At 65.0% G+C, this 168,766-nt stretch carries 171 protein-coding genes and 6 tRNA genes; 109 read left to right on the forward strand and 68 right to left on the reverse strand.

The annotated features are described in order from the left end of the window. Positions 1-375 precede the first annotated feature (375 nt). From HMPREF2990_RS00010 to HMPREF2990_RS00025, 4 genes are all read left to right on the forward strand, one after another. The gene (locus HMPREF2990_RS00010; RefSeq protein WP_070762089.1) at positions 376-855 is read left to right on the forward strand and encodes a methylated-DNA--[protein]-cysteine S-methyltransferase; all 480 of its coding nucleotides are present in this window, start codon (positions 376-378) and stop codon (positions 853-855) included. After that, positions 848-1,621, forward strand: a complete 774-nt coding sequence (locus tag HMPREF2990_RS00015) for a fructosamine kinase family protein (protein ID WP_070762090.1) — start codon at positions 848-850, stop codon at positions 1,619-1,621. The genes HMPREF2990_RS00010 and HMPREF2990_RS00015 overlap by 8 nt, the downstream gene beginning before the upstream one ends. A gap of 63 nt (positions 1,622-1,684) precedes the next feature. Beyond that, positions 1,685-2,014, forward strand: a complete 330-nt coding sequence (locus tag HMPREF2990_RS00020) for a type II toxin-antitoxin system Phd/YefM family antitoxin (RefSeq protein ID WP_070762091.1) — start codon at positions 1,685-1,687, stop codon at positions 2,012-2,014. Then, on the forward strand, positions 2,014-2,412 hold the full coding sequence (locus HMPREF2990_RS00025; protein ID WP_070762092.1) for a type II toxin-antitoxin system VapC family toxin: 399 nt from the start codon (positions 2,014-2,016) through the stop codon (positions 2,410-2,412). Before HMPREF2990_RS00020 ends, HMPREF2990_RS00025 begins: the two co-directional genes overlap by 1 nt. Here the strand turns inward: HMPREF2990_RS00025 and nadE are convergent. Next, positions 2,409-3,266, reverse strand: coding sequence for an ammonia-dependent NAD(+) synthetase (nadE, locus tag HMPREF2990_RS00030; protein ID WP_070762093.1), 858 nt, complete (start codon positions 3,264-3,266; stop codon positions 2,409-2,411). The two genes, HMPREF2990_RS00025 and nadE, sit on opposite strands and share 4 nt — an antisense overlap. Positions 3,267-3,292: 26 nt before the next feature. On the opposite strand from nadE, the gene HMPREF2990_RS00035 reads away from it, so the two are divergent. From HMPREF2990_RS00035 to nrdE, 5 genes are all read left to right on the forward strand, one after another. Further along, on the forward strand, positions 3,293-4,696 hold the full coding sequence (locus HMPREF2990_RS00035; RefSeq protein ID WP_070762094.1) for a sugar porter family MFS transporter: 1,404 nt from the start codon (positions 3,293-3,295) through the stop codon (positions 4,694-4,696). 118 nt (positions 4,697-4,814) lie between these two features. Then, positions 4,815-4,937, forward strand: a complete 123-nt coding sequence (gene ykgO / locus HMPREF2990_RS00040; protein WP_005511141.1) for a type B 50S ribosomal protein L36 — start codon at positions 4,815-4,817, stop codon at positions 4,935-4,937. A gap of 374 nt (positions 4,938-5,311) precedes the next feature. Further along, positions 5,312-5,545 (forward strand): glutaredoxin-like protein NrdH, encoded by a 234-nt coding sequence (gene nrdH, locus HMPREF2990_RS00045; RefSeq protein WP_038592204.1) that lies wholly within the window; start codon positions 5,312-5,314, stop codon positions 5,543-5,545. Positions 5,546-5,643: 98 nt separating this feature from the next. Beyond that, complete coding sequence (nrdI, locus tag HMPREF2990_RS00050; protein WP_083316887.1) at positions 5,644-6,171, forward strand: class Ib ribonucleoside-diphosphate reductase assembly flavoprotein NrdI; 528 nt, start codon at positions 5,644-5,646, stop codon at positions 6,169-6,171. A 78-nt stretch (positions 6,172-6,249) separates the two neighbouring features. After that, positions 6,250-8,403 (forward strand): class 1b ribonucleoside-diphosphate reductase subunit alpha, encoded by a 2,154-nt coding sequence (gene nrdE / locus HMPREF2990_RS00055; RefSeq protein WP_141757731.1) that lies wholly within the window; start codon positions 6,250-6,252, stop codon positions 8,401-8,403. A gap of 86 nt (positions 8,404-8,489) precedes the next feature. Here the strand turns inward: nrdE and HMPREF2990_RS00060 are convergent, their stop codons facing one another. Then, positions 8,490-9,203 carry a FadR/GntR family transcriptional regulator gene (locus HMPREF2990_RS00060; RefSeq protein WP_070762096.1) on the reverse strand — a complete coding sequence of 238 codons (714 nt, stop codon included), beginning with the start codon at positions 9,201-9,203 and terminating at the stop codon, positions 8,490-8,492. A 139-nt stretch (positions 9,204-9,342) separates the two neighbouring features. On the opposite strand from HMPREF2990_RS00060, the gene nrdF reads away from it, so the two are divergent. The 4 genes from nrdF to HMPREF2990_RS00080 all read left to right on the forward strand — a co-directional run bounded on the left by nrdF (position 9,343) and on the right by HMPREF2990_RS00080 (position 14,536). Then, positions 9,343-10,332, forward strand: coding sequence for a class 1b ribonucleoside-diphosphate reductase subunit beta (gene nrdF, locus HMPREF2990_RS00065; protein ID WP_038592195.1), 990 nt, complete (start codon positions 9,343-9,345; stop codon positions 10,330-10,332). Between the two features lie 385 nt (positions 10,333-10,717). Then, positions 10,718-12,469: an aa3-type cytochrome oxidase subunit I gene (gene ctaD, locus HMPREF2990_RS00070; RefSeq protein ID WP_070762097.1), complete on the forward strand. Its 1,752-nt coding sequence runs from the start codon at positions 10,718-10,720 to the stop codon at positions 12,467-12,469. Positions 12,470-12,557: 88 nt separating this feature from the next. Then, positions 12,558-13,817: a phosphoserine phosphatase SerB gene (gene serB, locus HMPREF2990_RS00075; protein WP_083316888.1), complete on the forward strand. Its 1,260-nt coding sequence runs from the start codon at positions 12,558-12,560 to the stop codon at positions 13,815-13,817. Next, the gene (locus HMPREF2990_RS00080; protein WP_070762099.1) at positions 13,814-14,536 is read left to right on the forward strand and encodes an aminoacyl-tRNA hydrolase; all 723 of its coding nucleotides are present in this window, start codon (positions 13,814-13,816) and stop codon (positions 14,534-14,536) included. Before serB ends, HMPREF2990_RS00080 begins: the two co-directional genes overlap by 4 nt. On the opposite strand, the gene HMPREF2990_RS00085 is transcribed toward HMPREF2990_RS00080, so the two are convergent. From HMPREF2990_RS00085 to HMPREF2990_RS00095, 3 genes are read right to left on the reverse strand one after another with little or no spacing between them, the layout of a single operon-like run. Beyond that, positions 14,533-16,536, reverse strand: a complete 2,004-nt coding sequence (locus HMPREF2990_RS00085) for an ATP-dependent DNA helicase (protein WP_070762100.1) — start codon at positions 16,534-16,536, stop codon at positions 14,533-14,535. The two genes, HMPREF2990_RS00080 and HMPREF2990_RS00085, sit on opposite strands and share 4 nt — an antisense overlap. 34 nt (positions 16,537-16,570) lie before the next feature. Next, entirely contained in the window at positions 16,571-17,908 is a 1,338-nt protein-coding gene (locus tag HMPREF2990_RS00090; protein ID WP_070762101.1) for a nicotinate phosphoribosyltransferase, read from the reverse strand. A 21-nt stretch (positions 17,909-17,929) separates the two neighbouring features. Beyond that, a complete protein-coding gene (locus tag HMPREF2990_RS00095) occupies positions 17,930-18,466 on the reverse strand; it encodes a CAP domain-containing protein (protein WP_070762102.1) in 537 nt (178 codons plus the stop codon). A gap of 116 nt (positions 18,467-18,582) precedes the next feature. Between HMPREF2990_RS00095 and clpS the strand changes: the two genes are divergently transcribed. Genes clpS through HMPREF2990_RS00140 form a run of 9 tightly spaced genes read left to right on the forward strand, consistent with a single transcriptional unit; the run spans position 18,583 to position 24,679 of the window. After that, a complete protein-coding gene (clpS, locus tag HMPREF2990_RS00100) occupies positions 18,583-18,915 on the forward strand; it encodes an ATP-dependent Clp protease adapter ClpS (RefSeq protein WP_083316890.1) in 333 nt (110 codons plus the stop codon). A gap of 15 nt (positions 18,916-18,930) precedes the next feature. Beyond that, entirely contained in the window at positions 18,931-19,470 is a 540-nt protein-coding gene (locus HMPREF2990_RS00105; RefSeq protein ID WP_070762103.1) for a DUF2017 domain-containing protein, read from the forward strand. A 4-nt stretch (positions 19,471-19,474) separates the two neighbouring features. Then, positions 19,475-20,449 (forward strand): P1 family peptidase, encoded by a 975-nt coding sequence (locus HMPREF2990_RS00110; RefSeq protein ID WP_070762104.1) that lies wholly within the window; start codon positions 19,475-19,477, stop codon positions 20,447-20,449. A 41-nt stretch (positions 20,450-20,490) separates the two neighbouring features. Beyond that, positions 20,491-21,270: a rhomboid family intramembrane serine protease gene (locus tag HMPREF2990_RS00115; protein ID WP_083316891.1), complete on the forward strand. Its 780-nt coding sequence runs from the start codon at positions 20,491-20,493 to the stop codon at positions 21,268-21,270. A gap of 8 nt (positions 21,271-21,278) precedes the next feature. After that, positions 21,279-22,097, forward strand: coding sequence for a glutamate racemase (murI, locus tag HMPREF2990_RS00120; RefSeq protein ID WP_070762105.1), 819 nt, complete (start codon positions 21,279-21,281; stop codon positions 22,095-22,097). A 54-nt stretch (positions 22,098-22,151) separates the two neighbouring features. Beyond that, complete coding sequence (locus tag HMPREF2990_RS00125) at positions 22,152-22,916, forward strand: MBL fold metallo-hydrolase (RefSeq protein WP_070762106.1); 765 nt, start codon at positions 22,152-22,154, stop codon at positions 22,914-22,916. 21 nt (positions 22,917-22,937) lie between these two features. Then, positions 22,938-23,666: a ribonuclease PH gene (gene rph, locus HMPREF2990_RS00130; protein WP_070762107.1), complete on the forward strand. Its 729-nt coding sequence runs from the start codon at positions 22,938-22,940 to the stop codon at positions 23,664-23,666. After that, positions 23,660-24,289: a non-canonical purine NTP pyrophosphatase gene (locus HMPREF2990_RS00135; RefSeq protein ID WP_070762108.1), complete on the forward strand. Its 630-nt coding sequence runs from the start codon at positions 23,660-23,662 to the stop codon at positions 24,287-24,289. The genes rph and HMPREF2990_RS00135 overlap by 7 nt, the downstream gene beginning before the upstream one ends. A 9-nt stretch (positions 24,290-24,298) precedes the next feature. Beyond that, positions 24,299-24,679: a hypothetical protein gene (locus tag HMPREF2990_RS00140; RefSeq protein ID WP_070762109.1), complete on the forward strand. Its 381-nt coding sequence runs from the start codon at positions 24,299-24,301 to the stop codon at positions 24,677-24,679. A gap of 3 nt (positions 24,680-24,682) precedes the next feature. On the opposite strand, the gene HMPREF2990_RS00145 is transcribed toward HMPREF2990_RS00140, so the two are convergent. Both HMPREF2990_RS00145 and HMPREF2990_RS00150 read right to left on the reverse strand, forming a co-directional pair. Further along, positions 24,683-25,060 carry a DUF3817 domain-containing protein gene (locus HMPREF2990_RS00145; RefSeq protein ID WP_070762110.1) on the reverse strand — a complete coding sequence of 126 codons (378 nt, stop codon included), beginning with the start codon at positions 25,058-25,060 and terminating at the stop codon, positions 24,683-24,685. Further along, positions 25,057-25,518 carry a hypothetical protein gene (locus HMPREF2990_RS00150; protein ID WP_070762111.1) on the reverse strand — a complete coding sequence of 154 codons (462 nt, stop codon included), beginning with the start codon at positions 25,516-25,518 and terminating at the stop codon, positions 25,057-25,059. The genes HMPREF2990_RS00145 and HMPREF2990_RS00150 overlap by 4 nt, the downstream gene beginning before the upstream one ends. A gap of 96 nt (positions 25,519-25,614) precedes the next feature. On the opposite strand from HMPREF2990_RS00150, the gene HMPREF2990_RS00155 reads away from it, so the two are divergent. Continuing rightward, positions 25,615-25,699 (forward strand) — tRNA-Leu (locus HMPREF2990_RS00155). Between the two features lie 16 nt (positions 25,700-25,715). Here HMPREF2990_RS00155 and HMPREF2990_RS00160 read toward each other — a convergent pair. Both HMPREF2990_RS00160 and bcp read right to left on the reverse strand, forming a co-directional pair. After that, on the reverse strand, positions 25,716-26,330 hold the full coding sequence (locus HMPREF2990_RS00160) for an Ltp family lipoprotein (RefSeq protein WP_070762112.1): 615 nt from the start codon (positions 26,328-26,330) through the stop codon (positions 25,716-25,718). Positions 26,331-26,428: 98 nt separating this feature from the next. Beyond that, a complete protein-coding gene (bcp, locus tag HMPREF2990_RS00165; RefSeq protein WP_070762113.1) occupies positions 26,429-26,914 on the reverse strand; it encodes a thioredoxin-dependent thiol peroxidase in 486 nt (161 codons plus the stop codon). A 65-nt stretch (positions 26,915-26,979) separates the two neighbouring features. Here bcp and HMPREF2990_RS00170 point away from each other — a divergent pair, with 65 nt between their 5' ends. Beyond that, a complete protein-coding gene (locus HMPREF2990_RS00170) occupies positions 26,980-27,255 on the forward strand; it encodes a DUF3618 domain-containing protein (protein ID WP_070762114.1) in 276 nt (91 codons plus the stop codon). 75 nt (positions 27,256-27,330) lie between these two features. Here the strand turns inward: HMPREF2990_RS00170 and HMPREF2990_RS00175 are convergent, their stop codons facing one another. Both HMPREF2990_RS00175 and HMPREF2990_RS00180 read right to left on the reverse strand, forming a co-directional pair. Beyond that, complete coding sequence (locus HMPREF2990_RS00175; RefSeq protein WP_070762115.1) at positions 27,331-27,897, reverse strand: isochorismatase family protein; 567 nt, start codon at positions 27,895-27,897, stop codon at positions 27,331-27,333. Between the two features lie 401 nt (positions 27,898-28,298). Then, positions 28,299-28,371 (reverse strand) — tRNA-Lys (locus HMPREF2990_RS00180). A gap of 220 nt (positions 28,372-28,591) precedes the next feature. Between HMPREF2990_RS00180 and HMPREF2990_RS00185 the strand changes: the two genes are divergently transcribed. The 3 genes from HMPREF2990_RS00185 to HMPREF2990_RS00195 all read left to right on the forward strand — a co-directional run bounded on the left by HMPREF2990_RS00185 (position 28,592) and on the right by HMPREF2990_RS00195 (position 31,754). After that, entirely contained in the window at positions 28,592-29,791 is a 1,200-nt protein-coding gene (locus HMPREF2990_RS00185; RefSeq protein WP_070762116.1) for a L,D-transpeptidase, read from the forward strand. Between the two features lie 166 nt (positions 29,792-29,957). Next, positions 29,958-31,409, forward strand: a complete 1,452-nt coding sequence (locus tag HMPREF2990_RS00190; RefSeq protein WP_083316892.1) for an ammonium transporter — start codon at positions 29,958-29,960, stop codon at positions 31,407-31,409. Positions 31,410-31,415: 6 nt separating this feature from the next. After that, positions 31,416-31,754 (forward strand): P-II family nitrogen regulator, encoded by a 339-nt coding sequence (locus HMPREF2990_RS00195; protein ID WP_070762244.1) that lies wholly within the window; start codon positions 31,416-31,418, stop codon positions 31,752-31,754. Here the strand turns inward: HMPREF2990_RS00195 and HMPREF2990_RS00200 are convergent. From HMPREF2990_RS00200 to HMPREF2990_RS00225, 6 genes are all read right to left on the reverse strand, one after another. Then, the gene (locus HMPREF2990_RS00200) at positions 31,751-32,611 is read right to left on the reverse strand and encodes a siderophore-interacting protein (RefSeq protein WP_070762117.1); all 861 of its coding nucleotides are present in this window, start codon (positions 32,609-32,611) and stop codon (positions 31,751-31,753) included. The two genes, HMPREF2990_RS00195 and HMPREF2990_RS00200, sit on opposite strands and share 4 nt — an antisense overlap. Positions 32,612-32,775: 164 nt before the next feature. Next, positions 32,776-32,848, reverse strand: a tRNA-His gene (locus tag HMPREF2990_RS00205). 50 nt (positions 32,849-32,898) lie between these two features. Further along, a complete protein-coding gene (gene orn, locus HMPREF2990_RS00210; RefSeq protein WP_083316906.1) occupies positions 32,899-33,534 on the reverse strand; it encodes an oligoribonuclease in 636 nt (211 codons plus the stop codon). After that, positions 33,531-34,337: a mycolate reductase gene (gene cmrA, locus HMPREF2990_RS00215; RefSeq protein WP_070762118.1), complete on the reverse strand. Its 807-nt coding sequence runs from the start codon at positions 34,335-34,337 to the stop codon at positions 33,531-33,533. The genes orn and cmrA overlap by 4 nt, the downstream gene beginning before the upstream one ends. Positions 34,338-34,356: 19 nt before the next feature. Continuing rightward, positions 34,357-34,683: a transcriptional regulator gene (locus HMPREF2990_RS00220; RefSeq protein ID WP_038592134.1), complete on the reverse strand. Its 327-nt coding sequence runs from the start codon at positions 34,681-34,683 to the stop codon at positions 34,357-34,359. After that, positions 34,676-35,104: a hypothetical protein gene (locus tag HMPREF2990_RS00225; RefSeq protein WP_141757721.1), complete on the reverse strand. Its 429-nt coding sequence runs from the start codon at positions 35,102-35,104 to the stop codon at positions 34,676-34,678. Before HMPREF2990_RS00225 ends, HMPREF2990_RS00220 begins: the two co-directional genes overlap by 8 nt. A gap of 51 nt (positions 35,105-35,155) precedes the next feature. Here HMPREF2990_RS00225 and HMPREF2990_RS00230 point away from each other — a divergent pair, with 51 nt between their 5' ends. Next, positions 35,156-35,704 carry an LURP-one-related/scramblase family protein gene (locus tag HMPREF2990_RS00230; RefSeq protein WP_070762120.1) on the forward strand — a complete coding sequence of 183 codons (549 nt, stop codon included), beginning with the start codon at positions 35,156-35,158 and terminating at the stop codon, positions 35,702-35,704. A 20-nt stretch (positions 35,705-35,724) separates the two neighbouring features. Here HMPREF2990_RS00230 and HMPREF2990_RS00235 read toward each other — a convergent pair. Next, positions 35,725-35,798: transfer RNA gene (locus HMPREF2990_RS00235), tRNA-Arg, on the reverse strand. Between the two features lie 93 nt (positions 35,799-35,891). Between HMPREF2990_RS00235 and HMPREF2990_RS00240 the strand changes: the two genes are divergently transcribed. From HMPREF2990_RS00240 to HMPREF2990_RS00260, 5 genes are all read left to right on the forward strand, one after another. After that, a complete protein-coding gene (locus tag HMPREF2990_RS00240; RefSeq protein WP_070762121.1) occupies positions 35,892-37,886 on the forward strand; it encodes a bifunctional copper resistance protein CopD/cytochrome c oxidase assembly protein in 1,995 nt (664 codons plus the stop codon). A gap of 146 nt (positions 37,887-38,032) precedes the next feature. Further along, the gene (locus HMPREF2990_RS00245; protein ID WP_070762122.1) at positions 38,033-38,659 is read left to right on the forward strand and encodes a single-stranded DNA-binding protein; all 627 of its coding nucleotides are present in this window, start codon (positions 38,033-38,035) and stop codon (positions 38,657-38,659) included. A 96-nt stretch (positions 38,660-38,755) separates the two neighbouring features. Further along, a complete protein-coding gene (gene ettA, locus HMPREF2990_RS00250) occupies positions 38,756-40,426 on the forward strand; it encodes an energy-dependent translational throttle protein EttA (protein ID WP_070762123.1) in 1,671 nt (556 codons plus the stop codon). 166 nt (positions 40,427-40,592) lie between these two features. Further along, the gene (locus HMPREF2990_RS00255; protein WP_070762124.1) at positions 40,593-41,066 is read left to right on the forward strand and encodes an acyl-CoA thioesterase; all 474 of its coding nucleotides are present in this window, start codon (positions 40,593-40,595) and stop codon (positions 41,064-41,066) included. Positions 41,067-41,077: 11 nt separating this feature from the next. Beyond that, entirely contained in the window at positions 41,078-41,719 is a 642-nt protein-coding gene (locus tag HMPREF2990_RS00260; RefSeq protein ID WP_070762125.1) for a DUF8185 domain-containing protein, read from the forward strand. Here HMPREF2990_RS00260 and HMPREF2990_RS00265 read toward each other — a convergent pair. Then, complete coding sequence (locus tag HMPREF2990_RS00265) at positions 41,716-42,129, reverse strand: globin (RefSeq protein ID WP_070762126.1); 414 nt, start codon at positions 42,127-42,129, stop codon at positions 41,716-41,718. The two genes, HMPREF2990_RS00260 and HMPREF2990_RS00265, sit on opposite strands and share 4 nt — an antisense overlap. After that, positions 42,119-43,147, reverse strand: coding sequence for a mechanosensitive ion channel family protein (locus HMPREF2990_RS00270; protein WP_070762127.1), 1,029 nt, complete (start codon positions 43,145-43,147; stop codon positions 42,119-42,121). The genes HMPREF2990_RS00265 and HMPREF2990_RS00270 overlap by 11 nt, the downstream gene beginning before the upstream one ends. A 177-nt stretch (positions 43,148-43,324) precedes the next feature. Here HMPREF2990_RS00270 and HMPREF2990_RS00275 point away from each other — a divergent pair, with 177 nt between their 5' ends. Beyond that, positions 43,325-44,461 (forward strand): cystathionine gamma-synthase, encoded by a 1,137-nt coding sequence (locus tag HMPREF2990_RS00275; protein ID WP_070762128.1) that lies wholly within the window; start codon positions 43,325-43,327, stop codon positions 44,459-44,461. A gap of 308 nt (positions 44,462-44,769) precedes the next feature. Then, the gene (locus tag HMPREF2990_RS00280) at positions 44,770-45,492 is read left to right on the forward strand and encodes a GntR family transcriptional regulator (protein WP_070762129.1); all 723 of its coding nucleotides are present in this window, start codon (positions 44,770-44,772) and stop codon (positions 45,490-45,492) included. On the opposite strand, the gene pepN is transcribed toward HMPREF2990_RS00280, so the two are convergent. Further along, complete coding sequence (gene pepN / locus HMPREF2990_RS00285) at positions 45,489-47,888, reverse strand: aminopeptidase N (RefSeq protein ID WP_070762130.1); 2,400 nt, start codon at positions 47,886-47,888, stop codon at positions 45,489-45,491. The two genes, HMPREF2990_RS00280 and pepN, sit on opposite strands and share 4 nt — an antisense overlap. A 74-nt stretch (positions 47,889-47,962) precedes the next feature. On the opposite strand from pepN, the gene HMPREF2990_RS00290 reads away from it, so the two are divergent. The 4 genes from HMPREF2990_RS00290 (at position 47,963) to HMPREF2990_RS12225 (ending at position 50,742) form a co-directional block, all read left to right on the forward strand. After that, positions 47,963-48,583 carry a DsbA family protein gene (locus HMPREF2990_RS00290; protein ID WP_070762131.1) on the forward strand — a complete coding sequence of 207 codons (621 nt, stop codon included), beginning with the start codon at positions 47,963-47,965 and terminating at the stop codon, positions 48,581-48,583. Positions 48,584-48,593: 10 nt separating this feature from the next. Then, positions 48,594-49,067 (forward strand): ribose-5-phosphate isomerase, encoded by a 474-nt coding sequence (locus tag HMPREF2990_RS00295; RefSeq protein WP_070762132.1) that lies wholly within the window; start codon positions 48,594-48,596, stop codon positions 49,065-49,067. 167 nt (positions 49,068-49,234) lie between these two features. Further along, positions 49,235-49,654: a hypothetical protein gene (locus HMPREF2990_RS00300; protein WP_070762133.1), complete on the forward strand. Its 420-nt coding sequence runs from the start codon at positions 49,235-49,237 to the stop codon at positions 49,652-49,654. Beyond that, on the forward strand, positions 49,654-50,742 hold the full coding sequence (locus HMPREF2990_RS12225; protein WP_083316894.1) for a DDE-type integrase/transposase/recombinase: 1,089 nt from the start codon (positions 49,654-49,656) through the stop codon (positions 50,740-50,742). The genes HMPREF2990_RS00300 and HMPREF2990_RS12225 overlap by 1 nt, the downstream gene beginning before the upstream one ends. Before the next feature lie 140 nt (positions 50,743-50,882). On the opposite strand, the gene bioD is transcribed toward HMPREF2990_RS12225, so the two are convergent. Both bioD and HMPREF2990_RS00315 read right to left on the reverse strand, forming a co-directional pair. Beyond that, positions 50,883-51,551, reverse strand: a complete 669-nt coding sequence (gene bioD, locus HMPREF2990_RS00310; RefSeq protein ID WP_070762135.1) for a dethiobiotin synthase — start codon at positions 51,549-51,551, stop codon at positions 50,883-50,885. Beyond that, complete coding sequence (locus tag HMPREF2990_RS00315; protein ID WP_070762136.1) at positions 51,548-52,837, reverse strand: adenosylmethionine--8-amino-7-oxononanoate transaminase; 1,290 nt, start codon at positions 52,835-52,837, stop codon at positions 51,548-51,550. Before HMPREF2990_RS00315 ends, bioD begins: the two co-directional genes overlap by 4 nt. A gap of 77 nt (positions 52,838-52,914) precedes the next feature. On the opposite strand from HMPREF2990_RS00315, the gene HMPREF2990_RS00320 reads away from it, so the two are divergent. Then, on the forward strand, positions 52,915-53,625 hold the full coding sequence (locus tag HMPREF2990_RS00320) for a 6-carboxyhexanoate--CoA ligase (RefSeq protein ID WP_070762137.1): 711 nt from the start codon (positions 52,915-52,917) through the stop codon (positions 53,623-53,625). Continuing rightward, positions 53,622-54,821 (forward strand): aminotransferase class I/II-fold pyridoxal phosphate-dependent enzyme, encoded by a 1,200-nt coding sequence (locus tag HMPREF2990_RS00325; RefSeq protein ID WP_070762138.1) that lies wholly within the window; start codon positions 53,622-53,624, stop codon positions 54,819-54,821. The genes HMPREF2990_RS00320 and HMPREF2990_RS00325 overlap by 4 nt, the downstream gene beginning before the upstream one ends. On the opposite strand, the gene HMPREF2990_RS12570 is transcribed toward HMPREF2990_RS00325, so the two are convergent. The 5 genes from HMPREF2990_RS12570 to HMPREF2990_RS00350 form a co-directional block, all read right to left on the reverse strand. Next, entirely contained in the window at positions 54,818-55,657 is an 840-nt protein-coding gene (locus HMPREF2990_RS12570; RefSeq protein ID WP_070762139.1) for an aldo/keto reductase, read from the reverse strand. The genes HMPREF2990_RS00325 and HMPREF2990_RS12570 overlap by 4 nt on opposite strands. 18 nt (positions 55,658-55,675) lie before the next feature. Beyond that, a complete protein-coding gene (locus HMPREF2990_RS12575) occupies positions 55,676-57,097 on the reverse strand; it encodes a cytochrome b/b6 domain-containing protein (RefSeq protein WP_246817372.1) in 1,422 nt (473 codons plus the stop codon). Between the two features lie 7 nt (positions 57,098-57,104). Next, positions 57,105-58,043 carry an electron transfer flavoprotein subunit alpha/FixB family protein gene (locus HMPREF2990_RS00340; RefSeq protein ID WP_070762140.1) on the reverse strand — a complete coding sequence of 313 codons (939 nt, stop codon included), beginning with the start codon at positions 58,041-58,043 and terminating at the stop codon, positions 57,105-57,107. 12 nt (positions 58,044-58,055) lie between these two features. Continuing rightward, positions 58,056-58,835, reverse strand: coding sequence for an electron transfer flavoprotein subunit beta/FixA family protein (locus HMPREF2990_RS00345; protein ID WP_070762141.1), 780 nt, complete (start codon positions 58,833-58,835; stop codon positions 58,056-58,058). Positions 58,836-58,914: 79 nt separating this feature from the next. Further along, positions 58,915-59,697, reverse strand: a complete 783-nt coding sequence (locus HMPREF2990_RS00350; protein WP_070762142.1) for a hypothetical protein — start codon at positions 59,695-59,697, stop codon at positions 58,915-58,917. A gap of 148 nt (positions 59,698-59,845) precedes the next feature. Between HMPREF2990_RS00350 and HMPREF2990_RS00355 the strand changes: the two genes are divergently transcribed. Then, positions 59,846-59,920 (forward strand) — tRNA-Gly (locus HMPREF2990_RS00355). Positions 59,921-59,948: 28 nt separating this feature from the next. Here the strand turns inward: HMPREF2990_RS00355 and HMPREF2990_RS00360 are convergent. Further along, on the reverse strand, positions 59,949-60,803 hold the full coding sequence (locus HMPREF2990_RS00360) for a hypothetical protein (protein ID WP_070762143.1): 855 nt from the start codon (positions 60,801-60,803) through the stop codon (positions 59,949-59,951). 328 nt (positions 60,804-61,131) lie between these two features. On the opposite strand from HMPREF2990_RS00360, the gene HMPREF2990_RS00365 reads away from it, so the two are divergent. From HMPREF2990_RS00365 to HMPREF2990_RS00380, 4 genes are all read left to right on the forward strand, one after another. Next, positions 61,132-61,205: transfer RNA gene (locus HMPREF2990_RS00365), tRNA-Pro, on the forward strand. Between the two features lie 78 nt (positions 61,206-61,283). Next, on the forward strand, positions 61,284-62,654 hold the full coding sequence (gene tig, locus HMPREF2990_RS00370) for a trigger factor (RefSeq protein ID WP_070762144.1): 1,371 nt from the start codon (positions 61,284-61,286) through the stop codon (positions 62,652-62,654). 172 nt (positions 62,655-62,826) lie between these two features. After that, positions 62,827-63,417 carry an ATP-dependent Clp protease proteolytic subunit gene (locus HMPREF2990_RS00375; RefSeq protein ID WP_038592060.1) on the forward strand — a complete coding sequence of 197 codons (591 nt, stop codon included), beginning with the start codon at positions 62,827-62,829 and terminating at the stop codon, positions 63,415-63,417. 34 nt (positions 63,418-63,451) lie between these two features. Continuing rightward, positions 63,452-64,072, forward strand: a complete 621-nt coding sequence (locus tag HMPREF2990_RS00380) for an ATP-dependent Clp protease proteolytic subunit (protein ID WP_038592057.1) — start codon at positions 63,452-63,454, stop codon at positions 64,070-64,072. Positions 64,073-64,137: 65 nt separating this feature from the next. On the opposite strand, the gene HMPREF2990_RS12580 is transcribed toward HMPREF2990_RS00380, so the two are convergent. Both HMPREF2990_RS12580 and HMPREF2990_RS00395 read right to left on the reverse strand, forming a co-directional pair. Further along, a complete protein-coding gene (locus HMPREF2990_RS12580) occupies positions 64,138-64,743 on the reverse strand; it encodes a hypothetical protein (protein ID WP_141757723.1) in 606 nt (201 codons plus the stop codon). 61 nt (positions 64,744-64,804) lie between these two features. Beyond that, positions 64,805-65,569 (reverse strand): alpha/beta fold hydrolase, encoded by a 765-nt coding sequence (locus HMPREF2990_RS00395; RefSeq protein WP_070762147.1) that lies wholly within the window; start codon positions 65,567-65,569, stop codon positions 64,805-64,807. Positions 65,570-65,790: 221 nt separating this feature from the next. On the opposite strand from HMPREF2990_RS00395, the gene clpX reads away from it, so the two are divergent. Further along, positions 65,791-67,068: an ATP-dependent Clp protease ATP-binding subunit ClpX gene (gene clpX, locus HMPREF2990_RS00400; RefSeq protein WP_070762148.1), complete on the forward strand. Its 1,278-nt coding sequence runs from the start codon at positions 65,791-65,793 to the stop codon at positions 67,066-67,068. A gap of 7 nt (positions 67,069-67,075) precedes the next feature. Here the strand turns inward: clpX and HMPREF2990_RS00405 are convergent, their stop codons facing one another. After that, entirely contained in the window at positions 67,076-67,846 is a 771-nt protein-coding gene (locus HMPREF2990_RS00405) for a TetR/AcrR family transcriptional regulator (RefSeq protein WP_070762149.1), read from the reverse strand. A gap of 257 nt (positions 67,847-68,103) precedes the next feature. Here HMPREF2990_RS00405 and HMPREF2990_RS00410 point away from each other — a divergent pair, with 257 nt between their 5' ends. The 5 genes from HMPREF2990_RS00410 to HMPREF2990_RS00430 all read left to right on the forward strand — a co-directional run bounded on the left by HMPREF2990_RS00410 (position 68,104) and on the right by HMPREF2990_RS00430 (position 74,840). After that, complete coding sequence (locus HMPREF2990_RS00410) at positions 68,104-69,078, forward strand: malate dehydrogenase (RefSeq protein WP_070762150.1); 975 nt, start codon at positions 68,104-68,106, stop codon at positions 69,076-69,078. A 22-nt stretch (positions 69,079-69,100) separates the two neighbouring features. After that, a complete protein-coding gene (locus HMPREF2990_RS00415) occupies positions 69,101-71,842 on the forward strand; it encodes a valine--tRNA ligase (RefSeq protein ID WP_070762151.1) in 2,742 nt (913 codons plus the stop codon). A 9-nt stretch (positions 71,843-71,851) separates the two neighbouring features. Continuing rightward, the gene (locus HMPREF2990_RS00420) at positions 71,852-73,471 is read left to right on the forward strand and encodes a bifunctional folylpolyglutamate synthase/dihydrofolate synthase (protein ID WP_070762152.1); all 1,620 of its coding nucleotides are present in this window, start codon (positions 71,852-71,854) and stop codon (positions 73,469-73,471) included. Continuing rightward, positions 73,464-74,360 carry an ATP-grasp domain-containing protein gene (locus tag HMPREF2990_RS00425; RefSeq protein WP_070762153.1) on the forward strand — a complete coding sequence of 299 codons (897 nt, stop codon included), beginning with the start codon at positions 73,464-73,466 and terminating at the stop codon, positions 74,358-74,360. The genes HMPREF2990_RS00420 and HMPREF2990_RS00425 overlap by 8 nt, the downstream gene beginning before the upstream one ends. Before the next feature lie 99 nt (positions 74,361-74,459). After that, positions 74,460-74,840, forward strand: a complete 381-nt coding sequence (locus HMPREF2990_RS00430) for a DUF4233 domain-containing protein (RefSeq protein ID WP_246817373.1) — start codon at positions 74,460-74,462, stop codon at positions 74,838-74,840. Here HMPREF2990_RS00430 and HMPREF2990_RS00435 read toward each other — a convergent pair. Further along, positions 74,800-76,260, reverse strand: a complete 1,461-nt coding sequence (locus HMPREF2990_RS00435) for a class I adenylate-forming enzyme family protein (RefSeq protein ID WP_168167091.1) — start codon at positions 76,258-76,260, stop codon at positions 74,800-74,802. The genes HMPREF2990_RS00430 and HMPREF2990_RS00435 overlap by 41 nt on opposite strands. A gap of 28 nt (positions 76,261-76,288) precedes the next feature. Between HMPREF2990_RS00435 and HMPREF2990_RS12800 the strand changes: the two genes are divergently transcribed. The 6 genes from HMPREF2990_RS12800 (at position 76,289) to rpmA (ending at position 82,350) form a co-directional block, all read left to right on the forward strand. Then, a complete protein-coding gene (locus HMPREF2990_RS12800; RefSeq protein ID WP_070762156.1) occupies positions 76,289-76,594 on the forward strand; it encodes a hypothetical protein in 306 nt (101 codons plus the stop codon). Positions 76,595-76,608: 14 nt separating this feature from the next. Next, complete coding sequence (gene ndk, locus HMPREF2990_RS00445) at positions 76,609-77,019, forward strand: nucleoside-diphosphate kinase (RefSeq protein WP_038592025.1); 411 nt, start codon at positions 76,609-76,611, stop codon at positions 77,017-77,019. A 165-nt stretch (positions 77,020-77,184) separates the two neighbouring features. Beyond that, positions 77,185-77,784 carry a TetR/AcrR family transcriptional regulator gene (locus tag HMPREF2990_RS00450; RefSeq protein ID WP_070762157.1) on the forward strand — a complete coding sequence of 200 codons (600 nt, stop codon included), beginning with the start codon at positions 77,185-77,187 and terminating at the stop codon, positions 77,782-77,784. A gap of 171 nt (positions 77,785-77,955) precedes the next feature. Next, complete coding sequence (locus tag HMPREF2990_RS00455; RefSeq protein WP_070762158.1) at positions 77,956-81,423, forward strand: translation initiation factor IF-2 N-terminal domain-containing protein; 3,468 nt, start codon at positions 77,956-77,958, stop codon at positions 81,421-81,423. Between the two features lie 269 nt (positions 81,424-81,692). Then, entirely contained in the window at positions 81,693-81,998 is a 306-nt protein-coding gene (gene rplU, locus HMPREF2990_RS00460; RefSeq protein WP_038592021.1) for a 50S ribosomal protein L21, read from the forward strand. A 25-nt stretch (positions 81,999-82,023) separates the two neighbouring features. Further along, the gene (gene rpmA, locus HMPREF2990_RS00465; protein ID WP_038592018.1) at positions 82,024-82,350 is read left to right on the forward strand and encodes a 50S ribosomal protein L27; all 327 of its coding nucleotides are present in this window, start codon (positions 82,024-82,026) and stop codon (positions 82,348-82,350) included. Between the two features lie 24 nt (positions 82,351-82,374). On the opposite strand, the gene HMPREF2990_RS00470 is transcribed toward rpmA, so the two are convergent. Further along, positions 82,375-83,151, reverse strand: a complete 777-nt coding sequence (locus HMPREF2990_RS00470; RefSeq protein WP_141757724.1) for a hypothetical protein — start codon at positions 83,149-83,151, stop codon at positions 82,375-82,377. Positions 83,152-83,339: 188 nt separating this feature from the next. Here HMPREF2990_RS00470 and HMPREF2990_RS00475 point away from each other — a divergent pair, with 188 nt between their 5' ends. From HMPREF2990_RS00475 to HMPREF2990_RS00545, 15 genes are all read left to right on the forward strand, one after another. Beyond that, complete coding sequence (locus HMPREF2990_RS00475) at positions 83,340-86,636, forward strand: AAA family ATPase (protein ID WP_070762160.1); 3,297 nt, start codon at positions 83,340-83,342, stop codon at positions 86,634-86,636. Between the two features lie 138 nt (positions 86,637-86,774). Beyond that, positions 86,775-88,307, forward strand: coding sequence for a GTPase ObgE (obgE, locus tag HMPREF2990_RS00480; protein WP_070762247.1), 1,533 nt, complete (start codon positions 86,775-86,777; stop codon positions 88,305-88,307). Between the two features lie 11 nt (positions 88,308-88,318). Continuing rightward, positions 88,319-89,464 (forward strand): glutamate 5-kinase, encoded by a 1,146-nt coding sequence (gene proB, locus HMPREF2990_RS00485; protein WP_070762161.1) that lies wholly within the window; start codon positions 88,319-88,321, stop codon positions 89,462-89,464. Positions 89,465-89,480: 16 nt separating this feature from the next. Continuing rightward, positions 89,481-90,410: a D-isomer specific 2-hydroxyacid dehydrogenase family protein gene (locus HMPREF2990_RS00490; RefSeq protein WP_070762162.1), complete on the forward strand. Its 930-nt coding sequence runs from the start codon at positions 89,481-89,483 to the stop codon at positions 90,408-90,410. A 1-nt stretch (position 90,411) separates the two neighbouring features. Continuing rightward, on the forward strand, positions 90,412-91,689 hold the full coding sequence (locus HMPREF2990_RS00495; protein WP_070762163.1) for a glutamate-5-semialdehyde dehydrogenase: 1,278 nt from the start codon (positions 90,412-90,414) through the stop codon (positions 91,687-91,689). A 43-nt stretch (positions 91,690-91,732) separates the two neighbouring features. Further along, positions 91,733-92,671, forward strand: a complete 939-nt coding sequence (locus HMPREF2990_RS00500; RefSeq protein WP_246817374.1) for a hypothetical protein — start codon at positions 91,733-91,735, stop codon at positions 92,669-92,671. Positions 92,672-92,721: 50 nt separating this feature from the next. After that, on the forward strand, positions 92,722-93,339 hold the full coding sequence (nadD, locus tag HMPREF2990_RS00505; protein WP_070762165.1) for a nicotinate-nucleotide adenylyltransferase: 618 nt from the start codon (positions 92,722-92,724) through the stop codon (positions 93,337-93,339). Between the two features lie 75 nt (positions 93,340-93,414). Next, positions 93,415-93,870: a ribosome silencing factor gene (gene rsfS, locus HMPREF2990_RS00510; protein WP_070762166.1), complete on the forward strand. Its 456-nt coding sequence runs from the start codon at positions 93,415-93,417 to the stop codon at positions 93,868-93,870. A gap of 67 nt (positions 93,871-93,937) precedes the next feature. Next, a complete protein-coding gene (locus HMPREF2990_RS00515; protein ID WP_070762167.1) occupies positions 93,938-94,591 on the forward strand; it encodes a histidine phosphatase family protein in 654 nt (217 codons plus the stop codon). Continuing rightward, a complete protein-coding gene (locus tag HMPREF2990_RS00520) occupies positions 94,588-95,385 on the forward strand; it encodes a DegV family protein (RefSeq protein ID WP_070762168.1) in 798 nt (265 codons plus the stop codon). The genes HMPREF2990_RS00515 and HMPREF2990_RS00520 overlap by 4 nt, the downstream gene beginning before the upstream one ends. 122 nt (positions 95,386-95,507) lie before the next feature. Further along, the gene (locus tag HMPREF2990_RS00525) at positions 95,508-96,167 is read left to right on the forward strand and encodes a ComEA family DNA-binding protein (protein WP_070762169.1); all 660 of its coding nucleotides are present in this window, start codon (positions 95,508-95,510) and stop codon (positions 96,165-96,167) included. Positions 96,168-96,187: 20 nt separating this feature from the next. After that, complete coding sequence (locus tag HMPREF2990_RS00530) at positions 96,188-97,810, forward strand: ComEC/Rec2 family competence protein (RefSeq protein WP_371574569.1); 1,623 nt, start codon at positions 96,188-96,190, stop codon at positions 97,808-97,810. A 10-nt stretch (positions 97,811-97,820) separates the two neighbouring features. Beyond that, on the forward strand, positions 97,821-98,747 hold the full coding sequence (gene holA / locus HMPREF2990_RS00535) for a DNA polymerase III subunit delta (RefSeq protein ID WP_070762171.1): 927 nt from the start codon (positions 97,821-97,823) through the stop codon (positions 98,745-98,747). 13 nt (positions 98,748-98,760) lie between these two features. Beyond that, positions 98,761-99,159 (forward strand): ankyrin repeat domain-containing protein, encoded by a 399-nt coding sequence (locus HMPREF2990_RS00540; RefSeq protein WP_070762172.1) that lies wholly within the window; start codon positions 98,761-98,763, stop codon positions 99,157-99,159. Further along, positions 99,156-99,803, forward strand: coding sequence for a LysE family translocator (locus HMPREF2990_RS00545; protein WP_070762173.1), 648 nt, complete (start codon positions 99,156-99,158; stop codon positions 99,801-99,803). The genes HMPREF2990_RS00540 and HMPREF2990_RS00545 overlap by 4 nt, the downstream gene beginning before the upstream one ends. A 19-nt stretch (positions 99,804-99,822) precedes the next feature. On the opposite strand, the gene HMPREF2990_RS00550 is transcribed toward HMPREF2990_RS00545, so the two are convergent. From HMPREF2990_RS00550 to HMPREF2990_RS13135, 3 genes are all read right to left on the reverse strand, one after another. Further along, on the reverse strand, positions 99,823-100,887 hold the full coding sequence (locus HMPREF2990_RS00550; protein WP_141757725.1) for a CE1 family esterase: 1,065 nt from the start codon (positions 100,885-100,887) through the stop codon (positions 99,823-99,825). Positions 100,888-101,022: 135 nt separating this feature from the next. Further along, positions 101,023-101,286, reverse strand: a complete 264-nt coding sequence (gene rpsT / locus HMPREF2990_RS00555; RefSeq protein ID WP_038591974.1) for a 30S ribosomal protein S20 — start codon at positions 101,284-101,286, stop codon at positions 101,023-101,025. Positions 101,287-101,484: 198 nt separating this feature from the next. Further along, entirely contained in the window at positions 101,485-102,090 is a 606-nt protein-coding gene (locus HMPREF2990_RS13135; protein ID WP_246817375.1) for a type II toxin-antitoxin system PemK/MazF family toxin, read from the reverse strand. 100 nt (positions 102,091-102,190) lie between these two features. On the opposite strand from HMPREF2990_RS13135, the gene lepA reads away from it, so the two are divergent. Further along, the gene (gene lepA / locus HMPREF2990_RS00565) at positions 102,191-104,047 is read left to right on the forward strand and encodes a translation elongation factor 4 (protein ID WP_070762175.1); all 1,857 of its coding nucleotides are present in this window, start codon (positions 102,191-102,193) and stop codon (positions 104,045-104,047) included. Here the strand turns inward: lepA and HMPREF2990_RS00570 are convergent. Together HMPREF2990_RS00570 and HMPREF2990_RS12235 are read right to left on the reverse strand one after the other, a co-directional pair. Continuing rightward, positions 104,031-104,726: a CPBP family intramembrane glutamic endopeptidase gene (locus HMPREF2990_RS00570; RefSeq protein WP_070762176.1), complete on the reverse strand. Its 696-nt coding sequence runs from the start codon at positions 104,724-104,726 to the stop codon at positions 104,031-104,033. The two genes, lepA and HMPREF2990_RS00570, sit on opposite strands and share 17 nt — an antisense overlap. Next, the gene (locus HMPREF2990_RS12235; RefSeq protein ID WP_083316897.1) at positions 104,723-106,255 is read right to left on the reverse strand and encodes an aldose epimerase family protein; all 1,533 of its coding nucleotides are present in this window, start codon (positions 106,253-106,255) and stop codon (positions 104,723-104,725) included. The genes HMPREF2990_RS00570 and HMPREF2990_RS12235 overlap by 4 nt, the downstream gene beginning before the upstream one ends. 25 nt (positions 106,256-106,280) lie before the next feature. On the opposite strand from HMPREF2990_RS12235, the gene HMPREF2990_RS00580 reads away from it, so the two are divergent. Together HMPREF2990_RS00580 and HMPREF2990_RS12805 are read left to right on the forward strand one after the other, a co-directional pair. Beyond that, positions 106,281-107,492, forward strand: coding sequence for an alpha/beta fold hydrolase (locus HMPREF2990_RS00580; protein ID WP_070762177.1), 1,212 nt, complete (start codon positions 106,281-106,283; stop codon positions 107,490-107,492). Positions 107,493-107,515: 23 nt separating this feature from the next. Continuing rightward, positions 107,516-107,653: a hypothetical protein gene (locus tag HMPREF2990_RS12805; RefSeq protein ID WP_168167092.1), complete on the forward strand. Its 138-nt coding sequence runs from the start codon at positions 107,516-107,518 to the stop codon at positions 107,651-107,653. Here HMPREF2990_RS12805 and HMPREF2990_RS00585 read toward each other — a convergent pair. From HMPREF2990_RS00585 to HMPREF2990_RS00640, 12 genes are all read right to left on the reverse strand, one after another. Next, the gene (locus HMPREF2990_RS00585) at positions 107,631-108,554 is read right to left on the reverse strand and encodes a ribokinase (RefSeq protein ID WP_070762178.1); all 924 of its coding nucleotides are present in this window, start codon (positions 108,552-108,554) and stop codon (positions 107,631-107,633) included. The two genes, HMPREF2990_RS12805 and HMPREF2990_RS00585, sit on opposite strands and share 23 nt — an antisense overlap. 2 nt (positions 108,555-108,556) lie before the next feature. After that, positions 108,557-109,930, reverse strand: coding sequence for an ATP-binding cassette domain-containing protein (locus tag HMPREF2990_RS00590; protein ID WP_070762179.1), 1,374 nt, complete (start codon positions 109,928-109,930; stop codon positions 108,557-108,559). Further along, complete coding sequence (locus HMPREF2990_RS00595; protein WP_070762180.1) at positions 109,927-110,712, reverse strand: ABC transporter permease; 786 nt, start codon at positions 110,710-110,712, stop codon at positions 109,927-109,929. Before HMPREF2990_RS00595 ends, HMPREF2990_RS00590 begins: the two co-directional genes overlap by 4 nt. Continuing rightward, the gene (locus HMPREF2990_RS00600) at positions 110,709-111,644 is read right to left on the reverse strand and encodes an ABC transporter permease (RefSeq protein ID WP_070762181.1); all 936 of its coding nucleotides are present in this window, start codon (positions 111,642-111,644) and stop codon (positions 110,709-110,711) included. Before HMPREF2990_RS00600 ends, HMPREF2990_RS00595 begins: the two co-directional genes overlap by 4 nt. Before the next feature lie 2 nt (positions 111,645-111,646). Then, entirely contained in the window at positions 111,647-113,107 is a 1,461-nt protein-coding gene (locus HMPREF2990_RS00605) for an ABC transporter substrate-binding protein (protein WP_246817376.1), read from the reverse strand. A 32-nt stretch (positions 113,108-113,139) separates the two neighbouring features. Next, positions 113,140-113,895, reverse strand: coding sequence for a GntR family transcriptional regulator (locus HMPREF2990_RS00610; RefSeq protein ID WP_070762183.1), 756 nt, complete (start codon positions 113,893-113,895; stop codon positions 113,140-113,142). 10 nt (positions 113,896-113,905) lie between these two features. Continuing rightward, complete coding sequence (locus HMPREF2990_RS00615) at positions 113,906-114,892, reverse strand: LLM class flavin-dependent oxidoreductase (protein ID WP_070762184.1); 987 nt, start codon at positions 114,890-114,892, stop codon at positions 113,906-113,908. A 9-nt stretch (positions 114,893-114,901) separates the two neighbouring features. Continuing rightward, entirely contained in the window at positions 114,902-116,287 is a 1,386-nt protein-coding gene (brnQ, locus tag HMPREF2990_RS00620) for a branched-chain amino acid transport system II carrier protein (RefSeq protein ID WP_070762185.1), read from the reverse strand. A 190-nt stretch (positions 116,288-116,477) separates the two neighbouring features. Continuing rightward, positions 116,478-117,566: a trehalose synthase gene (locus tag HMPREF2990_RS00625; RefSeq protein WP_070762186.1), complete on the reverse strand. Its 1,089-nt coding sequence runs from the start codon at positions 117,564-117,566 to the stop codon at positions 116,478-116,480. Between the two features lie 7 nt (positions 117,567-117,573). Then, entirely contained in the window at positions 117,574-119,292 is a 1,719-nt protein-coding gene (gene treS, locus HMPREF2990_RS00630) for a maltose alpha-D-glucosyltransferase (protein ID WP_070762187.1), read from the reverse strand. 6 nt (positions 119,293-119,298) lie between these two features. Further along, positions 119,299-120,420, reverse strand: a complete 1,122-nt coding sequence (locus HMPREF2990_RS00635; RefSeq protein ID WP_070762188.1) for a MalY/PatB family protein — start codon at positions 120,418-120,420, stop codon at positions 119,299-119,301. Between the two features lie 46 nt (positions 120,421-120,466). Then, positions 120,467-122,344 carry an ABC transporter ATP-binding protein gene (locus HMPREF2990_RS00640; RefSeq protein ID WP_070762189.1) on the reverse strand — a complete coding sequence of 626 codons (1,878 nt, stop codon included), beginning with the start codon at positions 122,342-122,344 and terminating at the stop codon, positions 120,467-120,469. Between the two features lie 80 nt (positions 122,345-122,424). On the opposite strand from HMPREF2990_RS00640, the gene HMPREF2990_RS00645 reads away from it, so the two are divergent. Beyond that, positions 122,425-122,970: a hypothetical protein gene (locus tag HMPREF2990_RS00645; RefSeq protein WP_070762190.1), complete on the forward strand. Its 546-nt coding sequence runs from the start codon at positions 122,425-122,427 to the stop codon at positions 122,968-122,970. Beyond that, entirely contained in the window at positions 122,970-123,503 is a 534-nt protein-coding gene (gene idi, locus HMPREF2990_RS00650; RefSeq protein WP_070762191.1) for an isopentenyl-diphosphate Delta-isomerase, read from the forward strand. Before HMPREF2990_RS00645 ends, idi begins: the two co-directional genes overlap by 1 nt. Here idi and HMPREF2990_RS00655 read toward each other — a convergent pair. Further along, positions 123,500-124,771 (reverse strand): alpha/beta fold hydrolase, encoded by a 1,272-nt coding sequence (locus HMPREF2990_RS00655; RefSeq protein ID WP_070762192.1) that lies wholly within the window; start codon positions 124,769-124,771, stop codon positions 123,500-123,502. The two genes, idi and HMPREF2990_RS00655, sit on opposite strands and share 4 nt — an antisense overlap. 31 nt (positions 124,772-124,802) lie before the next feature. Between HMPREF2990_RS00655 and HMPREF2990_RS00660 the strand changes: the two genes are divergently transcribed. Genes HMPREF2990_RS00660 through HMPREF2990_RS12585 form a run of 3 tightly spaced genes read left to right on the forward strand, consistent with a single transcriptional unit; the run spans position 124,803 to position 127,111 of the window. Then, on the forward strand, positions 124,803-126,788 hold the full coding sequence (locus HMPREF2990_RS00660; protein WP_070762193.1) for a M3 family metallopeptidase: 1,986 nt from the start codon (positions 124,803-124,805) through the stop codon (positions 126,786-126,788). A gap of 3 nt (positions 126,789-126,791) precedes the next feature. Beyond that, entirely contained in the window at positions 126,792-126,962 is a 171-nt protein-coding gene (locus HMPREF2990_RS12810; RefSeq protein WP_168167090.1) for a hypothetical protein, read from the forward strand. 5 nt (positions 126,963-126,967) lie between these two features. Further along, the gene (locus HMPREF2990_RS12585; protein ID WP_038591907.1) at positions 126,968-127,111 is read left to right on the forward strand and encodes a hypothetical protein; all 144 of its coding nucleotides are present in this window, start codon (positions 126,968-126,970) and stop codon (positions 127,109-127,111) included. On the opposite strand, the gene malQ is transcribed toward HMPREF2990_RS12585, so the two are convergent. Further along, a complete protein-coding gene (gene malQ / locus HMPREF2990_RS00665) occupies positions 127,108-129,258 on the reverse strand; it encodes a 4-alpha-glucanotransferase (protein ID WP_070762194.1) in 2,151 nt (716 codons plus the stop codon). The two genes, HMPREF2990_RS12585 and malQ, sit on opposite strands and share 4 nt — an antisense overlap. Positions 129,259-129,329: 71 nt before the next feature. On the opposite strand from malQ, the gene HMPREF2990_RS00670 reads away from it, so the two are divergent. From HMPREF2990_RS00670 to pdxY (HMPREF2990_RS00720), 11 genes are all read left to right on the forward strand, one after another. After that, the gene (locus HMPREF2990_RS00670; RefSeq protein WP_070762195.1) at positions 129,330-131,168 is read left to right on the forward strand and encodes an AMP-dependent synthetase/ligase; all 1,839 of its coding nucleotides are present in this window, start codon (positions 129,330-129,332) and stop codon (positions 131,166-131,168) included. Positions 131,169-131,251: 83 nt separating this feature from the next. After that, the gene (locus tag HMPREF2990_RS00675; RefSeq protein ID WP_070762196.1) at positions 131,252-131,920 is read left to right on the forward strand and encodes a hypothetical protein; all 669 of its coding nucleotides are present in this window, start codon (positions 131,252-131,254) and stop codon (positions 131,918-131,920) included. A 9-nt stretch (positions 131,921-131,929) separates the two neighbouring features. After that, positions 131,930-133,072 carry a radical SAM family heme chaperone HemW gene (gene hemW / locus HMPREF2990_RS00680; RefSeq protein ID WP_070762197.1) on the forward strand — a complete coding sequence of 381 codons (1,143 nt, stop codon included), beginning with the start codon at positions 131,930-131,932 and terminating at the stop codon, positions 133,070-133,072. A gap of 31 nt (positions 133,073-133,103) precedes the next feature. Next, positions 133,104-134,123, forward strand: coding sequence for a heat-inducible transcriptional repressor HrcA (gene hrcA, locus HMPREF2990_RS00685; RefSeq protein WP_070762198.1), 1,020 nt, complete (start codon positions 133,104-133,106; stop codon positions 134,121-134,123). A gap of 49 nt (positions 134,124-134,172) precedes the next feature. After that, on the forward strand, positions 134,173-135,315 hold the full coding sequence (dnaJ, locus tag HMPREF2990_RS00690; RefSeq protein ID WP_070762199.1) for a molecular chaperone DnaJ: 1,143 nt from the start codon (positions 134,173-134,175) through the stop codon (positions 135,313-135,315). Beyond that, positions 135,315-136,019, forward strand: a complete 705-nt coding sequence (locus tag HMPREF2990_RS00695) for a 16S rRNA (uracil(1498)-N(3))-methyltransferase (protein ID WP_070762200.1) — start codon at positions 135,315-135,317, stop codon at positions 136,017-136,019. Before dnaJ ends, HMPREF2990_RS00695 begins: the two co-directional genes overlap by 1 nt. 13 nt (positions 136,020-136,032) lie before the next feature. Continuing rightward, positions 136,033-137,097: a PhoH family protein gene (locus HMPREF2990_RS00700; protein WP_070762201.1), complete on the forward strand. Its 1,065-nt coding sequence runs from the start codon at positions 136,033-136,035 to the stop codon at positions 137,095-137,097. After that, the gene (gene ybeY / locus HMPREF2990_RS00705; protein ID WP_070762202.1) at positions 137,094-137,678 is read left to right on the forward strand and encodes an rRNA maturation RNase YbeY; all 585 of its coding nucleotides are present in this window, start codon (positions 137,094-137,096) and stop codon (positions 137,676-137,678) included. Before HMPREF2990_RS00700 ends, ybeY begins: the two co-directional genes overlap by 4 nt. Positions 137,679-137,685: 7 nt before the next feature. Continuing rightward, the gene (locus HMPREF2990_RS00710; RefSeq protein WP_070762203.1) at positions 137,686-139,008 is read left to right on the forward strand and encodes a hemolysin family protein; all 1,323 of its coding nucleotides are present in this window, start codon (positions 137,686-137,688) and stop codon (positions 139,006-139,008) included. A gap of 54 nt (positions 139,009-139,062) precedes the next feature. Then, positions 139,063-139,914, forward strand: coding sequence for a pyridoxal kinase PdxY (gene pdxY / locus HMPREF2990_RS00715; RefSeq protein ID WP_070762204.1), 852 nt, complete (start codon positions 139,063-139,065; stop codon positions 139,912-139,914). Then, complete coding sequence (gene pdxY / locus HMPREF2990_RS00720) at positions 139,914-140,732, forward strand: pyridoxal kinase (RefSeq protein WP_070762205.1); 819 nt, start codon at positions 139,914-139,916, stop codon at positions 140,730-140,732. The genes pdxY (HMPREF2990_RS00715) and pdxY (HMPREF2990_RS00720) overlap by 1 nt, the downstream gene beginning before the upstream one ends. On the opposite strand, the gene fmdA is transcribed toward pdxY (HMPREF2990_RS00720), so the two are convergent. Next, on the reverse strand, positions 140,729-141,982 hold the full coding sequence (gene fmdA, locus HMPREF2990_RS00725; RefSeq protein ID WP_070762206.1) for a formamidase: 1,254 nt from the start codon (positions 141,980-141,982) through the stop codon (positions 140,729-140,731). The two genes, pdxY (HMPREF2990_RS00720) and fmdA, sit on opposite strands and share 4 nt — an antisense overlap. An 8-nt stretch (positions 141,983-141,990) precedes the next feature. Beyond that, positions 141,991-142,278 (reverse strand): FmdB family zinc ribbon protein, encoded by a 288-nt coding sequence (locus HMPREF2990_RS00730; protein WP_070762207.1) that lies wholly within the window; start codon positions 142,276-142,278, stop codon positions 141,991-141,993. Between the two features lie 140 nt (positions 142,279-142,418). On the opposite strand from HMPREF2990_RS00730, the gene HMPREF2990_RS00735 reads away from it, so the two are divergent. The 5 genes from HMPREF2990_RS00735 to HMPREF2990_RS00755 all read left to right on the forward strand — a co-directional run bounded on the left by HMPREF2990_RS00735 (position 142,419) and on the right by HMPREF2990_RS00755 (position 147,898). After that, positions 142,419-144,149: an ABC-ATPase domain-containing protein gene (locus HMPREF2990_RS00735; protein ID WP_083316898.1), complete on the forward strand. Its 1,731-nt coding sequence runs from the start codon at positions 142,419-142,421 to the stop codon at positions 144,147-144,149. Positions 144,150-144,236: 87 nt separating this feature from the next. Further along, entirely contained in the window at positions 144,237-145,376 is a 1,140-nt protein-coding gene (locus HMPREF2990_RS00740) for an HNH endonuclease (RefSeq protein WP_070762209.1), read from the forward strand. Positions 145,377-145,418: 42 nt separating this feature from the next. Then, positions 145,419-146,393, forward strand: coding sequence for a GTPase Era (gene era, locus HMPREF2990_RS00745; RefSeq protein WP_083316899.1), 975 nt, complete (start codon positions 145,419-145,421; stop codon positions 146,391-146,393). Positions 146,394-146,439: 46 nt separating this feature from the next. After that, positions 146,440-147,144 (forward strand): DNA repair protein RecO, encoded by a 705-nt coding sequence (gene recO / locus HMPREF2990_RS00750; protein ID WP_246817377.1) that lies wholly within the window; start codon positions 146,440-146,442, stop codon positions 147,142-147,144. Between the two features lie 7 nt (positions 147,145-147,151). After that, complete coding sequence (locus HMPREF2990_RS00755) at positions 147,152-147,898, forward strand: isoprenyl transferase (RefSeq protein WP_070762211.1); 747 nt, start codon at positions 147,152-147,154, stop codon at positions 147,896-147,898. A gap of 2 nt (positions 147,899-147,900) precedes the next feature. On the opposite strand, the gene HMPREF2990_RS00760 is transcribed toward HMPREF2990_RS00755, so the two are convergent. Both HMPREF2990_RS00760 and HMPREF2990_RS00765 read right to left on the reverse strand, forming a co-directional pair. After that, the gene (locus HMPREF2990_RS00760; protein ID WP_246817378.1) at positions 147,901-148,287 is read right to left on the reverse strand and encodes a Fur family transcriptional regulator; all 387 of its coding nucleotides are present in this window, start codon (positions 148,285-148,287) and stop codon (positions 147,901-147,903) included. After that, entirely contained in the window at positions 148,259-148,861 is a 603-nt protein-coding gene (locus HMPREF2990_RS00765) for an ArsR/SmtB family transcription factor (RefSeq protein ID WP_070762213.1), read from the reverse strand. Before HMPREF2990_RS00765 ends, HMPREF2990_RS00760 begins: the two co-directional genes overlap by 29 nt. Before the next feature lie 250 nt (positions 148,862-149,111). On the opposite strand from HMPREF2990_RS00765, the gene HMPREF2990_RS00770 reads away from it, so the two are divergent. Genes HMPREF2990_RS00770 through HMPREF2990_RS00780 form a run of 3 tightly spaced genes read left to right on the forward strand, consistent with a single transcriptional unit; the run spans position 149,112 to position 151,413 of the window. Next, positions 149,112-150,494 (forward strand): glycine--tRNA ligase, encoded by a 1,383-nt coding sequence (locus HMPREF2990_RS00770; protein ID WP_070762214.1) that lies wholly within the window; start codon positions 149,112-149,114, stop codon positions 150,492-150,494. Next, positions 150,494-151,000, forward strand: a complete 507-nt coding sequence (locus tag HMPREF2990_RS00775; RefSeq protein ID WP_070762215.1) for a hypothetical protein — start codon at positions 150,494-150,496, stop codon at positions 150,998-151,000. The genes HMPREF2990_RS00770 and HMPREF2990_RS00775 overlap by 1 nt, the downstream gene beginning before the upstream one ends. Further along, complete coding sequence (locus HMPREF2990_RS00780; protein WP_070762216.1) at positions 150,997-151,413, forward strand: hypothetical protein; 417 nt, start codon at positions 150,997-150,999, stop codon at positions 151,411-151,413. Before HMPREF2990_RS00775 ends, HMPREF2990_RS00780 begins: the two co-directional genes overlap by 4 nt. Here the strand turns inward: HMPREF2990_RS00780 and HMPREF2990_RS12815 are convergent. Then, positions 151,410-151,574, reverse strand: a complete 165-nt coding sequence (locus HMPREF2990_RS12815; protein ID WP_168167093.1) for a hypothetical protein — start codon at positions 151,572-151,574, stop codon at positions 151,410-151,412. The genes HMPREF2990_RS00780 and HMPREF2990_RS12815 overlap by 4 nt on opposite strands. An 84-nt stretch (positions 151,575-151,658) precedes the next feature. After that, on the reverse strand, positions 151,659-153,632 hold the full coding sequence (locus HMPREF2990_RS00785; protein WP_070762217.1) for a TPM domain-containing protein: 1,974 nt from the start codon (positions 153,630-153,632) through the stop codon (positions 151,659-151,661). Here HMPREF2990_RS00785 and HMPREF2990_RS00790 point away from each other — a divergent pair. Beyond that, on the forward strand, positions 153,631-154,935 hold the full coding sequence (locus HMPREF2990_RS00790) for a deoxyguanosinetriphosphate triphosphohydrolase (RefSeq protein WP_070762218.1): 1,305 nt from the start codon (positions 153,631-153,633) through the stop codon (positions 154,933-154,935). The two genes, HMPREF2990_RS00785 and HMPREF2990_RS00790, sit on opposite strands and share 2 nt — an antisense overlap. Positions 154,936-154,940: 5 nt before the next feature. Here the strand turns inward: HMPREF2990_RS00790 and HMPREF2990_RS00795 are convergent, their stop codons facing one another. Genes HMPREF2990_RS00795 through HMPREF2990_RS00805 form a run of 3 tightly spaced genes read right to left on the reverse strand, consistent with a single transcriptional unit; the run spans position 154,941 to position 157,793 of the window. Then, positions 154,941-155,867: an ArsA family ATPase gene (locus tag HMPREF2990_RS00795; protein ID WP_210399942.1), complete on the reverse strand. Its 927-nt coding sequence runs from the start codon at positions 155,865-155,867 to the stop codon at positions 154,941-154,943. Next, a complete protein-coding gene (locus tag HMPREF2990_RS00800; protein ID WP_070762219.1) occupies positions 155,858-156,121 on the reverse strand; it encodes a cory-CC-star protein in 264 nt (87 codons plus the stop codon). The genes HMPREF2990_RS00795 and HMPREF2990_RS00800 overlap by 10 nt, the downstream gene beginning before the upstream one ends. After that, complete coding sequence (locus HMPREF2990_RS00805; protein ID WP_070762220.1) at positions 156,105-157,793, reverse strand: carbon starvation CstA family protein; 1,689 nt, start codon at positions 157,791-157,793, stop codon at positions 156,105-156,107. Before HMPREF2990_RS00805 ends, HMPREF2990_RS00800 begins: the two co-directional genes overlap by 17 nt. A gap of 173 nt (positions 157,794-157,966) precedes the next feature. Between HMPREF2990_RS00805 and HMPREF2990_RS00810 the strand changes: the two genes are divergently transcribed. Together HMPREF2990_RS00810 and HMPREF2990_RS13140 are read left to right on the forward strand one after the other, a co-directional pair. After that, on the forward strand, positions 157,967-158,830 hold the full coding sequence (locus HMPREF2990_RS00810; protein ID WP_070762221.1) for a hypothetical protein: 864 nt from the start codon (positions 157,967-157,969) through the stop codon (positions 158,828-158,830). 82 nt (positions 158,831-158,912) lie between these two features. Then, positions 158,913-159,809: an excalibur calcium-binding domain-containing protein gene (locus HMPREF2990_RS13140; RefSeq protein ID WP_070762222.1), complete on the forward strand. Its 897-nt coding sequence runs from the start codon at positions 158,913-158,915 to the stop codon at positions 159,807-159,809. Here the strand turns inward: HMPREF2990_RS13140 and HMPREF2990_RS12825 are convergent. The 3 genes from HMPREF2990_RS12825 to HMPREF2990_RS00825 are packed head-to-tail and all read right to left on the reverse strand — an operon-like array spanning position 159,806 to position 160,598. Further along, a complete protein-coding gene (locus HMPREF2990_RS12825; protein WP_168167094.1) occupies positions 159,806-159,958 on the reverse strand; it encodes a hypothetical protein in 153 nt (50 codons plus the stop codon). The genes HMPREF2990_RS13140 and HMPREF2990_RS12825 overlap by 4 nt on opposite strands. A 15-nt stretch (positions 159,959-159,973) precedes the next feature. Next, positions 159,974-160,237: a hypothetical protein gene (locus tag HMPREF2990_RS00820; protein ID WP_070762223.1), complete on the reverse strand. Its 264-nt coding sequence runs from the start codon at positions 160,235-160,237 to the stop codon at positions 159,974-159,976. Next, positions 160,230-160,598, reverse strand: coding sequence for a guanyl-specific ribonuclease (locus HMPREF2990_RS00825; protein WP_083316900.1), 369 nt, complete (start codon positions 160,596-160,598; stop codon positions 160,230-160,232). The genes HMPREF2990_RS00820 and HMPREF2990_RS00825 overlap by 8 nt, the downstream gene beginning before the upstream one ends. A gap of 23 nt (positions 160,599-160,621) precedes the next feature. Here HMPREF2990_RS00825 and dnaG point away from each other — a divergent pair, with 23 nt between their 5' ends. Continuing rightward, a complete protein-coding gene (gene dnaG / locus HMPREF2990_RS00830) occupies positions 160,622-162,514 on the forward strand; it encodes a DNA primase (protein ID WP_070762224.1) in 1,893 nt (630 codons plus the stop codon). Between the two features lie 85 nt (positions 162,515-162,599). Further along, complete coding sequence (locus HMPREF2990_RS00835; protein WP_070762225.1) at positions 162,600-163,067, forward strand: hypothetical protein; 468 nt, start codon at positions 162,600-162,602, stop codon at positions 163,065-163,067. 4 nt (positions 163,068-163,071) lie between these two features. Here HMPREF2990_RS00835 and HMPREF2990_RS00840 read toward each other — a convergent pair whose 3' ends face one another. Then, a complete protein-coding gene (locus HMPREF2990_RS00840; protein ID WP_070762226.1) occupies positions 163,072-163,707 on the reverse strand; it encodes an 8-oxoguanine DNA glycosylase OGG fold protein in 636 nt (211 codons plus the stop codon). Between the two features lie 61 nt (positions 163,708-163,768). On the opposite strand from HMPREF2990_RS00840, the gene HMPREF2990_RS00845 reads away from it, so the two are divergent. Next, a complete protein-coding gene (locus HMPREF2990_RS00845; protein WP_070762227.1) occupies positions 163,769-164,374 on the forward strand; it encodes a MazG nucleotide pyrophosphohydrolase domain-containing protein in 606 nt (201 codons plus the stop codon). Positions 164,375-164,380: 6 nt separating this feature from the next. Here the strand turns inward: HMPREF2990_RS00845 and HMPREF2990_RS00850 are convergent, their stop codons facing one another. After that, positions 164,381-164,797: a hypothetical protein gene (locus HMPREF2990_RS00850; protein ID WP_070762228.1), complete on the reverse strand. Its 417-nt coding sequence runs from the start codon at positions 164,795-164,797 to the stop codon at positions 164,381-164,383. A gap of 179 nt (positions 164,798-164,976) precedes the next feature. Between HMPREF2990_RS00850 and HMPREF2990_RS00855 the strand changes: the two genes are divergently transcribed. The 3 genes from HMPREF2990_RS00855 (at position 164,977) to HMPREF2990_RS00865 (ending at position 167,919) form a co-directional block, all read left to right on the forward strand. Further along, positions 164,977-165,780 carry a lytic murein transglycosylase gene (locus HMPREF2990_RS00855; protein ID WP_070762229.1) on the forward strand — a complete coding sequence of 268 codons (804 nt, stop codon included), beginning with the start codon at positions 164,977-164,979 and terminating at the stop codon, positions 165,778-165,780. A gap of 111 nt (positions 165,781-165,891) precedes the next feature. Continuing rightward, on the forward strand, positions 165,892-167,166 hold the full coding sequence (gene eno, locus HMPREF2990_RS00860) for a phosphopyruvate hydratase (RefSeq protein WP_070762230.1): 1,275 nt from the start codon (positions 165,892-165,894) through the stop codon (positions 167,164-167,166). A gap of 117 nt (positions 167,167-167,283) precedes the next feature. Further along, positions 167,284-167,919: an FtsB family cell division protein gene (locus HMPREF2990_RS00865; RefSeq protein ID WP_070762231.1), complete on the forward strand. Its 636-nt coding sequence runs from the start codon at positions 167,284-167,286 to the stop codon at positions 167,917-167,919. Here the strand turns inward: HMPREF2990_RS00865 and HMPREF2990_RS00870 are convergent. After that, the coding region (locus HMPREF2990_RS00870) for a hypothetical protein (protein ID WP_070762232.1) at positions 167,916-168,766 on the reverse strand (851 nt) is incomplete at its 5' end. The two genes, HMPREF2990_RS00865 and HMPREF2990_RS00870, sit on opposite strands and share 4 nt — an antisense overlap.

Genomic DNA, 168,766 nt, shown 5'->3' on the forward strand with positions numbered 1-168,766 from the left:
GTGTGAAGATGGATAGGAGAGACTGAAGTGCCTAGTCTCGGAACAAGACTTCTGTGAGAGCGTATGCGGTTGGGTGTGGATGTGTCAGGTTGTCGAAGTTGGGGAGAGGTTTATTTTTGATTGTTTTTCTTTCCCGTGGTGACGGTGAGAATGCGTGTGTGTCGGATTCGCAGCCCGCGTCCCCGTCGCACACGGCTGTCGCAATCGCGGGGCTGGTGCCGGGGATCGGGTCGGAGGATGAGTCCCCGCACCCGACGAGGGCCAAAGCGGCGGTGGTAACGGCAAGGGCGAAGCTTGTAGTTCTCTTGGACATAGCATGGAGTTTACTCAATGCCTCCCCAGCAAGCTTGTCATTTGCCCATTACGGTGGGGCGCATGGACGGTTTGCAGTTCCACGACATCGATTCCCCGATCGGTCGCCTTGGCCTGGTGATATCGAGCAGGGGAGTGGCCAAGGTCCTGCTTGAGGCCGACGACATTGAGACGGAGCGTGCCCGCGTCGCCGAATATGCTGAGATCCCCCTCGCTGCGCACCAGCTCGAGGAGTATTTCGCGGGCAGGCGGCAGCAGTTTACGGTGCCGCTTGACTTCCGCTTCGCCACCGATTTCCACCGCCAGGTTCTTGAGGAGCTCGCCCGCGTGCATTTCGGCGACACCACGACGTACAAGGCGCTCGCGGAGCGCGTCGGCAACCCCAAGGCAGTGCGCGCTGTGGGCAGCGCGTGCGCACGCAACCCGCTGCCCCTGCTCGTGCCCTGCCACCGCGTGCTGCGTGCCGACGGTTCGCTCGGCGGTTATCGTGGCGGTAAGCAGGCAAAACGTTTTCTATTGAATCTGGAGGGCAACAATGTCTGATGGTTTTCTCAAACGGGGCAGCGCGCCGGGCTCAGCCGCCGCCGAGGCCGCGGGTCTTCGCTGGCTGCGCGAGGGGTCGTCGGCGGTGGTCGAGGTGCTTTCGCTTGACGACGCCGCAAATACCCTCACCATCGAGACCGTCAACCCTGCACGCCCCACCGCTGAGTCCGCGGCTCAGGCCGGACGCGAGCTGGCGGCAGTCCACGCGGCAGGCGCTCCCGCCTTCGGTGCCCCGCCGACCGGGTGGGACGGCCCCAACTTCATTGGCCGCCTCGAGCAGGAGTGCACACCAACGGAACGTTGGGCGGACTTCTACGTGCACCAACGGGTTCTGCCATTCGCCCACTCCGCGCACGAAGTGGGCAATCTCGACGCGCGGGGGTTGGAGGAGGTCGCCCGTGCTTGCGATGCGCTGCTTGAAGAAGACGAGGATGCCCCGCTTGCGCGCATCCACGGCGACCTATGGGTCGGCAACCTCCTGTTTAGCCCGGAAGGTCCCCGTTTTATCGACCCAGCTGCGCACGGCGGGCACCCGCTCACCGATATCGCGATGCTGGAGCTGTTTGGCGCGCCCTACTTTGACGCGATCGTGGACGGCTACGTGCGCGCCGGTGGGGTGCTCGGCAGTGCTGAGATCGCAGACGCCTGGCGGGCCCGCATCCCGATCCACCAGCTCCACCCGTTGGCGGTGCATGCCACCACGCACGGGCCCAGCTACGCATCCGCGCTGGTCCGCGCCGCGCACGACACTCTTGACGCAATGTAATACCTGTATTACTCTCATGTATTACATGTAATACATCAATGTAGGTGCAGGAGGTTGTTGGTGATGAGCGAGGTAGAAAAGCGTCTTGAGCAACTTCTGCAAGAAAAGCGGAAGGCGGGAGCGACCGTGTCGATGCGAGAGCTGAATCAGAAAACCAGGGACGTGATTGCGCGGGTGCGCAATGGCGGCGAGACCTTGACGGTGACTGATAGGGGCGAACCTGTGGCGGAGATCCGGCCGGTGGGCGAGCGCAGCCCCATCGACCTGATGGAAGAGGCCGGCTTGGTCGTGCGCCGTGGCAGGCCTTTCAAGATCACGTGGGAGCTTGCGCCCAACAACGGGCTGACGCTTGAGCAATTTCTCGCTGAGGAGCGGGAGGAGGCGGAGCTGTGATGCGCCAACTGTATGTGGACACCTCGGCGATCATTCCCACGATGAGCAGCGAAGTCTATACGAAATGGGCCAAGGACGTACTTGACGGGCATGGGTTGGTGAGCTCTGTGCTGACCGAAGTTGAGCTGACTAGGTACACGTACCGTGCGGGGATGGATCCGAAGAGTGCAGATGAGGTGGCGGAGGGCCTTCTGACGCTCGCGATTGATTCGAGAGTGTTGCAGGCTGCAAAACTCATTATCGGCAAAGTTAAGACGCTCGACGCCATCCACCTCGGCACGTGGGTGCAGGCGCGCGCGTTCGGGCTCGACTGCGATTTCGTCACAGCGGACCGGCGCCTCGCCGCGGCGGCACAGGGCATCGGCGCACGCGTCATCCACCCCTTCGAGGACCTTTAGTCGGCGGTGTTGCGCCACCAGGTTTCTCGCGGGCCCGGTGGCAGGTGGCGCTTGTGCTGGCCGACGTGCCACAGGTGCGCCAGGCGCGCCGCTGCCTCTGCGGGGACGGGCTTGCCTTCCAGGTAGTCGTCGATAAGCGGATAGCTCACGCCGAGCGCCTCCTCGTCAGGCAGCGCCGGGCGATCCTCCTCCAGGTCCGCGGTGGGCACCTTCTCCCACAGCCGTGGGTTCGCTCCCAGGTGCTTAAGCAGGGCGGCACCCTGGCGCTTGTTCAGACCGGCAAGGGGGAGGAGGTCGGCCGCGCCGTCGCCGAACTTGGTAAAGAACCCGGTGACGTTTTCTGCCGCGTGGTCGGTGCCGATGACTAGGCTGCCGCGCTCGCCGGCGATGGCGTACTGGGCGACCATCCGCACGCGCGCCTTCACGTTGCCCTTATTGAAGTCGCCGAGGCCAGGCGCCCCGAGCGCGTCCGCCACTTGCGCCCCCAGCGCGTCCGTGGCGGGTTTGATGTCCACGGTGACCGTTTCGTCCGGTTGGATGAATTTGAGGGCGAGCTGCGCGTCGTCCTCATCCGCCTGCACCCCATACGGCAGGCGTACGGCGGTAAACGTCGCCTCCGCGCCGTCGGCTCGGCGCTGTTCAACCGCGAGCTGGGCGAGTCTGCCTGCGAGCGTGGAGTCCTGCCCGCCGGAAATGCCCAGCACGAAGCCTTTCGCTCCCGTGGCGGCGAGGTAATCGACGAGGAAGTCCACGCGGGTGCGCACCTCCGCATCTGTATCGATCAAGGGGCGGGTACCCAGGGCTTTTATGATCTCTGACTGCAGGTTTTCGGGCTGGTAAGACATGACATTCATCGTAGCGGCCGCCAAGATGAGTTTTCATGGTTCAAAACACACGTTCCCGTGCCGGTGACACGCAGCGTTACGTGCGCACTGTCGCCGCGATCGCCGCCCTTGGCGGCCTCCTTTTTGGTTATGACACCGGCGTGATGAGCGGCGCGCTGCTCTACATCACGCCCGAGTTCGGCATGACGCCCAGCCAGGAGGGCCTGGTCACCTCCATGCTGCTCGTGGGCGCGGCCATTGGTGCAATCGTCGGCGGCGCGGTCGCCGACGCACTCGGCAGGCGCCGCACGCTCATCGTCGGCGGCGTGCTGTTCATCCTCGGTTCAATTTGGTGCGCGATGGCCGACGGGGTCGGCGCGCTCGCCGCGGCGCGTACCTTCCTCGGCGTGGGCGTGGGTGGCGTGTCCATCGTCACCCCGATGTACATCGCGGAGATGTCGCCCGCGAAGGTCCGCGGCAAGCTGGTCTCGCTGAATACGCTGATGATCGTGGTGGGCCAACTGCTCGCGTACCTGGTTAACTCTCTGCTTGCGCGCACGGGTAGCTGGGAGTGGATGCTCGGCCTGGCCGCCGTGCCGGGCGCGGCGCTGGCTATCGGCATGTTCCTGCTGCCGGAGACGCCGCTGTGGCAGGCTCGCCGCGGCGCACGCGCGAAGGCGGAGGCCACCGCGGCGCGCATCGGTATGAGCGCGGCGGAGCTCGAGGAGCTGCTGGCTAACGACGCCCGCACGCGCCAGGCCGCCTCCCGCGGCGAATGGCGTACGCTGCGCAAGACCAAGTGGCTGCGCTCCACCGTGATCGTCGCGGCGCTGTTGGGCATTACCCAGCAGGTCACGGGCGTTAATGCAATCGTCTACTTCGCGCCGACGATGATGAACACGGTGGGGCTGTCGACCGAAAACGCTATTTACACTTCGATCGTGATCGGCCTTGTTTCCGTTGTGGCCTGCTGGGTCGGGCTGCAGGTGGTGGACAAGATTGGGCGGCGCCGCCTCCTGCTCATCGGCCTGACAGGCAACGTGATCTTCCTGGTGGCGCTCGCTGTGATGTACCGCGCGGCTGAGAATAACGCGGGCCTGGCGCTAGTGGCGCTGGCGTGCATGGCCGGGTTTATCGCCTCCCAGCAGGCGGCGGTCTCGCCGACGACGTGGTTGCTCATCTCCGAGCTTGTGCCGCCGCAGGTTCGCGGCGTGGGCATGGGTCTGGCGGGCCTGGCGCTGTGGGTGATGAACTGGATCGTCGCCCAGTTCTTCCTCCCGCTTGTCGACGTCACCTCCGCCACCTTCACCTTCCTGCTGTTCGCCGTCTTCGGCGTGGTGGCCGCGCTCTTCGTGCGCCGCCAGGTGCCTGAGACAATGGGGCGCAGTCTGGACGAGGTGGCCGATGAGATGCGCGAGCGCTTTGATCCCGGGTTTGGTAACCAGGCAAAGAGCGTGTAACCTTAACCGACGTGTCGCGACCCGGCATGCCCAACACTCACACAACGTGCTGCGAGTGTGGGGTGGTGAGTCCGCAGGTCGTCAGAGCAATGCAACTTCGAGAAGAAAGGAGCGCCCGATGAAGGTCCGCAAGTCGCTTCGGTCGCTGAAGAACAAGCCGGGCGCCCAGGTTGTGCGTCGCCGCGGCAAGGTCTACGTGATCAACAAGAAGGAGCCGCGCTTCAAGGCTCGCCAGGGCTAGTTCCCTTACTCGGCGCACGGCGTCGCACCTTCAAGGGTGCGATACCGTGCGCCGTTCTGCTGCCCCGCCACCGCCCCGTGATACCCCGGGCGGTGGCGGGGCAGCAGCTGTTTCACGGCGTCTAGTGAAATTAAATACCACCGTTGTGAGCCGGTTTTCGCCCCGGAACTTACATGGAAGTGGTTATAGCGAACTACATGTAGGTAAGCCGGGGGCGTCATCCTGGGAATACCATGCCTGTAACTACTACATGTAGTAGCGGTTGCCATATATTCCCCCAAGGTATAGTGTTTGTTGGTGTCGCGCCGAGAACGTCGGCGCCCAAGATTTTTGGTTCAGTTTCCCGCAAACGCTACAGAAAGAGCCCACAGGTTATGTCTTCTATCACCGTGTACACCAAGCCCGCTTGCATGCAGTGCAAGGCGACCACCAAGGCCCTCGACAAGGCTGGCCTGGAGTACTCCCTCGTGGACATTTCCGTGGACGAAGAGGCACGTGACTACGTGATGGCCCTTGGCTACCTGCAGGCCCCGATCGTGGAGGTCGACGGGGAACACTGGTCCGGCTTCCGCCCGGACCGCATCCGCGGCATCCAGTCCGCAGCTTAAAAAGCAGCACGCTTCACCCAGAGCCGTCAATTCCTGTGGTTGGCGGCTTCACGTTTATCTGCACCCGCTCTTGACAAGAATGAAATAAGTAGGCACTCATGCTCGTCGTGTACTTTTCCTCCACTACCGAAAATACGAAGCGCTTCGTAGACAAGGTGGGGTTGCCCAGCGCGCGGATCCCGCTGCGGCGCGGCGACGCCCCGCTCGAGGTGGACGAGCCCTATGTGCTGGTGTGCCCGACGTACGGGGGCGGGGCGTCGATAAGCAATGGCTACTCTCGCCCCGTGCCACCGCAGGTCATCCGCTTTTTGAACAACCCGCGCAACTGCGGGCTGATCCGTGGGGTGATTGCCGCGGGCAACTCGAACTTCGGGCCCGACTACTGCATCGCCGGCGACATCATCTCCGAAAAGTGCGGCGTGCCTTACCTCTACCGGGTCGAGCTGATGGGCACCGCCGAGGATGTTGCGCGTGTGCGCACCTCGCTTCTCGACGGCGCGCACACCCTCGGCCTGACCCCCTTGAGTGAAGAAGCACGCGAGGCGCTTGCCCCGCTGCCGGCAGACAATAGCGACCGGCTGACTGCACTGCGCGCCAAATACCAGGGCAAATACCGCACCGCCTGACGCGGCAAACCACAAACTTGTAACCTAGACAACCGACATACTTGGAACATGAAAGGCCCCGCTGTGTCTACCTCTGAAATGCACGGAAAAGTCGTCCCCGAGCCGGTCAACGCCGCTGACCAGCTGGATTACCACGCTCTCAACGCGCTGCTGAACCTGTACGACGAGAACGGCAAGATCCAGTTCGACAAGGACCGCGAGGCCGCCAACCAGTTCTTCCTCCAGCACGTCAACCAGAACACCGTGTACTTCCACGACCTGGAAGAGAAGATGAAGTACCTGGTGGACAACAAGTACTACGAGCCCGAGGTGATCGAGGCTTACGACTGGGAGTTTGTCAAGGACACCTTCAAGCGCGCCTACGCCTTTAAGTTCCGCTTTAAGTCCTTCCTCGGCGCGTACAAGTACTACACCTCGTACACGCTGAAGACCTTCGACGGGCGCCGCTACCTCGAGCGCTTCGAAGACCGCGTGGCCATGACGGCGCTGTTCCTCGCCGACGGCAACGAGGAGCTCGCCTCCGCGCTGGTGGACGAGATTATGACCGGGCGCTTCCAGCCCGCTACCCCGACCTTCCTGAATGCGGGCAAGGCGCAGCGCGGAGAGCTCGTGTCCTGCTTCCTGCTGCGCATCGAGGACAACATGGAGTCCATCGGGCGCGCGATTAACTCCTCGCTGCAGCTGTCCAAGCGCGGCGGCGGCGTGGCGCTCCTGCTCTCCAACATTCGCGAGTCCGGCGCGCCGATCAAGCACATCGAGAACCAGTCCTCCGGTGTGATCCCCGTGATGAAGCTTCTGGAGGACTCCTTCTCGTATGCCAACCAGCTCGGTGCCCGACAGGGTGCTGGCGCGGTGTACCTGAACGCGCACCACCCGGACATCATGAAGTTCCTGGATACCAAGCGCGAGAACGCGGACGAGAAGATCCGCATCAAGACGCTCTCGCTCGGAGTGGTCATTCCGGACATCACCTTCGAGCTGGCCAAGCGCAACGACGACATGTACCTGTTCAGCCCGTACGACGTCGAGCGCGTCTACGGCAAGCCTTTCGCCGACATCTCGGTGACGGAGAAGTACGAGGAGATGGTCGAGGATCCGCGTATCCGCAAGTCCAAGATCAACGCGCGCCAGTTCTTCCAGACTGTCGCGGAGATCCAGTTCGAGTCCGGCTACCCGTACATCATGTTCGAGGACACCGCGAACCGCGCGAACCCGGTCAAGACCGGCCGGATCAACATGTCCAACCTCTGCTCCGAGATCCTCCAGGTCAACTCGCCGTCCGAGCTGAACGAGGACCTCACCTATGCCGAGGTCGGCCACGACATTTCCTGCAACCTGGGCTCGCTCAACATCGCCATGACGATGGACTCGGACAACTTCGCCCGCACCGTGGAGACCGCCATCCGAGGCCTGACCGCGGTGGCGGACAAGACTGCCATCCACTCCGTGCCGTCTGTGCGCGAGGGCAACGACGCCTCGCACGCGATCGGCCTGGGCCAGATGAACCTGCACGGCTACCTCGGCCGCGAGCACATCCGCTACGGCTCCGAGGAGGCCCTCGACTTCACCAACGCCTACTTCGCCGCCGTGATGTACCAGGCCATCCGCGCCTCGCACACAATCGCGGTGGAGAAGGGGGAGCGGTTCGCTGACTTTGACAAGTCCGAGTACGCCAGCGGCGAGTTCTTCGACCGCTACGATCCGGCGGATTTCCAGCCGAAGACCGACAAGGTCAAGGCGCTTTTCGACGCCTCCAACATCGCCGCCCCAACCGCCGAAGAGTGGGAGCAGCTGAAGCAGGACGTCGCCCGCGACGGCATCTACAACCGCTACCTGCAGGCAGTGCCGCCGACCGGCTCGATCTCGTACATCAACAACTCCACCTCGTCGATCCACCCGATCGCCTCCAAGATTGAGATCCGCAAGGAGGGCAAGATCGGCCGCGTCTACTACCCGGCGCCGCACATGGACAACGAGAACCTCGAGTACTTCGAGGACGCCTACGAGATCGGCTACAAAGCGATCGTGGACACCTACGCTGTGGCCACCCGCTACGTGGATCAGGGGCTGTCGCTGACCATGTTCTTCAAGGACACTGTGACCACCCGTGACCTGAACCGTGCTCAGATCTACGCGTGGACCAAGGGCATTAAGTCGCTGTACTACATCCGCCTGCGCCAGATGGCGCTGGAGGGCACCGAGGTCGAGGGCTGCGTGTCCTGCATGCTCTAGACCTAGCCTTCAGGCCCTAGCAGCAGAGAAGCCCCGCCGCACCGGAAACGGTGCGCGGGGCTTTTGCGGCGGTTTACGCGAGGCGGTTAGATCGCCAGGAACTCCTTGATACCGGTGAGCAGGTTGCGGGAGGCGCGTTCGGAGTCGGGGGCGTTGCCGTCGATAATCGCCTGGGCCAAGTCGATGTGGATCCGCATCGCGGGCACCGACGGCTCGTCCGGCATGATGCCGTAGCGGGTGCGGCCTTCCAGCACGTGCATGATCGGGTCGGCGAGCGTGGAGAACATTTCGTTGCCGGAGGCGTGCAGGATCAGCGTGTGGAATTCCTTATCCGCGTCGAGGAATTCGTCCGAGTTGCCGACGCCGGCCTCGGAGAGCTCGACCAAAAGGTGGGCGAGCTCCAGCAGGCGCTGCGACTGCGCCGGGGTGGCGTGGGTTGCGGCGAGTGAGGCCGCGATCGGCTCGACGGCGGTGCGCAGCTCGTTGAGCGAGGTGATCTGCGCAGGCCGCTGCTCGGCGCACGACAGGCGCCAGTTGATCACGGACCGGTCAAACACGGCCCAGTGCTCTGCGGGCAACACCTTAATACCGACGCGGCGGGAGGAGGAGACGAGGCCGAGCTGCTCGAGCGCGCGCATGACCTCGCGCGCCACGGTCCGCGAGATGCCAAAGCGGTTGGACAGGTCCTGGAGCGTGAACGTGTGGCCGGGCTCAAGCGCGCCGGAGACGATTTGCTCGCCCAGGGTGTCGAGGATGGATGTGAGTAGTGGCTCTGCTGAAGGTTCGTGGGGTGCCGCCATGGCGATTCGACCTCATATGGTGGGTAAAAGGGAATTAGAATTACCATTATCTTAATCCAGGACGGGCGTAATCCAAACCTCGGCCCACGGCCGTTGGGTGCCTGGCTTACCTCACGCCGGATTGGCTAGGATGTGAGCCATGAGTGAGGAATATCAGGAGTATCTGGATAGCCACCCCAACCCGATTAAGGCCATCAACTGGAACGAGATCCCGGACGAGAAGGATCAGGAGGTGTGGGATCGGCTGACCGGCAACTTCTGGCTGCCGGAGAAGATCCCCGTGTCCAACGACATCCCGAGCTGGAACACCCTCAATGACGCAGAGCAGCTCGCAACGATGCGAGTGTTTGCCAACTTGACGCTGCTGGACACGATCCAGGGCACGGTCGGCGCGGTGTCGCTGATTCCGGATGCGCGCACGATGCACGAGGAGGCCGTGTACACCAACATCGCCTTCATGGAGTCGGTGCACGCGAAGTCGTACAGCAATATTTACATGACGCTGGCGTCCACGCCGCAGATTAACGACGCCTTCCGTTGGACCGAGGAGAACGTCCAGGTGCAGCGCAAGGCGAAGATCATTAAGTCCTTCTACCGCGGCGACGACCCGCTGAAGAAGAAGATCGCTTCGGTGATGCTGGAGTCCTTCCTCTTCTACTCGGGCTTCTACCTGCCGCTGAATTGGTCGGTGCACTCCAAGCTGACCAACACCGCCGACATTATCCGCCTGATCATTCGCGACGAGGCGGTGCACGGCTACTACATCGGCTACAAGTACCAGGTGGGCATTCGAGACGAGTCGCCGCAGCGCCAGGAGGAGCTCAAGGAGTACGCCTTCGACCTGCTCTACGACCTCTACGAGAACGAGCAGCAGTACACCGAGGACATTTACGATCCGCTGGGCTGGACCGAGGACGTGAAGCGCTTCCTGCGCTACAACGCCAACAAGGCGCTGAACAACCTCGGCTACGAGGGTCTCTTCCCGGCCGATGAGACGAAGGTGTCGCCGGCCATCCTCGCTTCCCTCTCCCCGAATGCGGATGAGAACCACGACTTCTTCTCGGGCTCGGGCTCGTCCTATGTCATTGGTAAGGCGGAAGATACCGCCGATGAGGATTGGGACTTCTAAAGCATGCTTATCGACGCCGCGCAGTCCCCGACACGCGATCATCCTAAAGTTTGATCCCCAACGGGGTACCTGCGGGCGTCGTTTGTAGTGGTTGACCACGTTTGGGGTCAATCCCGCGCACCTCTTCCTAAGCCGGGGCCGATATGCCGCTTCTGCAGCGGCGATGGCAGGCCGCATGAGGGTGCGCGGGATTCTTCGTGGACGACCTGGCCTTTGTGTGTTGCTCGCCACTGTCAATCGCGCGCGCAGCGGGGCACAAGGGCCTATTGTTAAACCTGTAGCTGGCCTGGGAGGGCTGGCAATTTCATAAGGCGATCACCTATGATGAACCGGTATCGCAAAGGTCTCGCTCCATACCGGGGCGAGCCGTAGTCAGGAGGATCGAATGACCGCTGTGGCGCCAAGGCTGGACAATCACGTCCCGCCGACACGTCCGGAGCCGACGGGTAACGCTCGTCGTGGCTCCAAGTTTTACATGCAGCTAACCACGACCGACCATAAAGAACTGGGCATCATGTACATCATCATGTCCTTCCTGTGGTTCTTCCTGGGCGGACTTATGGCGCTGCTTATCCGTGCGGAGCTTTTCAGCCCCGGCATGCAGTTCCTGTCCAACGAGCAGTTCAACCAGCTGTTCACCATGCACGGCACGGTGATGCTGCTGGCCTTTGGTACCCCGATCGTGTGGGGCTTTGCCAACTACGTGCTGCCGCTGCAGATCGGCGCACCGGACGTGGCCTTCCCGCGTCTGAACGCCTTTGGTTTCTGGCTCACCAGCGTTGGTGTTGTCGCCATGCTCGCTGGCTTCCTTACTCCGGGCGGTGCGGCCGACTTCGGCTGGACCATGTACATGCCGCTGGCTGACGCGGTCCACACCCCGTCCGTGTCCGCAAACCTGTGGATCATCGGTGTGGGCGCAACCGGTATCGGTACCGTCGCCTCGGCGATTAACATGCTCACCACCGTGCTCACCATGCGCGCACCGGGCATGACCATGTTCCGCCTCCCGGTGTTCACCTGGACCATCTTCGTGACCTCGATCATCGCACTGATGATTTTCCCGCTGCTGCTCGCTGCTGCGCTCGGCGTCCTGTACGACCGTCTGCTCGGCGCGCACATCTACGACACCGCGAACGGCGGCACCATCCTGTGGCAGCACCTGTTCTGGTTCTTCGGTCACCCTGAGGTGTACGTCCTGGCTCTGCCGTTCTTCGGCATCATCTCGGAGATCATCCCGGTCTTCTCCCGCAAGCCGATCTTCGGCTACATTGGCCTGGTCTTCGCAACGCTGGCTATTGCTGGTCTGTCCATGGCTGTGTGGGCGCACCACATGTTCGCCACCGGCGCGGTGCTGCTTCCGTTCTTCTCCTTCATGACCTTCCTGATCGCCGTGCCGACCGGTGTGAAGTTCTTCAACTGGGTCGGTACCATGTGGAACGGTCACATCACTTTCGAGTCGCCGATGCTGTGGGCGATGGGCTTCCTGTTCACCTTCCTCTTCGGTGGCCTGACCGGTATTATGCTGGCCTCCCCGCCGCTGGACTTCCACCTGCACGACTCCTACTTCGTGGTCGCGCACTTCCACTACACCCTGTTCGGTACCGTGGTGTTCTCCGCAATCGCTGGCGTCCACTTCTGGTTCCCCAAGATGACGGGTCGCATGCTGGATGAGCGTCTGGCTAAGTGGTCCTTCTGGCTGGTCTTCATCGGCTTCAACATGACCTTCCTGGTTCAGCACTGGCTGGGCAACATGGGCATGCCGCGTCGTTACGCTGACTACCTGGACACCGACGGTTTCACCTTCCTGAACCAGGTTTCCACCGTCGGCTCCCTGATCCTGGGTATCGGTATGCTGCCGTTCATCTGGAACGTCTTCAAGTCCTGGCGTTACGGCGAGGTCGTCACCGTGGACGACCCGTGGGGCTACGGCAACTCGCTCGAGTGGGCCACCTCCTGCCCGCCGCCGCGCCACAACTTCACCTCCCTGCCGCGTATCCGCTCCGAGCGCCCGGCGTTCGAGCTGCACTACCCGCACATGGTGGAGACCCTGCGCCGCGAGGCCCACACCGGTCACAGCACCGAGGGTCCCGCAACGTGGAAGGGCGAGACTACCGGTTCCACAGCCGCGACCAAGTAGTCGCCGTGTAACGCGATAGGCGCTAACCCCCTGACAGCGAACCCCTCACCGGCTGGTGAGGGGTTTTGCTGTGCTATGGTCAGCTGTTGTGACTGATCAGCCAGCGTTTGAAGTAGAACTGCAGCCCGGTTTGAAGGCCGCAGTCATCTCCACCTCCGGCCCGGACCGCCCCGGTGTGTCCGCCGAATTCTTTACCGTGCTCGCGCGCCATGGCGTGCAGGTCCTCGACGTGACCCAGACCGACTTCCGGGGGCGCATGATGCTCGCCGCGCTCGTCGGCATGGACCCGCTCGAACTCACCGACATTGAGCGGGAGCTGCGCGCGGGCCTGTGGGAGTACGGTCAGCGCGTCAACATCGAAACCGACGCCGCCGCGCGCGCCGTGTCCCGTCCACGCTCTACCCACGTCCTTGTCGCGCTGGGTAACCCGGTCAACGCCGAGGCGATCTCGAAGGTGGGTACCGAGATGGCGAAGGTGGGCGCGAACATTGACGCCATTCGCGGGATCACCCAGTACCCGGTCACGGGCCTTGAGTTCCGTATCACGATGCCGGACTACACCCCGGGCGATGGCCAGGAACTGCGAAAGCGCCTGGCAGAGCTCTCGGCGGAGCTGGGGATCGACCTGGCGATGGAGCACGCGGGCCTGCACCGCCGCGCCAAGCGCTTGGTGTGCTTCGACTGCGACTCCACGCTGATTACCGGCGAGGTCATCGAGATGCTGGCCGCGCACGCTGGCCGCGAGGCGGAGGTCGCCGAGGTGACCGAGCGCGCGATGCGCGGCGAGCTGGACTTCGAGGAGTCGCTGCGCGAGCGTGTCAAGGCCCTTGCCGGGTTAGACGCCTCGGTGATCCAGCAAGTCGCCGCGGATATCCAGCTCACCCCGGGCGCGCGCACGACTATCCGCACGCTGAACTCCCTGGGGTACCGAACGGCGGTGGTTTCGGGCGGGTTCATCCAGGTACTCGAAGACCTTGCAGAGGACCTGGAACTCGACTACGTGCGCGCGAACACGCTGGAAATCGAAGACGGCAAGCTGACCGGCCGCGTCATCGGCAAAGTGGTTGACCGTAAGGCAAAGGCGGATTTCCTCGCCGAGTTCGCCGCGGACTCCGGACTGGACATGTCGCAAACTGTGGCCGTGGGCGATGGCGCTAACGACATCGACATGCTTTCGCGCGCTGGCCTGGGCATTGCCTTCAACGCTAAGCCGGCGCTCAAGGAGATCGCGGACGCCTCGGTGAACTTTCCGTTTTTGGACGAGGTGCTTTACATCCTGGGCATCCCGCGCGAGGAGATCGACTCTTCCGACGAGGCCGCTGGCATCGACGACCGACGTCCGCTGTGACGAGTTCGGCACATGGGTTGCTCGCGGCGTCGATAGGCAAGGGCTCGGGCGACCCTGACGACCCCGCAGCGGTGCAGGCCATGCAGATGGTCATCAACCTGCCGAAGCAGGACCCTCCTTCGCGTAACGCCATGCTGGTGTGCGCGGCGCAGGCCGTGGCCCTGGTGTGCCTCGACGAGCGGGCAGGCCGCGAGGGCTTTTGGCGCGAGCGGCTCGACGCCTGGTACTCGCGCCGCATCCGGAAGGTCGCGCGGCGCGCCCGAAATAAGGCATGGGAGGACGTGCAGGCGCTGCCAGGGATCACCGTGGGGTGCGTACGCGCGTTCGTACCGTGCGCTGTGTCCGAGGTGCCGCACGAGGTGGCGAAGCTGCAGATCCGCGGCACCGACCTGCCAGCGGATACGCACCCGCCGCTTTTCGACGACACCGCGCCCACCATCGTCGTTGACGCCTCCCTCGAGATGACAGCCGGAAAGGCCGCCGCCCAGGTGGGGCACGCCTCGATGCTGTATGCGGCAGCACGGACGGAGGAGGAAGTGCGCGAGTGGGTGGCGGCGGGCTGCCCGCTGAACGTGCGCGAAATGGACGCGGACGTGTTCGCGGCCTGTGCGGCCGATCCGCGCGCCGTGCCGGTGCGGGATGCGGGCTTTACCGAAGTTGCGCCCGGTTCCACGACGGTGCTCACGCTGCCGCCGGGCGTAATTTCCGAGCGGAACTAGCCCCGTTTGACCAGGCGTTCGAGCGCGCCGGTGACTACATCCAGGCGGTCGGTCTGCCAAAACGGGGGCAGGGAGCGCCGCAGGAACGCGCCGTAGCGCTTGGTCACCAGGCGGTTGTCCAGCACAGCGACGACGCCGCGGTCGTCCACGGAACGCAGCAGGCGGCCGACGCCCTGGGCCATGAGTAGTGCGGCGTGGGTGGCGGAGACCTCCATGAACCCGGAGCGGCCCGCGGCGTCGGCTGCGTTCGCGCGTGCCTGGAGCAGCGGGTCGTCGGGGCGAGGGAAAGGGATACGGTCGATGAGCACGAGCGAGAGCGCGCTGCCGGGCACGTCGACGCCCTGCCACAGCGAAAGGGTGCCGAAGAGGCAGGAGTTTTCCGCGTTGCTGAACTCCGTGACCAGCGCGCCGGTGGAGTCCTCGCCCTGGAGGAGGATGTCAAAGGGCAGGCGCGCCCGCATGGCCTCGGCGGCCTGCTCGGCAGCGCGGCGGGAGGAAAACAGCCCGAGGGTGCGCCCGCCCGCGGCGGTAATCAGCGTGGCGATCTCGTCCAAGGTTTCCGTGCTCAAGCCGTCGCGGCCGGGTGCGGGCAGGTGGCGGGCGGTATATAAGATGCCGGACTTCGCCGGATCGAAGGGGGTGCCGGCGTCCAGGCTGTCCCAGGAGCCGCTGGGAAGGCCCCAGGCGGCGGCCATCGCGTCGAAGTTGCCGCCGACGGTCAGCGTGGCAGAGGTGAGCACGACCGTCTGCTCGCCGAAGAGGTTGTCACGCAAAAGGGCGGCCACGGACAGGGGAGCCACGGCAACGGAATCCCCGAAGCGTTCGCTGCGGGTGAGCCACACCACGTCGGTGTGCTTGGCCGGGTCGTCCTCGTCGAAGACGCCGAGGATGCGCACGATGGCGTCGTGGAGGTCGCCGAGGTGGTTCTTCAAGTTGGTGCGCTCGGCGAACTCCTCCGGGTTGTTCTCGGACTCTCCTTCGGGGCTATCCGCGATGCTCAGGCGCGTTTTCCACAGCGCGTCGCGCAGCGCGGCGAAGGCACCACGGGCCGGCTCCGAGATGCGTTCCCAGCGGCCGGGCTGCTCAAGATCCAACACCGCTGCGAGGTCGTCCTTGACGTTCTCGAGCTCTTCGCCATCGCCGCCGATCTTGGTGGCGCGGCGCGCGGCAAGGGTGAGCGCGCGAGCGGAGATCTCGTTGGTGGCCACCGAGGTGATGCGCTGGTCCAGCTCGTGGGCCTCGTCGATAATCACGGCGTCGTGCTCAGGCAGCACGTTGGTGTCCGACAGGGCGTCGATAGCCAGCAGCGCGTGGTTGGTCACCACGATGTCCACGTCGCGGGTCTTCTCGCGCGCGAGCTCGGCGAAGCACTCCTCGCCGTGCGGACAGCGCGCCGCCCCCAGACATTCGTTGGAGGTCACCGAGACCTGCCGCCACGCCAGGTCCGGGACGCCCGGGGTGAGGTCGTCGCGGTCGCCGGTTTCTGTCTCCTGGGCCCACTCGGCGACGCGCTTGACGTGGCGGCCGGTCCAGGAGAGCTCGGCATCGTCGATAAGCGAGTCTTCGCCCTCATCCTGGGCGAGCTTGTTCAAGCACAGGTAGTTGTTGCGGCCCTTTTGAATTGCAAACGTGGGGCGCTGCGGAAGGTGCGGCTCCAGCGCATCCGCGAGCCGCGGCAGGTCGCGCTGCACCAGCTGGCGCTGGAGCGCGAGCGTGGCCGTGGAGACGACCACCGTCGTGTCGTTGGCCTGGGCGTAGCGCACCGCGGGCACGAGGTAGGCGAGCGACTTACCCGTGCCGGTGCCGGCCTGGACTGCGAGGTGGCGCTGTGAATCCAGTGCCTTCGCCACTGCCTCCGCCATGCGGTGCTGGCCCTCGCGGCGCGCGCCACCAAGGGCTTCAACCGCGGCGTCCAAAAGCTCAGTCGTTGCTCGACTTAAGGAGACGTCGCCGCGGGCGCTGGTGGGGGCGCTGGAGGGGACAAGGTCGGGTTCGCTCACATCGTGCAAGTGTAGCGGCAAGCGGGGGAGGGGATTACTCGCCGGGGTCGGGGAAGCCGACGAAGCGGGTCGGGATCGCCGCATCGCCGCGCGAGAGCGCCAGGCCCTCCCAGGGGAGCGTCTCGCGCGCGGTGGAGTGCAGTGCGCGGGCCTTTTCCAGGCCACCGTGCTGTGCTTCGTAGTCGGTGACGAGTTCGCCGTCGCGCATCATCGGCACGACCAGCTCCTGGTAGTCCAGGTTGGGCTTGCGGGTGATCTCGCCGTCCAGCGGGCAGATGATCTCGGCAACGGCGACGCCGGAGGCGCGGTAGCCGCGCAGCGCCGTCTTCGCCCCGCCGTAGGTGCGCTTGCCCGAGGAGCGCTTCGCCACGGGGTGGCCGTCGACCTCGACGAGCTTGTACACCAGCCCGGCGGTGGGCGCGCCGGAGCCGGTGACCACCGAGGTGCCGACGCCGAAGCCGTCGACCGGGTCGCCGCGCAGCCCGGCGATGGTGAACTCGTCCAGATCGGAGGAGACGATGATGCGGGTGTTAAAGGCCCCGGCCTGGTCCAGCTGTTGGCGCACGCGACGCGAGACGATGCCCAGGTCACCGGAGTCGATGCGGACCGCGCCCAGGTCGGTGCCGGCGACCTCGAGTGCGTGCTCCACGCCCTTGGTGATGTCGAAGGTGTCCACCAGCAGGGTCGTATCCACACCCAGGCGGTCGATCTGTGCCTGAAAGGCTGCCTTTTCGTCCGGCACGCCGTCTTCGCCCACGTGCAGCAGGGTCCAGGAGTGCGCGGCGGTGCCTGAGGGCGGGATGCCGTGGCGTAGTGCGGCCTCCATGTTGGAGGTGGCATCGAAGCCCGCGATGTAGGTGGCGCGGGCGGCGCTGACGGCGGCCTGCTCGTGGGTGCGGCGCGACCCCATCTCGATGATCGGGCGCCCGTCCGCGGCAGAGACCATGCGTGAGGCGGCCGAGGCCACGGCGGAGTCGGCATTCAGGATGGACAGGATCACGGTCTCCAAGATGACGCACTCGGCAAAGGTGCCGCGCACCGTCATGATGGGGGAGTAGGGGAAGTAAATATCGCCCTCCCGGTAGCCGTCGATCTGCCCGGAGAAGCGGTAGTCGGCCAGGTAGCGCTTCGCTTCATCGGACAGGAAATCGGCCGCGGCGAGCTGGTCCTCGGTAAAGCGGAACTTGGCGATCGCGTCGAGCACGCGCGCGGTGCCGGCGACCACGCCATAGCGGCGCTCGCTGGGCAGCCGGCGGGTAAAGACCTCAAAAGCGCACTCGCGGTGCGCGGTACCGTCCTGCAACGCGGCGTCGAGCATTGTCAGCTCGTACATGTCGGTGAGGAATGCGGTGGAATACGCGGAGTCAGTCATAGTGATACAGACTACGCCCTGCTAGTGCGAGAAGGCCACGACCACCCACACCTCGCCATGGCCGTAGGCCACGCCGACGCCCATGTAGCGGTGCTCCGGGTTCAAAAGCACGTCCATGTGCTTCTGCGAGTGGATGATCAGCTCCAAAAAGGCGTGCCCGCTCGCGTTCTCCAACGGCATGCTCGCAGAAACCTGGCCGATGTCTCGGCCATCGTCTGGCTCCAAGTTCAGCTGCGTCTTTGTCACCGCGTTGCCCTCTGCGTGCTGCTGGGCGAGGCGCTGCAGTTCGGGGTCGAGGCTGACGGGCGGCAACGCGTCGTCGCTACGCAGCTGGCGCACCGCGGTGAAGAAGTCCTGACGGATCTCTTCGAGCTTCTGGCCGGTTTCAAAATCGGGCGCGACGTAACCTGCCCGGCGATCATCTACCGTCGGGTTGGAGGAGCCGCCCGCGGGCTGGTGTTGCGCGGCGCTGACGGTCACCGCGACGGCGGAGATGAGGCCAAGCACTCCGAGGATGGTGCGCAGCAACTGCTCGTTGCTCATCGGGAGTTTCTGCATGGGGCGCGCGCCTTTCCGTCGTAAGGGAGGGGACTTGCAAGGACTTGCAAGGATGCATTGCAGCCTAGCAAGTGGCCGCGCAACGTGCCTGGCTGCCAACCGGTAGGCTGGGGCGCATGAATTGCGAATCCACGAGCCAGGTCCCGCAGCTGAGCTCGCCGATGGCAACGCCGGACCTGGAAGAAGACCTGAAGTTTGAGGTTGCCACCGGCGAGAACCTGCCATGGATGTGCATTGTGTGGGACGACCCGGTCAACCTGATGAGCTATGTCACCTACGTGTTCCAGACTGTCCTGGGCTACGACCGCAAGCGCGCGAACGAGCTGATGATGCAGGTGCACACCGAGGGCAAGGCCGTGGTCTCCTCGGGCGAGAAGGACAAGGTCGAGGGCGATGTGAAGAAGCTGCACACCGCCGGCTTGTGGGCGACCATGCAGCAGGCAGGGTAGAAGGGGACAAAAAGCATGCAGCCGTGGAGGCGAAAGAAGGCCCTGATGCGTTCGGGTGCCAAGTTCACCACCAAGTTTGATCCGCTGGAGCGGGAGGTGATTGGGGACCTCACCGCGACGGTGTCCGAGGCGCTGATCGCGCGCGCCCAGTCCGCGCCGAAGGACGAGTTCGCCGAGATGATGGGTCTGTCCACCGGGCATACGGAGGCCCCGCAGGATCCGAAGTTGGCGCGCCTGTTGCCTGATTTTGAGCGGGAGGGCGATGAGGAGTTCGACGGCGACAACGGGCTGTTGCGCAGCCTGCACGAAAACGACATCATCCGCGCGAAGCTGATGAACATCCGCGTGGTCAACGACGCGCTTGGCCCCGATGGTGGCGTGGAGGTCACCATCGACGAGGAGGAGGCACACCAGTTCGTCGCCGCGCTCAACGACATGCGTCTCTACATTTCCGCCGATGATCGCGGTGGCGAGGGCCAGGCCCAGGACCGTGAGCGCCTCATGGAGTGGCTCGCCTTCTGCCAGGACTCGTTGCTCGATGTCTTAAGCGAGTGAGCCATTGCTTGTCGACGATGCGGTGCACCTCCCCTGCGCCCACCTCTCCCTCAGCGATACCGGCGTCACGGCGTTTGTCTCCGCCGACCCGCGGGGGATGCTCGCGGCCGTGGACGTGCGCGGCGGCGGGCCGGGAACCCGCGAAACCGACCTGCTAGACCTGCACAACACGGTCGAGCGCGTGCATGCCATCCTGTTGTGCGGCGGCTCTGCCTTCGGGCTGGCGGCAGCCGACGGGGCGATGCGCGAGCTGGAGTCCCGCGGGGTGGGCTTCCCGGTTTTCGGCGAGGATTCGCCGGGCCCGCGGGTGCCGATCGTGCCCGCGGCTGTCATTTTTGATCTGGCAGTGGGCGATCCCGCGCACCGTCCGAGTGCCGAGGATGGCGCGGCAGCCGTTGCGGCTGCGTGCGACGGGACTGTCACGAGCCCGGCGCAGCTGGAATCCGGCAGCGTTGGTGCTGGCTGCGGCGCAACCGCGGGCGTGTTGCGTGGCGGGTTCGGGACCGCCTCGCGCGCCGCGTCCGCAGGCACGGTCACCGCGGCGGTGGTAGCGAACCCGCTGGGTGCGGTCGTGGACGCACGCACCGGCCTGCTTTTCGGTGATCCGGGCGCGCCCGCGGTGGATACGCAGCGCTTCGTCCAGCTCAAGCGTCCCGCCCCGCAGCTGAACACCACCATCGGCGTGCTGGCCACCGACGCGGCGCTGCCCCCGGTTCAACTCAAGCGGCTCGCCATTGCCGGTCACGACGGTTTGGCCCGCGCGATCCGCCCGGCCCACTCGCCGCTGGACGGGGACACGCTCTTCGCGGTGTCTGCTCCGCGAGACCACGACCGAGAGGTCATGCCGTGTAGCCCGGAGGCGCTCGCGGAGTTGGGTGCCGCGGCGGCGGACGCCGTGGAGGCGGCGATCGTGGACGCAGTGCGCTCGGCCGGAAGCGGTTTCGGTCTGACCGCGTGGCGCGATCTCGCACGTGACTGATCGCGACCGCGGTTCGCGTGCGCCGCTACACTGGGTCAACGATGACTCACAACCCTTACGGATCTAGTCCTTACCACCCCGATGGCTGGGGTTACGGGCAAACCGGCCAGCCCGGCTACGGCAAGCCGTTCAACCGCCCTTTCTCCCACCCGGAGAACCAGCCACCGGCCTTCTCTTACCACCAGCAGCCGCTGGACAAGAGCGCCAAGCGGAAGCGGCAGCGGCGCACAGGGTGGCGTTTCGCGTTGACGTACCTGGCAGTGATCTGGGTTGTATACGCCTTGAACGCCCTGGTGTTCGACGGCGCACTGTGGGTTTTCGGCATCCAGCCTCTCGACCTTTCGACAATCTGGCACATCTTTACCTCCCCACTCCTGCACGCGAACCTGGAGCACATCGTGGGTAACTCGATTCCGGGCGCGATCTTCGCCTTCCTCATCGGGTACTCGGGCAAGCGCGTCTTCTGGGAGGTCACTACCTTCGCCATGCTGGTCAGCGGCTTGGGTACGTGGTTGATCGGCGGAATCGGCACGAACCACATTGGTGCCTCCGGCGTGATCTACGGGTGGCTGACGTACCTGCTGCTGCGCGGCATCTTTAACCGTTCCTTGCCGCAGATCATCCTGGGACTTATCCTGGCGTTTTTCTACTCCAGTCTGATTTGGGGCGTACTGCCTGGTACTCCTGGGGTGAGCTGGCAGGCTCACCTGTGCGGCGCGATCGGCGGTCTGCTCGCGGGCATGTTCATTACCTCCGACGACCCGCCTGAGCTGGTGGCTAAACGAGAGGCGAAGCACGCGCGAAAGCAAGCAGGGAGGTAGAAAGACGAATGCGTCCGGATAATTCGGCCCCGATTGGGATTTTTGACTCCGGCGTGGGCGGGCTGACGGTGGCGCGCGCGGTGATGGATCAGCTGCCGCACGAGTCGATCAGCTACATCGGTGACACTGCCAATGCCCCCTACGGCCCGCAGTCGATTGCCGACGTCCGCCGCCACGCCCAGCGCATCGGCGACGAGCTGGTCGAGCAGGGCTGCAAGATGCTCGTGATTGCCTGCAACACCGCAACCGCAGCCTTCTTGCACGACGCGCGCGAGCGCTACGACATCCCGGTGCTCGAAGTCATTCAGCCGGCGGTGCGCCGCGCGATCTCGGCGACTCGCAACAACAAGGTCGGCGTGATCGGCACCCAGGGCACGATCACCTCGGGCGCGTACCAGGACCTCTTTTCGCTCAAGTCAGACCTGGAGGTCAGCGCCGCGGCGTGCCCCGCGTTCGTGGAGTTCGTCGAGCGCGGCATCACCTCCGGGCGCCAAATCCTCGGGGTGGCGCAGGGATACTTGGAGCCGCTCCAGGCGGCTGGGGTGGACACCCTGGTGCTCGGGTGTACCCACTACCCGCTGTTGTCAGGCGTGATCCAGCTCGCGATCGGCGAGCACGTCACGCTGGTGTCCTCCGCGGAGGAGACCTCGAAGGACGTGCTGCGGGTGCTCACGGAGCGCGACATGCTCGCGCCCGCGCCGCAGGAAGGTGGCCGTGCACCGGAGCGCGTGTTCGCCTCTACTGGTGACCCGGCGGTCTTCGATCGGCTTGCGGAACGTTTCCTCGGACCGCAGGTGCACGCGGTTGGAGCGAAGGCACCCAGATGAGACAAAATACCCGGAAGTTTAGAATTCCCCCTCAATTCGTGGCACAGTGATTCCATGAAGTTGACCATCCTCGGCTGTTCCGGGAGCCTCGCCGCCCCCGGAAATCCTGGTTCCTCCTACGTTGTCAGCGTTGCCGGCAACAGCGACATCGTCCTGGACTTCGGCCCAGGCGCACTGGCCGCGATGCAGGAGCACTTCGACCCGGCCGATGCGCACGTGTGCTTCAGCCACCTGCACGCCGACCACTGCTCCGATATTGCTTCGCTTTTGGTGTGGCGCCGCTACCACCCCACCAAGCCAGCGAGCACACGCCACCGCATGCTGGGGCCGAGCTACACCCCGGAGCACGTGGGCAGAATGAGCGCCGACGGCCCCGGCCAGGTCGACGACATCGCCGACACCTTTGACTTCTCCCCGCTGCGCGCCGGGCACACCGAGACGCTTGGCGACGTTGTGCTTACCCCCTTCGACGTCGTCCACCCCGCGGCCGAGTCGCATGCGCTGCGCCTGGAGCATGACGGCAAGGTGCTGACGTATTCGGGCGACAGCGCGTATACCCCCTCGCTCGTGGATGCGGCCCGCGGCGCGGACCTTTTCCTGTGCGAGGCCGCCTGGGGTGCCTCCGCGGAGGGCAACCCGGAGGGGATGCACATGTCGGGCCGAGAGGCGGGCCGTATCGCCCGCGAGGCGGGCGTGCGCACACTAGTGATCGTGCACATCCAGCCCTGGTCGAGCGTGCAGGACACGCTGGCCGCGGCCCGCACCGAGTTTTCTGGGGAGATTGTCATCGGCGCAGCCGGTGATGTCTTCGAGCTCTAGCGTGCGGGTACGCTGGTGCCCATGACTGATTTCACACGTGCAGATGGCCGCGGTTTGACGCAGATGCGCCCGGTGCGCATCACCCGCGGTTTTACCTCCAACCCTGCTGGCAGCGTGCTCGTCGAGTTTGGCAACACGCGCGTCATGTGCACGGCCTCCGTGGAGGAGGGCGTGCCCCGCTTCAAGAAGGATTCGGGTGAGGGGTGGCTTACCGCCGAGTACGCGATGCTGCCCTCGGCCACGCACGACCGCATGCCGCGCGAGTCGATGCGCGGCAAGGTCAAGGGCCGCACGCATGAGATTTCGCGCCTGGTTGGCCGCTCCCTGCGTGCCGCGGTCGATCTTTCCGAGCTGGGGGAGAACACGATCCAGCTGGATTGCGATGTGCTGCAGGCCGACGGTGGGACCCGCACGGCGTCGATTACCGGCGCATACGTGGCGCTCGCGGACGCGATTGAGGTGCTCAAGGAGCGCGGCGTCGTGCCGGGCGAGCCGCTGCTCAAGCCGGTCGCGGCGGTCTCCGTCGGCATCGTCGACGGCCGGGTGAGCCTGGACCTGCCGTACGAGGAGGACTCGTGCGCCGAGGTCGACCTGAACGTGGTGATGCAAGAAGGCGGCAACTTCGTGGAGATCCAGGGCACCGGCGAGCAGGGCCTCTTTGGCCGCAAGGAACTCAACGAGATGCTCGACGTGGCTGAGCTGGGGCTCAACTCGCTTATCGACGCCCAGAAGGCGGCCCTGGGATGGTAAGAGTCCTCGTCGCCTCGAACAACCCCGGCAAGCTCCGCGAGCTCGAGCAAGTGCTGCGCGAGCTTTCCATCGAGGGCATCGAGCTCGTCTCCTTGCGCGACGTCGAGTCCTACCCGGAACCGCAGGAGGACGGGCTGACCTTTGAGGACAACGCGCTGATCAAGGCGCGCGCCGGGGCCGCTCACACCGGCCTGCCGTGCGTGGCGGATGACTCCGGGCTCGCCGTCGTTGCCTTAAATGGCATGCCGGGCGTGCTGTCGGCGCGCTGGTCGGGGGGTCATGATGCCCCGGACGTGGACGAGGCGAACAACCGCCTGCTGCTTGCGCAGATGCAGGACATCGCACTGCGGGACTGCGCCTTCGTCTCCTGCTGCGCGCTCGTGACCCCGGCGGGTGATGAGTTTACCGCGGAGGGCCGCTGGACCGGGCAGCTTCTGCACGCCCCGCAAGGTCAGAACGGGTTCGGCTACGACCCGCTGTTTGCCCCGGACGATGCCCCGCAGCGAGCTAACGGTGCCACGCTTTCCTCGGCCGAGCTTTCCCCGGAGGAAAAGAACGCGCGCTCGCACCGCGGCCAGGCGCTGCGTGCGCTGGCCCCGGACATCAAACGACTGCTGGGTTAGGGTGGGGGCATGAAAAAGACAATTGCCCTTTGCACAAGTGTCCTGTTCGCAAGCGCCACCCTCGTCGGGTGCGGTTCCTCCTCCGAGTGGGACGGTGCCTGGTCCGGGGACGTGACCCCGACCGAGGCGGGCCAGCCCCACGGGGCGGCCACGCTTACCATCGACGGGGGCGACTGCTCCTGGGAGCTGACGGAGCCGACCGGGGAAACCAACGACGCGCGCTGCGAGCAGGACGACGAGGAATTTAAGCTCGCCGACCCGCTCAGCGGCCGGGATCTGGAGTACAAGGGCCAGATCAACGGCGATACGCTGACCATGACGCCGGATAATGACCGGGCGGAAAAGATTGGCGTGATGGTGCTGACCCGCACCACCGACGAGGAAAACTAATCGCTACAGCTGGAACGTCGCGGTGACTTCCTTGCGGCGCTTTGCCTCCACTACAAAGGAGAGGAACGGCACCACGCCGGAGATCGCCGTGACCACCCAGGTGCTCGCGGGCCAGCGAGCTTTGAGGCCCAGGTTCAAAGAAGTGACAAGGAAGAGCATGTAGGCGATCCCGTGGACCCTGGCCACCCAGGCCAGGTAGGCCACGTCCATGTGGAAGCCGTACTCCAGGATCATCCGCAGCACCAGCAGCAAAAGGAGCACGCCGGTCACCCAGGCGGCGATGGAAAACAGGCTCAGCGCCTGCTTGACGCGACGCTGGCGCTCCGGGTGAATGCGGTTCGGTGCCTGCGGCTCGGTTGGCTGGGGTTGGGGCTGGGTCATTGACCGTCCTTCTCCTCTGGGGTGTGTTCGCTGGCGGTACCCCGCCTGCGCGGAGTCAGCAGATCGTTGTATTCCTCGACGTCCATCTGCGGGCGGGTGGGAAGAAAGTCCTCGTCGATCTGCGTTGGCGCGCTGGGATCGTTGCCGTAGCGTGCCAGGTCCGCCTCGTAGAGGTGCTCCATTTGCTCGCCGGCATTGAGGGCGTCAATCTTCTCGTTCTCCATCCGGATACCGGCCCGGTACGCGTAGACGAAGAATGCGCCGAAGAAGGGCCACTGTAAGGCGTAGCCCAAGTTCTGGAACGTGCCGGTGCCCGACTGGTAGCGGGTCCACTGCCACCACGCGAGCAGGCACGTGGTGATCACCGCGGCGATGAGCAGAAGAATGTGCCAAGCACGAACCTTCACACGGGAGCGCTTCTCCGGTGCGGGTGTTTGGGGGTCGCGGGGCTCGTTCACACCTGAACAGTCTACCAACGCCGCCCCCGTGGCCAAACTAAAGTTGGAGTCGGTTTCAAATTGTGGCCCATTGGCATGTAGGATGTCTCCCATTGCGCGCCCGTGGCGGAATTGGCAGACGCGCTGGATTTAGGTTCCAGTGTCTTCGGACGTGAGAGTTCAAGTCTCTCCGGGCGCACCACTTCCTCAGCTTCGCGCTAGAGGTTTTCGAGCGCGTGCTCGGCCTGGGCGCGGGTAAAGTGCTCCGGGCCCTTGGTCAGCGCTTCGAGTAGTGCTTCTTCCGGCGTGCCATCCGCGTGCATCTGCCGCGCCACCTGGAGCGCGAGCGCGTTCCAATCTGCCTCAACCGTATCGACGGCGTAGGAGGCAGCGTCGGTGGAGAAGCCCTCCTCATCCCGCAGCTGGTTGTACAGGTTGGACTTAGATAGCGGCTGGGCGGCCAGGTACTCCTCGGCTGCCTGCAGTGCGTCGCGCGACTCGGCGGGGACCGTCTCTTCGGCTTCCGGCGCGCTGTCTTCCGTGCCTGGCAGGCCAACTACCCCGTCTTCGGCCGCGTGGTGCTCGGATGCCTCCTCGGTTTCGGTGACCTGCGTGGTCTGTGCCGCTTGCGGGGCCTCCGGCGCATCGTCGTTGCTGCTGAGCAGCAGCCACCCGAGGAACCCGAAGCCAAAAGCTGCCAGCAAGCCGACGGTGACCCACTGCGCTGCCGTGGAGCGGGGACGCTCGTTTGCAACCTGCGGCTGCGGTTCGTAGGGGTGCGCCGTGTTATTGGGCGTGCTGGGGTTCGGGGTTGGATCGTTCGGGGAAGTCATGTGGCCTCACTTGCTTCTTCGTCTCGGCGGGGAACACCGCCCATGGTTCACTGATATGACCATTATGGGGCGGCGTGCCGTCGATAAGCAAAAGGGCCTTAGATATCCCAGTCGCGCAGGATGCGGCCGACGTGGCCGGAAGCGCGCACATTGTACTGGCACTGGGTGATCGTGCCGACGCCGTCGGCATCCACGTCCACCAGGAAGGTCGAGCGAATGACGCCCTGGGTGACCTTGCCGTACATCTTCTTCTCACCGAACGCGCCGTAGGCGGTGAGCGTCTCCTTCGACTCGTCGCCGAGGAGCTCGACGCCAAGGTCGTGCTTGGCGCGGAAGTCAGCCAGCTTCTCAGTCGGATCGGGGCTAATGCCGATCACGGTGACCTTGGCGTTGGAGAACTCGTCGAGCTTCTCGGTGAAATCGCACGCCTCGGTGGTGCAGCCGGGGGTGTTCGCGCGCGGGTAGAAATAGACGATGACGCGCTGTCCGGCGAAGTCTGCGAGCGAGACCTGCTCGCCCTTATCGTTGGGCAGGGTAAAAGCGGGGGCAGTGTCGCCCTTTTCTAGTCTGATCTGATCGGTCATACCTCCCCGTTTTACACTACTGTTGTTGAAAGAACCGCTGAACAACGAAAACGTAGGAGTACAACGTGGCACGAGACATTCACGATATTGAGCGCGACATCTCCCGCACCCGCAGCCAGCTGGCAGCTACCCTCGACGAGCTGGCTGACCGCACCAGCCCGGCAACCTTGGCAGATGGTGCCAAGGCGGGCGTCGCTGAGTGGCTGCAGGATGAGACGGTGCAGAAGGTGCTCGCCGGTGTCGGCGTTGCCGTCGCCGCGCTCGTGGGCATCAAGGTGCTCAACGGCCGCAAGCGCAAGAAGGAGCTCAAGGAGCTGCAGAAGCTGCTCTCGCGCGACTAAGCACCCACGGCAAAAGGCCGTCCACCCAGTTCTGATGAACAGGTGGACGGCCTTGTCTTTTGCTTTGGCGGGCGCTTAGACCAGTTCCGCGCCGGCGTCGAGCATCTCCTGCAGCGCTTGGGCTCCGGTGGCGTCGTCGACGGGGGCGACCATCGAGCGCAGCACGCGCACCGTCCAGCCCTGTTTCAGCGCGTCGAGGACGGTAGCGCGGACGCAGTGGTCCGTTGCGATGCCGCACACGTCGAGCGCCGCAATCTCGTGGGTGCGCAGCCAATCAGCCAGCGGGGTGCCATTCAGGTCGGCTCCCTCGAAGGCGGAGTAGGAAGCAGAGTGCTGGCCTTTGCGGAAGAAGACGTCGATCGCGGAGGTGTCGATCGGGCCGCGGATCTCCGCACCAAAGGTGTCAGCAACGCAGTGCGGCGGCCATGTGTCGCGGAAATCCGGAGTCTCGGAGAAGTGCTCGCCCGGGTCGATGTGCCAGTCCTGGCTAGCCAGAACGTAGGCGTACTCGCGGGTGCGGTTGTCCTCGGAGTCGAGGAACTGGGCGATTTTCGACGCAACCTCATCCCCGCGGGCAGTCGCCAGCGGACCACCGGGGCAGAAGTCATTTTGCACGTCGACGAGCAGGAGTGCGGTTTTCATGTTTATAACCTTAATAAAAACTCAATAAAGCTGCAAATAGTTGGGCTGTCGTTCTTAGGAATTGTTGAACAATTCGGATTTTTGAACGATTGTGCAGGTCATGGTTGTGTTGGTGGTGCTGTGTGTTCTCAGGAACCTGAGGGGGTGAGGCGGTGAGAAAGCCCGGTGTAGGCGGCATAAAACCCAGCGGCGGGGGAGTGAAGGTGGTTTGGCCGAGGGTTGGGTGGAAGGTGCCTGCGTGTGTGGTTCTAAAAGGAGCTAGCTCCATTTGGATTCGCGATGCCGGTCCGAGCGCGCGCACTACTTCGCATCACTGCGCTGAATTGGTGGGGCATAGCGGCAAAACATGAAGAAACCCCTTCACCTTGGAAGTGCTTCCGCTGGTGAAGGGGTATTACTTGTGCGCCATCAGGGAATCGAACCCCGAACCCACTGATTAAGAGTCAGTTGCTCTGCCAATTGAGCTAATGGCGCGTATTTTGTTTTTCTCTGTTGCTCTCGGCAACGTTGAAAACAATAACACCATCTCGTGGCAACTGTGAAATCGCCTGGTCATCCCCGGTTTTCTTAGTGTCCAAATTGTGATCTTTCTTGGCCTTGTTGAAGTAGCATTTTCTTCCCCGGTGCCGATAGGGTGTGTAGGACGGAAATGCGCAGGGAGGCGCGCAAGGATTGTGGAGGCAAGGATTTGCTCATGCGTAAAACTGCAGTGATGCGGCGAATCGCCAGTGCGTTGACGGTGGGCGCGTTGGCGGCGGGGTTGGCGTCCTGCACGATCGGGGACACGGATGGTGGCGAGGCGCTGGAAAGTGCTGCGCACACCGAGGAGCAAGAGACTGAAAAGCTGCCGGAGCCTCCGGAGTTTTCATTCACTGACGGTGACGAGGACGTTGCGCCCGGCGACCCTGTGACTGTCAGTTCGGAGGCGGGTCTGAAGTCGGTGGTGATGACCAACGAAGAGGGGAAGACCATCAAGGCCGCTATGAATGATGAGAAAACCGAGTGGCACACGACTGAACCGCTTGGTTATGGGCGTATCTACACGGTGGTAGCGACCGATACGGCGGGGCAGGAGAAGACCAAGACGTTTACTACCGTGGTGCCGGCTGCGCAGACCAATGTGTACATGGGTCCGCTTGACGGTGCGACGGTTGGCGTCGGTCAGGCGATTACCTTCCAGTTTGATGTGCCGATTCAGGATACGAAGGCCGTCGAGGAGCTCATTGATGTCGAGACTTCGAACGATACGGAGGGCGGCTTCTTCTGGCTCGATGCCACGGAGTTGCGCTGGCGCCCGAAAGAGATGTGGGAGCCGGGCACTGAAGTGACCGTGTCTGCGAACGTCTACGGCAAGGATATGGGCGGCGGCATCTACGGTGTAGAGGACGTGCAACACAGCTTCACTGTCGGTGACAAGGTTGAAGCCGTGGTGGACAACAACGACAAGATGCTGCGCTTCTACCGCAACGATGCGTTGGAGAAAGAGTTCCCGATCTCGCTGGGCACGGACGGCTCCTTCGACACGCCAAACGGCACCTACGTGGTGGGGGACATGCACGAGTCGCTCGTGATGGACTCGCGCACCTTCGGCCTTGGTTTGGGGCAGGGTGGCTACGTCACGCCAGTCTCGTATGCGACGCAGCTGTCCTACTCTGGCATTTACTTGCATGGGGCGCCGTGGGCTGTCTGGGCGCTGGGCAATACGAATCAGTCGCACGGGTGCATTAATGCCACCATCGCGGATGCGCAGTGGTTCCAGCAAAACGTGAAGCGTGGCGATGTAGTCACGGTGACAAACGCCGGTGGCGGCACGCTTAACGGTGCCGATGGTCTCGGGTACTGGAATATGGATTGGGAGACTCGCTCGGGTGGGAGTGCTGATCCGAACGCGTAAGGGGGCGTCGAGAAGCAAAAGCCTCCAGGCACTGATGGTGCTTGGGGTCTTTTTTATTCACAAATTTGGCTCGGGTGGCCGGGCGTTTTTTCTCCCTTCTTTAAATCTATAGGCCGATAGATAGAATCTCACCTGTAACTATCGAGCTATAGAAAAGGGTAGGTAAATGACACACGATCAACTACTAGCTGCCTCGGGGAACGCCGGGTGGATGCTCATGAGCGCCTCGCTCGTACTGCTGATGACGCCGGGGCTCGCGCTGTTCTACGGCGGCATGTCGGGTCGTCGAAGTGCGCTGAATATGATGATGATGTCTTTTGGCGCGATGGCGGTTGTCCCCGTCATCTACGTCCTGTGGGGTTGGTCGGCCTCCTACGGGGGAGACGATCTCGGCGGCATCGTTGGTAACCCGCTGCAGACCTTCGGGCTGCGCGGCGAGATCATGGACTCTAATGGCGACTTCATCGCAGGGGAGAGTGGCTACCCGCGGATTGTGGATATCGGGTTCCAGGTCACCTTCGCCATCATCGCAGTGGCGATCATCTCCGGTGCACTGGCCGGGCGCGTGAAGTTCGGGGCTTGGCTGGCCTTTGTCGCCGGCTGGGTCACCCTCGCGTGCTTTCCCATCGCGCACATGGTGTGGGACGGCGGGCTGCTTTCTGAATCTGAAAACTCGATTGCCGCGTGGCTCTTCGGTACCACCGGCGAGGAGGCGTCCGTCGCACCCGTGGACTTCGCGGGCGGCACCGTTGTGCACATCTCCGCTGGCGCTGCTGCGCTTGTGCTCGCGCTCTACGTCGGTGCGCGCAAAGGCTTCCCGACGAAAGTGGACAAGCCGCACAACCTGCCGATGGTGATGCTCGGTGCCGCACTGCTGTGGTTCGGCTGGTACGGGTTCAACGGCGGTTCCGCGTTTGCGGCTGATGGCCTGGCAGGCCTGGCGTGGATGAACACCACCGTGGCTACCGCTGCCGCAATGCTGGGCTGGATGGCTGTCGAAGCCGTGCGCGACAAGGCAGCAACCTCGCTCGGCGCTGCATCCGGCGCGGTCGCTGGTTTGGTCACGATCACGCCGGCGGCCGGGGCGCTTACGCCGGTGACCTCCATCCCGCTTGGCGCGCTCGGCGGTGTCATCGCTTGCTTGGCCATCGGGCTGAAGTACCGCTTCGGTTTTGACGACTCGCTCGATGTCGTTGGCGTGCACCTGTGCGCCGGGTTGTGGGGTACCGTCGGTCTGGCACTGTTCGCAGATGGCCGCGGGATTCTCAACGTTCACGCCGGTGAGGGACTGAAGCTGCTGGTAGTGCAAGTGTGTATCGCGCTGGTGGCGCTGCTCGTCTCGGGCCTTGTGACGCTGCTGCTCGCAGTACTGATCGGTGCCACGATCGGCTGGCGAGTCAGCGAGGCCGAAGAACACGACGGCATCGACCTCGCCCAGCACCGCGAGTCCGCCTACGACATCAGCGAGGCCGGCGGTAAGACACAGCCGCTTATGCGCCCGCTGCCGGAGGCACTCTTGGCCGCCCCAGGTATCCAGCAATCAGGTCCTCAGCAGCCAGGTCCCGCACAACCAGTTTCCCCGCAAGCGCAGCCGCAGGCAGCGGCAACAAAGGAGTAAATCATGATGAAGCTCATTACCGCAGTGGTGCAGGTCTACGCTCTACCTGCGATTCGTGAAAACCTCGAGCGCGAGGGCGTGCGCGGGATGACCGTGACGGAAGCTCAGGGCTACGGCCAGCAGCGCGGGCGCACCGAAATCTACCGCGGCACGGAATTCTCGGCGGAGTTTGTGCCTAAGGTCAAGATCGAGGTCGTGGCGGGCGAGTGGCAGGTAGACCAGATCGTGGACGCGATCTTGCAGGCCGCATCGACGGGGAACGCCGGCGACGGGAAGATCTGGGTCAGTCCCATCGAAGAAGTCATCCGAGTGCGAACCGGCGAGCGAGGCGAGGAGGCGCTCTAGGCCTTGGCCCGTGCTTCTTCGGCCTCAATCTCAGCGTTGAACTCGCGCTTGGAGGATTGCCACTGGTCTTCAGTCATACCGAGGCGCCAGTAGCCGGAGATGGAAACGTCTTCTCGGGGAATCTCAGACTCAACGAAGAGGAAGCGGCGCATCTCCTTGATCATTTCTGCGACACCGTGGATGAACCAGCTGGTTTTCTTTCCCTCCGGGGTGCCTGCCTCGCGCACTGCACGAGACAACTCGGTGCCGTGGGTTGCGCCGTTGCGGACCACCCAGTTGACCTCCACGCCCTCGCGGGTAGGGAGGTCGAACGTACGATCATCGGCCTCGATCTCGATATAAGCGGTCGCCGTCGCGCCTGTTGGGAGGCGCTTCAGTCCGGCGTAGATGGCTGGTGCCGCGGACTCGTCCCCGGCCAGCACAAAGTGCTCGTAGACTGCCGTAGGCCTCCACGCGCCGCCCGGGCCGAGGAAACCGAGCTTTTCTCCGACCTCGGCGGCGCGTGCCCAAGGGGCGGCCAGGCCGGCATCGCCGTGGGTGACGAAGTCGACGTCGAAGTCCCCGGTTTCCGGGTCCAGGTTGATCAGGGTGTAGGTGCGGGTGATGGGGTGTTTCTCGCGCGGCTGTTGCTCGCGAATCTGCGCGACATCAAACGGCCAGGCGTAATCGGCACCTTCTGGTGCGAACAATAACTTGATGTAGTGGTCGGTGAACTCGAGTTCCTTGCCAACCAATGCTGGGGAGTGCATGCTCAATCGGACCAGATCGGGAGAAATCTGGCGGCGCCCGGTCACGGTTGCCTCATGTGCTTTACGGGGCTTGCGCTTCGGCGCTGCTGCTTGAGGTTGGGCAGCCATGGTTATCACTGTCCTTCAACACTTCTCGTATGCCGCGTACTGGCGGGGGCTCACGGATCTTCGGTTAGGCAAGCCTAACACAATAATGCTGAAGGGGGTTTAAGTTTTCAGAAAAAGCAATGTACCCCGTAACCTGTTTGTGCAGGTTACGGGGTACTATTCGGGGTGGCTGACGGGACTCGAACCCGCGACACCCAGGATCACAACCTGGTGCTCTACCAGCTGAACTACAGCCACCATCGCTGCGTTTTCAGCAGCGGGATCTACCTTAGTACGCGAACGATGTTTTACAAAAACTGCTGGTAGGCGTCGGTAGCGTCGCGCTTCGCCTGCTCCGCCGCCGCAGTTTCCGGTCCCGGGGTGTCCACGAACACGGCGCGTCGGTAGTAATCCAGCTCCCGGATCGACTCCACGATGTCCGCCAGCGCGCGGTGTGCCATGCCCTTATCGGGTTGGTTGAAGTAGGCGCGGGGGAACCAGCGGCGCGTGAGCTCCTTGACGGTGGAAACGTCGATCATGCGGTAGTGCAGTGCCGCGTCCAGGCGGGGCATGTGCTCGCGGATGAAAGCGCGGTCGGTGGCAATGGAGTTGCCCGCCAAAGGAGCCGGGTGTGCCGGATCGCAGTGTTTTTCCAGCAGCTCAAGCACCGCGTCCTCGGCCTCCCGCACGGAAACCGTCGAGGCCTTGATCTCATCAAGTAGCCCGTTGTCGGTGTGCATCTTGGTGACAAAGTCGTCCATCTCGGCAAGCTCCGCAGCGCTTGCGCCGACGACAATGTCCAGGCCCTCATCGAGGATGTTCAGCTCCGCGTCAGTGACGAGTGCTGCGACCTCCACAATTACGTGGCGTTTTGGGTCCAGGCCCGTCATCTCCAGATCGATCCAGACGATGCGGTTGTCTTTGGCCTGAATTTCCACGGTTATTCTTCTCCCATCTTTGCGTAAAAGCTGCCCACCAGCGGGGCAATGACACCGCGCGGGCCGTAGGTAGACACCACGTCCATCGCCTTGGACAGCGGGCCAGGTACGACGCGGCGCTTGTTGGTGCGCATCGCGCGCAGCGTGTCGCGCGAGCAGGACTCGTAGGTTGTCCACAAAAAGTCCGGCACGACCTTATCCACGATGGATTGTTCCTCCTCGGGCACGTACGCCTCGCGCACCGGACCCGGGGCGAGCAGCGTGCAGTGTACGCCGGTGTCCTTGAGCTCGTAGTGCAGCGCCTCGGTAAAGGCGTTGACCCCGGCCTTGGTGAAGACGTAGGTCGCGTTGTTGGGGATGGGGATGTTGCCCGCGGCGGAGCCAACGTTGCACAGCGCACCCTCGCCACGCGGCACCATCTGGTCCAGCACGGCTTTTGTGATGCGGAAGACCCCGGTGGCGTTGAGGTTGAACTGGTTCGTCTCGTACTCCCAGTCCTGTCTCATGAAGGGACCGAAGCTGGCGATGCCCGCGGAATTGATGCACAGCGTGACCTTGCGCGTCGCAATGTGTGCGATGAGCGCATCAACGTCGCGCTGCTTGGCTAGGTCTGCCGCGAACACTTCCACGTTGATGCCGTGCGCGTCGCTCAGCTTGCGAGCGAGCTTCATCAGCACGTTCTCGCGCCGGGCGACGAGGATGAGGTTGTAGCCGGCGTTGGCCAGGTCGCGCGCCATCGCCTCACCAATGCCCTGCGACGCGCCGGTCACCAGGGCATAAGAATCAATTTCGGGGGCTGGAAAAGTCATGGTTTACAGGGTACCTGGGCTATTGCTTCTCGACGCCCGCCTCACCCCTCGCAAGCGCCTCCAGCGCATCCATATGAGCCAGGAACGCGGCGCGCCCCTCCCTGGTAAGCGTGACCCACACCGTGTCCTTTTGCCTCGTGGACCCGTACTCGCGGAAGCGGGTGATATAGCCCGCTTCTTCCAGGGCGGTGAGTTGTTTGGACAGCGTGGCGTCGGAAAGCTGCGTGGCGTCGCGAAGCGTGCCGAAGCGCATCTCGTAGCGCACCTCGCCCTCGTAGGCGCCGGCGGCGTTGAGCGCTGCGCAGATTTTGAGCCGGTTGATGGGGTGAATGATGGGGTTAGTCATGGTACTTGCTCCAGGTCAGGCCGTACGCGGCGATAAAGCCGACCGTGAAGAGAACGCCGAGGGTGATGACGGCGGTGGTGCCGGCGGTCTGGGCGAGCATCATCAATGGGTAGGCGAGCAGCGGGGCGATGGCGGCCTTCCAATTGAGCTTCGGGTCCTCGCGCACCTCCTGCTTCATGGCAGTGCGTACTCCGCGTTTCGCGGAGAACTCAATCCATACGATGCCGGCGATGCCGACGAGAAGGACGAGTAGCCCCCACGCGTGTCCGAGCAGCGTGAGCGTCATGCCTGCGCCGAAGCAGACGCTGGCGGCAGTGATGTGCAGCCACGGCACGCGCTGCGCGCTAGCTGTCGCGCGGGCCTCGGTTGCGCGTACAGCGGCGAGTGCCTCCCGGGCCTCGGCAGTATCCATGTTTTCCATAGTGGAAAGTATAGACCGCGAGGGACGGTGTTGTCGCGGTAGCATTGAGCCATGCTTGATCGCGACGAACTCATCTTCAGCCAAACCAAGGCGCTAGGTACGGACGAGTTTGAGATCACTGACGCTGCAGGCACGCTTGTCGGCACCGCGCGGCAAACCCTCAAACTCAGTGACCTCTTCTCTAGCTCTCGCGGTACCGAGGTGCGCGATGTTGAAGGCAACCTCGTACTCGGGGTGACTGACCCGGTGAACCTGATCCACGATTCCTACGAGGTCCGGCTTGCCAATCCTGACATGCTGCTGGCCACCCTGCGCACCCGTTTCGCCTGGCTGCGCACCAAACTCAACTTGGAGATCGCGGGCTTTCCCGAGGTGGAAGTCGATGGCAAGATCATGGCCTTCGACTTCACGCTGACCAGCATGGGCCGCGAAATCGCCCGCATCACCGCCGAGTACTCAGGGATGGGCCGGATGATGATGGGCAAGACCACGTACCGCATCTCTTTTGCGCCCGGGCTCGACGAGCGTCAGCACGCCGCGATCCTGGGGTCTGCCGTGGCGATCGACATGTTGCGGCGAAAGCGGCGAAACAGTTCCTAGGTGGCTTTAAACGAAATAAGCGCCCCCAGCAGGATTCGAACCCGCGACCAGCCGGGTAGAAACCGGATGCTCTAATCCACTGAGCTATGGGGGCATGCCGCGTCAGCTGTGTATTTGCTTTGCGGCCCGCTCATTGTAGCGCATGGCCAGTTAGGCACCCCAATCAATCGAAAGTAGGGTAGGGGGCATGTCTGAAGTGGGAGTTCGCAAGCGAGCCGTCCGGTCGTCCTGGCCCGTGTATGTCGTGGCATTTCTTCTCGCCGCATTGATCGCCGGGGTGGTGGCGCAGTCCTTCTCGGGCGCGTCCCTTGCCGCGCTGGGTATCCCGGATCCAGGCGCGCTCACGACCGCCGGGCTGCCTGCGTTGCGCGGGGTGGTCTGGCTGCTTGCGGCGTTGTCCACTGGCTCGTTCATGCTGTCGGCGTGGTTGATCCCGCCGAGAATGCCCGAGGGTGAAAACGCGGATCTCAACGGGGCGCGTTTGACCGTCGATGGCGTGATCGCGTCGCGTACCGGCGGCTGGGCGCAGGTGTCGATGGCGCTGATTTCGCTGGTGATGATCCCGCTTGTGCTTTCCGACGTCTCCGGCCAACCACTCGCAGACGTCTTCTTCCAACTCAGCGCGTGGTCGGTCGCGCTGGAGCAGGTGGCCGAGGCGAAGGTCTGGCTGATTACCGCAGCGTTTTCGGCGGTGGTCGGCGGGGGAGCACTATTCGCCCGCAGCTGGTTCTCGCAGGTTGCTCTATTTTTTGGTGCGATCTGCACCATCATGCCGCTGGCCCTGACCGGGCACTCTGCTTCTGGCGGGAACCACGACTTCGGTACGAACTCCCTGATTTGGCACCTGGTATTCATGCTGCTGTGGATTGGCGGGCTGATGGCGTTGGTCGCGCACGGGCGCAGGCTTGGCCCCAACCTGGAGATGGCCGCACGCCGCTACTCCATGATCGCTTTTGCCGCGCTCGTGGTCATGCTCGTGTCCGGCGTGGTCAATGCGCTGATCCGCGTGCGCCTGTCGGACATGCTGGACTACGCCTATGGCTGGGTGATCCTGATCAAATTCGGCGGCATCCTCGTGCTCGGTCTGATGGGGTTGGCACACCGCCAGATCACGCTGCCGCAGCTGGAAAAGCGTCCGGGTGCGTTTACCCGGTTTGCCGCGGTCGAGGTCGCCGTGATGGCAGCGATCGCGGGTATTTCCGTCACGCTGGGGCGTACGCCGCCCCCGCCGCCGCTGGACCCGAACCTCACGCCGATGCAGATCAAGCTGGGCTACAACCTGTACGAGCCGCTGACCTGGACGAATTGGCTGACCTTTTGGCGTCCGGAGTTGCTCTACAGCGTGATCGCCATCTGTCTTGCCGCGTATTACCTGCACCTGCTGCGCCGCGTCGACGGGTGGAACAACGTCCGGACGGCATGGTGGCTGGCAGGCTGCGCCATGCTTGCGGTGACCATGAGCTCGGGGCTGGGGATGTACATGCCAGCCGCTTACTCGACGCACATGACCGTCCACATGATCCTGTCAATGGGTGTGCCCGTCTTTTTGGTGCTTGGAGCGCCTTTAACGCTGGTGCGCGAGGCCTACCCGGCCGGCGAGTTCAATCCGCGTCTGTGGGCGGAGAGCTTCCAGCGCTCGAGGTTCCTGCAGATTGTGACCTCCCCGCCGGTGTCGGTGGTGCAGTTTCTGGTGCTGTTCTACGTCATGTACGTCTTCCCCTCGCTGTACGCGCTGATGATTTCAGAGCATGCGGGCCACGTCCTGATGAATGTGGTGTTCCTGGTCTCGGGGTACTTCTATTTCTGGGAGCTGATTGGTATTGACGAGATCCCTGGGCGCGCCTCGGCTAAGGTGCGGCTGGCCTGGCTGTGGGTGTCCATGCCGGTCCACCTGTTCATGGGCGTCTACCTCATGCAGCTGAACTTCGTGTTGGCGGAGGACTTCTACCGTTCGCTGCTGTTGCCGTGGGAGCCGGACCTGCTGCAAGACCAGAAGGTCGGCGGCGGTATCGGCTGGGCGTCTGGTTCCTTCCCGCTCGTGATCGTTTTTGCGGAGTTGTTTCGAGCCTGGCTGTCGGAGGATAAGCGCGAAGCAGTCGAATCTGACAAGCGTGAAGAAGAAACAGATGACGAACAATGGCGCAGGTATAACGAAATGCTGGCGCAGTACAACGGCAGGTAGCTGCGAAAATACGAATATTTCGCGCTGCCCCTTCCCTTTTCTTTAGATTCGTGTAATCTGTGTTCCGGGCGGTAGTTTTGTTTAGTTCGTTGCCGTCCCGCAATAACTACACGACAGAATCTGCATGAAGAAAAGGACTTTGAACCATGAGCCACCTACACACCCACCTGCACGGCAACCTTATTGATGATCCGGTGTTCCGCACCTTTGAGAACTCGGATGCTTCGTTGACCAAATTCCGGCTTGCCGCCTCGCGCCGCAGGCTCGTCACCCACAAGGGCGATACCGACGGCGCGCAGGGAGCGAACGCCAACCAGGTCTGGGAGGACACCGACCAGCTGTATATCGACGTCGAGTGCTGGGGCCAGCTCGCCGTCAACGTCGCCGCCTCGCTGAAGAAGGGTTTCCCGGTTTCCGTCTGCGGCAAGCTTGTTACCGAGACGTGGGAGGTGGATTCTCTCCACCCGGAGAAGGAAAAGGAGATGCGCTCCAAGATCGTGCTGAAGGCACACCAGGTCTCCTTTGAGCTCTCGCACTACCAGGTCAGCAGCGTGCGCTCCGTGCCGAGCGGCAACACGCTGCAGGGGCAGAAGCCGGTGGAACCGAAGTCGAAGTGGGACCTCGTTGGCGGGGGAGGAGATGAGCACCGGGTCAGCGCGGAAGACGCCCTCGAGCAGGTGAGCAAGGCGAAGGAGCGAGAGAAGGTGGGCGCAGCCGCCGGCGGTGAAAAGGTGGCGGCTGGGAAGGGGGAGACCGACACGCCGCCCTTTTAGTACCCACGGCGGGCCATGTGCAGTCGCCGAAATGATGTAGTCTGTGGAAAGCATTTGCGCATATCTCACAGTCAATTTCACAAGAGGGGACTTCACGTGGCTGAGTTCATCTACACGATGAAAAACGTTCGCAGGGCCATCGGTGACAAGGTCATTTTGGACAATGTCACCATGGCCTTCTACCCCGGCGCCAAGATCGGTGTCGTGGGGCCCAACGGCGCGGGTAAGTCGTCGTTGCTCAAGATCATGGCTGGCATTGACCAGCCGAACAACGGCGAGGCTTTCCTCCAGCCCGGCGCTTCGGTGGGCATCCTGCTGCAGGAGCCGCCGCTGAATGAGGAGAAGACGGTGCGTGAGAACGTCGAGGAGGGCCTCGGCGATATCTTTGAGAAGAAGGCTCGCTTCGAGCAGATCGCCGAGGAGATGGCCACCAACTACTCCGACGAGCTGATGGAGGAGATGGGCAAGCTCCAGGAGGAGCTCGACGCTGCCGACGCCTGGGAGGTCGACTCCAAGATCGAGCAGGCGATGGAGGCGCTGCGCTGCCCGCCGTCGGATTCGCCGGTGACCAACCTCTCCGGTGGTGAGCGTCGCCGCGTTGCGCTGGCGAAGCTGCTGCTGTCCGAGCCGGACCTGCTGCTGCTCGACGAGCCGACGAACCACCTCGACGCCGAGAGTGTCCTCTGGCTGGAGAAGCACCTGCAGAACTACCCGGGTGCCGTGCTGGCCATTACCCACGACCGCTACTTCCTGGACAACGTTGCCGAGTGGATCTGTGAGGTCGACCGCGGTCAGCTCTACCCTTACGAGGGCAACTACTCCACCTACCTGGAGAAGAAGGCGGAGCGCCTCGAGGTTGCCGGCAAGAAGGACCAGAAGCTGCAGAAGCGTCTGAAGAAGGAGCTGGACTGGGTCCGCTCCTCGCCGAAGGCGCGGCAGGCGAAGAACAAGGCGCGTCTCGAACGCTATGAGGAGATGGCCGCAGAGGCGGAGAAGTACAAGAAGCTGGACTTCGAGGAGATCCAGATCCCGACCCCGCCGCGCCTGGGCAACAAGGTCGTCGAGGTCGAGCACCTGGACAAGGGCTTCGACGACCGCGTGCTGATCAAGGACCTCTCGTTTACCCTGCCGCGCAACGGCATCGTGGGCGTGATTGGCCCGAACGGTGTGGGTAAGTCCACCCTGTTCAAGACGATCGTGGGCCTGGAGGAGCCGGACGCCGGTTCCGTCGTGGTCGGTGACACGGTGAAGCTGTCCTACGTCGACCAGGGCCGCGAGAACATCGACCCGGAGAAGACGGTCTGGGAGGTCGTCTCGGACGGGCTGGATTACATTCACGTTGGTCAGAACGAGATGCCCTCGCGCGCCTACCTGTCCGCCTTTGGCTTCAAGGGCGCTGATCAGCAGAAGCCGTCGAAAGTGCTCTCTGGTGGTGAGCGGAACCGCCTCAACCTGGCGCTGACGCTGAAGCAGGGCGGCAACCTGATCCTGCTCGATGAGCCGACCAACGACCTGGACGTCGAAACGCTCGGCTCGCTGGAAAACGCGCTGCAGTCCTTCCCGGGTTGCGCCGTGGTCATCTCGCACGACCGCTGGTTCCTGGACCGCACCTGTACCCACATCCTCGCCTGGGAGGGCAACGTTGAGGAAGGCAAGTGGTACTGGTTCGAGGGCAACTTCGGCGACTACGAGAAGAACAAGGTCGAGCGCCTCGGCGAGGAGGCCGCGAAGCCCTCGCGCGTCACTCACCGCAAGCTCACCCGCTAAGCCGCGCCCGCTTGTCGACGCCCCGCTGCCGGCCCACCGCACTTGGATCAAGTGCCGGGCCCGTGGCGGGGCGTTGGTTCTGCGGTAGCATGTCGGCAGTATGGCACCCGGAAGGCTTGGGTGCAGGTGCACACTACTGCGAATCACTGAGCAAGGAGCGGAGACCATGGCTGAACAAGAAGAGCGCAAGGCGCAATCCCAGGCGGAAGGCGCTGGGCAGGCCCCGCACGTCCATACCGTCCCGCTGCGTTGGGGCGACTTCGACCGCTACGGGCACGTGACTAACTCGGCCTACATCGAGATCGCGCAGGAAGCGCGCCTGGCGTTTGCGCAGAAGTTCTTCGAGGCGCAGGGCCACGAATTCGTCGTCTTCGTTCGCCGCGTGGACGCGGACTACATCCGCCCGGTGCTGCCGAATACCACCGAGCTGCGGGTAGAAACCGAAGTCGTCCGCCTGGGCAACACCTCGTTTACCACCCGCCAGGAGATCAAGGACGCGCAGGGCAAGATCTGCTGTGTCGTGGAAACCGTGCAGGTCACCGTGGATACGACGACGACTGCGCCGCGTCAGATCACGCAGAAGGAGATCGGCATCCTTACCCGTGTGGCCTCCAGCATCGAGGAAGCGGACGGGGAGTAGCAGGAACGTAGATGGAGTCGCTTCGAGTGACTGACGGCGCGCCGGGCCTGACCGCCCTTGTCGGGCGGGCTACCGGGTTGGATGCCACGGCGTCCGCGCGCTTCCAGACGCGGACACCCCAGGAGGGCGAGGACCCGTCCGTTGACGTGTTCGTCACGACCCCCTTCGACTGCCTCGCCGCCCGCCGCGTTGCAGGCGAGGCCTCGCGCGACGGGGCAGTGGTGGCGGCAAGCGACCTGCTCGCGGCGCTGCAGGCGGGCCGTGAAGAGATCGGTACTGCGCGCGACGCCAACTGGCCGGGCGCGCTGCCGCCGAAGGGTGGCTTCATCGCCCGCGATGAGGTGCCGGTATCCGTCGCGCGCCAGCTCGCCGACAAGGGCCGCGAGCTGGCGCGCCAATTCTCCGGGGCGCTTGGCCCACCGAAGTCGCTTTTGGATTCAACCGTGCTCACCGTGGACGCGGAGTCGGCGCAACCGGTTGAGGTGCCCATGCGCATGATTTTTACTTGCACCGCGCTCGGATTGATCCCGGGCTTTGCCGCGCCTATCGACGTCCCCCGGCACCTCCGGATCGCCACCGCCGGCCGGTGGGTGCGCATGGACGCGCCTTTTGGCAGCGTCTACCACGCAACGGGCCTGGGCCTGTTCGTCTAGTACGAGCGCGGCCCCTGGTTGATCATCATGTAGGCGACGCGCTGCATGTGGTTCCACAGCGCGAAGCGGTAGGCCTCCGGCAGCTCATCGGCGCTGAACTGGTCGAGTGAGCGCTCCATGAGGCTGAGCCAGCGATCCGCTTCCGGCTCGCCGATGGCGAAGGGGAAGTGGCGGCGGCGCAGCATCGGGTTGCCGCGTTCCTCCTGATACGTGCGTGGTCCGCCCCAGTACTGGACAAGGAACCAACGCAGCCGGTCTTGGGCACCCTCCCAGTCGTCGTCCGGGTACATCGGTCCGATGAGGTCATCGTTTTTGACTTGGGAGTAGAAGCCTTCGACGAGGCGGTCGAAGAAGTCCTGCCCCAGGGCCTCGAAAAGCGATTGCTCCTGGCTGGGGGGATTATTTTCCATGGGAAGGGCCCCTTTCGGTGATCTTTTCGCGCGGGTCATTGCGCATCAGCATCGGTTCGGAGCCGGGCAGGCGGACGTCGGCTTCCTGCATGGCTTCGAGGATTTGCTCGTACATGAAGCGGCTCACTCCCCACTGGGCACCCGGCATCGTGTCCACAGTCACACGGTAGGTGAGGTGGTCGGTGCTGAAGTTGGACACGCCGAGGAGCTCGGGCTCGCTGATGATGTCGCGGCGGACGTGCTCGTCCTTCGCGGCGGCGCGGGCGGCGTTGATGATCACGTTGGCGGCCTTGGAAGGATCGGCGAACAGCGAGACGGGCACCTCCATGCGGGCAACGGAGTAGCGGTCTGAGTTGTTGCCCACCTGCTCAATGTCGCCGTTGCGGATGTACCAGAGGGTGCCGTCGATATCGCGCAGCGTGGTGATCCGCATGGTCATATCCTCGACGGTGCCCTCGACGTCGTTGACGGCGATCACATCGCCGACGCCGTACTGGTTCTCCAGCAGGATGAACATGCCGGACAAGAAGTCCTTGACCAGCGACTGCGCGCCAAAACCGAGGGCAACGCCGACGATACCGGCGGAGGCGACCAAGGGCGCGACGTTGATGCCCACCTGATCCAGGATGGCCATGATAGCCCACACCCAGATCACGATGGCGGCAAGCGAGCGGCCCACGTTCGACAGCGTCTTAAAGCGCGCGATGCGACGCTGCTCCTGGGAGCGCGCCTGCGGGGAGTCGTCTGGTGCCGCGCCGCGACGGAAGCGGCCGTTGCTATTGGGCTTGGCGATGGCCTGCTTTGTTGCGCGGCGGATCAGCCGGTGGGTGCCCCACTGCGCGAGGCAGGCCACCAGGATGATGACCAGGATCCAGAACGGACGGGTGACAAAATTCTGTTGGGTATCTGGGTCATTCCACCACGCGCTGAGGCCGGAGACCGCCTCGGTCACGCGTTCTTCGGTGCCCTCTGGCGCGGCGGACAGGATCTGTACGGGAGAAGTTGTTGAAAAATGCATCAAGAGCGAGTGTAGACATCCGAGCTGTGCGCAAGGTGTGACCGCAGTGGGGCCGGAGGGTGCGTGCATATAAATACCGCGGGAACCGGACTAACTGAACCGCTTGGTCTACACTGCGGGGAAAGCTCCTTCTACTGAGGGCGATACCCCCACTACGAAGCAACGAAAGGCAACGCGATGACCTCTGGTTTTTCCACAGATTCCATCCATGCCGGCTATGAACCGGACAGTCTGTACGGCCCGATCAACACCCCGATTTACGCCTCGACCACCTTCGCCCAGGACGGGCTGGCCAAGCTGCGCGGCGGCTACGAGTACACGCGCGTGGGCAACCCGACCGTGACCGCGCTGGAGAAGACGGTCGCGGCACTCGAGGGCGCGGACTACGGCGTGGCGTTCGCCTCGGGCATGGCTGCGATCGACTCGCTGCTGCGTATCCTGCTCAAGCCGGGGGATCACATCGTCATTGGCAACGACGCCTACGGCGGCACCTACCGCCTGATCCAGCAGGTCTTTAGCCTGTGGGGTGTGGAGAACACGGTGGTCGACATCACCAATACCGAGGAGATCGCCGCGGCGATTCGACCGAACACCAAGGTGGTGTGGGTGGAAACGCCAACGAACCCGCTGCTGGACATCGCCGACATCACTGCGATCTCCAAGGTCAAGGGCGAGGCGACGCTGGTGGTGGACAACACGTTTGCCTCCCCCTACCTGCAGAAGCCCTTCGAACTGGGCGCGGATGTCGTGCTGCACTCGACCACCAAGTACATTGGCGGCCACTCCGACGTGGTCGGCGGCATTGTCTGTGGCCGCGACGCGAAGCTGGAGGAAGACCTGCGCTTCTTCTTCGGCTGGGTCGGCGCGATTCCCTCGCCGTTTGACACCTACCTCACTGGCCGCGGTCTCAAGACACTCGCCGTGCGCATGGATCGCCACTGCGACAATGCGGAGGCGGTCGCCGAGTTCCTGCAGGGCCAGGACTGCGTGGCCAAGGTCCACTACCCGGGCCTGGAAACCCACCCCAGCCACGAGGTGGCGAAGCGTCAGATGACGCGCTTCGGCGGCATGGTGTCCGTCGAATTCCAGACCGAGGAGCAGGCGCAGAAGTTCTGCCTGTCGACCAAGCTGTTCTGCCTGGCGGAGTCGCTCGGCGGGGTGGAGAGCCTGCTCGAGCACCCGGCGACGATGACGCATCTGGCGGTCAACGGTTCGGAGCTGGAGGTCCCGCGCGAGCTGGTGCGGATCTCGGTGGGTATCGAGGATGTCGAGGACCTCATCGCGGATCTCGAGCAGGCGATCGCCGCGTTGTAGGCGGCGTTGGGTGAGGTGCTGATTTATTCACTTGGGCGCATAGCTTGCAGTGTGCACCTCACCCCTAAACGGGGGAAGTTGCGCGGGGGTGCTGTGTCTGTGTGCGCGCTGTACCATTCCGGGTTCAGTACCGCGAGCGCACAGAGTTACAGCGTAGACCTTTCCAGAAGATGGCGCGCCTTTCCCAACTCGAGCTGTGAGAATGGCCAATTTTCGCTGCATGTTTATTAGCCTGAGGGGAAGGATTGTTCCTGGCAGCTACGGTGCAGGAACGCATGACGTCGCGCCGCGCGAGCGGAAAGGTAGCTATGTCCAGGAAACCGGCATACCTGCGTATTGCAGAATCATTGCGCAACCGGATCGAAGCCCGTGAGCTCGAACCCGGCGACAAGCTGCCGCCCGAGCGCGTCCTTGTTGACCAGTTTGGGGTGGCGCGAATGACAGTGCGCCACGCGCTCGACATCCTCCAGCTGGAAGGCATCATCGAGCGCAAGCGCGGCCGCAGCGGCGGCACCTTCGTGCGCGCGCTGCCCCCGGTCGTCGACCTCAACGGCCCGGTCGGGCTCGCCGCCCAGCTGGAAGCCCATGGGGTGCGCATCCGCACCGAGCTGCTTTTCGACGCCAACGTCGACGCCCCGCAAGCCGTCAAGGCCGCCTTCGGCGTTGACGCGGAGAGCGAGATCGATGAGCCTGCGTTTGCAGTGCTCAAGCAGGACCGGCTCCACTACGCCGACGACGTGCCAGCGTTCTCCGAGGTCCTCTACGTCCGCCCCGGGCACGAAGCGCACTACGCGACCAGCGGGCTGGCGTTTACCCCGGCGACCCGTCCCGCGGCGACGACGCTGCGCGAGGATCTAGTCGCCCCCGGCGTCGCCACGGAAAAAGAGCGTGAGCGCTTGGGGCTCGCCGCGAACACACCGCTGCAGCGGGTGACCCGCAAGCTCTATGAGCGCGACGTGGTCGTGGCGTACTCCAGCATCGTGATCCGACCGGATGTCGCGCAGCTGCGCGCGATCACCCGTTTCGACTAGTCGGCTGCCGCGTCGCAGGCTCGGTTGCGTACCGCGCGGGCGACCCGGTCCTGCCCCTCCGCGAGGATGCGCTTGAGGCCTGCGGGCACGGAGGCGTCGTGAAGCAGGGCGTCGGCCTTGCGCACCGCTTCCTCGGTCACGGCCCAGGTGGGGTACATGCCTTCGAGGGTGCGCTGCGCCATCTCGTTGGTCAGGCGATCCCACAGTGCGGGCGCGATGCGGAAGTACTCGTCGGTGAACGAGTCCAGGTTGACGTCGGTGCCCTGTGCGTTGAAGGTGAGCCCGTCCATGATGTAGCGGGCCTCGAGGTTGGTCAGATCCTCGTTCACCAGCGTGTCCCAGGCCCACTGCTTTTCTACCGTCGCGCGGCAGCGCAGGCGGGAGATCACACCCTCCGAGGAGGTGTCCTTTTCCTCATCTGCGGCCGAAAGCGGCACCTCGCCCGCGGCAATCAGGCTGGTCAGCGCCAGCCAGCGCACCTCTTGGTTCTCCGAAGTTGCAAGCAGCTGCTTCAGGTAGGCGACCGTCGTATCGTTCGGGGTCAGCCGCGCCAGTGCCCGGTCGAAGATCGCTGCGGGCTCGGCACCGCAGAAGGCGTCGTTGAGCAGCGCGAAGCCCTCGTCCTGCCAGGACGGGTCGACGTACTGCTTGACGGCCAGCGTGGCCTGGGCAAGCAGGCGCTCCTGGACGCTCGGCTGGTCCTCTGCGGCACCGTGCTTGGCCACAAGGCGGACGAACTCGCGGGCCGGGAGGACCCCGTCGCGCACCGACTCCCACAGCGAGGACCACACGAGCGTGCGCGCCAGCGGGTCGGCGATTTCGCCCAGGTGCTCGAGCGCGAAGCGCTTGTGTTCGGGGGTGAGCCCCATCTTGCAGTAGGTGAGGTCCTCGTCGTTGACCAGGGCCAGGTCGTGTGCGACGCCGGCGAGCTCGGGCACCTCGGTGCGTGCGCCGTCGACGTCGAGGGTGACGTGGTGGGTGCGTTGCACGTGGCCGTCGACAAGCGAATAGAGGCCCACGGTGACGCGGTGGGTGCGCATGACCTCGGACTCTTGGACCACGGCGAAGCTGTCTGCGGTGATATCTGGGCGCAGGATAGATACGCCGGTGGTGCGCAGCCACTGCTCGGACCAGCTCGACAGGTCGCGGCCGGAGGACTCCTCGAGCGCGGAGAGCAGGTCGGCGAAGGTGGCGTTTGCGTGCGCGTGGTTGCGGAAGTGCTGCTGCACGCCCGCGAAGAACTCGTCGCGGCCGACGTAGGCCTGCAGCTGCTTGAGCACGGAGGCGCCCTTGGCGTAGGTGATGCCGTCGAAGTTCTGCTCCGCGGTCTCAATATCCGGCGCGTCTGCGGCGATCGGGTGGGTAGTGGGCAGCTGATCCTGCTGGTAAGCCCAGGCCTTTTCCACCGCGGCGAAGGTGGTCCAGGCGTTCGGGTACTCGCCGATCTCCGTCTGCGCGATCGCGGCGGACCAGGTGGCAAAGGACTCGTTGAGCCACAGGTCGTCCCACCACTCCATGGTGACCAGGTCGCCGAACCACATGTGCGCCATCTCGTGCAGGATGGTGTCGTTGCGGCGCTCGAGGCGGTAGGGGGTCGGCTCGGAGGTAAAGACGTACTCGTCGCGGAAGGTCACCGCGCCCGCGTTTTCCATCGCGCCCATGTTGTACTCGGGGCAGAAGATCTGGTCGTACTTGCCAAAGGGGTAGGCCACGCCGAAGTTCTCGTGGTAGTAGGCAAAACCGTCCTTGGTTTGGCGGAACAGGCGCTCGGCGTCCAGGTGCTCCATGAGCGAGGCGCGGGCGTAGAGGCCCAGCGGGATCTCACCGTGGGCGTCGGAGTAGGTGTCGGTGACGTGCTCGTACTCGCCGGCGATCACGGCGATGAGGTAGGTGGACAGCGGGTAGTCCACCTTCGCCGACCAGGTGTTGCCCTCGCGGGTGGCGGCCTCGTTGAGCACCACGGTGTAGTGCTCCGGGGCGGTGACGTGGATGTCGTAGGTGGCCTTGATATCCGGCTGGTCGAAGCAGGCAAAGACCTTCATGGCCATCGCAGGCTCGAACTGGGTGTACAGGTAGTCCTTGTTATCGACCGGGTCGGTGAACTTGTGCAGGCCCTCGCCGGTGCGGTTGTAGGTGATCGTGGCGTCGACGACCACGGTGTGCGCGCCCTCGCTCAGGTTGAGCTTCGCACCCTCGATCGGTGCGCCGTCGAGCGTGGCGGAAAAGGAGTCGGCGACCAGGTCGAAGAAGGTCTCGCCCGCGGTGGAATCGAAGGTGATGGTGGTCCGCGACCGGAACTGCTCGGCCCCGGTGACGTCGAGGTTGATGTCGTAGTGGACGTTGGAAATCAGGCCGACGCGGTGGCGCGCGTCGGCGCGAGTGAGATTAGTTTTCATGGCCCCAACATACTCGCCGCGCAAGAATCGCTACTGTGGGGGCAACTGCTTTAAGAGGAGTGAAGGAGAACACCATGGCTCAGTCCGTCACATTTTGGTTCGACGTGTCCTGCCCGTTTTGCTGGCTGACCTCCCGCTGGATCAAGGAGGTAGAAAAGGTCCGCGATATTGAGGTCGAGTGGGTACCCATGTCGTTGAGCGTGCTGAACCAGGGGCGCGACCTGCCGGAGGCCTACGCGCGCAAGATGGAGGCCAACTGGGGGCCGGCCCGCGTGTTTACCAAGGTCAAAGAGGAAGCCCCGGAGAAGATCGACGCCCTCTACACCATGATGGGCACCATGATCCACACCGAAGGCGAGGGCGGCAAGGAGGGCTACGGTGCCTACGACGAGATCATCGGTGCCGCGCTCGATGCGTGCGACCTGCCGCCGCAGTTCGCGGATGTGGCCAACTCCGAAGTTGTGGACGAGCAGCTGCGCGCCTACCACCAGCAGGCCATGGACAACGTCGGCGACGAGGTCGGCACGCCCGTGGTCAAGCTCGGGGACACCGCCTTCTTTGGCCCCGTGATCACCCGGGTCCCCACTGGCGAAGAAGCAGGCAAGCTTTTCGACGCCTCCGTGTCCCTCGCCTCCTACCCCTACTTCTTCGAACTCAAGCGCTCCCGCACCGAAGATCCCCAGGTACGCGGGTAGGCTAAGGCGCATGCGTATTTATCTAGGAGCAGACCACGCCGGTTTCGAGCGGAAGAACCAGATCAAGGCCCACCTGGAAAAGGCGGGCCACGAGGTGATCGACTGCGGTGCCCACGAGTACGACGCCGCAGATGACTACCCGGCGTTTTGCATCGCCGCCGCCGAAGCCGTGGTGGCCAACCCCGGCTCGCTCGGCATCGTGCTGGGTGGATCCGGCAACGGCGAGCAGATCGCCGCGAACAAGGTCAAGGGCGCGCGCTGCGCCCTCGCGTGGTCGGTAGAGACCGCGAAGCTGGCGCGCGAGCACAACAACGCCCAGCTCATCGGCATAGGTGGCCGTATGCACACCGAGGAAGAGGCGCTCGCAATCGTCGACGCCTTTGTCGCACAGCCGTGGAGCGAGGAGGAGCGCCACCAGCGCCGCATTGACATCCTGTCCAAGTACGAGGAGACCGGCGTGGCCCCGGAGGTTCCTGGCAACTAGAGGAAGCTTTTCGCGATTTCGTGATTGAGCCCGGGGTTGTCCCCGGGCTTTTTCGCGTCAGAGAGTTACGAGTATGGTCGGAAAACCGCGCTGAACCCCTCCTGCCGTTGAACTTGTGAACTCCCCAGGTCACCCGGTGTAACACCGGGTAGGAAGGACACACAGCAATGACGGTAGTCATACCTCCCACCAGCCGCGCATCGGAGGAGTTCACTACAGAACAAAAGCGCGAAATCATCATGACCTACGCGCAGATACCCTACGGAGGCAAAAAGAAATACCTCGCCAAAATCGGCATCACCTACAAGGTGTTGAATCGATGGAACAAACAGTTCATCGCAGGTGATATCGACACAGGACTTACCCCAAAGAAGAATGTGCGTATGGATACCTCTGACATACACGAAATCCGCCGCCTGAAGGATCTGACGAAGTCCCTTGAACAACGAGTAGCCGAACTTGAAGGTGCACTCGAAGAAAAAGACAAACAACTCAGCATTAAAGACGAACAAAATGCTGCCCATGCTAGAGCGGTGGATTCCTTGGGAAAAGCCATCGCCATCATGCAAAAATATACCGACAAGTAATGCGTGGTGGCAGACGTTTAACCGGGGATGAAAAACACGACTACGAGGCGTTTATCGCCGCAGAAAACAGCATCGTTGATGCGTTAGTTGCTGCCAAGTACACGCTGAAAGCCGCGTTGGAAATTGTCGGGTTATCCAAATCAAGCTGGCATTACCGGCATCACCCACGTCGGCGTAAACGCGACGATGGTAGTGCTTGTCATGTCAGCCCGAAGCAGTTAACTGCTGCGCAGCGCAAGACGGTTGCCTCACTGCTTGTTGCTGGCAAACGCAAGCATCATAGTGTTGCCAGGATCTTTTTCGATCACCTTGATGGCGATGGTGAGATGGTGGCAAGTCTTCGGACCTTCTACCGGGTACATGCTGAACTGCGTGCGCAAAACCCGCTTGCGTATGTGCCGACCCCGCGACATAGTAAGCGTGGTGTGCCTGTGGTGGCAGCAAGTGGGCCTGGTCAGGTGTTGTGTTGGGATATTACTTGGTTGCCAGCATCGTTTATGTCGAAGGGGTTTCACCTGTATACGGTGTTGGATTTGTTTTCGCGAAAGATTGTTGGCTGGACCATCCAGCCACGTCAGGTTAAATCGGTTGCCACGGACTTAATCAAGGCTGTTATCAAAGATCAGCGGTTGCATGGTCATGATGTGCGGGTTGTTCATACTGATAATGGTGGTGTGATGACGTCGCACTCAATGCGCACGATGCTGGATGAAAACGGTGTGAAACTCTCACTGATCAGGCCGAATGTTTCAAACGATAACCCATATGAAGAGTCATCACATCGCACCTTGAAGCATCATCGCTTCGCGTTGGAGTCCTACCGTGATATCGCTCAAGCAGAGCAGGTGGTTGGCAGGATTATTGAGGCGTACAACAAGCGGGATCGTCACAGTGGGTTGAACTATTACACGCCTGATGAGGTGTATACGGGCAAGTGGAAACAGATCCTTGCACGGCGTCAGGCAAAGGAGCAACGCTACTATCAGGCGCACCCGACTCGGCGTCCGGCGGTATCAGCCTATAAGGCCCCACCGCAGTTGGTGGGGATTAATATAGGGCGTGATCTTGCCGTTTACCAGCAGGTATAGTAAGTTTTATTCAAACGAGTTGGCGGGGGTTCACAACTCAACGGCGGGCGGCGGAATTGGAAAGTTTTCCGACTATAGTCGGAAAACTTTTATAAGACGGGGAGTTTTCCGAGTATGATCGGAAAACTTTTTCTGCCACCTCAGCACGGCGGGGCAGGGATGCCCAGTGTGCGCGCCATCTCCGTGAACTCAGCCGGGCCTAAGGAGCCGGCCCCGGCGGGAATGCTCGCCCACAGATCAACGCCGGTGACGAGGGGCAGTTCTTCCAGGTTGAGCCGCGTGGCCAGGTCCGGCTCTGCTGGCAGTGACCCGCCGATCAGCCCGGCGACGCGCACGTCACGGCGCTGCGCCTCGCGGACCGTGAGCTCCGCAGCGTTGAGGCTACCGAGCCCCAGCGAGGTAACGACGACAAGCGGCGCGCGCAGCTCCGCGGCGATCTCGGCGATTGTGTATTCGTCGGCAAGGCGCACGAGCAGCCCGCCCGCACCCTCGACGAGAGTCACGCCGTTGTGTGAGGCGTCGAGATTAAGGATCCACTCGCAGACTGCTTGAAGCGACGGCACCTGCATGCCGGCGCGCCGGGCGGATAAGTTCGGCGCGAGCGGCTCGGGGAAGCGGGTCAGCTCGTGAGTGCGCACCCCGGTCAGTCGCGCGACGGTGTTGGCGTCGCCTGCGCCTTCAGGCTCGCCGGTCTGCAGCGGCTTGGCCACGCGGACACTCAAACCCGCGTCCTGCCAGGCAGCGGCAAGGGCTGCCGTGGCGATGGTCTTGCCCACATCCGTGTTCGTGCCGGTGACTACAACGATCATTGGTACTGCTCCTTGCTTGCTGCCTGCGCCGCGGCGACGACGGCGCGGCCGATTTGGCGAGTCTGGTCTTCGGTGCAGATAAACGGCGGCATGGTGTAGATGTTGCGCCCGAACGGCCTGATCCACACGCCTTGGTCTACCGCTGCCTGCGTGGTGGCGGCCATGTCCACGTCGGAGGCCATTTCCACCACGCCGATAGCGCCGAGGATGCGGACGTCGGCAACGCCCTGGATCTCGCGGGCGGGCGCGAGCTCCTCGGTAAGCCAGCCCTCGATGTTGCGGGTTTGCTCGCGCCAGTCGCCCTCTTTGATCATGGCGGTGGCCTCGGCGGCGACGGCGCAGGCCAGCGGATTGCCCATGAAGGTGGGCCCGTGCATGATCGCGGCCGGCTCCATGCCTGCGGCGACTTCGTCGGTGGTGAGCACGGCGGCGAGCGTCATGAACCCGCCGGTGATCGCCTTGCCCACGCACAGGATGTCGGGGACCACACCGTTGTCCAGGGTGGTAAACAGCTGGCCGGTGCGGCCGAAGCCGGTGGCGATTTCGTCGGCAAGCAAGAGGACGCCGTGTGTGGTGCACAGTTCGCGCACGCCGCGGACGAGTTCGGCGTCGTGGAAGCGCATGCCGCCAGCGCCCTGGACGACCGGCTCGATGATCACCGCGGCGACGTCGTCGGTGATCAGTTTTTCGAACTCGGCGAGGTAGGCCGCGCGCTCCTTATCGCTCGCGCCGCGCACCGGCGGTGCAGGGGCGAAGTGCTGCGCGGCGAGCACGCCTTGCCACATCGAGTGCATCCCGCCGTCGGGGTCGCACACGCTCATCGCAGCGAAGGTGTCGCCGTGGTAGCCGGAGCGCCAGGTCAGCAGCCGGTTGCGCTCGGGGTGCCCGGTGCCGCGGGCGTACTGCAGCGCCATCTTGATGGCCACCTCGACTGAGACGGAACCGGAGTCAGCCAAGAAGACGCGGCTGTAGTTCGGCCCCGCCTTGCCGCTGGTCAGTTCTAACAGGTTTTGGGTCAGCCGCGCGGCGGGTTCGTGGGTGAGTCCGCCGAACATGACGTGGGACATCGCATCGATCTGGTCGTGGGCGGCACGCAACAGGCGGGGGTGTCCGTGGCCGTGGGCGGCGGCCCACCAGGACGACATGGCGTCGATAAGCAGGCGGCCATCGGCGAGTTCGAGATACACGCCGTGGGTGGCGGCGACGGGCAGGTTGCCGGAGCCGGGCGCGGCGTAGGGGTGCCAGATGTGCGCGGTGTCGATGGCCGCGAGTGTCTCGGGCGTCATGGGGGCCTTTCGTTGCTATTAGTGGCGGTAGGGAACCTTATTGAACACCGTACAACTGGGAGTGTAGGTTGAGTCACATGACCTACTTTTCGGTGCGCATGCGCGCCAACACCCAGGGTCGGCACATCTCTGGCGCCGAGCGCATCGTGGATGCTGCACACGTCGCTGAAACCTGCGCGCAGCTCGCACAACGCGCGCTCGACCACCCGAAGGGCGAGGCAGCGCAGACGCACCTGACCGTGGAGGCGCTCGACGAGGATGCGATCACGCACGCCGAAGCGCTGCGTGTGGACGTCGCTGAGTGCGCGGACCCGGACGCCGCGCGCGCTGTGATCCACGGGCTGCTTGCGCCGCTGACCCCGCACGCGGACGCACTCGTCCGTGAGACGTTTGCCGCCCGCGACATGCGCGGCGCGATGCTCGTGTGTGCAGGCACCGGCGCGCGTCTGGAGCCGGACTGCGAGCGCGGCGTGCGGGTCAGTCACATGGACGCGCTCGAGTACACACAGGCCACCGGCAAGGACGCCGCGCGTGAAGCGCTCGTGTTGGCCAGCAAAGTTGCCGCGCACCCGGACGTGATCGCCGAGCTGTGTATCTCGGACGACCCCGAATACACCACCGGGTATGTCGCCCACGCAGGCACGTACACGCGCATCCCGCACATCAAACCTGCCGGCTCGCGAGCTGGGGCGCGCGCCTTCCTTGTCCGTGAGCGTGCCGACATCCCGGCGTTGATCGACTACCTGGAGCGTCAGCCGGTGCTCGTCCGGACTGAGGTGCAGGCATGAGCGATGCGTCTTCGCTAGCACGCGTCGCCGCCGCGAACCTGGATGCGTGGCGCGAGCGCGGCCTGTGGCGCAGCCCCGCCGTCTTCGCTAGCGGGCAGGAGCCCACCGCCCGCCTGCGTGCAAGCGCAGCGGCAGACGCACGCGAGGCGGTCCTGTTCAGCTCCTCGAACTACCTGGGGCTGGCCGAGGACCCGCGCGTGGTGGCCGCCGCGGTCGCCGCCACCGAGGAATTCGGCGCAGGCTCCGGTGGGTCGCGCCTGACCACCGGCACCAGTGACCTGCACCTTCGCGCCGAGTCCGCCGTCGCCCGCTTCACCGGGTACGCGGACGCCGTGCTCTTTGCCACCGGTTACCAGGCCAACGTGTCCACCCTCCAGGCGCTCGCCGCCACATGCCGCGGGCCGGGGCTGACGATCGTCTCGGATGTGAAGAACCACGCCAGCATCATCGACGGCTGCCGCCTGGCCAAGGCCAGCGGGGCCGAGGTGCGCGTCGTGGAGCACCGCGATATCGCGGCGGTCGATCGCGCGCTCGCCGAACGAGCAACCGAGTACGCGCTCATGGTCACCGACGGGCTGTTTTCCATGGACGGGGTGTGCGCGCCGCTGCCCGAGCTCATGGAAGTCTGTCAGCGCCACGGCGCGTGGAGCATGCTTGACGACGCCCACGCCATCGGCACCATCGGCCCCACCGGCCGCGGCCTGCCGGAGCTGTACGGCATGCGCCCCGATATCCAGCTGATCACTGCGAGCAAGGCGCTCGGGGCGGAGGGCGCTGCGGTTGCCACCAGTGCGCCGGTGGCCGAGCTGCTTCGCCAGCAGGCGCGTTCGTTTGTCTTTTCCACCTCGCCTGCGCCTGCGACGTGCGCGGCGATCACGGCGGCAGTGGAGATCCTGGAGTATGACCCGGGTCCGGTGCAGCGGTTGCACGCGAGCATCGCCAGGTGGCATGCGCGCCGCGGCACTGAGGCATGCGACCCCGCCGGTGCCGGGCCGATCGTGCCCGTGCATGTTGGGGACGAGATGGCCGCGATGGAGGCGGCTGCGCAGCTTTACGAGCGCGGCTTCATCGTGCCAGCAATCCGCTGGCCCACGGTGCCGCGGGGCGAAGCGATCCTGCGCGTCACACTCATGGCCACGCACGCGCCCGCGCAGATCGACGCGCTGTGCGAAGAGCTCGAGCGCTTGGGACTCTAGATGTCTGCGTAGTCGGCGGGGTGGGGGCCGATGCGGCCGAACTCCTCCTCATCGAGCGAAATCAGTGCCGCCATCTCATCCTGCGTCAGCTCGAAGTCGAAGACGTCCAGGTTCTCTTCCATCCGTGCGGGTGAGGTTGTCTTGGGGAAGACGATGACCTTGTTTTGAATGTGCCAACGCAGCACGACCTGCGCGGGCGTTTTGCCGTGCGCCTCGGCGGCGTCGGTGATCTCCGGGTAGTCCTCAAGGTCCAGCTCGCCTCCGCCGAGCGGCGCCCAGCCCTCAATCGCCACGCCGTGCACCCGCATTGCGTCGAGCTCCTTCCAGCGCTGGAACAGCGGGTGCAGCTCCACCTGATTGACCGCGGGCGTGACGTCGGTGGCCATTTCCAAATCGTCGATGTGGGCGGGCAGGAAGTTCGACACCCCGATCGAGGTGGCCAGGCCCTCATCGCGCAGCTGGATCATGGACTTCCACGCGTCCACGTACGCGCCCTGCGAGGGCACCGGCCAGTGGATCAGGTACATGTCCACGTGGTCCAAGCCAAGACGTTCGAGCGACTCGCCAAGCGCTGCGTCGGCGTCGCGGTGCCGGTCGTTCCACAGCTTCGTCGTCACATACAGCTCGTCGCGTGGGATGTTGGAAGCGGCGATCGCACGGCCCACGCCCTCTTCGTTGCCGTAGATGTACGCGGTGTCGAGGTGCCGGTAGCCCGCCTCGAGCGCCGCCAGCGTGAGTTCCTCGGCGCGCGCAGGGTCCACGCGGTGGAGGCCGTAGCCGAGCTGGGGGATCGACGTGGCGTCGTTAAGCTGCAGGCGCGGGATTGCTGAGGTCATGAGGTTCCTTAAGTGGGGTTAGCGCTGCGTGACGTTGCCCGTCTTTGCAGCGAGCGGCGCGACGAGCATGGGGCGGGCGAGTGCCCAGCCGCCGGCGATGATCGCCGCCGCGACGACAAAGAGGACGGTGCCGGTCCAGCCAGTCGGGTCGTCGGTCGCGGCGAACATGGCGTTGAGGTTGCCACGCAGACCCGTGGTGGCCACGAGCACGATGTGGATGAGCAAGAACACCACGAAGAAGATCATGGTGGGGAAGTGCAAGGCTCGTGCGGTGCGCATGGACGGGAAAGTCCAGCGCTTCGGCCACACCGGGCTCATCCGTGCACCGGAGATGATCGCCAGCGGGGAGGCGACAAACACGACGAGGAAGTACGACAGTTCCTGCAGCGCGTTGTAGTAGACCCACGGGTTTTCGTTCGGCCAGTCCAGGCTCAGGTACTGGATGCCCGCCGAGAGTGCGTGCGGGAAGACCTCCCAGCTCGTGGGCACGATGCGCATCCACTGGCCGGTGGCAAAGAGCAGCACGTAGAAGATCACGCCGAGCACGACCCATGCCAGGTCAAGCACCAGGTGGAGCCACAGGTTCACGGAGATCTTCTCCCGCGGCCTCGTGCGCGGTGCCCAGTACGCCGCGGGCTTCGCTTCTCGACGCTGCGTCAACCCCGTCTTGATCAGCATGGCCATCAGGAACATGTTGAAGAAGTGGGACCACGCCAGCCACGAAGGCAGCCCCACCGGCGCGGAGTCCGGCAGCGGCTGACGACCGTCGTAGCGGTTAATGAAGTCCGCGCCCGTCTCCGTGCCGACAAACCAGCGCGCGGCCAGCACGCCGATCGCGGCCAGTACGACCCGCGCCGCGCCCCACAGCCACGGGGCCTTGCTTGGCTTGGCTTTCGGCGCGGCCTTGCCCGCCGCCTGCCGCTTCTGCGGCGTGGGCTTCTGCTGTGCCGGTTTCTGCGGTGCCGGCTTTGGCTGCGTCGGTTCCGGTGCTGGTGCGGTTGGCTCCGGCGCGGCTTCTGCGGCCGCGGACTCCTCCGGCGCGTGCTTCGGCGCGGGGATCTGTGCGGTCTCGGCCTCCGGCCAGGCGGCACCGCCCGGGGTGCGCGGTAGGCCGCGGCGCAGCGGCACGGTCACCAGCTCGGTGACTGGCTCCGGTGTCGAGTCCGCGGCCGCGGACTCCTCGGGCGCATGTTTCGGTGCGGGGACCTGTGCGGTTTCGGCCTCCGGCCAGGCGGCGCCGCCCGGGGTGCGCGGTAGGCCGCGGCGCAGCGGCACGGTGATCAGTGCTGCTGCCTGGGTGTCGGCCATCTCGGCTTCAGTATCGGTCTCGGCGTCGGCGGCCGCTGCGCGGGGTGCTTGCGCTACCTCGGCAGTGGTGACCGGGGGCCACGGTGCCCCGCCGGGCACGCGCGGCAGGCCCTGACGTACGGGTACCTGCATAAAGCGCCTACTTCCTGGACTCGAGCTCGTTAATAATGTCGGGCACCACATCGAAGAGGTCGCCGATGATGCCGAAGTCTGCGACCTCAAAAATGGGGGCGTCCTCGTCGTTGTTAATCGCCACGATCGTGTCGGCGGTCTGCATGCCGACCAGGTGCTGGCCCGCACCGGAAATACCGATGCCGATGTAGAGCTTCGGCGAGACCAACACACCCGTCTGGCCGATCTGCGCCTCATAAGGCACCTGATCCTCGTCCACCGCGGAACGGGTCGCGCCCACCGCGGCACCGAGGGCGTCGGCAAGACCGCCGACGAGTTCTTCGAACATGTCGGCATCGCCAAGTGCGACGCCACCGGCGACGACCTTGTCGGCCGTGGTCAGCTCCGGGCGGGTGGAGGTACGTTCGACCTTTGCGCTCTCGAGTACTTCCGCGAGGCGGCGCTCGTGCGCTTCCCCGGAGACCTCCACGACCTCACCGGCTGCCGCCTCCGCGCGCTCCTCGACGCTGCCCAAACGCAGCGTGATCACCGGCGCGGAGTGCGTCGCCGCAGCCACGGCAGTAAAGGCACCGCCGTAGTTGGAGTGGTCGGTCACAATGCCCTGCTCGTCGCGGCGGACCCCGACGGCATCCGTGAGCACGGCGCGTCCCAAGCGCACGGCCACGCGCGCAGCCAGGTCGCGGCCACGCACGTCGTGGGAGGTGATGATCGCGGTGGGGTTGAAGGTCTCGGTGGCGGCCAACGCGGCGTCGATAAGCGAAAGCTCGGAGATTGCGACCTTGGCCGCGCCGAGCGCACCGAGCGCCTCGGCGTGTGCGGCGCTGGTGGCGAGCACTACGGGCGTGCCGAGCGTGCTGGCGGCGCCGATGAGCTCCGCGGCCGCCGGGTCGGGCGAGCCATCGAGCGACTCGGCAAGCAGGACGAGAACCGGATCTGTGCTGGTCATTGTGGCTCCTAACTAGATAAGGTTCTTGGACTCGAGGAAATCGACAAGCTGCTTGGCGGAGGTCGCGGACTCGTCAATGATTTCGCCCTGCTCGCGCGGCGGACGGCGATCGATGCTCACCATGATCGCGCGCGCCGGCGTGTAATCCTCCGCGTCAATGCCCAGGTCATCCAGGTTGAGCGTGGTCAGTTCCTTCTTCTTCGCCGCCATCAGCCCCTTGAAGTTGGGGAAGCGCGCGTCCGCGAACTCATCCGACACCGCCACGACCGCGGGCAGCTCCGCGCGCAGCTTCGACGTGACGTGATCGCCCATCTGGGTCGCCGTGACCTGCTCGGCCTCGACCTCAAGCTCCGTGAGGTTCGTCAGCGCGGGCCAGTTGAGCAGCTCGCCCAGCATCGGCGCGATCACGCCAGTACCGCCATCGGAGGACATCGTGCCCGCAATAACCAGGTCGTAGTTGCCGCGGCGGATAACCTCCGCCAGCACGGTCGCCGTCATCGTGGCGTCCGCGCCAATGAGGCGGTCGTCCGTGACTATCGTCGCGTCGTTCGCGCCCATCGCGATCCCGCGACGGACCGACTCGGCCGCGTGCTCGGGCCCGACCGACAGCACCTCAACGTGCACGTCGTCCTTGCCCAGTTTCTCCGCGATACGCAGTGCCGCCTCGACCGCGCGCTCGCCGACCTCATCGGCGGCGACCTCACCTGTGCGGTCCGTCAGACCAGTCTCCAGGTTCATGTCGCGGTCGCTGTAGGTGTCCGGGACTTCTTTCAGCAACACTGCAATGCGCACTGCGGCTCCTTATATATAGGGCAATCGAACGCCAAGCAGTCTATCGCGCGCGCTTTCGCCTTCGCTTATCGACGCCCCGTCACAGGTCAAAGCCGCCAAAATCCCCAAAGTCAAACCCGCCGCCATCGAAGAGGCCACCCCCGGCATCGCCGCCAGCCACGTCGCCCATATCACCAGCGCCAAGGTCGCCGCCAGCGTCGCCGATGTCCCCGCCGGAGAAGTCCCCGGCCTCAAACGCGTCCGCCGAAGGCGTGCCCGCCATACCCGCGAACATGGCTGAATAAAACATCATCGAGCTCGCCGCCCACACGCCCGTCATCATCGCTGGGCCCCACCACGCGGACGAGTACCAACCAGCCGGCACCGGCCGACCCGCCACCGCGCCGCCGGGGTAGTAGTGCGGCGTGGCGGCCGAGGGGTTCGGCGAAGCCGTCACCGTCGTGCCGTCCTCCTGGCGAACCGTGCGCTCCTCGGTCACCCGACCTGCGCGGCGCTGGCCCTCCAGCTCCGGCAAGGCAGGGCCCGCGGGCATGCCCATCAGCTCGCGCGCGGCGTTGACGTAATACAGGCCCTCCAGCGCCGACTCGCGCGCCAGCTGCGCCTGCTTCACGGTCTGCGCAGTGCCTAGCGCCGAGTTCGCTGCGTTGAAGCGCTCGGAGGCATCCGCCAACGCCTGCGTCGACGCCGCGTCACTACCCGTTAAGCTCAGCACCTGCGAACCCAAGCGGTCTGTCCACCGCTTCGCGTCCGCCATAGCGTCGTCAAGCTGCTGCTGGTCAAGCTGCTTGCGGTTACTCCCACTACTGCTCAGTAAATACGCGCCAACACCGACTGCGGCGAGAATGAGAACTAGCGTTAACACGAAACTCACGTCCTTGGATTAGCTAACCGTTTCTTACCTAGAACAACGGATCGTCCCCGGCAAAAGTTCCGGGCTTGTTTCAAGCTGGGTGGGTTTGGAATGCGTGGGACGCTTAAGCTACACTTTTCCGGTAGCGTTTTGCGCGATTGGGAATGTCGTATAGTGGCTAATACCTCAGCCTTCCAAGCTGAAGACGCGGGTTCGATTCCCGTCATTCCCTCCACGACCGGTGCCGTTAGGTGCCGGTTTTTTTACTTTGCGTCGATTCTGCCCGGCAGCTGTTTTTGCCCAGGGTGTGCTTGAATGAGCCGCTGCAGACGCGCGATGAAGTCCGGTTCCCGTGCAGCCTGCCAGCCCACTCTGTAGAACACCGCGCCACGATTCTGGAGCTCCTTTTCGCGGTGACGCTCCCTGTTCAACGCTTCCACCGGGTCGCCAAAACCGCCGTGAGTCTTCTCCGCACCATCCGCTTCCAACACGATGTGGCCGTTGATGAGCGCATCGGCCCAGGCAGTCGTGGTCAGGCCCTGCTGGTTCTCGATGCGAAACCCAACCTGGAACTCCAAGCTTTCAACCCCGGTAAGCGCGCCGGATTGCATTGCGTTGAGGAGTCGATCCCGCACAATCGTTTCCAGCGGACTCTGCGAAGTATCCGCCGAATGCCGAATCAGTTCCCGAAACCCACGAAGCCCCCTGGCCCGAGGCAGCGTCTCGCACCGATCCAGCAGTGCAGCAACAGTCAGGTCTGGCCACTTCCAGCGCGCGGACTCGATCTGCACGAGTGCTTCCATACGCCCGTAGTAACGGTAGGAATCGAAAAGCGTTCTGATCACCGACACCCGACGTACCCCGTCTTCGGTGATAAAGTCACTCTCTGCGAGCTTGGCGTTGTGAACTATGAATTGAGACGAGTCCGACTTCACTCTCGCGTGAGACCTGCTCGTATAAAGGAGGTCGACGCGGGTGACCCAGTGCAGGGTGCTCAATCCCAAGACTCTGGCAGCTGCCGGACCAGTGATGACTGCTTTGCCTCGCCTACTTAAGACAGTGTTGATGAGCGCAAGTTCTTCTTCGCGCTTTTCCTGCGCGGTTGTTCCCCCGACCATGGTGACAGTATGTCGTATTTCTGGCGGTTACGGGCGCTGAAAGTTCCTTGGTCAGCCTTGATGACTGTTTTTGAAAATTCGCAGAACAGTCATCAGCGAGAATGGAGCACCAAAACCCCAGGTGAGCTTCCGTCAAAAAGGCAAAAATAGCGTTGACGACTGTTTTCTAAAATTCATAAAACAGTCATCAGTGAAAACGCCATGCTCCGCCGGCGCCGTTTCGTGGGGCTGAATTCTGTATTATCCGTGCTGCACGCTACAATTGCTTGGCGTGAGTTTGTGGAGTGCCCCAACACTCTGCTTAATCGCAGCTCACGTCGTGAAATTGCGGGGCGTGGCGCAGCTTGGTAGCGCACCTGCTTTGGGAGCAGGGGGTCGCAGGTTCAAATCCTGTCGCCCCGACAAAGGCAAGCCCGCTCCTCGTGAGCGGGCTTGCTGCACATAGACATATTTTGCAATCAACTAGTACAGGAGTTATCCGTGAAGACTTCCGTCGAGAAGCTCAGCGAGACCCGCGTGAAGCTCAATGTGAGCGTCCCCTTCGACGAGCTCGGGAAGGAGATTGACCAGGCGTACAAGTCCATCGCCCAGCAGGTCAACATCCCGGGCTTCCGTCGCGGCAAGGCTCCGCGCCAGCTTATCGACGCACGCTTCGGCCGCGGCCCGATCCTGGAGCAGGTCGTCAACGACATGGTGCCGCAGCGCTACGAGCAGGCCATCAACGAGAACGAGCTGACCCCGCTCGCGCAGCCTGAGCTCGAGATCACCAAGATCGAGGACAACGACGTCGTCGAGTTCGTGGCTGAGGTCGACGTGCGCCCGGAGATTGAGGTCCCGGACTTCTCCAAGATTGCTGTCACCGTCCCGGCCATCGAGATCGACGACGAGGCCGTCGACGCGGAGCTGGACAACCTGCGCTCCCGCTTCGGTGAGCTCAAGGACACCAAGCGCAAGATGAAGACCGATGACTTCGCCATCATCGACATCGAGGCATTCGTCGACGGTGAGAAGGTCGAGGAGGCCTCTACCGAGGGCCTGACCTACCAGATCGGCGGCGACGACCTGATCAAGGGCCTGGACACCGCGCTGCGCGGCATGAAGACCGGCGAGGACAACGAGTTCACCTCCACCATCCAGCAGGGCGAGCACAAGGACAAGGAGGCCACCTTCAAGGTCCACGTCCAGCAGTCCAAGGAGCGCAAGCTGCCGGACCTCGACGACGACTTCGTGCAGGAAGCGTCCGCATACGACACGGTCGAGGAGCTGCGCGAGGCAACCAAGTCCGAGCTCGAGGAGAACACCAAGGCAGAGCAGGCTGCGAACATTCGCGACGAGGTCCTCAAGGCCGCGCTCGCCGAGGCGAAGTTTGAGCTGCCGGAGTCCGTCGTGGAAGAGCAGGTGCACAACCAGCTGCACCAGCTGCTCGGCCAGATGGCGCACGACGAGGCTGCGCTGGCCCAGCTGCTCGAGGCGCAGGGCACGACCCGCGAGGAGTTCGACAAGAAGTCCCGCGAGCAGGCCGAGGAGTCTGTGCGCACCCAGCTCTTCCTCGACGCGGTTGCGGAGCAGGAGCAGCCGGAGGTCTCCCAGCAGGAGCTGACCGATCACATCCTGTTCACCGCACAGTCCTACGGCATGGACCCGAACCAGTTCGTGGCCCAGCTGCAGCAGTCGGGCCAGATTGGCAACCTGTTCGCAGACGTGCGCCGCGGCAAGGCACTCGCCGGCGCGATCTGCCTGACCACCGTGACCGACGACAAGGGCAACTCCGTTGACCCGAACGACTACTTCGGCGAGATCGAAGAGGACGAAGAGGTCGAGGCCGTCGAGACCGAGGCTGAAGAGAAGTAGGCCGGTGCGGTAGGCGTCGATAAGCACATGCATGAGGCCACTGCCCTTAAGGGCGGTGGCTTTTTGCATGCTTGGAAGCGTGTACGCCGGTAGCGAACAGGGGCCACAAATGCTCTTGCCCCGAGTAGGGTAGGGGCATTACAACACGAAATTAGACTTCAAGGAGCGTCATATGACATCGCCAACCAACGGCATGAACCTCGGGGACTCCGTCTACGAGCGCCTGCTGCGCGAGCGCATCATCTTCCTCGGCCAGCAGGTCGACGATGAGATTGCGAACAAGCTCTGCGCGCAGATCCTGCTTCTGTCCGCGGAGGATCCGAACCGCGACATCTCCCTCTACATCAACTCGCCCGGCGGCTCGGTGACCGCGGGCATGGCGATCTACGACACGATGAAGTACTCTCCGTGCGATGTGGCCACCTACGGCATGGGCCTGGCCGCTTCCATGGGCCAGTTCCTGCTCTCTGGTGGCACGAAGGGCAAGCGCTACGCGTTGCCGCACGCCCGCATCATGATGCACCAGCCGTCTGCAGGCGTTGGCGGCACTGCGGCTGATATCGCGATCCAGGCCGAGCAGTTTGCGCAGACCAAGCGCGAGATGGCCGAGCTGATCGCCGAACACACCGGCCAGACCTTTGAGCAGATCACCAAGGACTCGGACCGCGACCGTTGGTTCACCGCCCAGCAGGCAAAGGAATACGGCATCGTTGACCACGTCATCGAGCACGTCGCGCAGACCGACGGCCCAGTAGGCAACTAACCCGGAACACCTACATACGCAAAGGACTTAATACATGACTTTCCAGATGCCGAACTCTCGCTACGTCCTGCCGCAGTTCTTGGAGGAGACCTCCTTCGGCACTAAGCAGATCGACCCTTACGGCAAGCTCTTCGAGGAGCGCATCGTCTTCCTCGGCACCCAGGTCGATGACACCTCCGCCAACGACATCATGGCGCAGCTGCTGGTGCTGGAGTCGCAGGACCCGGACCGCGACATCACCATGTACATCAACTCGCCCGGCGGCTCTTTCACTGCGCTCATGGCGATCTACGACACGATGCAGTACGTCCGCCCGGACGTGCAGACGGTCTGCCTCGGCCAGGCCGCGTCCGCAGCGGCCGTCATCCTTGCCGCCGGCGCCCCGGGCAAGCGCGCCGCGCTGCCGAACTCGCGCGTGCTCATCCACCAGCCCGCCACCCAGGGTACCCAGGGCCAGGTCTCTGACCTGGAGATCCAGGCAAACGAGATCGAGCGCATGCGCCGCCTGATGGAGGACACCCTGTCCCACCACACCGGCCGCACCTCTGAGCAGGTCCGCGAGGACACCGACCGCGACAAGATCCTCACCGCGGCAGAAGCCGTCGAGTACGGGATCATCGACCAGGTCTTTGATTACCGCAAGCTCAACGCCTAAGTAGCGAGCTACGAAAAGCGCCGCCCGCAGTTTACGGGGCGGCGCTTTTGCGTGTTGTGCGGTGCCTAGTTACAGAACGGCACCGAGTTCTTCACCGCGGCAGGTGCCTGCGCGAAGTCCTCGCGCGCCCAGCACGCGCCGTTCTCGTTCGTGCCGTGCGGGTCAACGCTGACCCAGCCGCCGTCCTTCGACGCCCAGAAGTACTCCTGCCCGGTATCCGGCATAACGGTGCGCGCCCACGCACCGTCACAGAACGTGCTGTACTCCTGGTTGCCGCTGCCTGCGCCCTGCTCGGGCCAGGCGCAGCCGTTGGAGCCATCGTCCACCGCGATCGTCTCCGTGATGACCTGCTCGCGCACCTCCTCGCGCGGGGACCTGCGGGTGCTGGTCTTCCGCGTCGAGGTCGATTTGCTTGTCGACGTTGCCGTGGACGTCTTCTTCGACGAAGACGATGTCGCCGACGACGAGGTGGTCTCCTCATCGTCCTCGTCGTCGCTCGCGGTAGTCGTCGGCGAGCTTTCCGTCGTGGGGGTAGCCGTAGTGCTGGTTGCCGGGAAATCGATCACCGGCTCGGCCAACCGCGCCTCTTCCTCGGCGGATGCAGCGCAGCCCGCGAGCGCCACCGTGGCGATGACGGCGACGAGAAGGGACTGGGTGCGGTTGCGTTTCACTTCGCTGTTCCTTTCGGTCTCCCTCACGAGTGGATAACGCTACTAGCGTAGCCGATCGGGCTTAGAGGAACTGTGTCAAGGCCCGGTTGAATTCCTCCGGGCGCTCGATGGCCACTTGGTGCGAGCCGGGATCGATCACGACCTGCTCCACCGGCCCCGCCACGCCCTCGGCAATGCGCGCGAGTTCGGCGGGCGTGGTCGACGGGTCCTGCGCGCCGGCGATGGTGAGCACCGGGCAGGTGATCGCGCTCAGCTCTTCGGCGAAGTCCCAGCCGGCGAGCGCGTCGCCGTTTTGCGCGTAGCCCTCGCCGTCGATACCGGCGACCATGTCGCGGACACGGCGCACCTCGTCGGGGTGTTGCGCGCGGAAGCCCTCGGTGAACCAGTTTTCCATCATCCCGTCCGCGAGTGCCTCCATGCCCTTACCGCGGGCGATTGCGGTGCGCTCGCGCCACTTCTCCTCGCCGCCGAGGTAGGTCGCGGTGCAGGCGAACACGGCTTTTTCTACCCGCCCGCTCTTCGCGGCGAGGTACTGGGCGAGCGCCCCGCCGAGGGACAGGCCGACGATACGGAAGCGGTTGACGCCGACCTGGTCCAGGGCCTGAAGGATATCGGCGGCAAGCGTATCCATCGTGGTCGTCCCCGGGGCGACGCGCGCCGCATCAGAGCGCCCGTGGCCGCGGTGATCCACCGTGACCACGCGGAAGTGCTCCGCGAGGATGGGGATCTGCTTTGCCCAGGCCTCGTGCGTGGTGCCGATAGAACTGAGTAGCACGACGGCGGGGGCGCTGCTGTTGCCGTGTTCGGTGACGTGCAGGTTGGTCATTGCGGCTCCTTCGATGCTTGGGGTGATCGTGTAGACCCCATTGTGCGTGAAAATAGAGCGTGGTGGGGGAGCGGGTGCTTCCATGTGCGCCCGTCCGTCGCCGGTTTGACGCAGCAACTACACTTGGGGTTCATCTTTTCAACCCCGTCCGTGGCCCGGGGTGCGTGCCGCCAGGCAGCCACGGACTGTGCATCGTAGGAACTCAGGAGAAGACAGCTCACATGGCAGGAACACACGACAGCTCGGATCTGCTCAAGTGCTCATTTTGTGGCAAGAGCCAGAAGCAGGTACGCAAGCTCATTGCGGGCGGCGGAGTGTACATCTGCGACGAGTGTATCGAGCTGTGCAACGAGATCATCGAGGAGGAGCTCGCCGGCTCGCAGCAGAACCAGGCGGGCGAGTCCGAGCGGCTGCCGCGCCCGTCCGAGATCACCGCGTTCTTGGACCAGTACGTCATTGGCCAGGATCAGGCCAAGCGCACGCTGGCGGTCGCGGTGTACAACCACTACAAGCGCATCAAGGCGGACACGCTGGCCTCGCCTGCGCGCCGCCGCGAGGACGACGTGGAGATCTCCAAGTCCAACATCTTGCTGCTCGGCCCGACTGGCTCCGGCAAGACCTATTTGGCGCAGACGCTGGCGCGCATGCTGAACGTGCCTTTCGCCATCGCTGACGCAACCAGCCTGACGGAGGCCGGCTACGTGGGCGAGGACGTGGAGAACATTCTGCTGAAGCTGCTGCAAGCTGCCGATTTTGACGTCAACCGGGCACAGACCGGCATCATCTACGTCGACGAGGTGGATAAAATCTCCCGCAAGTCGGAGAACCCCTCGATCACCCGCGATGTCTCCGGCGAGGGCGTGCAGCAGGCGCTGCTGAAGATCCTGGAAGGCACCGTTGCCTCCGTGCCCCCGCAGGGCGGTCGCAAGCACCCGAACCAGGAGTTCATCCAGCTGGACACGACGAACATCCTGTTCATCGTCGCCGGCGCGTTCGCGGGCCTGGACAAGGTCATCGCGGAGCGCGTGGGCAAGAAGGGCATCGGCTTCGGTGCCGAGATTGACTCCAAGGACGAGCGCGACGAGGCGAACCTGCTGGCCAGCGTGCAGCCCGGTGACCTGGTCAAATTCGGCCTGATCCCCGAGTTCATCGGCCGTCTGCCCGTGATCGCCACCGTGGAGGACCTCGACCGCGACGCGATGGTGCGCGTGCTCACCGAGCCGAAGAACTCCCTGGTCAAGCAGTACGAGCGCCTGTTCGCCATGGACGGCGCGGAGCTCGTGCTTAGCGACGACGCGCTGGGACTCATCGCCGACAAGGCCGCAGAGCGCAAAACCGGTGCCCGCGGCCTGCGCGGCATCATGGAGGAGCTGCTCGTGCCGGTCATGTACGAGCTGCCCGACCGGGAGGGCGTTTCCCAGGTCGTCATCGACGGCGCGGTGGTGCGCGGCGAGGCCGAGCCGGAGTACTTGAGCGCCGACGAGAAGCGCTCGGCGTAGTCGCTGGCTAGTAGATCCCGCCCTCTGGCTCGCTGAGATAGTCGTGGTTGTCCGAGGAGTCCTCAGCGGGCGTCGGCGGGGTGGCCTCCAGGTAGCTGTCGTAGCCGGAGGGCGAAATGCTCGTGGTCAGAAACGCGATCACGGTGTCGATGACCATGCGGCGCATCCCCGTGATGTTGCGCTCCGAGCGGAAGTTCACACCCCGCAGGCCCTGGGCCACATCGCCCACCCCGGCGGGGAAGAAGCAGATCGAGATCAACAGCAACAGCACGTCGTCGGCGGAGATGCCGGGACGGAACGCGCCCGAATCCTGGCCGATGAGCAGCAGGCGCTCCAGGTGCAGGGCGACGTCTTCGGGGCGCTGGGAAAAGAGCGAGTCTGCGTCCTCGAGGGCCGGGTCGAGCTGCTCGCGCAGCAGGATCACGACCGCGTCCGGGTGGTCCTTGATGGCCATATACAGGGCGTCGATAAAGCGGCGCATGCCCTCGACGGGCACCGCGTAGGAGCGGTTGAGGACGGACTCCGGCGGGCGCAGCTGCTCCAGCGCGCGCAGCACGGCGCGAGCATACAGGCCTTTCTTGTCGCCGAAGTTGTAGTGGATTTTCCGCTTGGACATGCCGGACGCCTTCGCGATGTCCTCCAGCTTCGTGGCGTGGAAGCCCGCGTCCGCGAACATGCGCAGCGCGGTGGCCACGACCTCATCAACTGTGGCGTCAGCGGGGGCGTCGAGCGGCGGGGTCGAAGCGTCTGCGGTGTGCTTTTCAGGCAGCGGCGTCACAGTGTCTCCTTGTCTCTCCAACCGGTTGGCGCAAACGCCGGTCGCCGCGTTGCGGCCATACGCCTCCATCGTGCCCTACTGGCACCCCCAATGTCCCAGCCTGAAGAAAAAGCCCACATTTTCCTGCGGAAAAGCGCCCAAACGGGGGGAGTGAACCCACCGGCTCGCGGTCGTTGGTTCCTATACTTGGGGCGTGCCATTGAAGCGCTGGCGGTGAAACGTCGGCGCGCCGAGAAGAACACTTGCAAGGAGCCATCATGTCCAGTCCTGTCAACGTTGTGGTCACCGGCGCTGCCGGCAACATCGCATACTCCCTGCTGTGGCGCATCGCCGCAGGTGACGTCTTTGGTAAGGAGCAGCCGGTCAACCTGACGCTGCTGGAAATCCCGGCCGCCGCCCGCGCTGCCGAGGGCACCGCGATGGAGCTCAACGACTCCGCGATGCCGCTGGTCAACGACATCACCGTGACCGACGATCAGCGCAAGGCTTTCGAAGGCGCGAACGCGGCCTTCCTGGTCGGCGCGAAGCCGCGCGGCAAGGGTGAGTCGCGTGCTGACATGCTCGCGGCCAACGGCAAGATTTTCATCGAGCAGGGGCGCGCGCTGAACGACGGCGCGGCTGACGACGTCCGCGTGCTCGTGGTGGGCAACCCCGCCAACACCAATGCTTACATCGCTGCCAAGGCGGCACCGGACCTGCCGGCGGATCGCTTCAACGCGCTGATGCGCCTGGACCACAACCGCGCGGCGTCGATGCTGTCGCAGAAGCTTGAGGTTCCGTCCACGGCCTTTGAGCGCCTGGTGGTGTGGGGCAACCACTCCGACACGCAGTTCCCGGACATCACCTACGCCACCGTGAACGGCGAGCCCTTGGCTGACAAGGTGGACCAGGATTGGTACACGGGCGAGTTCATCCCGCGCGTGGCCAAGCGAGGCGGCGAGATCATCGAGGTGCGCGGCAAGTCCTCCGCGGCGTCCGCGGCGTCCGCTGCCGTGGATCACATGCGGGACTGGGTGCAGGGCACCGAGGGGCGTTGGACGACGGTGGCGCGGCCGTCGACAGGCGAATACGGCATCGACGCCGGCCTGGTCTTCGGTGTGCCGGTGACTGGTAACGGCGGCGAGTGGGAGCTCGTTGAAGGCCTCGAGATCAGCGACGCCCAGCGTCAGCGCATCGACGCGAACGTCACCGCGCTGCGCGAGGAAGCCGCAGTGGCCGACGGCCTCTTTTAAGCGGGGACTATGATGGGCAAGCGTGACTGATGCGAGGAATGATCAAGTAGGCAACAACCGCGCGGACGCTCTGCCCAAGAGCTGGGAGCCCGGCGACCACGAGTCCACCATCTATCAGCGATGGGTGGACAAGGGGTACTTTGAGGCGGATCCCAGCTCGGACAAGCCCGCCTACTCCATCATGCTGCCGCCGCCGAACGTGACCGGCCAGCTGCACATGGGCCACGCCCTCGACCACACGCTGATGGATTCCCTGGTGCGCCGCAAGCGCATGCAGGGATACGAGGTGCTGTGGTTGCCGGGCATGGATCACGCCGGCATCGCTACCCAGACCAAAGTCGAGACGAAACTGAAGGCCGAGGAGGGCAAGGACCGCTACGACTACGGCCGCGAGGAGTTCATCGACCGCGTCTGGGAGTGGAAAGAGCAGTACGGCGGCACGATTACCACGCAGATGCGAGCCATCGGTGACTCCGTCGACTGGTCGCGCGAGCGTTTTACTCTCGACGAAGGCCTGTCGAAGGCCGTGCAGACCATCTTCAAGCAGCTGTACGACGCGGGTATGGTTTACCGCGACTACCGCCTGGTCAACTGGTCGCCGGTACTCGAGACCGCGGTGTCCGACATTGAGGTCGTGTACAAGGACGTCGAGGGCGAGTTCGTCTCGATCCGCTACGGCTCGCTTGACGACGCCGAGCCGCACCTCGTCGTCGCCACCACCCGCGTCGAGACGATGCTGGGCGACGTCGCCATCGCGGTTCACCCGGACGATGAGCGCTACGCGCACCTGATCGGCCAGGAGTTCGCGCACCCGCTGCGCGACGACCTGAAGCTGAAGGTCATCGCCGACGACTACGTCGACATGGAACTCGGCACCGGCGCGGTGAAGATCACGCCTGCGCACGACCCGAACGACTACGAGATGGGCCTGCGCCACGACCTGGACATGCCCATCATCATGGACGAGCAGGGCCGCATCGCTAACACCGGCACCCGCTTCGACGGCATGCCGCGGGAAGAGGCGCGCGTCGCCGTGCGTGAGGCGCTGGCCGAGCAGGGCCGCATTGTCAAGGAAGTGCGCCCGTACGTGCACTCGGTGGGCCACTCGGAGCGCTCCGGCGAGCCGATCGAGCCGCGCCTGAGTCTGCAGTGGTTTGTCAAGGTGGACAAACTCGCCCAGATGTCGGGTGACGCGGTGCGCAACGGCGATACGAAGATCCACCCCGAGTCGATGGAGAAGCGTTACTTCGACTGGGTGGACAACATGCACGACTGGACCATCTCGCGGCAGCTGTGGTGGGGCCACCGCATCCCAATCTGGTACGGGTCGGAGGACGAAAACGGCGAGCGCGACGTGGTCTGCGTCGGACCCGACGAGCAGCCGCCAGCTGGCTACGAGCAGGACCCGGACGTGCTGGACACCTGGTTCTCCTCCGCCCTGTGGCCGTTTTCCACCATGGGTTGGCCGGAGAAGACCCCGGAGCTGGCGAAGTTCTACCCGACTTCGGTGCTGGTGACGGCCTACGACATCCTGTTCTTCTGGGTGGCGCGCATGATGATGTTCGGCACCTTTGCGGGCGAGACCACGCCCGAGGTGCTCGGCGAGGGTACTGACGGCCACCCGCAGGTCCCGTTCACGGACCTGTACCTGCACGGCCTGGTGCGCGACGAAAAGGGCCGCAAGATGTCGAAGTCTTTGGGCAACGGTATCGACCCCATGGACTGGGTCGAGCGCTTCGGCGCGGACGCGCTGCGCTTCGCTTTGGCCCGCGGCGCGAACCCGGGCGTGGACCTGCCGATCGGCGACGACCACGCCGTCGCCGCCCGCAACTTCGCCACCAAGCTGTACAACGCGACGAAGTTCGCGCTGATGAACGGCGCGGCCGTGGGCGAGCTGCCGGAGCGCGGCACGCTCACCGACGCCGACCGCTGGATTCTCGACCGCGCCGAAGAGCTTCGCGCCCGCGTCGACGCCTACCTGGACGACTACCAGTTCGCCAAGGCCAACGAGGTCATCTACCACTTCGCGTGGGACGAACTGTGCGACTGGTACCTCGAGATCGCGAAGACGCAGATCCCGCGCGCTGCGGCTGACGCGTCAGCGGAAGAAAAGGAGCGCGGCCGCACCACACAGATCGTGCTGGGGCGCGTCCTCGACGTCCTGCTGCGCCTGCTGCACCCGACCATGCCGTTCATCACAGAGGTGCTGTGGACGGCGCTCACCGGCGAGGAGACGGTCACGCTCGCCGAGTGGCCGACCGCCGACGACACCAACGGTGGGGCAGAGACCGACCTGGAGGCGCGCCGCCGCATCGAGGATTCCATCAAGCTGATCACCGAGCTGCGCCGCTTCCGCGCGGACCAGGGGGTCAAGCCTTCGCAGAAGGTGCCGGCGAAGCTGGACTTCGCCTCCGCCGACCTCGGCGCGCAGGAAGACATGGTGCGCCAGATTGCGCGGGTTGAGGTGCCGGGCGAGGACTTCGCGGCGTCGGCAAGCATTGAGATGCGACTGAGCAAGGCGAACCTCGACGTTGCGCTGGATACCTCCGGCACCGTCGACGTCGCCGCCGAGCGTAAGCGCCTGGAAAAGGAACTCGCCGCAGCCCAAAAGGAGCTGGATACCACTGGTACCAAGCTGGCGAACGAGCAGTTCCTGGCGAACGCGCCGGAGCAGGTGGTGGAGAAGATCAAGGTGCGCCAGAAGGTCGCGCAGGAAGAGTTCGAGCGCGTCACCGCACGCCTCGAGGCGCTGCCGCAGAAGTAGACTGCGGGTATGACTGAGCACGACGAGGACACTCCCCGCGAACGCGGACCGTACGGCGAGCTGCCCCCGGAGCGCGACACCGAGTTCGGCCGCCTCTCCATGACCGACAGCGGCATCACGCTCAACCTCGGCGGGACCGAGCAGGAGCACATCGAGCCGGAGCCGGAGGACGGCGAGCTTAAGCACCTCGCGGACCTTGTCGGCGTGCGCGTTGGCGAGCTGGCGGGCGATGACGCAAGCGTCAGCGAGGAGCCCTTCGACCACGCCGCGCTCGAGCGGCTCAACGCGGAGCTCGATGCGCGCGCCGGGGCGACCGACCCGAACCCGAGCCTGGACCGGATCGCCATGCTGCTGGACCTGCTCGGCTCACCCGAGCGCACACTGAAAGTGATCCAGGTCGCGGGCACGAACGGGAAAACGTCCACCGCGCGCATGACCTCGTCGCTGCTGCGCGCGCTCGGCCACCGCGTTGGCCTGTTCACCAGCCCCGAGCTGACGCGTGTGACCGAGACGATCGAGATCGACGGTGCCGAGATCGCGCCGGGGCGGCTCGCCGAGACTTACGACGAGCTCGCGCCCTATCTCCAAATGGTCGACGCGAAATTCGCCACCCCGCTGAGCCGCTTCGAGGTGCTCGTGGCGATGGCGTACGTCGCGTTTGCCGACGCGCCCGTCGACGTCGCCGTGGTTGAAGTCGGCATGGGCGGGACGTGGGATGCGACGAACGTCGCCGACGCCGACGTCGCAGTAATTACCCCGATCGGGCTCGACCACCAGGGCTTCCTTGGAGACACGCTGCCAGAAATCGCCGCCCAGAAGGCCGGGATCATTAAAGCACGCGGCACCGAGGGGCTCGGTCCGGCGGAAAACATCGCCGTCGTCGCCGAGCAGGAGCAGGAAGCGATGCGCGCGGTACTCGAGCGCGCAGTGGAGGTCGACGCCATCGTCGCGCGCGCGGGTAGCGAGTTCGGCGTCGGCGAGTCCACGGTGGCCGTCGGCGGGCAGCAGCTTGATCTGCGCGGCCTGGGCGGCGACTACAACGACATCTTCCTCCCGCTCGCCGGCGCGCACCAGGCAGCCAACGCGTCGCTCGCGCTCGCCGCGGTCGAGGCCTTCTTTGGGGTTACCCGCGAGCATCCGCTCGACCTCGACGCCGTCCGCGAAGGCTTCGCCCGCGTGCAGGTCCCGGGCCGCATCGAGCGCTTCGGCACCGCACCCGTGCTGCTTGTCGACGCCGCGCACAACCCCCACGGCGCACGCACCCTTGCCGCCGCACTCCGCCGCGACTTCAACTACGCGGGCCTCGTCGGCGTGGTGTCGATCTTCGCCGACAAGGACGCCTCCGCCATGCTCACTGCGCTCGAGCCCGAGCTGCGCGAAGTCGTGATCACGCAGAACTCCTCGCCGCGCGCCATGGACGCATACGAACTCGCCGAGCTTGCGTACGCAATCTTCGGCGATGACCGGGTCCGCGTCGAAGCGCACCTGCCCGCGGCGGTTGAACTCGCCCGCGAGATTGCCGGGGAAGCCGACGAGGACGGCATGGGCGTGCTGATCACCGGATCCGTCGCCACCGCCGGCGACGCGCGCGCCTTCCTCACCGCCGACGCGCAAGGCGGCAATGGCTAAGTACGCGTGGCTGGTCACTAACCGTTGGCTGCACTGGGACAAATTCGAGTGGCAGTTCAGGGAGCTCATCCGCGCCGCGTCCGCGTTGGGGGTGGACCTGCAGCGCATCAGCACCGACGAGGCGTTGGCGAAACTCGCGGCGCGGGACGCAAGCCTGCCGCAGGCGGCGCTGATCATGGACAAGGACGTGGCTGCCGTCGCCCAGCTCGAAGCCGCGGGCGTGCGCACCACCAACTCCGCCGCCGCGATCGCGGCCTGCGACAACAAGGCCTACACGCACGCCGTGCTCAGCGCCGCCGGCATTGCGCACCCGCGTACCTGCACCGCGCCATTGGCCTACCGAAACCTCGAGCCCGAAGAGTGGGCGGCAAGTGCGTTTTTGGGCGCCGTTGAAGAAGCGCTCGGCTACCCCGCGGTGGCCAAGCGCGCCGTCGGATCGTGGGGCCAGGGCGTGGAGCTGGTGCGAGACCGCGCAGAACTCATTGCGTTTCTGCGCGGCGCGTACCCGGCACCCGTCATCGTGGAGGAATACATCGCCGACTCCCACGGCCGTGACGCGCGCATCTACATGGTGGGGCGTGAGCCCGTCGCCGCGATGCGTCGTTACGGCACGGGCGGCGACTTCCGCGCCAACATCACCGGCGGGGGCCGCGCTGAGCCGTGGAGCCCGCCGACGGAGTACGTGGACACGGCACGCGCAGCGATGGACGCCCTCGGCCTGAAAGTCGGTTCCGTCGACTTCCTGGACGCCGCAACGCCGCTCGTGGGTGAGGTGAACTCGAACGCACAATTTGCCTCGCTCACGGAAGTCACCGGCGTCGACGTTGCCGGTCACGTCGCCGAGCTGCTCGCAGCAGTTATGGCCGAACCCGCAACACAGATACGATGAGTCTCATGGCTGACCAGAACACCCCCCCGACGCGCACGCTTCCGCCGCGAACCGGAAATGGGGCCGCTTGGCCCCGGGAAAACGCCAGTCAAAGACCCGATGGAAGGGCTGACTGGCGTGCTCGCAGGCACGCTGATCATGGAAGCGATCACCATCTTGCTTATCCTTACCGTGATCCTCAAGGTTGAAGAAGGCGCGCTGTGGACCACCTTCAATTGGGTCTACGTGACTGTGATTGGGGTTGCGCACATCATCGCTGCGTTCTTCCAAAAACGTCCCGGGATGCTCTGGGTGGACTTAGCGCTCCAGGTGCCGCTCATCTTCGGCTTCTTCATCCACTGGTCGGTCACCGTGGTGGGCATTACTTTCGGCATCGTTTGGTTCTTCATCATTAAGCTGCGCTCCGAAATGCTGCAGCGCATGCGGGCCGGCTACCTGGTCACTCAGCACCTGGGCACTGCGGAGGACCCGGAAAGGTAGACGCACGCGGCAAGTCACGCAGCGTGGTGCGCAGGATCTTCCCGGCAGCACTGCGGGGGATCTCGTCGACGAAATCGACCACGCGCACTTTCTTGTACGGCGCGACGCGGGCGGCAACGAAGTCGATGACGTCGGCTTCGTCCAGCGCGGCACCCGGGGTTCGGACCACAAACGCGCGCGGGACCTCCGTGCCATTGAGGTCGAACTCGGTCACGGCGGCGTCGGCAATCGCCTCATGCTGGGTGAGTACCGCCTCGAGTTCCGCGGGGGCGACCTGGTAGCCCTTGTACTTGATGGTGTCCTTCGCGCGCCCGATGAGGTAGAGCTCGCCGTGCTCTCCAACCCGCGCGAGGTCGCCGGTATCGAACCACTCGCCAATGGGGGCATGCCGGAGGTAGCCGCGCATCAACTGCGGGCCGGCAACCGAGAGCTCGCCATGCGCCCCGAGGCGGAAGCGCGTGCCCGGCAGCGGGAAACCGACAGAGTCGGGCGGCGTTTCGCCGCGCACTCCAACGAACGTCACGGGCGACGTCTCCGTCATCCCGTAACCCTGAATTACGCTCGCGCCCAGGCGCTGCTCTACCGTGCGGGCTACCGCCGGATCCAGGCGGTCGGCACCGCTGATGATCAACTCGAGCGCTGCGAAATCCTCCGGCGGTGCTTCCGTGAGCACGCGGGCAAGCGGGGGAGCGATGAACGTCAGCTTTACGTCATGGTCCCGGTGCGCGCGTGAGAACAGCGCAGGTTCGAAGCGCTGCATCGTAACGATGTGATGGCCGAGCATCAGTGGCGTGAGCAGCAGCGCGGTCAGGCCGTAGATGTGGGAAAACGGCAAGGGGGACATTGTTGGCGTGTGCTCGCCCACGCCACTTTTTGCGATCGCCGTTGCGAATTGCGCCATATTCGCGCTTACCGACGCTGCCGGCAACCCGACTGCCTTCTGCAGCCCTGTCGTACCTGACGAGAAGGGGATAAACGCGAGAGTGTCGCCGCGATCGGTGGCTGCATTGTTGACGCGTGCCGCAGAAGACAGCGGCGGCCAACCCTCCGGCGCCTTGCCCTGAAGCAGCGCGCGTGCTTGCGCCATGCGGATGATCCCCACCTCAGCGTTCGCGCCAGCAAGCTCTGCGAGGTGTTGCGCTTCGTGGTCGCGCAGCAGCGGACCAATCAGACTTGTGGTGGCTCCCGCCTGAGAAATCCCCAGAATAACGGAGGCAAACTCTACAGAGTTGGGCAACTGGACGGCGAGCACGGGGCGATCGGGCAGGGGAGTGCGGGCCAACACATGTGCAACGTTCGCTGCGAGCTCACTCAACTGCCCATACGTCACGGTTGTACCGGCGGTGAGATCTGTCAACGCGGGCGCGTCACGGCGGCCACGGCCTAAAGCGAGCTGGTGAATCGGCACATGCTGGAACATCGACGAAAAGCTTAGTAGCTTCAAACACATGCGCCATGTCCTCCTCGTCATTGCCGCCGTGTTGTCCGTACTCGCCGTGGGCGCGGCGATGCTTTCCCTACCCGCCTGGGTCGGCCCGCTTGTCATCGTTGGCGCGTCACTTGCGCTCGTAACGTGGCTCGTTCTGCAATACCGGTTGCGCTCGGCACCTGAGCTTGTGCTTACCGACGACCAACGCGAGACCATCGCGAACATGAAGCGAGAAGGAAATATGGAAACTGCGGTGCGGCAGGTGCAGCTGTGGAAGCGTGATGCCACGCGCGCTGACGCAATGCGCATCGTGGACGACCTTTAGGTAAAGTTTGGGCCATGACTGAACGCACTCTGATTCTGATCAAGCCCGACGGTGTTGCCAACGGCCACGTCGGCGAAATCATTTCCCGCATCGAGCGCAAGGGCCTCAAGTTGGTTGAGATGGACCTGCGCACCGCTGACCGCGAAACCGCTGAGAAGCACTATGCAGAGCACAAGGACAAGCCGTTCTTCGGTGAGCTCGTCGATTTCATCACGTCCGCACCGCTGGTCGCCGGCATCGTTGAGGGCGAGTCTGCCATTGCTGCATGGCGTCAGCTGGCCGGTGGCACCCACCCGGTCGAAAAGGCCACCCCGGGTACCATTCGCGGTGACTTCGCACTGACCGTTGGCGAAAACGTCGTCCACGGCTCCGACTCCCCGGAGTCCGCTGAGCGAGAGATCGCGATCTGGTTCCCCAACAAGTAACCGATTCGTCAGGCTTCACGCCACCCCGCTGTGCAAGCAGCGAGGGTGGCGCTTTTTCGTGCTACCCCAAAAATTGTGTGATGGCACACAGTTGCTTTGATTTAGCTTGTTAAACTAAAAAGCAGGAAAAACGGTTTAAAGACCTGCAAGGGAAGGACAATACTGGTGAGTGAGCGGAAGGTGCAGCAGCAGCGGGCGAGAACGAAGCGCGACGCGATTCATGAGGCAACAGTCCGCCTTCTTCTCGCCGAGGGAATGCGCGCAGTCACGCACCGGCAGGTCGCCGCGATAGCGGACGTGCCAGTTGGGTCAATCGGCTACTACTTTGACAGCCGCGAAAAACTCATCATGACCTGCTTCGAGCGGGTGCACGCGCTGCAAAACCAGATCCTTGAAGATGCGCTTGCTGATTCAAAGGTCCGCGAGGACCGTGAAGCGCTCGCGTTTGCCATTTTGAATCTGACCGCCAACGGTTGTCCGGAGCAAGTGCGCAGCATTATCGCCGTCACCATCGATGCTGGGCGCGAAGGGGCAGTCTTGCAGAAGATGGTCAGACGCCAAGTTGAAGAAGCCGTGCGGTGCATCGACCAGATGCTTGAATACGCCGGAGTCACGCAGGTAAACGGCCGGCAGGCACTTGGCGCGCTCGTAGGTGCGGCGCTCGTCGGGACGAGCTGGGACAAGCCGGTAGTTGAAACAGCAGTCGACGGTCTCGTCCAGTTTATTGAGCTCGCGGAGCACAACGCGTCACCATCGCGCGACTAAATCCTCCGCTGTGCCACAATGGAGAGCAGGCGTCGTGGCTAACTAGGCACGGACGCTGTCAAGCTTTCATACATTGCCCGCGGGAAAGCGTGGCACTGTGCGGCGGCGGCACCAATCGTGCCAGCGCCCGGTGCCACCACGCGGGATCACGCATAACAGGAGAATTGGCCCGTGGCTCAAAACGAGGAAACCACACCGAAGAAGCAACGCCGGACAACTAAAAAGACCACGAAGAAGTCGACCCGGAAATCAGGCAAAGGCACAAGCGCGCGGGCGGCGAAATCGAAGCCGCAGAATCCTTACGTCGCGTTCGACCGCTCACAGCTGAAGGAGAAACAGCGCGTCTTCCAGCTGGCGAAGTTGCTGGACGTACCGTCGAAGGATTTGGTGGTAGCACTTTCTGAGATGGGGATTGTCAAGGTTGCACAGTCTTCGCTCACTAAGGCTGAAAGTGAGCAGCTTCTCGACGCGTTGGCGGCTTCTACTGCCGTTGGTGCGCAGGGTGAAGCAAGCCGGGCTGGCGCGAAGAAGGAAGCCGCGGCAGATGCTGATGAGAAGATTCGCCACCGCGTGCGCAAGGACGTGGAAAACGAAATTCACCAGATCGAGGACAAAGTAGACGCCGAACTCGAAGCGAGCGATCGCAGCACGCCTGCCGACGATGATGTGCAAGCACGCAAAGAGGACGACGCCGCACAAGTTCCCCCGGCCAGCGAGGACAGTGCCGAAGCACAGCGGGAAGACGACTCTGGCAAGGGCGAAGAGGCCGCTGACCCATCTGCGGCATCGGCATCAGATGATGCACGTCCACTGACCAACGTCGAGCCCGAGGTCACCCCGGTCCCTGAGAATGAGCCGTCGGCGGGCTACGCACCGATCTTTAAAGCACCGTCCCGATCCCGTCAGCGCCGTCGTGCAAGCCGTCCCCAGACGAGCGATACCGCAACTCGTGCAGACGAAGAGCGCAGTGACGAAGAATCCTCGCCGAGCACCGAGGAGCGTCAAGCCCGCCCGCAATCCCATCGCGGGAGATCTGCTCAGCGGACACGCAACAACCGAAGCCGGAAAGCTGCGCATGACGCCCAGACGCAGGAAGCTGGGCATACGGAGCACGCTGGTGACTCGGAGGCCACTGAGCTCATCGAAGAACCGAGAGCGATCAAGGGCTCAGCACGTCTTGAAGCGAAGCGGCGTCGGCGCAGCGAGAAGAGCGCAGAGGCCAGAAAGCGCTCCCGCATCGTCAGCCAAGCTGAATTCTTGGCACGCAGGGAGTCGGTGGAACGCACCATGGTGGTACGCGAACGTGAGCGCCACGATGGCCACGGGCGCATCACCCAGGTCGGTGTGCTTGAAGATGGCCTGCTTGTCGAGCACTTTGTCACTTCCGATGAACAGACAACGCTGATTGGCAACATCTACCTTGGCCGGGTGCAAAACGTCCTCCCGAGCATGGAAGCTGCCTTTATCGACATTGGGCAGGGACGCAACGGCGTGATCTATGCCGGTGAAATTGACTGGAAATCCGCAGGGCTGGGCGGACGCTCACGCCGCATCGAGCATGCGTTGAAGTCCGGTGACCAGGTAGTCGTGCAGGTAACAAAAGACCCAGTAGGGCACAAGGGTGCCCGCTTGACCACCCAGATCTCGCTTGCCGGCCGATACTTGGTGTACGTCCCCGGCGGGCGCAGCGCGGGTATTTCTCGCAAGCTCCCAGCACCTGAGCGCAAGCGTCTGAAGGAGATCCTGCACAATGTGGTCCCGGGGACGGGTGGGGCGATCATTCGCACTGCTGCTGAGGGGGCCAGTGAGGAGGCCATCGCCGCAGACGTGCGCCGTCTCCACACGCAGTGGGAAGCAATTCAGGAGCACGCCGAGCGCGAAATCGAGTCGAAGGGTGCGCAGCCCGTCACGCTCTATGAAGAGCCGAATCTCCTCGTAAAGGTTGTGCGGGACCTCTTTAACGAGGACTTCACTTCGCTGATTATCGACGGCAAGCGCCCGTACAACATGGTGCACGCGTACGTGGAGTCGGTCGCACCAGATCTGCTGGACAGGGTTGAAAAGTTCAGCACGGAAAAGCACAAAGCAGCAGATGCATTCGGGCTGTATCGGGTAGACGAGCAGCTGCGCAAGGCACTCTCGCAAAAGGTCTGGCTGCCCTCTGGTGGCACGTTGATCATCGAACACACTGAGGCGTTGACAGTCATTGACGTCAATACCGGCAAGTACACAGGCTCGGGTGGGTCACTGGAAGAAACAGTGACGCGGAATAACCTGGAGGCAGCCGAAGAAATCGTGCGTCAAATTCGCCTGCGCGATATCGGCGGCATGATTGTCATTGACTTCATCGATATGATCCTGCCGGAAAACCAGGATCTGGTCTTGCGCCGCCTTAAGGAAGCACTTGGGCGAGATCGAACCCGCCACCAGGTGTCTGAGGTGACGTCACTGGGTCTTGTCCAAATGACGCGGAAGCGCTTGGGGACCGGTCTCTTGGAGACCTTCTCGGAGCCCTGCGAGTGCTGCGAAGGCAGAGGACTCATCCTCCTTGACGACCCTGTTGAGCAAATGCCGGTGCACGAGCAAGGCTCTAGGCCGCAAAACGCGAAGCCAAAGAGGCGTCGTCCTGTCGGCGAGCACCCCGCTGCAAAGGCGATGCACAGCCACAGCCACAGCACACCGATGGCTGATGAAGATATTGAAGAACTCGCTGGGGCCGTCGTCATCGAGGACGACGACGCGGATACGCAGGAGGACACGCAGCGCGCGAAGCAATCTGAAAAGCCCAGCTCGTCACGGCGACGTGGCCGTCGCGGTGGCGGACGAGGACGTGGGCGCGGACGTGATGGGGCCAACACACACGCTGCTGAACCGGCGCAAGATGCACCATCAAACGCGCAGACCGGAGAAGACTCCTCGCGCGATAAGCACCGTGGGACTGCTTCTGAAAACGCAACGAGCGGTGACAGCGCTGATACCAGTGTTCGCGATCAGGAGAACGCCGGTGACCGCTCCGCTCCTAGCAGGCGGAGAACCCGCGGCACGCGCGGTGGCAGGACGCGACGTGCTGCTCGCTCGAACTCGGCCTCGCAGACGGAGGCCGTCGAAAAGGGCGCTGGCGTAGAAGCACGCCACGAGCCCGACACGACGCAGGACTACGAGCAGGCGCTCAAGGAGTTCGAGGACTCTCCCCGTAGGAAGCGACCAACGCGCGGAAATTCGCGCTCGGATCGTCGTCCGCAGCGAGAAGACTTTGTCGTCGAGGAGAAACCGGCAACGACAGATGATCGTCGCAAGGAAACCCCGAAAGGCGACAAGCACTCAGGCACGTCGACTGACGGTAACGCTGCGGGCAGCGAAAGTGGTGAAAACAAGCAGCAACGCCGGAGCAGCCGCGGTAAGGGTGGTTCTGGCACGTCTCCGCGTCGACGTCGTCGTCGCGCAGTGCGGCGCACCACGACGCCACAGCCAGAGGCGCAGGCCTCGACTGCAAAGAGCGACACCGAGAAGACGAATGGGAATGGCAGTGCGGCCGCTCCGAGGAAGGCCCAAAAGAACGCATCGGTTTCCAGCAATAGGCAGCGCGCTGGTGGTGGGCGCCGAGGTCGGCGCCGCGCTACCCGCAGGGGCGGCGCATAGTACCGAGCCCCGTATCCCTCGCCAAGGACGGTAAGGCGTCTCTGGAGGGGACAGATGGTGAGGCGATTCTTTAAAAGCCATCGCAGTTTGGAGAATCGCCCCACTTCGGTGTAGTCTTTGGCAGTCGCTGTTTTGGGGCGTGCCGCCTCGTTGCCTACGCATGCGGGCACGGCGGGTCTTTCGGGCCCCGAAACGCAGAAAGTAAATGTTCCATACGTCCACCGAAGCATGCCGGAGGACGTGCGAGTAGAGATAAGGGGTAACCCTCTATGTACGCGATCGTCAAGACCGGCGGCAAGCAGTACAAGGTTGCCGAAGGCGACCTCGTCAAGGTCGAGAAGCTGGAGGGTGAAGCAGGCGACAAGGTTGCACTCACCCCGATCCTTCTCGTAGATGGCGCTGACGTGACCGCTGGCGCAGATGCACTGGCCAAGGTAAGCGTTGAGGCCGAGATCGTCGAGCACGGCAAGGGCAAGAAGGTCGACATTCTTAAGTACAAGAACAAGACCGGCTACAAGGTCCGCCAGGGCCACCGTCAGCAGCTGACCACCGTCAAGATCACTGGCATCAAGTAAGACCAACTTCTAAGGAGAAAGAAACATGGCAACTAAGAAGGGTGCATCCAGCTCCTCGAACGGTCGTGACTCTGAGTCGAAGCGCCTCGGTGTGAAGCGCTTCGGTGGTCAGCAGGTCAAGGCCGGTGAAATCCTCGTTCGTCAGCGTGGCACCAAGTTCCACCCGGGCGACAACGTCGGCCGCGGCGGCGACGATACGCTGTTCGCGCTGAAGCCGGGCTCTGTCCAGTTCGGCATCAAGCGGAAGCGTCGCATCGTCAACATCATCCCGGCTGATGGTGAGGGCGTCTCCTCCGAGGTGCTTGAGCAGGCAGAGGCAGCAGGCGTCGTCGAGGACGAAGCTACCGCCTAGCCGGAAGCGCACACCACGTGTCTTCTACGCCGCGTGCCCCATATCTTTGGGGCCGCGGCGTTTTTTCGCGTCTGCAGGTTCGAAGGCGGCCTCGTAGACATTGATCGGCCCGGCCCCTGGAGACAGAAGCGTGATGAACCCACGATCGCGTAGAGAGAGCTGGGCGACTTCCATGCCGGTAAGTACCGTGCCGTCCGTGAGTTGGACGAGAACGTCGTCTTCAACGCTGTCACCCCTCAAGACGTGTTCGATGTCGTCGATGGTCATCACTGCATGTGCGGTAAGGTCACCGGCACCAGAGGGGCGATGGTGGAGCACCCAATCAACAGGGTCGGTAGGGGAACCGCCTGCAGCAGGGGCTTCATTGAAGGCATCCACAAGATGCTGCATCGAGTCGGGGGATCCGGTGATGGAAACAGTAATCTTGTCGCCAACGCGGCGGGTTCTCACCCCATCCTTGGGCACCTTTTTCGGGACGTAGTGTTTCTTGATCCGGCGCGCCGTCCGCTGGACATCGTGTGTATCGCCTGTCGTGCCGCAGAGTGCTTCCCTAAATTGCCAGCGCTTCGTGGGGTCTTCGATGTTGCGGGAAGCCTGCCAGATCACGGCGAGCGTCTCCACACTGTGGTTGTTCTCTTCTGCTTTTCTTTTGCTTCGTGCTTGGTAACGCGAATGTGTCTCTTCGTGGAAGAATAATTCGACCAACCGGAGTACGTTTGTTGCGTAATCGTTGGGCATGCCAAGCGCAGTAAGGTCATCGTGATTCTGCTGTGTATGTGCGGCCCAGGTAATAATGTCCATGCCACGGTCTCGTAGGGAAAAGTACTGTTTCAATTGCGTTATAAAGTCCATGAACCGAAAGATACGCAACTGGCACTGTCGAGTCAAGGAAAAATACGAAATTCCTAGATTGTGGTGGCGGCAGTGGTCGATGCGGCGGCTACGCGTAGAGTAGTCCCGTGTCGAAGCCCTAAAAGGAGAGTCCCACTATGCGCGCAACGCCGAACGATGATCTCGCCCAGATGCTTGCGTCGGTACCGCCGGGAGAAGCGCTTTTGCTTGCGCCGGGCGACTACCGGGTAGAAACGTTGCTGGTCGAATCCCGTACTTTGCAGGCCGAGAATTCAGGGGTGCGAATTTATGGTCGCATTGTGCTCGCTCGAGGGGCGTCGCTTGTCGGGGTGTCAGTGTTCGGCCCGCGTGGTGGCAACGCCATCATTTGCAACGACGGTCATGCACTGGTGCGCAACTGCCATGTTGAGGTGCCTGATGAGACAGAGTTTCCATCGATTGGTGTCAAAGGTGCACAGCTCAAGGTGTGGGACAGCGTAGTCAGGGGCGGGAAAGACAAGAAGGCGGTGCTCGGCATCGAGCATGCGCAGTGCGCGATCGAGCGCAGCACGCTGGACAGGCTGGATTTGGAGTCAGGGTCGGAGGGGAGCGTCCAGGCGACGGTGGTAGGCATGCTTTTTGCGTCCACTGGCGCAAAGATGCACCTCTTGAACGACGTGACCATTGAGACGCCCACGCTCACCCGTTTAGCGATCGTCGTTGATGGTGCAACGCTGGATTCGTCAGGTGTGCTGGTGAAGACTGGCAAGCCGGAGATACTTGTGCGAAACGCCAACCTGCGTTTGTCGCAGGTGGTGAGCGACAACGGTGCCACAGTAGTGGTGAAGGCAGAAGGGGCGGGTCACTGCGATGTTGATCCCCGCTCGTGTGTCGTGCACCGTGAGGGCGAGACCACATCTGAAGTGCGATGGCGAGCTGCGGATAATGAAGATTTTGAGCGTGTGGTCGCGCCGCTGCTTGCATCCGACGCAACAGTGATACTGGAAGAGGGAAATTACTCAATTGAGTCAGTGCCGAAACACATCCGCGATTTGACCCTTCGGGGCGCGAAGCGCGACGCCACAGTGCTGGCAATTTCAGGCTCGCTGAACGCGGACAATGGTGGCAGGCTCATCGTCGAAGACATGACGTTGTTACAGGCAGATGGGCATAACGCTTGTAATGTTTTTGAAGGCTCTGAGGCGTATCTCCTGCGTACAAGGGTGGTTAGCGCGCAACGCTTCGGCAAGATTCCGGCGTTATTTGTCCGCAATGGCCGTCTCTACCTAGATCAGACCATTGTTGAGTCTCCTGCGGGGGTGTCAGACCCTACGGTGGCGGCTTTCGGCGGAGAAGTTTCCACTAGTACGTCCTTCCTCGGTTGGGCACAGTTTGTCGATGGGGCAGTCGTCGACGTCGACGCATCGTCTGCATACGCTGTGCATGCAGAGGCGTCACGGGTGTCTGGCTCGCTCGCCATTCATCCTTCACTTACAAACCAGCGACAGTTGGTGATTCAGCGCGGGAGCCGCTGCGAATTCTCCCAGTTGACGCTTCTGACGAGCTACGCGGAATTCTTCGTCGATCACGCCTCCCTGACCGTGGGCGAATCTTGGCTGGTGCAGACAGCCAGCGCGGCAGTCTATGTAGATCAAGGAGAAGTGCAGTTCTCTGCTGCATCGTTCTTTGAACAGGTTGATGGGCAATGGCAATGCGTGCGTGAACCTGTGGACGCTGCGCCGTCTCCCGGTGCCGTGGGCGTCGAGAATGCGGCAGCGGCGGCATCGTCGCAAAGTGCGCCTGGTGATCCAATGTCGCAGATTCACGAACTCATCGGCCTTGACACGGTAAAGCGCCAGATCAATGCGTTCATGAACCGTGTGAAGTTTAATCAACGGCGCGCTGAGCTTGGGCTGGCACCTGAGCCGCTGGTGATGCATTCGATGTTCCTCGGTAATCCCGGGACGGGGAAGACTACCGTGGCGCGCTTGCTTGGGCAGGCGCTCTATAGCGCCGGCGCAGTACGAACGGACACGTTTGTCGAGGTTGGAAGGGCTGACCTCGTCTCCGAATACATCGGGAAAACAGCGCAAAAAACCAACGAGGTGCTTGAGCAGGCACGTGGCGGTGTGCTGTTTATCGATGAGGCCTATGACCTGCACTCGGAAAGCGGGCAGGACTTCGGCAAAGAAGCGGTGACTGCGATCCTGACGTTCATGGAGAACCACCGCGACGACATCGTCATCATTTTCGCAGGTTACCCCGACTTGATGCAGGACTTCCTTGCCATGAACCCGGGATTGAAGTCGCGTATCCCCAACCGCTTCGACTTTGAGGACTATTCTGCGGATGAACTTGCGGCAATCGGCGCGGCGAGCCTGTCGAAGAAGGGCTATACCTTTGACCGGGATGCGTTGCAAGCAGCGATTCGTCGACAGTACCGGCGCTCTGGCGACGGTTCGAACGGCAGGTGGGTGCGTAATTTTGAGGATGCACTCATCGGGGCGATCAGTACCCGTTTGGCCCTGACTCACGCCGGCGACTTGTCCCAGGTGACAAACGAGGAGATCACGAGCGTGACCGCCGCAGATATCCGCACAGTCACAGGTGGGGCGGCCAGTGCCGAGCGTGTTGAGTCTCTTTTGGATGAGCTGGAAAACCTTATCGGCTTGGAAGAGGTGAAGCAGTGGGCTGCGGATCTGGTGCAGGTCGCGGAGGCAAACCAGCGGCTCGAAGCGCAGGGTCTACAGGCCTCCACGCCGACGTACCACATGGTGTTTTCTGGCAATCCCGGCACGGGCAAGACGACCGTTGCGCGCATCGTTGCGGAAATCTTCCACGCATTGGGGATTCTGGAGTCGCCCACCGTCAAGGAAGTCACGCGAGCAGACCTCGTTGGCTCTGTCATCGGCGCGACTGAAAAGCAGACCACCCGAGCACTCGACGAAGCGATGGGTGGAGTGCTGTTTATCGACGAGGCGTACCAACTCACCAGCGCTGGAAGTGCGAATGATTTTGGCCTGCAGGCCGTTGAGACGCTTCTACCCAGATTGGAGAATGACCGGGGCAAGTTCATCGCGATTCTTGCCGGATATACCGACGAGATGGAAGCATTCATGGACGCGAACCCTGGACTGCGCTCCCGTATTCCAAACGCGATCGAGTTTCCTGACTACACCCCGCAAGAGGTTGCGCGCATTGTCGCAGAAAGCCTGAAAGCAAGGGGTTGGAGCGTCGATGCGGCACTACTGGAAGGGACCGTTGTCGCGGTGTATGAAGCGTTACCGTCTGCTGAGCGCAGCAATGGGCGGTGGGCGCGCAACTTTGCAGACCGGTTGGAACATCGTCATAAGCTTTGGATCGCGCAAAACGACCCGAGCGGTGAAGCGCTGCGCACGATCACGGAGGAAACGGTTCGTATAGTCGGGGAAGAGCACACGCTCTCGGTGGACTAAGACCGGAGCCGTTACTTGCTTTGCGGTTCACCCGGTACCCTGCATGTAAGAAACCTTGTTGGAGGTGCCGCACACGTTGTAATGCGTGAGACGCGCACGAGCAGGCGGATCATTTACGAGAGGGAGGCGGGCAAGACCATGGCGCAGTTTGTTGATCGCGCGGTGCTGCATTTGCAAGCAGGTGACGGTGGGCACGGGTGCGTGTCCGTGCACCGCGAAAAGTTCAAGCCACTCGGCGGCCCAGACGGGGGCAACGGTGGGCACGGCGGCGACATTGTGTTGGAAGTGTCGACACAGGTGCACACGCTTCTCGACTTTCAGTACCGTCCGCACGTCAAGGCCGGTCGTGGCGGCAACGGTGAAGGCGATCACCGCAACGGTGCCCGCGGCGAGGACCTCATCTTGGAGGTCCCAGTGGGCACCGTGGTGCGCAATGAGGCCGGCGAGATTCTGGCGGACCTGACGGTGCCCGGCACGAGGTTTATGGCTGCCGAAGGCGGGTACGGCGGGCTGGGCAACGCGGCGCTCGCTACCGCAAAGCGCAAGGCCCCGGGCTTTGCGCTCAAGGGCGAGCCAGGTGAGGCGCACGACCTCATCCTGGAGCTGAAGTCTATGGCTGACGTGGGGCTCGTTGGTTTCCCGTCGGCAGGTAAGTCCTCCCTCATCTCGGTCCTGTCTGCAGCGAAGCCGAAGATTGCGGATTACCCGTTCACTACGCTTGCTCCGAACCTGGGCGTTGTGGACGTGGGCGACGACACGTTTACGGTTGCCGATGTCCCCGGGTTGATTCCGGGGGCAAGCCAAGGCAAGGGCCTGGGGCTCGACTTCTTGCGGCACATTGAGCGCACCGCTGTGCTTGTGCATGTCGTTGACGTAGCGTCGATGGAGCCCGGCCGTGACCCGATCTCTGATGTGGAGGCGCTGGAAGCAGAGCTGGATAGTTACGCGGATGCACTCGACCACGACTCGGGCCTCGGGGATCTGCGTGAGCGGCCGCGCATCATTGTGCTGAACAAGATGGACATCCCAGAAGCGGCAGAGCTCGCCGAGTTTCTCCTCGAAGACATCAAGGAGCGATTCGGGTGGCCCGTTTTCCAGATTTCGACGGCGACCCGTGCGGGCTTAGAAGAGCTCAAATGGGCAATGTGGAATGTTGTCGAGCAAACGCGAAAGGCGCAGCGGAAGGCGAAGAAGTCCGCTGCAGCTGTCGAGCAGCAAGAGGTCATTCGCCCGCGCGGTGTGTCGCGCAAGGGCAGTAAAGGTAAGGCAGACAGCGGCATCGTGGTCGAGCGTGACCCGATGTACCCCGAGGGCTGGATTGTCACTGGCGAGAAGGCAGAGCGCTGGATCCGCCAGACCGACTTCGAAAACGATGAAGCGGTCGGATATCTCTCGGATCGTCTGGAAAGGGCTGGCGTCGAGGACGAACTCAGGCGGATCGGCGCGCAAGAGGGCGATACCGTCACCATTGGAGACATTTCCTTCGATTGGGAACCGATGCGTGGCGGGGACCCGACGCTTGCAGGCCGCGGCGCGGACGCCCGCCTGTACGACACCAACCGAATCTCTGCCGCGGAACGCAAGCGTGCCTCGCAGGCGCGGCGTGGCCTCATCGATGAGTTTGATTACGGCGACGGGGAAGAAGCGGAGCGCAAGCGCTGGGAGGGCTAGACTGAGTCCTTATGCCTGCTGCCTTAACGCCTGACCTTTCCGAATCCCAGCTTCGCGCGCACATTGCGAGCGCGCGAAGGATTGTGGTCAAGATTGGGTCGAGCTCGCTGGTCAACGCGGACTCGTCCGTCAGCCCCGAAAAGATTGATGCGCTTGTCGACGCCATGCATGCACGGATGAGCGCAGGCACCGACATCGTCGTTGTCTCATCTGGTTCAATCGCTGCTGGTATGGCACCGCTGGGGTTGTCGCAGCGTCCGCGCGATTTGGCGACGAAGCAGGCGGCTTCCGCGATTGGCCAGGTTCACCTCGCCCAGGCGTGGGGCGCGTCGTTTGCTCGTTATGGCCGAACGGCTGGGCAGGTGCTCCTGACGCAGGCCGATGCTGGTGTGCGTGAACGGGCCCGGAACGCACAGCGCACGATCGACAGGTTGCGCCAGTTGGGGGCTGTGCCGATTGTGAACGAGAACGACACGGTTGCTACTTCGGAAATGCGTTTCGGGGACAATGACCGTCTGTCGGCAATCGTTGCGACGCTCACTGCTGCCGATGCGCTCGTGCTGCTGTCGGATGTGGACGGGCTGTACGACCGAAATCCTGCAGACCCGACAGCATGCATGCTCACCGAGGTGCGCAGTGGACACGACCTCGAAGGGGTCGCAGCCGGCGATGGTGGCGTGTTCGGCACCGGCGGGATGGCAGCTAAAGTGTCGGCGGCGCGGTTGGCGACGCGCGGTGGGGTGCCGGTGCTGTTGACGTCGGCAAGCAATATTGCCCAAGCGCTGGGCAGCGCCGACTGCGGCACAGTGTTTCACACGCGACCGGCGTCGCAGCTTCGCGCCTGGAAATTTTGGGCGCTCTACGCCGCGGATGCGGAGGGGGTCCTGCGGCTGGACGCGGGCGCTGTTGAGGCGGTGACTCGCGGCGGGACGAGCCTGCTCGCGGTGGGGATTACCAGCGTCGAAGGCGAATTTCATGCCGGCGACATCGTGGAGATTCTTGGCCCGGACTCTGAAGTGATTGGCCGAGGGGAGGTCGCCTACGACGCGACGGAGCTTGCCGATATGTGTGGCAAGCACACATCAGAGCTTGCGGAAGATAAACGACGCCCGGTTGTGCACGCGGATTACCTATCTCACTACGCGAGCCGATTGTAACGGCTACGGTAGGGGCATGAAGTTTGCTTTTCTTCCTTCCCCGTGGGAGGCCTCGGTCGCTGACCTTCAAGCGGCAGGCCACGAAATGGTCGACCTTGACCAGGACCCGGACATGCTTGTGTTCCGCGGCGGCCCGAAAGACTTTCCGGACACGCTGCCGGAGAGCGTGAAGGTCGTGCAGATCGGCTACGCCGGGATTGAGATGCTCCTGGACGCCGGGATTTTGGCCAAACACGCGGCGCGAGGCATCCGCTTCGCTAACGCCGCAGGAGTCTACGACGACACCGTGGCCGAGTCGACGCTTGGGCTGTTGCTCGCGGTGTCGCACCGGCACAAAGCTGTGCGACGCGAATGGAACCAAAGCCAGCTCTTCGATGAGACCGAGTTCCTCTTCGATAACAAAAAGCTGGCGCTGATCGGTGCTGGCGGCATTGGCAAGAAGCTGATCGAGTTCCTCGCCCCGTTCGGGGTCGAGGTCACTGCGGTGAACCGTTCTGGGCGCGAGGTAAAGGGCGCGGTCCAAACTGTCGCGATGTCCGATGCTGAAGCGATGGCGCAGGTGTGGGCCAACAATGAGTACTTTGTCCTGCTCGCGCCGCTGACGCCGGACACGAAGCACCTCGTGAACGCTGAGGTGCTTGCGGCGATGCCGTCGAACGCGGTGATCGTGAACGTCGGTCGTGGCGGCCTCATTGACACCGAGGCGCTGACGGACGCGCTGCGTAACGGCACCATTGCGGGGGCGGGCTTGGACGTGACGGAGCCCGAGCCGCTCCCCGCGGATCACCCGCTGTGGGACATGGACGCGGTCGTCATTACACCGCACACTGCCAACACTCCGCGTTTCATGGAGCGACGCGTGGGCGCGCTCGCGGCGAAGAACTGGGACAAGTTTGCCAGCGGTGAGCAAATGCACACCGAAGTCGACGTGGACGCGGGGTACTAACATGCACGATCACGCAGAGGGTGTGGCCGGGAGCGTCCACGAGCTCGCGCAAGCCGCGAAGCGCGTTGCGCCGCAGCTTGCCGAGCTGTCGACCGAAGACAAGAACACGGTGCTTCGCGCGGCGGCGGAGGCACTCGTCGCGCGCACAGAGGAGATCCTTGAGGCGAACCGCGCTGACATCGCGGCCGGACGTGAGAACGGGATGGATGAGTCGCTCATCGACCGCCTTGCCCTTGACACCGATCGCGTCGCGGGCATTGCTGATGGCCTGCTTCAGGTTGCGGGGCTGCCGGATCCGGTCGGTGACATCGTGCAGGGCCGAACGCTGCCGAATGGGCTGAAGCTGCGGCAAGTGCGCGTTCCGCTGGGCGTGATGGGGATGGTCTACGAGGCGCGTCCGAACGTCACGGTCGACGCCTTCGGGCTTGCCCTGAAGTCGGGCAACGTGGCACTTTTGCGCGGCTCGAAATCTGCAGTGCGCTCGAACACGGCGCTGGTCGCGGTGCTGCAGGACGTCCTCGCCTCCGCTGGGCTTCCGCGTGAGGCGGTACAGCTCCTGCCGTGCGAGAGCCACGCGACGGTGCAGGAGTTGATTACAGCTCGCGGCCTGGTCGACGTGGTCATCCCGCGCGGGAGCGCCTCGCTGATTCACGCGGTGGTGCAGCACGCGACTGTGCCAGCGATTGAGACGGGCACGGGCAACTGCCATTTCTACATCGATAAAGATGCCCCGCTGGATTCGGCGATCGACATGCTGCTCAACGGCAAGACACGTCGCTGCTCGGTGTGTAATGCGACGGAGACAGTGCTTCTCGACGCCGCATTGCCCGACGCCGACAAACTCCGCGTCATCGAGGCGCTCCAGGAAGCCTCGGTCACGGTCCACGGCGACGTGGAAACGCTTTCGGCGTGCGGTGCCCGCGACATCGTGGCTGCCACGGAGGAAGACTGGGCAGATGAGTACCTGTCATTCGATATCGCGTGCGCGGTGGTTGACGGTGTGGAGGGCGCGATTGCGCATATTGCGAAGTACAGCACCGGGCACACCGAAGCTATCGCCTCGGATAGCGCGCGGGCCCTGCAGCGTTTCGCTGATGGTGTTGATGCGGCAGCAGTGGTGCTCAATGCTTCCACCGCGTTCACAGACGGCGAGCAGTACGGCATGGGTGCCGAGATTGGGATTTCAACCCAGAAGCTGCACGCGCGTGGCCCGATGGGGCTGCCCGAGCTGACCAGCACAAAGTGGATCGTCGAGGGGGCTGGGCACACCAGGCCGTAACCTTAATGAGACATTGGGGCATTCTGGCTCTATGCTCATTGACGTGTTGAAATCCCATGCCTCCTGGCGCCTTCGCGTGAGCGCCCTCGTCATCGCCTTTGTCGCCGCGGTTACTGCGGTGCTTACTCCGATTGCCCCTGCCCCGCAGGCTGAAGCGCAGCACCGCTGCCCAGCGGTCGCGTTTGTCGCGGCCCGCGGCTCCGGCCAGAACGACCAGATTTACCGCACCCGCTACTCCTCCCAGGCGCCGTGGGTGTCCAACGGGTGGGAGGGGCAGACGATTCGTGCCTTCCTGCACCACGCCGAAGGTCGCTACCGGGCGACGCACGGCGGGAATTCGCTGATGAAGGACGTGGAGGTGCTCGGCCTTGAGCCGCGCTACTACCCGGCCGTCTACCCGGAGTACGAAGTCCCCAATGTCATTGCGCCGTCGACAGCGCTGCAGGCGCTTGGCCTGGCGGTGCAGTACAGCATGCCGGTGCTGCGCATGGCCGTGCGCGCCGGCAATGAGTTCCTCGATTCCGTGCAGATTGGCCGCACTGGCGTGATGGCCATGATCAACAACTATGAGCGATCCACTGGGTGCCGTCCGAAGTACATTTTGTCCGGCTATTCGCAGGGCACGATGATCATGCTGGAGCATGAGCGGGAGCTGGCGCGGCGCGGACAGCTTGCGGGCGTGGTCTACTTCGGTAGCCCGAACACAGCCCCCTGGGATCCGGCCACGGTTGGTGTTGCAGGCGGTGGCGCCGGCGGCATGTTGGGCTTCTTGCCGTTCAATATGAAGTCTGCTGCGGGGACACGCAACCGCGTGAACTACTGCTTGCCGCTGGATGGCGTGTGTGACCTGTCGATCCAGACGTTGCGCGCCTCCCAAGGCAACGGTGGCAATCACGGGCGCTACTACATCTGGCCTTCGCGCTGGGATAACCAGGTTTCGGATACCTTCGGCAGGTTTGTGGATCAGGTCCGGTACCGCTAAGCGGGGGCGGGGAGGCTTCGTCGCGACCCGCTCCGCGTAGCCTGGTGACCATGGAAGAGTTTGCTGATTCGCTCGCCGGTGCCTCCCGCATCGGCATCATGGGCGGTACGTTTGATCCGATCCACCACGGACACCTCGTGGCGGCGAGCGAGGTCGCTGACAGGTTTGACTTAGACGAGGTCCTATTCGTGCCGACGGGTAACCCGTGGCAGAAGGCAGATCGGGAGATTACTGCGGCCGAGGATCGGTACTTGATGAGCGTGGTGGCTACTGCTTCTAATCCGCGTTTTTCGGTTTCAAGGGTCGACATTGACCGGGGTGGCCCCACGTACACGTTGGATACGTTGCGGGATCTTCGGGAACAGTTCCCCGACGCGAAGCTGTTCTTCATTACGGGAGCGGACGCGTTGAGCTCGATTATGTCTTGGCGGCATTGGGAAGAGATGTTTAAGCTCGCCGAGTTCGTCGGGGTCACCAGGCCAGGCTATGAGCTGACGGAGGAGATGTTTCCGGAAGAGATTCAGCGCCGTGTGCACCTGATCGAGATCCCGGCAATGGCGATTTCTTCCACGGATTGTCGCAAGCGCGCGCATGAGGGCCGTCCGGTGTGGTACTTGGTTCCCGATGGGGTGGTGCAGTACATCGCGAAGAATCGGCTCTATCAGTAAGTGGCACTTTGCGCGCCTGTCATGGGACAATGAAGGCGCTACATTTTATCTTGGTACTTGAAAAGGAATTGCTTCTTGAGCGCAGCGCAAATCTCCATTGAACAGGCCACCATTGCGGCGAAGGCTGCTGATGAGAAACTCGGCACGAATATTGCCGTGCTTGATGTGTCCCAGGTGATGGGCATTACGGATATTTTTGTTGTCGTATCGGCAAATAATGAGCGTCAGGTCGCCGCGATTGTTGACGAGGTGGAAGCTGAGCTGACCGAGTCGGGCCTGGAGCCGAAGCGTCGCGAAGGCAACCGCGAGTTCCGCTGGGTACTGCTGGACTACGGGGACTTCGTAGTGCACGTGCAGCGTGAGCAGGAGCGCGAGTTCTACGGGCTTGACCGCCTGTACGCGGACTGCCCGGCTATCACCGTGGAAGGGATCGAGCCGTATCAGCGTCCGGAGGATTTCACGGAAGTCCGCGGGGTTGAGGATCTTGAGGATCTGCCGCTTGCTGGCGAGGCACCCGAAGACGAGGACTAAACGCGAGCCACGCTTGTGTGGTTTCCGTAGCCCGAAGTTCCGCCCACTTACGTAAGGAGGATCGCCGATGCAGCGCCGACTCATCATGCTGAGGCATGGGCAAACCGTGTACAACGCGACCCGGAGGATGCAAGGGCACCTGGACACCCAGTTGTCGGAGACCGGGATTGCTCAGGCGCGCGCTGCGGCGAGCATGGTGGCGCAGCTCGGTGTGACGAAGATTGTCGCCTCCGACCTTTCGCGTGCGGCTGACACCGCGGAGATTATTGCTGACGCAGTCGGTGTGCCCGTGACTACGGATCCGCGCCTGCGGGAGACCCACTTGGGGGCGTGGCAGGGCAAGTCGCACGAGGAAGTCGACGGGGCTCACCCGGGGGCGCGTGCGCATTGGCGCAACGACGCGACATGGGCGCCGCCGGAAGGTGAGAGCCGCGTGCAGGTGGCGCAGCGGGCCCGCCCGGTGGTGGACGAGCTGCTCACGGACTATGCGCAGTGGGGCGATTCGGCGGTGCTTTTGGTCGCGCACGGCGGGACGATCTCTGCGCTGACCGCCAGTCTGCTTGGGTTCGACGTAGCGCAGTACCCGCTTTTTAAGAGCCTGGGCAACACGAATACCGCGCGCTTGTATGCGCTGCCTGCGTACCGCGCCGAGGACTCAGGCAGCGACGACGAGGTGCAGTGGTACCTGGAGGCGTGGAATCAGGGGTTGGTTGCCCCATGACGGTACGCATCGTGGTTGATTCTGCCGCAGGCTTGTCTGAGGAATTGCTGCAGGAGCTTGATATTACCGAGGCTGCGCTGCATGTGATGGAGGGGGACGAGGGGGCGTCGACAAGCGGGCTGAGCGCGATTGAGCTGGCGGCGTGCTACGCGCGGCAGCTGGAGCGCGGCGGGGACGATGGCGTGGTCGCGTTGCACTTGTCGAAGCACTTTTCCTCAACGTGGTCGGCCGCAGTCCAAGCCGCGGGGGTGTTCCCGAATACCGTGCGGGTCGTGGAGACGGACACTGCGGGGATGAGTATTGGTGCTGCGGCGATGGCTGCGGCGACGCTCGCGCGCGAAGGGGCTGACTTGGACGAGTGCGAGGCGATGGCGCGCTCGACCATCGAGCGCTCCGAAACATGGTTGTACCTCAGCCAGCTTGATGATTTGCGCAAGAGCGGTCGCTTATCGACGGGCACCGCAGTCCTTTCCGCCGCACTGCTCGCCACCAAACCGATCCTGCGGCTCAACGCTGGCAAACTTGAACTCGCCGGTAAAACGCGGACGCAGACGAAAGCCTTTGCAAAGCTTGCCGAGCTGGTGATGGAGCGAGCGGGGGAGAAGCCGGTCTTTGCGGCGATCCAGCACACTGATGCGGCTGAGGCCGCAAATCAGCTTGCGGATACGCTGGAGGCGGTGTTGCCGGATGGCTCGCGGATTTTGATCGAGCCGCTGGTGGACGTGATTGCGGTGCATACCGGTCAGGGGGCGATCGGGCTTTCGGTGGTGTTCTCCTCGCAGCGCGAGGGGTAGGTCGCGGCGAGGGCGGAACCTCAGTAGCCCCTTCTGTCCCGCCCGTTTCACTTGTGCTGGATGTTTTGGATAGATTTCACTAAGGTCTTCCATTTTCGATATACGTTTCGTATTATGCGGGCATGGATACTCTTGACCGAATCAAAGAACTTACACGCCCAACTGGGGAAGAAGACCTTCTCAACGTCGAATACCCGAAACCGCGACTTAGCGTGTCGCCTAAACATGCCTGCATCGCCGTCGCATGTGTACTGCTAGCGTTCGGTGCGTGGGCGTTCCTCCGTGCCTCGCCGCCGCCGGAGACCCCGGCCACCTGGGACTCTGCGGCGACCGAAACGGAAAGCGCGCCAAACGGGGAAATCGTGGTGTCTGTCGTCGGTGAAGTGGAGCGCCCCGGGCTGGTAACGCTCCCAGATGGTGCGCGTGTTGCGGATGCCCTCAACGCTGCATCTGCCCGGCCAGACGCAGACATTTACGCGCTCAACCAAGCGCAACTCTTGGTCGACGGGCAGCAGCTTGTCGTGCCCTCTGTGCAGGCTGGCGGCGAATCCGGTGCACAAGTACCCGATGCGCCGGCAGACGCCGGCGGGGGAGTGCTGTCGCTCAATACGGCAACCGCAGCCGAACTTACCGCGTTGCCCGGTGTCGGCGAAGCAACGGCGCAGGCGATCGTGCAACACCGCGAAACGAACGGCCCGTTTGCGAAGTCTGAGGACCTGATGGACGTGAAAGGAATCGGTCCGGCAAAATTCGAAGCGCTCAAGGACCTCGTCGGGCCGTAACCATGCAGGAACTACGACTCGTGCCTGCAGCAGTGGGCGTCTGGGCAGGAGCGCTGTGCTGCCTGCTGTGGGGCCCGGTATGGGCTGGGGGAGTGCTTGCAGTCGGGGCCGGCGCGTGCGTGCTGTACAAGGAGTACGGCCAAGCGATTCTGGTCGCAGGTCTGGGGGCTGCATCCGCGCTGGGGACGCAGCTGCGCTGCGTGCTCGCGAGCCGTTGGGGGCCGACCGGGCATGCACAGGGGAGCGTGGTGGGAACCATCAGCGGACAGCCGCGCGAGCTTGCGAGCGGCGGTTACTTGATTCGGATGAATGTCGACGGCTACCCCGCGGCCATGCCGGTATTCACCGAGGATCTACCGCCGCACGCGGTTCCTGGCGCGCGCGTTGAGGCCATCGGCACGGTCGGAGAGTCCACGGTGCCGGGCGTCGGTACCGCGACGATCAATGGCGACATCGCAGTGCACGCCGGCCCGCAGGGGATGGCTCGGCTCGCCGACTATGTGCGAACCACCTTTGACCAGGCGGTACAAGCGCAAGTTGGCGAGGCAACCCGCGGGCTGATCCCGGGGATGGTACTCGGAGACACCAGTTCGCAGAGCGATGCGGAGCAGCAGATATACATCGATACGGGCCTTTCGCACCTGTCTGCGGTGTCCGGATCCAACGTCGCCATCGTGACGAGCGCGGCGGTGATCGCTGCGACCCTGTTGGGCTTCGGGCTGCGCTATCGGCTCGCTGCCGCCACGGCTGCGCTGCTGCTGTTCGCCGGCTTGGTGGGGCCGGACCCAAGCGTGCTGCGGGCCTCTGTCACCGGTTTGGTGGGGCTGACCGCCGTCATGGCTTCGACCCGCGCGGAGCCGATCCACGCGCTGTGTTTCTCCATCATCGGCCTCGTCTTGGTTGACCCCGACCTGGCAGTGCACTACGGGTTTGCGCTTTCGGTCGCCGCAACGGCGGGGATCGTCGCTCTCTCGCCGCTGCTGTACCGCGCGCTGGCGTTTACTCAATGGCCGGACATCGTGGTGCGCGCGCTGGCCGTGGCGATCGCCGCTGATATTGCGACGATGCCGATCATCGCGCTTATGGCCGGGCAGGTCTCGCTCGTCTCAGTAGCCGCCAACGTGCTCGTCGCCCCTGTGGTGCCGCCGATTACGGTGCTGGGGCTTATCGCGTGTGTGCTTTCGCTTGTCCCCGGAGGTTTCGAGGCGCTCGTGCTATGGATAGTTGAGCCCCTTGCTTGGTGGGTGCAGGCTGTGGCTGCGTACGGCGCGAACCTTCCCTCGGCAACGGTGAACGCGTCCCCGCCGGTAGTGCTGGTCTGCTACGGGTGGATCGTTGCTGGTTTTCTGCTCCACCGGCCGCGGGTCACGTTTGCGGTGGTGGCGGCGTTGCTTCTTGGTACCAACGTGTCGTTTCATGCGGCACGACCGATCGACCCGACCACGCTGCGCGCGCACGTGGTCGAAACAAAAGAAGACGTCGAGCCGATCCCCGCCGGCACCGAACTCGTCATCGTATTGGAAGGCGGCCGCCCGCACCGCTTCCCGGTAGTAACCACCACTGGCATTCCGGTGCTGTTTCCCAACCGAGATGGGCGTGTGGTGCTCTACGCCGACGGGACGCAGCGTCTGCTCGGCCCGTAAGCTTGGGGGCATGCTCAACCCGGTTCACCTTGTACTTGGTGAGGAGACGTTTCTCGCCGAGCGCGTCACCAAGGAAATCATCGACAGCCTCGGCCCGGCGGTCGAGGTGACGACGCTGCGTGCCGGCGACGTCACCGAGGGCGAAATTGCGATGGCGACAAGCCCGTCGCTGTTTGCCGAGGAGCGCGTCGTGGTGGTCAAGAAGACAGAGATGGCTCGCAAAGAGCCGACGCAGGTGCTCTTGGAGGCGTGCAAGAACCCTGCCCCGGGCATGACCATCGTTATCGAGCACACCGGCAAAGGCCACCAGAAGGCGGCGGTGACGAAGTTCAAGAAGCTGGCGGAGGTACACGCGGTGGACCCGGTCAGTGCGCGTGACCGTCCGGCGTGGCTGACCGCGGAGTTCCGTCGCCACGGGGTGCGCCCGCACCAGGACGTGGTGTCAGCGGTGCTCGAGTCCGTTGGTTCAGACTTGCGCGAGCTGGCCTCTGCCGTCTCGCAGCTTGTCGCGGACACGGGCGGGCAGGTCACAGTCCAGGCTGTGCGGGACTATTACACGGGGGTGGCAGAGGTTGCTGGGTTCGATATTGCCGAGCTTGCGGTGCAAGGACGCGCGGATCGCGCGCTCGCGTCGACGCGCCGGGCGCTGCAGCTCGGAACCGATCCGGTCGCGATCGCGGCCGCGCTGGCTTACAAAGTTGGCGACGTTGCGAAGCTGCAGGGTATGCGAGGGGATCCAAACGCGCTCGCCCGCGATCTGGGCATGGCACCGTGGGGAGTGAAGAAGACGATGCAGATTGCCCGCCGCTGGTCACCTGCCGCGGTGTCGGAGGCGGTCATCATAGTGGCGGACCTGGATGCGGAAGTGAAGGGAAACGGGGGCGTGCCCGAGTTCGCGGTGGAGAATGCGGTTCGCCGTATTGCACAGCTCGCGTGATATTTTTTTCGTTATGAGCGATGAGAATCCAGAGGACGTGCAGGAGTTCGCTACTGCGCTGTTTTCCCTGGCCAGATCTGGGCAGCTGCAGCTGCTGGAGTACGTTGACCGCGGGGTCGACGTAGATTTGAGCAATCAGGACGGTAGTAGTTTCTTGATGCTCGCCGCCTATGCCGGCCACCCCGAGCTCGTGCGGGGGTTGCTCGAGCGCGGCGCTGACGTGAACAAACTTAACGAGCGCGGCCAGAGCATCGTGGCAGGTGCAGTGTTTCAAGGTGATGAGGCGATCGTGCGCATGCTTATCGACGCCAACGCCGACCCCGACGCCGGCCACCCCACCGCCCGCGAGACCGCCACCATGTTCGGGCGCGCAGAGCTCATCGACCTGTTGCCGCCGAGGCGCGAGGCATGATCGGGTTCGGCGACCTCGCCGTCATCGTCGGGCTCAACGTATTGGGTGCGGCATCGCCCGGCCCCGACGTCATTTTGCTGACCCGCACGGGCACCCGCTCACGCAAGCACGCGTGGGCGACCACCCTCGGCGTGCAGACTGGCGTGCTGTTCTGGTGCACGCTCACCGTCATTGGCGCGACCGCGCTGCTGAATGCGTTTCCCTGGGCACTCGAGGCGGTGCAGCTCGTCGGCGGGACGTTTTTGGTCTGGATGGGCGTCGGTAACGTGCGCGGTGGGTGGGCGGATCGCCGCAAGCCGCCGCCGAATACGGTGGAGGCGGCGAAGCGGCTTGGCAGTCCTCGGGCGAGCTACTGGCGCGGACTGACGACGAATCTAGCTAACCCGAAAATCGTGCTCGCCCTGTCCGCGATGATTGCGCCACTGCTCCCAGCTCACCCTTCGGTGGCTACCGCGGTGGTGGTCATCGCCGCGTTGTGGCTGAGCTCTTTCGCGCTCTTCGCCGTCTACACGCAGGTGATTTCGACGGAAAAGGTGCGCCGCCGTTTGCTCGGGGCGGGCCCGTTTATCGATATCGCGGCGGGCCTCTTCTTCATCGTGGTGGGCGCGGTGCTGTGCGCGCGTGGGGCGCTCGCGTTGGCGTAGCCCCCGCGCGCAGCATCAGCTAGAGCTGCTGCATGACGAAGTCTACGGACTCCCTCGTCGCGTCGGGGCGGGTAAACCACGTGTGACCGCCGCCGTTGACGCGCACGAGCCGCGTCGGGGTGATGCACCCGATTGGCTCGATGGAGGTGGCGCCGAAAAGACCACCATATTCAAAGGTGCGGGTCGAGCAGCCGTTCTTTTGCCCGAACGTGTCGAGCACGCGAGTCACCGGCTGGTAGGCACCGCCGTGGCGGGTGCCGCCGTTGTAGTTGATGACATCGTCTCGGGTGCCGTGCATCAACAAGGTGGCAACGCGGCCGAAGTCGCAGTTGCTGACCGTTGGGTCGTAGTACGCGCCGGCCGCGGAAGCGATGGCCTTGACAGTGTCGGAGGCGTGGCAGCCAAGCACTGCGGCCATGCCGCCGCCGTTCGACAGGCCGATTGCGGCGACGCGGTTGCGGTCGCCGCCGAAGTTCTCGGCGAGGTCCGCAATCACCGCGCGAACGTAGGCGATGTCATGGTTGATGCTGGTCTTTGCATACGGGGCGCCGGCCCACGCGTTGTCGACGCCCTGGCCGTAGACAACGATCGTGTCCGTGGCAGCGTCCTCCAGGCGCAGGTACTCATGAGCCCGCTCCGCGGAGTGCTGCCAACCACCGAAGCCGAAAATGATGCGGTAGGAGTTGCCCTCTGCGTACCCCGGTGGCAGGACCATGTTGTAGGAGCGGGTGCGGCCGCCGACGCTGATGGTGCGGCGCATCGTGCCGTCGGGCGCGAACCCTGCGTCCCGGCCGCCGCGGTAGCCGCCGTCAGACGCGCCACCAGTACCGCCAGCGCCGGAGGATCCTTCGGTACCCACAACGGGAAGTGCGATGCCGAGGATGACCAGCAGCGCGATCAGCGTGCCAATGCGCTGTGCGATGACGGGGTCAACGCCGGGGATCTCCGGGATGACGTCGGAAAGCGAAGCGGCGTGCGCTTCTTCGGTCAAAGGGGCGTCCACAACGGCAGTGGAGCCGAGCGCCAGGCCGGCTGCAATGGCAGCGGAGCACAATGCGCGCTGGTAGCGACGAGGTTTCTTCACGAACGAGTATCGTAATCTAGCCGCAAGCTAAATACACTCCGGGGGTAAGCGCATAAAAAGATAAAACCCGCCACTAGCCTTGAAGGGCTAGGGCGGGGGTGACACGCGCTCGCGCCGTCGGCGCGAAGGCGTTTGTTACGCCATCTTGTTCAGCGCCTGTGCCATGTTGGACTTCTTGTTCGCCGCGTTGTTGCGGTGGAAGACGCCCTTGGTCACGGCCTTGTCGAGCTTGCGGGAAGCAACGCGCAGCTGTGCCTCAGCGGCAGCCTTGTCGCCGGACTCCACGGCCTCGCGGAACTTGCGGATCTCCGTGCGGGTGGCGGAGCGGACGGACTTGTTGCGCTGACGACGCTTCTCGTTGGTGAGAACGCGCTTCTTCTGCTGCTTGATGTTTGCCATGATGTACCTCTTGGTCTTTCGTATTCGGATCGGTCATGTCGATCTTCACCGGAAAGGGCGTAAGCGTTTGACTGTGGCAACCGCAGCGCGGTTTACGCGGACCCAAGGTCCTGCCCGCGTCGTCAAACAGCCCTGAAATCTTCCGGGCGAGAACAACTCCTCCAAACTAGCAGGGTGCAGGCGCAAGCTCCAAACTGCTTAGCCCCAGTCGAAGCGGTCCCGAAGCCGGTTGGCGACGCGCTCAAAGCGACGCGGCGGGATAATCGTGCCGGAGCGGTGCAGGTCACTTTCGGGGACGATGAGCGTTTTGTCCAGGCGCACCCAGCAGGGTTTGCCGGATTCGTGCCATTCGCCTGCGCCGATGCCGAGCCAGCGCTCGTCGTTAGCGTGCTCGGATTCGGGGGAGATGAGCAGCCCGAGCACCTCGTTGCGCTCGCGGCCGACGACGAGCATGCTGCGTTGGCGCGGCGGGTGCGAAGGCATGGTGACCCACACGACTTCCCCGGGCTCGGCGTTGCCGTCCATGTCGGGCGCGTAGTAGATATTGCGCGGCAAGAGTGCGGTCGGTTTGACGGTGACGTAGGTGGCGGTGCGTGGTTCGTGCGCGGGGTTGCGTGTGCCGAGGCGCTCGTTGAGCAGCGCGAGGCCTTGGTCGAGGGACGCGGTGCGTCGTTCCCGACGCGAACGTCGCTTAAATAGGTGGGAGGTTTTCGCCTTGAGCTTGTTGAGCGGCGCGAAGCTGCCTTGCCGCTTGACCAGGCGCGGGCCATCGCCGCGGGTGCCGACTTCTCGGTGTGATTCCACGTTGGCGAACCTCCCGTTCGTGTTGCTCGCCACTTTAGGCGCTTGGTGCGGGTGGGACAAGTGGTTGGGGGTGGGTTGGCCCCGGTAGGATGGTGGAACTATGGCTGCCACGACGAAGAATTTTGCGGAACAGACGTTTACCGATCCCTCGCGGATTCGAAACTTCTGCATTATCGCTCATATTGACCACGGTAAATCCACGCTCGCGGACCGCATTTTGCAGCTGTCCAACGTAGTCGCCGCGCGCGAGATGCGTGACCAGTACCTGGACAATATGGATATCGAGCGTGAGCGTGGCATCACCATTAAGGCTCAGAACGTGCGCTTGCCGTGGACACCGAAGACGGGCGAGTTCGCCGGCCAAGACATCGTCCTGCAGATGATTGACACCCCGGGCCACGTCGACTTCTCCTACGAGGTGTCGCGTTCGCTCGACGCCTGCGAGGGGGCAATTTTGCTTGTCGACGCGGCGCAGGGGATCGAGGCACAGACCCTTGCCAATCTGTACATGGCCATGGAAAACGATCTCGAGATCGTCCCGGTGCTGAACAAGATTGACCTGCCGGCGGCCGATCCGGAGAAGTACGCGAACGAGATCGCCCACATCATCGGCTGCGAGCCGGATGAGGTGCTGCGTGTTTCCGGCAAGACAGGCGAGGGCGTGCCGGAGCTGTTGGACAAGGTCGTCGAGCTGATCCCGGCGCCGACGTCGGAGCACGGCGCGGACGCACCGGCGCGCGCGCTGATCTTCGACTCGGTCTACGACACCTACCGCGGCGTCGTCACCTACGTCCGCATGATGGACGGCAAGTTGGAGCCGAACCAGCGCGTGCAGATGATGAACACCGGCGTGCAGCACGAGATTCTGGAGATCGGCGTGGTCTCGCCGACGATGAAGAAGACGAAGGGCCTGGGCCCCGGCGAGGTCGGCTACCTCATCACCGGCGTGAAGGACGTGCGTGAGACCCGCGTGGGCGATACCGTCACGTGGGCGCAGAAGGGTGCCGACGAGCCGCTGGATGGCTTCGAGGAGGTCAAGCCGATGGTGTATTCGGGCTTGTTCCCGGTGAGCCAGGAGGACTTCCCGGCGCTGCGCGAGAGCTTGGAGAAGCTGCAACTCAACGACGCATCGCTGACGTGGGAGCCGGAGACGTCGGTGGCGCTTGGCTTCGGCTTCCGCTGTGGTTTCTTGGGGCTTTTGCACATGGAGATCACCCGCGACCGCCTCGAGCGCGAGTTTGACCTGGACCTGATTTCGACCGCGCCGTCGGTGACCTACCGCGTGATCGCCGAGGATGGCACCGAGCACATGGTGCACAACCCGTCCGACTGGCCGGGCGGCAAGCTGCAGCAGGTGTTTGAGCCGGTGGTGAACATGACGATCATCGTGCCACAGGAGTTCGTCGGCTCGACGATGGAGCTGTGCCAGTCGAAGCGTGGCCAGATGAAGAACATGGAGTACCTGTCCGAGGACCGCGTGGAGCTGCGCTACCTCATCCCGCTCGGCGAGATCATTTTCGACTTCTTTGACATGCTCAAGTCCCGCACGAAGGGCTACGCTTCGCTGAACTACGAGGACGCTGGTTGGCAGGAGTCGAACCTGGTCAAGGTGGACATTCTGCTGCAGGGCGATCCGGTGGATGCGTTCTCGGCGATCGTGCACCGGGATTCTGCGCAGTGGTACGGCAACAAGATGACCAAGAAGCTCAAGGAGCTCATCCCGCGCCAACAGTTCGAGGTGCCGGTGCAGGCCGCGATCGGCTCGAAGATCATCGCCCGCGAGAACATCCGCGCGATGCGCAAGGACGTGCTGTCGAAGTGCTACGGCGGCGACATTTCGCGTAAGCGCAAGCTGCTGGAGAAGCAGAAGGCGGGTAAGAAGCGTATGAAGGCGATCGGTTCGGTCACCGTGCCGCAGGAGGCGTTCGTCGCGGCGCTGTCTACCGACGAGGGCTAAACACCCCGATCAAGGCGGTCGCCACAACCGTGGCCACCGTGCCCCAGGGCCCTTCGCTTATCGACGCCGCGAGCCCCCACACGTTACCTACCAGGTGTAACACCCACGCGGCCTCGATGCCGCGGGTGCGCCAGGTGAGCCAGGCGGCGCAGGTGGCGAAGACGGCGACGTCAGCAAGCGTGCCCGCGTTACCCGTGTGCAGGGCGACAAAACCCAGCGTCGGCAGGCCGTAGGCGAGTGGCGCGGCCAGGCCACCGAGCATTTGCGGCAGCGCGGCCCGGAAGACGAGTTCTTCTGCGGCGGCCTGCAGCGCGACGACGGTGCAAAGGAAGAGGAACGCGCCCCAGCCGAGTGCAGGTGACCCAGGGGATGCAAGGGTCGCGACGGCGTAGACACACACCGTCACCGCGAGCGCGCGGCCGACAAGTCCCCAGCGGATGCGCCTTTCCGCGGAGATGAGCGTGGCGGGGTGTCGCCCGGTGCACGCGCGTGCGAGCGGGGCTGCGGGCAGGGTCGCGGCGAGGATGCACAGCGGCTCGAACCGGGGGTCAACCGTGCCCGTCGTTTGGAGACCGAACGCGGCGGCCACGCCGAAGGCGGTCGCAAAGACGACGAGCAGCACAAGCTCGCCAACGCGCACGCCGACGTCGGCGTGCGCGGCACTGTGGAACTGCGTCATGGCTGCGTCGGCGCGGTGACGTGTACGTCGAGACCGATTTCCGCGGACTCGCCCGGCGCGAGTACTACGCCGTCCCGGTTCTCGCCGAGCAGCGCCGGTTCGACGCAGACGAACCTCGCCCAGTCGTCGGTGCCGAGGCTTTCGTCATGGGCGCATACTTCGGGGCCGGGGTTCCAGACCACGACGTGGTCGGTGCCGTGGGTGGTGAAGGTGAGGGTGCGGTGGGCGTCGCTAAGCGAGCACTGCGCGGTGGTGCCCACCACGCGGTCGACTTCCTCGCCGAACACGATGGGGGACTCGAGCGTGCTCGTGGCACCGGCGATCTTATCGAAGTAGGGCGCGCCCTCAAGCCCCGTAACGCGGGCACCGGCAGCGTCGACCGCCCAGTATGGGTGCAGCGCGAGCTGGATGCGGCGCGGGACGTCGTCGAGGTTGTCGACGCGCAGGTGAAACGAGATGTCGGGTTCGGTGCACACGGTGTAGGTCAGGCGCAGGTGGTCGTTGGTCAGTTCGGCTGTGGTGCCGTCGCTTTGCGCAGTGCGCACCCAGGGCAGCTGGTTGGCCCAGCCGTGCATCTGCGGGCCAAGCGTCTGCGCGAACCAGGGCGCGACGACGGGCACGCCCCCGTGGGCGGGGTTGGCAGCTGATTGGAACAGCAGGTCGCCGGTCGTGTGGGGCAGGTGGCGCAGGTGGGCGTCGAAAGTCGGCATGGGGGCAACCTTAGCGCCCACCACGACGCTGGCGAGCACAGCGAGCAGGAAAGCGCCGAGCAGGCCCGCGATCGGGAGGAACGCGCGCGACGAATCCAGATCGGCGATGCCGGAGAAGTTGGCGTAAGAGACGTTCGCGTTGTTGACAATGTGCAGCGCCAGCGCGAGCTCAAGCCCGCCGGTGCGGTGCACAAGGAGCGCGGCTAATAGCGCGAAGATCGTCACGGTGACGAGTTGCCCTCCACCGCCGGTGTGGCCGAAAACGAACAGCGGCACCGGCACGAGATACGCAACCCACGGCGACGGCGCCCACGCGCCAACGCACTGCACAAGACTGCCTCGGAAAAGAAGCTCCTCGGCCAAACACTGCAGCGGCAGCACCAACAGCGTGATCACAACGCAGGAGAAGAAGACTGCGTCGAGGCGCGCGGGCGGGGCACCGAAGGCGAGTACACCCACCGCGAGCGCGAGCAGGCTCGGCGCGGCAAACGCGGCGAGCGCGGGGAGGAAGAAGCGCCATCGGAATCTGCGCTCGATCGACCAGAGGACGCGCACGTCACGGCCCGACGCCCAGGCGGCAACAAACGCGGCCGGGATCGTCAGCGCGATCGCCCCGTAGCCGAAGAGCATGGAAGTGGGGTTGCCCTCGGCGATGCCGCCCGGCTGCTCCACGCCGTTGATCAGTAAGAAGGGCACCACCCACACCGCCTGCAGCACGACGAAGAGCAGACCGGCAACGGTAATCTCGACGCCCGGGCGCCACCAGCGGTACGGGCGGGTGCGGTCACGGCGTGCGAGGCGATGGTAGGCGGCAATCACCCGGATAGTGTCTACGATCGGGCATATGGAGTCAACCGTCGAAATCACCAGAGACCAGTGGAGAATCTTCGCGCGCGTGATGGGCCAGCCGGACGCGCCGGCGTTGCTGTTCCTCCAGGGCGGGCCCGGCTCGCCGGCGCCGCGGGAGCGCTTCGAGTGGATCCAGGAGGCGCTGCGCCGCGGCTACCGGGTCGTGTTGCTGGATCAGCGCGGCACGGGCCGTTCGACGCGCATCGACGCCGCAACACCGGAACTCATCACTGCGGAAACGCTCGTACAGCTGCGCGCGCCCGAGATCATCAAGGACGCCGAGGCGATCCGCGAGGCGCTCGGCATCACCCGGTGGGACGTGCTGGGTCAGTCCTTCGGCGGTTTCTGCCTGCTGCACTACCTTGCAACCGCGCCGGAGCGGATCGGGGTGGCGGTGTTTACGGGCGGGTTGGCGTCGATAAGCGAGGGCCCTGATGCGGTCTACGAGGCGACCTTTGCCAAACTGCGCACCCGCCACCGTGCGTTCAACCTGGCGCTGCCGGACGCGGAGCGGATGATCCGCGAGGTGTGCCGCCACCTCGCCACGACTGAGGAGACGCTGCCCACCGGCGAGCGGCTCACCCCGCGCCGCTTCCGCACCATCGGTATCGAGCTTGGGCAGGAGGGCGGTTTCGCCTCGCTCGCGAACCTGCTCGAGGTGCCGTTCCACCCCAATGGGCGGCTGCGCACTGACTTTCTCGCCGCGATCGGCCAGCGTGTGAGCTTCGCGCCCAACCCGCTCTACGCTGCCATCCACGAATCCATCTACGGCGGCACGGTGGCGGGCGCGACCGACTGGTCCGCTGAGCGGGTCTCGCGCGCGATCGCCGGTTTCGGCCTCGACGCCACGCCTGACGACGACGAGTTCTACCTCACCGGCGAGCACATCTTTCCCTTCCAATTCGACGAAGACCCCGCGCTGCGCCCCTTCAAAAACGCCGCGCACGCGCTCGCAGAGAAAGGCGACTGGGCGAACCAGTATGCGGGCATCGTCGACGGGGTGGCCGCGCACGACGCCGCGGGCGGGAAGCGCGTCGCCGCCGTCTACACCGACGACATCTACGTACCCCGCGAACTGTCGCTGGAAACGGCGCGCACGCTCGGCATCGACGCGTGGGAGACAGCGCACTACCAGCACGACGGACTGCGCAAACACGGTGCGGCGGTGCTGGGGCAGCTGCTGGAGCGCGCGGCGGGCACGCGGTAGCCAAAGCGGGCTATGATCAGGGCATGCAACGACCGTTTCCCCGCGAAGAAGCGCAGCTCAGCGAGGCAGAGGCCACCGAGTTCGAGCTGTTAACCAGTGGTTTCGAGCGCGTCGAAGAGCACGTGCTCAGCTGGGCGCTTATTCCGCAGATTTACAACTAGGCAGTTCATCCGCCGCCGAAGGGTAGGACGGCTGCGCGCCGGGGCGCTGCACGGCGAACGCGCCGACGCGGGCGGCAAAGGCGGCGGCCTCGTCGAGCGAGTCGCCTGCGACCAGCCGATGGCACAGCGCGCCCGCGAACGCGTCGCCCGCGCCGACGGTGTCGACGGCGTCGACGCGCGGGGTGGGGATGGGGCGTAGGCCGTCGGCGTCGGCAACCAGAGCACCGGCGGCACCAAGAGTGAGCACCACAGAGGGGAAACCCACGTCCAGCAGGCGCTGCGCGAGCGTCTCCGGTTCGCCGGTGTCGTCGGCGCCGAGCTGGGCGAGGATCAGCCCCGCCTCGTGCTCGTTGGCTAGCAGCGGGTCGGCCTGCAGCAGGGCCTCGCGCGGGACGTCGACGACTGGGGCGAGGTTGACCACGACGCGCCCGCCGGCAAGCGCGACCGCTTCGGCGAAACCGTCCGCCGGGATTTCGCCTTGCAGGAGAACGAGCTGCGCGTCCTCGACGGGGGCACTGTGGGCGCGGACATAAGCAGCGTCGACACACGCGTTCGCGCCGGGCACGACGAGCACCGTGTTCTCCCCGTCGGCCGCAACCGTGATCACGGCAAGGCCGGTGACGTCCTCGACCTCTTCGACGTTGCTTAAGTCGACGCCGGACGCGCGCAGCACGGCAGTCGCGGGACCGGCGTTCGCATCGTCGCCGACCGCGCCGACGAGCGCGACGCTGGCACCCAGCTTCGCCGCCGCGCACGCCTGGTTGGCACCCTTCCCGCCGGCGGTGAGCCCGCCTCCGTCGCCCAGGAGGGTTTCGCCGGGGTTCGGGTGGCGCGGCACGGTGACGGTGAGGTCGGCGTTAATGGAGCCGACCACGACGATGTCTGCAGATGAGTGGCTCATGCCTACTCATCGTACGGAATGATCGCCTCCAGCAGTGCCTGCGTGTATTCGTGTTGCGGGTTCGCCCAGATTTCCTCGGTGGCGCCGTGCTCGACGATGCGGCCGCGCTCCATCACCGCCAGTCGCGGACACAGCTCGCGCGCGACCTGCAGGTCGTGGGTGACAAAAATGAGCGTGTGCTTACCGACGGTCGCACGCAGCAGTTCGAGCACCTGGTGCTGAATGGTGGCGTCGAGGGCGGAGACGGGCTCGTCGGCAAGCAACAGGCGCGGGCGCGGGGCGGCGGCGCGCGCGATTGAGATGCGCTGGCGCTGGCCGCCGGAAAACGCGCGGGGGAGGCGATCACCGGTGCCGGCGAGTCCGACGGCGTCGAGGACCTTATCGGCGGCGTCGGCGGTGACACCGGTCTCGCGGATGGAATCGCGCACCCGCATCCGCGGGTCGAGTGAGGAGTACGGGTCCTGGAAGACCATCTGCAGGTGTTTCTCGGCGCGCACCTCGCCCGCCGAAGGGGTGATGAGGCCCGCGATGACGTGCAGCAGGGTGGTTTTGCCGGAGCCGGAGCCGCCGACGATTGCGAGGCGTTCGCCTTCGTGGACGGTGAGGTTGACGTCGGAAAGCACGCGCGTGCCGCCGCGGTCGACGCACACGCCATCCAACTCGACCGCCGCCGAGGAAGCGATTTCGCACGGCGCCGGCGCGGGCGGGCCCGGCCGGGCGGCGGACTCGAGCTGGCGGGCGTACTCGCTGTCGCCGTCGACGATGCGGCCTTGGTGGAAGACGAGCGTGCGGTCGGTCATGCGGCGGACGACGGCGAGGTCGTGGGAGATGAACAGCAGCCCCATGCCGCGCTCGCTTACCAGCTCGTCGAGGAGGTCGAGGATCTGCGCCTGCGTGGTCACGTCGAGGGCGGTGGTGGGCTCGTCACAAATCAGCACGTCGGGGTCTTGCGACAGCGCCAGCGCGATGAGCACGCGTTGACGCTGCCCGCCGGAGAGCTGGTGCGGGTACGCGTCTGGCCGGTCGACGCCCACCTGGCGCAAAAGCTCGCGCGGCACGAGGCGGCCAACCTTGGTCAGCGGGTCGAGCGCGGTCATCGGCTCCTGGAAGACCATGGCGACGCGGCTGCCGCGCACGCTGCGGCGCACCCGGTCGCGCGTGCCGACCATCTGGACGCCGGCGACGGTGACGGAGCCGCGCGCGGCGGGCAGCCCCGGCGCGTCGGCAAGCCCCATGATGCTTAAGGCAGTGACGGATTTGCCGGAGCCGGATTCGCCGATGACCCCGACGCGTTCGCCGCGGGCGACGGTGAAGGAGACGTCGTGGAGAATGCCCGGCACGCTCAACGAATCGACCGTAATAACGGGGGCGGTCACGGTGTCCTCCGATCGCCGAGAAGATTGAAGCCTAAAACGGTGAGTGAGATGGCGAAGCCGGGCCACAGCGCCAGGTGAGGGGAGGTGGCCAGGTACGGCTGCGAGGCCTGCAGCATCCGCCCCCACGACGCATACGGTGCGGGCGTGCCCAGGCCGAGGAAGGACAGGCCCGCTTCGGCGAGGATGGCAAGCGCGAGCGCAGTCGAAATTTGCACTGTAATAATAGGAGCGATGTTGGGCAGCACGTGGCGCGTGGCGATCCTCAAGGCGGGCACGCCGCTGATCCGGGCGGCGAGGATGTAGTCCTGGTGCATGATCTGCATGGTGCCGACGCGCGCGACGCGCACGAACCCGGGGATGCCGGCGATGCCGACGGCGGCAATGACCACCCACGTCGACGCGCCGAACACCGCCGTGAACACGATCGCGAGCAGCAGCGCGGGGAAAGCGAGCAAAAGATCAGCGCCCGCCATCACGGCGTGCCCGGCGCGCCGCCGCATGCCCGCGAGCACGCCGAGCGGCACGCCGATGAGCGCGGAGCACGCAACCGCGGCGCAGGCGACCGACAGCGTGAAGCGTGCGCCGTGCATGATGCGCGAGGCGATGTCGCGCCCCAGCGCGTCGGTGCCCATCCAGTGCTGCCAGCTCGGGCTCGCCAGGCGTACGGCGGGGTCGGCGTGGAGTGGGTCGTAGGGGGTCCAGACGAGCGAGACCAGGGCGGCGACAGCTGCGGTGCCGATGAGCACCCAGCCGAGGGCGCGCGAGGTGTTCGTGCGAGTCATGCGCGCCTCCGGGTCCGCGGGTCGATCGCAGCGTAGCTTACATCCACCACCAGGTTCACCAGGAGGGTGAACGCGACGATGCACATCATGACGGATTGGACTTGGGTGAGGTCGCGGTTGCCGACGGCGTCGAGAAGCATGCTCCCGAGCCCGGGAATCGCAAACACCCGCTCGATGACCACCGCCCCCACGATCAGCGCCGACAGCTGCACGCCGGTCACGGTGAGCACAGGCAGCGCGGCGTTGCGCAGCGCGTGGCGCGCCAGGGCAGTGCTTATCGACGCCCCGCTCGCCCTCGCCGTGCGCACATAGTCTTTCTCCAACTCCTCGGCGATCGCGGCGCGCACGTACCGGGTCAGGATCGACGCCTGCACCAGCGTGAGCGCGACCACCGGCAGGACGGCGTGCGCGGGCGTGCCCCAACCATTGGCCGGCAGCCACCCGAGCCGCACCGAAAACAGCGCGACGGCGAGGATGCCCACGAGAAAGGAGGGCACGACGATGCCGATTTGGGTCAGCCCGTCGACAATTGCGGCGTCGGCGTGACCGCGGCGGCGCGCCAAGTACACGCCCAGCGGGACCGCGATGCACACCGAGACGGCCATCGCGGTGAGCGTGAGCACAAGCGAGACGCCCGCGCGCTCCGCGAGCTGCGGCCCAAGCGGGGTGCCACTGGCCATGGAGATGCCGAAGTCGCCGGTGAGCATCCCGGTGACCCAGCTTAAGTATTGGGTGACAAGCGGGCGGTCGGTGCCGAGCTGGCGGGCGAGCTCGGCCACGTCGTCCTCGGTGGCAGAAACGCCGAGCGCGACGCGCGCCGGGTCGCCGGGTACTGCGCGCAGCAGTAGGAAGATGATGAGGCTGGCGGCGGCGAGCAGGAGCGCGAAGCGAGCGAGCGCGCGGCCGGCGCGGGCGGCAAACGTGGTTGACATGACTACTTCTCCACCTTGCGTAGCTCGAGCGCGTCGGTGACCACGTTCGGGTTCAGCCCGCGCACGCCGGGGGCGTAGAGCACCACGTTGGGGGCATTCGCGAGGGTGAGCGCGCCGGCGTCGGCCATGATGGTGTTCACGGCCGACTCGCGGTCGCCGTCGGCAAGCGCGGCGCGCACGGCGGCGGAGTCGTAGCCGAGGTAGTAGTCGGGGTTGCCGAACAGCATGCCTAGGTCGCGCGGCTCGACGTGCGCGACCAGCGAGGCCTGGTAGTCATGCCCGTTGAGCACGTCGTTAAGCCACACCGCCGGGAATTCGACGGTTTCGAGCCGGACGCGGAATCCGACGTCGGCAAGTTGCGAGTAGATCAGCTCGCTCGCCGTTTGCGCGTAGGCGAGGTTCGGCACGGTGATGGTGACTTCCGGGGTGCGGCCGGCGAGTAATTCGCGAGCGCGGTCGGGGTCGAAGGGGTAGAAGTTCTCGCCGGTGTACCAGGGGTCGGTCGGCGGGACGGGTGCGCCGCCGGTGTCGGTGGCCAGACCGTTGTAGACGACCGCGTTGATGGCGTCGCGGTCGATGGCGTAGGCGGCGGCGCGGCGGACATCCGGATCGTCGAAGGGGGCGCGGTTGTTGTTCATGGAGAACAACACCTCGCCGTTGGTGGTACCAATGTCGACGGTGATGTTCTCGGGCAGGGCGTCGAGAAGCTGCGGCGCCTGCATCGCCCAGACGACGTCCGCGTCGCCGGTGCGCAAAGCGTTCACGGCGGAGGTGGAGTCGTCGAAGTAACGGATCGCCGCGTCGCGTGGCACGGGCCCGCCCCAGTAGTCGGGGCGGGCGTGAAAGGCGATGGACTCGCCGACACGGAAGCTGGCCACGCGGTAGGGGCCGGTGCCGAGCGGGTCGGTGGCAAGCCGGTCGATGCTCGCCGGGGTCATCATCGCGCCGGTGAGCGTGCCCATGGACCACAGCCAATCCGGGTCCGGTGCGGCGAGCGTGACGACCAGCGTGTGCGAATCGAGCGCGTGCGCTTCCGCGACCGCGTCCATCTGCTTCTTCAGCCCGTTGGTCCAGTGGTTCTTGACGTAGTCGATGGAAAACGCGGCTGTGCCGGCGGTGAACGGGGTGCCGTCGGAAAATGTGACGTCCTGGCGCAGGTGAAAGGTGTAGATGGTGCCATCGGCGCTTTCCTCCCAGCGTTCTGCCAGGAATGGTTGCGGCGTGCCGGTGTCGTCGATGCGCACGAGCGTTTCGTAGACGTTGCCCATCATCGCCTGCGGTACCGCGGCGCCGCCGGTGGAGGTAAAGTCCAGGCTCGCGGGCGCGGCTTGGGTCGCCACCACCACGGTGTCGCGCGGGGGCGCGCCGCCGTCGATCGCGCATGCGCTCGCGCCGAACAGCGCGCCGGAGGCGGCGAGCACCGTGCCCGCGATGCGTCGCCGAGTGTCCATGGATCTCGCCATGGCTGCACAGTGTAATTGGCGCTTAGCTGGGGTTACGAATCGATTTCGAACCACAGGGGGGACGCGTGCCCCCGCACGTTGTGCAGCCCGATGGTCAGCGTGTCGGCGCGGTAGGTCTGCACCGCGAATTCGACGGGCGCGCCCGCGTGGTCAAACACCGTCATCTGCACCTGAATGACCGGCGTACCTGCGGCGATGCGAAGCGCGTCGGCCTGCGCCGCGGTGGCGGCGCGGACGTTGAGGCGACGCGACAGATTGTTGCAGTTGATGCCGCAGGTGCTCAGATGGCGGTGAATGGAATCCCGTGCCGGGTCGAGCGTGGCAAGCTCGTCGCTAAGGTCGGGGTGGAAGTAGAGCGACTCGAACAGCAGCGGCACCCCGTCCGCGGTGCGGGTACGGCGGATGAGCACCGCCTGCGTAGAGGAGGCGACGCGCAGCGCATCCGCGGCGCGCGCCGGCAGCGGGACGTGGCCGAAGAAATCGAGCAGCTGGCCGGGCGCTTTGCCCATGTTGGTGATCCACGCCGTGTTCGACAGGATCTCGTCGAAGGACTCGGTGCGCGTATTCGACAGCACGAGGGAGCGTCGCCCCCGCCCGGCGGAGATCAGCCCTTCGGCGCGTAGCGTCGACAAGGCTTGGCGCACCGGGCCGCGGGAAGTGTTGAACTGCGTGCATAGGTCCGCCTCCGAGGGCAGCGCTTCGCCGGCGGGGATGCGGCCGGCGAAGATCTCGTCGCGCAAGTACGCCGCGATCTCCTCGTGCTGCTGCGGCGGCCGAAGTGGGCGCATTGGGGCGCGCCTAGGCGTCCCAGTGCTTGGACAGGATGTCCATCGACGCGAGGGCCTCCGCGTGGCTGGGGGCCTGTAGCGAGATCATCAGCTCGTCGGCACCCGCGTGTTGTTGGAACCATTCGAGGTACTCGCGGACCTGCTCGCCGGTGCCCTTGGCGGTGTAGCGGAGCATGTCGATGATCTGACGGCCCTGGAAGGAGTCGACCACGGCGTCGAGCTGTTCTTCATTCAGCACCTGGCCCCGCCTGCCCAGCATGGCTCGCACGCGGTTGCGGTGCACAAGCGCGGTTTGGCGCTCTGCGTCTTCTTCCGTCTCCGCGGCGGTGACGTTGACGGCGGCGACGCAGTAGGGCTCGGGGTAGCGCTCGGAGGGCTCGTAGTTTTCGCGGTAGTAGGCGGTGGCCTGCTCCAAGTGCTGCGGGGCGAAGTGCGAGGCGAACGCGTAGGGCATGCCGAGCTTGGCGGCGAGCGAAGCGCCGAACATGGAGGAGCCAAGGATGATCAGCGGCACGTTGGTGTTAAAGCCGGGCACGGCGGTCACCCCGGGCAGCGGCGACTCGTTGGACAGCCACGCGGCCAGTTCCATGACGTCCTGCGGGAAGTTCTCGGCGGCGCGCGGGTCGCGGCGCAGCGCCCGGCCGAGGGTTTGCTGGTCGGTGCCGGGCGCACGGCCGAGGCCGAGATCGATGCGGCCGGGGTAGAGCTCCTCAAGCATGCCGAACTGTTCGGCGATGACGTAGGGGGCGTGGTTGGGCAGCATGACGCCGCCGGAGCCGAGCCGGATCGTGTTCGTCTTCGCCCCGATGTGGGCGATGAGCACGGCCGGGGAGGAGGAAACGATGGAGCTCATGTTGTGGTGCTCGGAGTACCAGATACGCGAATACCCCAACGATTCCGCCTGTTGCGCGAACTCCACGGAACGTTGGAGCGCTTCGTTGACGGTTTCGTCGGGGTATCGGGTGCAAAAATCAATGAGCGACAGCGGGGTATGCATGCCCCCACACTACGCGGTGACGACCTCGCCGTCGATCGTCTCGTGGGTGCCGATGGCCATCGGGGTCTTGGGGTTGGCCCAGTCGATGGCGATGCCGATGATAAACGTCACGGCGACCGGGACGACCCAGCCCAGCCCGTCGGCCTGCAGCGGCAGCCAGGTGATCAGCGGACTCAGGGCGTCGGCAGCCCAGCCCAGACTGATGAAGGTCTCGATGGCGGAGTAGATCACGGCGACCCAGATCGGCAGGAAGAATGCCCAGGTAAAGCGGGTGCGCTTGGCAAACGCGGGCTCGATCAGGGTGACGAAGATCAGCGCGATGGCCGGCGGGTACAGGAAGCCGATCACCGGTGCTGCGATGGACATGACGAACTCGAGGCCCTGGGTCGCAATCACGGTAGAGGTGATGGTGAAGATGATGGCCCAGGTGGCGTAGGAGCCCGGGAACTGGGAGGAGAAGTACTCCGCGGTCGCGGTGATCAGGCCGACGGCGGTGGTCAGGCAGGCGAGCAGCACGATCAGTGCGAAGATGATTTGGCCTGCGGTGCCCATGGTCAGGTTGGAGGCGTCGGCAAGCAGCGCGGCGCCGTTGTCGTACTGACCCGGGTTCGGGATGACGCGGCCAATCGTGCCCAGGCCGAGGTAGATCGCGCCGAGCATGATACCTGCGCCGACGCCGGCCCAGATGGTGCCGCGGACGGTCTGCTTGCCCTCGCTGAAGCCCTTGAACTGCAGGGTGGAGATGACCACGATGGAAAACGCGAGTGCCGCGATCGAGTCCATGGTCAGGTAGCCCTCGAGCAAGCCCGCGGTGAACGGCCCGTCGGCGTAGGCCTCGGCCGGAGCGGAAGGCTCGGCGGTCCACTGGAAAGCGGCCACGGTGATCATGATGATCAGCAGGATGACCAGGGCGGGCACGAGGAACTTGCCCAGCGTTTCCATAATCTGCGTGGGATTCCACGCCAGCGCGAGCGCCACGCCGAAGAAGACGACGTTAAACGCACCGGAGGCGAACAGACCCTCCCAGCCGAACAGCGGGGTAATCGCCGTTTCCATCGAGACCGCGCCGGTACGCGGCAGCGCGTAGAAGGCACCAATGGAGAGGTAAGCGAGCACGGGGAAGACCACGCCGAAGATGGAGCCTGCGCGCTGCGCGAGGTCGCGGACGTTCGCGCCGGACAGCGCAATCGCGATCACGGCGAGCACCGGCAGCAGCGCGCCGGTGCCCAAAAAGCCTAGGATGGCGGGCCAGAAGTTGTCGCCGGCCTGCACCGCGAGCATCGGTGGGAAAATCAGGTTGCCCGCGCCGAAGAACATGGAGAACAGGGCGAGCGCCGTGATGACGATCGTCTTGGTGTGCCCGCCGCTGGCGGTGGGCGTTGCTGTGGAGCTCATTGGAACCTCCTCGTAAGTATCAGGTTGCTTTAGCGTACCCTGAAGATTCCATTTTTTGGAAACATATCCCGCCTAGTGGGAACATTTTGAGCTTTCGCTTCTCGACGCCACGCTCCCCACCCCCCCACAAACCCCAGCTCACACCCAGTCCGCGCGCACCGCACCCGCGCGCGGACCGACTACCCCCGGTTTAGACCAGCTGCCTGATCGCGGTGAGTGGGATATCGACCCAGTCGGGCCGGTTGTTCGCCTCGTAGACCACCTCGTAGGCGGCCTTGTCCACGATGTAGGCGGCAAGGAGCGCATCGCGCGCCACGCCGTAGCCGTCGAGCAGCTCCGCGGTGCGCGCCTGTTCCCAGTCAGCGTCGAAGCCGCCGACCGCGCGCGCGTAGCCGAGCGAGCGGACCATGCCGGCAACGTCGCGCAGCCGGTGGTCGGGTCGGCGGCGCTGCGCGAGCGGGCGGGCGGGCTCGCCTTCGAAGTCGATGAGGTACCAGCGCTCGGGCGTTTTCAGCGTCTGGCCTAGGTGCAGGTCGCCGTGGACGCGCTGCACCGGCGTCACACTGGGAGCGTCAAGTGCGGCGTAGAGGTCGCGGATGCGCGGCGCGACATCCGCGAGGACAGGTGCGCGGCGCACGTAGTCCTCCAGATTCGCGGCCAGGCGCTGCGCAATCCCAGCGGCCTCGACGTGTTCGACGCCGAACTCTTCGGCCAGCGCGTCGTGGACGGTGCGCATTGCTTCCCCGAGCGCGCGCGTCGCGTCAGCGTCGAGCCCGCCGCCGGTGGCCAGGTCGAAGCCGTCGACGCCGCCGCGGACCAGCTCCTGTTGCATCGCCAGCGTCTGCTCGCCGCGGGTGACGTACGCGTTGACCGCGGCAACGTTTGAGCAGGAACCGATCCGGCTGAGCAACTCCACGTCCGGGTTGAGCCCGTCTTCGAGGCGGCGGAAGACCTTCACGATCGTGTCGCCGACCACAAGCGAGGCGTTGGACTGCTCCGCGCCCAGGGGCGTGGCCGGGCCGGTGCGCAGCTCGCCGTGGACGTCGCCCAGCTGCGGAAGTGCGCCGAGGTAGGCGGTAGCACCGGCGTCGGTGTGCAGCACGTCGGTGTCCAAGTCGGTGCCGCCGAGGAGGACTTGGTAGGTGTCGGTCACCCCGCCGTGCGTGACGTCGAGAAGCTGCCACTGCGCGCCTTCGACGGGGCAGGTGGCGGCGATGTCGATGGCGTCGACGGGTTCGGACTTTGCGCCGTAGAAGCGCTGCGAGGCAATATCAAACATGGTGCTCCTAGGAGATGTCGAACCAGAAGAAACCGTGCGGGGCCAGGGTGACCAGCCAGGGAAGCTCGCCGATCGCCGGGAACTCGAGCCCGCCGGAAAGCTCGCGCGGGACAATACCGTCATACTGGCCGAGCTGCATCTCCACGGCCTGCGGGCGCGAGCTCATGTTGTTGACGCACAGGATGCGCTCCACGCCAGAGCCGGTGTCGTACTCGCGGATAAACGCGAGTACCTGCTCGTTGCCGTGCTCGACTTCGATGTAGGAGCCGCGGCCAAACGCCTTGTACTGCTTGCGGATGTGCACCTGCTTGCGCACCCACTGCAACAGCGAGTTTTCGCGGTTCATCTGCGATTCCACGTTGATGATGTGGAAGCCGTACTGGTCGTTGCGCACCGGCGGCAGGTAGAGACGCTCCGGCTCCGCCTTGGAAAAGCCGCCGTTGCGGTCGTTGGACCACTGCATTGGGGTGCGCACGCCGTCGCGGTCGGGCAACCAGATGTTGTCGCCCATGCCGATCTCGTCGCCGTAGTACAAAAACGGCGAACCCGGCAGGCTCAACAGCAGGGCGTGCGCGAGCTCCAAGCGGTCGCGGTGGCCGCCGAGCAGCGGGGCGAGCCGACGGCGGATGCCCACGTTAGCGCGCATGCGCGGGTCGTAGGCGTAGTGCTTGTACATGTAGTCGCGCTCGTCCTCCGAGACCATCTCCAGGGTGAGCTCGTCGTGGTTGCGCAGGAAGATGCCCCACTGGGCGGTTGCGGGGATCGCCGGGGTCTCGCGCAAAATGTCGATGATCGGCTGGGCGGATTCCTGGTGAATACCCATGAAGATGCGCGGCATGACGGGGAAGTGGAACGCCATCTGGCACTCGTCGCCGACCCCGTCGGGGCCGCCGTCGCCGAAGTAGGCCACCACCTCATCGGGCATCTGGTTGGCTTCGGCAAGCAGGAAGCGGCCGGGGTACTCCTCGTCGAAAAGCTTGCGCACGCGCTTGATAAAGCCGTGGGTCTCCGCCAGGTTTTCGGAGCTGGTGCCCTCGCGCTCGAAGAGATAGGGGATTGCGTCGAGGCGGATGCCGTCCATGCCCAGGTCCAGCCAGAAGCGGATAATGTCCAGGATTTCTTCCTGCACCGCCGGGTTGTCGTAGTTCAGATCCGGCTGGTGGGAGAAGAAGCGGTGCCAGAAGTACTGCTTGCGCACCGGGTCCCACGTCCAGTTGGACTCCTCGGTGTCGATGAAGATGATGCGGGTGCCGTCGTACTTCGTGTCGTCGTCGCTCCACACGTAGTAATCCCCGTAGGGCCCGTCCGGGTCCTGCCGGGACGCCTGGAACCAGGCGTGCGTGTCCGAGGTGTGGTTGATGGGGAAGTCGGTGATGATGCGGATGCCGCGCTTGTGCGCGGCGTCGATCAGCGAGATGAAGTCCTCCACCGTGCCGAACTCCGGCAGCACCTTGCGGAAGTCGCGGATGTCGTAGCCGCCGTCGCGCAACGGCGAATCATAAAACGGCGGCAACCACAGACAATCCACGCCCAACCACTGCAGGTAGTCGAGCTTTTCCTCCAGGCCCTTCAGCGTGCCCGAGCCGGTATCGTCCGGGTCGTAGAAGGCGCGGACGAGCACTTCGTAGAAGACCGCGTCCTTATACCACTCGGGCTCGGGCCGCTCCCAGGGCTGCTCCGGGGGTGCGGGGGGCAAGAAATCTGAGGCCTGTGGTGTCTGCTCCATGCCCTCCTACAGTAGGCGAATCGCCTCCGCCATGCGGTCGACGGCCTCAGCGAGGATCTCCGGGCTGGTAGCGAAGTTCAGCCGCGCCTTGTGCTCGCCGCCGGGCCCGAAGCTTATACCCTCGTTCATGGCTACCTTCGCGTGCGTGCGCAGCCACGTGGCCGGCTTGTCGGTGGTGAGCTTGGTGTTGCGGAAATCCAAAAACATCAGGTAGGTGGCCTGGGGCAGCTGGATTTCAATGCCCGGGATCTTCTCCGGCAGCACCTCAGCCAACCAATCGCGGTTGTTGCGCAGCTGCGCCACCTCATCATCGAGGAAGTCGCGCCCGTCGCGGTAGCAGGCCTCGGCCGCGACGATGCCGAGCGTGCCCGTGCCGTCCTTCGCCACGCCGCTCAAGCCCTGCCAGGTACGCACGTCCTCATCGTTGGAGAAAATCAGCTGCGCACATTTCAGCCCCGCGACGTTCCAGGCCTTTGAAGCGGCGGTAATGGTGATGCACACGTCCGGATTGTTCGCCGCCGCGCACGTATGTGCACCGTCGAAGACGAGCGGGGCGTGGATCTCGTCGACAATCACGCGCGCGCCGTGGCGACGGGCGAGCGCACAGATCTCGTCGAGGCGCTCGGCGTCGAACGTCCAGCCGCCGGGGTTGTACGGGTTGGTCAAGATCAGCGAGCCCGCGCCGCGCGCAAACGCCGCCTCCAGCTCGTCCAAGTCGAGCCCCGGCACAGCGGCAACGTTGATGCGTTCGCGCCCGGCGGTCTCGGCGACCTCCAAGAACGGGTGGTAAGCCGGCACCGGCACAATCACCGGGCCCTGGGTGAAGTGCTGGATGGCCAGCAGCACGCCGCGCACCACGTCGGGGATGGGGAAGATGCGCGCCGGGTCGGGCCGCCAGCCGTAGCGCGCGTCGTAGAAGTCGGCGGTCAGCTCGGGCAGCTGCTGCGCCTGCGGGGCGGGCGTGTAGCCGAACATTTCGCGCTCGACGGCGTCAGCGATGGCGGCGCGCACCGGCTCGGCGGTGGTGAAGTCGCTTTCCGCCACGAACAGCGGCAGCACATCGTCGTCGTACTGGGTCCATTTGCGGGTTCCGCGTGCGCGGAGCGTTGAAAGTTCAGGGAAATCCATAGGGCCCAAGCTTATCGACGCCTCGCTTTCCACCCCAGCGCTACATTCACACCCGCGCGTCGTCCTCGTCCTCGTCGTCTGCGCCATCGAGCTGGAAACCGAAGGACTTCAGGCGTGCGCGGTCCGCGGCCGAGGAGGAGGCGGTCAGCGCGAGTAGCTCTGAATAAATACCGCCGGAGACCGCGAGCTCGGCGGGCGAGCCGATCTCGTCGATGCGGCCGTGATCCAGGGTGATGATCGTGTCCACGTCCGCGATGGTGGAGAGTCGGTGGGCGATCATGATGGTGGTGCGGTCCTTCATCAGCTCGTCGAGGCCGGCCTGCACGGCGCGCTCGGCCTTCGTGTCCAGCGCGGAGGTTGCCTCATCGAGGATCAGGATGGGCGCGTCTTTGAGCATGGCGCGCGCCACGGCCACGCGCTGGCGCTGTCCGCCGGAAAGGCGCAGGCCGCGCTCACCGATGACGGTGTCGTAGCCGTCTTTGAAACGCATGATGAAGTCGTGGGCGCTGGCCCGCTTGGCCACGTCGATGACTTCCTCGCGGGTCGCACCCGGCTTGCCGTAGGCGATGTTCTCGTGCACCGTGCCGGAGAACAGGGCGGGTTCCTGGAAGACGACGCCGGTCGACGCGCGCAGTTCCTCCACGCTGAGGTCTTCGAGGTTGCGGCCGCAGATGGTGAGCGTGCCGTCGACAAGCGGATAGAGCCCCAAGAGCAGATTGACGATGGTGGACTTGCCGCCCCCGGACTCGCCAACGAGTGCGATCTTTTCGCCCTCGCGCGCGGAGAAGGTGAGGCCCTGCAAGACGGGTTCGCCGGGCGTGTAGGCGAAGGAGACGTCGTCGAAGGCGAGGACGGGTTCGTTGACGGGTAGGGGGTGGTGCGTGGTGTCGCGGAGCGCGGGCACGTCGGTGGATTCGGTGGCGGCGACGAGCTGGGCGTTCGCGGTCGGCTCGCAGTCTTCGTCCATGACCTTGAAGTAGTCGCGGGAGCCGGCGATGGCGCGCTGCGCGGCATCCACGATCCAGCTCATCATCTGCGCGGGCTGACGGGCCATGGTGACCATCTGGATGAGCATGACCATCTCGCCGATGGTGAAGTGGCCGCCGAGCGTGCGCAAAAACAGGATGAGGTAGATGCCTAAGAAGATCGCGGTCATGGCGATGCCGCGCACCGTATCCATGCTGTGCCACCAGCGCGACTGCGGTCGCGTGAGTGCGACCGTCTGGTGGTAGTGGCGGCCGAACTTGTTCAGCTCGCGGACCTCGGCAACACACGACTTGGTCACCTTGACCTGGCCGACCACCTCGGCGAAGCGGCCGTTGGCCTCATCCACGTTGGCGTTCTTCTCCTGCTCGTAGCGCTGCCACCGCTTCGAGGTGAGCGCGGTCAGCCACATGTAGAGCGGGAAGAGCAGCGCGAGCAGCACCGTCAGCGGCCAGTAATAGTAGGCCGTGATGGCCAGAATCGCCGCGACCTGCAGCAGCATCGGCAGGAAGTTGTTGGCAAAGGACTGGATGAACTGCGTGACGTTCGCGATCGAGCGGTCCAGCCGCGCGATGATCGTGCCGGTGATCTGCGTATCGAAGTAGCGCTGCGGCAGCGACAACAGTTTGGCGAAGTAGCGCGTGGACATGATCTGCCGGATCCGCGCCACCATCACGTCGCCGAGGTAGCCGGAGAGGTTGCGCAACAGCGCCGCGGCCGACTCGGCGGCAAAGAGCGCCAGCGCCAGCCAGATGATGGTGCGGGTGGGTGCCGGGCCTTCCGGGGAGCCGATGAAGTCGATGATGGTGTCGGTCGCCTCCCGGATGAGGAACGGCGAGACCAACCCAAGTGCGGCGACGCCGGAGGAGATGACGACCACGGCCAAGTAGTACGGCCACAGCGCCGACGCGCTGCGGAGCACACGCAATAAAGACTGCATAGTTTGGCTTAGGGTACCCGCGCTGTAGAGTAGGGGAGAATCGAAACGTCCACTGCCACAACGAGTAAAAAGAGGCGTGTATGTCACACCGTTCGCAGTTCATCGCCGTGCTTCTGGCCGCCACGTCCGTTTTCGCGCTGTCCGGGTGCGTCAGCGGTAGGGAGAGCGAGGAGGCCCAGGAAGAGGAGATTGAGATCACCACGCCGACCGGCGCGCCCGCCCCGGAGTTCAAGGCGGAGGAGGTCGACCCGGTCGTCACCGACAAGCTCAATGGCGACCGCGTCGAAGACCCGGCGATGGACCTCTCCTACAAGTGGCAGGGCACAAGCTACGAGCCCAACGGTGGCACGGTCGTGGTGGTCGCGGTGACCAACGAGAGCGACGTGCCGATGCCCGCCGACACGCTCACCCCGCAGCTGCGCTACAACGCGGGCGGGTCCTCGATGCAGACGGCGGACCCGAAGAGCGCGGAAAACGCGGATGTGGACATCATCGGCGTCGACCTGCCGCTCGGCCCCGGCGCGACCACGAACGCGAAGTATGCCTTCGACGTGTCCACCGGCAACCTGTGGGATGCCGAGTTCACCATTGGTAACGTGACGTTTAAAGGGAATCTGAATACCTAATGCGAGAGCAAGTAGTGCTTATCGACGCCACGGGGACCCCCATCGGCGCCGCCGACAAAACCGACGTACACACAGACTCCACGCCGCTGCACCTGGCGTTTTCCTGCTGGCTGCTGGACGCGGACGGCCGCCTGCTGCTCACGCGCCGCGCGCTCGGCAAGCTGACCTGGCCGGGTGTGTGGACGAACTCGTTCTGCGGCCACCCCGCCCCGGGCGAGGCGACGGTGGACGCGGTGCGCCGCCGCGCTGCCGAGGAGCTCGGCATGCCGGCGATCGACGCGATCACCGAGGTCCTGCCCGACTTCCGCTACCGCGCCGTGGACTCTTCCGGCGTGGTGGAAAACGAGGTCTGCCCGGTCTTTACCGCCCGCATGGCTCCGGGCGTAGAGCTCGACCCGAACCCGGACGAGGTGGACTCCTGGGCGTGGGTGGAACCGCTGCAGCTCATCCGCGCCGCGGAGGCGACGCCGTTCGCGTTCTCGCCGTGGCTGGTCGAAGAGCTCGCCGATGAGCGTCTGCGCGACGCGCTTTAACTGACCTGCGCAAACACGCCGCGCAGGTAGCCGAGCGGGTCGGTGACTTCTTCCGAGCCCGTGCCGTCGAGGCGCACGCGCATGACGGTGCGGCCGTCGGCGTAGGGGCGCCACCCGGCCTCGCCGGTGCGTGCGAAGCGGGTGAGCCATGCGTTGAGCCCTGAGCCGAGTGTGAACGCGGGGCGCAGCTCCTTGGAGTGGTACGCGGAGCGCGTGTCGGTGGGGTAGAGCTCGGCCTGCCACAGCGCGCCGGGCGCGCCCTCGGCGATGTCGTCGACCCAGCGCCTGCACATTGCATCCGAGATGAGCCGGCCGCCGACGGCGCGCGGGTCCAGCGCCGCCGCGCGCTCGAGGTAGGCCCGGGCTTGGCCTTTCGCCACCCCCATGTGCCGGGCCATCACTCGTGCGGCTGGCTTGCCCACTTTGGCGCGGTCGAAGGGCCTGCCGGTGGGCATGAATTCGTCGCGGGTGGAGGTGACCACCAGAGGGACGTCGGCGAGCGCGCCCGCATCAAACGGGTAGGGGCCGAGCGCGATGTCGGTGATGTACTGGGTGCGGAAGCGGCCGTAGGCGCGCGCGAGACGCTGCGGGTTCCGCGCAGCTAACGCGTTGAGCTCGCCGCGCAAAAGGGGCGTGCCGAGCGCGCCGCGCGCCGCCCACTTGCGGGAAGCGAAGCTGCGGCGCGGGAAGACTGGGGAGGCCGCCACCGCGCGGCGGAACTCTCCTTTGAAGTGGTCTCGGCGTGCAAGCCAGAGCGTGATGTCGGCGCCGGCGCTGTGGCCGACGAGCGTCACATTGGTGGGGTCGCCGCCGAAGGCCTCGATGTTGCGCTGGATCCACGTGAGCGCCGTCGCGCAATCCTGCACGGCGCGGTATTCGTACGAAGCATCGTCGGCAAACGGCAGCATGCCGGGGAACTTCAGCCGGTAGCCGACGCGCACGTGCACGAAACCCTCGCGCGCAAAGCCTTCCGCGTTGCTGTAGGTATCAGTGTGGCTGCCTTCCTCGAAGCGCCCGCCGTGGATGAAGACGATCACCGGCAGGTCGTCGTTTCTGCGCGCGCCTTCCGGGGTGGCGATGGAGAGCCGGTTGGCGCCGTGTTCGGGTGCGGTGGCGTCGATAAGCAAGCCCTTCGGCGCGGGCTCGGGCGCGTCGAAGGGGGCCGGGAGGTGTGCGTACGGGATGGAGTGGAAGCTGCGCACCTGCCCGTCGCTGGTGCCGACGATCGCGCCGGCCGGGCAAGTGACTTGGGTTTCGCGCGTAGCCATGCCGCAATCTTAAACGCCTAAGATGGCCGCCATGACCAATCCACTGCTTGCACCATCGACGCTGCCGTACCAACTGCCCGACTTCGACGCCATCGAGCTGGCCCACGTTGAGCCGGCATTTGATCAGGCGCTCGCCCGTCACAAGGAAGAGATCGTGGCGATCTGCGCGGAAGCGACCCCGACGTGGGAAAACACCGTCGAGGCCTTCGAGCTGGCCGGCGTGGACCTAGAGCGCGTGGCTGCCTGGTTCTTCAACCTGCAGGGCACTGACGCCACCGCCGAGTTCGACGCTGTGGCCGATCGCATCGTGCCGCGGCTGACCGCGCACACCGACGCGATCTACCAGAATGCCGAGCTCTACCGCCGGCTGCGCGCCGTCGAGGTACCCGTGGACGAGGAGTCGCAGCGCCTCCACGACCTGCTTTTGCGCCGCTTTACCCGCCGCGGCGCGGACCTCGACGCCGCAGGCCAGGCGCGGCTGCGCGAGATCAACGAGCGGCTCGCCGAACTCTCCGAGCACTTCGGCCGCAACCTGCTCGCCGACACCAAGCGACTCGCCGTTCGGTTTACCCGCGAGGAGCTGGCGGGCGCGAGCGAGGACCAGCTCGCCGCGTTCGTCGACGGCGACAGCTACCTCGTCCCCATCGAACTGCCCTCGACCCAGTCGCTGCAGGCCGACCTCAGCGATCCCGCCGCCCGCCGCGCGCTTTTCGACGCCTCACTGTCACGCGGCACTGAATCCAACGCCCCACTCGTGCGCGAGTCGGTCGCGCTGCGCCAGGAACGCGCGCAACTGCTCGGCTTTGCCACGCACGCCGACTACGTCATCGCGGAGGAGACCGCGGGCAACGCGGACGCGGCACGCGCGCTGATCGCGGACCTCGCGCCGGCCGCGGCGGCGAACGCGGCCGCCGAGCGTAAGCTCGACGGTGAGCTCGCGATCTCGCGCGGGGCAGACCTCGGCGAGGACGGCCTCGACGGTGCCGACTGGCCGTACTGGTCCGCGCAGCGCCGCGCCGAGGAACTCGACGTCGACGAGGCGGAGCTGCGCAAGTACTTCCCGCTGTGGCAGGTGCTCGAGGATGGTGTCTTCTACGCGGCGCACCTGCTCTACGGCATCACTGTGACCCGCCGCGAGGACCTGCGCGCCTACCGCGACGACGTACAAGTGTGGGAGGTCAAAGACCACGACGGCACAGGCCTCGGCCTGCTGCTCACCGACTACGCCGCGCGCGAATCCAAGCGCGGCGGTGCCTGGATGAGCAGCTTCGTCGACCAGTCGCACCTTGCCGACACCAAGCCGGTGGTGGTCAACGTGATGAGCGTGAATAGCGAGCTGCTCACCATCGACGAGGTCACCACCGTCTTCCACGAGTTCGGCCACGCCCTCCACGGCTTGCTCTCGGATGTGCGCTACCCGTCGCTGTCCGGCACCAACGTGCCGCGCGACTGGGTTGAGTTCCCGTCGCAGATCAACGAGAACTACGCCTTCGCGCCCGAGATCGTGCGCAACTACGCCCGCCACGTCGACACCGGCGCGCCGCTTCCCGCCGCCATGCTGGACGCCGTGCGCGCCTCGCGGACCTTCGGCCAGGGCTTCGCCACCGCCGAGTACTTGGCTGCCGCCGCGATCGACCTGGAGTGGCACTCGCTTGATCGCACCCCGCCGGAAGACCAGGATATTGACGCCTTCGAACACGACGTCCTGCGCCGCTACCACCTCGACGTGCCGGGACTGACCCCGCGGTATCGCTCGACCTGGTTTAACCACATCTTCGCCGGCGGCTACTCGGCGGGCTACTACTCCTACTTGTGGGCTGAGGCGCTCGACGCCGACGGTTTCGAGCTGATCCGCGAGCAGGGAATTAACCGCGAGATCGGGGAGAAGTTCCGCGAAGAGATCCTCGCGCGCGGCGCTTCCCGCGACTTCGCGGACGCCTACCGAGCCTTCCGCGGCCGCGACAAGGACACCCGCCCGCTGCTTGTGCGCCGCGGACTCGAGGGGACGGCGGTGTAGCGCATGTTCGCCTTAAGCCCTTGGCTGCAGCTGCCGATCGTGTTGATCGTCGCGCTCCCGCTCGCGTCGGTGGCGGCGTGGGCGATGCTGCGGGTCACCGACTGGTTGGCGTACCAGCGCAACCAGGCGCGCGTACGGCAGTTGCCGACCGAGCAGGCCCGCGAAGTAGACTAAGCGCCATGGCCAACCCGGAAGAACTGCGTAAGCAGGATCAGCAGCTGCCGAAGCCGCAGCGCAAGTACCCGCAGTCGCGTGTGACGCAGGCGCTCTATGTCATGCTCGCGCTCGTCGTCATCGCCGCGCTGGTCGGCAGCCTGGTCTAGATCGCGCCCGGCCGGCGCGACGCCTCGGCGACGCGGTGGAACAGGGGGTTGTCGGCGAGGTCGTCGATGAGGACGGGGGTGCCGGTCGCGTCGGTAAGCGGGATGCACCAGTTGGAGTACTGCTCCGAATTCGTGCCGGGCTGGTTCTGGATGCGGCGATCGCCGACCATGTCCACCAGGTTCGTCACCGTCATCGCCGACGGGGTCGACGCGATGAAGCGGGTCAGCCCCACCAGCAGGTCGTCGAGGGAGCCGGCGGCGTCGAACTCGCCGAGGTCGTACTGGCTAAAGTCCGTGTCTGCGAACGCGGTGCCCGCGAACGCGCCCTCGGCGCGAGCCTGGTTGAGCACGCGCCCGATCCACACGCCGTCGTTGGCGTTGAGCTCGTCCAGCGACTGGCTGACCAGCCCCAGCTTGGAACGCAGCTCGTTGTGCGCGCCCTCGAGGTAGCCTGCCGTCGGCGGCAGGTCGTGCGTGCCGACCGCAGACAGCGCGAGGTGGCGGTACTGGTCCGCGGGCCGCGGCGCGCCCGCCGGTGGGATGGACTCGAACCACAGCACGGAAGTGCCGAAGATACCGGTGTCGCGCAGCACGTCCTGCACCCACGGCTCGAAGGTGCCCAGGTCCTCGCCGACGACAACGGCACCCGCGCGTTGCGCCTCAAGCAGCAAGATGCCCACCATCGCCCGGTGGTCGTAGTTCATGTACAGCCCGTCGGCCGGGGTGTCCTCGCGCGGCAGCCAGAACAGGCGGAACAGGCCCAAGATGTGGTCGACGCGGATGCCGCCGGAGTGGCGCAGCACGGTGCGCAGCAGGTCGCGCCACGGGGCGTAGCCCTCGGCGGCGAGCGCCTCCGGGTTCCACGGCGGCTGCGACCAGTCCTGGCCCTGCTGCGAGTACTGGTCCGGCGGCGCGCCGACGGACGCGGCGGGCACGAGCACGTCGGCAAGCGTGTGCGCGTCCGCCCCGTCGGGGTGGATACCCACGGCGAGGTCGGTCATGATGCCGATGCGCATCCCGGCGGCGAGCGCGCGGTCCTGGGCAACGCGGCGCTGCTCGTCGGCGATGAACTGCAGCCACATGTAGAACTGCACCGTTTCCTCGTCCGCCTCCGCCGCGGCGTGTTGGCCACGGGTAAACGCGGCGGCGCGTTCCGCGCACCACTGCGCAAACTCGCGCAGACCCTCGCCCTCGTCGAGGGTGTAGAGCTCGAAGTCGTGGGCGCGGCCCTCATCCTGCTGGGAGCGGTAGAACAGCTCGCGCAACACGGCGAGCTTGGTGCCGAACACCTCGTTGCGCGCAAGCGGGTCGGCCGTCATGTTCATGGCCTTCAAGGGCGCTGCGAGCTCGTCGATATCGGCGCGGGTGTCTGCGTCAAGGCGCGCGTATTCGGGTACGGCCTCGACCGAGATGTAGATGGGGTTCACAAAGCGGCGCGAGGTCGGTAGGTACGGCGAGTCCTCCACCGGCGGCACCGGCTGCGCGGCGTGCACCGGGTTGATCAGCAGGTAGTCGGCACCCTCGGCGGCGACGGTCTCGGCCAGGCGCGCGAGATCCTCGAAGTCACCCACACCCCAGGACTGCGACGAGCGCACCGAGTACAGCTGCGCCATCACACCGTAGTTCGGACGCTGCACGCATGCCTCGTTCGACTGCAAGCACGCGGGCACGACGATCAACGTGCACACCTCGTGCAGGTTGTCGGACTCCAAGTGCAGCTCGTGCCAGCCCTCGGGCAGGTCGCCGGGGACGTGGAAGGTCGCCTCGCCCCACACCGTGCCGTCGGGGGCAGTGGTCGGCGGCGTCCAGTTTTCGTCCTGGTAGGCATCGCGCGAGGAGCCGTCCTCGAGGCGGATCCAGCAGTGCGCGTAGTGCCCGTCGTGGACGTGCACGTTGAAGTGCTGCTCCTCGCCCGCGGTCGCCACCACGGTGGGCGGGAGGGGGCGGGTGGCGAGTTCGGTCGCGCGGGCGTCGATAAGCGAGCGGAGCGTGTCGTCGGTGGGGGAGTCGGGCACGTCGACGCCGATGGCGCGCAGCAATTTGAGGAAGGACTGGGCGGGCGGGGTGGTCAGCTGCCCGTCGGAGGCTCGGTAGGTGGTGCCGAAGCCGTAGGACTGGGCCAGGGACAGCAAAAGTTCCTCATTCATCACAGTCAATATTGTGCCAAACGCGCGTGACCGGAGCCAGGTGAGGCTTCCACGCGGTAGGGTGAGGGCTTATGTCGCAGAATGCTTACACCACGGAACTCGGTTTTACTGTGCCGCCGGAAGAGAACTGCCTCAGCCAGCTCATCGAGCTGTGTACGACGCAGCCGCACATCGTGCTCTTTTCGCGGCCGCGCAACTACGACTGGGTCAACGTGACCGCAGGCGAGTTCCTCGAAGAGGTCTACGAGGCCGCGAAGGGCCTGGTGGCCGCCGGTGTGGAGGCGGGCGACCGCGTGGCGATTTTGTCGGCGACGCGCTACGAGTGGGCGCTGATGGACTTTGCCATCTGGGCCGCGGGCGCGATCTCCGTGCCGATTTACCCGTCGAGCTCGATGTCGCAGATCCAGTGGATCCTCGAGGACTCCGGCGCGAAGCTGGCGCTGACCGAAACGCGCGAGCACACGCAGCTGATCAGCTCGTTCTTGCTGCAAGACGACGGCACGCCCCGGCTCGCCGGCTCGACCTCCAAGCTGCAAAAGATCTACGAATTTAATGCTTCCGGCGTGGAGACGCTGAAGTTTGAGGGTCGGGACGTCGAGCAGTCGCTTATCGACGCCCGCGTGGCCGCCATCACCCACGACCACATCGGCTCCCTCGTCTACACCTCCGGCACCACCGGCCGGCCCAAGGGCGTGGAGCTGACCCACGGCAACTGGATCTACCAGACGCGCGCGCTGATCTTCAACGACATCGGCGAGGTCGCCGTGCCCGGCAAGCGCGTCGTGACGTTTCTGCCGCTCGCGCATGTCCTGCAGCGCGCTGTGGCGCTCGCGCTCGCGATGGCGGGCGCCACACAATCGCACTGGTCGGATACCTCCACGCTGACGGTGGAGCTGCAGCGCGCCCGGCCGAACATGGTGCTGGGTGTGCCGCGCGTGTTTGAAAAGGTACGCAACGCCGCCTACAACAAGGCCGCCGACGGCTCCGCAGTGGGCAAGCGCGTGTTCCTGGAGGCGGAGCGCGCGGCGATCGAGTACTCGAAGGCGATGGAAACGCCCGAGGGTCCGACGCGCGTGCAGAAGGCGAAGCGCAAGGCCTTTGAAAAACTCGTCTACTCCAAGCTCAAGGAGGCCATGGGCGGAGCGGTGTCCTACGGCATTACCGGCGGGTCCGCGATGAGCCCGGAGCTGTCGCACTTCTTCCGCGGCATGGGCATCCCCGTCTACGAGGGCTACGGGCTGACCGAGACCTGCGCCGCCGCGTGCGTGAACAACAAGGTGCGCCAGAAGATCGGCACCGTCGGCCCGCCGGTCAACGGCTACTCGGTGCGCATCAACGACGACGGCGAAATCGAGTTCGCCGGCCCCGGCGTGATCAAGCAGTACTGGAACAACCCCGAGGCCACCGCCGAGGCCTTTGACGGCGAATGGTTCAACACCGGCGATCTCGGCGAGGTCGACGACGAGGGCTTCGTGCGCATTACCGGCCGCAAGAAGGACCTGATTGTCACCGCCGGCGGCAAGAACGTCTCGCCCGGCCCGATGGAGGAGATCATCCGCCAGGACCCGCTGATCTCGAACGCGCTGATCGTCGGAGACGGCAAGCCGTTCATCGGCGTGCTGGTCACGCTCGACGAGGATGAGTTGGCCCGCTGGAAGGCCAACCGCAACATCCCCGAGCACCGCAAGCTCGCCGAGCTCGCTCAGGACGCGAGCCTGCGCGCCGAGGTCCAGGACGCGATCAACATGGCCAACGCCACCGTCTCGCACGCCGAGGCGATCAAGAAGTTCCGCATCCTGGACCGCGACCTGTCCGAGCAGGAAAACGAGATGACGCCGACGATGAAGGTCAAGCGCAACGTCGTCTTTGAGCGCTTCAGCGAGGACATCGACAAGCTCTACGAGCGGTAGCGGCGCGCCTTCCACGCCGCCGCGCCGCCGTGGCTTAGCATGGCTCCCAGCAAATCTTTAGTTGAACCGAAGGGGGCTTACCCGTGCGCAAGACAGCGGCTATGCTGCGGCACCGTGAGCTCACGCAGGAGATTTACAACATCGGCGACGAGGTCGCCGAGTACATCGAGCACATCGCCGAAGCGGTCGCGGACTACGACGGGGAGCTCACCGACGACTGCCTCGCCGAGTTCGTCGAGATCGCCGACGACGCCCGCGTGGACGCGCGCCGGGTCGTCGGCGAGTTGATCGGGCTGCGCCAGGCGCTGACCTCCGGCATGCGCGCCGGCGTGCTCTCGGCGTCCGCGTGTCCCGAGGAGAAGATCCCGGAGCCCGAGCTTCTCGACGCCGCAGGCCTCACCGACCTCTTCCCACTCGCCGCCCCCTTCTCCGTCCAAACCATGGAGGACGCGCTCACCGGGCGCACCGACCTGACGGTGCAGCACCTGACCGAGATCGTCTCCTACACCCTGGAGCAGACCGACATGGTGGCCCGCGAGCTCGGCGCGGTGAGCCTGCCGCACCTGTTCGCCACCGTCTCGGAGCTCGTCGAGGCGGTTGTCGACGGCTGGGTGGAAACCGTCTGCGTCGACCACCCCGCCTTCGCCCGCACGATGCGCGGGACGAACCCGCCGGAGTTCTTGGAAGAGCGCGCCCGGATCAACCGGATCGTGGAGAAGGTCGCCGCCAAGCGTTCGCGTCGCGGTGCCTAGACTGGCCGCATGGCTGAAACCGAGACAGGTCGAGACACGTTCGGCGTCTACATCCACGTCCCCTTCTGCGCGACCCGCTGCGGATACTGCGACTTCAACACGTATACACCTAACGAGGTGGAGTCTTCCCACGCGGAATACCTCGACGCGTTGGAGCGGGAGCTTGAGCTCGCGGCGGCGCGGATCGACGCGCGCGGCGCGGACACGGTGTTCATCGGCGGCGGCACGCCCTCGCTGCTCGGCGCGGCGGGCTTGGGTCGCGTGCTGGACGCGGTGCGCGGCACCTTTGGCCTTTCGCCTGGTGCGGAGGTGACCACGGAGTCGAACCCGGAGTCCACCAGCCCCGCATACTTCGCGGGGCTTCTCGACGCGGGCTTCACGCGCGTCTCGCTCGGCATGCAGTCCGCGTCCGCGCCCGTGCTCAAGGTGTTGGATCGCGCGCACACGCCGGGCCGCGCCGTCGCGGCGGCAAAAGAGGCGCGCGCCGCCGGATTTGCGCACGTCAACCTCGACATGATCTACGGCACCCCGACGGAAACCGACGACGACGTGCGCACAACCCTCGACGCCATCCTCTCTGCCGACGTCGATCACGTCTCCGCCTACTCGCTCATTGTCGAGGACGGCACGGCGATGGCGCGCAAGGTCCGCCGCGGCGAGCTGCCCGCGCCGCAGGAGGAGGTCTACGCGCGTCGCTACGAGCTGATCGCCGAGACACTCGAGGGCGCCGGCTTCGACTGGTACGAAGTCTCGAACTGGGCGAAGCCGGGCGGGGAGTGCCGCCACAACCTGCTCTACTGGCGCGGCGGGCAGTGGTGGGGCGCGGGCCCGGGCGCGCATTCCTTCATCGGCCGCGAGCGTTTCGCCAACGTCAAGCGCCCCGAGCGCTACGCTGCGCTCTTGCGCGACGGCGAGCTGCCAGTCGACTTCTCCGAAACGCTCACCGACTCGCAGCGCCACGACGAGCAGGTGATGCTCGGTCTGCGGCTCAAGGAGGGCATTCCTGCCGATTGGGTAGGTCAGGGGGCGCGGGGGATCGTCGAGAAGCATGTGCGCGGCGGGCTGCTCACTTCCGGCGCACGCATTGCGGTGACCGATGCGGGCCGGCTGCTTGCCGACGGCATCGTGACCGATATTTTGGCCGCCGAGTAGGATAGCTGGCAGTCGATGAGAGGGAGTGCTAATGAGTGCTGCTGATGACCGCCGCCGCGCGGTGCTGCGCGCAATCGTTGCCGACTACATCGCGCAGCAAGAACCCGTCGGATCCAAGGCGCTGGTGGAGCGCCACAAGCTGGGCGTGAGCTCGGCGACCATCCGCAACGACATGAGCGTGCTGGAGCAACAGGGCTACATCAGCCAGACCCACACCTCGTCGGGGCGCATCCCCACGCAGGCCGGGTACCGCGCGTTTGTCGACGCGCTGCACGACGACGTCAAGCCGCTGTCGGTGGCCGAGCGGCACGCCATCCTCGACTTCCTCGAGCACGGCGTGGACCTCGAGGACGTGCTGCGCCGCAGCGTGCAGTTGCTCGCGCAGCTGACCAACCAAGCCGCCGTCGTGCAGCTGCCCAACCTGGAGATCTCCCGAGTCAAGCACTGCGAGGTCGTGGCGCTCACGCCGACGCGCCTGCTGCTCGTCGTGATTACCGACACCGGGCGAGTCGACCAGCGCAACGTGGAGCTCGCCAGCCCGCTTGCCGACGCCCACGTGCCCGTGCTCCGCGACCTGCTCAACGACATCCTCGTCGGCCGCACCATGCGCGAGGCCACCGCCGGGCTGTCCACCCTGCACGCGCGCGCCCCGCGCGAACTCGCCGACGCGGTGTCGCGGTGTACCGCGGTGCTCGTGGACACGCTCGTCGACACCACCGCGGACCGGCTGCTCATCGCGGGCGCCGGAAACCTCACCGTGCACCGGCTCGCTGACCTACACAGCGTCATCGACGCGCTCGAGCAACAAGTCGTGGTGCTCAAGCTGCTCGCCACCGCGCAAGATCTGGAGCGGGTCTCGGTGCGGATCGGGCGCGAAAACGAGAACGAGGAATTTTCCCAGGCAGCAATTGTTACTACTGCGTATGGAGCCGGCGATGAGGCGCTCGGCGGGCTCGGAGTGGTGGGGCCGACCTACATGGACTACCCCGGTACCATGCAGAAGGTTGCCACCGTCGCCCGCTACATCAGCCGCATCCTGCAGGGCGAATAACGCGGCGTGCGCCGCAAGTGAACGTCTAACACTGTGAAAGGTTTGAATTTTGGCACGTGACTATTACGGCATCCTCGGCGTGGACCGGGAAGCCACCGAGCAGGAGATTAAGAAGGCGTACCGCAAGCTCGCCCGCAAATACCACCCGGACGTGAACCCGTCCGAGGAGGCGGAGGAGAAGTTCGCGGAGCTCTCGCTCGCCCAGGAGGTGCTGCTGGATCCGAAGAAGCGCAGCATCGTCGACCGCGGCGGCGACCCGATGGAGCAGGGCGGCGGTGCGCCCGGCGGCGCTGGCGGTTTCGGCGGCTTTGGCGGCGTCGGCGACATCTTCGAGGCGTTCTTCGGCGGCGGCGCGGGCGGACGCGAACCGCGCTCGCGCGTCCAGCCGGGCAACGACGCGCTGCTGCGCACCCAGATCACCCTGGAGGAGGCGTTTTCCGGCGTGCGCAAGGAAGTCACCGTGGATACTGCGGTGCTGTGCGACAAGTGCCACGGCTCCGGGTCCGAATCCGGCGCCAAGCCGCAGACCTGCGACTACTGCAAGGGGCACGGTGCGGTCCAGGAGATGCAGCAGTCCTTCCTGGGCAACGTCATGACCACGCATGAGTGCCCGAAGTGTCATGGCTACGGCGAGGTCATCACGGACCCGTGCCGCCAGTGCGCTGGCGACGGCCGCGTGCGCGCCACCCGCGACCTGACGGTGAAGATCCCGGCCGGCATCGCCTCCGGCATGCGCATCCGCATGGCCGATCAGGGCGAGGTCGGCCACGGCGGCGGCCCGGCTGGCGACCTCTACGTCGAGGTCCACACCACCCCGCACAAGGTCTTCGCCCGCGAGGGCAACGACCTCCACCTCGAGCTGCGCCTGCCCATGTACGACGCCGCGCTCGGCACCGAGCTGCACGTGGACAACCTCGCCGGCGAGACCACCACCATCACCGTTCCCGCCGGCGTGCAGCCGGGTGAAGAGATCGTGCTTGACGGCGAAGGTATGCCGAAGCTGCGCGCCGAGGGCGCCGGCGACATGATCGCGCACGTCCAGGTGGTCGTGCCGACCGAGCTGTCGAAGGAGGAGCGCACGAGCCTGGAGAAGCTGCGCGAAGGCCACGCCGATACGGCGCGCGTGCACACCGGCGAAGACGGCGGCGGGGACGGCTTCTTCTCCCGGATGCGTGACAGGTTCCGTCGCTAATGAGCCTGCCGTACTTCTACGCGCCGCAGCCCGCCGACGGCGTGCTCACCGGCGCGGAAGCGAAACATGCGCACGTTAAGCGCATTTCCCCCGGCGATCGCATCATGCTTGTCGACGGCACCGGCCACACCGCCGAAGTCACCGTGAGCGAATGCACCCGCGAGCGCGTCGCCGGCGACGTTATCGCCGAGCGCACCGTGGAGCCGCCGCAGCCGCAGGTAGTGCTGGTGCAGGCGGTGCCGAAGTCGGAGCGCGCCGAGCTCGCGGTCGACCTCGCCGTCCAGGGCGGCGTCGACGCCATCATCCCGTGGATCTCGCACCGCACCATCGCCCGCTGGAGCGCGGACAAACAGGACAAACAGGTGCAGAAGTGGCGCAACCAGGCGATCGCGTCCGCGAAGCAGTCGCGCCGCGCGATCTGGCCGACCGTGCACGACCCGGTCACCACAAACCAGCTCGCCGAGCGCCTGCGCGACGCGCGCGCGATCGTATTGCACGAGGACGCGACCACGCCGATCACCGACGTCGACTTCAGCGGCGTCGAAACGCTGTACGTCCTGGTCGGCCCGGAGGGCGGGATCGGCCAAGATGAGTTAGATTTGCTCGGGGCCCAGCCCGTGCGGCTGGGGCCGCAGGTCCTGCGCACAGCGAGCGCCGGGTTTGCGGCACTGTGCGCCATCGGCGCATTGACATCTCGCTGGTAGCGTTGGGAGCACAATGCACAATCACAATGACGTGAACACTTCGCACGCCGCTGGCGATTCGGCGAAGGTGACCCGCAAACTCGATCTCGACTCGGCCTACGCGCAGGCGGTGCTCGGCGTCAACGACGCGAACCTACGGGTACTTAACCGCCAGCTCGCGGCGAACCTGCACGCGCGCGGCAACACGCTCACGGTGCGCGGTATGGAGGCCGAGGTGGCATACGCGGCGCGCGTCGTCGACGAGCTGGAGTCCATGGCCCGCCGCGGCGTACCCATCGACCAGGACACCGTCGTCCAGGCGGTGCGCATCACGGAGGCGGACGCGCCGGAGTCGGCCGCGGAGATCCTCGGCGCGGAGATCGTTTCGCGGCGCGGCAAGGTGATCCGCCCGAAGACGGCGGGCCAGCGCGCCTACGTCGACGCGATCGACGAGCACACCATCACCTTCGGCATCGGCCCGGCCGGCTCCGGCAAGACCTACCTCGCGGTGGCGAAAGCGGTGCAGGCGCTGCAGGCCAAGGAGGTCAAGCGCATCATTTTGACCCGCCCCGCGGTTGAGGCGGGCGAGAAGCTGGGCTTTCTGCCCGGCACGCTCAGCGACAAGATCGACCCGTACCTGCGCCCGCTGTACGACGCGCTGCGCGACATGATCGACCCCGAGACGATCCCGAAGCTGGTCGACGCCGGCATCATCGAGGTCGCCCCGCTCGCGTACATGCGTGGCCGGACGCTCTCGGACGCGTTCGTCATCCTGGATGAGGCGCAGAACACGACCGGCGCGCAGATGAAGATGTTCCTGACTCGCCTGGGCTTCGGCTCGAAGATGGTGGTCACTGGCGATATCTCCCAGGTGGATCTGCCGCGCGGCACGGTCTCGGGCCTGCGCGTGGCGCGGCGCATCCTCGCCAACATTGAGGACATCGCGTTTCAGGAGATGCGCGGCGAGGACGTCGTGCGCCACCACCTTATTTCCCGCATCGTCGCCGCCTACGACCGGCACGATGCCCAGAATTCGATGCGCTATGAAAAACGCCAGCGCGAGATTGAGCGCGAGCGCGAACAGGAGGCCAAGCAGTGAGCATTGAGGTTCTCAACGAGTCCGGCGAGGCGGAAGTCAATGAGCAAATGCTTATCGACGTCTGCTCGTTCGCACTCCAAGCCATGGACGTCCACCCCGACACCGAGGCCACCATCACGCTCGTCGACGAAGCGACGATGGCGGATCTCCACGTGCGCTGGATGGACCTGGAGGGCCCCACGGATGTGATGAGCTTCCCCATGGACGAGCTGACCCCCGGCGGCGGGCGCCCCGACGCGAACCCGCTGGGCGCCGCGATGCTCGGCGACATCATCCTGTGCCCCGCGTTCGACCGGAAGCAGGCCGAAATGGCCGGCCACGACCTCGCCCACGAGCTCGCGCTGCTCACCGTCCACGGCGTGCTGCACCTGTTGGGCTACGACCACATCCAGCCCGCCGACGAGCGCGAGATGTTCGCGCTGCAGAACGAGATCCTCGCCGACTGGTACGACTCCCTAGCGGCCCGCGACGTCGAATACCAGCCCAAGCCCACCGGCCCGCACGCGTTCCCATCCGCCGCCGACCGCGAAGAACTCGACCGCCGGATGCGCGAACGGGAAGAAAACGGCGAAGAAAACTAACCAACTTATGCACCACACCATCATGTATGGCGTCGTCACCGTTGTGGCGATGCTCCTGTCCGGCCTTTTCGGCTCCGTTGAATCCGCACTCACGCCGGTGTCACGCGCCCGCGTGGAAAACATGGTCAAGGACGAGGTGCCGGGCGCGGCCGCGCTTTCGCGCGTGGTCAACTCGCGCGCGAACCACATCAACATGCTGGTCATGCTGCGCACCGTGCTGGACATTACCGCGGCCGTGTTCGCGGCGATGACGGCGATGGACCTGATCGACCAGGACGCGTGGGCGATCACGGCGGCCATCGTCGCGGTGGCGCTGCTGCAGTTCAGCATCATCGGGGTCTTCGCCCGCACCGCGGGTAAGCGCAACCCGTACACGATTTCGTTGAAGGCGGCGCAGTGGCTGGTGCTTTTCCACGCCGTGCTCGGCCCGGTCGCGCGCGGCCTGATCAAGCTGGGCAACATCTTCCATCCCGGCGAGGACTTCCGCGACGGCCCGTACGCCACCGAGGTGGAGCTGCGCGAGGCCGTCGACATCGCGCAGGAGAAGGGCGTGGTGGAGACGACCGAGGGGCGGATGATCCAGAACATTTTCGACCTCGCGTCGACGCCCGCCCGCCAGGTGATGGTGCCGCGACCGGAGATGATCTGGATCGAAGGCGAGAAGACAGCACGCCAGGCGACCAGCCTGATGGTGCGTTCCGGGCATTCGCGCGTGCCGCTGATCGGCGAGAGCGTCGACGAGATCGTCGGCGTGGCCTACCTGAAGGACATGTTCGGCCCGAACGGCGCGCCAGTCGCCGCGTCTACGGTGCTTACCGATTTCATGCGCGAGCCGCTGTTCGTACCGGAGTCGAAGCCGCTGGACGAGCTGCTGCGGCAGATGCAGCAGCAGAACATGCACATCGCGATCGTCATCGACGAGTTCGGCAACGTCGCCGGCCTGCTCACGATGGAGGACCTGCTCGAGGAAATCGTCGGCGAGATCACCGACGAATACGACGAGGACGAGGACGCCCCGATCGAGCAGGTCGGCGAGCGCCGCTTCCGCGCGCAATCCCGCCTGCCGCTCGACGACCTTGTCGACTACCTCGAGGACCACTTCGACTACACGGTGGAGTTCGACGACGCGCTCACCGACTCCGTCGACACCGTCGCCGGCCTCTTGTCCTACCAGCTGGGCCGCGTCCCGTTGCCGGGCTCATCGACCGTCATCGACGGCGTGCGCTACACCGCCGAGGGCGGCTTCGACCGCCGCGGCCGGATCAAGACCCGCACCGTGCTTATCGACGTCCCCGCCCAACCCGCCGAACCCTTCGCCCCCGAAGCCTAGACTTTGTCCGCCCTTAACGCGGGCGTTGTGCGGCGCGGGTGCACAATAGGTGCCATGAGCAACATTCTCTCTATCCAGTCGGCCGTCGCCTACGGGCACGTTGGCAACTCGGCCGCCGTGTTCCCGCTGCAGCGCATCGGCCACGAGGTGTGGCCAGTCTACACCGTCAACTTCTCCAACCACACCGGTTACGGCCACTGGACGGGCCCGATGATCCCGGCGGCCGACGTCGCAGAGATCATTACCGGCATGGATGAGCGCGGCGCACTCGAGCGCGTCGACGCTGTACTGTCCGGCTACCAGGGCGGCGACGACATCGCCGACGTCATCATCGACGCAGTCGCGCAGGTCAAGGCGAAGAACCCGAACGCGATCTACGCCTGCGACCCCGTGATGGGCAACGCGAAATCCGGCTGCCACGTCTCCGACAACATCCCGCCGCTGCTGCGCGACAAGGTCGTGCCGGTCGCGGATCTGATCACGCCGAACCAGTTCGAGCTGGGCTACCTCACTGAGCGCGACGTGACCGACCTCGATTCCACGCTTGCCGCCGTCGACGCTGCCCGCGACATGGGGCCGTCGACCGTGCTGGTCACCTCCGTCGAGCGCCCCGACGCGCCGGAGGACACCATCGAGATGCTCGCCGTCGACGACAACGGTGCTTGGATCGTGCGCACCCCGCGCCTGCCGTTCAAGCGCAACGGCTCCGGCGACGTGACCGCGGCCCTGTTCACTGGCCATTACCTGCGCGGCGGGGACGCAGCCGATGCGCTCGCACGCACCGCCAGCTCCGTCTACGACATGCTGCGGATGACCTTTGAGGCCGACTCGCCGGAGCTGAAGCTGGTCGAGGCGCAGGACTACTACGCCGACCCGCAACTGCAGTTCAGCGTGGAAAAACTGTAGTGAACATCATCTCGCTGCAGTCAGCGGTGGCGTACGGACACGTCGGCAACTCGGCCGCCGTGTTCCCCATGCAGCGGCTGGGTCACGAGGTGTGGCCGGTGCACACCGTCAACTTTTCCAATCACACCGAGTACCCCACGTGGCGCGGCCCGGTGCTCGGCGCGGACACCGTGCGCGAGATTTTGCGCGGCATGGAGTTCGCGTTTCCGCAGGTCGACCTGTTTGTCAGCGGCTACCTGGGCACCGCGGCAATGGCGGAGGTGGTCCACGACGCCGTTGCGGCCATCAAGCAGGCGAACCCGCAGGCGCGGTACGTGTGCGATCCGGTGATCGGCAACGCGGAGGTCGGCTCGTTTGTCAGCGATGACATCCCGGATGTCTACACGGACACGCTCATCCCGCTTGCCGACGCCATCACGCCCAACCAATGGGAACTCGAACTCCTCACCGGCCAGCGCCTCGACCCGGCTGATACCGCCTACACCGAAGCGCTCGCTGACGCGGCGCGGTCGCTGTGCGGCAACGCCTTGATTACATCGGTGGAGACGGGGGATCCGGCGACGATCGGGATGGTCGACGTGGCGTCGGCAAGCGTGCGTCGCATCGACGCCCCACGGCTCGGCGGCAACGTCGTCGGCGCGGGCGATCTGGCCACCGCGCTGTACGCAGCGCTTATCGACGCCCCGCAGCACGAACGCCTCGCCCACCTCGCCGGAACGATGGGGGCGATGGTGCGCGCTGTGCGCGAACGCGGGCTCGACGAGCTGCCGCTTGTCGAGCTGCAGGACTGCATCGTCGACCCCGCGCGGACGGCCTAGTCGAACGACGAGCGCGGCGCGCCGATGCCCGGATCGATGCGCGGCGGTTCGCCGGCGCCGGGGCGGATGTCGATGTCGAAGATTTCCGTCGGCAGGTACACCGTGGCGCACGCATTCGGGATGTCCACGACGCCAGAGAAGCGGCCCTCGATCGGCGCGGCACCCAGCAGGAGGTAGGCCTGCTCGGGCGACCATCCAAACGTGGTGAGGTAGTCGATGGCGTGCAGACACGCGCGCTGGTAGGCAAGCTGCGAGTCGAGGTAGCGCTGCTCGCCGTCAAGGGTGACGGAGGTGCCGGAGAACGCGAGCCACTGGCTGTAGCGCGGCTCGACGTTGCCGGGCATGAAGATGGCGTTTTCGCTCACGCCGTACTTCGCCATGCCGTCTTTGATGATGTCGACGTGGACGTCGATGAAGCCGCCCATCTCGATGCCGCCGCAGAAGGTGATCTCGCCGTCGCCCTGGGAGAAGTGCAGGTCGCCGACGGAGAAGTTCGCGCCGTCGACGAAGACCGGGTAGAAGACGCGCGTTCCCTTGGACAGGTTCTTGATGTCCTGGTTACCGCCGTTTTCGCGCGGTGGGGCGGTGCGGGCACCTTCGCCGGCGACACGGTCGAAGTCGGCACCGGTCAGCGAGCCGAGGATGGCCTGTTCTGGCTCAGGCGGCAGCGCGAGCGGTGGGACGCGTTCCGGGTCGGTGGCGATCAGCGCCGCTTCGCGCTGGTTCCAGGTGTTCAGCAGCTCGTGGGAGGGCGCGGTGCCCATGAGGCCGGGGTGGATAATGCCAGTGAAGCTCACGCCTGGGATGTGGCGGGAAGTGGCTGTCTGGCCCTTGAAGTCCCAGACGGCCTTGTAGGCGTCGGGGAATTGGTCGGTGAGGAAGCTGCCGCCATTCTTCTTGGCGAAGATGCCGGTGTAGCCCCAGCCTTGACCAGCGAGCGGGCCTTCTTCTTGGGGGATCGGCCCAACGTCGAGAATGTCGACGATGAGCAGGTCGCCCGGCTTCGCACCCTCGATGCGGAACGGGCCGGATAGCGCATGGACCTTGTTCAGCGGTGCGTCGCGGATGTCGTCGGCGCTGTCGTCGTTGTGGATGTCGCCGTCGAACCACTCGCGGCAGTCGATGCGGAAAGTGTCGCCGGGCTGCACTGTGGTAACGGGCGGGATGTCGGGGTGCCAGCGGTTGTGGCCGACGTGCTCCTGTTCGGGGAACGTCTTCGTTGAATCGAGTGGGAAGAGATTCTGGGGCATGGTTCCTCCTAGGGTTTGGGCAGTTTTGCGTGTTGTGGGTTGTGCGAAACCGGGGTGGCGCGGCGGTTACCTGAACGCGGTACCGAGTTGACCACTGCGGGTTCGTACGCACTCTTCTGTGTCGCTTCGACGAGGCGGGCTTTCCGCTTGTCGACGCCCGCCACCGCAGGCGCGCTGATCACCCGGGTCGCCTCGTCGCCGCAGGTCTGGCACTCGGTGGTGCGAGTGTCCGAGGACATCGGCAGGAGCCGCTCCGTGGTGTGGCCGGTATGGCAGCGGAATTCGTAGAACGGCATGTCGCTCGCTTTCGTGTCGTTATATGAGTCACAGAAGTGGTGCCAGTGTAACGCAAGTGGCACAAACTGTCCTGCGTGAACGCCCTCTCCTGGGGGTGCCCACGAGGTGCGCTGCAGGTCCTGGCCGTTACGGTGGCGGTATGGCACAACAGCGAAGGAAACGACGAAGGGCGCAGCGGAGAACCGGCGGCACGTGGGCGCAGTTGGCCGCGCGGTGCAGGGAGATCGACGGCGCGGGATACGGCGCGTATAAGCAGCTTGCCGGCACGTATCGCGGCGAAAACGGGCAGTGGCAGATCGCAGTGGATCACGTGCAGGCGGATCCTTTTGCGGCCCCGTCGAAGGTGCGGGTCATTGTGCCGCGCGCGGAGCTCGACCTGGCCCCGGAGTTCACGGACTCGCGGCTCGACCGTGTTGCGGTTGCGGACGCACTGGCGCGCGCGGTCGCCGCGCACCTTGCCGGCACGCATCGGGCGGGCGGGGGTAGCGGGAAGTCGAACACGATCAGTATCGGCGAGCTTGGCCAGGAGGTCATCGAGCGCACAAACGTTCTGGTCGCGCGCGACCGCATCGAGTTTCGCCTGCTTGTGGGTCTGCCCGCGCGCGGTCGCAGGGTGTTGGGTCGACAGGCGGCGACGCTGCTCGTGGACGATATGACGGCCGCCGTGGCCGCCGGGATGCGCACTGAACGCGCCGCGCTCGAGCGTGCCGTGTGGCTGTTGCGCGACCAGGAGGCGTTGCGTGCCGAGTTGCCGAAGCGCAGCCTTGTGGCGTTTGTGGCTGATGGGGCGATGCTTGCGCGGCGTTCCGGGGCGAGCGACCTTCCGCTGCCGGACGGAGTGCCGTTCCGCAGCCCGCGGAGTCTGCGCGAGAAGTTCGACCTGCCCAGCGGCCGGCGCGTGAAAGGTATGGGCGTGCCGGAGGGGGTTACGGTGATCGTCGGTGGCGGCTACCATGGCAAATCGACGCTGCTACGCGCGCTCGAGCGCGGCGTCTATGCGCACACGCTTGGCGACGGCCGCGAGTTCGCCCTCACCCGCGCCGACGCCACCGCCGTCCGCGCCGAAGACGGCAGGCCGGTGACGGCGCAGGATATCTCCCCGTTCATCACCAACCTGCCGAACGGCGCGGATACCACCCGTTTTTCCACCACAAACGCCTCGGGCTCGACCTCGCAGGCGGCGAACGTCGTCGAGGCACTGCAAGCTGGCGCAACCGCCTTGCTTATCGACGAAGACACCTCCGCCACCAACTTCATGCTCAGAGACTCCGTGATGGGCCAGCTCATCGCGGATAATCGGGAGCCGATTACGCCGCTGAGCGCTCGCGTGCGGGGGCTTTACGTTCGGCGCGGCGTGTCGACGGTGCTCGTCGCCGGTGGTTCCGGTACGTTTTTGGGGCTTGCGGATACGGTCATCGTCATGCATGCGTACACGCCCGCCAATGTGACCGTCCGCGCGCACGAGATTGGCCGGGGCCACGCACCAGCGCAGTTGCCGGTGTCTGCGGAGATGTTCGGCCCCGATGTGCGCCGCCTGATCGGACCGCAGTTTAAGCACGGCCCGAAACCGCCGAAGGCGCGCGGGGTGGAGACGATCACCGTTGGGAAAAGTGCTATTGACCTGCGGGGTCTCTCGCAACTCGCCGGGGCTCCGCAGGTGGCTGCGATCGCGCTCGCGCTCCAGCGGATCGATACCTTGGCCGACGGCGGGGCATTGCTTGCCGACGTCGCCGACGTTCTGTGTAAAGAGCTCGCCGCGGGCCTCGAGATGCTCGCGCCGGGACGCGTGCACCCGGGGCACCTCGCATTGCCGCGCCGTTTCGAGATACTCGCTGCGGTCAATCGCTTCCGAAACCTGCGCGTCGAATAAGGCGGCTAGAATACGCCGTGTGCTGCGTAAAAGGCAATTTCTCACAAACTGTTGACGAAACGAACGATATGCGTTAGCGTTGTTCGCATGTTTACTAACGAAGCAATCGCAAATTACTTCTCGCTCCGTAACGACGGCATGGCGCTCGTCGCCTGGGTTGCGGAGGAGGGAAAGACCTACGACGACCTCATTGCCCTTGATATCCCCGACGACTACGCGACCGACCTCATAGAACTCGCCGAACTCTTTTACGGTCCGGTGTCCCACTCGAGATATCAAAAACGATGTCGGGAGTCGGCGCGGCGGTTGCGTTTCTGTGTGGAGACGTTGGCCGTCGTGAAGCAGGCCTCGCGCAACATAAAAGATGCGAACGCGCGCTGGCGATTCCGGGAGGAACTGTGCCAGATAGCTGGGGATACGCAGACTGTGCGACGGGCCGCGCGCCGCATCAAGGGCAAGTACCAGCCGAAGAAGCCGCTTGTCGACGGCCTGCGCACGCGCCGCGTCGGCGACAAAATCACCATGTCGATTACCGGGCCGTCGAAAGACGTCCAGCCGCTCGTGACCACGCTGAAAAACGCGAAAGACGAGGACGGCCGTCCGCTTGATCCGGTCGAGTGGATGCGAACGCACCGGCCTATCGTGCAAAGCGATATCACCACGCACGCCGTGCTCAGTGTGCACGACATCGTCCGCGTCATCCACGGCGAGGGCGACGATGTGCTCGTCGAGCTTACCGACGGCACCATTCTCACCGGTGCCGAAATCGTCGAGCGAGAGCTGCGCGAACAGTGTCTGATCACGCTGACCGGGCCTACACTCGGCCCGATCAACACCTACGACGGGCGGATCGCCACCTACAAGCAGCGCCGCGCCTGCGACGCGGAATCGCAAACCTGCTGCTGGCCCGGCTGCAACTGTCCTTCCGAGGAGTGCGAAGCGCACCACCTCACCGAGCACGTCCGCGGCGGCGAAACCAAGCCGGAAAACCTCTGTTGGCTGTGCCCGTATCACAACGGCGTCAACGGACAGAAGGGCTTCGGGCGCATGGAGCGGATTAACGGCAAGCTCGCGTGGGTCTCGGACGCGACCGGCAAGGCCCGCTTCGTGGAGGACGAGCGGCGCGAGCGGCGTGCCGACCTTGCCGAGTACCGCGAAGCCGACGCCGCGCGCAAACGGACGAAAGGCCGACACCTGCACGCGGTGCAACCGGAAGGCGCGCACTAGCGTCACACGGTTTGCGGGGTGCGCCGGGTAAGATTGCGGTCTATGAGCACTTTCTTCCCCGATGAAGCCGACCTGCCCGACGACGCGAACGCCGGTGCCGCCGGGTTTACCAACACCCCGGAGGGCTTCCGCTCAGGCTTCGTCAGTTTCGTCGGCCGCCCCAATACGGGGAAGTCAACGCTGACGAACGCGCTGGTGGGGGAGAAGGTCGCGATCATGGCCGATCAGCCGGAGACGACGCGGCGGCCGATTCGCGGCATCGTGAACCGGGACGACGCGCAGGTCATCCTCGTCGACACGCCGGGCATGCACCGTCCCCGCACCCTGCTCGGCGAGCGGCTCAATGACGTGGTGAAAGACACGTTTGCCGACGTCGACGTCATCGGCTTCACCGTCCCCGCCGACGAGAAAATCGGCCCCGGCGACCGCTACATCCTCGACCAGATCCGCCGTATCAAGCCGAAGACGCCAGTGGTGGGCATTGTGACCAAGCTGGACAAGGCGTCGCGCGACACCGTCGGCGAGCGCTTGCTCGAGCTGCACGAGCTGCTCGGCCCCGACAGCGAGGTTGTGCCCGTGTCTGCAACCGGCGGCGTGCAAACGGAGGTGCTGCTCGACGTGTTAGTTAGCCAGCTGCCTGAGGGCCCGCGGTTCTACCCCGTCGGCGACGTCACCGACGAGGGGATCGAGGCGCGCATCGCGGAGCTGATCCGCGAGGAGGCGCTGCAGGGGCTTCGCGACGAGTTGCCGCACTCGGTCGCCGTCCAAGTCGATGAGATGGTGCCCGACCCAGACAACCCGGACCGGACCATGATCTACGCGGTGATCTACCTCGAACGGCCTGGCCAACAGCGCATCCTCGAAGGCCCCGGCGGCCGCCGCCTGTCGGGCATTACCCACCGCGCACGCAAGCAGATCATTGAGCTCGTTGGCCGCAACGTGTACTTGGATCTGCGGATCAAGGTGCTGAAGAACTGGCAGCAGGACCCGAAGGCGTTGGGTCGTCTTGGCTTCTAGGCGTCGAGGGGGCTCGCGCCCGTCGTGGCGCGACCGGGCGTTCGTGGTGCGAACCTACGATTTCGGCGAGGCCGACCGCGTTATTGTGCTGCTCACGCGCACGCACGGGCTGGTCCGCGGCGTCGCCAAGGGCGTGCGGAAATCGCGGTCCAGGTTCGGTTCGCGGCTGCAACCTTTCGTCGACCTCGACGTGCAGGTTTACCCAGGCCGCGGCCTGTCCACGATCACCGCCGCCGACACCGTCGCGTACCACGGCGCGCACATCATCGAAGACTTCGAGCGCTACGCGGCGGCCTGCGCGGTGCTAGAAACGGCGGAGAAGCTGACCTACGAAGAGGGCGACGCCGTACTGTTTGACCTGGTCAAAAACGCGATCGCGCAACTGCAAACGGCCGACGACCCGACGCAGGTCCTCGACGCGTTCATCTTGCGCGCCACCGAACACGCCGGCTGGGGGCTTTCTCTCTACAACTGCGCGAACTGCGAGCGGCCCGGCCCGCACCACGCGTTCCACGCGGCGGTAGGCGGGGCGGTATGTACCAACTGCCGCCCGCCCGGCTCGCTCGAGGTGGACCCGGAAACGCTACACGCGATGTGGCTCATCGCCAACGGCTACGCGTACGCGCCCGCCACGCCGCACGCAGGTGCGAGCGCGACGGTGCTGGCCCAAGTCCACCGCGCCACCACCGCGCACCTGCAGTACCACCTGGAGGCCGGGTTGAAGAGCTTGCGGATGATGGAACAGGCATAATGGGGGAATGACTTCGCGCCAGATCGACCCTGAATTCACCCCCCGCCACATCGCGCTCGTCATGGACGGCAACGGCCGTTGGGCGCAGCAGCGCGGGCTTAAGCGCACGGAAGGCCACAAGCAGGGCGAGGCGGTGCTGATGGACTGCGTGGATGCGTGCATCGAGATGGGCACGGTCGAGTGGCTGTCGGCGTACGCGTTTTCCACCGAAAACTGGCGGCGCGCGGCCTCCGAGGTCCGCTTCATCCTGGGCTTCTCCCGCGACGTGCTGCACCGCCAGCGCGACGAGCTGCACGAGAAGAACGTCCGCATCGTGTGGGCGGGACGCAGGCCGCGGCTGTGGCGCTCGGTGCTGCGCGAACTCGAGGCCGCAGAAGAGCTCACGCAGGACAACACCGGCCTGACCCTGGCCATGTGTATCAACTACGGGGGCCGCGCCGAGATCATCGACGGGGTGCGCACACTCGCCGCCGACGCCCGCGACGGGAAGATCCGCCCGCAGGACATCACCGAGAAGTCGTTCGCCCAGTACCTCTACCGCCCCGACATGCCGGACGTGGACCTGTTCCTGCGCCCGAGCGGGGAGAAGCGCACGTCGAACTTCCTGCTTTGGCAGTCGGCGTATGCAGAGATGGTCTACCAGGACAAACTCTTCCCGGATTTCACCAAGGACGACCTGTTCGACGCGGTCTACGAGTACGCGAAGCGCGATCGCCGCTTCGGCGGTGCGGTGGACAAGTTCGCCGACAAGTAGCGCTACTCGCCGCCCTTCCCCGTGCACGGCGCGCAGACGCCGTAGATCTCGGCGTCGTGGGCGACGAGCTCGTAGCCAAACGCGTCCGCGGTGTCTTTCGCCCACGACTCGATGGGCCCGCCGTCGATTTCCTCGCTGCGCCCGCACTTGGTGCAGACCAGGTGGTGGTGATGGTGCTCGGTGAGGCAGTGCCGGTAGAGCGTTTCACCCTCGGAGTTCTGCAGAACGTCGACGGCGTCGATCTCCGCCAGCGACTGCAAGGTGCGGTAGACGGTGGTCAGCCCCACCTTTTCGCCGCGGGCGTGGAGTTCCTGGTGGATGTCTTTCGCGGTGGCGAACTTATCGACGTCGCGCAGCGTCTCAACAATTGCCGTCCGCTGGCGCGTCATCCGCGGGCCGAGCTTGGGGATCGGTTCCTTCGGGGTGCTGGTACGTCGCTGCTGTGCCATACCTGTCTACCGTAGCCCTACTGTCTAGGGCGCGGGATTCATGGTATTTATCTCGGCTGTGGAGCTTCCCATACTCCTCGATGGGAATGGCGGAGCTGATGTACGTTAGCCGCGGCGGCTCGAGTTTGCGCGGCTGCTGCAGTTTCGGGGCTGGCTGCGCATTCTTCGTCTTCCGTGCTTTCTTCGCCCGCTTGCTCTTGCCAGGCGGCGTGGGCAGGGTGTCTTCGGCGACTTTGCCAAGGGCGTAGATGACGTCGATGATCTCCATCCGGGGCAGGGAGTAGATGATCTCGCGGCCGCGGCGCACTGCGGTCACGAGGTGGAGGCTTTTGAGTACCTGCAGGTGTTGGGAGATCGATGGCTGCGATTTGCCGAGCTTTTCCACGATCTCGCGGACGACGTGGTTGCGTTCCGCGAGCAGGAGCAGGATTTCGATGCGCGTTCGGGAATCGAGGGCGCTGATGAGATCGGCGGTCAGGTCAAGGTCGGGGGCGGGGTGGTCGGGCGAGTACATGGCCCGGGCCTTTCTCTTCGACTGCGAATGGGCACGGTGAACTTCAGTCGGCATCCGTGCCGAGATTCAGGCCGAAGTTGCCGGAAGTGCACGGTCACGCGACATCGCTCATGGTTTTCTCAGTGTATACAAAGATTCGGGATTGTGCTGGGTGAGCGGGCGGGAGGTGGTGCGTGGGGCGTCGATAAGCGAAGGCGCTGACAGGCTAGACTGTCAGCGTTACGTGTAACCCGAGTACAGGAGGCTAGGCATGGCAGCCAGCAAGATCGATACCGTCGTCAACCTTTGCAAACGCCGCGGACTGGTGTTTCCCGCCGGTGAGATCTACGGCGGCACCCGCTCTGCCTGGGACTACGGCCCGCTCGGCGTGGAGCTGAAGGAGAACATCAAGCGCCAGTGGTGGCGCCACATGGTCACCTCCCGCCCCGACACGGTCGGCGTCGACACGTCGATCATCCTGCCGCGCCAGGTGTGGGAGGCCTCCGGCCACGTCGAGGTGTTCACCGACCCGCTCGTCGAGTCGCTGCACACCAACAAGCGTTACCGCGCCGACCACCTGCTCGAGGCCTACGAGGAGAAGCACGGCCACCCGCCGGCCAACGGACTCGCCGACATCAACGACCCCGAGACCGGCCAGCCGGGCAACTGGACCGAGCCGAAGGAATTTTCCGGCCTGATGAAGACCTACCTCGGCCCCGTCGACGACAAGGAAGGCCTGCACTACATGCGCCCGGAGACGGCGCAGGGTATCTTCGTCAACTTCAAGAACGTGATGACGTCGGCGCGCCTGAAGCCGCCGTTCGGCATTGCCAACATTGGTAAGTCCTTCCGCAACGAGATCACCCCGGGCAACTTCATCTTCCGCACCCGCGAGTTTGAGCAGATGGAGATGGAGTTCTTCGTCAAGCCGGGCGAGGACGAGAAGTGGCACCAGTACTGGATCGACAACCGCTACGACTGGTACGTCGACCTCGGCATCAACCCGGATAACCTGCGCCTCTACGAGCACCCGCAGGAGAAGCTGTCCCACTACTCCAAGCGCACCGTCGACATCGAGTACGCCTACGAGTTCGCCGGCTCGAAGTGGGGCGAGCTCGAGGGCGTGGCTAACCGCACCGACTACGACCTGAAGACCCACGCCGAGGCCTCCGGCGAGGACCTGTCCTACTACGACCAGCAGAACGAGGAGCGCTGGATCCCGTACTGCATCGAGCCCGCCGCCGGTCTCGGCCGCGCGATGATGGCGTTCCTCATCGACGCCTACCACGAGGAAGAGGCCCCGAACGCGAAGGGCGGCACCGACACCCGCGTCGTACTGAAGCTGGACCGCCGCCTCGCGCCGGTGAAGGTCGCCGTCCTGCCGCTGTCGAAGAAGTCGGAGCTCGCCGAGCCCGCCCAGGAGCTCGCGACCAAGCTGCGTCAGCACTGGAACGTCGACTTCGACACCTCCGGCGCGATCGGCCGCCGCTACCGCCGCCAGGACGAGACCGGTACCCCGTTCTGCGTCACCTACGACTTCGACTCGCTCGAGGACGGCGCCGTCACCGTGCGCGAGCGCGACACGATGGAGCAGGAGCGCGTGAAGATCGACGAGCTCGAGGCGTACCTGGCCGCCCGCCTGATCGGCTGCTAATGCATTACGTCAGCTGGGATCGCACCGACCGCGACAACTTGAAGCTGCTCGCCGAGGCAGGCCCCGAGGTTCTCGGCGTGTTCACGCACGAGCGGGCGAACGTCGGCGGCGAGCAGTGGGACCTGGTCGTGTCGCCGGAGTCCGGCGCGGTGGCCACGCGCGATGGCGTGGAGATTGTGCGCGCGCACGACTCGCTGAAGCGCTCGCGCCAGATTGCCGTCGAGGTTGAGGGACGTCGCTACGAGTTTGTGGGCGAGACGTCACAAAACTGGATCGTCGACGACGCCAACGGCACCAAGGTCGCGCAGTTCACGTCCGATCACAACGGCGTGCGCAAGGCCATCTTGGAGTTCGAGGGCGAGACGAGCCTGCCGCTTGTCGACGTCGCGTCGCTGGCCTGGATCTCCCGAGAAATCCTCGAAGCACGCAAACTCGTCTCCTCCAACGTGCTGATCGCGACGCTGCTGCTGTTCTCGCTCGTCGCCGTCATGGTTTTCGTGCTGTGATCTGGCGCGAGCATACGCTGTACCGGGGGCAGGACGCGGTCGCGGACGTTGATGTAGACGGCGACCGCGATGTCCTGCGCTTCGGCTGCCACACGCTGCGCTTTCGCAGCATGAACCCGGCGCACCTGCGCGCCGAGAGCGCCGACGGCGAGGAGTTCGCGGTGCGGAAGCGGTCGCTGACGGTGTCGCGCTACACCGCGCACTGCGGGGACCGCGACTACACGTTGACCCGGGTCGGCATGCGCGGGCGCAGGGAAATACGCGACGCGGCAGGCGAGCTGTGCGCGGTGACCACGCCGAAAGCAGATGGCTCGCTCGAGGTGGAACTGCACTCGGCCCTCACGCTGGACTTGGTGTTCATCACGTGGTCGCTGACCTACGTGGATGCGGCCGTGCGCCGGACCTACTACTAGTTGCCGCGCGGGTCTGCGGCGACGACGTCTTCGCCTTGGCGGGCAGCGCGGGCGATCTCTCGGAGCAGGTCGCGGATGGTGGGGGAGGCGGAGCAGCGGGCGAGCGACTCGAGTTCGCTGATCTCGGTGCCAGTGAGCTTGTGGCTCAGTAACGAGCGCATTGCACTGACTCCTTCCTCTTAGTCCGGTCTTACTTTCTCAGATTACGACCATTTCGCGGCGTCGGCAACGTTTCATGCAGGAAACTAGAACGTGCCGCCGCGGCTGACGTTGCCGCCACCGCCGCCGGAAAATCCGCCGCCTCCGCCGAATCCTCCGCCGCCGCCGCGGTGGCCGCCGCCTCCGCCGCCGGAGAAGATCGCCGCCCACATCGCGGCGCGGGCGACGTCGCTGGCGGTCTGGCGGTTGCGCTGGGCCCGGTAGTTGTCCACGTCGTCCTTGGCGGCCTGGTGGGCGCGCCGGGCGGTGTCGGTGGCGGCGCGGGCGTAGTCGATGGCGTTGCGCGTGTCGTCGACGCGGCGCCGGTGCGCCTCGGCGTACTGGCGCTGGGACTCGGCGAGCAGCGAGCGCGCGTGCGAGCCGATGATGCGGCCGCGGGAGCGGATGAGGTCCTCGGCAGACTGGATTTGGCTGGTGGCCACCCGCATCTGCTGGTCGAAGAGCTGCAGCGCGCGGGACTGGTCGTGGGCGGCGCCCTTGGCGCGGTCGAGTTCGGCGTCGATGTGCGTGTCCAGCTCGGTCAGCTCGGTATAGAGCGCAAGCGGGTCGGTTTCGGCGCGGTTGCCGACGCGGTCCAGCGCGTCGCGGGCGTTGGCGGCGATTCGGTCGAGGGCGCCGACGTCGATACGCGCGCCCTGCTGCGTGGATCCCTTGACCTGCTCGATTTCGGCGAGTTCGTCGCGGATTTCCTGGATGAGGGCGGGCAGGTTCGTCTGCGCGTTGCGGAGGTGGTCCTCGGCGTGCTCGATGGCCGCGAGGTTGTGGTCGGCGACGTCGATGGCGTTGGTGGCGGACGCGAGGACGTCGATAAGCGAGCCCTGCTGGCCAGCGGGCTTCGCGGCGAGTTGCGAGGCCTGTTCGAGCTGCGTCTCCGCCTCGTCGAGCGACTCGCGCGCGACGTCGACGTTGTCGGCGAGCGAGGCCAGCATGTCCTCGGTGTGGCGCTCGCGCAGCTCCGTGAGAAGCGCGGCGGCGGGCTCGAGGCGGGCGCGGATGTCGATCGTGCGGGCGCGCACCTTGTCCACCTCCTCGCCCGCGCGCATGAGCGTGCCGCGCATCTGGTTGAACTCCTCGGTCTTCGCCTGCAGGGCCTGTTCGGCCTCGCCGCAGGACGAGATGATGTCGATGAGCATGGCGCGCTTTTCCGGCTCGGTCTCGGGAATCGCGTCGTAGAGCTTCTGGTGGGTGTGGAAGGCGCGCTGCAGCGTCGAGGTCGCCTGGTTCATCGCGGCGGTAAACGGGCGGACGCGGTCGGCGCCGAATTCGTCGGAGGCAAGCTTCAGCTCGCTCTTGCCCTGTGTGATGGACTCGTCGGCGGCGACGAGGCTTTCGCGCGCCAGCTCCTCGAGCGTCGCGGTGGGCAGGCGGCCGAGCGAATCCGTGTCGCCCGGCGCGAGTTGCTTCGCGGACTCGAGCTGGGCTGCGCCGCGCTTCTTGGAGTTGCGGCGGCTCGCCGCCCACGCGCCGCCGCCGGCAAGTGCGAGCACGCCGACGCCGCCTGCGGCCCAGCCGGCGCCCGAACCGTCGCCGCCGGAAACTGCGGCATCGGCGGCGGCGAGGCCTGCGCCGGCCCAGTCTTCGTCGACGAGCTTGTCGTAGGCGGCGTCGTTCATCGCGTCGATCTCGCTTTGCTGCCACTCGTCGCCGGCGAACACGCCGTAGCCGCGCTCCGACGGCGAGACCACGAGCACGCCCGTGTTCGCGCCGTTCGCGGCAACGGCCTGCTCCGCCCACTGCTGCCCCGTCATCCCGCCGAGCGAGGACACGTAGACGATCCGCAGCGACAGGTGCTTCTCCTTCGACACGTTGTTCACGGCCTGCTCGAGTTCGGCGCGTTCGGCGTCGGTGAGCACGCCGGCGTCGTCGGTCACGGGCGCGGTGAGCAAGGCGGGCGCACTTGCGGCGGCGGCGGGGGCTTGGGCGTGCGCGGGGGCGTCGAGAAGCACAGGTGCCGCGATGAGGGAGGCGGCGGCGAGGATACGAAGGTAGCGCGAATACATGCCCACCAGCGTAACCGTTACGCTGGGTGTCGTGTACACCTACAACTCCGACGACGTGGCGCGCCGCGCGCCCGAGGCCGTCAAGGAGGCGCAGCTTGCGCCCGGCCACGACACCCGCGACGTCTTCGCGCGCGACCGGGCGCGCGTGCTGCACTCCGCCGCGCTGCGCCGACTCGCCGACAAGACGCAGGTCGTCGGCCCCCGTGACGGGGACACGCCGCGCACGCGCCTGACGCACTCGCTCGAGGTCGCGCAGATCGCCCGCGGCATCGGCGCCGGGCTCGGCCTGCACCCCGACCTGTGCGAAATGGCCGGCCTGACCCACGACATCGGCCACCCGCCGTACGGCCACAACGGCGAAAACGCGCTCAACGCGTGCGCCCCGTGCGGCTTCGAAGGCAACGCGCAAACGCTGCGCATCCTCGCCCGCCTCGAGCCCAAAGTGCTTGTCGACGCCACGTCATACGGCCTCAACCTCACCCGCGCCAGCCTCGACGCGGCCGTGAAGTACCCGCGGACCCGCACCAACGCCGACGGCACGGTCAACCGCAAGTACTCGGCCTACGACGAGGACGCTGACGTGCTCGCCTGGGCGCGCGTCGGGCACAACGATGAACGCCCGCCGATGGAGGCGCAGGTGATGGATTTCTCAGACGACATCGCCTATTCCGTGCACGACGTGGAAGATGGCATCGTGTCGGGGCGCGTGTCGCTTAAGGTGCTGTGGGACTTCGTGGAGCTGGCGGCGCTGGCGGAAAAGGGCGCGGCCGCGTTCGGAGGTACGGCGGACTCGCTCATCGACGCCGCCGACCGGCTGCGCTCTATGCCCGCGATCGCCGCGGCCGCCGACTTCGACTTCACGCTGCAGTCCTGGACGGGGCTCAAGGCGCTGACATCGCAGTTGGTGGGGCGTTACGTCGGCGGGGTCACGCAGGCGACGCTTGCAGACGAGGCGAACCAGGCGCTTTCCACCGGGCTCGGCCGGCAGCACGGGGACCTGGTGATCCCGCCGGATGTGGAGGCCGAGGTCCGCCTGCTCAAGACGGTCGCCGTGCTCTACGTCATGGACGTGCCTGCGCACCTGGCGCGGCAGGACAGGCAGCGCGAGCGGATCTTCCGTGTCCACGAGTACTTGCGCGCGGGCGCGCCGGGCACGCTCGACACCATCTTCCGCACCTGGTTCGAGGCAGCGGACACCGATATGGAGCGCGAGCGGGTGATTGTGGACCAGATCGCGTCGATGACGGAGTCGCGCCTGGAGCGGCTGGCGAAGAAGGCCGCCGCGTTCGACGGGTTCTTCTAGCGGCGCTAGAGCAGCGCCGCGATTTGCTCAAGCGCGGCGCGGGTGCCGATCTCGCCCGGCAGCCACGGCAGCTCAAGCACCGGGACAGGCAGGTCGAGCAGCGCGAGCGCGTCGTCCTCGACGCGGCGGCGCTGCGCCAAAAACTCGCCGGCCTCATCCGGCGTGCGCCGGTTGACCACCGCGCCGCCGACGTGCACGCCGTGGGCTGAAAGTTCCTCGTAGAACTCCATCGACTCCATGACAGGCAGGCGTTCGGCGGTGAGCACGATGTGGAAGACGCACTGGGCGGGGTCGGTAAGCACGGAGCGTAAGTGTTCGAACTTGCGGCGGCGCTTGAGCAGGGTGGAGCGGATCTGCTGGTTGCGGCGGTCGACGGGCGAACCACTACCCGCGCCGCCCATCCCGCGGACGAGCTCGCTGAACTTGTCCGACTTGTCGCGGCGCTCGAGCAGGCCGTCGGTGTAGGCGGCCATGAGCTCCGGCAGCGCCATCAACCGCGAAGTGTGGCCGGAGGGGGCGGTGTCGAAGATCAGGTGGTCGTAGTCGGAAGCGCCAACCAGGTCCGCGATGCGTTCCAGCAGCGCCGCCTCGTGCATGCCGGGGGAGTGGCGCGACATCTGAAGGTGCTTGTCCACCTCCCCGTGGAGGCGCTCCGGCATCATGGCGCGCATGGAGTCGCCGACGGCGCGCAAATGTTGTGCCGTGATGGCGGACGGGTCGAGTTCGATGGCGTCGAGGCGGGGCTCGAGGATGAGCGGGGCGTCGAGAAGCGATTGACCCCAGATGTGGCCGAGGTTGTGCGCGGGGTCGGTGGAGACGAGCAGGACTCGGCGGCCGCGGGCGGCGAGGCGGACGGCGGTGGCGGCGGAGACGGTCGTTTTGCCGACGCCACCTTTGCCGCCGAAGAACATGACTGGGGCGTCTAGCAGCATGAGATCCCGTCGAGTGGTGAGCGTTCCATGCCCATGCGGGTGTGCCAGGCGTGGAAGTCGTCGTAAAGCAGGGGCAAAAGTTCGAGTGTGTAGTAGCTGGCCGGGTTGGGGATGCCGAGCATCTCTGAGGCGACGAGCAGGGTGAACAGGTCGTCCTCCTCGCGTGCGGCGCGGGCGAATTCGCGCCGGTAGGGCGCTTGGTAGAACTCGTTTAAGCCCGCGCCGAGCGCGGCCAGCTTACTGCGCAGGCTCATACTCGTCGGACCACTCGATCGCTGGCTCGCGGCGCGCCTTGCTGATCGCGGTGATGGCTTCGACGATGACCCAGATCGCGCAGATGATGATGACCACGTCGATGACAAGTAGCAGCCAGTTGCCGACCGCAAACAGCGTGCCCAGCTGCAAAATTGCAGCCCACAGCGACATCAGCGTGACAAAGGTCAGCGGGATGAGCAGCGGCAGGGTGGGGCGGCGCAGCTTGGTCAGGATGACCACCAGGATGGACAGGGTAAGCCCTGCCATGAGCTGGTTGGTGGTGCCGAATAGCGGCCAGATGATCATGCCGCCCGAGCCGTCGAGGCCGGTGGAGAACGTCAGGCCGAGCGCGGCGCCGACGGCGATGAGCGTAGCGACCAGGCCGGAGAGCTTCACGCCCATGATCTCGGCGATTTCGCCGACGACCATGCGCTGCAGGCGTATGCCGGAGTCCATGGTGGTGGCGGCGAACAGGACGGCCATGGTGGCCAGGATGGTTGCGGACAGGGAGGTCGGGATGCCGAGGCCCTGGTTCATCAGCGCGCCGCCGCCCTCGACGAACGCGTTGACGCCGCCGGCGTTCCACTCGTTGTACACGTTCTCCCAGTCGGTGAGCGTCTTGTAGCCGGCGGTGGTAGCGATAATCGTGCCGAGCGAGAGCAGGCCTTCACCGACGGCGCCGAAGTAGCCGACGAAGCGGGCGTCGGTTTCCTTATCCAGCTGCTTCGCCGAGGTACCGGAGGCGACGATGCCGTGGAAGCCGGAGATCGCGCCGCAGGCGATGGTGACAAACAACAGCGGGAAGATGCTCGGGGTGCCCTCCGGCACGGCGCTATTGAGCGTCGGCGCGACGATCTCGGGGCGGACGACCAGGAAGGAGGCGTAGAGGATGATCAGGCCGACAAACAGCTGGAGGCCGTTGATGTAGTCGCGCGGCTGCAGCAGCACCCACACGGGCAGCATCGAGGCGATGAAGGCGTAGGTGAACAGCAGGAGAATCCAGATGCCGCGGTCCGGGATGCCCAGGACGGTCTCCGGCAGCGTGACCGGCACGCGGTCGCCGAGCACCATCAGCGCGTAGAGCGCGACCACGCCCACGACCGAGACGAGCGGCAGGTTCCACTTCAGGCGGTAAATGGCCTGGCCGATGAGCAAGGCAACGAGGATCGCACCCCACGTGGGGATCACGGCCGAGGGGGTGGAGATGAGCAGGTTGGAGATCACCACGGCGAACGCGGTGTTGACCATGAGCAGCAGCAGGAAGATGACCACGAGGAAGAGGTTGCGCCCGCGCGCGCCGATGTAGCGGCCGGACAGCGTACCAATCGACTGGCCCTTGTGCCTTTGCGACGCCCACAGCGCCCCCAAGTCATGCAGCCCGGCAAAGAAGACCGTGCCGAGCGTGACCCACAGGAAGGCGGGCAGCCAGCCCCAGATCACGGCGACGGCCGGGCCGATGATCGGCGCGGCACCCGCCACCGAGGTGAAGTGGTGGCCCCACAGCACGTACTTGTTGGTGGGCACGTAGTCCACGCCGTCTTCCATGGTGTGCGCGGGTGTCTCGTAGCTGTCAGAGAGCTGGTAGACGCGCTGGCCAAGGAACTTGGAGTACAGCAGGTATCCCGTGCTCAGCATGGCCAAGCCGATGAATACCAGGAAGAGCGAGTTCATGCGCTCACCTTTCTGTCGGTGTTTCGGGTCACAGTGGGCAAAAGTATGCCACACCTCACAGCTTCTTCCCACAGTGGGGCCCATTGCTTTCCGACGCCCCGTTACGTTTTCCCAGCTCCATACGATGAATGGAGTAGAAGGGTTTTATGCATTTCACAGAAAGGAAAGCCGTCATGCGCCGTGTGTTCGTACCTGTTGTCGTCGCTGCGGGCCTCGTCGTTCCCGCCACTTCTGCCTCCGCCGCCGACCTTGCGCCGAAAGATGAGAAAACTTGCTCGGTGGTGACCACCGCCGCCGAACGCGAGTTTGCCAAGACCTACGCGGACGAGGAGAAAGACCTTGGCGGCAAGCTCCTGGTGGGCAAGTGGGTGAGCGCAATCGAGCGCGTCTACCCAGGTGCGGAGACTTACACGGATGTGGAGCTTCTGGCAAAGCTCATGCCGGAATCCCTCGCGCAGCACTACCTCGACGTGCGCGATTCCGCATCGAGCGCGGACATTCCTTTCGGGCCAACCGGGGACGAGATCGCGGAACTTACACACATCGCGGTCGCGGAAGGGGAGAGCCGCCCCACCTACGCCGACCCGCAGGCCAGTGCGCGCGACCGGGCGCACGCGCAGTCGCTGACCAGCGCGCTTACACGCCACTTTCCAGGCCTGAAGACAAAGGAGGCAGAGTCGCTCGCGGCGGTGATCCAAAACGACGGCACCGGCGAGTACTTCAACACCCGCCTGGCGTACGAGCACGTGTTGGCGCAGGCCGCGTGGGACTGCCGCGACCTTCTGGCAAGCGACGCCAAACTCGCCCACATCGACCTGCCAACCAGCACCCCGCCGCAGCAAGATCCCGCGCCGGGCAGCTCGCAGCCCGAGCAGGGGCGCGCCTCCTCGGTCGGCGCAACAGCCGGTGTCGTGGTGTTCTCCCTGCTCGCAGCGCTTGGCGTCTCGCTCGCGCTGCTCGCCACGGTAGGCCCGCAGTTCGGGCTTGAACTCCCGGAGCTGCCGGATCTTTCGAACCTGGCGAACCTCCAGCTCTAGGCCTGATACGCGAATACGTTTTCCGCGGCCCGTTGGCTAGATTAAAGGGGAGAAAGTAGCTCTGCCCAGGAGGTTTGCCAACGTGAGTACGTCGCTTCAGGCCGCGGCCCCCAACCCGAAGGATCTTGCCCGCGCCCCCGGGCTCTTCGGACAGTCTGTTGCGTGGCTGGCCGTCGCCTGGGGCGTGCTGTGCGTTCTCGCGGGCGCGTTTAGCTACGACGACCTCCCCGGAATGGCCGCCATGGTGCTGGTCGGACTCGCCTTCCTCATCCCCTCGCTGTGGTGGCTGCGCTGCGCGTCCAAAGATAAGAAAGCCGTGCAGCACTACGAGGACACGGTGCGCACCAATGCCTACCTCGCGCAGTTCCTCACCGAAGCCGACCAGGTAGTCATCCAGGGGATGGGCACGCCCCACCCGCCGCGCAAGACCCCGCGCCACTGGCCGGGCGTGATCGCGTTGAGCGCCGTGCTATTTATAGCGAGCGTCATCCTCATGCCGGTAGAGGAAGATCCTGCGCCCACCGAGCCGGTGGCAAGCACCACGACCAGCTCGTCCGCGACGAGCACCACGACCAGCTCGTCCGCCGTACTGTCCACTACCCGAAACACGGAAGCCGAGGCCTCGCGATCCAGCGCAGCTGCCGCGTCCCGCAGCGCCGAAGCCGCCGCACGGGAGGCCGCGGAACGCGAGGCAGCCGAGCGCGCCCGCGCTGAAGAAGCCGCACGACTGCAGCGCGAAGCCGAGGAAGCGGAACGCGCGCGCATCGCGGAGCAGCAGCGTCTCGAACAGGAACAGCAGCAGCACCAGTTCGTCGCTCCCGCCCGCGCGCCCGAGCCGGCACCGGCAGCCGCGTACTACAAGAACTGCACTGCGGTGTGGAACGCGATCGGCAGCCCGATCTACGCGGGCCAGCCGGGCTACGACAGCCATCTGGATCGCGACGGCGACGGCGTCGGCTGCGAGCGGGACCCGCGCTAAACCGGCCGCCAAAAACGCTGACGACTGTTTTCCGCAAAACCAAAAACAGTCATCAGCGCGAAAAACAGCGCCGCAGCCAAGCTCCGAACTGGGCTTTTGCCACAACACAAACGCTGACGACTGTTTCTGCCAAAATCAAAAACAGTCATCAGCGCACAAACCCCCTACCGCACCAGCTCCACGCGGTTATCTCGAAACACCGCAACGACTTTCCGCGTCTCGTCCGCAGGCAGCTGCCAGTCGCAGGCGACCACGCGCGCCGGGTGCGCCTCGCGCAACAGATCCGCAAGCCCGTCGAGGTTCGTCGGCGCCGGCCGCTCCCTCCCGAACACGGCCACGGAAAGCGCGGCGCACACGTCGGCGACGCTTGCCACCGGCGCCGTCAGGAGTACCGGGTTACGGCTTCGGCCGTGTCCTGTTCTATACATCGGTCACCTCGCAGAAGGATTCGTAGTGGTCGTCGGTGTAGTACCACACCTCTGGGTCGTCTCCGCCGCCAGTGACGATACGCCGCGCGCCCCGGTGCGACAGCCCAGGCGTGTCCACGGTGTACTCGTGGTAGTAGCCGAGCTCCTCGTCGGGCAGCACGCCTTCGTAGTTGCCGAAGCGCGCGTTGTCGTTGTCAGGGTAGGGGTATGGCCCACCTTCTTGCACGAGCGAGATGGTGTCTCGCGCCTCCGCGGGCAGGTTGTCGCAGGCAGGAACAGAATCAGAGACAGGCGCATCAACAAACGCGCACGCGCTGCAGAGGCCGGCGAGGGCGACGACGAGCTTTTTCACGCCACGCATTGTTGCACACTACGATTGGGCGCATGGCAAGGGGCAGGATTCCGGAAAGCGATATCGAGGCGATCCGCGAGCGCGCGGCGATTGAAGAGATCGTCGGCGAGTATGTCCAGCTCAAGCCCGCCGGGCACGACTCGCTGAAGGGACTCAGCCCATTCAAGGACGAGAAGACCCCGAGTTTCCACGTCCGCCCAGCCCGCGGCTACTACCACTGCTTTTCCACGGGCAAGGGTGGCGATGTCTTCAACTTCCTCATGGAGTTGGAGCAGCTGACCTTCCCGGAGGCGGTGGAGGCGGTCGCCGACACGATCGGCTACCACATCAATTACCAGGGCGGTTCCACGGGCGCGCGCGACGTCAAGCCGGGCACCCGCAAGCGCCTGCTCGCTGCCAACAAGGCGGCGCACGAGTTCTACCGCGAGCAGCTCGAAACCCCTGAGGCGGAGCCGGGCCGCAACTTCCTGCTGGAGCGCGGCTTCGACAAGGAGCTCATCTACCGCTTCGAGTGCGGCTACGCGCCCGACGGCTGGGACACACTCACCAAGCACCTGCTTCGCCGCGGCTTCGAGGTGCAAGAGCTTATCGACGCCGGCATCTCCTCCATGGGCCGCCGCGGCCCCATCGACAAGTTCCGCCGCCGCCTGATCTGGCCGATCAAGGACGCCGCCGGCAACACGATCGGCTTCGGCGCCCGCAAGCTTTTCGACGATGACCCCATGGGCAAGTACATGAACACCCAGGACACCTTGCTCTACCACAAGTCCAAGGTGCTCTTCGGGCTGGATCTGGCCAAGCGCAACATTTCCGAGCGACACCAGACCGTCATCGTGGAGGGCTACACCGACGTCATGGCCATGCACGCCGCGGGCGTGACCACGGCGGTCGCCTCCTGCGGTACCGCCTTCGGTGCGGAGCACCTCGCCGCCATCCGCCGCCACATGCTCGACGACAGCTACTTCCGCGGCGAGCTCATCTACACCTTCGACGGCGACGAGGCCGGCCAGAAGGCTGCGATGCGCGCCTTCGAGGGCGACCAGCAGTTCACCGGCCAGTCCTTCGTCGCCGTCGCGCCCGAGGGTATGGACCCTTGCGACCTGCGCCTGGCCCAGGGCGATGCGGCCCTGCGTGACCTCGTCGCCCACCGCGTGCCCATGTTCGAGTTCGTCATCGAGTCGCTGCTCAAGGACTACTCGCTCGATTCCGCTGAAGGCCGGGTGCAAGCTTTACGACGCACCGTGCCCGTCGTCGCCGCCATCGAAGATCAAGTCCTGCAAAAGGAATACGCGCGCAGATTGGCTGGCTGGGTGGGCTGGCCAAACCCGGACGAAGTCCTCGACCAGGTACGCGCCGAGGCGAAGCGCCCGAAGAAGGACCAGCGCCGCGTCGCGGTCAAGCGCGATACAGAAACCGTGGCACCCGGCCAACCGCCCGCGCTGCAGCCGCCGAACCCGCGGGACCCGATCCTGTGGCCGCAGCGCGAAGCGCTCAAGGTCGCGCTGCAGTACCCGGACAAGGCCGGTACGTATTTCGAGGGCATCAACCCGGACGCGTTTACCAACGACGCCTACCGCCAAGTCCGCGAGGCCATCGGTGCCGCCGGCGGCGTGGCTGCAGCCGCCGAGCACGGCCCGAACTTCCTCGCCGCGGTCGCCGGCGAGATGCGCGACCTCGCCGGGCGCAACTTCGTCTCCGAACTGGCCGTGGAGCCGATCCACGCCGACGACATCGACCGCTACGTCGACTCTGTCCTCTCCCGCCTGCAGGAAACGCGCGTGGGCGACCAGATCGCGCAGCTGAAATCCCAGCTCGAGCGCATGCGCCCGTCGGAGGAACCGGAGGCCTACAACGCGCTCTTCTCCGACCTTGTGGCGCTCGAGCAGGCGCGCCGGGAACTCAACGACCGCGCCTCGCGAGCGTGAGTGCGCGTCACGGCCGCGTCAGTGTTCCGTACCAAAAGAATCACAACGCCCGTAACACCAGCCGCATGGGCGTAGATTTTAGAGTATGACCAAGAAGACGCACGCGGCCCGCATCGCCGCCCTCTCAGCAGCCCTCACACTTTCCGCTACCTCCGTCGTCGGCACCGGCACCGCGCTCGCGGACGACTCCTTCGACGGCCCCGACTGGACCGGCGGCTACTACGTCCCCGAGAAGGACTACCCCTACGACCCCGGCTACGCCTCCTACTGGCGCAGCTACAAGGTGATCAAGTTCGGGGACCCGAAGTTCTTCGACTACGGCACCCAAGGCGTGCGCGTGGTGGGCAATTACCCCTCCGATCGCATCCTCTGCGTAGCCAACAAGGGCGGGCAACAGGAGTGCTACGTCAAGGATCAGAAGATCACGGAGTTCTCCGGCTACCCCAGGACGATCACCACGGATTCCAAGATCGCCCCCTTCGCGCCGGTGATCGGCTTCTTCCTGGCTATCGGCTACAAGTTCAACAACCTCGGCACCACTGGCGGGGCCTGAGCAGCTAGTTCTCCGCGTTCTTCCGGATCGCGTACTCGACCGCATCCAGCGGCAGCGACGCGTCGTACTCGTCGCGCGCCTTCTTCAGCGCGGCGAGGTACTCGGCGTAGTCCTCTGCCGTCCAGTCCGCGGTCTTTGCCAGCCCGGCCGCGGCGGCGCGCTTGGAGCAAATAATCACCGGTTTCTCGTCTGCGGCCTCCTGCGGCCCTGCGAGGAAGTACGCCAGGTGCGAGGCGAACTTCGGCGCAAGCCCAGTCGCTACGAGCGCACCGTAGGCCCCAACCGCGTCCTTGCCCTCAATCCCACGGATTGCCTGCAGCAGCTGGTTCGCGTTGTGCTTGTTGCGCAAGAACTGCTGCAGCTGCAGGACCTGATTGGTCTGGCCTGCGGCAAACGCAAACGCAGCACCGAGGAAGTCGATGATCTGGTCGCGGTTGTAACCAGAGTCCACCACATCTTGCGCGAAGAGGAACACATCGCGGCGGGTCAACGATGCTGTGGCGTCGTCGCGGAAGGGCGGCACACGGCGTAGGTGGTGTGGCCAGCCGGTTTTCCAGCGGATGGGGGAGAAGGTCGACGACGCTGCGGCGACGTCCTCGGCGGTCGGTTTCTGGGCGGAAAGCGCTTCTGCGATAGTCATGCGTCTATCCTTGCATGTCCGCACGCGTTGGTGGCAACACCCCGCGTTTACAATGCGGGGTATGACTGTGTTGGTGCTTGATGCTCGGTGGCCGCAGATGGTGCCGGTGGACGTTGCACAAAGGCTCGTGGGTCCGCTGGAGTTTACGGCGGAGGTGCCCATTTCGGTGCGCTGGTCGCTTAATCCCGCCTCCACGGTGGGCACTCCGTGGCTGATCACGACCGACCCCGACGACCCCCAGGTCCGCGAGCGCGCGGCAGCCGGAGAGGAGATCCTCACCGTGCCCTCCCTGCAAGACCCGGTGGCCGAGGCCGTGCGCGTGATGGGGCAGGCCCGCCGACGCGGTGAGTGGGAGCGCTCCATGTCGCACGAAGCACTCGTGCCCTACCTGCGCGAGGAATGCGCCGAGCTCGCCGAAGCAATCGAGTCAGGTGCCAGCGATGAGGAGCTCAAAAAAGAGCTTTCCGACGTCCTCCTGCAAGTCCTCTTCCACGCCGAAATCGCCGCCGAGCGCGAAGCTTTCAACTTCGCGGACGTCGCGGCGGCGTTCGTGGAAAAGATGCGTGTGCGTGCGCCGTACTTCTTCGACGGTTCGACGGAGCTGGTCGACCTAGAAACGCAGGAGCGCCTCTGGGCCGAGGGCAAGGCCCGCGAGCAGGCCGAGTAACCCCGACTAGCGCGTCGGCAGCGCCGGGATCACGTTGCGGATCTCCGGCAGGCCCGCCTGCGAGGACATCTGGGAGCTCATGGCGATTGCCTGGTTGAGCGGGGTGACCTCGTCCGGCTTGACGATGCCGCACTCCAGCGCGCGGTCACCCAGCGTGTTCACGGTCGGCGCAGCAACGAGGCGCAGCGCAGCGTCCTCGCCGACGGCCTTGTTCACGTTGCCTACGAACTCGGAGCGGGTGGTGTTCTCGTTTGCCAGGCCAGCGCCGCGCACTACGGTGCGCAGGGCGTTGCAGTCCATGGTCTTCACGTTGCCGTTGAGCGCGCGGATGAGCTCGGCGTAGTTGGTCTGCGCGTTCGCAGGTGCGGCAAGTGCGCCGAATGCGAGTGCGCCAGCGACGAGGGCGGTGGTGATGCGCTTCATGGTTTCGTGTCCTTTCGAATGGGTTCTGGGGAAGCGTCGGCCACGAAGCGTGACCGTCCGCGACACACTTTACACGTAACTGGTGTGGCAGGTGTGAATTAAGTGACCGATGTGAAAGTCGAACAGGCTGTTTCCGCCCACCGTCAGCGCCCAACCCCGCGTGGGTAAGCTGTGTCCTCATGACCAACCCCCGCCGCATCGCGAGGGGCTGCGGCTGCGCCGGGCTCCTCGTAGTCATGCTTGCCATCATCTTGGCGATCACCCTTGTGGCGTGGGTTCTGTCCTTCCTCGGCGAGCCAATGCCCGGCCAAAGCCGCGAGCCAGTCCCAGACACCATTCCTCCAGCCGCTGCAGAGGCCCCGCCACTTATCGACGTCCACGGCCCCGGCCGCACCGCCGACCAGCTCACCGAATGGGCCGCCCCGATCGCCGACGCCACCGGCATCGATCCGCAGGCCGTGCGCGCCTACGGCAACGCCGCGCTCATCGCCACCGAGGCCTGGCCCACCTGCAACATCTCGTGGAACACGCTCGCGGGCATCGGCTGGGTGGAAACCCGCCACGGCACCTACACCGGCCACGCCTTCGACCCAGGCCGACTCAACGAGGCGGGCGTTGCCGATCCCCACATCATCGGCCCCGCGCTCGACGGATCGGGCAACTTCGCCACCGTCCACGACACCGACGGCGGCGCACTCGACGGCGACACTATCTACGACCGCGCCCTCGGCCCCATGCAGTTCATCCCCGAGTCCTGGCACCACTATGGCCGCGACGCGGACGGCGACGGCTACCCGAACCCCCAGCAGATCGACGACGCCGCACTCGCCGCCGCCAACCTGCTCTGCGCAAAGGGCGGCGACCTGGCCACCGAGCAGGGCTGGCGCGCCGCCGTGTTCGGCTACAACAACTCCAACGACTACGTGGCCAAGGTCCGCGACGCCGCAGCGAACTACGCGCTGAACCAGCCCGCCCGCCGCTAGCGCAGAAGCTAACGCAAAAGATCACACCACACACGAGCATTTTTGGCGAAGTTCTGGAACAATTGGGGGCTGGAAACTTCCATTCACTCTTCAAAGGAGTTGTGTCCAAAAATGGCTATGATTATCCACGCCTTCGCTCGCGAGATTCTTGATTCCCGCGGTAACCCCACCGTCGAGGCCGAGGTGCTGCTGGACGACATGTCCAACGGTGTCGCCGGCGTTCCCTCCGGTGCATCGACCGGTGTGCACGAGGCGCACGAGCTGCGTGACGGCGGCGACCGCTACCTGGGCAAGGGCGTGCAGAAGGCCGTGGAGAACGTCAACGAGGAGATCGCTGACGCAGTCGCCGGCATCGAGGCTGATGACCAGCGCCTGATCGATAAGACCATGATCGAGTTGGACGGCACCGACAACAAGTCCCGCCTGGGCGCCAACGCCATCCTGGGCGTGTCCATCGCTGCGGCAAAGGCTGCCGCAGAGTCCGCCGGCCTGCCGCTGTACCGCTACATCGGCGGTCCGAACGCCCACATCCTGCCGGTCCCGATGATGAACATCCTCAACGGCGGCTCCCACGCAGATTCCGGCGTGGACGTCCAGGAGTTCATGATCGCCCCGATCGGCGCGAAGACCTTCTCCGAGGCGCTGCGCCAGGGCACCGAGGTCTACCACGCGCTGAAGTCCGTGATTAAGGACAAGGGCCTGTCCACCGGCCTGGGCGACGAGGGCGGCTTCGCCCCGTCCGTCGAGTCCACCAAGGCTGCGCTCGACCTCATTGTTGAGGCCATCGAGAAGGCCGGCCTGAAGCCGGGCGAGGACATCGCCCTGGCCCTCGACGTCGCGTCCTCTGAGTTCTTCGAGGACGGCGTGTACAAGTTCGAGGGCGGCGAGCACTCCGCCGAGGACATGGCCAAGGTTTACGAGGAGCTGATCAACGAGTACCCGATCGTCTCCATCGAGGACCCGCTGCAGGAGGACGACTGGGAGGGCTACAGCAAGCTCACTGCCGCTATCGGCGACAAGGTCCAGATCGTCGGCGACGACTTCTTTGTCACCAACCCGGAGCGCCTCGCCCGCGGCATCGAGGAGAAGGCCGCCAACGCCCTGCTGGTCAAGGTCAACCAGATCGGTACCCTCACCGAGACCTTCGACGCTGTCGACCTCGCGCACCGCAACGGCTACCGCACCATGATGTCGCACCGTTCCGGCGAGACCGAGGACACCACCATCGCCGACCTCGCCGTGGCCCTTGGCTGCGGCCAGATCAAGACGGGTGCCCCGGCTCGTTCCGAGCGCGTGGCCAAGTACAACCAGCTGCTGCGCATCGAGCAGGAGCTTGACGACGCCGCCGTCTACGCGGGCCGCTCCGCCTTCCCGCGCTTCAAGTAGGCCCCGCCTGCTTATCGACGCCCCCTTCGCCCGGCCCGCGCCGCGGCCGAGGGGGCGTTCGCCTTCCCGCGCGCCTTCGCGCACGCATAGACCGACGGGCTAGACTCAACTACCACTATGTCCCCACGCGCATCGCAGTCCCCGAACCGGAAACGCGGGCGAGGCAAAACGCCCCGCACCGTTCCGGTGGCCTCCCGCGAGCGCGGCAAGGACCAACGCGCAGCAAAAAGCGCAACGAAGAAGCGTCGCCTCCCGGCAATGTTCCAGCAGGACATCACCAGCACCGCCATCCTGATCGCTCTGGTGATCGCCGTCCTCATCGCCATCGCCGTTCCTCTGCGCAACTACTACGAAGGTCGCGCCGAGATCGCTCGTGCGCAGTCCTCGATTGAGCAGCTCGAACGCCGCAAGGCGGAGCTGGAAGAGGACATCGCCAAGTACGAGGACCCCGCCTACGTGGAGCAGGAGGCGCGCCGCCGCCTCGGCGTGATGGCGGAAGGGGAGTCCGCGTGGCGTATCATTGACCCGCGGATGTCCCACAGCCCGTCCATCACCACCGACGAGGTTCCTGATGAGCGCTCTTGGAGCGAAGTCATGTGGGATTCCCTTCGCGAGCTCCCGGAATCCGACGTCCCTGCGCCCGAGTCTGCAGACGAGCCCACAGAGGCACCCGAGGCACCCGCAGCACCGGAGGCGCCGCAGGATGCCGAGCCGCCTGCCGAAGATCCAAATCCGGACCCAGCACAGCCTTAACCAGCTTCGCCAAGCAGCCGCATCCCGTCCCGGAACTCCTCATCCCGCATAAGCGCCTCCCAATCGCCCCCGAAAGACAGCGCGTACGCAAGCACCGCCTCCTGCACGAATGATGGCGGCGCTGCGTGCCCCGAGCCCCAGTCACCCGGCAGCGCGCACCACTTCTGCCCGTACTCTCGCGCCAGTGCTTCGCCCCAAGGCCGGTAATGCTGCTGAATATGAAACGCGTCATCACGGTTTTGCAGGTACAGCACGTTGTTTGGAAACGACGATGCGTACGCCGCAACCAAATCTGCCGTCACAGCGCCGTCAACGCCCTCCGGCCAGCACGTATTGACGTACTCGCGCACACGTCTCGGGTAGTACTTCATAAAATCCGTCTGCGGGTTCATCGCAATCGCCAGCGAGCCAGGAAGCTGGTGGGAATAGTACAACGCCGCGAACCCTCCGGCCGAGCAGCCTTCGAAGATGATCTGCTCCGCTCCAACCCGCGCAGACACATGGTTAATCGCTCGAACCAGGTCCGTCTGCAGCGGCCGCCGGCTATCTCCCGCGAACCACCCAATCGACATACCACGCTCCAGCGACGGATCAGAAACAAACAACACCGAGGCATCAAGACCCTGCGTCACCTTGCGACCGGTAAAGACCGGCAACGTGGCAGCGGCCGGATCAACCGCAGCATGAAACGCCACAATGAGCGCGCGGGACTCACGCTGCACCAGCTGTAGGTCCAGGACACCGTCCCCGTACGCGATCGCGTGGATACCGTCTGCGACCTTGCCGCTAAAGAAAGCATCAAGGCTGCGGTGCGTTGCAACCTCTGCAGGCGCATAGCGTGAATAGT

It is taken from the genome of Corynebacterium sp. HMSC071B10, from assembly GCF_001814825.1.
GTDB lineage: Bacteria > Actinomycetota > Actinomycetes > Mycobacteriales > Mycobacteriaceae > Corynebacterium.

What these genes read in the sequence shown, in the direction of transcription:
- HMPREF2990_RS00570 (WP_070762176.1), bottom strand. Translation starts at nt 104,726, where the DNA reads ATGACGCAGTTCCACAGTGCCGCGCACGCCGACGTCGGCGTGCGCGTT.
- HMPREF2990_RS00325 (WP_070762138.1), top strand. Translation starts at nt 53,622, where the DNA reads ATGAGCGATGCGTCTTCGCTAGCACGCGTCGCCGCCGCGAACCTGGAT.
- HMPREF2990_RS00470 (WP_141757724.1), bottom strand. Translation starts at nt 83,151, where the DNA reads ATGGACATTATTACCTGGGCCGCACATACACAGCAGAATCACGATGAC.
- HMPREF2990_RS00435 (WP_168167091.1), bottom strand. Translation starts at nt 76,260, where the DNA reads ATGTTCCAGCATGTGCCGATTCACCAGCTCGCTTTAGGCCGTGGCCGC.
- ndk (WP_038592025.1), top strand. Translation starts at nt 76,609, where the DNA reads ATGACTGAACGCACTCTGATTCTGATCAAGCCCGACGGTGTTGCCAAC.
- HMPREF2990_RS00655 (WP_070762192.1), bottom strand. Translation starts at nt 124,771, where the DNA reads ATGGCTACGCGCGAAACCCAAGTCACTTGCCCGGCCGGCGCGATCGTC.
- HMPREF2990_RS00810 (WP_070762221.1), top strand. Translation starts at nt 157,967, where the DNA reads ATGCGCCGTGTGTTCGTACCTGTTGTCGTCGCTGCGGGCCTCGTCGTT.
- HMPREF2990_RS12825 (WP_168167094.1), bottom strand. Translation starts at nt 159,958, where the DNA reads ATGACTGTTTTTGATTTTGGCAGAAACAGTCGTCAGCGTTTGTGTTGT.
- HMPREF2990_RS00340 (WP_070762140.1), bottom strand. Translation starts at nt 58,043, where the DNA reads ATGACCAGCACAGATCCGGTTCTCGTCCTGCTTGCCGAGTCGCTCGAT.
- HMPREF2990_RS00245 (WP_070762122.1), top strand. Translation starts at nt 38,033, where the DNA reads ATGAGCCACCTACACACCCACCTGCACGGCAACCTTATTGATGATCCG.
- HMPREF2990_RS00220 (WP_038592134.1), bottom strand. Translation starts at nt 34,683, where the DNA reads ATGACTAACCCCATCATTCACCCCATCAACCGGCTCAAAATCTGCGCA.
- HMPREF2990_RS00395 (WP_070762147.1), bottom strand. Translation starts at nt 65,569, where the DNA reads ATGACCAACCTGCACGTCACCGAACACGGCAACAGCAGCGCCCCCGCC.
- obgE (WP_070762247.1), top strand. Translation starts at nt 86,775, where the DNA reads ATGGCGCAGTTTGTTGATCGCGCGGTGCTGCATTTGCAAGCAGGTGAC.
- HMPREF2990_RS00600 (WP_070762181.1), bottom strand. Translation starts at nt 111,644, where the DNA reads ATGTCAACCACGTTTGCCGCCCGCGCCGGCCGCGCGCTCGCTCGCTTC.
- idi (WP_070762191.1), top strand. Translation starts at nt 122,970, where the DNA reads ATGCGAGAGCAAGTAGTGCTTATCGACGCCACGGGGACCCCCATCGGC.
- HMPREF2990_RS00835 (WP_070762225.1), top strand. Translation starts at nt 162,600, where the DNA reads ATGACCAAGAAGACGCACGCGGCCCGCATCGCCGCCCTCTCAGCAGCC.
- malQ (WP_070762194.1), bottom strand. Translation starts at nt 129,258, where the DNA reads ATGAATGAGGAACTTTTGCTGTCCCTGGCCCAGTCCTACGGCTTCGGC.
- HMPREF2990_RS00820 (WP_070762223.1), bottom strand. Translation starts at nt 160,237, where the DNA reads ATGTATAGAACAGGACACGGCCGAAGCCGTAACCCGGTACTCCTGACG.
- HMPREF2990_RS00280 (WP_070762129.1), top strand. Translation starts at nt 44,770, where the DNA reads ATGTCCAGGAAACCGGCATACCTGCGTATTGCAGAATCATTGCGCAAC.
- HMPREF2990_RS00230 (WP_070762120.1), top strand. Translation starts at nt 35,156, where the DNA reads ATGCTTGATCGCGACGAACTCATCTTCAGCCAAACCAAGGCGCTAGGT.
- cmrA (WP_070762118.1), bottom strand. Translation starts at nt 34,337, where the DNA reads ATGACTTTTCCAGCCCCCGAAATTGATTCTTATGCCCTGGTGACCGGC.
- HMPREF2990_RS12585 (WP_038591907.1), top strand. Translation starts at nt 126,968, where the DNA reads ATGGCCAACCCGGAAGAACTGCGTAAGCAGGATCAGCAGCTGCCGAAG.
- HMPREF2990_RS00635 (WP_070762188.1), bottom strand. Translation starts at nt 120,420, where the DNA reads ATGGATTTCCCTGAACTTTCAACGCTCCGCGCACGCGGAACCCGCAAA.
- HMPREF2990_RS00255 (WP_070762124.1), top strand. Translation starts at nt 40,593, where the DNA reads ATGGCTGAACAAGAAGAGCGCAAGGCGCAATCCCAGGCGGAAGGCGCT.
- HMPREF2990_RS00290 (WP_070762131.1), top strand. Translation starts at nt 47,963, where the DNA reads ATGGCTCAGTCCGTCACATTTTGGTTCGACGTGTCCTGCCCGTTTTGC.
- HMPREF2990_RS00095 (WP_070762102.1), bottom strand. Translation starts at nt 18,466, where the DNA reads ATGCAGAAACTCCCGATGAGCAACGAGCAGTTGCTGCGCACCATCCTC.
- HMPREF2990_RS00840 (WP_070762226.1), bottom strand. Translation starts at nt 163,707, where the DNA reads ATGACTATCGCAGAAGCGCTTTCCGCCCAGAAACCGACCGCCGAGGAC.
- HMPREF2990_RS12575 (WP_246817372.1), bottom strand. Translation starts at nt 57,097, where the DNA reads ATGCAGGTACCCGTACGTCAGGGCCTGCCGCGCGTGCCCGGCGGGGCA.
- HMPREF2990_RS00730 (WP_070762207.1), bottom strand. Translation starts at nt 142,278, where the DNA reads ATGCCGTTCTACGAATTCCGCTGCCATACCGGCCACACCACGGAGCGG.
- HMPREF2990_RS00115 (WP_083316891.1), top strand. Translation starts at nt 20,491, where the DNA reads ATGACTCACAACCCTTACGGATCTAGTCCTTACCACCCCGATGGCTGG.
- HMPREF2990_RS00195 (WP_070762244.1), top strand. Translation starts at nt 31,416, where the DNA reads ATGAAGCTCATTACCGCAGTGGTGCAGGTCTACGCTCTACCTGCGATT.
- era (WP_083316899.1), top strand. Translation starts at nt 145,419, where the DNA reads ATGAGCACTTTCTTCCCCGATGAAGCCGACCTGCCCGACGACGCGAAC.
- bioD (WP_070762135.1), bottom strand. Translation starts at nt 51,551, where the DNA reads ATGATCGTTGTAGTCACCGGCACGAACACGGATGTGGGCAAGACCATC.
- HMPREF2990_RS00135 (WP_070762108.1), top strand. Translation starts at nt 23,660, where the DNA reads ATGGTAAGAGTCCTCGTCGCCTCGAACAACCCCGGCAAGCTCCGCGAG.
- lepA (WP_070762175.1), top strand. Translation starts at nt 102,191, where the DNA reads ATGGCTGCCACGACGAAGAATTTTGCGGAACAGACGTTTACCGATCCC.
- HMPREF2990_RS00790 (WP_070762218.1), top strand. Translation starts at nt 153,631, where the DNA reads ATGCCCACCAGCGTAACCGTTACGCTGGGTGTCGTGTACACCTACAAC.
- fmdA (WP_070762206.1), bottom strand. Translation starts at nt 141,982, where the DNA reads ATGCCCCAGAATCTCTTCCCACTCGATTCAACGAAGACGTTCCCCGAA.
- HMPREF2990_RS00060 (WP_070762096.1), bottom strand. Translation starts at nt 9,203, where the DNA reads ATGGCGGCACCCCACGAACCTTCAGCAGAGCCACTACTCACATCCATC.
- HMPREF2990_RS00360 (WP_070762143.1), bottom strand. Translation starts at nt 60,803, where the DNA reads ATGGTCGGGGGAACAACCGCGCAGGAAAAGCGCGAAGAAGAACTTGCG.
- hrcA (WP_070762198.1), top strand. Translation starts at nt 133,104, where the DNA reads ATGAGTGCTGCTGATGACCGCCGCCGCGCGGTGCTGCGCGCAATCGTT.
- HMPREF2990_RS00200 (WP_070762117.1), bottom strand. Translation starts at nt 32,611, where the DNA reads ATGGCTGCCCAACCTCAAGCAGCAGCGCCGAAGCGCAAGCCCCGTAAA.
- HMPREF2990_RS00300 (WP_070762133.1), top strand. Translation starts at nt 49,235, where the DNA reads ATGACGGTAGTCATACCTCCCACCAGCCGCGCATCGGAGGAGTTCACT.
- HMPREF2990_RS00785 (WP_070762217.1), bottom strand. Translation starts at nt 153,632, where the DNA reads ATGTATTCGCGCTACCTTCGTATCCTCGCCGCCGCCTCCCTCATCGCG.
- HMPREF2990_RS00265 (WP_070762126.1), bottom strand. Translation starts at nt 42,129, where the DNA reads ATGGAAAATAATCCCCCCAGCCAGGAGCAATCGCTTTTCGAGGCCCTG.
- HMPREF2990_RS00775 (WP_070762215.1), top strand. Translation starts at nt 150,494, where the DNA reads ATGCATTACGTCAGCTGGGATCGCACCGACCGCGACAACTTGAAGCTG.
- HMPREF2990_RS00105 (WP_070762103.1), top strand. Translation starts at nt 18,931, where the DNA reads ATGCAGCCGTGGAGGCGAAAGAAGGCCCTGATGCGTTCGGGTGCCAAG.
- clpS (WP_083316890.1), top strand. Translation starts at nt 18,583, where the DNA reads ATGAATTGCGAATCCACGAGCCAGGTCCCGCAGCTGAGCTCGCCGATG.
- HMPREF2990_RS00755 (WP_070762211.1), top strand. Translation starts at nt 147,152, where the DNA reads ATGACTTCGCGCCAGATCGACCCTGAATTCACCCCCCGCCACATCGCG.
- pepN (WP_070762130.1), bottom strand. Translation starts at nt 47,888, where the DNA reads ATGAAAACTAATCTCACTCGCGCCGACGCGCGCCACCGCGTCGGCCTG.
- HMPREF2990_RS00315 (WP_070762136.1), bottom strand. Translation starts at nt 52,837, where the DNA reads ATGACGCCCGAGACACTCGCGGCCATCGACACCGCGCACATCTGGCAC.
- HMPREF2990_RS00520 (WP_070762168.1), top strand. Translation starts at nt 94,588, where the DNA reads ATGACGGTACGCATCGTGGTTGATTCTGCCGCAGGCTTGTCTGAGGAA.
- nrdE (WP_141757731.1), top strand. Translation starts at nt 6,250, where the DNA reads ATGCACGGAAAAGTCGTCCCCGAGCCGGTCAACGCCGCTGACCAGCTG.
- HMPREF2990_RS00805 (WP_070762220.1), bottom strand. Translation starts at nt 157,793, where the DNA reads ATGAACTCGCTCTTCCTGGTATTCATCGGCTTGGCCATGCTGAGCACG.
- HMPREF2990_RS00845 (WP_070762227.1), top strand. Translation starts at nt 163,769, where the DNA reads ATGACTGTGTTGGTGCTTGATGCTCGGTGGCCGCAGATGGTGCCGGTG.
- HMPREF2990_RS00615 (WP_070762184.1), bottom strand. Translation starts at nt 114,892, where the DNA reads ATGCATACCCCGCTGTCGCTCATTGATTTTTGCACCCGATACCCCGAC.
- rpsT (WP_038591974.1), bottom strand. Translation starts at nt 101,286, where the DNA reads ATGGCAAACATCAAGCAGCAGAAGAAGCGCGTTCTCACCAACGAGAAG.
- HMPREF2990_RS00320 (WP_070762137.1), top strand. Translation starts at nt 52,915, where the DNA reads ATGACCTACTTTTCGGTGCGCATGCGCGCCAACACCCAGGGTCGGCAC.
- HMPREF2990_RS00525 (WP_070762169.1), top strand. Translation starts at nt 95,508, where the DNA reads ATGGATACTCTTGACCGAATCAAAGAACTTACACGCCCAACTGGGGAA.
- HMPREF2990_RS12815 (WP_168167093.1), bottom strand. Translation starts at nt 151,574, where the DNA reads ATGCGCTCGTTACTGAGCCACAAGCTCACTGGCACCGAGATCAGCGAA.
- HMPREF2990_RS00125 (WP_070762106.1), top strand. Translation starts at nt 22,152, where the DNA reads ATGAAGTTGACCATCCTCGGCTGTTCCGGGAGCCTCGCCGCCCCCGGA.
- HMPREF2990_RS00540 (WP_070762172.1), top strand. Translation starts at nt 98,761, where the DNA reads ATGAGCGATGAGAATCCAGAGGACGTGCAGGAGTTCGCTACTGCGCTG.
- HMPREF2990_RS00020 (WP_070762091.1), top strand. Translation starts at nt 1,685, where the DNA reads ATGAGCGAGGTAGAAAAGCGTCTTGAGCAACTTCTGCAAGAAAAGCGG.
- HMPREF2990_RS00175 (WP_070762115.1), bottom strand. Translation starts at nt 27,897, where the DNA reads ATGAAAACCGCACTCCTGCTCGTCGACGTGCAAAATGACTTCTGCCCC.
- HMPREF2990_RS12225 (WP_083316894.1), top strand. Translation starts at nt 49,654, where the DNA reads ATGCGTGGTGGCAGACGTTTAACCGGGGATGAAAAACACGACTACGAG.
- pdxY (WP_070762204.1), top strand. Translation starts at nt 139,063, where the DNA reads ATGAGCAACATTCTCTCTATCCAGTCGGCCGTCGCCTACGGGCACGTT.
- bcp (WP_070762113.1), bottom strand. Translation starts at nt 26,914, where the DNA reads ATGACCGATCAGATCAGACTAGAAAAGGGCGACACTGCCCCCGCTTTT.
- HMPREF2990_RS00420 (WP_070762152.1), top strand. Translation starts at nt 71,852, where the DNA reads ATGACTGAGCACGACGAGGACACTCCCCGCGAACGCGGACCGTACGGC.
- HMPREF2990_RS00380 (WP_038592057.1), top strand. Translation starts at nt 63,452, where the DNA reads ATGACTTTCCAGATGCCGAACTCTCGCTACGTCCTGCCGCAGTTCTTG.
- brnQ (WP_070762185.1), bottom strand. Translation starts at nt 116,287, where the DNA reads ATGAGCTCCACAGCAACGCCCACCGCCAGCGGCGGGCACACCAAGACG.
- HMPREF2990_RS00760 (WP_246817378.1), bottom strand. Translation starts at nt 148,287, where the DNA reads ATGACGCGCCAGCGGACGGCAATTGTTGAGACGCTGCGCGACGTCGAT.
- nadE (WP_070762093.1), bottom strand. Translation starts at nt 3,266, where the DNA reads ATGAATGTCATGTCTTACCAGCCCGAAAACCTGCAGTCAGAGATCATA.
- HMPREF2990_RS00035 (WP_070762094.1), top strand. Translation starts at nt 3,293, where the DNA reads ATGGTTCAAAACACACGTTCCCGTGCCGGTGACACGCAGCGTTACGTG.
- eno (WP_070762230.1), top strand. Translation starts at nt 165,892, where the DNA reads ATGGCTATGATTATCCACGCCTTCGCTCGCGAGATTCTTGATTCCCGC.
- HMPREF2990_RS00515 (WP_070762167.1), top strand. Translation starts at nt 93,938, where the DNA reads ATGCAGCGCCGACTCATCATGCTGAGGCATGGGCAAACCGTGTACAAC.
- HMPREF2990_RS00625 (WP_070762186.1), bottom strand. Translation starts at nt 117,566, where the DNA reads ATGTTTGATATTGCCTCGCAGCGCTTCTACGGCGCAAAGTCCGAACCC.
- HMPREF2990_RS00425 (WP_070762153.1), top strand. Translation starts at nt 73,464, where the DNA reads ATGGCTAAGTACGCGTGGCTGGTCACTAACCGTTGGCTGCACTGGGAC.
- clpX (WP_070762148.1), top strand. Translation starts at nt 65,791, where the DNA reads ATGGCAGGAACACACGACAGCTCGGATCTGCTCAAGTGCTCATTTTGT.
- HMPREF2990_RS00475 (WP_070762160.1), top strand. Translation starts at nt 83,340, where the DNA reads ATGCGCGCAACGCCGAACGATGATCTCGCCCAGATGCTTGCGTCGGTA.
- HMPREF2990_RS00710 (WP_070762203.1), top strand. Translation starts at nt 137,686, where the DNA reads ATGCACCACACCATCATGTATGGCGTCGTCACCGTTGTGGCGATGCTC.
- HMPREF2990_RS00855 (WP_070762229.1), top strand. Translation starts at nt 164,977, where the DNA reads ATGACCAACCCCCGCCGCATCGCGAGGGGCTGCGGCTGCGCCGGGCTC.
- treS (WP_070762187.1), bottom strand. Translation starts at nt 119,292, where the DNA reads ATGGAGCAGACACCACAGGCCTCAGATTTCTTGCCCCCCGCACCCCCG.
- HMPREF2990_RS00185 (WP_070762116.1), top strand. Translation starts at nt 28,592, where the DNA reads ATGCGTAAAACTGCAGTGATGCGGCGAATCGCCAGTGCGTTGACGGTG.
- HMPREF2990_RS00585 (WP_070762178.1), bottom strand. Translation starts at nt 108,554, where the DNA reads ATGAGCCACTCATCTGCAGACATCGTCGTGGTCGGCTCCATTAACGCC.
- HMPREF2990_RS00025 (WP_070762092.1), top strand. Translation starts at nt 2,014, where the DNA reads ATGCGCCAACTGTATGTGGACACCTCGGCGATCATTCCCACGATGAGC.
- nadD (WP_070762165.1), top strand. Translation starts at nt 92,722, where the DNA reads ATGGAAGAGTTTGCTGATTCGCTCGCCGGTGCCTCCCGCATCGGCATC.
- HMPREF2990_RS00595 (WP_070762180.1), bottom strand. Translation starts at nt 110,712, where the DNA reads ATGACTCGCACGAACACCTCGCGCGCCCTCGGCTGGGTGCTCATCGGC.
- HMPREF2990_RS00410 (WP_070762150.1), top strand. Translation starts at nt 68,104, where the DNA reads ATGTCCAGTCCTGTCAACGTTGTGGTCACCGGCGCTGCCGGCAACATC.
- HMPREF2990_RS00640 (WP_070762189.1), bottom strand. Translation starts at nt 122,344, where the DNA reads ATGCAGTCTTTATTGCGTGTGCTCCGCAGCGCGTCGGCGCTGTGGCCG.
- nrdF (WP_038592195.1), top strand. Translation starts at nt 9,343, where the DNA reads ATGAGTGAGGAATATCAGGAGTATCTGGATAGCCACCCCAACCCGATT.
- HMPREF2990_RS00015 (WP_070762090.1), top strand. Translation starts at nt 848, where the DNA reads ATGTCTGATGGTTTTCTCAAACGGGGCAGCGCGCCGGGCTCAGCCGCC.
- HMPREF2990_RS00795 (WP_210399942.1), bottom strand. Translation starts at nt 155,867, where the DNA reads ATGCTGCTAGACGCCCCAGTCATGTTCTTCGGCGGCAAAGGTGGCGTC.
- HMPREF2990_RS12805 (WP_168167092.1), top strand. Translation starts at nt 107,516, where the DNA reads ATGCAACGACCGTTTCCCCGCGAAGAAGCGCAGCTCAGCGAGGCAGAG.
- HMPREF2990_RS00700 (WP_070762201.1), top strand. Translation starts at nt 136,033, where the DNA reads ATGCACAATCACAATGACGTGAACACTTCGCACGCCGCTGGCGATTCG.
- HMPREF2990_RS00580 (WP_070762177.1), top strand. Translation starts at nt 106,281, where the DNA reads ATGGAGTCAACCGTCGAAATCACCAGAGACCAGTGGAGAATCTTCGCG.
- HMPREF2990_RS12570 (WP_070762139.1), bottom strand. Translation starts at nt 55,657, where the DNA reads ATGACCTCAGCAATCCCGCGCCTGCAGCTTAACGACGCCACGTCGATC.
- HMPREF2990_RS00260 (WP_070762125.1), top strand. Translation starts at nt 41,078, where the DNA reads ATGGAGTCGCTTCGAGTGACTGACGGCGCGCCGGGCCTGACCGCCCTT.
- nrdI (WP_083316887.1), top strand. Translation starts at nt 5,644, where the DNA reads ATGCTCGTCGTGTACTTTTCCTCCACTACCGAAAATACGAAGCGCTTC.
- HMPREF2990_RS00430 (WP_246817373.1), top strand. Translation starts at nt 74,460, where the DNA reads ATGGAAGGGCTGACTGGCGTGCTCGCAGGCACGCTGATCATGGAAGCG.
- HMPREF2990_RS00850 (WP_070762228.1), bottom strand. Translation starts at nt 164,797, where the DNA reads ATGAAGCGCATCACCACCGCCCTCGTCGCTGGCGCACTCGCATTCGGC.
- HMPREF2990_RS12800 (WP_070762156.1), top strand. Translation starts at nt 76,289, where the DNA reads ATGCGCCATGTCCTCCTCGTCATTGCCGCCGTGTTGTCCGTACTCGCC.
- HMPREF2990_RS00735 (WP_083316898.1), top strand. Translation starts at nt 142,419, where the DNA reads ATGGCACAACAGCGAAGGAAACGACGAAGGGCGCAGCGGAGAACCGGC.
- HMPREF2990_RS00295 (WP_070762132.1), top strand. Translation starts at nt 48,594, where the DNA reads ATGCGTATTTATCTAGGAGCAGACCACGCCGGTTTCGAGCGGAAGAAC.
- HMPREF2990_RS00490 (WP_070762162.1), top strand. Translation starts at nt 89,481, where the DNA reads ATGAAGTTTGCTTTTCTTCCTTCCCCGTGGGAGGCCTCGGTCGCTGAC.
- HMPREF2990_RS00145 (WP_070762110.1), bottom strand. Translation starts at nt 25,060, where the DNA reads ATGACCCAGCCCCAACCCCAGCCAACCGAGCCGCAGGCACCGAACCGC.
- HMPREF2990_RS00010 (WP_070762089.1), top strand. Translation starts at nt 376, where the DNA reads ATGGACGGTTTGCAGTTCCACGACATCGATTCCCCGATCGGTCGCCTT.
- HMPREF2990_RS00140 (WP_070762109.1), top strand. Translation starts at nt 24,299, where the DNA reads ATGAAAAAGACAATTGCCCTTTGCACAAGTGTCCTGTTCGCAAGCGCC.
- HMPREF2990_RS00160 (WP_070762112.1), bottom strand. Translation starts at nt 26,330, where the DNA reads ATGACTTCCCCGAACGATCCAACCCCGAACCCCAGCACGCCCAATAAC.
- HMPREF2990_RS00610 (WP_070762183.1), bottom strand. Translation starts at nt 113,895, where the DNA reads ATGCGCCCACTTCGGCCGCCGCAGCAGCACGAGGAGATCGCGGCGTAC.
- HMPREF2990_RS00770 (WP_070762214.1), top strand. Translation starts at nt 149,112, where the DNA reads ATGGCAGCCAGCAAGATCGATACCGTCGTCAACCTTTGCAAACGCCGC.
- HMPREF2990_RS00545 (WP_070762173.1), top strand. Translation starts at nt 99,156, where the DNA reads ATGATCGGGTTCGGCGACCTCGCCGTCATCGTCGGGCTCAACGTATTG.
- HMPREF2990_RS00865 (WP_070762231.1), top strand. Translation starts at nt 167,284, where the DNA reads ATGTCCCCACGCGCATCGCAGTCCCCGAACCGGAAACGCGGGCGAGGC.
- murI (WP_070762105.1), top strand. Translation starts at nt 21,279, where the DNA reads ATGCGTCCGGATAATTCGGCCCCGATTGGGATTTTTGACTCCGGCGTG.
- HMPREF2990_RS00825 (WP_083316900.1), bottom strand. Translation starts at nt 160,598, where the DNA reads ATGCGTGGCGTGAAAAAGCTCGTCGTCGCCCTCGCCGGCCTCTGCAGC.
- HMPREF2990_RS00240 (WP_070762121.1), top strand. Translation starts at nt 35,892, where the DNA reads ATGTCTGAAGTGGGAGTTCGCAAGCGAGCCGTCCGGTCGTCCTGGCCC.
- rpmA (WP_038592018.1), top strand. Translation starts at nt 82,024, where the DNA reads ATGGCAACTAAGAAGGGTGCATCCAGCTCCTCGAACGGTCGTGACTCT.
- proB (WP_070762161.1), top strand. Translation starts at nt 88,319, where the DNA reads ATGCCTGCTGCCTTAACGCCTGACCTTTCCGAATCCCAGCTTCGCGCG.
- HMPREF2990_RS00765 (WP_070762213.1), bottom strand. Translation starts at nt 148,861, where the DNA reads ATGTACTCGCCCGACCACCCCGCCCCCGACCTTGACCTGACCGCCGAT.
- HMPREF2990_RS00275 (WP_070762128.1), top strand. Translation starts at nt 43,325, where the DNA reads ATGACCTCTGGTTTTTCCACAGATTCCATCCATGCCGGCTATGAACCG.
- HMPREF2990_RS00375 (WP_038592060.1), top strand. Translation starts at nt 62,827, where the DNA reads ATGACATCGCCAACCAACGGCATGAACCTCGGGGACTCCGTCTACGAG.
- HMPREF2990_RS00670 (WP_070762195.1), top strand. Translation starts at nt 129,330, where the DNA reads ATGTCGCAGAATGCTTACACCACGGAACTCGGTTTTACTGTGCCGCCG.
- holA (WP_070762171.1), top strand. Translation starts at nt 97,821, where the DNA reads ATGCTCAACCCGGTTCACCTTGTACTTGGTGAGGAGACGTTTCTCGCC.
- HMPREF2990_RS00090 (WP_070762101.1), bottom strand. Translation starts at nt 17,908, where the DNA reads ATGACTGACTCCGCGTATTCCACCGCATTCCTCACCGACATGTACGAG.
- rph (WP_070762107.1), top strand. Translation starts at nt 22,938, where the DNA reads ATGACTGATTTCACACGTGCAGATGGCCGCGGTTTGACGCAGATGCGC.
- HMPREF2990_RS00800 (WP_070762219.1), bottom strand. Translation starts at nt 156,121, where the DNA reads ATGAGCCTGCGCAGTAAGCTGGCCGCGCTCGGCGCGGGCTTAAACGAG.
- HMPREF2990_RS00270 (WP_070762127.1), bottom strand. Translation starts at nt 43,147, where the DNA reads ATGCATTTTTCAACAACTTCTCCCGTACAGATCCTGTCCGCCGCGCCA.
- HMPREF2990_RS00225 (WP_141757721.1), bottom strand. Translation starts at nt 35,104, where the DNA reads ATGGAAAACATGGATACTGCCGAGGCCCGGGAGGCACTCGCCGCTGTA.
- HMPREF2990_RS00495 (WP_070762163.1), top strand. Translation starts at nt 90,412, where the DNA reads ATGCACGATCACGCAGAGGGTGTGGCCGGGAGCGTCCACGAGCTCGCG.
- HMPREF2990_RS12810 (WP_168167090.1), top strand. Translation starts at nt 126,792, where the DNA reads ATGTTCGCCTTAAGCCCTTGGCTGCAGCTGCCGATCGTGTTGATCGTC.
- HMPREF2990_RS00660 (WP_070762193.1), top strand. Translation starts at nt 124,803, where the DNA reads ATGACCAATCCACTGCTTGCACCATCGACGCTGCCGTACCAACTGCCC.
- HMPREF2990_RS00645 (WP_070762190.1), top strand. Translation starts at nt 122,425, where the DNA reads ATGTCACACCGTTCGCAGTTCATCGCCGTGCTTCTGGCCGCCACGTCC.
- HMPREF2990_RS00190 (WP_083316892.1), top strand. Translation starts at nt 29,958, where the DNA reads ATGACACACGATCAACTACTAGCTGCCTCGGGGAACGCCGGGTGGATG.
- ykgO (WP_005511141.1), top strand. Translation starts at nt 4,815, where the DNA reads ATGAAGGTCCGCAAGTCGCTTCGGTCGCTGAAGAACAAGCCGGGCGCC.
- HMPREF2990_RS00740 (WP_070762209.1), top strand. Translation starts at nt 144,237, where the DNA reads ATGTTTACTAACGAAGCAATCGCAAATTACTTCTCGCTCCGTAACGAC.
- hemW (WP_070762197.1), top strand. Translation starts at nt 131,930, where the DNA reads ATGGCTGAAACCGAGACAGGTCGAGACACGTTCGGCGTCTACATCCAC.
- nrdH (WP_038592204.1), top strand. Translation starts at nt 5,312, where the DNA reads ATGTCTTCTATCACCGTGTACACCAAGCCCGCTTGCATGCAGTGCAAG.
- HMPREF2990_RS00695 (WP_070762200.1), top strand. Translation starts at nt 135,315, where the DNA reads ATGAGCCTGCCGTACTTCTACGCGCCGCAGCCCGCCGACGGCGTGCTC.
- dnaG (WP_070762224.1), top strand. Translation starts at nt 160,622, where the DNA reads ATGGCAAGGGGCAGGATTCCGGAAAGCGATATCGAGGCGATCCGCGAG.
- ctaD (WP_070762097.1), top strand. Translation starts at nt 10,718, where the DNA reads ATGACCGCTGTGGCGCCAAGGCTGGACAATCACGTCCCGCCGACACGT.
- rplU (WP_038592021.1), top strand. Translation starts at nt 81,693, where the DNA reads ATGTACGCGATCGTCAAGACCGGCGGCAAGCAGTACAAGGTTGCCGAA.
- HMPREF2990_RS00605 (WP_246817376.1), bottom strand. Translation starts at nt 113,107, where the DNA reads ATGGCGAGATCCATGGACACTCGGCGACGCATCGCGGGCACGGTGCTC.